The organism is uncultured Campylobacter sp. (genome assembly GCF_905373215.1).
GTDB lineage: Bacteria > Campylobacterota > Campylobacteria > Campylobacterales > Campylobacteraceae > Campylobacter_B.
On sequence record NZ_CAJPRT010000001.1, the window covers coordinates 57,672 to 262,275 of the forward strand.

At 46.1% G+C, this 204,604-nt stretch carries 180 protein-coding genes, 13 tRNA genes, 1 other RNA gene and 2 pseudogenes; 114 read left to right on the top strand and 82 right to left on the bottom strand.

What is annotated here, in order from left to right; genetic code table 11:
• Nucleotides 1-290: 290 nt before the first annotated feature.
• The 6 genes from QZ176_RS00275 to QZ176_RS00300 form a co-directional block, all read right to left on the bottom strand.
• Entirely contained in the window at nt 291-854 is a 564-nt protein-coding gene (locus QZ176_RS00275; protein ID WP_295150130.1) for a ribonuclease HII, read from the bottom strand.
• A complete protein-coding gene (locus QZ176_RS00280; protein WP_295150132.1) occupies nt 851-1,276 on the bottom strand; it encodes an RDD family protein in 426 nt (141 codons plus the stop codon). Before QZ176_RS00280 ends, QZ176_RS00275 begins: the two co-directional genes overlap by 4 nt.
• 97 nt (nt 1,277-1,373) lie before the next feature.
• Nucleotides 1,374-1,985 (bottom strand): orotate phosphoribosyltransferase, encoded by a 612-nt coding sequence (gene pyrE / locus QZ176_RS00285; RefSeq protein ID WP_295150135.1) that lies wholly within the window; start codon nt 1,983-1,985, stop codon nt 1,374-1,376.
• Nucleotides 1,986-1,988: 3 nt separating this feature from the next.
• Nucleotides 1,989-2,546, bottom strand: a complete 558-nt coding sequence (gene frr / locus QZ176_RS00290) for a ribosome recycling factor (RefSeq protein WP_295150138.1) — start codon at nt 2,544-2,546, stop codon at nt 1,989-1,991.
• A 101-nt stretch (nt 2,547-2,647) separates the two neighbouring features.
• Nucleotides 2,648-3,169, bottom strand: coding sequence for a preprotein translocase subunit SecG (secG, locus tag QZ176_RS00295; RefSeq protein WP_295150141.1), 522 nt, complete (start codon nt 3,167-3,169; stop codon nt 2,648-2,650).
• Between the two features lie 94 nt (nt 3,170-3,263).
• Nucleotides 3,264-3,959 (bottom strand): Bax inhibitor-1/YccA family protein, encoded by a 696-nt coding sequence (locus QZ176_RS00300; protein ID WP_005870935.1) that lies wholly within the window; start codon nt 3,957-3,959, stop codon nt 3,264-3,266.
• Nucleotides 3,960-4,090: 131 nt separating this feature from the next.
• Between QZ176_RS00300 and QZ176_RS00305 the strand changes: the two genes are divergently transcribed.
• From QZ176_RS00305 to QZ176_RS00320, 4 genes are read left to right on the top strand one after another with little or no spacing between them, the layout of a single operon-like run.
• Nucleotides 4,091-4,759: a carbonic anhydrase gene (locus QZ176_RS00305; protein ID WP_177389381.1), complete on the top strand. Its 669-nt coding sequence runs from the start codon at nt 4,091-4,093 to the stop codon at nt 4,757-4,759.
• Complete coding sequence (locus QZ176_RS00310) at nt 4,725-6,839, top strand: mechanosensitive ion channel family protein (protein WP_295150144.1); 2,115 nt, start codon at nt 4,725-4,727, stop codon at nt 6,837-6,839. Before QZ176_RS00305 ends, QZ176_RS00310 begins: the two co-directional genes overlap by 35 nt.
• Nucleotides 6,832-7,005 (top strand): hypothetical protein, encoded by a 174-nt coding sequence (locus QZ176_RS00315; protein WP_005870938.1) that lies wholly within the window; start codon nt 6,832-6,834, stop codon nt 7,003-7,005. The genes QZ176_RS00310 and QZ176_RS00315 overlap by 8 nt, the downstream gene beginning before the upstream one ends.
• Nucleotides 7,005-7,736, top strand: a complete 732-nt coding sequence (locus tag QZ176_RS00320; RefSeq protein ID WP_295150147.1) for a superoxide dismutase — start codon at nt 7,005-7,007, stop codon at nt 7,734-7,736. Before QZ176_RS00315 ends, QZ176_RS00320 begins: the two co-directional genes overlap by 1 nt.
• An 895-nt stretch (nt 7,737-8,631) precedes the next feature.
• Here QZ176_RS00320 and QZ176_RS00325 read toward each other — a convergent pair.
• The 6 genes from QZ176_RS00325 to QZ176_RS00350 form a co-directional block, all read right to left on the bottom strand.
• Complete coding sequence (locus tag QZ176_RS00325; RefSeq protein ID WP_295150149.1) at nt 8,632-10,419, bottom strand: M3 family metallopeptidase; 1,788 nt, start codon at nt 10,417-10,419, stop codon at nt 8,632-8,634.
• An 8-nt stretch (nt 10,420-10,427) separates the two neighbouring features.
• The gene (gene dcuC / locus QZ176_RS00330) at nt 10,428-11,819 is read right to left on the bottom strand and encodes a C4-dicarboxylate transporter DcuC (protein ID WP_295150151.1); all 1,392 of its coding nucleotides are present in this window, start codon (nt 11,817-11,819) and stop codon (nt 10,428-10,430) included.
• A gap of 1,123 nt (nt 11,820-12,942) precedes the next feature.
• Nucleotides 12,943-14,148, bottom strand: a complete 1,206-nt coding sequence (locus QZ176_RS00335) for a toxin-antitoxin system YwqK family antitoxin (protein WP_295150154.1) — start codon at nt 14,146-14,148, stop codon at nt 12,943-12,945.
• A 159-nt stretch (nt 14,149-14,307) separates the two neighbouring features.
• Complete coding sequence (locus QZ176_RS00340; protein WP_295150157.1) at nt 14,308-14,820, bottom strand: DNA-deoxyinosine glycosylase; 513 nt, start codon at nt 14,818-14,820, stop codon at nt 14,308-14,310.
• Between the two features lie 339 nt (nt 14,821-15,159).
• A complete protein-coding gene (locus tag QZ176_RS00345) occupies nt 15,160-16,371 on the bottom strand; it encodes a molybdopterin molybdotransferase MoeA (RefSeq protein WP_295150159.1) in 1,212 nt (403 codons plus the stop codon).
• Nucleotides 16,368-17,666: an MFS transporter gene (locus tag QZ176_RS00350; RefSeq protein ID WP_295150161.1), complete on the bottom strand. Its 1,299-nt coding sequence runs from the start codon at nt 17,664-17,666 to the stop codon at nt 16,368-16,370. Before QZ176_RS00350 ends, QZ176_RS00345 begins: the two co-directional genes overlap by 4 nt.
• Nucleotides 17,667-17,771: 105 nt before the next feature.
• Here QZ176_RS00350 and QZ176_RS00355 point away from each other — a divergent pair, with 105 nt between their 5' ends.
• The 7 genes from QZ176_RS00355 to QZ176_RS00385 all read left to right on the top strand — a co-directional run bounded on the left by QZ176_RS00355 (nt 17,772) and on the right by QZ176_RS00385 (nt 19,032).
• The gene (locus QZ176_RS00355) at nt 17,772-18,401 is read left to right on the top strand and encodes a non-canonical purine NTP pyrophosphatase (protein WP_295150164.1); all 630 of its coding nucleotides are present in this window, start codon (nt 17,772-17,774) and stop codon (nt 18,399-18,401) included.
• Between the two features lie 74 nt (nt 18,402-18,475).
• Nucleotides 18,476-18,552: transfer RNA gene (locus QZ176_RS00360), tRNA-Pro, on the top strand.
• A gap of 5 nt (nt 18,553-18,557) precedes the next feature.
• Nucleotides 18,558-18,634 (top strand) — tRNA-His (locus QZ176_RS00365).
• Between the two features lie 6 nt (nt 18,635-18,640).
• Nucleotides 18,641-18,717 (top strand) — tRNA-Arg (locus QZ176_RS00370).
• A 15-nt stretch (nt 18,718-18,732) separates the two neighbouring features.
• Nucleotides 18,733-18,809: transfer RNA gene (locus QZ176_RS00375), tRNA-Arg, on the top strand.
• A 49-nt stretch (nt 18,810-18,858) separates the two neighbouring features.
• Nucleotides 18,859-18,943: transfer RNA gene (locus QZ176_RS00380), tRNA-Leu, on the top strand.
• Between the two features lie 14 nt (nt 18,944-18,957).
• Nucleotides 18,958-19,032: transfer RNA gene (locus QZ176_RS00385), tRNA-Asn, on the top strand.
• A gap of 582 nt (nt 19,033-19,614) precedes the next feature.
• Here QZ176_RS00385 and QZ176_RS00390 read toward each other — a convergent pair.
• Nucleotides 19,615-22,881, bottom strand: a complete 3,267-nt coding sequence (locus QZ176_RS00390; protein ID WP_295150167.1) for a S8 family serine peptidase — start codon at nt 22,879-22,881, stop codon at nt 19,615-19,617.
• 479 nt (nt 22,882-23,360) lie between these two features.
• On the opposite strand from QZ176_RS00390, the gene hcp reads away from it, so the two are divergent.
• Nucleotides 23,361-24,689 (top strand): hydroxylamine reductase, encoded by a 1,329-nt coding sequence (gene hcp / locus QZ176_RS00395; RefSeq protein ID WP_295150169.1) that lies wholly within the window; start codon nt 23,361-23,363, stop codon nt 24,687-24,689.
• Between the two features lie 868 nt (nt 24,690-25,557).
• On the opposite strand, the gene QZ176_RS00400 is transcribed toward hcp, so the two are convergent.
• Nucleotides 25,558-26,388 carry a pyridoxamine kinase gene (locus QZ176_RS00400; protein ID WP_295150172.1) on the bottom strand — a complete coding sequence of 277 codons (831 nt, stop codon included), beginning with the start codon at nt 26,386-26,388 and terminating at the stop codon, nt 25,558-25,560.
• A gap of 175 nt (nt 26,389-26,563) precedes the next feature.
• On the opposite strand from QZ176_RS00400, the gene menA reads away from it, so the two are divergent.
• Nucleotides 26,564-27,466 (top strand): 1,4-dihydroxy-2-naphthoate octaprenyltransferase, encoded by a 903-nt coding sequence (gene menA / locus QZ176_RS00405; RefSeq protein ID WP_295150174.1) that lies wholly within the window; start codon nt 26,564-26,566, stop codon nt 27,464-27,466.
• Nucleotides 27,467-27,861: 395 nt separating this feature from the next.
• Here the strand turns inward: menA and QZ176_RS00410 are convergent, their stop codons facing one another.
• The 3 genes and pseudogenes from QZ176_RS00410 to QZ176_RS00415 form a co-directional block, all read right to left on the bottom strand.
• Nucleotides 27,862-27,993, bottom strand: a complete 132-nt coding sequence (locus QZ176_RS00410) for a hypothetical protein (RefSeq protein ID WP_295150176.1) — start codon at nt 27,991-27,993, stop codon at nt 27,862-27,864.
• A gap of 11 nt (nt 27,994-28,004) precedes the next feature.
• Nucleotides 28,005-28,166, bottom strand: a complete 162-nt coding sequence (locus tag QZ176_RS10390; protein ID WP_365951321.1) for a DUF2695 domain-containing protein — start codon at nt 28,164-28,166, stop codon at nt 28,005-28,007.
• 470 nt (nt 28,167-28,636) lie between these two features.
• Nucleotides 28,637-30,483: pseudogene (locus QZ176_RS00415) on the bottom strand (aryl-sulfate sulfotransferase).
• A 234-nt stretch (nt 30,484-30,717) separates the two neighbouring features.
• Here QZ176_RS00415 and QZ176_RS00420 point away from each other — a divergent pair.
• Genes QZ176_RS00420 through QZ176_RS00435 form a run of 4 tightly spaced genes read left to right on the top strand, consistent with a single transcriptional unit; the run spans nt 30,718 to nt 34,378 of the window.
• Nucleotides 30,718-31,374, top strand: coding sequence for a thiol:disulfide interchange protein DsbA/DsbL (locus QZ176_RS00420; protein ID WP_295150179.1), 657 nt, complete (start codon nt 30,718-30,720; stop codon nt 31,372-31,374).
• 9 nt (nt 31,375-31,383) lie between these two features.
• The gene (gene dsbI, locus QZ176_RS00425; protein WP_295150182.1) at nt 31,384-32,007 is read left to right on the top strand and encodes a protein-disulfide oxidoreductase DsbI; all 624 of its coding nucleotides are present in this window, start codon (nt 31,384-31,386) and stop codon (nt 32,005-32,007) included.
• Nucleotides 32,008-32,046: 39 nt separating this feature from the next.
• Nucleotides 32,047-33,696: a sensor histidine kinase gene (locus QZ176_RS00430; RefSeq protein WP_295150185.1), complete on the top strand. Its 1,650-nt coding sequence runs from the start codon at nt 32,047-32,049 to the stop codon at nt 33,694-33,696.
• A 1-nt stretch (nt 33,697) separates the two neighbouring features.
• Complete coding sequence (locus QZ176_RS00435; RefSeq protein ID WP_295150187.1) at nt 33,698-34,378, top strand: response regulator; 681 nt, start codon at nt 33,698-33,700, stop codon at nt 34,376-34,378.
• Nucleotides 34,379-34,720: 342 nt separating this feature from the next.
• On the opposite strand, the gene QZ176_RS00440 is transcribed toward QZ176_RS00435, so the two are convergent.
• On the bottom strand, nt 34,721-35,371 hold the full coding sequence (locus QZ176_RS00440) for a thiol:disulfide interchange protein DsbA/DsbL (RefSeq protein ID WP_295150190.1): 651 nt from the start codon (nt 35,369-35,371) through the stop codon (nt 34,721-34,723).
• A 162-nt stretch (nt 35,372-35,533) separates the two neighbouring features.
• Here QZ176_RS00440 and QZ176_RS00445 point away from each other — a divergent pair, with 162 nt between their 5' ends.
• Entirely contained in the window at nt 35,534-36,376 is an 843-nt protein-coding gene (locus tag QZ176_RS00445; RefSeq protein WP_295150192.1) for a substrate-binding domain-containing protein, read from the top strand.
• A gap of 168 nt (nt 36,377-36,544) precedes the next feature.
• On the opposite strand, the gene QZ176_RS00450 is transcribed toward QZ176_RS00445, so the two are convergent.
• The gene (locus QZ176_RS00450; protein ID WP_295150195.1) at nt 36,545-38,317 is read right to left on the bottom strand and encodes an aryl-sulfate sulfotransferase; all 1,773 of its coding nucleotides are present in this window, start codon (nt 38,315-38,317) and stop codon (nt 36,545-36,547) included.
• Between the two features lie 255 nt (nt 38,318-38,572).
• Between QZ176_RS00450 and QZ176_RS00455 the strand changes: the two genes are divergently transcribed.
• Nucleotides 38,573-39,550: a hypothetical protein gene (locus QZ176_RS00455; protein WP_295150198.1), complete on the top strand. Its 978-nt coding sequence runs from the start codon at nt 38,573-38,575 to the stop codon at nt 39,548-39,550.
• Between the two features lie 212 nt (nt 39,551-39,762).
• Here QZ176_RS00455 and QZ176_RS00460 read toward each other — a convergent pair whose 3' ends face one another.
• From QZ176_RS00460 to thiD, 11 genes are all read right to left on the bottom strand, one after another.
• Entirely contained in the window at nt 39,763-40,050 is a 288-nt protein-coding gene (locus QZ176_RS00460; protein WP_295150199.1) for a hypothetical protein, read from the bottom strand.
• A gap of 8 nt (nt 40,051-40,058) precedes the next feature.
• The gene (locus QZ176_RS00465) at nt 40,059-40,367 is read right to left on the bottom strand and encodes an arginase family protein (protein WP_295150202.1); all 309 of its coding nucleotides are present in this window, start codon (nt 40,365-40,367) and stop codon (nt 40,059-40,061) included.
• 460 nt (nt 40,368-40,827) lie between these two features.
• Nucleotides 40,828-41,586: an SDR family NAD(P)-dependent oxidoreductase gene (locus QZ176_RS00470; protein WP_295150206.1), complete on the bottom strand. Its 759-nt coding sequence runs from the start codon at nt 41,584-41,586 to the stop codon at nt 40,828-40,830.
• Nucleotides 41,587-41,707: 121 nt separating this feature from the next.
• Nucleotides 41,708-42,274, bottom strand: coding sequence for a flavin reductase family protein (locus QZ176_RS00475; protein WP_295150209.1), 567 nt, complete (start codon nt 42,272-42,274; stop codon nt 41,708-41,710).
• A 162-nt stretch (nt 42,275-42,436) separates the two neighbouring features.
• Nucleotides 42,437-42,910 carry a hypothetical protein gene (locus QZ176_RS00480; protein WP_295150211.1) on the bottom strand — a complete coding sequence of 158 codons (474 nt, stop codon included), beginning with the start codon at nt 42,908-42,910 and terminating at the stop codon, nt 42,437-42,439.
• Between the two features lie 241 nt (nt 42,911-43,151).
• Nucleotides 43,152-44,564 carry a hypothetical protein gene (locus QZ176_RS00485; RefSeq protein WP_295150213.1) on the bottom strand — a complete coding sequence of 471 codons (1,413 nt, stop codon included), beginning with the start codon at nt 44,562-44,564 and terminating at the stop codon, nt 43,152-43,154.
• Between the two features lie 118 nt (nt 44,565-44,682).
• Nucleotides 44,683-45,288, bottom strand: a complete 606-nt coding sequence (locus QZ176_RS00490; protein WP_365951367.1) for a tannase/feruloyl esterase family alpha/beta hydrolase — start codon at nt 45,286-45,288, stop codon at nt 44,683-44,685.
• Complete coding sequence (locus tag QZ176_RS00495) at nt 45,255-46,265, bottom strand: tannase/feruloyl esterase family alpha/beta hydrolase (RefSeq protein ID WP_295150214.1); 1,011 nt, start codon at nt 46,263-46,265, stop codon at nt 45,255-45,257. Before QZ176_RS00495 ends, QZ176_RS00490 begins: the two co-directional genes overlap by 34 nt.
• 119 nt (nt 46,266-46,384) lie before the next feature.
• Nucleotides 46,385-46,555, bottom strand: a complete 171-nt coding sequence (locus tag QZ176_RS00500; RefSeq protein ID WP_295150217.1) for a hypothetical protein — start codon at nt 46,553-46,555, stop codon at nt 46,385-46,387.
• 109 nt (nt 46,556-46,664) lie between these two features.
• Complete coding sequence (locus tag QZ176_RS00505; protein ID WP_295150219.1) at nt 46,665-47,816, bottom strand: MFS transporter; 1,152 nt, start codon at nt 47,814-47,816, stop codon at nt 46,665-46,667.
• A 588-nt stretch (nt 47,817-48,404) separates the two neighbouring features.
• Complete coding sequence (thiD, locus tag QZ176_RS00510; protein WP_295150221.1) at nt 48,405-49,499, bottom strand: bifunctional hydroxymethylpyrimidine kinase/phosphomethylpyrimidine kinase; 1,095 nt, start codon at nt 49,497-49,499, stop codon at nt 48,405-48,407.
• Nucleotides 49,500-49,672: 173 nt separating this feature from the next.
• Between thiD and QZ176_RS00515 the strand changes: the two genes are divergently transcribed.
• From QZ176_RS00515 to QZ176_RS00560, 10 genes are all read left to right on the top strand, one after another.
• Nucleotides 49,673-50,806 (top strand): efflux RND transporter periplasmic adaptor subunit, encoded by a 1,134-nt coding sequence (locus QZ176_RS00515; RefSeq protein WP_295150224.1) that lies wholly within the window; start codon nt 49,673-49,675, stop codon nt 50,804-50,806.
• On the top strand, nt 50,806-53,964 hold the full coding sequence (locus tag QZ176_RS00520; protein WP_295150226.1) for a multidrug efflux RND transporter permease subunit: 3,159 nt from the start codon (nt 50,806-50,808) through the stop codon (nt 53,962-53,964). The genes QZ176_RS00515 and QZ176_RS00520 overlap by 1 nt, the downstream gene beginning before the upstream one ends.
• Nucleotides 53,951-55,408 carry a TolC family protein gene (locus QZ176_RS00525; RefSeq protein WP_295150228.1) on the top strand — a complete coding sequence of 486 codons (1,458 nt, stop codon included), beginning with the start codon at nt 53,951-53,953 and terminating at the stop codon, nt 55,406-55,408. Before QZ176_RS00520 ends, QZ176_RS00525 begins: the two co-directional genes overlap by 14 nt.
• A 397-nt stretch (nt 55,409-55,805) precedes the next feature.
• Nucleotides 55,806-55,893: transfer RNA gene (locus QZ176_RS00530), tRNA-Ser, on the top strand.
• Between the two features lie 231 nt (nt 55,894-56,124).
• On the top strand, nt 56,125-57,078 hold the full coding sequence (locus tag QZ176_RS00535; protein WP_295150231.1) for a Dyp-type peroxidase: 954 nt from the start codon (nt 56,125-56,127) through the stop codon (nt 57,076-57,078).
• A gap of 27 nt (nt 57,079-57,105) precedes the next feature.
• The gene (locus tag QZ176_RS00540) at nt 57,106-57,714 is read left to right on the top strand and encodes a hypothetical protein (RefSeq protein WP_295150234.1); all 609 of its coding nucleotides are present in this window, start codon (nt 57,106-57,108) and stop codon (nt 57,712-57,714) included.
• A gap of 20 nt (nt 57,715-57,734) precedes the next feature.
• Nucleotides 57,735-58,046: a hypothetical protein gene (locus QZ176_RS00545; RefSeq protein ID WP_295150236.1), complete on the top strand. Its 312-nt coding sequence runs from the start codon at nt 57,735-57,737 to the stop codon at nt 58,044-58,046.
• A gap of 153 nt (nt 58,047-58,199) precedes the next feature.
• Nucleotides 58,200-58,388, top strand: a complete 189-nt coding sequence (locus QZ176_RS00550; RefSeq protein WP_295150239.1) for a hypothetical protein — start codon at nt 58,200-58,202, stop codon at nt 58,386-58,388.
• Between the two features lie 371 nt (nt 58,389-58,759).
• Nucleotides 58,760-59,314, top strand: a complete 555-nt coding sequence (locus QZ176_RS00555; RefSeq protein ID WP_295150242.1) for a hypothetical protein — start codon at nt 58,760-58,762, stop codon at nt 59,312-59,314.
• 62 nt (nt 59,315-59,376) lie between these two features.
• Nucleotides 59,377-59,580, top strand: coding sequence for a hypothetical protein (locus QZ176_RS00560; RefSeq protein ID WP_295150245.1), 204 nt, complete (start codon nt 59,377-59,379; stop codon nt 59,578-59,580).
• Between the two features lie 6 nt (nt 59,581-59,586).
• Here QZ176_RS00560 and QZ176_RS00565 read toward each other — a convergent pair whose 3' ends face one another.
• From QZ176_RS00565 to QZ176_RS00595, 7 genes are all read right to left on the bottom strand, one after another.
• Nucleotides 59,587-62,313: a TonB-dependent receptor plug domain-containing protein gene (locus QZ176_RS00565; RefSeq protein WP_295150248.1), complete on the bottom strand. Its 2,727-nt coding sequence runs from the start codon at nt 62,311-62,313 to the stop codon at nt 59,587-59,589.
• 330 nt (nt 62,314-62,643) lie between these two features.
• Nucleotides 62,644-65,385 carry an insulinase family protein gene (locus tag QZ176_RS00570; RefSeq protein WP_295150251.1) on the bottom strand — a complete coding sequence of 914 codons (2,742 nt, stop codon included), beginning with the start codon at nt 65,383-65,385 and terminating at the stop codon, nt 62,644-62,646.
• A gap of 730 nt (nt 65,386-66,115) precedes the next feature.
• Nucleotides 66,116-66,203, bottom strand: a tRNA-Ser gene (locus tag QZ176_RS00575).
• 58 nt (nt 66,204-66,261) lie between these two features.
• Complete coding sequence (locus QZ176_RS00580; protein WP_177387338.1) at nt 66,262-66,417, bottom strand: hypothetical protein; 156 nt, start codon at nt 66,415-66,417, stop codon at nt 66,262-66,264.
• A gap of 20 nt (nt 66,418-66,437) precedes the next feature.
• A tRNA-Cys gene (locus tag QZ176_RS00585) sits at nt 66,438-66,511 on the bottom strand.
• Nucleotides 66,512-66,527: 16 nt separating this feature from the next.
• Nucleotides 66,528-66,614 (bottom strand) — tRNA-Leu (locus QZ176_RS00590).
• Nucleotides 66,615-66,641: 27 nt separating this feature from the next.
• A tRNA-Gly gene (locus tag QZ176_RS00595) sits at nt 66,642-66,716 on the bottom strand.
• A 135-nt stretch (nt 66,717-66,851) separates the two neighbouring features.
• Here QZ176_RS00595 and QZ176_RS00600 point away from each other — a divergent pair.
• The 3 genes from QZ176_RS00600 (at nt 66,852) to QZ176_RS00610 (ending at nt 69,481) form a co-directional block, all read left to right on the top strand.
• Nucleotides 66,852-66,927: transfer RNA gene (locus QZ176_RS00600), tRNA-Ala, on the top strand.
• Between the two features lie 186 nt (nt 66,928-67,113).
• Nucleotides 67,114-68,358, top strand: coding sequence for a site-specific integrase (locus tag QZ176_RS00605; RefSeq protein WP_295150253.1), 1,245 nt, complete (start codon nt 67,114-67,116; stop codon nt 68,356-68,358).
• A gap of 688 nt (nt 68,359-69,046) precedes the next feature.
• Nucleotides 69,047-69,481, top strand: a complete 435-nt coding sequence (locus QZ176_RS00610) for a hypothetical protein (RefSeq protein ID WP_295150256.1) — start codon at nt 69,047-69,049, stop codon at nt 69,479-69,481.
• A gap of 176 nt (nt 69,482-69,657) precedes the next feature.
• Here the strand turns inward: QZ176_RS00610 and QZ176_RS00615 are convergent, their stop codons facing one another.
• The 4 genes from QZ176_RS00615 to QZ176_RS00630 form a co-directional block, all read right to left on the bottom strand.
• Nucleotides 69,658-70,851 (bottom strand): hypothetical protein, encoded by a 1,194-nt coding sequence (locus QZ176_RS00615; RefSeq protein WP_295150258.1) that lies wholly within the window; start codon nt 70,849-70,851, stop codon nt 69,658-69,660.
• The gene (locus tag QZ176_RS00620; RefSeq protein WP_295150261.1) at nt 70,793-71,302 is read right to left on the bottom strand and encodes a relaxase/mobilization nuclease domain-containing protein; all 510 of its coding nucleotides are present in this window, start codon (nt 71,300-71,302) and stop codon (nt 70,793-70,795) included. The genes QZ176_RS00615 and QZ176_RS00620 overlap by 59 nt, the downstream gene beginning before the upstream one ends.
• 422 nt (nt 71,303-71,724) lie before the next feature.
• Nucleotides 71,725-72,549 (bottom strand): AAA family ATPase, encoded by an 825-nt coding sequence (locus tag QZ176_RS00625; protein ID WP_295150264.1) that lies wholly within the window; start codon nt 72,547-72,549, stop codon nt 71,725-71,727.
• An 88-nt stretch (nt 72,550-72,637) separates the two neighbouring features.
• Nucleotides 72,638-72,892 carry a helix-turn-helix domain-containing protein gene (locus QZ176_RS00630; protein WP_295150266.1) on the bottom strand — a complete coding sequence of 85 codons (255 nt, stop codon included), beginning with the start codon at nt 72,890-72,892 and terminating at the stop codon, nt 72,638-72,640.
• A 752-nt stretch (nt 72,893-73,644) separates the two neighbouring features.
• Here QZ176_RS00630 and QZ176_RS00635 point away from each other — a divergent pair.
• From QZ176_RS00635 to QZ176_RS00710, 16 genes are all read left to right on the top strand, one after another.
• Nucleotides 73,645-73,794 (top strand): hypothetical protein, encoded by a 150-nt coding sequence (locus tag QZ176_RS00635; protein ID WP_295150268.1) that lies wholly within the window; start codon nt 73,645-73,647, stop codon nt 73,792-73,794.
• Between the two features lie 103 nt (nt 73,795-73,897).
• Nucleotides 73,898-74,242 carry an Imm40 family immunity protein gene (gene imm40 / locus QZ176_RS00640; RefSeq protein ID WP_295150270.1) on the top strand — a complete coding sequence of 115 codons (345 nt, stop codon included), beginning with the start codon at nt 73,898-73,900 and terminating at the stop codon, nt 74,240-74,242.
• 121 nt (nt 74,243-74,363) lie between these two features.
• Complete coding sequence (locus tag QZ176_RS00645; RefSeq protein WP_295150272.1) at nt 74,364-74,753, top strand: hypothetical protein; 390 nt, start codon at nt 74,364-74,366, stop codon at nt 74,751-74,753.
• A gap of 106 nt (nt 74,754-74,859) precedes the next feature.
• Complete coding sequence (locus tag QZ176_RS00650) at nt 74,860-75,600, top strand: hypothetical protein (protein WP_295150274.1); 741 nt, start codon at nt 74,860-74,862, stop codon at nt 75,598-75,600.
• Nucleotides 75,601-75,623: 23 nt separating this feature from the next.
• On the top strand, nt 75,624-75,812 hold the full coding sequence (locus QZ176_RS00655; protein WP_295150277.1) for a hypothetical protein: 189 nt from the start codon (nt 75,624-75,626) through the stop codon (nt 75,810-75,812).
• Nucleotides 75,813-75,860: 48 nt separating this feature from the next.
• Entirely contained in the window at nt 75,861-76,037 is a 177-nt protein-coding gene (locus tag QZ176_RS00660) for a hypothetical protein (protein ID WP_295150280.1), read from the top strand.
• 259 nt (nt 76,038-76,296) lie between these two features.
• Nucleotides 76,297-77,028 (top strand): hypothetical protein, encoded by a 732-nt coding sequence (locus tag QZ176_RS00665; protein ID WP_295150282.1) that lies wholly within the window; start codon nt 76,297-76,299, stop codon nt 77,026-77,028.
• A 48-nt stretch (nt 77,029-77,076) separates the two neighbouring features.
• On the top strand, nt 77,077-77,553 hold the full coding sequence (locus QZ176_RS00670) for a hypothetical protein (protein ID WP_295150285.1): 477 nt from the start codon (nt 77,077-77,079) through the stop codon (nt 77,551-77,553).
• A gap of 32 nt (nt 77,554-77,585) precedes the next feature.
• Nucleotides 77,586-78,062: a hypothetical protein gene (locus QZ176_RS00675; RefSeq protein ID WP_295150288.1), complete on the top strand. Its 477-nt coding sequence runs from the start codon at nt 77,586-77,588 to the stop codon at nt 78,060-78,062.
• A gap of 248 nt (nt 78,063-78,310) precedes the next feature.
• A complete protein-coding gene (locus QZ176_RS00680) occupies nt 78,311-78,736 on the top strand; it encodes a hypothetical protein (RefSeq protein WP_295150291.1) in 426 nt (141 codons plus the stop codon).
• Nucleotides 78,737-79,075: 339 nt separating this feature from the next.
• Nucleotides 79,076-79,990, top strand: a complete 915-nt coding sequence (locus QZ176_RS00685) for a DUF3137 domain-containing protein (protein ID WP_295150294.1) — start codon at nt 79,076-79,078, stop codon at nt 79,988-79,990.
• 98 nt (nt 79,991-80,088) lie between these two features.
• Nucleotides 80,089-80,787 (top strand): response regulator, encoded by a 699-nt coding sequence (locus tag QZ176_RS00690; protein WP_295150297.1) that lies wholly within the window; start codon nt 80,089-80,091, stop codon nt 80,785-80,787.
• On the top strand, nt 80,778-81,950 hold the full coding sequence (locus QZ176_RS00695; RefSeq protein ID WP_295150300.1) for a PAS domain-containing sensor histidine kinase: 1,173 nt from the start codon (nt 80,778-80,780) through the stop codon (nt 81,948-81,950). The genes QZ176_RS00690 and QZ176_RS00695 overlap by 10 nt, the downstream gene beginning before the upstream one ends.
• A 107-nt stretch (nt 81,951-82,057) precedes the next feature.
• Nucleotides 82,058-83,449 carry a hypothetical protein gene (locus QZ176_RS00700; RefSeq protein WP_295150302.1) on the top strand — a complete coding sequence of 464 codons (1,392 nt, stop codon included), beginning with the start codon at nt 82,058-82,060 and terminating at the stop codon, nt 83,447-83,449.
• Between the two features lie 10 nt (nt 83,450-83,459).
• On the top strand, nt 83,460-84,611 hold the full coding sequence (locus tag QZ176_RS00705) for an MBL fold metallo-hydrolase (RefSeq protein WP_004318461.1): 1,152 nt from the start codon (nt 83,460-83,462) through the stop codon (nt 84,609-84,611).
• Entirely contained in the window at nt 84,604-86,379 is a 1,776-nt protein-coding gene (locus tag QZ176_RS00710) for a CobW family GTP-binding protein (RefSeq protein ID WP_295150307.1), read from the top strand. Before QZ176_RS00705 ends, QZ176_RS00710 begins: the two co-directional genes overlap by 8 nt.
• 139 nt (nt 86,380-86,518) lie before the next feature.
• Here QZ176_RS00710 and QZ176_RS00715 read toward each other — a convergent pair whose 3' ends face one another.
• The 3 genes from QZ176_RS00715 to QZ176_RS00725 all read right to left on the bottom strand — a co-directional run bounded on the left by QZ176_RS00715 (nt 86,519) and on the right by QZ176_RS00725 (nt 91,492).
• Nucleotides 86,519-87,262, bottom strand: coding sequence for a hypothetical protein (locus tag QZ176_RS00715; RefSeq protein WP_295150310.1), 744 nt, complete (start codon nt 87,260-87,262; stop codon nt 86,519-86,521).
• Nucleotides 87,263-87,289: 27 nt separating this feature from the next.
• Nucleotides 87,290-89,662 (bottom strand): ribonucleoside-diphosphate reductase subunit alpha, encoded by a 2,373-nt coding sequence (locus QZ176_RS00720; RefSeq protein ID WP_295150313.1) that lies wholly within the window; start codon nt 89,660-89,662, stop codon nt 87,290-87,292.
• 381 nt (nt 89,663-90,043) lie between these two features.
• The gene (locus QZ176_RS00725; protein ID WP_295150316.1) at nt 90,044-91,492 is read right to left on the bottom strand and encodes a DUF945 family protein; all 1,449 of its coding nucleotides are present in this window, start codon (nt 91,490-91,492) and stop codon (nt 90,044-90,046) included.
• Between the two features lie 138 nt (nt 91,493-91,630).
• Here QZ176_RS00725 and QZ176_RS00730 point away from each other — a divergent pair, with 138 nt between their 5' ends.
• From QZ176_RS00730 to QZ176_RS00740, 3 genes are all read left to right on the top strand, one after another.
• Complete coding sequence (locus QZ176_RS00730; RefSeq protein ID WP_295150317.1) at nt 91,631-93,262, top strand: CTP synthase; 1,632 nt, start codon at nt 91,631-91,633, stop codon at nt 93,260-93,262.
• Nucleotides 93,252-94,832 carry a single-stranded-DNA-specific exonuclease RecJ gene (gene recJ / locus QZ176_RS00735; protein WP_295150320.1) on the top strand — a complete coding sequence of 527 codons (1,581 nt, stop codon included), beginning with the start codon at nt 93,252-93,254 and terminating at the stop codon, nt 94,830-94,832. Before QZ176_RS00730 ends, recJ begins: the two co-directional genes overlap by 11 nt.
• 70 nt (nt 94,833-94,902) lie before the next feature.
• Nucleotides 94,903-95,049, top strand: a complete 147-nt coding sequence (locus QZ176_RS00740; RefSeq protein ID WP_295150323.1) for a hypothetical protein — start codon at nt 94,903-94,905, stop codon at nt 95,047-95,049.
• 355 nt (nt 95,050-95,404) lie between these two features.
• Here QZ176_RS00740 and QZ176_RS00745 read toward each other — a convergent pair whose 3' ends face one another.
• The 5 genes from QZ176_RS00745 to QZ176_RS00765 all read right to left on the bottom strand — a co-directional run bounded on the left by QZ176_RS00745 (nt 95,405) and on the right by QZ176_RS00765 (nt 100,512).
• The gene (locus QZ176_RS00745; protein WP_295150326.1) at nt 95,405-95,734 is read right to left on the bottom strand and encodes a cupin domain-containing protein; all 330 of its coding nucleotides are present in this window, start codon (nt 95,732-95,734) and stop codon (nt 95,405-95,407) included.
• 66 nt (nt 95,735-95,800) lie between these two features.
• Nucleotides 95,801-98,080 carry an NnrS family protein gene (locus QZ176_RS00750; RefSeq protein ID WP_295150328.1) on the bottom strand — a complete coding sequence of 760 codons (2,280 nt, stop codon included), beginning with the start codon at nt 98,078-98,080 and terminating at the stop codon, nt 95,801-95,803.
• Nucleotides 98,073-98,762 carry an ATP-binding cassette domain-containing protein gene (locus QZ176_RS00755; RefSeq protein WP_295150331.1) on the bottom strand — a complete coding sequence of 230 codons (690 nt, stop codon included), beginning with the start codon at nt 98,760-98,762 and terminating at the stop codon, nt 98,073-98,075. Before QZ176_RS00755 ends, QZ176_RS00750 begins: the two co-directional genes overlap by 8 nt.
• Nucleotides 98,762-99,559, bottom strand: coding sequence for an ABC transporter permease subunit (locus QZ176_RS00760; protein WP_295150334.1), 798 nt, complete (start codon nt 99,557-99,559; stop codon nt 98,762-98,764). The genes QZ176_RS00755 and QZ176_RS00760 overlap by 1 nt, the downstream gene beginning before the upstream one ends.
• Entirely contained in the window at nt 99,553-100,512 is a 960-nt protein-coding gene (locus QZ176_RS00765) for an ABC transporter substrate-binding protein (protein WP_295150336.1), read from the bottom strand. The genes QZ176_RS00760 and QZ176_RS00765 overlap by 7 nt, the downstream gene beginning before the upstream one ends.
• 369 nt (nt 100,513-100,881) lie before the next feature.
• On the opposite strand from QZ176_RS00765, the pseudogene QZ176_RS00770 reads away from it, so the two are divergent.
• From QZ176_RS00770 to ilvD, 4 genes and pseudogenes are all read left to right on the top strand, one after another.
• Nucleotides 100,882-103,192: pseudogene (locus QZ176_RS00770) on the top strand (DNA methyltransferase).
• A 6-nt stretch (nt 103,193-103,198) separates the two neighbouring features.
• Nucleotides 103,199-103,930 carry a DUF4145 domain-containing protein gene (locus QZ176_RS00775; RefSeq protein ID WP_295150339.1) on the top strand — a complete coding sequence of 244 codons (732 nt, stop codon included), beginning with the start codon at nt 103,199-103,201 and terminating at the stop codon, nt 103,928-103,930.
• Nucleotide 103,931: 1 nt separating this feature from the next.
• Nucleotides 103,932-106,757, top strand: coding sequence for a DEAD/DEAH box helicase family protein (locus tag QZ176_RS00780; protein ID WP_295150341.1), 2,826 nt, complete (start codon nt 103,932-103,934; stop codon nt 106,755-106,757).
• Between the two features lie 50 nt (nt 106,758-106,807).
• Entirely contained in the window at nt 106,808-108,481 is a 1,674-nt protein-coding gene (gene ilvD, locus QZ176_RS00785; RefSeq protein WP_295150343.1) for a dihydroxy-acid dehydratase, read from the top strand.
• Between the two features lie 552 nt (nt 108,482-109,033).
• On the opposite strand, the gene QZ176_RS00790 is transcribed toward ilvD, so the two are convergent.
• The gene (locus QZ176_RS00790) at nt 109,034-110,299 is read right to left on the bottom strand and encodes a 3-isopropylmalate dehydratase large subunit (protein WP_295150345.1); all 1,266 of its coding nucleotides are present in this window, start codon (nt 110,297-110,299) and stop codon (nt 109,034-109,036) included.
• 97 nt (nt 110,300-110,396) lie between these two features.
• On the opposite strand from QZ176_RS00790, the gene QZ176_RS00795 reads away from it, so the two are divergent.
• The 12 genes from QZ176_RS00795 to QZ176_RS00850 all read left to right on the top strand — a co-directional run bounded on the left by QZ176_RS00795 (nt 110,397) and on the right by QZ176_RS00850 (nt 121,168).
• Nucleotides 110,397-110,921: a nitroreductase family protein gene (locus tag QZ176_RS00795; protein ID WP_295150348.1), complete on the top strand. Its 525-nt coding sequence runs from the start codon at nt 110,397-110,399 to the stop codon at nt 110,919-110,921.
• A 5-nt stretch (nt 110,922-110,926) separates the two neighbouring features.
• Nucleotides 110,927-112,249: an NFACT RNA binding domain-containing protein gene (locus QZ176_RS00800; protein ID WP_295150351.1), complete on the top strand. Its 1,323-nt coding sequence runs from the start codon at nt 110,927-110,929 to the stop codon at nt 112,247-112,249.
• Between the two features lie 49 nt (nt 112,250-112,298).
• Nucleotides 112,299-113,063, top strand: coding sequence for a phosphatidate cytidylyltransferase (locus QZ176_RS00805; RefSeq protein WP_005872778.1), 765 nt, complete (start codon nt 112,299-112,301; stop codon nt 113,061-113,063).
• The gene (gene dxr / locus QZ176_RS00810; RefSeq protein WP_295150356.1) at nt 113,057-114,142 is read left to right on the top strand and encodes a 1-deoxy-D-xylulose-5-phosphate reductoisomerase; all 1,086 of its coding nucleotides are present in this window, start codon (nt 113,057-113,059) and stop codon (nt 114,140-114,142) included. The genes QZ176_RS00805 and dxr overlap by 7 nt, the downstream gene beginning before the upstream one ends.
• A 184-nt stretch (nt 114,143-114,326) precedes the next feature.
• A complete protein-coding gene (locus QZ176_RS00815) occupies nt 114,327-115,283 on the top strand; it encodes a DUF3137 domain-containing protein (RefSeq protein WP_295150358.1) in 957 nt (318 codons plus the stop codon).
• 390 nt (nt 115,284-115,673) lie between these two features.
• Nucleotides 115,674-115,749, top strand: a tRNA-Val gene (locus QZ176_RS00820).
• 241 nt (nt 115,750-115,990) lie between these two features.
• Entirely contained in the window at nt 115,991-116,200 is a 210-nt protein-coding gene (locus QZ176_RS00825) for a hypothetical protein (RefSeq protein WP_295150361.1), read from the top strand.
• Between the two features lie 92 nt (nt 116,201-116,292).
• Nucleotides 116,293-116,613, top strand: coding sequence for a hypothetical protein (locus QZ176_RS00830; protein WP_295150364.1), 321 nt, complete (start codon nt 116,293-116,295; stop codon nt 116,611-116,613).
• 176 nt (nt 116,614-116,789) lie between these two features.
• Nucleotides 116,790-117,362 (top strand): hypothetical protein, encoded by a 573-nt coding sequence (locus QZ176_RS00835; RefSeq protein WP_295150367.1) that lies wholly within the window; start codon nt 116,790-116,792, stop codon nt 117,360-117,362.
• Between the two features lie 101 nt (nt 117,363-117,463).
• Nucleotides 117,464-117,820 carry a hypothetical protein gene (locus tag QZ176_RS00840; RefSeq protein WP_295150369.1) on the top strand — a complete coding sequence of 119 codons (357 nt, stop codon included), beginning with the start codon at nt 117,464-117,466 and terminating at the stop codon, nt 117,818-117,820.
• A 363-nt stretch (nt 117,821-118,183) separates the two neighbouring features.
• Complete coding sequence (locus QZ176_RS00845; RefSeq protein ID WP_295150372.1) at nt 118,184-120,256, top strand: TonB-dependent receptor; 2,073 nt, start codon at nt 118,184-118,186, stop codon at nt 120,254-120,256.
• Nucleotides 120,257-120,376: 120 nt separating this feature from the next.
• A complete protein-coding gene (locus QZ176_RS00850) occupies nt 120,377-121,168 on the top strand; it encodes a class I SAM-dependent methyltransferase (protein WP_295150375.1) in 792 nt (263 codons plus the stop codon).
• A gap of 98 nt (nt 121,169-121,266) precedes the next feature.
• Here the strand turns inward: QZ176_RS00850 and QZ176_RS00855 are convergent, their stop codons facing one another.
• The 3 genes from QZ176_RS00855 to QZ176_RS00865 are packed head-to-tail and all read right to left on the bottom strand — an operon-like array spanning nt 121,267 to nt 123,627.
• Nucleotides 121,267-122,775 (bottom strand): RNA-directed DNA polymerase, encoded by a 1,509-nt coding sequence (locus QZ176_RS00855; protein ID WP_295150378.1) that lies wholly within the window; start codon nt 122,773-122,775, stop codon nt 121,267-121,269.
• A gap of 29 nt (nt 122,776-122,804) precedes the next feature.
• Nucleotides 122,805-123,017, bottom strand: a complete 213-nt coding sequence (locus QZ176_RS00860; protein ID WP_295150381.1) for a hypothetical protein — start codon at nt 123,015-123,017, stop codon at nt 122,805-122,807.
• 55 nt (nt 123,018-123,072) lie between these two features.
• The gene (locus QZ176_RS00865; RefSeq protein ID WP_295150383.1) at nt 123,073-123,627 is read right to left on the bottom strand and encodes a manganese efflux pump MntP family protein; all 555 of its coding nucleotides are present in this window, start codon (nt 123,625-123,627) and stop codon (nt 123,073-123,075) included.
• Nucleotides 123,628-123,713: 86 nt separating this feature from the next.
• Here QZ176_RS00865 and QZ176_RS00870 point away from each other — a divergent pair, with 86 nt between their 5' ends.
• Nucleotides 123,714-124,343 (top strand): hypothetical protein, encoded by a 630-nt coding sequence (locus QZ176_RS00870; RefSeq protein ID WP_295150386.1) that lies wholly within the window; start codon nt 123,714-123,716, stop codon nt 124,341-124,343.
• A gap of 505 nt (nt 124,344-124,848) precedes the next feature.
• Nucleotides 124,849-126,216, top strand: a complete 1,368-nt coding sequence (locus QZ176_RS00875; protein ID WP_295150389.1) for a DMT family transporter — start codon at nt 124,849-124,851, stop codon at nt 126,214-126,216.
• On the opposite strand, the gene QZ176_RS00880 is transcribed toward QZ176_RS00875, so the two are convergent.
• Nucleotides 126,160-126,963, bottom strand: a complete 804-nt coding sequence (locus QZ176_RS00880; protein ID WP_295150391.1) for a metal ABC transporter permease — start codon at nt 126,961-126,963, stop codon at nt 126,160-126,162. The genes QZ176_RS00875 and QZ176_RS00880 overlap by 57 nt on opposite strands.
• Nucleotides 126,956-127,723, bottom strand: a complete 768-nt coding sequence (locus QZ176_RS00885; RefSeq protein ID WP_295150579.1) for an ABC transporter ATP-binding protein — start codon at nt 127,721-127,723, stop codon at nt 126,956-126,958. Before QZ176_RS00885 ends, QZ176_RS00880 begins: the two co-directional genes overlap by 8 nt.
• A 99-nt stretch (nt 127,724-127,822) precedes the next feature.
• Between QZ176_RS00885 and QZ176_RS00890 the strand changes: the two genes are divergently transcribed.
• From QZ176_RS00890 to QZ176_RS00900, 3 genes are read left to right on the top strand one after another with little or no spacing between them, the layout of a single operon-like run.
• Complete coding sequence (locus QZ176_RS00890; protein WP_295150394.1) at nt 127,823-128,731, top strand: class I SAM-dependent methyltransferase; 909 nt, start codon at nt 127,823-127,825, stop codon at nt 128,729-128,731.
• Nucleotides 128,694-129,566 carry a cytochrome c peroxidase gene (locus QZ176_RS00895; RefSeq protein WP_295150397.1) on the top strand — a complete coding sequence of 291 codons (873 nt, stop codon included), beginning with the start codon at nt 128,694-128,696 and terminating at the stop codon, nt 129,564-129,566. Before QZ176_RS00890 ends, QZ176_RS00895 begins: the two co-directional genes overlap by 38 nt.
• Nucleotides 129,556-131,976, top strand: a complete 2,421-nt coding sequence (locus QZ176_RS00900) for a GGDEF domain-containing phosphodiesterase (RefSeq protein ID WP_295150399.1) — start codon at nt 129,556-129,558, stop codon at nt 131,974-131,976. The genes QZ176_RS00895 and QZ176_RS00900 overlap by 11 nt, the downstream gene beginning before the upstream one ends.
• Before the next feature lie 521 nt (nt 131,977-132,497).
• On the opposite strand, the gene QZ176_RS00905 is transcribed toward QZ176_RS00900, so the two are convergent.
• The 4 genes from QZ176_RS00905 to QZ176_RS00920 form a co-directional block, all read right to left on the bottom strand.
• Nucleotides 132,498-134,006, bottom strand: a complete 1,509-nt coding sequence (locus QZ176_RS00905; RefSeq protein WP_295150402.1) for a succinate CoA transferase — start codon at nt 134,004-134,006, stop codon at nt 132,498-132,500.
• A gap of 950 nt (nt 134,007-134,956) precedes the next feature.
• Nucleotides 134,957-135,475 carry a hypothetical protein gene (locus QZ176_RS00910; protein ID WP_295150405.1) on the bottom strand — a complete coding sequence of 173 codons (519 nt, stop codon included), beginning with the start codon at nt 135,473-135,475 and terminating at the stop codon, nt 134,957-134,959.
• A gap of 292 nt (nt 135,476-135,767) precedes the next feature.
• Entirely contained in the window at nt 135,768-136,328 is a 561-nt protein-coding gene (locus QZ176_RS00915; protein ID WP_295150408.1) for a sel1 repeat family protein, read from the bottom strand.
• A gap of 137 nt (nt 136,329-136,465) precedes the next feature.
• Nucleotides 136,466-136,897: a redoxin domain-containing protein gene (locus tag QZ176_RS00920; RefSeq protein ID WP_295150411.1), complete on the bottom strand. Its 432-nt coding sequence runs from the start codon at nt 136,895-136,897 to the stop codon at nt 136,466-136,468.
• Between the two features lie 135 nt (nt 136,898-137,032).
• On the opposite strand from QZ176_RS00920, the gene QZ176_RS00925 reads away from it, so the two are divergent.
• Entirely contained in the window at nt 137,033-138,115 is a 1,083-nt protein-coding gene (locus QZ176_RS00925; protein ID WP_295150413.1) for a DUF3137 domain-containing protein, read from the top strand.
• Between the two features lie 228 nt (nt 138,116-138,343).
• Here the strand turns inward: QZ176_RS00925 and QZ176_RS00930 are convergent, their stop codons facing one another.
• Nucleotides 138,344-139,354: a DUF475 domain-containing protein gene (locus QZ176_RS00930; protein WP_295150417.1), complete on the bottom strand. Its 1,011-nt coding sequence runs from the start codon at nt 139,352-139,354 to the stop codon at nt 138,344-138,346.
• 87 nt (nt 139,355-139,441) lie between these two features.
• On the opposite strand from QZ176_RS00930, the gene QZ176_RS00935 reads away from it, so the two are divergent.
• The 7 genes from QZ176_RS00935 (at nt 139,442) to QZ176_RS00965 (ending at nt 145,462) form a co-directional block, all read left to right on the top strand.
• Complete coding sequence (locus QZ176_RS00935) at nt 139,442-140,761, top strand: Na+/H+ antiporter NhaC family protein (RefSeq protein WP_295150420.1); 1,320 nt, start codon at nt 139,442-139,444, stop codon at nt 140,759-140,761.
• A 321-nt stretch (nt 140,762-141,082) separates the two neighbouring features.
• Nucleotides 141,083-141,526 carry a copper resistance protein CopD gene (locus QZ176_RS00940; protein ID WP_295150422.1) on the top strand — a complete coding sequence of 148 codons (444 nt, stop codon included), beginning with the start codon at nt 141,083-141,085 and terminating at the stop codon, nt 141,524-141,526.
• A gap of 613 nt (nt 141,527-142,139) precedes the next feature.
• Nucleotides 142,140-142,949, top strand: a complete 810-nt coding sequence (locus QZ176_RS00945) for a transporter substrate-binding domain-containing protein (RefSeq protein ID WP_295150425.1) — start codon at nt 142,140-142,142, stop codon at nt 142,947-142,949.
• Between the two features lie 22 nt (nt 142,950-142,971).
• Nucleotides 142,972-143,775 (top strand): transporter substrate-binding domain-containing protein, encoded by an 804-nt coding sequence (locus QZ176_RS00950; protein WP_295150427.1) that lies wholly within the window; start codon nt 142,972-142,974, stop codon nt 143,773-143,775.
• A gap of 65 nt (nt 143,776-143,840) precedes the next feature.
• Complete coding sequence (locus QZ176_RS00955; RefSeq protein ID WP_295150430.1) at nt 143,841-144,644, top strand: transporter substrate-binding domain-containing protein; 804 nt, start codon at nt 143,841-143,843, stop codon at nt 144,642-144,644.
• A 15-nt stretch (nt 144,645-144,659) separates the two neighbouring features.
• Nucleotides 144,660-145,079, top strand: a complete 420-nt coding sequence (locus QZ176_RS00960; RefSeq protein ID WP_295150433.1) for a transporter substrate-binding domain-containing protein — start codon at nt 144,660-144,662, stop codon at nt 145,077-145,079.
• A 50-nt stretch (nt 145,080-145,129) separates the two neighbouring features.
• The gene (locus QZ176_RS00965; RefSeq protein ID WP_295150581.1) at nt 145,130-145,462 is read left to right on the top strand and encodes a transporter substrate-binding domain-containing protein; all 333 of its coding nucleotides are present in this window, start codon (nt 145,130-145,132) and stop codon (nt 145,460-145,462) included.
• A 221-nt stretch (nt 145,463-145,683) separates the two neighbouring features.
• Here the strand turns inward: QZ176_RS00965 and QZ176_RS00970 are convergent, their stop codons facing one another.
• A complete protein-coding gene (locus QZ176_RS00970; RefSeq protein ID WP_295150436.1) occupies nt 145,684-146,640 on the bottom strand; it encodes an AraC family transcriptional regulator in 957 nt (318 codons plus the stop codon).
• Nucleotides 146,641-146,773: 133 nt separating this feature from the next.
• Between QZ176_RS00970 and QZ176_RS00975 the strand changes: the two genes are divergently transcribed.
• Nucleotides 146,774-148,720 carry a TonB-dependent receptor gene (locus QZ176_RS00975; protein WP_306528327.1) on the top strand — a complete coding sequence of 649 codons (1,947 nt, stop codon included), beginning with the start codon at nt 146,774-146,776 and terminating at the stop codon, nt 148,718-148,720.
• Nucleotides 148,721-148,769: 49 nt separating this feature from the next.
• Nucleotides 148,770-149,915, top strand: coding sequence for a PepSY-associated TM helix domain-containing protein (locus QZ176_RS00980; protein WP_295150441.1), 1,146 nt, complete (start codon nt 148,770-148,772; stop codon nt 149,913-149,915).
• A 189-nt stretch (nt 149,916-150,104) separates the two neighbouring features.
• On the opposite strand, the gene QZ176_RS00985 is transcribed toward QZ176_RS00980, so the two are convergent.
• From QZ176_RS00985 to QZ176_RS01000, 4 genes are all read right to left on the bottom strand, one after another.
• Nucleotides 150,105-151,037 (bottom strand): D-2-hydroxyacid dehydrogenase, encoded by a 933-nt coding sequence (locus QZ176_RS00985; protein ID WP_295150444.1) that lies wholly within the window; start codon nt 151,035-151,037, stop codon nt 150,105-150,107.
• A gap of 579 nt (nt 151,038-151,616) precedes the next feature.
• Nucleotides 151,617-152,801 carry a glutathionylspermidine synthase family protein gene (locus QZ176_RS00990; RefSeq protein ID WP_295150447.1) on the bottom strand — a complete coding sequence of 395 codons (1,185 nt, stop codon included), beginning with the start codon at nt 152,799-152,801 and terminating at the stop codon, nt 151,617-151,619.
• 780 nt (nt 152,802-153,581) lie between these two features.
• Nucleotides 153,582-154,169: a UPF0323 family lipoprotein gene (locus QZ176_RS00995; RefSeq protein ID WP_295150449.1), complete on the bottom strand. Its 588-nt coding sequence runs from the start codon at nt 154,167-154,169 to the stop codon at nt 153,582-153,584.
• Entirely contained in the window at nt 154,166-154,804 is a 639-nt protein-coding gene (locus QZ176_RS01000; RefSeq protein WP_295150452.1) for a helix-turn-helix domain-containing protein, read from the bottom strand. Before QZ176_RS01000 ends, QZ176_RS00995 begins: the two co-directional genes overlap by 4 nt.
• 277 nt (nt 154,805-155,081) lie before the next feature.
• Between QZ176_RS01000 and QZ176_RS01005 the strand changes: the two genes are divergently transcribed.
• The gene (locus QZ176_RS01005) at nt 155,082-155,705 is read left to right on the top strand and encodes a TetR/AcrR family transcriptional regulator (RefSeq protein WP_295150455.1); all 624 of its coding nucleotides are present in this window, start codon (nt 155,082-155,084) and stop codon (nt 155,703-155,705) included.
• A gap of 335 nt (nt 155,706-156,040) precedes the next feature.
• On the top strand, nt 156,041-157,381 hold the full coding sequence (locus QZ176_RS01010; RefSeq protein ID WP_295150458.1) for an FAD-dependent oxidoreductase: 1,341 nt from the start codon (nt 156,041-156,043) through the stop codon (nt 157,379-157,381).
• Between the two features lie 341 nt (nt 157,382-157,722).
• Here QZ176_RS01010 and QZ176_RS01015 read toward each other — a convergent pair whose 3' ends face one another.
• The 6 genes from QZ176_RS01015 to QZ176_RS01040 all read right to left on the bottom strand — a co-directional run bounded on the left by QZ176_RS01015 (nt 157,723) and on the right by QZ176_RS01040 (nt 160,228).
• On the bottom strand, nt 157,723-158,112 hold the full coding sequence (locus QZ176_RS01015; RefSeq protein WP_295150460.1) for a hypothetical protein: 390 nt from the start codon (nt 158,110-158,112) through the stop codon (nt 157,723-157,725).
• A gap of 35 nt (nt 158,113-158,147) precedes the next feature.
• Nucleotides 158,148-158,630 carry a hypothetical protein gene (locus QZ176_RS01020; RefSeq protein ID WP_295150463.1) on the bottom strand — a complete coding sequence of 161 codons (483 nt, stop codon included), beginning with the start codon at nt 158,628-158,630 and terminating at the stop codon, nt 158,148-158,150.
• A 30-nt stretch (nt 158,631-158,660) separates the two neighbouring features.
• Nucleotides 158,661-159,065: a hypothetical protein gene (locus QZ176_RS01025; RefSeq protein WP_295150466.1), complete on the bottom strand. Its 405-nt coding sequence runs from the start codon at nt 159,063-159,065 to the stop codon at nt 158,661-158,663.
• 50 nt (nt 159,066-159,115) lie between these two features.
• Nucleotides 159,116-159,625 carry a colicin immunity domain-containing protein gene (locus QZ176_RS01030; RefSeq protein ID WP_295150468.1) on the bottom strand — a complete coding sequence of 170 codons (510 nt, stop codon included), beginning with the start codon at nt 159,623-159,625 and terminating at the stop codon, nt 159,116-159,118.
• An 8-nt stretch (nt 159,626-159,633) separates the two neighbouring features.
• A complete protein-coding gene (locus tag QZ176_RS01035; protein WP_295150470.1) occupies nt 159,634-159,942 on the bottom strand; it encodes a hypothetical protein in 309 nt (102 codons plus the stop codon).
• 94 nt (nt 159,943-160,036) lie between these two features.
• Entirely contained in the window at nt 160,037-160,228 is a 192-nt protein-coding gene (locus QZ176_RS01040) for a hypothetical protein (protein WP_295150473.1), read from the bottom strand.
• Between the two features lie 312 nt (nt 160,229-160,540).
• Here QZ176_RS01040 and QZ176_RS01045 point away from each other — a divergent pair, with 312 nt between their 5' ends.
• The 5 genes from QZ176_RS01045 to QZ176_RS01065 all read left to right on the top strand — a co-directional run bounded on the left by QZ176_RS01045 (nt 160,541) and on the right by QZ176_RS01065 (nt 168,325).
• Complete coding sequence (locus QZ176_RS01045; protein ID WP_295150474.1) at nt 160,541-160,696, top strand: hypothetical protein; 156 nt, start codon at nt 160,541-160,543, stop codon at nt 160,694-160,696.
• Nucleotides 160,697-161,087: 391 nt separating this feature from the next.
• The gene (locus tag QZ176_RS01050) at nt 161,088-161,933 is read left to right on the top strand and encodes a universal stress protein (RefSeq protein ID WP_295150477.1); all 846 of its coding nucleotides are present in this window, start codon (nt 161,088-161,090) and stop codon (nt 161,931-161,933) included.
• A gap of 298 nt (nt 161,934-162,231) precedes the next feature.
• A complete protein-coding gene (locus tag QZ176_RS01055) occupies nt 162,232-164,733 on the top strand; it encodes a TonB-dependent siderophore receptor (protein WP_295150479.1) in 2,502 nt (833 codons plus the stop codon).
• 400 nt (nt 164,734-165,133) lie between these two features.
• Nucleotides 165,134-167,023 (top strand): SbmA/BacA-like family transporter, encoded by a 1,890-nt coding sequence (locus QZ176_RS01060; protein ID WP_295150482.1) that lies wholly within the window; start codon nt 165,134-165,136, stop codon nt 167,021-167,023.
• 813 nt (nt 167,024-167,836) lie between these two features.
• Entirely contained in the window at nt 167,837-168,325 is a 489-nt protein-coding gene (locus QZ176_RS01065) for a chemotaxis protein (protein WP_295150485.1), read from the top strand.
• A gap of 12 nt (nt 168,326-168,337) precedes the next feature.
• On the opposite strand, the gene prfA is transcribed toward QZ176_RS01065, so the two are convergent.
• Both prfA and rpsT read right to left on the bottom strand, forming a co-directional pair.
• A complete protein-coding gene (gene prfA, locus QZ176_RS01070) occupies nt 168,338-169,405 on the bottom strand; it encodes a peptide chain release factor 1 (RefSeq protein WP_295150488.1) in 1,068 nt (355 codons plus the stop codon).
• A gap of 24 nt (nt 169,406-169,429) precedes the next feature.
• Nucleotides 169,430-169,702 (bottom strand): 30S ribosomal protein S20, encoded by a 273-nt coding sequence (gene rpsT, locus QZ176_RS01075; protein ID WP_291938896.1) that lies wholly within the window; start codon nt 169,700-169,702, stop codon nt 169,430-169,432.
• A gap of 152 nt (nt 169,703-169,854) precedes the next feature.
• On the opposite strand from rpsT, the gene glmM reads away from it, so the two are divergent.
• The 5 genes from glmM to nhaA all read left to right on the top strand — a co-directional run bounded on the left by glmM (nt 169,855) and on the right by nhaA (nt 173,812).
• Entirely contained in the window at nt 169,855-171,195 is a 1,341-nt protein-coding gene (gene glmM, locus QZ176_RS01080) for a phosphoglucosamine mutase (protein WP_295150492.1), read from the top strand.
• 98 nt (nt 171,196-171,293) lie between these two features.
• Nucleotides 171,294-171,755 (top strand): signal peptidase II, encoded by a 462-nt coding sequence (lspA, locus tag QZ176_RS01085; RefSeq protein WP_295150494.1) that lies wholly within the window; start codon nt 171,294-171,296, stop codon nt 171,753-171,755.
• Nucleotides 171,742-172,134 (top strand): NINE protein, encoded by a 393-nt coding sequence (locus tag QZ176_RS01090; RefSeq protein WP_005872930.1) that lies wholly within the window; start codon nt 171,742-171,744, stop codon nt 172,132-172,134. The genes lspA and QZ176_RS01090 overlap by 14 nt, the downstream gene beginning before the upstream one ends.
• A gap of 9 nt (nt 172,135-172,143) precedes the next feature.
• The gene (locus QZ176_RS01095) at nt 172,144-172,584 is read left to right on the top strand and encodes a CopD family protein (protein WP_295150499.1); all 441 of its coding nucleotides are present in this window, start codon (nt 172,144-172,146) and stop codon (nt 172,582-172,584) included.
• A gap of 64 nt (nt 172,585-172,648) precedes the next feature.
• Entirely contained in the window at nt 172,649-173,812 is a 1,164-nt protein-coding gene (nhaA, locus tag QZ176_RS01100; RefSeq protein WP_295150501.1) for a Na+/H+ antiporter NhaA, read from the top strand.
• Between the two features lie 130 nt (nt 173,813-173,942).
• On the opposite strand, the gene QZ176_RS01105 is transcribed toward nhaA, so the two are convergent.
• The 3 genes from QZ176_RS01105 to ruvC are packed head-to-tail and all read right to left on the bottom strand — an operon-like array spanning nt 173,943 to nt 175,766.
• On the bottom strand, nt 173,943-174,470 hold the full coding sequence (locus QZ176_RS01105) for an isochorismatase family cysteine hydrolase (RefSeq protein ID WP_295150504.1): 528 nt from the start codon (nt 174,468-174,470) through the stop codon (nt 173,943-173,945).
• Nucleotides 174,470-175,276 carry a nitrilase-related carbon-nitrogen hydrolase gene (locus tag QZ176_RS01110; RefSeq protein ID WP_295150507.1) on the bottom strand — a complete coding sequence of 269 codons (807 nt, stop codon included), beginning with the start codon at nt 175,274-175,276 and terminating at the stop codon, nt 174,470-174,472. Before QZ176_RS01110 ends, QZ176_RS01105 begins: the two co-directional genes overlap by 1 nt.
• Before the next feature lie 10 nt (nt 175,277-175,286).
• Complete coding sequence (ruvC, locus tag QZ176_RS01115; RefSeq protein ID WP_295150510.1) at nt 175,287-175,766, bottom strand: crossover junction endodeoxyribonuclease RuvC; 480 nt, start codon at nt 175,764-175,766, stop codon at nt 175,287-175,289.
• Between the two features lie 110 nt (nt 175,767-175,876).
• Here ruvC and dnaA point away from each other — a divergent pair, with 110 nt between their 5' ends.
• From dnaA to QZ176_RS01145, 6 genes are all read left to right on the top strand, one after another.
• A complete protein-coding gene (gene dnaA / locus QZ176_RS01120) occupies nt 175,877-177,205 on the top strand; it encodes a chromosomal replication initiator protein DnaA (protein WP_295150513.1) in 1,329 nt (442 codons plus the stop codon).
• Nucleotides 177,206-177,361: 156 nt separating this feature from the next.
• Complete coding sequence (gene dnaN / locus QZ176_RS01125) at nt 177,362-178,441, top strand: DNA polymerase III subunit beta (RefSeq protein WP_295150516.1); 1,080 nt, start codon at nt 177,362-177,364, stop codon at nt 178,439-178,441.
• Between the two features lie 9 nt (nt 178,442-178,450).
• Complete coding sequence (gene gyrB, locus QZ176_RS01130; protein ID WP_295150518.1) at nt 178,451-180,763, top strand: DNA topoisomerase (ATP-hydrolyzing) subunit B; 2,313 nt, start codon at nt 178,451-178,453, stop codon at nt 180,761-180,763.
• Nucleotides 180,764-182,191, top strand: coding sequence for an EAL domain-containing protein (locus tag QZ176_RS01135; protein WP_295150521.1), 1,428 nt, complete (start codon nt 180,764-180,766; stop codon nt 182,189-182,191).
• Complete coding sequence (queF, locus tag QZ176_RS01140) at nt 182,188-182,568, top strand: preQ(1) synthase (RefSeq protein WP_295150523.1); 381 nt, start codon at nt 182,188-182,190, stop codon at nt 182,566-182,568. The genes QZ176_RS01135 and queF overlap by 4 nt, the downstream gene beginning before the upstream one ends.
• Entirely contained in the window at nt 182,565-183,800 is a 1,236-nt protein-coding gene (locus QZ176_RS01145; RefSeq protein WP_295150526.1) for an HD domain-containing protein, read from the top strand. The genes queF and QZ176_RS01145 overlap by 4 nt, the downstream gene beginning before the upstream one ends.
• 3 nt (nt 183,801-183,803) lie before the next feature.
• Here the strand turns inward: QZ176_RS01145 and ffs are convergent.
• An RNA gene (ffs, locus tag QZ176_RS01150) (signal recognition particle sRNA small type) lies at nt 183,804-183,901 on the bottom strand.
• Nucleotides 183,902-183,948: 47 nt separating this feature from the next.
• Here ffs and QZ176_RS01155 point away from each other — a divergent pair.
• From QZ176_RS01155 to QZ176_RS01165, 3 genes are all read left to right on the top strand, one after another.
• Complete coding sequence (locus QZ176_RS01155; protein ID WP_177386922.1) at nt 183,949-184,368, top strand: hypothetical protein; 420 nt, start codon at nt 183,949-183,951, stop codon at nt 184,366-184,368.
• A gap of 64 nt (nt 184,369-184,432) precedes the next feature.
• Nucleotides 184,433-186,235 carry a translational GTPase TypA gene (gene typA, locus QZ176_RS01160; RefSeq protein ID WP_295150528.1) on the top strand — a complete coding sequence of 601 codons (1,803 nt, stop codon included), beginning with the start codon at nt 184,433-184,435 and terminating at the stop codon, nt 186,233-186,235.
• Between the two features lie 113 nt (nt 186,236-186,348).
• Nucleotides 186,349-186,936 carry an HAD-IB family hydrolase gene (locus tag QZ176_RS01165; RefSeq protein ID WP_295150529.1) on the top strand — a complete coding sequence of 196 codons (588 nt, stop codon included), beginning with the start codon at nt 186,349-186,351 and terminating at the stop codon, nt 186,934-186,936.
• A 363-nt stretch (nt 186,937-187,299) separates the two neighbouring features.
• On the opposite strand, the gene QZ176_RS01170 is transcribed toward QZ176_RS01165, so the two are convergent.
• Entirely contained in the window at nt 187,300-188,112 is an 813-nt protein-coding gene (locus QZ176_RS01170; protein WP_295150531.1) for a transporter substrate-binding domain-containing protein, read from the bottom strand.
• Nucleotides 188,113-188,342: 230 nt separating this feature from the next.
• Nucleotides 188,343-189,146 carry a transporter substrate-binding domain-containing protein gene (locus QZ176_RS01175; RefSeq protein WP_295150533.1) on the bottom strand — a complete coding sequence of 268 codons (804 nt, stop codon included), beginning with the start codon at nt 189,144-189,146 and terminating at the stop codon, nt 188,343-188,345.
• Between the two features lie 170 nt (nt 189,147-189,316).
• On the opposite strand from QZ176_RS01175, the gene QZ176_RS01180 reads away from it, so the two are divergent.
• Nucleotides 189,317-190,273 carry a hypothetical protein gene (locus QZ176_RS01180; RefSeq protein WP_295150535.1) on the top strand — a complete coding sequence of 319 codons (957 nt, stop codon included), beginning with the start codon at nt 189,317-189,319 and terminating at the stop codon, nt 190,271-190,273.
• Nucleotides 190,274-190,571: 298 nt separating this feature from the next.
• On the top strand, nt 190,572-190,979 hold the full coding sequence (locus QZ176_RS01185) for a DUF805 domain-containing protein (protein WP_295150538.1): 408 nt from the start codon (nt 190,572-190,574) through the stop codon (nt 190,977-190,979).
• 148 nt (nt 190,980-191,127) lie between these two features.
• Here the strand turns inward: QZ176_RS01185 and QZ176_RS01190 are convergent, their stop codons facing one another.
• Nucleotides 191,128-191,709 carry a Crp/Fnr family transcriptional regulator gene (locus tag QZ176_RS01190; RefSeq protein WP_295150539.1) on the bottom strand — a complete coding sequence of 194 codons (582 nt, stop codon included), beginning with the start codon at nt 191,707-191,709 and terminating at the stop codon, nt 191,128-191,130.
• Nucleotides 191,710-191,836: 127 nt separating this feature from the next.
• On the opposite strand from QZ176_RS01190, the gene QZ176_RS01195 reads away from it, so the two are divergent.
• The 3 genes from QZ176_RS01195 to QZ176_RS01205 all read left to right on the top strand — a co-directional run bounded on the left by QZ176_RS01195 (nt 191,837) and on the right by QZ176_RS01205 (nt 195,817).
• Nucleotides 191,837-192,403: a hypothetical protein gene (locus tag QZ176_RS01195; protein ID WP_295150544.1), complete on the top strand. Its 567-nt coding sequence runs from the start codon at nt 191,837-191,839 to the stop codon at nt 192,401-192,403.
• Between the two features lie 13 nt (nt 192,404-192,416).
• Nucleotides 192,417-194,864 (top strand): molybdopterin-dependent oxidoreductase, encoded by a 2,448-nt coding sequence (locus tag QZ176_RS01200; protein ID WP_295150546.1) that lies wholly within the window; start codon nt 192,417-192,419, stop codon nt 194,862-194,864.
• 236 nt (nt 194,865-195,100) lie between these two features.
• Nucleotides 195,101-195,817 carry a hypothetical protein gene (locus tag QZ176_RS01205; protein WP_295150549.1) on the top strand — a complete coding sequence of 239 codons (717 nt, stop codon included), beginning with the start codon at nt 195,101-195,103 and terminating at the stop codon, nt 195,815-195,817.
• 276 nt (nt 195,818-196,093) lie between these two features.
• Here QZ176_RS01205 and tpx read toward each other — a convergent pair whose 3' ends face one another.
• On the bottom strand, nt 196,094-196,618 hold the full coding sequence (gene tpx, locus QZ176_RS01210; protein WP_295150552.1) for a thiol peroxidase: 525 nt from the start codon (nt 196,616-196,618) through the stop codon (nt 196,094-196,096).
• Between the two features lie 89 nt (nt 196,619-196,707).
• On the opposite strand from tpx, the gene QZ176_RS01215 reads away from it, so the two are divergent.
• The 3 genes from QZ176_RS01215 (at nt 196,708) to hutX (ending at nt 199,420) form a co-directional block, all read left to right on the top strand.
• Nucleotides 196,708-198,186 carry an NINE protein gene (locus QZ176_RS01215; protein ID WP_295150553.1) on the top strand — a complete coding sequence of 493 codons (1,479 nt, stop codon included), beginning with the start codon at nt 196,708-196,710 and terminating at the stop codon, nt 198,184-198,186.
• 60 nt (nt 198,187-198,246) lie between these two features.
• Nucleotides 198,247-198,690: a DUF805 domain-containing protein gene (locus QZ176_RS01220; protein ID WP_295150557.1), complete on the top strand. Its 444-nt coding sequence runs from the start codon at nt 198,247-198,249 to the stop codon at nt 198,688-198,690.
• A 217-nt stretch (nt 198,691-198,907) separates the two neighbouring features.
• Nucleotides 198,908-199,420: a heme utilization cystosolic carrier protein HutX gene (hutX, locus tag QZ176_RS01225; protein WP_295150559.1), complete on the top strand. Its 513-nt coding sequence runs from the start codon at nt 198,908-198,910 to the stop codon at nt 199,418-199,420.
• Between the two features lie 264 nt (nt 199,421-199,684).
• Here hutX and QZ176_RS01230 read toward each other — a convergent pair whose 3' ends face one another.
• Entirely contained in the window at nt 199,685-200,119 is a 435-nt protein-coding gene (locus tag QZ176_RS01230; RefSeq protein WP_295150562.1) for an Imm12 family immunity protein, read from the bottom strand.
• A 381-nt stretch (nt 200,120-200,500) separates the two neighbouring features.
• Here QZ176_RS01230 and QZ176_RS01235 point away from each other — a divergent pair, with 381 nt between their 5' ends.
• From QZ176_RS01235 to QZ176_RS01245, 3 genes are read left to right on the top strand one after another with little or no spacing between them, the layout of a single operon-like run.
• The gene (locus QZ176_RS01235) at nt 200,501-201,100 is read left to right on the top strand and encodes a disulfide bond formation protein B (protein WP_295150564.1); all 600 of its coding nucleotides are present in this window, start codon (nt 200,501-200,503) and stop codon (nt 201,098-201,100) included.
• A 20-nt stretch (nt 201,101-201,120) separates the two neighbouring features.
• Nucleotides 201,121-201,729 (top strand): cytochrome C, encoded by a 609-nt coding sequence (locus QZ176_RS01240; protein ID WP_295150567.1) that lies wholly within the window; start codon nt 201,121-201,123, stop codon nt 201,727-201,729.
• Complete coding sequence (locus tag QZ176_RS01245; RefSeq protein WP_295150570.1) at nt 201,726-204,242, top strand: molybdopterin guanine dinucleotide-containing S/N-oxide reductase; 2,517 nt, start codon at nt 201,726-201,728, stop codon at nt 204,240-204,242. Before QZ176_RS01240 ends, QZ176_RS01245 begins: the two co-directional genes overlap by 4 nt.
• Nucleotides 204,243-204,604: the final 362 nt, after the last annotated feature.

Genomic DNA, 204,604 nt, shown 5'->3' on the forward strand with positions numbered 1-204,604 from the left:
CGCTGCGCGGAATTTTAAAATTTATTCGGACGCGGATAAGCGAGCGAGCCGAGCTTGCGGTTTTAGATAAAATTTCGACCTTATACGGGCCCTTACAAGATACGAAAGTGCGGTTAAAATTCTGAGAAGATAGCGAAAAAGTGAATTCCGCCTGGCAAAAACTAACGATTATCGTGTCGGTTGGAATCGGCAAACTTACCTTCAAATATGAGTTTCGGCGTCGTTTGCCGACGGAGCATCAACCGAAATCGGCGATTTTGCCTTACCGTTCAAGCAGGCTTGCTACGGCGTTAATCAAACAGCGAGGGTTGCAGCGATTTGATCTTGTAGCTTGCGCGGTGAAAAGGCGTGAGTCCGTACCGCTCGATCGCCGCGATGTGCGCACGCGAGCCGTAGCCTTTGTTTTGCGCGAAGTCATATTGCGGATAGCGCTGCGCGAGCTCATGCATCGTGCGGTCGCGCGTGACCTTGGCAAGGATGCTCGCCGCGCTTACTTCGGCGATTTGCGCGTCGGCCTTTACGAGCGTCTGAAGCCCGCGTACGCCGAAGGTTGCGTTGCCGTCGTAGATGATCTGTCCGCTAAAACCCATAAAATACGCGAGAATCTGCTCAAGCGCCGATCTTAGACATGCGCTGAGTCCGATCTCATCGACCTGTGCGCTTGAAATTTCGACGATTTTGTAGCGCGAATTTTCGATGATCTGAGCGTAAAGCTCCTCGCGGCGCTTCTCGCTTAGCTTTTTGCTATCGGCAAGCCCCGCGATTTCGCGCTGCAGCACGCAGCCAGCGACGCAAAGCGGTCCCGCAAGACAGCCGCGCCCTGCCTCGTCGATGCCGCAAATCTGCCCGCTCACTGCGCATCCTTTCGCACGACGGGTGCAGCCCCGCTTAGCAGGTCGTGTAAGTTGAGCCTGTCTTTGCGAAAAAAGCAGATCAAAAGCCCGATGACGCTAAAGCCCGCGAGCACGAAGCATCCAAAGCGAGCTAGTGCCCTAAAAAAGCTTGCTTTGCGTCCGCTGCGAACGTCGATGAGGTAAAGCCCCGCGAGCTTATAGCCCGGCGTTTGGGCGCTGCAGGCGTAAAATGCTGCGCAAATCGCGCCGTATGCGAGCCAGATAAGCGCGATCGCGGTCTGGTTGCGCCACAGAGCCTCTTTCGAGCCCAAGACGAGATAGGTAACGCCGTAGAATAGGGGCATCGCGATGATGAAAAGATCGACGACGAAGGCTTTCACGCGCAGAAAAATCGGTGAAATTTTAGCTTTTTGTTTTGCCATTTTGATCCGTTTTAGATTAAATTTTAAAATTTCGGCGCGCTAAAGCCGAGAGGATAAAATTTAATCTCGTTGCGGTTTGTTAGCAGCAAATCGACGCCTAGTTTCCGCGACTGCCGGGCTTGATCGCCTTGCTTCCGGTAGCACAAAGCGGGCAGGTTGCGGGCTCGTAAATTTCAAACTCGAAATTGCCTAGCGCAAAAAACGGCTTATCCGCGGGCAGCTTGGCGCCAGCCTTAGCGACGCTGCCCGCTAAATTTGCGACCTTGCAAAATCCGCGATTGGCAAGCGCGGCAAAGCCCACGACCTCGCCGCCGAGGTTTTCGATGAGCCTCGCGCTTTCAAGAGCAGAGCCACCCGTAGTGATGATGTCCTCACAGACGATAAATCTCTCGCCCTTATGCACTTCAAAGCCGCGGCGCAGGCTCATCACGCGATCTACGCGCTCGGTAAATATGAAGCGTTTTTTTGCCGCGCGAGCTAGCTCGTAGCCCGCTAAAATTCCGCCCAGCGCGGGCGAGCAGACGCTATCAAACTCCACGCCCGCTTTTTCGATGATAGCGGCGAGCTCGTCTGCGAGCTGTCCTGCTAGCTGCGGATCTTCAAGTACTTTGGCACTTTGCAGATAGAATTCCGAGTGGTTGCCGCTTGAAAGCAGAAAATGCCCTCGCAGATATGCGCCGCAGTCGCGATAGATTTTTTCTATATTCACAGCTCAAACCTTCAAAAGCTCGGCTTCTTTGGCCTTGACTGCGTCGTCGATCTTGGCGGAGTAAGAGTCGGTGATCTTTTGCACCTCGTCGTAGCCTTTTTTGGCGTCGTCTTCGGAGATCGCTTTGTCTTTTTCAAGCTTTTTGATCTCGTCGTTGGCGTCTTTGCGGACGTTGCGAATGCCGATTTTTGCTTTTTCGCCCATCGCTTTGGCCTTTTTTGCGTTTTCTTGGCGTTGCTCGATCGTCATCGGCGGGAAAAATAGCTTCACGCTCTCGCCGTCGTTAGTAGGGTTTACGCCGATATTCGCCGCTGCGATCGCGCTTTCGATCGCCTTTAGCATCGGTTTCTCCCACGGCGTGATCGAGATCGTAACCGCATCGGTCGAAAGGACGGTCGCGACCTGATTTAGCGGAGTCTGCGAGCCGTAATAATCCACGAAAATATGATCCAGGATCGCCACGCTTACCTTGCCGGTGCGTAGCGTCGTAAAGTCCTTTTTCAAAGCCTCGATAGCTCGATCGCCGTTTGCTCTTTGCTCTTTGTAGATAGCTTCTAGCATTCAAATCCTTTAAATAAAATTTGCGGAATTATAGCGTTAAAAAAATAAGAATAGCATTTAAAAGCGCGGATTTTGCGCTTTTAAATTTTAAAATTTAGAGTTTATTTGGTTGTGTTTTGATCTACGGAAGCGGCGCTGGCATTGGTATCACTTGATGCTTGCGACCGAGCAGGCGCGCTAGCTGCGGCTGTATCGGTAGCAGGAGCTGCGGGTGCTTCGATCTTCGGAGCTGTTGAATTTACCTCGCTGCTATTTACAGGATTTGCTTCGGTGCTTGCCGGAGCGAAATTAGGCTTTGCGCCTGAAGCTGGGATGGATGGCACGCCAGGGACAGCGTTTGGCACGGATTTAGTAGCATTTGCTTCAATCTTTACGCGATCTACGACAGAAGATTTAGCATCTTGCTGATAGAAATACGCAAGCACGAGTGTATTTATCACAAATAGAATTCCCATCGCGGCGGTAAATTTAGCCAAAAATCCCGCTGGACCCTTCGCACCAAATAAGCTTTCGTTGCTTCCGCTGTATGCGCCAAGTCCGATAGAAGAGCTCTTTTGCAGCAGGACGGAGATCGTAATTATCACGGCAAAAACAACTTGTAAAACCAAAAATAACGTAGTCACTATAAAACCTTTTGAAAAAATTGAATTTGCGATTATAATAAAAGATTTATAAATTTTAAGTTAAGAGTGCACCGCACGAAGCGGTGCGTAAAATTTAGTCTCTGCTTGCGCCGAAAATTCTTAGCAGCGAAAGGAAGAGGTTGTAGATGTTTAGATACATATCTACGGCAGCCATTATCGGTGAAGTATAGGTGCCGTTTATAATATTTTTAGTATCGTAGATGATATACATCGAAAAGATTAAAGCCGAAAAAGCTGAAATCGCTATATCAAGCACGGTGCTTTTGAAAAAGAAGTAGTTCAAAAGGCTTAGCACGATAATAGCCACAAGCGATACCAATAGCGGCTTGCCCCAAGAGTCGAAATTTGTCTTTGTATTCATCGCATAAACGGTAAGAGCACCGAAAGTAATCGCCGTAGCCACAAACGCATGCGTTACTACGTCTCCAGCGCCCGCTGCGATATAAATAGCGATCAATTTACCTAGAGTAAGACCGGTAATAAAGGTAAATGCAAAAAGCAAAACCAGCGCGATCGTGTTGGCGCCGCGATTTACAGCTGCTTGCATACCGAAGATCAGCCCCATTAAAAGCACTAGATATAAAAATGGATGAATAGCCAAGCTCACGCCGAAGCTCATCGCCACAAAAGCCCCTGCCGCCGCAGCTATCATCGAAGCGGTTAGAAGCGCGTAGGTTTGTTTGATAGTCTGAGAGATTCGTCCTTGTTCCAGTGATGCGTCCGATAGCTCATAGCCGTCCGCGTAATTTCGTCTGTCGTATAGACTCATATTTTTCTCCTTCTTTTGATTTATGAGCGGGGAGTTTAGCGAAAATTTGGTAAATATATCATTAAAAATTCCCAGAATTCTATCTATTTATGAAAGTAATATATAATTCCCGACTTTTTTAAGGAGAAAGTATGCCCAGCCAGTTAATAAATGGAGCTATTAAATTTATGGAAGAAAATTTTGCCGAGCATGCCGAGCTTTTCGGAAGTCTGGCAAATCATCAAAAGCCCCACACGCTTTTTATCGGCTGCTCTGACTCGCGCGTGGTGCCGAGCCTAATTACTTCGACGCTTCCGGGCGAGCTTTTTGTTGTGAGAAATATCGCAAACGTCGTTCCTCCATACCGCATTAGCGAGGAATTTTTAGCAACTACTTCGGCGATTGAATACGCACTATATTCGCTAAATATCAAGAATATCATCGTTTGTGGGCACAGCAACTGCGGTGGCTGCGCGGCGCTGTTTTATGACGCAAAAAAGCTCGAAAAAATTCCAAACGTAAGGCGCTGGCTAAATTTAATGCAGCCCGTAAAAGACGAGGTCGAAAAGCTAAAAGATATCGGCGCCGACAAGCGCGAGTGGATCACCGAGCGGCTAAATATTATAAATTCCATGCAAAATTTACTTAGCTTTCCTGGCATCAAAGATGCCTACAAAAACGGCGAGATTAAAATTTACGGCTGGCACTACGTCATCGAAACGGGCGAGCTATTCAACTACGACGACGAAGGCGCACATTTTACGCTATTAAATAAGGGAATGGATTATGAAAAAATCTATAATCAGCTTTTTAACGATTAGTCTTTTTAGCGCCGCTTTAGCGTTTGCAGACCTCAACACGACCGGCGAGGGAAGCTTTGTAGAGACGAATTCTACCGCTCCAGAGGCAAATCTTACTTTAGAAAACAACAAAACCGAGATCAAAAAAGAAGTCGCTAAAATTTTATCCAAATCTCTCGGTGCAGAGGATGGTAATAAAACCGAAGTAATAAATATGATCGCAGAAAAGGTCGCCAAAACGGAGACTTCACAGAAAAAAGCTCCTAATGGAGAGACGCTTATCTCTGTAATCAAAGAGATTAAAAAGCTAAATTTACAACGCAGCTCCCTGCTTAACGGCGGTGACGCCAACGCGAGCAAAAACGAGCTAGACGCCATCGATCGCAATAAAGCTAAGCTCTTTGATCGCCTGCCTTTCGCGATTACGCAGCAGGATATGGATATCGAAAGCATAATATCGTATGCGCAAAATAAAAAGAACATCCAAACTACGCTAAAAAAATACGCCAAAAAGCAGAGCTCTCCCGAATACGTAAATGCAAGCGCGGATTTGGAAAAAATGGAGATGGCAGAGATCTTTTATACCTCGCTTATGAAAATTGAGGATATGTTTGTAAACGGCGCAAGCAGAAGCGCGCTTGAAAGCGAGCTAAGTAGCACGCTACTAAATATCCAAACTAGGGATTTTAGCAAACTTAATGATTTGAAAAATAATCTAAGCAGTCAAGAGCAAATAGACGCCTTAGAGTCTAAAATCAACGATTTGAAAAACGACAAGCAGACCTACGACGAGGTGCTTACGTATCTGTCGCGAAATAGCGATCTACTCGCAAGCAGCGTGGTTTTTACGAGCTTAAATTTTAAGTCGGTGATCGATTATATCAACGATAAAATTCCGTTTAAGCTCAGCCACGTAAATTTCGGCAAGCTCATTCTAATCACGCTGATTACGCTATTTTTCTACTCGCTTCGCAGGCTACTTGCCAACATCATCTATTTCGTATTTAAATTCTTTAATAAAAGCTTTTCTCTGGATAGTGAAACTCTAAAAACGCAAGTAGTGGGCATTATCAAGCGTCCGATGGGTATTTTGCTGATTGCTTATTCGGTTGATATCTGTCTTAGTATCTTTTATTATCCGGCGCCCGTGCCGATAAAATTTGCAAATTTATTCTCGATCGTTTACGTGGTGCTTTGGGCATGGCTCATTATCGAAATCATCGATGGTTACGGCATTGTCGTGCTTGGAAATATCACGAAAAAAGGCGTCAGAAAAGATATCATAAATCTAGTCGTTAAAATTCTATACGTCATCGTAATCATCATCGCCGCACTTTTGGTACTAAAGCGTCTAGGCTTTGACATCTCGGCGCTTATGGCATCGCTTGGAATCGGCGGACTTGCAATCGCGTTTGCGACCAAGGACATCATCGCAAATTTCTTCTCATCCGTGATGCTATTATTTGATAACTCGTTCTCGCAAGGTGATTGGGTCGTATTAGGCGACATAGAAGGAAACGTCGTAGAAACGGGCTTTAGAAAGACGACGATCAGAACCTTTGACAATGCTCTTGTTTTTGTGCCGAATTCCAACATAATGGCGCAAAATATCAAAAACTGGAGCCGCAGGAAGGTAGGACGGAATTTAAAGCTTACCGTAGGCGTCGAATACGGCGCGAGCACGGCTCAACTGCGAAAGTGTGTAAACGATATCAAAGAGATGTTAAAATCTCACCCGGGCATCGCTCAATCTGCAGATACAGCATTAAATTCCAAAGATTTTCGTATGCGCTATAGACAAAATATGGTCTCTATCGACGATTTAGCGGGCTATAAAAGCACTATGTTCGTGGCGCTAGATAGCTTTGGCGATTCGTCTATTAATATTTTAGTTTACTGCTTCACAAAAACCGTAATATGGGCAAATTTCATCCAAACCAAAGAGGATGTTTTATTTAAAATAATGGAGATCGTGGAGCAAAACGGACTATCGTTTGCCTTCCCATCACAGAGCGTTTATATCGAAAATATACCGGAAATAGCAAGTGAATGCGTAAAATCAAAAGTAAATTCCAACGACAAAGGAGAGCAAAATGGCTGATTTCGATGACTTCGAAGACGAAGAGTTCGATGAGGACGAATACGAGGACGATGATCTAATCGGAGGCGATGAGAGTTACAACTACAACTACGACGAGGATGATTACAGCTACGAAGACGACGACGGTTTTAACGATTATAGCGATTTGGACAGCGAGGATTATTAGTGTTTAGATCCAGGGCACTGCCTTTTGATCCGAGAGCGAATAAAATCGCGAGCTTGCAAAGCTTAAAATTTCATCACGGCGGGCTTTACGAGGATTATGTCGCTGGTCTGAACCGAGATATAGCGGACACGCCGATACAAAACGCAGATCTTTTTACGATCATCACGCAGTCGTTCAAGGCCGCGCGCGACGAGGAGTGCAATTTTTCGCAAATTTCAAAGCTTTATAAAATTTGCCTAGGTTTTAGCCGTATTTTTAACAACGCCTCTGAAATTTACAACCACGATTTTTACTTCGACTGTATCGCGCAGCCAAGCGAGCCTAGCGGCGAGCTCGCGGACGCTTTAGCTCAGGCTTTCGGCGGGATAGAAAATTTTAAAAGCGAGTTTTTAAAGCGCGCACTGGGGCTTTTCGGTAGCGGCTGGTGCTGGCTTGCGTGCGACGAGCGCGCGGCGAATTTAGAAATCATCACGACGCAAAATGCGGACACGCCGATCGCTCACGGCAAAATTCCACTGCTTGCCTGCGATCTTTGGGAGCACGCCTATTATGTCGATCATCAAAATGCGCGCAAGTTCTACGTGGAGAGCTTCTTGCGTTTTGCGGACTTTGGCTTTGCAAGCGACGCCTATTCGTGGGCGAAAAAGCAAGGATTTGAATCCGTGAAGCTCTACATCGGCGAGCTTCATCCCGCCGCATCTTCGCGCTGCGATTGCGGCTGCTGCGGATAGATTTGGGCTTTTGCTACGCAACTTAGAGAGTTGCAAAACTTTAAGTTCATTAATTACGCCGCGCGCTAAATTTCAAGCACCTTTCGCTTCTTGACGTCTATATTCTACGACACAAATACTGCGGCATCGCGAGACCCTGGGCTTGCTATCTCGCCGTATAAAATTTACGTGGATTTTGGTCTTTAATCCATTTAATACCTTCAAATTAAAATTTTGCAGATTTTAATTTGAAGCTCATCTCGCTTAGACCCACGTTTGCCGTTCTTGCGTACTAAATTTCATTTCGCCGCACTACCGTCTGACAACTCTGTCTTTTCAAACACGCTAAAATTTTATTGTATGCGTTTTACTCTGCAAATACAGCGTCACACGGATACTTACATGAAATTTCGCTTAGCAGCCATGCCGGCTAAAATTTTAACGTTGTCGCGCGCGCATCGAAATTTTAACGCTTATGAGCGGATATTTCGTAAAATTTTAAAGTTACAAATAAGCGGTTCGTAAAATTTTAAGATTGCGATAGGCGGCTCGCTCTTTGCCTCTGTAGCAGAAACAACCGATCTGCTTCCTGCGTTTGCGTCGTATCGCCCGCAGCCCGTGCCGTGTCTTTCGCATTGGCACTCTATTGCATCGCTTGGTGTTTAAACTCGCTCGCATTGCTAAGCGACATAGCGTCGCGAGCACGGCGTATGATTTGAAATTTTCCCCAATCTATCTCAAGGATCGCTTCGGCGCTTCCTAGTACCGATAAAATTTAAATTTTTCGCGCGCTCGGTAAGATCCGTTTAGCAAAGCGGGCGGTAAATTTTAAAATTTCGACCGTCTAGCTTCATCCACCCTTGCTCACCTCTCTCGCGCCTTGTGCCCGCACTCTTTGCTAAGTTTTGCGCCCGTTTTACTCCGCTCGGTCCTTTGATTTATCAAATTTTATCCGCTCCTCGAGCCGCTTAAACTCGTCTGCGTAAATTAGCGCATTATCGACGCACTCAAGCCAAAACTCCAGCGTTCGCGCGTCCTTGCCGAAGTGCTTTTGCAGCAAAGCTTCGACGCTCATCACGCCGCACTCGCGCAAAAACGCCTTGTACGCGCTGATAAATTTATCGCCCGAGCGCGTAAACTCGTCCAGCAAAAACTGCGAAAGCAGGTAGCCGACGGTGTAGGGGTAGTTGTAGATGTATTGATCGGTCTTGTAAAAATGTAGCTTAAAGTACGGCAAAAAGCCCTCCGCATCCTGCGTCGTATCGCCGTAGCGTCCTCGCCACGCCTTTTGCATGAGCTCTTCTATCTGCGCCACGCCGACCGCGCCCTTTTGCCTAGCCTTTAAAAAAGCGATCTCAAAATCAAACCGCACGCCGATGTGTAGCATGAAATTTGCCGCCGATTTTAGCTCCTGCCACAAGATGTCAAAGGTCAAATTTTTATCCGCGCTATTTTTTCGCAGATAGTTTCGCAACACGGCTTCATTAAAGGTGCTAGCAGCCTCGGCTAGCGTCATAGGAAACTGCGTGTGCAGCGCGGGCAGATCGCGCATGATCCAGTAGTGCCACGCGTGTCCGAGCTCGTGCGCCTGCTGGATCATATGCGCCTGCGTGCCCATGTAGCTAGAAAACACCCGCGGCTGACGAAATTTATCAAACCTCGTATAAAATGCGCCGCCTGCTTTGTTTTCGCGCACCTGCGCCTCGATCCAGTTTTTATCCAGCATCATTTTAATAAATTCGGGAATTTCCTCGCTAACCTCGCCCAGAGCCTCGCAGATCGTCTCTATCGCCCGCTCGTAGGGGATCTCCTCCGTGCTAGCGAAAGGAGACGGCGCGAGCAGATCGCAGGCGTAAATTTTACCCTGCGGGAAGTACTTCGCGCGCAGGCTCACGCACTCTCTGATCTTGTCTGATCTGCGATCTAGCGCCGCAAACATCGCCGTTACGGCCTGCTCGCTGATCTTGTTTTGCTGCAGGCTAGGCGTAAGGATATCCGTCCCCGCCGCCCTAAATTCGCCCAGCCTAAAGCCCTGAAGCAAATTTAAAACGTCGACGTACAAGCTCGCGTGCTTACCGTAATGCTCCGCTAGCCCGTCAAACACGCTCTTTCGCAGCGCAGCATCGGGCGAGCCCTTTAAAACGCCCGCGCATTTTGAGAGATTATAGAGGCTTTTTACGCCGCTTTTATCGGTAGCTTGCACGGCGATGAGGTTGTTTAGATGCCTAAATACGCCGTAAAGCGGGGCGAAACTGCTAGTCGCCGTGTCCTCGTAAATTTTACGCTCCTTTGCGTCAAATTTTGCCCGCCAGCTACTTTTGTGCTCGTCGTAAAGAAATTTTATCCGCGCAAACTCCTGCGTTTGGCGCGCGGTATCGGAGGGATCTAGCGCGTCCATCTTTTCAAAAATGATCTCTTTCGTTCGCTCAAGACGCAAAAACTTCTCCCTGATTTTCGCCTCGGCCGCGCCTGCTCGTTCGTCTTTAGTGTCGTCGCTTGATTTGCAACGGCAAAACGCAAGCAAAGAGTTTGCCTCCTCAAATCCGCGCTCGTATGCATTTATCAGCAAATTTAGCCCGCCGTTAGAGCCTAGCAGCCCCTCTATCTCGCCTAAAATTTCGTCCAAATTTGACAGCGCATCCGTAAATCTCGCGTCGTCAAAGTCGCCGTACGCGTCCTCAAACGTCCATCTAGGAAGCTCCATTTTACGCCTCACAACGAGAGTAAAAACACGAAAATATGGTGGCTAACGAGGCCCAAGACCGCCGGCACGCTGCAGCGTTTGACGATATCGAGCGGACTGCACTTTAGCATACCGGCTATCGCGACGACCACGCCTGCGACGGGCGAGAGAGGGCGAGCGATAGTCGAGGCCTGGTGCATCGGCAGCACGAGCATCACGGAGCTCACGTTTAGTTTAGCTGCGATATGCGGCACCATCTCGATGAGCGGGTAGAAGCTCGCGCCGTTTGAGCCAGAGATGATCGTAACTAGCGTCGTGATGATCACGAAAAGCACCGACATGCCAAATCCGCCAAAGCCAAGTGAATTTGCGAGCCCTACGATACTATCGAGCATGCCTAGCGCCTTAAAGCCTTCTGCAAATACGCCCGCTGCGATGATAAGGATCACGACGCCGCTTAGACTCTTGCCCATCGCTTGGAAAAACACCTTGACCCCTTCGGCAATCGGGTCAAATTTAAACCCATGCCTAACCGCTTCAAAAAGCATCGCGATGACGACTGATAGGATGATGATCGCCGAGATGTCAAGCTTGATAGAAGCGATGCAGTACTGCGAAAATACGACCACCAAAATCATCGGCAAAAACGGCAGTATCGCGTAAATTTTAGGCGCGGCGGCCTCGGGATTTTGCACGGCGCCGTCGAATTCCATCACTTCGCCCACGTGCTCGCTGCACACCCAGCCCTCTTTTTTATCCAGATATCTGTTCCAAAAAACGAGCGCGATACCCATCACGATCGAAGTCGGAAGCGCGGCCGGAATTTTATAGATGAAAACGTAATCTAAAATGCTAAGTTGCGTAGCCTTCGCGGCGGCGGCGGTCGATGCGCCGATGAGCACCATCGAGGCGGCTCCCGACATCGCGCAGATCGAGCCTACGGTGAGTTTGTTTAGCCCAAGCGAGATGAGTACGGGTCCTAGTAGCGCAAGACATAGCACGCCAAGCCCTACCGCGCTAGTGATAACCATGCTGATGAGCTTAGCCACCGCAAATGCGACGAAGACCATGAAGTATGGGTTTTTGATCCTAGCAAAGCGCTTCGTAGCGATAGAGACGAAAGCGTGGTTTGCGCCGATATGCGTCATATAGCTCGCAAAGCCCACCATAAACATGATGATAAGGCCTAAATTTGCAAATCTGTTTGAGAACATATATCGGATAAACTCGATGATGTTTAGGTAGGCGTTGCCCGTCGCTACGGCCTGTTTGGGCATAAAATTCCCCGTACCCAGCGCTACCGAACAGATCAACATAAAAACGCCCGAAAGAAAAAGCACGAGCGGCGCGTACTTGCCTCGCACTATCGCCCAACCCACTATAAACAGCACTACCGTGCCGATAATAATACCTGCAGTCATTTTAGCTCCTTTCGCGGTAAAATTTGAGCGAATTTTACTACGAACATCGATATTTTAAGCTAAAACGGAGATTATTTTTAGGCTTTTTCGCGCCAGGGATACTTTGCGCGATCTTTGATTGATTGAAATTTTACATTTGGAGCGCGGATTTGCGGCTGAATTTATAAAATTTAAAGCAGCTCTCAGCTCAGCAGAGGGGACTGCGGCGCAGCACAGAGCGGATGCGGCGAGTGAAGCGGCGCACACTGCGCGCGACCGGCAAACGAGCGCGGGCGGCAGATACTGCGTTTTGAAGTCGCGATTAAGTCGGGGCAATAAGAATTTTAAAATTTCTCTGTCCGCTTAGGTAAAATTACTGCGTCAAAGGCGAGGCGCGGCGGGTTTAAAATTTACGCCCGAATAGCATGGCTTGCGAACCGCGGGCTAAATTTAACGAAATTTGATCGTCGAATTTTGCCCTTTCGGCGGTTGAAATTTCAGTGCTGTTTCGGCTTGAAATTTCGCTTTAAATTTTAAAAATTCGCACCGCGCCAAAGTTGCTCGTTACGCGGAAAAGACAAGCCGTATCGAAGCCAAGCTATGTCGCGTCGGGCGATACCTGCGCGCTATGTGTGCCAAAATACAGCGTGGAATTTTAACCGCATCAGCTCAAATCACGCGGCGAGCTGCGCTGCATAAAGCTTCGTTTGTTTAAAACGTCAAGCCGTATTCGCGCGCTGTATAAAGCCGCCAGGCGAATTTTACTCGTTTAAACGCAGCGCGTCGCTCTACAAATACAAAGCCGCATCATTTAAAGGCGGCACTTGACGGCGCGGTATGTGCGGCTAAAAAACAAAAGCGCAAGGCTCGCTTGTTTAAAATTTTTAAGCCGCACTTCAAATGTAAATTGCGCTCGCTCGAAGTGTAAAGTCGCGTCTGTTTAAAGTGCGGAGCCGCGTCCTAATCAAATGTTAGAGACGTGAAGCCGTGCTTCAAAACGCAAAATCCCGCTCGTTTAAAGCACAAAGCCGTGAGTACTGAAAATGCGAAGCTGCGATCGTTAAAACGCAAAACCGCGCCTACTCAAAATTTTAAACCTTTTTAAAATTCCAAACCCGCTTAAAATATTAAAATTTAGCTCGCTTCACTCCCTTGCTAGCCCGTTTTTATCGGATTTGTCGCTGATTAGCTTGCCGCTTTTGTCGTATTTTTTGGCGCGCACGAGCCTGCCGCGCTCAAACTCGCCCTCGGCTTCGAGCTTACCGTCTGCGTAGTGGTGCCTCGCCGTGCCCGTTTCCAGGCCATCCTTGAACGTTACTCTAGCCTTGAGCGCGCCGTTTTCGTGGTATGTTTCATAAAGTCCGTGTTTGCGCCCGTCTCTAAACATCACCTTTGCCGCAAGCGCACCGCTTGCGTAGTATTGCTTACTCGTACCCGTTTGCCTGCCGCGCTCGAACTCGTATTCGCCCTGCAGCGCGCCGCTTGGGTAATATTCATGCACGACGCCGTCGCGCTCGCCGTCTTTGAAATTTTCGACTACGCGCGTCTTGCCGTCCTCATAAAACAACTTCCAAACGCCCTGTTTGCGGTCATCCTTGTATGCGCCGGTCTGCCTTAGCGCGCCGTTTGCGTGATACCATTTCTCTACGCCTTGCCGCTTGCCCCCTTTGTAGCTCCGCACGCCGCGCGCTTTGCCGCTTTTGTAATAATCCACGTCCTTGCCGTTTCGTAGCCCGCCCTTATACGGATGGCGCGCGCTTACTTCGCCGCTTTCGTAGTAGTCGGTGAAAACGCCCTCGCGCCTATCTGCTTTATACGCGCCCTGCTGCTTTAGCTTGCCGCTTCCTTGATAATACAGCTTGTAAAAACCCTCGCGCTTACCGGCTTTGTATTCGCTCTGCGACTTCAGCTCGCCGCCGTCTGCGTAGTAGCTCTTTGCGACGCCGTCGTACAGGCCGCCCTTTAGCGGATATTCGTTTGAAGGCCTATCTCTGCCATCAAAGTAATCGCGCTGAAACACCGCAGTGCCGTCCTTTACGTCGATCTCTCTGATAAGCGTCGGCGGCAGCGGCTTTAGCCTGGGATAGATGACGCCCATAAAATTTACGTCGTAGAGATCCTCGGCGCTATAATGCAGCACCTTGAGCGTCCCGTTATAGGGCTTGTCCGCTACGAAATACAGGCCGTTTTTTAAGCTCGGCTCAGGCTTCATTACGATTTTTGGCTCCAGAGCTTGCGCGCCTAACGCCAAAAACGGAAGCAGGAGCTTTAATGCGCTTGAAAAGATAAAACTTCGCATTAAATTTAAGCTCAAATTTAGCGAATTTTGCGCGGCTTTGCAGGTTTTCATATTTTGCTTCCTTTGGCTTGGTTAAATTTGAAGAATTTTAAAATTTGAAGCTAAATTTTAGATAAATCCTCGCGGAGTTTGGGCTGCGGATTTGGTTTTGGGCGCTGGACGCGCGCCGTGCACGTAAGCCTGTCGTGCGCTGTTTAACGGAGCTGAGCGCTAAATTTCGGCGTACTTCAACATATCCGCGACGATTACCCACTCCCGAACGAGCCGCTCAAAACTAAAATTTGCATTCGCTGGGCTCGTGGACGGCAGCTTGATCGGCTCCCTGCCCGTTGCGTTTAAAATTTGAGTTCTTAAGTATTTTTCACAGATTTCGTGCGCCTTGCCGCCGTTGGCGAACACCTGCACGATGCGCGCCCCGCTAAAGATCGGCTCTAAATTTGCAGGCACGACGGCGGTCATTTTGGCGTCACTCGAGCCCTTTGTCTCGCAGCAGATCGCAGCGTCGTAGATGGCGATGCGGCGGGCGAGTAGGAATTTTATCTTTTCCTCCGTATTCGCAGGCGGCGGCACGTTTAAAATTTGCGCCAGCACGCGCCAGAAGCGATTTTGCGGATTTGCGTAGTAAAAGCCCAGTTTGCGAGAAACGAGGGAGGGAAAAGAGCCGAGGATTAAAATTTTAGAATTTTCATCGAAAATCGGCTTAAAAGGGTGAGTTTGGCTCATTTTACGCCTGCCTTGTATTCGCCGAAAACGCCCGCCGGAGTGCCATAAAATTTATCTTTCATTTTCGCTTTCTCCCGCAAATACCAGAATTTCGCTCGCGAAGTAGTTTGAAGCTGAAGTTGCGCGACGGCAAAAATTTGGCGCACTCGCTGTATAGCGGCGCGTAGTAAAAATTTTGATTAGCCCGCCGCGACGCGCGATTTGGGTCTAAATTTCAACTTTTCAAACCACAAAATAGAGCTTTCGTAGCCAAATTTAACGCCTCGCAGCGGCAAAATTTTAACCCTTGCGGTAGTTAAATTCCGTCCGCCGCCGCAATCGCCTCTGAACCGCTGCGCCCTAAATTTTAGGTACCGAGATTACGCGCACGAGCTCGCCTTTTTTGAGCTCTTTAACCTCGAGCGGCGCGACTAGCAGGACGCTATCGTCGTCTAAATTATTCAAAATCGCGCTGGAGCCCTGCTTTTTGCTTTGCAGGCTAACAAAAAGCTGCCCGTCTCTGTTTTGCAAGACGGCGGGCATAAACTCCATCCACGGCGTCTTTTTTACGTAGTCGTGATCTAAGATCGCGCTAAATTCCGTATTTTCGCGCACACCGAAGGATTTTTGCAAATATACGCGCAGAAACAAAATGCACGTAATAAGCGCCGAGAGTGGAAAGCCAGGGAATGCGAAGATATATTTTTCGCCGGTTTTGGCTACGCGCACGTGGCGGCCCGGTTTGATCGCCGCACCCTTTACGATGAGCTCAAATTTTGATTGCAGCGTGCTTTGCACGAAGTCGTAGTCCCCGACGCTCACTCCGCCGCTTGTTAGAAGTATGTCGGCGCTCTGTAAAGCCGATAGGATCGCGCCTCCTAGCTCTTTTTCGTCATCGCGTACTAGAGGCATTATCATCGCTTCGCAGCCTAGCTGCGTTACTAAATTTGCAAGCGCGATGTGGTTGGAGCTGTAAATTTGAGCGTCGTTTTCGAGCCTCTCGCCCAGATCCTTAATCTCGCTACCAGTGGCAAGGATCGCTACTTTTGGGCGGACGAATACGCTTATGTGAAATAGCCCCAGCTCCGCTAACAGCGCGATCTGTGAAAATCCGAGCTTCGTGCCGCTACGAAGCAAAAGCTCGCCCTCGCGGTAGCTCTCGCCTGCCGCGCGCACGGCAAAGCCCGCTGAAACGGGCTTTGTGACGACGATCTCGCTGCCTTGCACCTGCACGTTTTCGATCGGCAAAAGCGTGTCGCTACCCTCGCACATGAGCCCGCCGGTGAAGGTTTTGACGCACTCGCCCGCCTTTGCCGCGGCGCTAGGCATCTTGCCTGCAGGCGTCGTGCCGACGATCTTAAATTTCGCTCCCTCGCTCAGATCCGTGCCCTTTAGCGCGTAGCCGTCCATCGCGGCAGTCGGGCGGCGCGGAGTGCTAAAAGGCGCCGCGACGTCGCTTGCCAAAATACGCCCCAGCGCCTGCGTGATCGCGACTTTTTCGACGCGCGAGGACTTTTGCACCGTGCTTGAGAAGCGCTCCATCGCGCTTTCAAATTTTTCAAATTCCATCATTTGCCTCCTACGATTTTATAAATTTGATCTTCATTTATCAATTTCGAGTTAAATTTCACAACGAGTTCGCCATCGGTCTCGTAAATTTCAATAATGCCCTTTACGCCCTGTAGTGCGGAAAAATCGCCGCCTTTAGGAAAGTATAAATTCTTAAAAAGTTTTGGATCGCTCAGCCTAGAAAGTAGCACAAGCCAGATCACACCCAAAACCGCGACGCCAATGCCTAGCGCTTCAATGCCGATTTTGCCAAAAAGTGCGCCGCCGCATAGCCCGCCCAAAAAACTGCCAAAAAATCCGAACGAATTAAAAATCCCAAGCGCGGCGCCTTTTTGAGCGACTTTGGCAAATTTGGACGCAAGGCTTTGCATAATGGGCTCATGCGCGTTAAATCCCACGAAAAAGAGCATCACACCCACTACGAAAGCGCTCGCCCCGCTAGCAAACGCAAAAATCAAATACGAAGCGATGAAAAAGCAAATGCCGATAAGTAGAATTTGCTTAGCTAGTGCGCGCTTTTCGCCTAAAGCGCCGCTCGCACCCATCGCAGTAAAGCCGAATATCGCGCCTAGAGCATAAATTTTGGTCAAATCACTTTTGGAAAGTCCGAATTTTTGCACGAGCAAAATTGGAATTAGAAAAAACGCTGCCGTCATGAAAGCTTTTTGAAAAAAATTCGTTAAATTCATAAGCATTAAATTTTTATCGCTCAAAAGTGAGCCGAGCGGGACCTTTTGGCGCAGGGAGCGGATATGCGGTTCGGTAGGTACTACGAAAAAAAGCAGCATCAAACATAAAAGCGTAAGCGCCGAACTTAGATGAAATAGGCTGGCGAGTCCAAATTTGGCGCTTAAAAGCGGACTTAAAATCATTGCGACACCAAAGCTCACGCCTATCATTGCGCCCATTACCGCCATCGCCTTACCGCGCTCTTCCTCTCGCGTAAAATCGCTAATTAGTGCGGTAGCTACGGCTCCTACGGCACCGCAGCCTTGCAAAAAGCGCCCAAAAATCATCATATAAATGCTCTCGCTCGCCGCGCAAACGCAAGCGCCCACGATAAAAAGCGCCAGCCCTATCGCAAGGGTTTTTTTACGTCCGATCTTATCGCTTAGCACTCCAAATGGCGTTTGCAAAATCACTTGCATAATCGCATAAATTCCAAAAAGTAGCCCCACTAGGCTTTCGTTTGCGCCGTGCAAGCTCAACGCATACAGGCTAAGCACGGGCAGCAAAATAAATAATCCAAAAAACCTCGTAGCGATGATAAAACTAAGCGGAAGGACGCTTTTTAGCATAATCTTAGACCTCAAATAATATGAAATTTGCGCCGATTATAGCCAAAAATCGTAACGAATTCTTTGATTTTGGGTAAAATGGCGGCTTAAATTTAAGGAGCGAGGATGAAAATTTTACTTGCGACGAGCAACAAAAATAAGGTAAAAGAGATAAAAGAATTTTTTGCGAAATACGACGTGTGCGCGCTCAGCGAGGTGCTGGATCCTTTTGAGATCGACGAGTGCGGCACGAGCTTCAAACAAAACGCGCTTATTAAAGTTCGCGCAGTGCATGAGGCGCTAAAAAGTAAAAATTTGCAGAGCGAATTTTTTGTGCTAAGCGATGATAGCGGTATCTGCGTGGATGCGCTGGGCGGGGCTCCGGGGATATTTTCGGCGCGCTTTAGCGGAGCGGGTGCAACGGATGCGAGCAATCGCGAGAAGCTAGCCGCTAACCTGCGTGCCCTGGGGCTAAAGGAGAGTCCCGCGCATTATACGGCGGCGATCGCGCTAAAATGCGACCTGGGCGAGTTTTGTACGCACGGCTTCATGCACGGTACGGCGATAACGCAGCAGCGTGGGCAAAACGGATTCGGATACGATTTTATGTTTATTCCGCGCGGATTTGACCGCACAATCGGGGAGCTGCCCGCTGCGGTGAAATTTGAAATTTCGCACCGCACGAAGGGACTGGCGCTGATGCGAATTTTATTGAAAAATTTAGAAAAACAGATGAGATTCGCTAAATTTCATTAAATTTAGAGCCGTAAAAAGCGGAATTTAAGAAAAAATATATATAATACGCTTTTCATTCAATCCACGAAAATCTTCGGAGCGTAGCGCAGGCTGGTAGCGCATCTGGTTTGGGACCAGAGGGTCGAAGGTTCGAATCCTTTCGCTCCGACCATTGTGGTGAGTTTAGCTCAGTAGGTTAGAGCATCAGATTGTGGTCCTGAGGGTCGTGGGTTCGATTCCCACAACTCACCCCACTTTATGCGCTCGTAGCTCAATTGGATAGAGCAACAGACTTCGGATCTGTAGGTTGAAGGTTCGACTCCTTTCGAGCGTACCACTGATTTGATATTTTGCGCTCATAGCTCAGTTGGATAGAGCAACGGCCTTCTAAGCCGTAGGCCAGAGGTTCGAATCCTCTTGGGCGTACCATATTAAGCTCATATTAAGAGCTTTTTGGCTAATATGCGCTTTCTTTTTTGCGGATGTGGTGAAATTGGCAGACACACCAGACTTAGGATCTGGCGCCTCACGGCATGAAGGTTCAAGTCCTTTCATCCGCACCATCCATTCTACGCGTTCCGGATTAGCTCAGCGGTAGAGTAGGCGGCTGTTAACCGCTTGGTCGCTGGTTCGAATCCAGCATCCGGAGCCACTTGTATTCAAAATACCTTTAGATTTAACGATGTTTGAAAGCATCTGTTAAATTGCGTTCCTAGCCTAAATTTTAATACGAATAAAATTAAAATTTTCCTCTACAAAAGTCGAGATTTAGAATTTTATTGTTGCAAAAAGTGTCGTTATTTGCGTCGGTCGTGCATGTGCTTGCAAAGAATAAAATTTAGTTTTACGGGGCCTGCTTTTAAGGCTTTGGCGGGCGCCTTATCTTCGCGATTTTTGCTGCTTTGGCCCACATTACCATTTTAAAAGTGAAATTCGTCCCCTTGAAATTTCAAAACTCATTGTGCGATAGGATATGCGGCTAAATTTATCTTGTCTATTTTTTGATCACTCCGTCTACAAAAGCGCTTGACGGGCTCGGCGCTTCACCTTGCCGAAATAGTTTATGTCTAGATTGCATTAAAATAGGCTCTTGCACCTTTCTCTAACTACGCAAATATCCCAGTTTAGCGATTTTATGTGTATTTTGCTGCGGTTAAATTTTAAAATTTCAAGCGCCGCGGGGGCTAAAGTAAATTTTACTCTAGCCCGCCGTTTTGCAGTCGGGCGAAGCGGGTTAAAACGAAACCTCGATCTTGGCGTTTAGGCTATTTGATTTCACGTCATTTCCGAACGCGCCGGTGTACGATAGCCTAAGGCTCGTGTTTTTAAATATCATAGTCTCCACGCCCACGCCCGCGGTGGCGAAGTCTCGAAGCTCTTTGCCCTCCAAATCCACGTATCCTGCGTTTGCGACATTCACTCCCGCGCCCGGTCTCGTGTCGCCGAAAAATCTATTGTAGGCTAGATCGAGCTGTGCGTACGAGCTCATGCCGCCTATTTTAAACGGCACGCTCGGACTGATGCCCGCCGTTAGGATATTCATGTTTCTGGATTTTTTATCCGTGCTCATCACGAACGGACCCACATTTTCGCTCATGCCGCCCGTTCTAGCGTAGATGCGAGAGATGCCCAAATACGGATTTATCTCGAAATTTTCGCCGTTAAAGCCGCCGTATGTCGCGCTAGCAAACATATTTATGAGCTTTTCATTGCTCTTAGCGCCGTTGTTAGCGGTGTATTGCACTATCGTGGAGCTGCCGGTTTTTTTGCGTTTTATATCCGTATATACAGCGCCTAGATCAAATTTAATAGACTCTAAGCCCACCTGCGCGTAAAGTCCCGCGTGTCTGTTTGTGTGATCAAACTCTTTGCTGCCGTCTTCTTTGGTTTTGGTTTTTCCTGTGCCCAGTACGGCTCCCAGTCTTAAGTTTTCACTCAGCGCGCCGTCTAAGCCGACAAGCTGCGTCACGGACGCGGACTTGAAATCCCTGTTTCCCTCATCCGAGTTAAATTTCATGACGTTTCCCTCGGTGTTCGCCCAAAAGTTGATCCCCGTCTCCTCGTCCATGCTTAGCGCGTTAAAATTTCTTTTGCGACTTAAGACGGCGTTTCGGATCAGTACGTTATCGATCACGGCCGCGTTTTGCGCGACGAAATTTGCTTCGTTCGCGAACGTTTTTAGCGTATCGGAGGCTTGTTGCGGCGTAGCGAAGATGAAATTTCTATATAGATCGCTCGTTCGCACCGCGGGTCTGCTTCTAAAAACGCTCATTAAGGCGGGCTGATTGCTCGAGCCCTCTATGGCGGCGGCGATCAGTTTTTGATTTTTACCCTTTGCGAAATCCACCATGCCTTCGCTGCCCTTTTTGAAAGTAAGCTCCAGCTTGGAGTCGTTAAAATTTTTAACTAAATCAAAAAACGCATATTTTCTTAAGATCGTCTGATCGTAGCCTCTGAAGCTGCCCTCTACCCAATACTTCTTCGATTTTGCGGGGTCTTTATATATCTTTTGCGCATCTTCGAAAAGAGGATTTTCTAGATCTACGATGGAATTTTTTTCAAACGTGAGGTTCAAATTCGTAGCTCCTGCCGAAGACATGCCGACTATACCCGCGTGCGATACGACGTATCTGCCGCCTTGCTTTATCGTCGCCGTGACGGTATCTGAGGTGGCGGTTCTGGTTTTATTTACGAATTCTTTCGGCTTATTGAATATGTCGGTTTTGACCTCTTGGACGGTTAGGCTCTTTTTAATCTTCAAGGCGCCGCCGTTTTCTACGGTCACTTTGCTGTTTTTTAAAGACTGATTTAGCGCCGTGATCTGCCCGCCTTTTATGATCGTATCGCCGCTGTAGGTGTTATCGCCCGCAAGCGTTAGCGTGCCGCCGCCTCTTTTTATCAGCGTTCCTTTATAGCCTTCCGCCGCTCTATGCGCTCGCGCTTGCTCTCTGGCTAGCTCTACATTGTATTCGGCTCTTTCTTCTGCGGTCAAATTTCCGCCCTTAGCATCGAGCTGTGCTTTGCGCACCGCCCAAGCCGCCGCATCCGCATCGTCCTCGGTCTTTCTAAATTTTATCGCCTTATCAGAGATGTCATTGGACCAGACGTCGTCTACGTCCATATTTACGTCAAATTTCCCTAGAAACTGACCCGGTCCGAACATCGCCTTGCCGAGATCTACTATGCCCCAGCCCCATCTTTTATCGGGCACTCCAAGCTCGCTCGTCCAGCCCGAAAGCCTGCTAGTATCGCCCTTTTTGAACGAATACTTCGTCTGTCTCGCCGTCGTTAGCAAGACGTCTCTTGCTTGTTCGTTCGTCATATAGCTATATCTAGACATTATGACGCCCAAAGCTCCCGTCACGTGAGGCGCTGCCATCGACGTGCCGCCCCAAGAAGCGTATCCTGCTTTGCCCGTCTTGACGTCCACGATAGAGGATTTTACTTTCACTCCGGGTGCTGCTATGGTCCACCATTTCGAATGCCCCGCGGTGTTAAATCTTTGAGTATTGCTATCGGTCTGTCCCGTTACGTTTAGCCATAGCTTTTCCGCATCGGGGCGAAAATACGGCAGCATTGCCCTTGTGTAGGATTCCTCCATGCCGTCTCTATTACCCGCGGTAAAGACTTGGATTATTCTGTATTTTTTAGCGACTTCGTATGCGGCGTCTATGAAGCTTTTTTGGCCGCCCGCTACGAATTGATAATAAGCTTTTTTAGCGGTATCTATATCTTTGAGGTATAGATGATGATTAGGCTTAGTAGGATTAGCCGCCGTACCGGGAATCCCGCTGTAACCTTCTGCGCCCGGATAGGAGGAATTTACTCTTCTGTTTGATCCCCAGCTATTATTTATCGCTCTTACGCCCGATTTAGCAAGCTCGTTATATACGGCGTAGAAGTATCCGTAGTCTTGATTTGGGCCGTAGGTCATGCCGTCGTTTCCGCCCGTATTTCCGGAGTATAATCTCGACTCCCATGCCACGCCGTGCGTGCCGCTTCCGTCGCGATTTGCCCCTATCGTGCCTCCTACGTGCGTGCCGTGCGAGTCGTTCGTGCCGGCTATCCAATCGCCGTTGGCTTCAAATTTCTGCCCTTTTTTGAATTCGCCCTTATTGGTTTTATCGTATTCGTCGCTGCCTTTTTGTTTAAAGGGCGCGTTGCCGAATTCTGCGTCTGGGTAACGCATGCCGTCTTTGGAGTACTCGCCTTTCGCAGTCGTCCCCGTAATCCTGCCTCCTGCGAATTCTTGATGACTTAGAAGCATGCCCGAATCAACTACGCCCAGTTTTACATCTCTACCAGTGGCGCCTTTGGCGTAGGCTACCGATGCGTTCATGCTGCTTAGACCCCAGTACGCTTTATACTCGTCCGTCTCCCAGCTTTTTATATCACCTACTTTACCGGGTTCTATATACTGTGCTTCACAGACATTTGCAAATAGCACGGCGCAAACTGCTGCAGACAACACATGGGCTCCTTTGAAATTTAGCTTTCCCATACGATTCCTTTCTTTATGGTTTGGTTTTTATAAAAAAATTGTTTAATTATAATAACCTTTAAATGAAAATTTAATTAAACATTTTAAAGATTTTATAATAATTTACTTATATTTAAACTCATATCGTAGATTCCGATTAAGTGCTAGGCTATAATGCAGAGCCGCGTTGAGATCGGCTTAAATACGCTTTTACTCAAAACGCTCGGTTAGAGGGAGCGTCTCGTCGCGAAGTCGCGTGCTTTGCGGCGGCGGTTTGGTCGTAAGCGCTTATTTTGCGATAGTGCCAGGCTGCAGGCGTTTGCTTCACAGCAGCACGCTCGTTGCGCTATTTGCACCGCATGCCGCAAAGATCTAAATTTCAAATCGTTCTCATTTTAGAAGCAACTTTGATAAAATTTAGCCATTTATTGATTATAATCAATTTTTTTGCCTAAATAAAATCTTAAAATTAACAACTAAATTTTTTATAAAGGATTTCTATGAGTGACAATTTAGAGATGTTCTGTCATCAGTGTCAAATGAGCGCGCCCGAGGGCTGCGGCGCCAAAGGCCAAGACCGCGGCACCTGCGGTAAAACCTCCACGCTGGCGTTACTTCAAGACACTATGGTTTTCGGGCTTAAAGGCCTTAGCGCCTACCGCCACCACGCCCGTGAGCTCGGTGCCGATACTAGTACAGTCGATACCGTTATGGCGGATACGCTGTATTTCACGCTGACGAACTCAAATTTTAACTTTGACGAGCATATCGCGCAGCTGATGGCCGTCGGAAGAGCGGGTGTGCAGATGATGGATATCTTAAGCGAGGCGCATACCGCAAAATTCGGCGTGCCGACCCCGGTTAAGGTTAGTCAAAACAAGGTCGAGGGCAAGGCGATTTTGGTTAGCGGACACAACCTGCATGCTCTTGAGGCGCTACTAAAAGCGACCGAGGGCAAGGGCATCAATATCTACACTCACTCCGAGATGCTTCCTGCGCACGGCTATCCGCAGCTTCGCAAGTATCCGCATCTAAAGGGCAACATCGGCAAGGCGTGGTTTGATCAGACCAAGCTTTTTAACGAATTTAAAGGCGCTATTTTGATGACCACGAACTGCATCGTGCCGCTTCGCTCGTCCTGTAGCTACGCAGACAGGCTGTTTGGCTACTCTATTGCGGGCACAGACGGCATCAAACATATCCAAAACGACGATTTTACGCCGCTCATCGAGTGCGCGCTTGCGTGCGGCGACGTGAGCATGGACAGCGACGAGAGCTTGGTGACGGGCGGACACTATAAGACGATTTTGAGCCTCGCGCCGCAAATTTTAGACGCGATCAAATCGGGCAAAATCCGCCGCTTTTTCGTCATCGCAGGCTGCGACGCGCCGGGCAAAGGACGCGAGTATTACCGCGAGCTAGCGCTTAGCCTGCCGAAGGACTGCGTGATTTTGACCTCCAGCTGCGGCAAATTCCGTTTCAACGACGTGGATTTCGGAAACGTGCCAGACACCGAGCTTCCGCGCTATATCGATCTTGGCCAGTGCAACGACAGCAACGGCGCGGTCAAGATCGCCCTTGCGCTTAGCGAGGCTACTGGCATCGCGGTAAACGACCTGCCGGTCTCGATCGTACTGATGTGGATGGAGCAAAAGGCGGTTATCATCCTGCTTGCGCTATTTAGCCTAGGCGTTAAGAATATCAACGTAGGCCCTACGGTACCTGAGTTTTTTAACGACGAAATTTTGGGCTTTTTAGTGCAAAATTTCGGCCTTCGCTTAATAAGCGGCGACGCGCAGGCGGATCTGAAATACTTCCTAGGCGAATAAATTTTATAGCGAGGTAAATCGGGTAAATTTTGAATTCGGCAAAGCTCCGTTTTAAATTTACCCTTTATACGCCGCTTTTAGCGGAGCTAGCCGATCCACTCCGCGGTTATTTTGCGCCGACGCTCATATTTAAATTTCACGACTATACCGTCCGTCTTATTTAAATTTTAAAATCATATAATCTCGCCAAATGATTAGAAAAATTTAATTAAGTGCTTTTTTACACATTCAAATTCCAATCGTCTTTGCTATTACAATCCTTCTTTTTCTGTGCAAGTATTTATCTTATCCGCATCGCTTCCGCTTATAGTAATCCTATGGTGTGCCTCATTGATGCTTGATATTGCATAAAATTTTCCGTATTATCTCATTTTTCGCTATCAGATATTGCAATTTAGTGCCGTTAAAATTTTAAATAAATATAGTATTTTCACAGGATTTTTAATCGGGATTTAAATACGGATTTTAATCTAAATTTTACTCATAAATTTTGAAATTATTTTATGAGTGCATGGCGTACGGCTTGTGGGAATAAAATTTTAAGCAGATTTTGTGCAAAATTTCAAAATGCGGCCCAAACTTGCAAGCAGATAAATTCGCTGTAGCCTTGCGTTTATAATTCCGTGCTAACGACAAATTTCGCATCTTTACGTCGGTGCAAATTTTAAAATTTTATGCAGGAGATAAAATTATAAGCCGTGCAATGCATGAATTCTAAAATTCCACGTCGCCTATAAAATTCCATGCCTCACACGACACATAATTTTGAAATTTTAAAATTTCACGCCGCAGATAAAATTTAGGAATTTCCTTTTGCGGTAAAATTTTAAAACTCTACTGTAAACCCGCTGTCCGTGCGGCGATCCGTTTAGATTTTCCTCACCAGCTCGGGAATTATCGCTTCGAAATCGACCCCTTCGTATCCGTTGCGCTCCTCGTCGCTCATCGTCTCTTTGATAGTGCTGACGACGAAGTCCGCAGCGATACGAACCGCCGTTTCCAGCGACTTACCGCGCATTATTGCGCCGAAGGCTACGGCGGCAAAAATATCGCCGGTACCGTTAAATTTGACCGGCAGTAGCTCGTGAAAATACTCGTTCGTCTTGCCCGTGCGCGCATCGTAGCTGAAAACCCCGCACTGATCGGCGATGTAGCCGATGCCCTTTAAAATGACCTGTCTAGCGCCCAGCTCTCGAAGCCTTGCAAGCAGATCCATTATGAAATCCCTATCCGCATCCTCTCGGTACGGCACCCCGGTGATCGCGCAGGCCTCGGTGATATTTGGCGTGATGATGTCGGCCTGGGCGCACAGAAGCGCCATCATACGGGCAAAATCCTCGTTAAAGCCAGGATAAAATACGCCGTTATCGCCCATACAAGGATCGACCAAAATAGTTTTGCCCGCGCCGCCGAATTCCGCAAATAGCTCGCTCATAATCTCGATCTGTGCCGCCGAGCCCAAAAAGCCCGTGTAGATGCCGTCAAATACCACTCCGCGGTCTTTCCAGTGCGCCATGATCGCGCGTATCTGCGAGCTTAGATCGCAAAAGGTGTAGCCCGAAAAGCCCGTATGCATTGATAAAACCGCCGTAGGGATCACGCTCGTGCTCATCCCCATCGCGCTTAGTATCGGTAAGGCGACGGTCAGCGAAACCTTGCCCACGCAGGATATATCTTGAACGGTAAGAACTTTTTTCATCACAATTCCTAAAATTTTTGGCTCCATTTTACCGCTATTTATATTAAAAAGGCGAATTTAAATAAAATTTACTCTACGAATAGTCTAAATTTATATTATTTTTGGCGTTTTTCCGCTAAATTTTATCTCGGGTCTGCCGTAAATTCGGCGTGCAAAAATCAACAAAAGGCAAAAAATGATAACCGCAAAGGCTCTTTACGCATCCGCAAGGCTTAGATCGCTGCCGCTTAGCGTCTCGGGCGTGTTGCTGGGTAGCGGCGCGGCATACGGCGCAGGCGTATTTAGAGCGGGTATTTTCGCACTGGCGCTGCTTACGACGCTGCTGTTTCAGGTGCTAAGCGACTACGCCAACGACTACGGCGACGCAGTAAAAGGCACCGACGACGATGGCAGGCTGGGGCCGCGTCGCGCGATACAAACGGGGCAGATGAGCGCCGAGCAGATGAAGCGCGTCATAGTCGTTACGGCGCTGCTTTCGGCATTTTCGAGCCTTGCGCTAAGCGTTTTGGCGTTTGGCGAGCGGTTTTATCTCGTGCTTCTATTTTTAGCGCTGGGCGGCGCGTCGATATATGCCGCGATCCGATACACCGTGGGAGCCGGCGCATACGGCTACAAGGGGCTCGGCGACGTTTTCGTGTTTTTGTTTTTTGGACTTTTGAGCGTGCTGGGCTCGTATTTTTTATATGCCCGCTCGCTTGATGCGGCGCTGCTGCTGCCTGCGTGCGCGTGCGGATTGCTAAGCACGGCGGTGCTAAATCTAAACAACATGCGCGACATCCAAAACGACGCGCTCAAGGGCAAGCGCACGATCCCCGTGCGTATCGGGCTGCGCGCGGCCAAACGCTACCACTACGCGCTGATCGCGGGCGGAGCGGGTCTGATGCTATGCTACTCACTTTTACGCGGCGAGCCGGGCGTAAAACTACTCTACGTAGCTAGCTTTGCGCCGCTTATCAGGCACCTATTTTTCGTCTCGCGGGTGCGGGAGTGTCGCGACTTCGACGGGCAGCTGAAGGTCGTCGCGCTCTGCACGTTTGCGATGTCTGCGCTGTTTTTCGTCGGGGAGATTTTGGACTAAATTTAAACGCCGCGCGGATAAAATTTACGTCGGCACCGCAGCAAAGTCCTCTCGCGCAAAAGCGCTTTGTACGAGTTCCCCTAATCTTGCAATCAACCTGCTTGTCGCACAGCAAAGCGTCTGCGGCAAGCTCGCTCAATGAAAACGTCCATAACATATCTCTGTCCGCCTGATGGCTACCGCAATAAAATTTAAGGGGGCAAACTCTGGATCTCCGCGCCGTCTTGTATAGTTAAATTAAGCGAGCAATACCGCTCTTAAGTCCATACAAGCCCCATCACACCACGCTTTAATTGCCGTTTTGACGACAGGCTGCCCGCCTTTTGCGTCAAATTTAAAAACTAGAGCATTAATTCTACAAAAGGCCCGCGTGTTTGGCGCGGTAGGTTTTGTGCTTATTGCACTGCGGTAGTTCGCACCGTAAACGCTGCTTTAGCCCTACTTTTGAGCCTTCGCGCCGCTAAAATTTTACTAAATTTTACGCACTGCCTCTTTGAAACGACGCTTGCAAAGCCATGTCTCCCCACAGCACAGCCCCTTAAAATTCGAAGCAATCTTGCACATTGTTTAGAACTTTGCAATCGCAATACCAACCGTTTTGTTCGCAAAAGTCCAAAACCGCCGCCTCATTCGGCGCGCGGTGAGCTCGCAAAAACTCCAGCGTGAGCCTATGCGTGCCGTCGTAGCCACGATGCGCCAAGCCCTCGTCTAGAACTCAAATAGCCCCTCAAACTCCACCCTACTCATCGGCAGGCTCTTTTCAAATGTATCTCGCTGCCGCTGCGCCGCGAGCTTTTTGAGTTCCTTTTTTCTGGATTTTTCCACTATTTCTCCTTTGCTGCGCCGCCTTGCCGCACGGATATCTTTTGGGCGCATTAACCTCGTACCCGTCGTCCCCTGCCCCAAGCGGCATGCAAATTTCATCCAAACCGTGCGCTACCTTATCTGTTCAAAATAACGCTTATTGATTTTAGCAGAGCGCGAAATCGCAAATCCGATGATTAAATTTTATCTAGAACAAAGAGCTATGTTTTCGGCTAAATTTTGCCGTACCGAGGGATAAAATTTGCCGAATTCGGATGAAATTCTATCGAGTAGATGTGTAGAATTTGACCATAAACTAAAACAAAAGCGGCCGCGTTCGAAATACGGCCGCTAAATTTTAAAATTTTACTTCTCAAACGCCTTTTCTAGGCTAAACGGAAACGCCTGATAGCCCATCGCGTTGGTCATTTTTATCTCGATTGACGGCTCTTTTGCGCCCCATTCAAACTCGTTGATGTGAGGGCTAGGCACGCCGACCGGGCGGCCTTTGGCGATGTCAAACTGCATGCCCGCAACCGCCGAGTAAACCATCACGCTATCGAGGTCGTCTTGATACTGCGCTAGCGAAGTAACCGAGCTGTACCACTCGCTGCCGCGCTGTTTACCGTATTCCCAGACCTGCTCGACGGTTTTAGCTTTTTCGTCGATTTTATAAACGACCGCGCGGGAGTATTTCATGCCCGCCATCGCAGGCTGCTCCATGCCGCGGGTGTCACCGTTGTCAAAGACGGTGAGATAGACGAGCCCTTTTTTAGACTTGCTATCGATTCTAAATGCCGTATGCTGCGTCCACTGCCAGTCAAATCCACCCGTTTCGCTCTCATATCCAGGGCATTTTGAGTACTCGTCCTCGCAGACGATCTTTTTGCCGTCTTTATCTACAGGCTGGAGCAAATAGCCTTTAAACTGATCCTTCCAGCCTTTGTGCGCGCCCATTATCCATTTGACTTTTTTGTCGCGGCCGATCTTGATGACGGCGTCTTGGTGGCGGCTGGAGATGATGATGCTATCGTCGCTTGGATCATAATCCACGCTATTTACGTGCGCCCAGTTGCGTCCAGGGCCAGAGCCCACGATGTCGCCCCATTTTTCGTTCGTATCCATCGCAGCTAGCTCGTCCGAGCTAGCTGTGTGACCGGCCTTGCTAGCGTCGATGTTTAGGCACACCGCGCCCTGATCGAGCGTTTTTAGTACGATGTCGCGGTACGGATCTAAAATTTCATACAGCCTAAAATCATCCACGACGTTGCCGTCTCTATCGACCTCGACGATGACGTCGCGCACGGTGCGGACGTTTTTACCGTCGGCGCGCTTATAGTTGGCGTTTGCCGCGCGGAGGAAATAGTGTCCGTTTTGCGCTACGTCTAGCGAGTGCGAGAAGTCGTTGTAGCCCGCAGGCAGCTCGCGGTTAAAGATTTCGCGCCCCATTATGTCGTATTTGGCGTATCTTTGGCCGTAACCCCATGTCATCGCGCCGTCGTCGTTTTGTTTAAAGCCCATCATGACGCCCGCGCTAAAAGGCTGCTTGAGGTCGTAAATTTTACTCGGTTCTAGATACCAGCGCACTTCGCCCTTGGTGTCAAGGATGAAGTTGTTCGGGCTGTAGTTCCACTCGATCGCGCCGCCTGCAGGGTTGTTCCACACGACTTTGGTGCCCTTGCCGGTTTTATTTACGAAGTTATTTACGTAGTAAAGGCGGTTAGCAAATTTAGCGCTCGGGGCCTTCACGACCTCGATTTTATCAAACAGCGCGCTCTTTTGAGACGGCATGCCAGAGCTCTCTAAGTAGATCGCAGGAGCGTAAATTTTATAGGTTTCTTTTACGCGCTCGGTCCCACCTTTATAAATTTTATCATACTCGACCTCGACGGTGTTTTGATAGTCGGGATATAGTCCGAAAACGGGAATTCCGCCGTGAGTGCGCAGGTGCTTGTCGGCGACTTTATAGCTGATAACCTGACCGCCCGGCTTTGGTACGATAGTAACTTTGGCGTTTGCTAGCGTGTAGCCGCCGTTTTTGATCACCGCCGTTAGAGGCGCGATGTCGTATGGGTTTACGACTACTTCGCCGATCTTGCCCGGGATGCCGTAGTCGATGTGTGGCCGCTAGGTCCGCCGATAGCCAGCGCGGCCGTGCTTAGACCGCCCAGAAGCGCCACAGCTAGCGCAAATGAGGAAAGAGTTCGCTTCATCTTATTCTCCTTTGAATTGGTTTGATATCGTAATTTTAATCAACCTCGCTAACGTAGAAATCACGCGTTTATTAAAACTTGCTTAATTATAAAAAATAATTTCAAATTTTAGCTTTTGCGCCAAAATTTAGCCGAAATTCTATAAATTTAATCTAAAATTTATCTTAGCGTGAGTTCTGCGGCGGCGAGAGGATATAAAATTAACGCAAACAAAATCATTTTAAGGAGCACTCCATGAACCTACTTTCTAAATTTAGCAAAGGCTTTCTAGCAGTTGCGATGTTTGGCGCCATAAGCGCTGCCGCGTTTACCGAGGGCGAGGACTACGTCAAGCTAGAAAAACCGCTATCCGTGGAGCAAAACACGCTAGTTAAGGTCTTTAGCTACGCATGCCCGTTTTGCTACAAATACGACAAAACCGTAACGCCAAAGGTCATAGAAAAGGTCGCGGGGCTAAAATACGTACCGTTTCATCTAAAAACCAAAGGCGAATACGGCGAGGCAGCGAGTAAAATTTTTGCCGTCTTAGCCGTGATGGACGAGGAAAAAGGCGTAAGCTTGCTAGATGAAAACTCGCTGTTTAAAAAGGCTAAATTTGCCTACTACAAAGCCTATCACGATCAAAAGCAGCGCTGGAGCGACGGCAAGGACGAGGCTGCGTTTTTAAAGACGGGGCTTGATGCGGCGGGCATTAGCGAAGCGGAATATCAAAAAACGCTAGAGGACCCAAAAGTCGCCGAACTGCTTAAAAAATGGGACGAGAGCTACGACGTAGCCAAGATCCAAGGCGTGCCGGCCTTTGTCGTAAACGGCAAATATCTCATCATGACGAAGTCCATCAGCTCCATCGACGGCATGGCGCAGCTAATTGAAGAGCTGCTCAAAAAATAGGGCGCGAGCATGAAATTTGCTGAAAAAATAGCGAAATTCGCAGATAGCCGCCTGCCGTGGGCGATCCTCATAGTAGTTAGCGTGGGGCTTGTTGTCCTCGCGCACTCGCTGTTTCAAAACTACGTCTATATGCCTCCTTGCGAGCAGTGCGTCTATATCCGCTTTGCATTTTTGTGCATGGCGCTAGGAGGCCTGGTCGCGATCATAAATCCTAAAAATTTACTCCTCGCCGCGCTCGGCTACCTGCTAGCCTTTTGGGGCGCGATCCAGGGCATAATGTACAGCGTCAAGCTAGCCAAGATCCACGACGCCGTGCACGGAGACGATCCGTTCGGCGTGCAGGGCTGCTCGACCGAGCCGCATTATCCGTTCGGCCTGCCGCTTGAGCGGTGGGCGCCCGATTGGTTCTTGCCTACGGGCGACTGCGGCTACGACAGTCCGCTGGTTCCGGACGGCGTCACGCTAAGCGGCTTTCAGAAGTATCTCGTCGATCTTTATCAGGACGGCTGGTACCTCATCCCATCAAGCAAATTTATGTCGATGGCCGACTGCACACTCGTGGGCTTTGGCGTCTGCTTCGTCGTGCTCGCCGCGATGTTTATTTGCAAAATTTTAACTATCAAGAAAGCTTAAATCGGTCTAAATTTAGACCGATTTTGCTATACTCGCCGCATGAGAGCCTTACGCGAGCATAATTTTAAAATTTACTTCATCATCATTTTCGCAAGCCTTTTCGTGGTGCTTTTGGGCGTGAAAAACTACGAGGACGCCAAGGCGCAGATCACGGCGCTCGCGGATAAAAACAAGATCGCCGCTAGCGAAAATATGGTGGGGAATTTCTCGTTTTGGCTGGACGAGCGGCTGCACTCGCTGGTGCGCGCGGCTAAATTTATAGAAAACGCGGGCATCTCGCAAGACGGCGAAAAGCTGGGCGACTTCATACGACTTTTCAAAGAAAACTCAGCAGAATTCGACGCCTTACAGTTTTTGCGCGAAGACGGAGAAATTTTCGTAGACAGTAAGGAATTAGGAGGCTATGAAACTATGTCAAAGAGCCTGCGCACGGGGCTTGTATGGTTTGAGGAGACCAAAAGCACGCTCGCGCCCACGGTAAATTTTATGCAGCGCCATAAAACCTTAGGCGAGCCGACGTTAAATTTATGCGTGCCCGTGCTGGACGGCGGCTCGTTTGCGGGGGTGTTTTGCGGCGTAGTGAAGCTGCAAAACATACTAAAAAATATGGAAAAATTTAAGCTCGCGCCCGATTCATACGCTTTTATCGTCACCCACGGCGGCGAAATTTTAACGCCGATGAAGGATGCGGCGCTAAAAAAGCAGATCGAGGATAAATTTAAAGAGCTTTTTTTGCGCGACGAGGACATCACGAGCATAAAAATCGGCTCAAATTTCATCTCCGTCGCCGAGATCCCCACGCTAAACTGGTTTATAGGCGCAGGAACGGATAACGAAAAGGAGCTCGCCGCGCTGCTTAGCTCCGCGCTAAAAAATGCCCTCATCCTACTTTTTGCGTTCGCGGCTTTGGCGCTGGTGGCGAATTTCTTACATAACTTTATGTACTCAAAAATCAAAAACCTACAAGACGACTACGAAGCCCTACTCAAGCACAAAGCGCGCATGAGCGAGGCGGGCGAGCTAATCAGCGGCATAAATCATCAGTTTATCCAGCCGGTTAATTCGCTAAATTTGATGATCTCAAGCTTGCTTATGTTACAAAAAGACGGCAAACTAGACGCCGCGACGCTAGAGAGTATGCTGCAAAAGGGACAGGCTGCGACCGTGCTTTTAAGCGATACGATCGAGATTTTTAGAAATTTTTATAAAAGTAGCGACGCTCCGCAAAAATTTAGCGTGCAGCGCTGCATCAAAGACCTGCTAAAGCTCATGCATACCGAGCTTAGCAAGGCAAACGTCTCGGTAAGCTTGCGCGAGTTTAAAGACGAAGAAGCCACGCAGCGGATGGGCATCGTACAGCAAATTTTACTCATCCTCATACACAACGCCAAGGACGCGGTCGTTGAGCGGTACAAAGAGCAGATCGCCAAGCGGCAAGTTTTTTTGGAAGTCAAATTTGAAAACGGCATGTGCAAGATAGCCGTCACAGACTACGGCAGCGGCGTGAACAAGGAGCTTCGGGATAAAATTTTAACCCAGCCAAAAACAACCAAAAAGCAAGGAAGCGGAATCGGGCTGTATTTTGGCAAAAGGCTAGCAAACGAAAAGCTTTCAGGCGACATTAGGCTGCTAAGCGCGGGCGATCCGACGACGTTTGAGCTGAGCTTTGAGATAAATTTAAAGGAGTGAGATGCAAGAGCACTTAAAGCTGCTTAAAGACCTGACCGTCCTCATCGTCGAGGACGACGAGATCGCAAGAGAGCTGCTAATAGGTGGACTAAAGCCCTACTGCCTAAGCGTCTGGGGCGCGGGCGACGGGCTGGAGGGACTGGAGCGATTTAAAAAGCTAGCCCCCGCCATCGTCATCACCGACATCCACATGCCCGCGATGAACGGCTTTGAGATGATGAAGGAGATGATACGCGTCAAACCCGCGCAAAAATTTATCGTCTTTACCTCCTACGACACCGACGACAACCTCATCAAAAGCATCGAGCACGGCGCGGCGTCGTTTCTAAAAAAGCCCGTCGATATCGCCGCTCTGTGCCGCCTGCTCGTGGCTCTAACCTACGAAAAGGACGAAAAGCTCGTGCGCCTGGGCCCGCAAACCAGCATAAATCTCGCCAAAGAAAAAATCTACAAAAACGGCGAGGAGATCTATCTCTCGTTTTTGCAAAACAAGCTCTTTTGGCTCTTCGCGTATAATCTAAACAAGCTCGTGAGCTACGAGATGATCGAGGAGTTCGTCTACGAGGGCGAGCTGCCTAGCAAGGGCGCGATACAAAACGTCGTGCTGAGGCTGAAGCGGGAGCTGGGGGTTAAATTTAAAAATATCAGTGAAAGCGGATACATCTTATTAAGCGGCGAGTAAATTTAACTTTGCGGCTTGCCTCGCGAGCGTCTTTAACGGAGCTAGTAAAAATTTAGCTCGGCGGACTACCTTGTCCAGCCCACGCTAAATTTTTACGTCGCAACCCTTAAATCCATCTCGCGATACTTCGCCTTGACTTTTTACGTTCAAATTTTGAAGTCAAATTTGTAAATTTTAGCTCAAATTTTACTCGCCGAGATCCGCGCCTTGAAAACATAAAATTTAGTCGCTATCGTGCCGTACTGCTTAGCGATAAAATTTGTTAGAAGCCCTGCGGCCAAATTTAACGCGGTGCATAAAACAAAATTTGCTTTGGCGCGGCTAAATTTAATGCGACAAGACCTATTTCGCCAGCAGCTCTTTTACCGCGGCGGCCATTTCATCGACGGAGCCGAACGAGGAGGTGTTTAAGAGATACTTGCCGCTCACGACAAACGCCGGCACGCCCGAAATCACCGCGACTTCGTAGCCCCCGTCCCACTGCGCGAGCAGAGCCTGCGCCTTTTTGCTGGCAAGCGCCGCTTCATATTCGCTCTCGCTCACGCCTGCGGCATCCAGCGCGGTTTTGATGAACCTTTGCTTATCGCTACCGCCACCAAAATCATCCTTTTTGTCGTGGATCGCTTTGTAAATCGCGAATTTCGCCTTTTTAAATTTCGACTCATCACTTAGCAGGCCCACATCGTCCTTTTCATCAAGCACGATGAGGGCTGCGAATACGCCGCTTGCGGTCTGTCCGAACACGCCTTTGGTCTTTAGATGCCACGGCAAAAACTCCGTCCCCTCAAGCTTCTTTATCAGCTGCGGTGTGACCGTCCTATCAAACGCATAGCAGTGCGGGCACTCGTAGTTAAAAATTTTGACGACGCTGTTTTTCGGCACGTTTAGCGGCTTTTGCAACACTTGATAATTAACGCCCTCCTCTAGCGCGTTTGCACCTGCGCTAATCAAGCAAACGGCGGCTAAAATTCTTAAAAATTTAGCGATTTTCATAAAATTCCTTTGCGGTAAATTTTAAGGATTGTATAAAATAAAGGGTAAATTTGAAATAAAATCTAAGCAACGAGCTTCTTTTTTAATTCTTTAACCATTTCGAGTTTAAGTTCCTTGGTTGTATAATGCCTGAAATTTTACATTTCAAAACAAGGAGTAGTTATGAAAAAGTCTATTTGTATCGCGATTTTGCTATGCGCCAGTTTGATGGCGAGTGAGTGCACCGCAGTGTATGGAGATGGAAAAACAGAGCTAAAGCTTGCTACGGGAAGCCCTGGAGAGCTTGGGCTACTCGAAGTTTTATCTAATGAATTTAGCAAGGCAAACGACACCAAAATTTGCTGGATAAAAGCAGGAAGTGGCCAGACTCTCGAACTTTTGAAAAATAAAAAGATAGATATCGCTATGGTTCACGCTCCAAAGGCGGAAATAAGCGCCGTAAAAGAGGGCTGGGCTACGCAAAGGACGTTGATCGGATCAAACGAGTTTTTTATCGTAGGGCCTAAAAGCGATCCCGCAAAGATAAAAACCGCCCAAAACGTAACAGAAGCCTATACCGATATAGCCAAATCCCAAAGCCTTTTTTACACCAGAGCGGACAACTCCGGAACTCATAAAAAAGAGCTTAGTATCTGGAAAATGGCAAACATCACTCCGCAAGGCCAGTGGTATGAGGCAAATAAAGATTTTATGTTAGCGACTCTTTTAAAAGCCGATAAAAACGGAGCATATTTTATGAGCGATAGCAGTACTTGGGTCGTGGCGAAAAAAGATATAAAATCCAGCGAAATTCTATTTCGCGGCGATAAATATCTAATAAATACGTATTGCGCCCTAAGACAAAACGATAGCGATACTACCGAAAGCAAGAAATCGAGAGATTTTATAGATTTCGTAGCCTCAAGCGCAGGGCAAGAGATAATTAAAAATTATGGTAAAGACAGATACGGCGAAGGGCTTTACAACGACGCCGCATACGCTCAGAAATATTTTATAAGCGAGTAGAATTTAAGTCTTAAAAGATGAAATTCGGCAAATTTGATAAGCCGAATTTCAACGACGCGGTGGGTAAAATTTAAGCAAGCGGGTTAAATTTCAGACTGAATTTAACCCGCCGCGTAAATTCTAAATTTACTGCGGCGATCGCACTAAATTTAATCTCGGTGCGAAATTTTAATAATCAAATATATTCGGATCGATCACCATCGCGCGGTAGGCTACGTCGTCTCTGGATGCAGACTCCACGTCCATCTCAAATTTGACGTCGTTTGTTTTTGGATCGATCTCCACTAGCACCATTTTGATCGTCTTATCGGGCTTTAGCAGATAGACGTTAGAGCTTGAGATGAAGTAGGTGCTTTTATCCTTTTGCCACTCCACGTCGCTCGTAACCGCGCTATAGAAGTCAAATCCGCGCTCCTTGCCAAACTCCCACGTCTGCTCGACGGTGCCCTTTTGCTCGTCGATCTTGTACTCGACCGCGCGCGAGTATTTTTGCTCTTTTAGCGCAGGTTGCTCCATACCGCGGCCGTCGCCGTTGTCAAATACGCTGATGTGCTTGATTGGGCCCTTGTTATCGTAGCGCGGAGTGAGCCACGCGGTGTGCTGCGTCCACGACCAGTCGAAGTCGCCCTCGCACCTTGAGTTTTCGCATTTGATTTTGTTGCCGTTTTTATCGACCGGAACGAGCACTTTTTCTTTAAAGTCCGCGCTCCAGCCCTCAGGCGATGCGAGGATCCATTTTACCTTTTTGTCGCGGCCGATCTTGACGATGCCTTGGTGGCGAAGCGAGAGGATGATGCCGTCGTCGCTAGGATCGTGCGAGATCGAGTTTACGTGCGCCCAGTTGCGTCCCGTGCCGGTCGAGGTTACGTCGCCGAAAGGCAGATCGTCGCTGATCTTGATCTCTTTGGCGTCCATGTCGATATTTAGGCAAACGGCGCGAGCGTCAAGAGCCTTGATGAGGTTGCTGCGGTAGACGTTTTTTCCGAAAATTTCATTCAGATCCCACTCGTCCACGACCTTGCCGCTGCCGTCCACTTCGATGATGTGATCTCTGATCGTGTGCGAGAGCCTGCCGTCTGCGTGGTGGTAGTTGTATTTACCGACGCGAAGCAGCAGATGATCGCCCTTTAGCGGCATCACCTCGTGGCTAAGGTCGATGTAGCCGCGCGGTAGCTCGCGGTTATACACCCCTTTGCCCATCATATCGTAGCGCATATATCGCTGCGCCATACCCCAACTAAGATCGCCGTTTGGCAGCTGATGAAAGCCCATCATCATGCCGCCGTCCATCACCCTGCGCTCGCTGCGGTCGTAAAATTTCTGATAGTCCAGATACCATCTGACCTCGCCCTGCGTATCGACGACGAAATTTTCGGTGAAATCATTCCAGCTGGCAGCACCCCCGTTTTTCCAATCAAGCGGCTTATAGACGCTCGTGATAGTGTTGTTGATGAGATAGAGCCTGTTTTTAAACGCGGGGTCGACCTTTTTAACCTTCATCTTTTGCATGTGGCTAAATCTATAATCGCGGCTATAGGTCACGATCGGCTGAGCGTAAATTTTATACTTTTCGACCTTCTTTTCGCCGTTAAAAACGTAGTTTACTTCGACCTCGTTTAGATAGTCCGGATACAGCCCCCAGATCGGCACGCCGTCGTGCGTCAGTAGCGCATGCTCGGAGACGTTATAGGCGATGTCGATGCCGCCGCCAGGTTTACCCAGCACCCGCACGTGGACATCCTTGATATCCTTGCCCGCCCTATCGATGATAGCGGTTAGAGGCGCCACGTCGTATGGGTTGATAAACACCGAGCCAAGCTCGCCCTGCACCTTCACGTGATGCGCTAGTACGGCAGCGCTCGCCGTCTGCGGCACCGCTATAAACGCGCCGCCCACCAAGACCGTAGCCAAAACGATAGAACCGAAAAAATTCTTACGCATATTCGCTCCTTTTGGGTAAATTTATCAAATTTTACTACGCAAAAATCGCTTCAAAATCGCGCCCGCATAAAGGCTTGCTTAAACGAGCAGCGGGCGCTTTAAATTCTCTTAGCCATTATATCGCAATTTCGCGGCAGAGCGAAATTTTGCGAGCAGGCTGGACGAGGCGCAAAACCTAAAGCGGAATTTCACCGCTTAATCCGTTTTTACTCGCGCGTCTGCTAAAATTCCTCAAATTTAACCAAAGGGCGGTAGATGAACAAAGAGAAATTTGAAACGCTAAATCCTAGCGAAAAGCAAAATTTGATGCTTAAAATTTCAGCCGCGCATCCGCGGTTTAAATTTTTAAATTTGACTACGTTTAGCTGCGGCGGCGACAGCTTCGAGACGGGCATTTTTGATTGCAAGGGAAGCGAATTCGTTTTTATTCCAAGCGACGAGCCCGTGCTCGGATGGGATGATTTCGCCGTTTTGGATGAAATTTCGGCGACGAAAGTCAAAGAGCAGTGCGAGTTTTGCGGCAGCGAGCAGAGCCTACGCGAATACGTCGCGCAGCAGACCTCGCCTCTTCGCCGCGCCAAAATTCCAGCAATGCTAGCCGAGCGCAGGGCGGGCGAGCTTAGCTGGGTTGAGGCCAGCGCGGACGATGCGAGGCTTAAGGCTTACGAGCGCGATATAGAGCAGTTTTTGCGCGGCGAATACAAAAGCTCCTCGGTGCTAACCCTTAGCGGCGCGCTAAAGCTGGTGCGCGAGGATGGCAAAATTCGAGCGTTTTTGTTTAGAGACGTGACGCACGAGGAGCTTGAGGCGAGCCTGCAAAAGGACGGACTTAGCCTGCCTAGCGAGGATGAGTGGGAGTATCTGGCGGGATGCGGAGCGCGCACGCTTTGGCGTTTCGGCGACGAGCCGGATCCGAACGAAGTCGCCCTGCCGCACGAGAAACAGCCGAAGAGCCCGAAATTTTCGCTATTTGAGCCAAATTTATTCGGGCTATTCATCGCCTCTGATCCTTACGCCGTGGAGATCGTAAGCGCGCCTGCGTACTTTAAAGGCGGAGACGGCGGGTGCGCATTTTGCGGCGGCGCGTCTTTGTTTGAGAGCCTGTTGCCCGCTTCGCCATTTTATGCTATGGATGAGGCGATGCGGCAGGATCATTTGGATTTTCTTAGCGGCGGCGAGCTAGACAGCGCGATTTATAGGCGCATCTTTAGGCTAAAGCGCGAGCTGTTTTAGCCCGCCTAATACGGCCGCTAAGGCTTGCCTCGGCCAAATTTGGGTTTAAAATTGACGACAAATCTACGCAAAAGCCGTCCAAATCGGGCTCTGCGTCACTTAAATATATCCATAACCTCAAGCGTCCCTCGCAGCCTAAACTCATCAAAGGGCAGATGCTCCGCGATGCTAGGCCCGCTCACGTCGCAGCTTTGATTTATGAGGCGCAAAATTTATTTTAGCTCGCTCATTTTCATCCTGCCGCCTCCGTCGCCCGTGAGCTCGGGGTTTGCGAAGTATGTCGAGTGAAAAAACGCAGCGTCCAAAACGTCGATATCAAGATGGATCAAAACGCGTTTAAATTTAGCGCAAAAAGCCGCTATCTCGGCGTGTGGGATAAAATTTTTATCTTGGATTTTAAATTTAACGCCGAGATTGTTTAGATATTTTTCTTGATAGTCGTGAAGCCCCTGAAGGCCTACGTAGAGCAGGTTTTGCGGCTCAAACGCTCCGTTTTTCATAAGCGCTCTTAGCCCCGCGCGCCCTGCTCTAGTAGCGTGCCGAGCACCATGGCATGGGCATACGCGTAGGCGTCTTGCGGCGTAGAGACGTCCGAGTGCGCGTCCAGCCAAACGATGCCCGTCTCGCCGTATTTGCCGTACAGATAATCAAAAGGCGCGAGCGAAACGATGCAGTTGCCGCCTATCGTGATGATTTTATCTGGATTTTCGCGCTCTATCAAATTTAGCGCGCTTTTCACGCCCGCTTCGACCTCATCTCTGGCGTAGATGCCGTCTTTTACAGGCTTTTTCTCATCGTTTGGAGCAGAAATCGGCACCCTGATAAGGGGCTAATCGTCGTTCGGCGGTACGATGAGGCAGAGTAGCTGCGCGCCGAAATAATACTCATCAAGCCCGCCGCTTAGAAAATCCGGATAAAGAAGTCTAATCGTTTTCATATCTTGCTTTCGTGTTTTAAATTTGCAAGCCGCCTTGCGAGGCTGCGCCGCCATAACGCCTAGCTAAATTTGACCGCGAAGCGCCGCTAAATTTGAACTCGTTAAGGCTAAATTTAAGCCGCCGCCTTTAGAAGCCGAGGCGAGCGCGAGAAAGCGAAACGCAAAGCTCGCGCACTATCTCGCGCAGGGCGGTTCCCGTAGCTCCCGCGACCAAAGCCATTTTACCCATTTTCGCTCCTTAAATTTCTTTAAATTTTAACGCGCTTTGCGGTCAAATTTAGCTCAAGCGCTACGTTGCGCGAATTTTTACGCCTCATCGCGCGACGCATAATGCATAAATTTAGCGTTTGCCCGCGTAGTCAAATCGCGCAGCCACCAAGCTAAACTCGAAGCTGTTTCGATCCACCGCGCCCACACACGCGTCGCTGTCGTAAAGCGTAAGCAAGAATTCCGCCATCTCCTCGCTTGAGTGATAGCGCTTAAAAGCCGCGTCGTAGTCGTAGCCCGCGTCATCCGTCGCCATGGGACCGAACTCCGTCCTAGTCGCGGCGGGCGCTAAAACTTTAGCCTGCATTTTGGCCTCTTTATCCTGCGCCAGCTCTCGGTGCAAGCCCTCGGTAAAGGCGCTTACGAAAAACTTGCTCGCGCAGTAGGTAACGACGTTTGGTACGATGCTGTAGCCGCCCACGGAGGAGACATTGATGAGCTGGGCGGGCTTACGCTTGTAGTCGCGCACGAAGAGATGGCTTAGCAGCGTGAGCGAAATGACGTTGAGACGTAGCATCTGCGAGATTTTGGCGAGATCGCGCTCGCCGACCGCGCCGCAATCCCCGAAGCCCGCATTGTTTATGAGCGCCTTTAGTTCGTAGCTTTTTAGCTCGTCCCAAAGCGCCAAGACGTTCTCGCTACGCGCAAGGTCGCAAATTTTAATCACGACGTCTGATTCAGGCGAAATTTTAGCGATCTCGTCCTTTAAGTTTTGCAGAAGCTCCGCTCTGCGCGCGATTAGGATCAAATTTTCTCCTCGCCCGGCAAAGGCCTTTGCCGTAGCTGCTCCGATACCCGAACTTGCGCCGGTGATGACGATATATTTTTTCATTTTCTATCCTTTCTTGGTTTTTTCAGTTTAAAATTTTACTAAAGCTCGCCGCGTATTCACGCGCGCGCTCGTCTTAAATTTACAAATTTGCCAGCATTTTGCGGGGCGTTTTATTCGTCGCTTATGGGGGCGTGCGCTTGGTATCTACCGCTTTGCCGTCAAGATAATACCGACCGCCGGCGACGTAGTGGAGCGTTTTTAGCTCGTCAGGGATCTTTTCGAACAGCCAGTGCCTGCCGTCAAATATCCGCTCGTCCGCGTATGCCGCGACGACCTCGCCTATGAAAAGATCGTAGCTCTGCTCGTTGCGAGGCTCGGGGATACGCTTGCAAACGAGCCATGCAGCGCAGCCCGCGATCAGCGGTACGCGGGAGTCATCTTGATAAAAAATTTCCACGTTTTTCATCTTGTCCGCGTTATCAAAGCGTGAGTTATTTTCGGCGCCCAGCTCGCTAAGCGGCTCCGCCTGCGCGGCCGTAGGGATCTGCACGGCGAAATACCCGCTCTTTTCAATGAGCGTCCTCGTGTACGAGCCGTTGTGCGGCACGATGGTAACCTTGTCGTAGTCAAGCGCCTGCGCCCACGTTATCGCCATCGCATTGACGTCGCCATCGTATTTGGCCGATACGAGCGTGGTCGCGCCGGGGTTTGGGATATGATTTTTGTAGATCGACTTTAATGACCTCAATTTTTACTCCTTTGATTAAAATTCATCGGCGGCGCGAAAAATCGCTCGGTAGTAGCCCCCTAAATTTCGTCTTAAGCTCTACTGAGCGAGCCTAAGCCTCGGCGCGCTTGGATTAAATTCTTTCGCGGCGCGCGAAATTTAGCGGGCTTAAAATTTCACCCGCTATTTTCTGCGGATCTTATAGCCCTTGCCGCTTTTTGTTTTTAGCAGCGAAATTTTTCCGTCCTTCGAGACGTAGTAACCGCCCTTAACTTTGCTTAAAATTTCGCTCTGCGGCAAGCTCGCCCAAAAAATTTCTACCCTGCTTTTATCCGCGGAAAATATCCCGTAGATCGCAAGCGTAGCGTTATCCGGATCAGCCAACCTCACGTCCGCGACATCAAAGACCTGCACGCAGCCGTTTTTCATCTTTGAAAAGCTCTGGCCCGCGGCGATCAAGCAGCCGTGCTCGTCCGTGCCGCCGCCTACCATCGGCCCCTGCACGGCGGGCACCTTGCAGACGCCCTCACTCGTGCCGCAGTCCGCAGCCGCGCTTTCGCTCCTCTTATCCGCCTCCCTGCCTATCTTTGCATCGTTCGCCGCGCAGCCGCACAAAAGCGCCGCCGCAAAGACCGCGATTAAAATTTTACTTCTCATCTTTACTCCTTAAATTTATTCTGCCCTAATAAGCGCAAATTTAATGCCACAAAGGCGCAAATTAAAGCTTTCATTAAAACCGCGCAATTCTACCGCCGCTCAGCTTAAATTTTATCCATGCGCCCGCCAAAGCTCGCTTCGGCGTTAAATTTTAAATCTCGCGCGCCGCGCCCAAACAAAGCCCGATCGCGCAGTGTCCACACGCTGTTTTTCATCATAGCGACCGCGCCGCTTCGTTTGGCTAAAATTCCGCGTTTTGCTCCCAGATACGCTCTTGCGACTTCGCATCCGCCGCCGCAAGCTCTGCCAGCTTGCAAAATGCCTCCCGAATCTCCTCGCGCTCCATAGTGTCGATGCTATGCTTGGCGTCTATCGCGTTAAAAACGGCGATAAATTCTTTTAAAATTTCGGTCTTCTCGGTCTTGAGCTCGTCGCTTGCGGATTCTGCTTCTAGCGCGCTTAGCTTCTTATGCGCGCCTGCATAAGCCCTCATCGCCTTTCTAGCAGTCGCCGCGCCCACGCCCTCTCTGCCGTCCCAGCGGCGCAGCGGGTTGTTTAAATTTGCCGCCAGCCACTGCTTGCTTCGCGGCTGCTTGATTACGAGGCTTTCTATGTCTTTAAACTGCGCTCTAGCCGCCTCGCAAGCGCCTTTAGGCACCGACCAGAAACAAAGGCGTTTTAGATGCGGCAGCTGCGCCCTAGTCGGAAAGCGTTCAAATCCGTAAACGTCGCTTAGCCAGACGTCTTTTAGGTGTTTAAATTTGGCAAGCGCGTCGATGTTTTTTAGCGTGCCGCCCTGCGCGTTAATGAAAATTTCGCGCAAATTCGGAAAGCTCGCCGCAACGCATGCGAGATCAATGCACTCGCCGCGCTGCGAAAATATCTGTAGATCGCGCAGTTTTTCAAGTCCGCGAATGCAAAATCCGCCGCCGCTTAGGTTTAGTTGGACGCTCAAAAGCTCGCCGTCAAAAGGGCAGCGCACGCTTTTTAGCCGCGCGATATCGCCGTTTATCACGAGCCGCCACAGCGAGCCGTTTAGCGTGATCTCCTCCGTGCCGCTCGCATGCAAGACGAGCTGCTGTAGGTGCGTGCGCGAGATATCCAGGCTTTTGGCGGCACAGCTTAGCTCAAGCTGCGTCATCATCGGCGTCGCTTCTAAAAAATTTTTCAAATTTTCATCCCAAACCGCGCTTTTCATATCGTAGCAAAACGGATTTTGCCGCGCTAAAGCGGCGTAGAATTCCCTGCTTTGCGGCTGCGAAATTTCAAGTTTTTGCTTGCTAATATATTTAAATTTAGCGCGGATCTGCTTCGGCAGCTTATTCCACGCAAGCTGCATGCAGATCTGTTCGATGCTTTGCAGGCTCACGCACTCCGGCGGCTCGCAAATCAAAGCGGCGTTGCCAATGAAAACGGGCTCGGCGTCTAAAATTTCATCTGCGCCGAGATAAAATTCCCCGCGCTTCCAAAAGTGATGATCGAAGTAAAACGGCTTGAGCCTTTCCGCTTCTTTTAGCCCGAGCGGCACGCTCGCAAAGCCGTCCAAAACGAGCGCGACTAGCCCCACCTGAGCGCTTAGGATCTGCGCGGTAAAATACGCGTCCCGCCTCTTAAGCTTTACGGCGAAGAGATCGCCGGTTTTCGGTTCGGTCATTTCCGTCCTTTAAAATTTTAATCTGTCCGCACCCGTTTGACGAGCGTGGATTTTAACGGAGCTGCGAGCTAAATTTAGCCCAAACGCTCCGTTGCTAGGTGCCGCTTCAAATCAAATTTTATCTGCATTCAAAGCTACTCGCGTTATTTTCGTCGCCGCCTACGTAGGTAGCCACTTTTGGATACGCGCAGACCTCGATCTGCTTGCCGGCACGGCTCGCGCTTTTGCCCAGCAGGCTAGAAGGAGCCGTTCCCTGCTCGCGCCACGCTTCAAGCGCGCTTAGCGGATCGACGTCATCGATACCGTTGCCGCCGCCGCAGTGATTCATCCCCGGCAAGGCAAAAAATCGCGCAAACTCATCCGCGTTCGCGTTCGTTTCTTGTAGCTTTTTGAACCAATCGCGCTGATCCATCGCCGAAAACACGGGATCGGAAACGCCCGTTACGATGATGAGTTTGCCGCCGTTAGCGCGGAAGCTATCTAGCTTGGTCGAAATCGCATCGTTTATCGCTGCGGTCTCGAACGTTCGCTCTACATCCTTATCGAAATCAAAGCTCATCAGATCAAACTCCGGTTGCGGCGGCGTCAAGAAATAATAATTCATCGAACCCTTTGAGAGCACGATATTTCTAGCATTTGGCTCTGCCGTTTGCGAGTCGCCAAGCTTCCACATGCGCCAGCCGGGCTGATTTATCCCGGCATCGTAAAACCAGTCGCTGTAAATTTGCTCGCCCTTGCTGTTTTTTGCGCCCTCAAAATCGCCTTTATCGCAGAAATTTTATCTTTGGGCAGATCAAGTCCGCTGGGATCGAACTCGCAACGCTCCCAAGCGCCGATGATTCCGTCTTTTAGGCCGTCTAGCGCGTCGCATTTATCCAGAACCGCCATGCTTAGCTTATCCAAATCCTCCTGCGTAAGGGCGTTTGCAAAAATTTTCTCCCCTGCAGCGTTTTTAGGCGCGATCTTCATAAGCTGCCGGTTGTCCCACTGCTCCGCAATCGCCGCGCGCGAAAGCCTAAAGCCGGGATTTGCCGCGATTACGCCGTCAAATTCCAGTGGATACCTCTGCGCCGCCATCAAAGCCGAGCGTCCGCCGTTTGAGCAGCCCATAAAGTAGCTGTGTGCGGGCGCTTTTTTATACGCTGCAAAAACCAGCTGCTTTGAGACGCTCGCGACCTTGCCGATAGCCTGATAGGCATAGTCTAACCGCGCCTGCTGCTCAAGTCCAAACTCGGGCGTAGGCGTAGGATGTCCCGAATCGGTCGTGACGACCGCATAGCCCCTCATAAGCGCGGGCGTTGCAGTGCTAGTGCGGATAGGCACGGCGCCAAGAGCCGGCGCTACGAAGCCGTCCAAACCGCCTCCGCCCTGAAATAGCAGCTTGCCGTTCCAGTCGCCCGGCAAGCGCAGCTCAAATTTTATGCCGTAATGCTTGCCGTCCGAGCCCGTGCGGGAGGCTATCTCACCGTGAATTATGCAGTGCGGCGCGGCTTTTAGCGTCTTTTTGGCTCCGCCGGTTAGCGCAAACATCTTATCAGCGCCGATTTCGCCGCTTTGATTCCAGATCGCTTCGCTAATCTTTGTATCGTAAATTTTCGTGCCCTTTAGCGCCGCGCAAGCCCGCTCGTCAAAATCGCTCGCAAGCGCTCCCTGTAGACCCAAAGCAGCCGTAAAGGTTGCAACTAAAATTTTATATTTCATTGCCGCTCCTTTTGAAATTTTATTAATCATAATTTTAACATAAAAATTTATCGTGAATTTCAAGTGCATTTGGAAGGTTGTGAAATTCCTGGCGGAGCCATGCGGGATTTAAATTTTAATTAAAGGGGCGAAGCACTTGGGCGATCCGCAGAATCTGGCTCGTCGGTTACGCGATTTCGTAGATCGCGGCGGAATACTTCGATCGCCCAAAACCAAACCGCGTGCCCGAAAAATTCCGAAACAAACTCATACCACGGAAGCTGAAAAATCGGCAGCGTGATACAATGCACGGCGATATTTACAACGATACCAATGCGGCGCCCTGAAATAGCGTAATTTTAGGAAATTTCTCGGCAGAAAAGTGTGTTTAATTTTAAATTCTGCTATTGTTGCAGAGAATTAAATTCCGCGCGTGCCCTTAAAGCTTGCACGGTAAAAAATCAGCAGCGCGGCGGCTAACGCGGCAAAGCCGCAAAATAGCCCTTGGTAGCTTAAATATTCAAGCGCCTTGCCACCTACGGCAGTACCGATACCACCTCCGAAAAATATCGCCGTGCCTATGATCCCAGAGGATAGACCTTTGGCGGAGCCGCAACGAAGCGCTGCGCTTGCTAGGACCGACTGCGCGCAAACATAGCCAAATCCCAACAAAAATGTTCCTACATATGCAGTGGCAGCAAAGCAACTCGCCAAAAGGCACAGCGCAGAAGCGGACGCCAAAAAGCCGAGGGATAGAATTTCTTTTGGCGGCAACTTCTCTTTTAAATATCTAGCAGCGTTTCCTGCCAAAAAGCAAGCGACGCCGTAAAGCATAAGGCAGACTCCGGCAAAATTTGAGTTCAAGCCCAGCTTTTTAAGCAGATAAGCGCCTATGAACGAGTACGCACCGAGCACAATTACGCCGTTACATAAAGCCAAAAAATAACTTCTCAAAAGCGCAGCATCGCTGCGCAAGCTAGCTAGGGATTTTACGAAACTTTCGCCTCCGCTTTTCGGAGCGTCTTTGAAATTTAGCGTAAATAGTGATACGAAAGATGCCGCAGACAGCGCAGAAAAGGCTAAAAATATCTCCCTCCAAGAAAATCTAGCCACCGCCCATCCACCTAAAGCCGCACTCAGCCCCTGCCCTAAAAATACCGAGCCCAGAAATATCGCTACGATTTTTTGTCTATCCTTCTCGTCATATGCATCGCCTATAACGCCGAGGCAGACGGCGATTATACCCGCCGCCGCGCATCCCGTGCAAAAACGAAATAAAACAAGCCACGCTAAACTTTTTGCAGTGGAACAAAGAAGCGTAAATATCGCCAAAAAGAGCATTAGCAGAATTAAAATTTTACCTCTACCGTAGCGATCGCTAAGATGTCCGTATACCGACTGAAGTAAGCCGTATGGGATCAGATATGCCGTCAAAACTGTGGAGGCGGCGCTTACCTGCACCCCAAACGTATCTGCGATGCTAGGCAGCAGTAGCGATGCGATCCAGTTATCTGCGGCAGAGATTATCCCTGAGGCGATGATTAAGAGTAGTAGTCCTTTTTTGCGGCGCATTTTAAATTCCTAAATTTACGTAATTTTAGCCATTATAACTCTTTTGCGAGGAAATTTGGAATTTTAGCAAGCTCAGCGAATATGAAACGACAGGCATGGATCGCTAAGTTCGCAGCGGGGACGCAATGCCGCGGCAAGTATAGCGCTATGGTCGGCATACAATGTGATGCATCTACCTTATAGGGGTGAAGGTAGGCAGTAACGTGAGCAGTGAGTGCATGACTAGTTTTATATTTCTAACTCTCTTTTTTCGCGTATAAAGCCTTATGAGAAATAACGCAAATTTAACAATGCCACGAAGCAGAGCTATAGCATAAGGCAAATAAGGAAAGCTCTAACTTGCAGCACGAACCCTACAATAAAATTCAAAAATTCTTTAAAATTCTACGCGGATTATGATGCCTAAAAATCAACTAAAATTTTAAGTGCGCATATCCCCGTAGCGCACGCTTTTTAGCCACGTAATCTCATCGTTTATAACAAGCCGCGACGAACCGTTTGGACGATCTCGTGCCGCTAGATTAAATTTAATAGCAGCGAAATTTTGGAATTTTACGAATGCGGGGATTTCAATGAGCGCTTGAAATTTTAGTCTCGAGAGATGATTTTGATTTCGTTCGCGCAAGATCCGCCAAAGTCCGCGCCGAAGGGATCTTGGACCGTGAAATAATGATCTATCGCGCCGCATCCGTGCCCGATCTGCTCACCCCAGCCAAGTGCCCTGCGCACGAAGCCCTTGGCATGGGCGACGGCTGCGGGTAGGCTAAGCCCCGCCGCCAGCGCGCATGCGATCGCGCTTGAGAGCGTGCAGCCCGTACCATGGGTGTTGCGCGTAGCAATTTTAGGCGCGGAAAATTCATAAAATTTACCGTTTTCGTATAAAATATCGACCGCCAAATTTCTCAAATCCGCGCCCTCGCCGCTCGGTTCAAAACCTGCATCTAAAGGCGCTGCGGATAAATTTTGTTCAAAAGAGGGCTCCGCGCTCGCCGTTAAAATTTTGCATTCGCTAGTAAAATTTTCATCCGCGAAATTTGCGCGCTCCGTCAAATCTGCAGAATTTTTGAGCGCCCCGTTTTCGCCTATCTCATGCCCAAAAGCTTTAAAATTTTGCGCCGCATCCTCCGCGCCGCAAGCCTCGCTCACACCGGCAAGATCGCCGCCTTTAATCAAAATCGCGCCGCCTAAAAATTGCGAAATTTTAACCGCAGCGGCGCGCATATCGGCTAAGCTTGAAATTTTCATCTCCGCCAAGACCTCCGCCTCGCGCACGTTGGGCGTGATGATCTCCGCGGCGGGGGCGAGCTCGTATTTTAGCGCATGCAGCGCGCTTTGTTTCATCAAAACTCCGCCGCTGGTGGCGACCATCACGGGATCTAAGACGACGTTTTTCGCGCCGTGCCTGCTCAGGCTCTTTGCGATAGCCTCAGCAACCCCCTCATTGGAGATCATTCCGATTTTAACGGCGTCAGGAAAGATGTCGCTAAAAATCGCATCCAGCTGTGCCTCTACAAAATCTGGCGAAACGTCCAGCACGCCGAATACGCCGCGCGAATTTTGCGCCGTAAGCGCCGTAATAGCGCTCATAGCAAACATCTTATGCGCGCTAATCGTCTTGATATCGGCTTGAATGCCCGCGCCGCCGCCGCTATCCGAACCCGCGATAGTAAGAATTCTTTTCATAAAAAGCCTTTAAAATTTTAGCGCGATTATATCGAAATTCCGCTATAATTCCCCAGATATATTATTTTACGGGCTAAATTTAAGTTTTATTTATATAGTTTTTATTATAATTTATAATTTATTCGTAATAACTATTACAAATGCAAAATTTTAACCCAAATAGAGGAATTTACATGAAAAAAGTCGCTAGTTTGATTTTCGCAGCGTTTTTAGTTTCGGGCTGCTCCTATTTCGAAAAAAAGGAAGATAAAGGCGCGAAGCAAGGCGGCGAGACCCCCGCGCTGCCGGTCGGCGTATTTACCGCCAAATCCGCCGACGTGCCGATAATTTTAAAATTTAACGGGCAGACCGTAAGCGAGCTTGAGATAATGCTAAAGCCGCAGGTTTCGGGCACCATCGAAAAGCAGCTTTTCGAGCCGGGGCGCAGCGTCAAAAAGGGCGATGTGCTCTACGAGATCGACCGCTCGCGCTACCAAGCGGCGTTTGACAGCGCAAACGCTAATCTGCAAAACGCCTCGGCGGACTACAAAAGAGCTAAGGCGCTAAAAGCTAGCAACACGATCTCTCAAAAGGATTTCGACACCGCAAAAGCCGCGTTTATGGTAGCCGAAGCAAATTTTAAAAGTGCCAAGATCGATTTTGATCACTCGCTCGTGACCGCACCTTTTGACGGCATGGCGGGCGATACGCAAAAGGACGTAGGCACATACGTAAACGTTGGCGAGGATCTGGTGCGCCTTAGCAAATTTGATCCGATCGACGTAGAATTCGGCATCGCGGACGTCGATAGGCTGGAACTTGATGCAAATTTAAAAAACGGGCAGTGGAAGCAGCTGGGTCGTCAGGTAAGCATAAATCTCGGCGGCAAGGACTACAACGGCACGCTAAGCTTTATCGATAGCGTCATCAATACAAACACGGCGTCCGTCAGCGCCAAAGCTCAAATTCCAAATCCAAGCTTGGAAATTCGCCCTGGAATTTTTATTAAAGTAAGCGTCGAGGGCTTTTATCAGAAAAACGGCTTTAAAATTCCGCAAGTTGCGCTCAAGCAAGATCTTAGCAACACCATAGTCTATGTCGTACAAGACGGCAAGGTTGCTAAAAAAGTGGTCAAAATCGCAGCGCAAGATACCCGCACAGCGACGATTTCAAGCGGACTGCAAGACGGCGATCAGATCATTTTGGATAATTTTAAAAAGATCAACGTGGGCTCCAAGGTCACTCCGGTACCCGCAAGCACCGATCCTTACGTAGCGGGGCAGCCGAACGAGCAACCGTCTCAGAGCAATGCGGAAAGCGGGAAATAATGTTTTCTAAATTTTTCATCAACCGCCCCGTTTTTGCCTGCGTCGTTTCGATCATCATCGTAATCGCGGGCGTTTTGGCTCTTAAAAATTCCTCCGTCGAGGAGTATCCACAACTCACGCCGCCGCAAATCGTCGTTAGCGCTACATATAGCGGCGCGGATGCGCAAACGATTGCCGACGTCGTCGCAGCCCCTCTTGAAAACGCAATCAATGGCGTTGAAAATATGATCTACATGGAAAGCTCAGCAAGTTCCTCCGGCGATGTTCGTATCAACGTATATTTTCAAATAGGCACAAATCCAGCAGATGCGAAAGTCAATGTAAACAACCGCGTAACGCCCGCTCTTACGCTACTTCCCGATGAAGTGCGCCGCTATGGCGTAACCGTCACCGAGCGCAGCAGCACGATGCTGGAAGTGCTCGCGTTTTACGATCCTAGCGAGCAGATGGATGTCGTAGAGATGCAAAACTACGTAGCTATCAACGTCGTAGATGAGCTAAAACGCGTGCCGGGCGTCGGAGACGCTCAGGCCTTGGGCACGAAAGATTATGCGATGAGGATCTGGGTTAAGCCTGAGCTGCTTAAGAAATTTAACGTTACGACCGCCGAGATAATCGCCGCAATAAGCGAGCAAAACAGCCAATACGCCGTGGGCAAGATGGGCGAGCAGCCGATGAGCTTAGGCAATCCCTACGTCTATGCGATCAAGCCTGAGGGTCGTTTAAAAACCGTCGAAGAGTTTGAAAATATCATCATACGCGCGCAAAAGGACGGGAATTTCTTGCGCGTAAAAGATGTCGCCGAGGTCAAACTAGGCGGTGCAAGCTACAATATCTCGGCGAAATTTAACGGTAAAGAGATGGTGCCTGTGCTTATCTTTATGCAAAGCGGCGCCAACGCCCTAGCCGTAGTTGAAGCGGTAAATAAGCGCATAGACGAGCTTAAACCAAATTTCCCAGGCAAGCTGACCTACGACGTCGCCTACGATACGACTAGCTTCGTAAAAGTATCGATCGAAGAGGTTATTCATACCTTCATTGAAGCGCTAATTCTCGTCATCATCGTTATGTATATGTTCTTAGGGAACCTTAGAGCGACGATCATTCCGACGCTTGCTGCGCCCGTATCGATCTGCGGCGCGTTTATCGGAATTTACGCCTTCGGATTTTCAATAAATTTAATTACCCTTTTCGCGCTTATCCTTGCTATCGGTATCGTCGTGGACGATGCGATCATAGTAATCGAAAACGTAGAGAGAATTTTGCACGAGGAGCCGCAACTCAGCGTCAAAGAAGCTACCACGAAAGCGATGGGCGAGATCGTAGCGCCCGTCATCTCCATCGTGCTCGTGCTTTCGGCGGTTTTCGTGCCGGTTGCGTTTATGGAGGGCTTTACTGGGGTTATGCAGAGGCAATTTGCTTTAACGCTCGTAGCCTCGGTATGTTTTTCAGGCTTCGTAGCCCTTACACTAACGCCCGCACTTTGCGCTCTAATCTTGCAAAAAAAGGAATCCGAGCCGTTTTTCTTTATAAGATGGTTTAATAATCTTTTTAGCATCTCAACTAAAATTTACGCCGCAGGCGTCGGTATGGTTCTTCGCCACGTACTAATCAGCCTCATTTTTGTAGGCATCATCATCTATGCGATGGTGAAGCTTCTTGTGCTCACTCCTAGCGGCCTGGTACCTAATGAGGACAAAGGCTCGATTATGGCGATGACTACGCTTCCGTCTGCATCTACGCTGCCCAGGACGGAAGCCGATCAGGATTTCATCGCAAGCATCGCTAAAAAGTATCCAAACGTAAAAGATATAACCCAAATCACGGGATACGATATGCTAGCCGGAGCGCTTAGAGAAAATGCGGGAGCTTTTTTTATGAAGCTAAAAGACTGGAAAGATCGCCCGGGCGATGAAAATTCCAACTTCGCCTTAGCTGCCGCGCTAAACGGGCAGCTCTACGGCGCCGATCGCAACTCGATGACCTACGTCGTCACGCCGCCGCCTATTATGGGTCTTTCGCTTACGGGCGGATTTGAGCTCTACGCGCAAAGCACGACGGGCAAGAGCTACGATGAAATTCGCGCAGATATGGATCGCGTAACTGTCAAAGCTAATCAACACCCCGCTTTAAAGCTCGTGCGAACGACGCTGGATACCGATTTCCCGCAGTATAAGCTCTATCTCGATAAAGAGAAGATAAAGATGCTAGGCGTTAAGATAGCCGACATTTTCACCGTGCTAAATTCCACCATCGGGCAGTATTACATCAACGACTTTAACCTCTTAGGCCGCACGTTTAAGGTCTATATCCGCGCTACGCAAAACTACAGAGACGATCCTAACGATCTAAAATCGCTCTACGTCCGCAGCGACAGTGGCGATCTGATTGCGTTAAATTCTTTAGTGAGGCTTGAGCGCTCGCTGGGTCCTGATTCCGTTAATAGATTTAATGCCTTCCCGGCAGCGCAGATTATGGGTGAGCCAAACACGGGCTATACCTCGGGTCAGGCGATTGCAGCGATCCAAGAGGTTATAAAAGAGGAGCTTCCTAGCGGATATTCTATCGGATGGGCGGGCTCCGCGTATCAAGAGGTCAGCGAGACGGGCAAGGGCGCGCAGGCATTCGTATTTGGAATGATCTTTGTGTTTTTGATACTAGCGGCTCAATACGAAAGGTGGCTCATGCCGCTTGCCGTGCTTACCGCCGTGCCGTTTTCGGTATTCGGCGCGCTCGTATTTACATATTTCCGCGGGCTGAATAACGACATATATTTTCAGATCGGACTTCTACTTCTAATCGGTCTGGCGGCGAAAAATGCGATTTTGATCGTGGAATTTGCGATGAACGAGCACCTAAACAACCACCGTTCAATCGCGGAAGCTGCCGTCGAGGCCGCCAGGATGAGGTTCCGCCCTATCGTTATGACGAGCCTTGCGTTCGGACTTGGCGTACTTCCGATGGTTATCGCCACCGGCGCGGGCGCTGCCAGCCGCCACGCGCTAGGGACCGGCGTAGTAGGCGGAATGCTCGCAGCATCTACGATCGCGATCTTTTTCGTGCCGCTGTTTTTCTACCTGCTCGAAAGCTTCAACGCCTGGCTTGATAGACGCGGTAAAAAAGTCCAAACTAACGAGGTGAACGATGAAAATAAATAATGCTCTTTTAAGCGCCTTGACGCTTGGAATTTTACTCTGCGGTTGCAACTTCAAGCCCGTCACGCCGCAAAAACAGACCGGCTTTAAGGCGGATTACGCGAGCACGAACGTTAGCACGCAGTGGTGGAAAAGCTTTAACGATCCGCAGCTAAACGCCCTTATCCAAAGCGCGCTGGAGCAGAATTCCGACCTGCAAACCGCGCTGAATAACGTCGAGTACGCGCGCGTAAATTTAGGGCTGAACAAGCTTGAATATCTGCCGAACGTAAATTTAAGCGGCAGCGCAGTGCGTCAAAATAATTTCGGCAACCAGCCCGATCGTAACTCCCACGGCTCGTATCAGATCGGCGCCGTGCTAAGCTACGAGATCGATTTTTGGGGACGCGTGCGAAACAGCGTAGATTCGGCGCAATCGCGATTTAATGCGACGAAATACGACTACGAAACCGCCAAAAATACGATTACTAGCACGGTTGCGACGACCTATTTTACGCTACTAGCACTAAAGCAACAGGAGAAAATTTTAAAAGACAGTCTAAAAAGCTATCAAGATACGCAAAACTACCGCAAAAAGCAGCTCGATGCGGGCGCGGTTAGCGAGATCGTATTTTATCAGGCCAAAGCCGCGGTCCAAAGCGCCGAGGCAAGCCTCATAAGCGTGCAAAATCAGCTCTCCGCGGCGCAGACCTCGCTAAATATCCTAACGGGCAAGAGCTACGATGAAATTTTACGCGGCGCGCCGCAGACCGCCGCGAAAATGCCTAGCGCGCCGCAGATCCCAAGCGGGATCCCAAGCGACGTGATCCTGCACCGCCCGGACGTCGCAAGCTCGCTCGAAAATCTGCGCTCAAGCAACTTCTTAGTAGGCGTCGCCAAGGCGGGCTACTTCCCTACCTTCTCGCTTACGGGCTCGGCAGGATATGCAAGCGGCGAGTTTGACAGGCTGTTTACCGCAAGCGCGAGCACGTGGAGCATCGGCGGCTCGCTCGTGGGGCCGCTACTTGATTTCGGCCGCCAAAAGAGGCGCGTAGAGCTTGCAAATTTAGAGCAAAACGCGAGCTTCATCGCATACGACAAAGCTCTTAAAACCGCTTTCGGCGACGTTCGCGACGCGCTTGTAGGCGTGCAAAACGCCAAACTAAGGCAGGCAAGCCTCACCGATCTCGTCGCTTCGCAAAGCAAAATTTATTCAAACGCCTCAAGCAGGTATCAGGCGGGCTACAGCGACCATCTGGAGTTTTTGGATTCACAGCGAAACCTGCTTAGCGCGCAGCTAAATAAAGTGCAGGCAGATCTTGACGTGCTAAGCGCGACGGTAAACGCTTACAAGGCGCTCGGCGGCGGCTTTAGCATCGAGGATAGCGAAATAAAGGCGTTTATCGGCGCAGAGAAGGACGTGCTGCCCGATATGTCCGCTTTCCCGAAGGATAGAATTTTTAATTAGCTTTAAATTTATGGGCGGCGCGAAATTTTAAAACACCCGTAAATTTTAAGCGCAGCCCGGCTTTTACGGCGCAAGCGGATCGTGTAAAAAATCTGCTTGCGCTTTTTAAATTTAGTTCCACGGCGGGCGGCAAGTCCAAATTTCAAAGATAATCTAAATTTTACAATAGCTGCAGCAAGGTAAAATCGCCGCTCGGCTAGGAAGCGTAAGGCAGCCGGGCTTAGTGGAGCGGCAGAATTCCAAGCGCCGCGGTAAAATTTTTAAGCAGCACGGCGAAATTCCAAGCAGCGCGATAAAATTCCAAGCGCCGCGTTTTAAATTTAAAGGCGAGCGGTTGCGCGCCGAAACGGAATTTGGCAAAATTTTAGATTTTCGCTATAATCGCGACTTTTAATTTAGATGGGTGTCCGAGCGGTTGAAGGAGCACGCCTGGAACGCGTGTAAAGTGCAAGCTTTCGAGGGTTCGAATCCCTTCCCATCTGCCACTACTTTAAAATTTCGTCCTCGCAAAACTCTAAAATTTCACTTTCCCACTCGGCGTAAATTTTATAAATTTAAAGCCAAATTCCACCCTCGCCGTAAATTTAACGATAAAAGACAAAATTTCCTCCGCCGAAAATCAAACCCGAAAGCCACCTAAATTCTATCTCTACGCCCGCCGTTTACCGATATTGCGCTAAAATTCCTTTTAAAATTTCACTTTAAAGGAGAGAAAAATGAGTGAAGAAAAAAGTTGCGCCTGTGCGCATGTCAAATCCCAAAACGTAACCGACGCGCCCGGCAACAACACCGTGTTTATGATCTGGCGCTTTAACGCAGACAAAACCGCCTGCAAAAAGGCTTTCGAGGGCCTTTGCGGTTTGGTGATAAATTTAAACAAAACCGCCGTTACGAGATTCGGCGCGGCTAGCGAAACGAGCTGCGTGCTGGGCGTGGGCTTTGAGGCGTGGAAAATGCTCGGCTTGCCGAAGCCTTTGCCGAAGGAGCTAAAAAATTTCGAAGAAATTAAGGGCGATAAACACGCTGCGCCCGCCACCGGAGGCGATATTCATATCCATATCAGAGCCGCAAATCAAGCCGTTTGCTACGATATGGCAAGCGAGATCAGAGCCGCGCTAAAGGATGTCGCGACATGCGAGGAGGAGATCTGCGGCTTTAAATACTACGACGGACGCGCTATCATCGGCTTTGTGGACGGCACCGAAAATCCGCAAGGCGCAGATCGCGACTTTTTCGCCAAGGTAGGCGACGAGGATGCAGCGTACAAGGGCGGCAGCTATCTTTTCGTGCAAAAATATATCCACGATATGAGCGCGTGGAACGCCGCGGGCGTCGCCGAGCAGGAGCGCGTCATCGGGCGTAGTAAACAAAACGACATCGAGATGAGCGAGGAGATAAAACCTAGCAACTCGCACTCCGCCGCAGCCAACGTCGGCGACGATAAAAAGGTCGTGCGCGGCAATATGCCGTTTGTGCAAGGCGGCGAGACGGGAACCTACTTCATCGCCTACGCAAGCACGTTTAGCACGCTGGAGTTGATGCTTGAGAGTATGTTTATCGGCCGCCCGCGAGGCAACTACGACCGCCTGCTAGATTTTAGCACGGCAAAGACGGGCGCGCTCTTTTTCGCTCCGACCTTCGATATGCTGCAGGCTTATAGCGCAGAGTAAATTTAGCTTTAAATTTAAAGGCGCGCGATGTTTTGCGATCTAAGCCCGTATCAGAGCAGGCGCTGCAAAGAGATCATAGAGGGCAAAGTCAAAAATAGTGAAAACGTCAGAGGTCTGATAGAGTTCATAGACGCTAAATTTAAAACTCGAGCGATCAGCGCGTTTTACGGCGCGGGCAGGGAGTGGCCTAAGATCGTGCTTCGCTTCGATAAAGATGCCGCAAAAATCACCGATAAAAAGTGCATCGAGCGCTACCTCGCCCGTACGCCGCTTTGCGCGAAACTAAACGGACTTAAGAATTTTTATATCTCGGTCGAGTCCTTCGAGTCGCAGATCCGCACCGATCTGATCCAAGGCGCGGTAGAGGAGCTGCTGCAAAACCGAAGCGAGCTTTTAGCGCCGCTTAAAATTTGGTATATCGCAGCGGTGTCCGACGCGCCCGTAGTTTTTTATTTCACGAGGCAGGATGCGGCGTGCCGCGAAGGGAGCGGAAAGATAGAGCGGCTGATAAGAAATTTTATAGAGAAAGCGCAGGACGCCAAATATCTGAGCCACATGGAATTTAAGCTGTTTTTTGACAGCAAGGAGTCCGTGGATCTTGAGTACGGCGGAAATTTGTTCTATTATTTCAAATGAAATTTAGCCAAGGAGCGAAAATGGATGCGAAGCTTTATCTAAACAAGGCTATAATGCAGCTCTCGCGAGGGCTTGAGGAGGGCGGCGTGCAGAGCCTAAAAGCAGCACTTGAGGGCGAAGGCGACGAGGTTAGCAAGACGCAAGCTCGCGTGATCTTGGGCGAATACTACGTGATGAAAGGGGATTTCGCGCAGGCTAAGGAATATCTAGGGCCCGTGGCGCAAGACGCCGAGCGACTGCGAGATCAATACGATGACCTGCTGGACGATGAAATTTGCAGAGCCGATATGCTTTTGGATATGATCGAGCGCTTCGGGTTTTTGGCGGAATAAAACGGCTCGCGATATGCGGCGGAAGAGATAAAATTTTAAAATTGGAGCGAAATGCCGAAATACTCATTTGAAACCATAGAGAAAATGCTGCTAAAATGCGTAGCCTAGGGCGGCGAACCATAGCCCAGCTTTCGCTTGCGCGGCTCGCAATACTTGATCATCGCCTATGCGGATCGCTGCTCGTTTCAAAGATGCGCGGACGAATCCGGCGCAAACGCAAGCGGCGAGCGGTATTTCGCCACACTGCGAGAGCTCTACGGCGCGCCGCAGATAGACGGGTGCTCGCTAGAGGAGCTTTGGAGCGAGGCGGATGATTTTTACTGCTTTGATTTCGAGCCGTGAGATCTCGAAATTTCATACGGCGGCGCAGTAAGCACACGCGGTGCTGATACGCAGTGCGGACAAATTTTAACGAAATAAAATTTGAAAGGACGCAGACAGGCTCTGCTTGGGATCGCGTCGTTAAGAAGTGCGGCGAGGTCGGCAAATTTAGCGCCGCAAAAACGTCCGAGCCGCTAGCGACGAATTTTGAAACGAGAGTAAATTTAATGCAAAATTTAAAAGACGAATCGCAGAAGTCGCGGTAGCCTGAACAAAACGGCGCCGAGCGCCGAAATCCGCCAAAATTTGACAATAACCCCCTCGTCGTCAAAGACTACAACATAATAGTATTCTTTATTTATAATCTATTCTTCGCTCCCTTGGCGGTACCGGTGTTTCTGTATATAGGCGATATTTTCCCATACTACACGCCGTTTGTTCCTGTAGTATTCGCCGTCGTGTCCTATCTCAACAGTGCCCATACGCGCTTTGTTCATTTGACGAACAGGAGCATCAGCTACATCAATAAAGGCAAAATCACGAAATCTATAAAATTTGATGAGATATCGCTCATAAAGCTCACCGCTACGCCGCTATTCGGACATATCGTGCCGGCTAGAAATTCCGTAGGTATTGTATTTTCGTTTATCGTGATAGCCGTTGCGTTTGCCGGATTTTTACAAAGCCTTAGAGGATTTATAATTTTTATTATGAGCGCGGTAGCATTGATTTTACCGTTTTTCATCTCTAAACTGATTTTTTCAAAGATCACGGAGGGGAAATTTAACTTCCGTGCGATCGATACTTTGATCATCTATGACGGCAAGGGCAAATTTATCAGTTTTATGATGAGCGCGGCGGATTTTGAAAGGGTTTGCCGCTACATGCTTAAAGAGCGGCGGATCAGCCCGTCAAAATTTCAAAAGCAGTTTGTGATATTTCAATGAAAAGGCTTATTAAGCGATATCGGCGTTAAAATTTAAAAAGTCGTTTCGGCTCCTTAAATTGGTTGCAAGTTAAATTTGGGCGTAAATTTTATAATTTCGCATACGTTAAAATTTTGCGGCTTGCGCACGCTAAAATTTTACAGCGCGCGGTACGAAATTTTAAGGAGCACGGCGTGAAATTTGAAATTCCGCAAAATGCCCTAAATTTTAAAAAATTTCACAAAATTTCGCGGAGCCCTGAAATTTTAAAAGCTCCGCAAATTTAGCTCACGCTACCACCGAATGCCCGCCTCCAGCCAAAACTGCCTGCCTGCTTCATAGACTAGATCGAGCGAGGTGTCGCTGCTAAGTCTTGCTTTGTTGCGCTTATTTAGGACGTTGTAGATGTCTAAATTCGTAAAAAATTCCACCTCGCCCGCCATCTTTTTAGCGTATCCGATGCGCGCATCCCAGCTGTAGCTTTTGCCGAGATTTACCTTTTCGTATTTATCGTATCTGGCAGGATACTTGCCCGCAGGCGTCTTGCCCGTGCGGGCGATCGCTTCTTGTGAGCCTTTAAATGATAGAAAGTTATTCACGCTGATGCCGTAGCTTGGAATTTTCGTGATAATGTTTAGGCTCGCCGTCCAAGGCCTAGCGTAGTCCTGCGCCGGAAGCTCCGATAACCTCATCAGTCTGCCGTCGTATTCGACTATCTTTTCATCTTCGAGCGTTTCTCTATCAAGCGATATGTCATAAAGGGTGTTGTTCGTTTTCATCTTGATGTGCTCAAAGCCCAGCTCAAAGCCGTTTAGCGTACCGAAGGCCTCATAATCATCGATGGTTTTAACGCCGAAGGTTAAAATTTTATTTTCGCTTCTGCCGTCATTAGTAAAGGTTTGATAGTTGTTTTGGTAGTTCGGATTCGGCGCTAGACCTAGATCTCTTCGCGTAGATTTGATGATCTGATCCCTGCCCTTGCGGCTTACATATTTGCCGAAAAACTCGAAATTTCCAAGCTTTTGCTTTGCTCCGAATACCAGCTCATCCTCATAAGGCACCCTTAGCTCGTTAAATTTCGTTAGAGACGGGTCTTTTGGCAGTTGCGTCCAGTTTTGCGTATAGGCATTGCGCGGGCGCGTGTAGGTAGTGGCAAGACCCTCTCGACCCTCTCTTAATTTATAGGTAAAGAGATTGCGCCCGTAGTAGCGGTTTGCACCGAAGCTAAGGATCGAATCGCCGTCGCCGAAAATATCGTAGTAGCTATTAAATCTCGGCGCCACAGTCGTTTGCTTCATATAATCGTCCCTACTTAATCTTACGCCCGGTCGCAAGGTAAGATCACCGATTTTTATCTCATCCTCCAGATAAACCGCCAAGCTCTTCATATCCACCTTGGTATTGCCCTTGTAATAGCTTTTTCGCGTAAAAAACTGGCCGCTTCTACCGAGCCTCGCAAAAGAATCGTCTATAGAGCAGAGTTCATCATTCGGATCGCAATCATGTACGCCCGCAGGTAGCGGTGCTATTCCGCTGGCGGTCATAAATTCTTTTCTTACGTTAAATTTAGCCTCTTGCTTTTTAAACTCAAAGCCGGTGATAAATCTATGCTTGCTGCCGCCGAGATCAAATTCGTTAAACTCCAGATCCGCGTTGTATGAAAAGCTCTTTTGCGTCTGATCGAGATCCCCAAAGCCACCCTCTATCGCCGAAGCAGAAAAAATTTTACTACCCCAATTCTTTACGTTTGAGTATTGCCAAGCCCTGTAATATTCATTCTCCGCATCGCGCGAACTCTCCAGCTTGCTGTAGGATAAAATTTGATTAAACCTAGCAAAATCGCCATCGTAGTCGGTTTTAAGCGCTAAATTTAAACCGCCCGATTTCATATCGGCGTAGGAGTCTTTGATATGGTCGTTAAACATCTTGTTTCGCTCGGGCGCGTAGGTTACGCTCGGCGTGATAGTTAGGCGGTCGCTTGCATACCAGAGCGCCTTTAGGAAGTAGTTGTCAATATTTCGCCTCTGAACTCGCTCGGTGATGGTCGTATCGGCGTTATATCTTCTGTCGTAGGCCTTGAGCGGAATTTTACTTCTAGTGTTGGTGTAGCCGAACATCAAGCCCAGATCCTCGGTAACCGTGCCCTCTAAATTTAACCTCGTGATCCACTTATCAAATCTCGGCTGATTTAGCGGAGTAGCGGAGTTTTCAAAGTTTTGCTCATCGCCGTAGATATGGTACCTAGTCCAACTATCCTCGGTGTGCTGCATCGAAAACTTGCCGTGAAAGCCCGCGCGCGGATCTCGCGTCTTAGCCTCCACTACGCCGCCGGTAAATCCGCCGTATTTTGCCGAGACGCCGCTATCGTGCACCTCGACGCTTCGTAAAAAATCGCTATCGATCGCCATGCCTTGCGAGACGGAATTCATCGTATCAAACGCCGAGAAGCGCGTAGGATTGCCGCCGGGGTTTCTAGCGGGATCGAGATCGTTATTCATATTCGCGCCGTCAAGCATAAAGTTATTTTGCCAATACTTCGCGCCGTTAATGCTGATGTTTGCGGGGCTGATCTCGCCCAGCGTCGTGCTCTGGCGGTTTGTGGAGCTGAATTGCACGTTTGGATTGGTGCGCAAAAGCTGCACGAAGTCGCCGTTGCCGCTAGGCATTGACTCGATCATCGTCCTGCCTATCTTTTGCGTACCGCCGTAGCTATCGCCGACGCTCGTAAGACTCGAGTCGATATTGCCGACGACGACTATTTCGGGGAATTTATAACTATTTGTCGCCGCAGCGGAGCTCTGCGCGACTGGGTTTTCTTTGGTAGAAACGCTCCTTGTTGCGTTATTTTCAGACGAATCCTGCGCGATGCTTAGACCGCAAAGGCACGCCGCGACTATTAAGGAGCGTGCAAGCCCCCCCCCGCAGCGATTTTGAGTGGATTTCTCGCCTTTTACGGAAGCGGAATAATTGCGGCCTGCGCCGCTTTTACATGGCTTACAGGCCCAAAAACCGACAATCATCTTTTCTCCTTTTTTGAAAATAAAAATTAAGACTTAGGAAATTTAGCCAATAATATTTTAAATTTCAATAAAAGTGATAACAATTATACGACTTATGCAATCAATAGAAAAAATGTAACAAAATAGCGATATATCGGCGAGATAAATCTATTCCAAAATAAAATTTATCTAAAATCTATGCACGGTACAGATGGGCTTAATTGAGTTTTATTCTTGGGTATATTTTTAAAGTACGTAAATTTGCGGCGCCAAAATTTACCGTGCAAGCGCCGTTAAATTTAAACGCGCTTAGTAAATTTTCCCGAGTAAAATTTAAAGACGCCGAGCCCGTTAAAATTTCGGCGCATTTATCCTCACGGTTTCATCGGTGTCAAAAATATATGTCTGCGCCGCCTCCGCGATATCCTTCGGCGAGATGGAATTTATGATCTTTTCAAAGGTCTTAAAATCGGCGATCTCCTCATTCCAAAGCGCGTATTTTACGAGCGCGTCGTTCCAAAACTCAGGGCTTTCGCGAGCGGTACGCGCCGTGATGATCTGAGATTTTTTAAAATTTTCAAGATGCCGCGCTACGTCCGATCCGCCGCCTGCGATTTCTGCAAAAATTTCTCTAATTGCGGATAGAATTTGATCCGTATTTTGCGGCGCGCAGGAAAACGAAATATGAAGGCTCGAGTGCTCGTACGGGATGCGGCTTAGACTCGAAGCGACCGAAAAGCCGTAAGTGCGCCCCTCATTCTCTCTAATGCGCTCTCTAAGGGCTTCCTGAAGCACCGAAGCTAGGGCGGAAATTTTTATCGCATTTTCAAGCGAATGCGGAGCGGATCTATTTATCGCGGTAAGCGCAACGTCGCTTCTAGGGGAGTTTTGATAGTTGCGCATGAAAACATGCCGTCCGCTTAAGCTGTGAATTCCGTCATCTTTAAAATCCTCGCGTTCGCCGCGAGCGGGCAGGTTCGCCAGATACTTTTTTATGAGGGCTTCGGCGTCTTTTAACTCAAAATCGCCGCTAAGCACGAAAGTGTAGGATGCGGCGTTGCTAAATTTATCATAGACGATCTTTTTTAGCTCCTCCACGTTAAGCGCTTTGATCTGCGCGGCGCTTAGCGGGCGCATTCGCGCATTGCCGCCGTAAAAAAACTCACTAAATTCCCTGCTAAATTTATATCCGGGCAGCTTCTCGTTTCGCGCAAGCTCGTCGAGCGATTTGATCTTTAAATTTTGCAACGCTTTCTCGTCTACGCGCGGAGAGCTAAGCTCTAAGTTTATCGCTTCCAGCAGCCATTTTAGATCCTGCGAGCCGCAGCTTCCGTAAAATCCGTGCGAGAATGCGGAGATATTTTTGCGGTAATTCACCTGCCGCCCACTTAAAATTTGCGAAATTTCATAATTGTTAAACTCGCCTGCGCCGCTTTCGTTTGAAAGCATCGCGGCAAAACTTCCAAGCCCGGGATGCGCTAGATTAGACATTCCGCCTCTGCTTACCGCGGCAAACGAGATGAAATCCTTGCGCGTCTTAAGCGGCTTTAAGATCACGGTCGCGTTATTTTCAAGCAGGTAGGTATAAAATTTAAATCGAGGCTCAAAACTCTTGCTTAAAATTTTGCCCTCAGGCAGGTTTTTAGAAATCAAGCTATCCGGCAGCTTTTTATGCGCGGCATGCGTATTTATCGCTCTAGCGTCATCCTGCAGCTTCTTAAATTTAGCCTCATCCAGATTATATCCGGAGCCGCTAAAAACGCTTGCGTGCACCTCGCTTAGATCCGTCAGGCGCCTAAATTCTAAATTTAGCTCCTCCAGGCTGATCTCGCGCAGCAGTTTTACCTCTAAATCACGCTGTTTTGCGGCATTAGGCAGAACGGCTCCTGATTTTACGGCATGAAGAATCTCTCTTGCAAAAAACGCGGAATTCGCGCTTTTTTTGCGCTCGAAGGCGCTGTGCCGCGCGCTGATCAAGGCATCCTTCGCAAGAGTAAAATCGCTCGCATCAAAGCCGCTATCTCGCAGGCTTTTGATTAGCCCGAGCGCCTGCGAGATCGCGCCGTCAAAATCTCCGCCCAAAACGGCGACATCAAAGCTATAGATCGTTTTTTGAAACTGCAAATTCGATCTGGAAAAATTAACTCGCAGCAGCGCGCCTTCGCTAGCTTTTGCCCTCTCATAAATCGTAGAGATGAGGCTTGAGATAAGTTCGCTTTTTAAAATTTTTCTCGCATTCGCCTCGCTGCCTGGGGGCGCAAATTCCTCCCAAAACGAAATTTTGACGGAATTTAGCGATGTTTCGTTCGTATCGTAATTGTAAATTTTCAAACCCTGCCTAGACGGAATGCCCATATCCGGGCGGGCGTAGGAGCTTGTATTTTTAAGAGGCGAAAAATTTTGCTTTAGCAGTTTTAAAATTTTATCCTTTTTGAAATCGCCCACGGCTATAAATTTCATAGACCTGGGCTGGTAAATTTTTTGATAAAGCTCCTTGATTCGCTGCGCGCTTACGGATTTTACGACTGCCATATCGCCGATCGGCGCACGATTAAAATATGCGCTGCCGCCGTAAAGCTCCTCATCCATCCGCTCGTAAAGCCTTGCGATCGGCGTATCGCGGCTGCGCGCCTCCTCGATTATGACGCCTCTTTCTTTTACGAGCTCGAGCGGATTGAACTCCACTCCGTCCGCAATCGAAGCAAAAATTTTAAAAACGTCCTTTAAATTTTCTTCGTTAACCGCGATGCTAAGCATGTAAATCGTGCTGTCATAGCCCGTCTGCGCATTTACGTCGGCGCCGAATTTCACGCCCAGGCTCTGCAGCTTTTTGATGAGCTCGTTTTTGCTAAAATCGCGGCTTCCGTTAAAGGACATATGCTCTATGAAATGCACAAGCCCGCGCTCATTGGGGCCCTCATCGATCGAGCCCGCGTCCACGACCAGATAGAAAACGGCGGAATTTTTAGGCACGAAATTTTCTAAAATGTAGTATTTAAGCCCGTTTGGCAACGCCCCCCGCAGGACGGCTTCGTCCCACTCAAGCGCAAAAGCTCCCGCACAAAGCAGCAAAAATAGTAAAATTTTTCGCATTTAAACCTTTCATTTATTTCTAGTAAAATTCCGCCTCGCAGACCTTTCGGCAGACTTTTCTCTTTCGGCTTATCAAACTGCCTGCCTGCGCCATTCTGCGCTATTTTTTAGATTTGCTCGCTTCGATTCGCCAGCCTGCGACATTTCTTAAATTTGTCAACTTTTAACCCGCCTGTTTGCGCGCCTATCTCGGCATGCTTCGCAAGCTTACCGGCTCTGGCTCCATACCACGCGGCTATCCTAGTTTGGCGCATCGCCCAAATCGGCAAATGCATCGATCTTGCTCTACGCGCAGCGGCGCGACAGTATGGCGGCGCGGGCGCAAATTTTAAAATTTACTTGCACCCGAGCTAAATTTAAAAAGCGCGAATCGGTAAATTTTAAAATTTTGCGCCAAGCGCGGCGGGCTGCTAAGCTTTGAAAATTTTATAGCTAAATTTCGCAATTATCTTTCACAGTCGCTTTTATTGCAAAACAGACGAACAATTAAATTTTACATCGCCATATTCTCATTACGCGCTGTTTTAACACGGATCGATCAAACAAGCCACTGACGCACGATCTTGGCATCTTCGCCGTATGCTATTCTGTTTCCCATCTATAAAGGCACCGCCGCAAACTGCCGTTTGCTGCAAGATAAAATTTTAGCCTAAAGAGCATTAAATGAAAATTAGTATAAATAAAATGTGAAATTTTTGAAGTTAAAATGGAATTTTGGATTAGATTAAAATGGCCGGGAGATAGGGATTCGAACCCCAGGAGGCTTTCACCTCAACGGTTTTCAAGACCGCCGCTTTCGACCGCTCAGCCATCTCCCGATTAAGGGCGGGTAGACCCCGCCGAAAGTTCGCGCAGATCAAGATCTACACGTGGAATTTATTCGGTTTTTTCTCCGACCCACTCGGCGCCGTTGTGAACCTTTTCTTTGGTCCATTGAGCCGCGTTGTGCGAATCCTCTTTTACGCCGTGCCAAGTATTAGAGCACCCGCTAAAAACCATCAATGCCAAAAGAGCCGCTAGTATGTATCTCATAATAACTCCTTTTTAGGATCTGGAGGCGACACCCGGATTCGAACCGGGGATCAAAGCTTTGCAGGCTCATGCCTTACCACTTGGCTATGTCGCCGCGCCGGCTTATTAGGTGGTGCCCGGAGCCGGATTTGAACCGGCACGGAAAAAATTCCGAGGGATTTTAAGTCCCTTGCGTCTACCGATTCCGCCATCCGGGCACGTTTAATACAAAACAGAATGTAAAATGGAGCGGGAAACGAGAGTCGAACTCGCGACATCAACCATGGCAAGGTTGCGCTCTACCACTGAGCTATTCCCGCGCAAAGAAATGAAATATTACCCAATGCAAGCTTAAAATTTCATTTTATAGCGGCTTTTGCGGAGAAAATTTTGGCGTAGCGCCGGAATTTAAAAATTTTGTAAGTAAAATAATGTAAAATTACAAAATCTTTATTGGGGTTATAGCTCAGCTGGGAGAGCGCTTGAATGGCATTCAAGAGGTCGGCGGTTCGATCCCGCTTAACTCCACCAACTACTTTTTCTATATCTTTCTAAATTATCCGTTTAATATCGTTAAAATCCCTATAAACAGGCTTTTGCTAACTCCTTTGGTATCTTTAAATATCCTTAGAACTCTAATGAAATTTTTAAAATTAGTGCAGTATAATAATGTAGTTTAAACTTATCAATGTAGTTTTTTTAAACCTAGGAGCAAAAATGGCTAATATTTCCAAGGCTAATTTACAAGACAAAGATATAAGAAATTTACAGCCTAAGGCTAGTCAATATCGTAAAGCCGTCGGCAACCCAAAAGAGCTTTACATTTGGGTAAATCCAAGTGGCATAAAGACGTTTTTTATCCTGCACAATGGTAAAACGCGTAAATTGGGCAAATTTAAACAAGGTGTTTACGGAGTAGAGCAAGCTAGAGAAGAAGCCTTAAAAATCTCAAAAAGACTAAAAAGCGGCGCTGATATAAGGTCCGATAAATACAAGCTCGGAACGCTGTTCGAACGATATATCAAGCGCAAACAAGCTAATTTATCGGTAGGCTATACAAAAAAAATCGTAGACCAAATGAAGACCTATATCTTACCGAAATTTGAGAATATCGACATCGCAACGATCAAATTTAGCGATTTGCTAGAAGTACTAGATCCGCTTTTTAATCCACACAATCCAAAACAATCGCGCCTCGAAACTATACACCGCATTATAAATCACCTTAATGCCATTTTCGAATTAGCCATAAATGATCGCCATATTGACTACAATCCATGCAAGGCACTACATGAAAAGTTCCCAACATCTAATAGATTCAGTATCAAAAACGGCATCGATACGAGATATGCCGCAATCATACACGAAGCCGATTTAAAAGAATTTTTGACGGATTTACGAGACGACGATAAAATGGACTTGCAAACCAAAAGAGCAGTAATGTTGCAAATACTATGCGCAAATAGACCGGGAAATACCGCAAGCGTCAAATGGGAGCATATAGACCTAGAAAATGGAATTTGGAATATACCTGCAACCCAAATGAAAATGCGGTATGCCCATAAAATAGCCCTATCAAAAGAAGCCTTGAAAATTTTAAATGAGCAAAAGCTATATTGCCCCATAAAAAGTGAATTCGTATTTCCTGCCGTTACGATAACGGGACACATTAGCAGAGACGGAATAGGCAAGGCGATACGCAATTTAGGCGGCAAAGGTAAATACCTAGACAAAGCTAGTGCGCATGGCTTTAGGGCGACCTTTAAAACTATTTGCACGCTAAATTTAGCACAGCTGGGCATTCTAGGCATAAGCAATAAAACGGTAGAAAACGCATTAGCTCATAAAGAACTAAATAACGTCCGGTTCGCTTACGAAAGACAAACCGCTACGATAGAGCACAATAGAATTCTTATGCAATGGTATTCCAATTACCTAAACAATATAGTTAAATTTATTTAAATAATATTTATATTAATAATGTATCATTAGTATTATTTTATATCCTGTTGTTTAATATTAAACACTTATGAAAGTATAAAGAATGAGAGAATAGTGTCTTTTTTTGAAAAAAGACCATTATGCAATCTCGATCGGTGAAAAACGAGCCAAGCTCGTTTTTTATTTTATCCAACTTGGGACGTTGCCCCAAACCCCTAAAAGGGAAAGGAAAATCCAATGCAAGCGGTAATATATCGACAAGAACGGCGTTGTGCTAAAATGAAAACAAATTATAAAAAGAGCAAGCTATGATATCGGTAACTTTTACGGGCGAAAGCATTCCACAAGCCATCAAAATTTTATAAGACACATATGAAACCTTGCAAAAGATAGACCCTAATTTCACGATGGAAATTGAGAAATATGAGGAATGCGGGGCAACGGAGGTGGATAAGATGGATATGAAAGAAAATCTAGCCCAAATGGAGCGCGGAGAGCTAAAATTTGAAGAGATTGATGCTTCTATAGAAAAAAATTGTTGCAAAAAAGGGAGTAAGCGAAAATAACGCCAAAGGAGCAACCCATGACCGATAAAATTCTTTATAGCTTAGAGCTATCCATAAAAAAGATAGATCAAATATTTGAAATATGTAAGCCCAAAGGTTTTACAGCAGCATTAGAAGACGAACTTCTTACAAAACCAGCGATGATGAGGCATATCGATATCATATATCTGCAATTAAAGAAGCTTGAAAAGGCACGAGAATACCGTATCCTGGATAAATTTGACCAAAAGGACCTAAAAGGGATAATGGACATCGGATATCAATCTTCCCACAATTATGATGAAATACGAAACGAGATTGTAGAAAAGGCGATACGTACAAATCTGCCTAGCCTCAAAGAAAATCTACAAAAAGTCATAAAAGAAACAAAGCAGGAGTTATATGGAGATTTACAAAAAAAGATTGATCGTTTCGTTAAGAAGCAGGATATTTTAACTCCGCAAGCCAAAAGCGATCTTAGAGCAGATATCCAAAAAGACTACGACAAATTACGAAAAAACGGACTTGAGCTTGACAAATCATATACAGACAAGTTAAAGGACATCATCAAAAGCAACTCAAACGAGAACGTAAAATAATTTACATTCAAATTTTTAAAAGGGTGGAGAAAATAAATCTCCCTCCCTTTCTAAATTTTAAACTTTTTTTATACTTCTTTTTACATAAATTTAAAGGATTTGATATTTTCGATTTTGCTATATTTTAATAAAACGTTATTTATCTTTTAAATATTTTATTATTTCTTAAATATAATCTACTCTCTACCACCACGCTCGTTTTTAAATTTATCTTTGTCCGCCAAGCGACTAGGCGTATAAGATTTTGAAATTTTAACACCCTTTTCAGCCAAGACGTCTTTATAAAGCCTCTTTTCGTTTTTGATTTTTACTAGACGATCGTCAGGCTTAATGCCCAGCACCAATACGCCTTTAAAATATTCTTTAAACAAAAAGCCGTCCTTATCGATTTTCTCGGTATTTAAAAGCCTTGTGCGTACAAATTCGAAGCGTTTTTGGCAAATATCCGCAATAAATTCCTTATTGCTTTTTAGCCTTTTTTCAAAGGAGGTAGCCTCTTCGCCGATTATGCCCGAGTGCTGCAAGACGTAAAGGTTTTTATCTAAAATTTCAAGCTTCGCGCTTAGTTTAAAAAGACTTTCGTTGCGCCCGAGCATACGAGTAATAAGCAAGCTATCCTCGAAATATTTTCTAGCCGCATCATCCGTGTGACCTCGATGAATAGCGATAGCGCGACGCACTTTTTTATAGTTTTGCCAGTCTGCCTTGCTCGCGCCTCTATTTTTAGGATAAATTTTATTATAATTGTAGCTAAAATTTTCAAGTAAATTTAGCCCTACGGAGCGGTCTTTATAATGAGCTAGCCGCATCTCGTTAAGCTGCGTAGCTTGACGAGAAATTTTATTTATCTTATCGATCTGGGCAAGCACAGCCTTACTTTTTTCTTTGATTGAGCGGTTACTCTCTTTTAGCTCACGTGCGAGCTTATACGCCCGCTTGTTTCGCTTTTTGGTATAGAGTAAAAAGAGCCGTAAGAGCTCCTCATTATCCTTTTTAAGCGCGGCAAGCTCGTTATTCATAGCTTCAATTCGCCCTGCCGTAGCGTCATAGCTTTGCTTATTTTTATCCTGCATTTTGCAGTAGTAATCGTTAATCTTATCCTTTGCCGTATAATCGTCCATTTCTAGCTTTATAGCAGATTTTATCTTGTTAAATTCTAGTTTCAAATCCTTTTGTAAGAAGTTTTTATTCTCGTATTTTAGCCCGCGAGCCCCAAGAGAGTAAGCAAAATTCGTCCGCACATCGTCAAAAAACTCCCTGATTTCGCTTTTGCTATTAAAGTGGATTTTTTTATTGGTAAAGCTATTTCGTTTATTTAAAAACCACATGCACGTGCGGATTATTTTGATGAGTGTGTAGTACGAAAGCATACTTGTGTCCGCTAAAATTTAACCCTAGCACGTTATGCACGCTTTCTTTTAAAGCCCTCAATTTTTTCTGATCGTCGCAAGGCTCGTTAATGGAAAAAATCAAATGCCATGCGTCCTTCGAGTTCGGATTATCGCCGAAGTCCTTGACCCATTCTTTTAAAATTTCATCGCTGCCTACTCTCTCCCCTTTTTCATTGATAGCCGAGCCGTCAAGAGAGTTTTTAAGAGCGTAGTCAATGCAGCGCTTGATAGAAGTTTTAGGTAAATTTGAAATCATCTTTACGACGGATTGTTTGGCGAAGTTATTTTTAGGAAAAGGAATATGCGAGCGAGAAAATCCCGCGCCACTTCCAAAGGAAACATATTTATGCTCTGATTTTGCCGTGCGGGTATAGCCTGCCCTAATACTTTTTAACTCTTCAAAAAACGCATCCCAATCACGTCTCGCCAAATTTTTTCCCTTTTAAATTTAAAAAAGCTTTCATAACTTTTAAATATATTTGCAAAAGATGTTAGTGTAAGTAGCTTTAAGAAAAGATAATGCGAGAAAACAGGCAGGATAACCCTCTTTGTATATCACTTTTTTAAGTTTAGCCCATTTTATAGCGATAAAACGCCTAAAAATGGGGAAACTAAACTTAAAAAAGCTGTGATTTTCGGTAATTTTACAATTACCGAAAATAAAATAAAACGCAGAGCATTTTATTTTTGAGAAAGAGCGAGTAGGTTTTAAAAAATAACGACAAAAGCCGGGCAAAAATTTCCTTTCCCTTTTTAAAGAACCGAAAAAAAGGGGGGGGGATTATTTTACAAAATAGAAAAATTTTTTTGATTTTTGTCTTTTGAAATTTTAAAACATATTTCATCAAAGCTTTAGAGTAACTTCCAAAGAGAATTTTTACCGACTATTTCGTAGGCTCTATCGTTTGCAAGAGCCGTTAATTTTTTAGCCAAATTGCTTTGATTTATATTTTTGTATAAATTTATTATTTCGCATACGAGTTCAAGTGTAATTTTTTCTTTATCGCAAAGCGTATGCAACCTGACGCTTTTCTCGTCGAGTATTTTTAAATCAAGCTCGGAAGTTTGAAGTAAAAACCCAGTAGTTTTCGTCTCATCGCGACACTTTTGCGGCTCCAAACAAAGAATAAATTTACCTTTCTTTTTTACGCCACTTAAAAAATATGCTTCATCTACGCTATCGGCAAATGCCGTAGAGCCTTTATAGGCTTTATTATTTTCGCCGTCTATTTGCTTTGGCTGATGGTGCAAAAATATAATTGTAGCTCCTTTATTTCTCATCTCTTGCAAGTCATTTAGGTAGCTCATTACTTGACTATCAGAGATTAAATTGACGCGACTCATAAAGTTGCGAATACTATCGATCACGATAATTTTGCCGTTTAAATCGTAATTTTTTAGCTTGTTAAACAGATCAAAATCCCTTACTCCATTCGTTGCGTAAAGTTCAAATTTTGGATTGGCAACCAAAAGCCCCACGTTGCGATTTTTAAGCGTCGTCAAACCATTATTGGCATCAAGGTAAAGGATTTTATCGAATTTATTATCGCAAGCCTTTAAAAGCAAATTACAAAGGCTATATGCAAACCAACTTTTACCGCTACCTGCTGATGCATAAACCATCACAAGGCTATTTTTATATAAGAAATTCGGCACAAGCCATTCTTGATTAACCATTTCTAGCTCCTTGACGTTAATTTTAATCGCGCTTTTAGCCAAATTCGATATAATAAAGTTGAATCTTTTAGAGGGGCTTTGCCCCCTATTATTCTTCATCATTTCTCTCCCCTTTTTGCAAACCGCTTTTTTCGTTTTCTTTAGCTCTTATCCATGCTTCAATAGAGCTTTTTCTATAAATTACCCTAGCTCCGAGTTTAATAAAAGGCAAAGGATTTAAATCATTTGCGAAGCAACCTTGCCTAGCTCTCATTTTAGCTTGCGTAGGGATACTGAGCCCCAGCACTCTTTTAAGTTGGGTAGGCGTATAAAACTCATCATGCTCAATGTCTGTGATATACATAACAAAATGCTCCTCTAAAAAATAGATTTTTGATATTTTTGAATATCAAATGCAGTAATCTTAACTCTACAAAGCTGTCCTTTAGCTGTTGCAAAAAATCAAATCCTCTTTTATAAAAAATAACTTAATTTAAAATATTAATTATTTTTCTTAAGAAATTATCCTAAAAAATATAAAACTTAAGCACCCCCTTTCAAGTATCGATATAATCGGCATTTGAAAGGTATTATTAACTTTTCTATATACACTTTCGTAAAAAATGTAAAAAATAGGTAAAATTTGCTTTACATAACGCCCAATTTTAGGGAGCCTATTCAACTTTTTAAGCACGTTAAAAAATGCTAAAAAATACTAAAAAGTTTAAAAAATACTACCACATCGGCATTTGAGATGTATCCATTTACTATATATTTAGCTTTTTTACTTTAAGGTTACAAAGTTACTTAATTATGTAGTTTTAATATTGTAGTTTAGTAAAAAATGTTTTTCAAATACCGATATTATCGATATATTAGCTATTGTAAAGTGGTGAGCTTAACCACCATTTAAGTTATTTTAAAGCTTTAATCACTTCTTTTAAATCTCTTTTGCTTCTTTTAAATACCGATATTTATGGCTTTTAGTAATTTTGATTATTTTTGTTTCTTCTTATGTTATAATTGTTTTAGAATAATTCAGTTGTTTATTAGGTTAGTTAAAAACCTATTAGGTCGGTTTTACAGAAAGAGCGATAAATATCGTCCAAAAGCCCTTTGGCGCATATATCGCACAAAAAACCAAAAAACGGCATAAGCGAGAGCTATATCGCAAAAATCATTAAGATGAACGAAAAATATATACCTCCATCTTTTGACGAGCGCGATATAAATACGATAAAGTATAGTGATATTTTAGAATTTTGAACCAAAATAATCCGAGTTCTAGTCGTCTCGAAACGCTTCATCGCCTAATAAACGATATAGAAAAGTCTTTGCAATAAATGAAATTTGAAATAAAGGAGAGATTGTGTCATTTATAGATGAAGATTACGTAAATATCGTACCGCAGGATCTACTAGAGCGCGGTATACGTTTAAGGGAAGAGTACGGATTTTATGATATTGCTTGGAGATTCGACGATGTAATGGAAGTGCTTAAAATCGCAAAAAGCAAAGATATGGTTATCCTCGGAGGAGACGTATATCGCCTAAACGGTAATGAGCCCATAATCACATATGACAACTGGTGTACCGAAGAGGAAGATGACAATGCATTCGAAGTGGCGATCGAATATATCACTAATTATCGCGCCAGAAACGGAGATGATTTTGCATACAGCCCAACTATTTGTCCTGGGCGGGTGTCCAAATGAAAATTTTAACTTCCAATGCAGAATATGCTGGTTTTGCTCATATTCTGATAAATATAAAATGTGTGTCAAACTAAATGACAATATGTGCGTAGATGGGATATAAAAGATTTTAGGAGTAGCTTTGAAAGGCAACAAAGTAGTTTTAATACTATCGATCGAAAGCGATAGGGATCTATCCGAAACAATAAGCAGCAACGGCATATCTGCAACAAAAGTCTGGCAAAAAGGAGATTTGAAACTAAAAGGTTCTATTTTAAAATACAGAAATTTTGGCTTTAGCATAGAGGAAAAATTTTATGATATACCTTTTGCGGGAGATCTAATTAGAAAATTTTTAGCAGATATAAATGTCGCGAGGAGTATAAAATTACAAAGCGTGAAAAAGCTGCTAAGAGTCGTAGTTTACAGTTATAATAGCTTGCCCGGTCTATATTATAATGCAAATTTACTGAAACTATTAGCAGATAATAATGTGGATTTGGACAACGACATATACTGCCTAGATGGATAAATTTGAATCTTGAGCGAGACGTATTTATCGATGAAATTCTTGGACTTTGATTGGATAAAAGGCGACAAACCGTCCTTGGAATTTCATATAAGGATAATTTAAAACCATGAAACCGGTAAGAATTGTAATGACGATATTTTTTATTATCCTATCGTCTTTAAATTTTCATAAACTATTAGCGGAAGGCGGTTATCGCGGAGGCAAAGTCTATGTCGTAGCCACAACCCAATCCGTCATTATGCAACTACTGCTTATCATAGGATTGATCCTGTATTTGATATATCTGATAAGAGTAAAAGAGTATTATAAGCCAAGCTCAAATTTTACGCTTTCTAAAAAGGAGGACAAAATGAACTTATCGAATAGAATAAAAGCGCTAAAGGCGCGGCTTAAACTGCAAAAGCCGGAAATTATAACAAATCCTGTACAAAAGGATGAGCTTGTCGAGCAAGATTTGTGCGGTAAAGATCTGTGTGATTTAGACCATAGCACGATCAAACTTTTATCGGGAGATTTGCAGGTTTTCAATGACTATACTTTTAGGTATTATATCCTGGATTTTATTGATTTTTACGAGCGCTTCGGCGATGAAGCGATTATAGAAGATATGTTTATTCAAGCATTTGCACCGCCTATGCGGCGGGCGCGAGCGAAACAATTTAGCAGAGATGAGGTAAAAATAATCATAGATTTTTTGCAAAAACACTATGAAAATATTGCGAGAATTACGCATTCCAAGAAATATAAAAAGTTAAAGCCCTACGAACAAGAAGAAATTTATATACCATTCAAACATTTTGAAAAAGAGATAAAAAGCGCTATAAAATTTTGGAGAAAAGTATTATGATGGAATTTTATAAGGATTGGCAAATGCGCTTAATAGAGACTGATTTGGGCAAATATGAGGAATATATCTATTTCTTTATAGAGAAAAACAGGGCGTATTTTAACGCCTACCAAGAACAGATATTTCCAGAAGACGAATATAAGATAATTAGCAAATACTTTGGGAATGAAACGCTAGAATACGCCGTCGCTTGGATGAAATTTGGCGAATAGCTAGGTCGAGTTTTATTAAAGTCATATTTTAAAACAATAAGGAGCTGTATGCCTAAACATGAATTTTTACTCAAAAAGACAAAAGAAAATATTTTCTCTAAAGAGCATTGCGTAGTAATTAGCGATGATCTGATACTTCATATTTCGTACTCTCTTGAGTGGGTACAAACCACATGGAACGATGAGGCAAATTTAAAAAAAAGGTCTAAATTACTATGGCTATAGCTGGATAGAGGATAAAGCTAAATTTAGAGATATAATATGCTCTTGGAGGTCGCTTTTCTTGAGCGCAGATGAGCAGATTGTTTTTGATAAAAACTGCGCGCTAAATAAATCCTCGGTCATCGAGCAATTAGACGGCCTATTAGAACTAATCGATTCGGCAATTAAAAACGATTTATATATTTTGCATTTAGGAATTTAGCGAGTGTGCCGCGATTTAATAATAAAACAGAAGAAAGATTATGAAAAGAAATTATAAAAGATGATACCCGTAAGAGGTAGAAGAAAATTTTCGATTAATAATTTTAGAGAAAATTTCGCGGAGGGCGATATATTGCAGATCGGTCAAAGGCGGTTTTTATTTTGTAGCTGGAATAACCTGCTGCGTATAAACAGCGATAATTCGGGGGAGTTTATAGTATTGCCACCCGAAGCTAATGCGAAAAATAATAATAGTTTGATTTCTAAAAAGTGGGTATTGGAGAATTTAGATTTTGTATGTGATACCGAGTCGCCCAGAAATATAAGCATATTTTCTTATTACGATAGTTTTTTAGCCGAATACAAAAGGATAAATGATAAAATTCCTGCAAAATTTACTTATAAATTTTTAGAATTCAAAGACGATCTAAAAAATGGAGATATTATAGAATGTCACAAGGCTTTTCGTCCATATGATCGAAAGATAAAATTTATCGTCGCAACCGATACGGAAGGATGCCCGAGGCTACCCTATCTGGAGGGGTTTTATTCCGGTATGTTTGCGCCTATTGGCTATAGCGATAAAATGCGCTCGAATAAAGGACGGGAATATGCGATAAGCTCAAGTTGGCTAATTAAGAACTGGGAAGCCGCCTTTGTCGGTAATTGCGATATAAGGCACACCTACGTAAATTTACAAAACCGAAAAGAAATTTTAAATTTTACCGATAAGCAACTGGAAAATTTTATAAAAATGAAGCGAAAGAGGTTTAAATTTAAATGGAAAAAGTAGATAGGGATTTTAAATCACGCAGCGAAAGGTTTTTAAAAGGCGACAGCAATGATAAAAAGCATTATAGATCCAACTAATTTCGATATAGAATTTAGAAAAATAAGTAGAAATAAAAGAGGCGTAGCCAGATCAAGAATAGATTTTGAAAATATCGATGTCGAGGCTAAAATAAGGCTAGTTATGTTTTTAATTTCAAAAGCAAGCCACTTAGATAGCGTAGTTTATAAAATTCTTTTTTGGGAAAGAGATGAGAAAATAGAGGAGTATCTTCTTAAAAATATGAAGGGGCAATACACAAAAGCTAAGCCTTATAAAAACGGCGCCAGAGCGGGCGTTATCTTTGTAAAAGAAAAGACGCTTGAGCCAAATTTTTTGAGATCCATACTGCTGCGCCATTTTAATTTTGAGCTGGTAAAAGAGCCCTCTTTGAACATTAGAGTTCAGTTAGCCGTAAACAATAAAGAGAAATTTTCGATTTTATTTGATATATACGATGACCGAGGCTGCTATGTGTATTACTTTTAAAATTTTAAATGAAAATATTTAAGGAAAGAGATATGGCAATTTGGCAATGTGAGTTTTTTATTCTACCTAAAAGCGATACATACGATCTGCAATACGACCGGCAATATGGCAATATAAAGCTCTTTGAAGACGATAAATATTGGAAAAAAGCAAAGATCAAAAAAGAGATATTTTCTGAAATTTCGCACCTATTAAAGCCCGAAAAATCTTGGTCTAACGAAATAGATCAATACGGAAGCGAAAACGGCAACCGCTTAGAGGTACTTTTTGATGCTAATAATATAATAGAGTCCGTTACGTTTCGTATCGATTTTAGATCCGAGTATGAAGCAGTATTAAGGGGCATAATATCATTGTGTGAGAAAAACGGTTTTTGCATTATAGACGGTAGTTTAAAGAATTTAAAATTATCCTTCAATGCTATAAAAGAGACAATCAATAAATCCAAAAACAAAGAATTTTTTACAGAACTTGTTAGAAATAGTATAATAGGCGATAAAGACGGGTAGCCCATCATAGAAGCCGTAGATAATTTCAAATTTAAGGACGATTAAAAATGATTGTAAAATGTATAAAAGAGGATAGGCATGGGCATCTAGGATTAAATAGAACCTATTTTGTTTATGGCGTTCAATATATAAGTGGGGAGATGCATTATTGTATATTACCGTATGAAGGAATTTGGTATTGGAGTCAATTTAGTACTAAATATTTTCAAGTAATCGATGAGACGGTGCCTACGAATTGGAAATTTGGAATGTATGGGGAATATTTTAGATGTTTTACCGCGTCTTACGAAGAGGCCGCAACCGATGAAGATCATTATGGAGGGCTTGTCGACAGCGATCCAATAGAGAAAAAAATTTTTCAGAAGAGAAGAGCCGAGATGATCGATGACGTATATAATACCCATATCATCAAAGATCTTAACCGTTTCATATATGATCTAAGCCCTAATCTATCGGTACAGATGAATATTGCAAATAAAGTACTGGATATAGAGATATCTGACGTAAATGCTGAGGCCAAACATCGTAAAATGAATATTTTAAAGGATGACGGATATAGCTGGTATTTGATAGAATCGGACGCGAGCACCTTTAAAGCCAACGCTACTAATGATTATTTAAGACCCGTATTAAAGTATCTTAAATTGTGGCTAGGCAGAAAGAATTTTAGATAACCGGGCAGAAAGATTTAATATGGCGAGTGCGACCGATAAAGAAATTTTTATAAAAATTTTGAATGAAGATATCGATGTATGACGCCCGGTAAAGGCCGTTCAAATCACGCAATATATTTTTAAAATTACCGATACGACGAATTTTGAATCCGAACTGGATGAAATTTTAGAATTCAAATGCGGAGATATCGTTAAGTGTAAGGAAAAAGACGGCGATTTCTATGCTTTTGAGCTATTATGAAAAACCCGCCTTATAAATAGCAACGCGCTTATCATATGGCTTGATTTAATCCCATTTTTCGCTATAATGAGCGTCAAATTTCACTCACGGGGATAGCGATGAGCCTTGTTTCTTACGAATTAAAAAAGCAAAAACTAGATGGAGCGCGCAATGTGGCGCTTTGGAAGGCGCGTGGCAGCGTGGCGGCAGTAGTACTGGCGCTATTTATCGCTATGCGCAAGGATTTCGGAGATTTCTCGTTCCTATTTTTATTAGTGTTGCTGGCTCTTGCTTATCCTGCTTACAAATACCTAGCCGTGCGTATTTCGCGTAAATTTGAAGCGCTCAGTGAAGAGGCCTTCAAAAACGAATTTTTGCTTTGGATCGCAAAGGAGCTGCGTCTTACCTTTCAGCCTTTTGGCGCGTTTTTACTCGATGAAATTTACAAAAATCCGCTCCGTAAAGAGGCAAATCTATGCACTTGCAAGCACGCGATAGTGGGCAAGACGCCCGAATTTGGTATAAAAATCGGCGACATCTGCCTAAGCCGCGATTTCGATAAAAACAGAGAAAATCGGGTATTTGAGCTGGATAAAATTTTGCATCTTAAAAAAAAGGACGATACTGCGATTTTCGACGGACTTTTTGCAAAATTCGATTTTAGCGAGACTTTCGATAGTAAAATTTTAGTTGTGCCGCGCGGAGAATTTATATTCGGCGCATCGGATCTGAAGCTGCTCAAAGACAGCCCGCACCTAAGCGCGTCGTTTGACGTATATCTAAACAACCCCGCCGCCGCCGCATTTTTGCAAAACAAAAAAATTTTAGAAAATATGCAGACGATCACTCTAAATTTGTTCGGTAAAACCGAGCTTTATCTGGGCGAAAACAGCCTCGTAATCGGCGTTGAAAATAGCGAAATTTTCAAATCTGCGCCGAGCTCACAAAGCGCAAAACTGCTCGAAAGTCTAAACAAAATGATCGAGATCGCTAAAATTTTTGCATATCTCAAAAAGCTCGGGCAGGTAGAATAGAAACATTTTGATTTAAAATTTAAAGCTCAAAGCGCGATCGCAGCGGGCAGAATAAAATTTACGATAACGGATAAATTTAAAGAGAAGGGGGCTGTATTATGGATATAAACGAAATACAAGCTCAAACTCGCAGTATGCGCGCCCTATATGTCGAGGACGATAATGAGGTAAGGCAGCAGACTGCAAAAATTTTAAAACTATTCTTTCATCAAGTTATCGACTGCGGCGACGCTCAGGAAGGTATCGAGAAATTTAAAGCAAGCAAAGCGGGTATTGTTTTTACCGATATCAATATGCCGGGCATTAACGGGCTTGAAATGATAGAGCAGATCAAACAGATCGATCCTTTGGTAAAAACGGTCATCTTTTCAGCCCATGACGAGTCTAAATTTTTTACCAAAGCGATATCCATCGGCGTGGACGGCTATATTTTAAAGCCTTTTACGACAGAGGATCTACTAAGCGTGCTTGAAAAAATCACGCAGAGCATCGAAACGAAACCAGGAAAATTTATTTATCTAAGCGGCGATTTCGTGTGGGACAAGCAGAGTTTAACTCTATGCAAGGCGGGCGAAATTATCAAACTAACCAAAAACGAAACCTCTTTGTTGCAGCTACTTCTAAGCTCTAGCGGACGGATCGCAAGCGGCCCTGAGATAGAAAACGAGCTGTTCGAGGATTGTGACGAGTATGACGATAAACGGGTAAGAAATATCATATCCAGATTTCACCGAAAAATCGGCTATAAGCTGATAGAAAATATCTACTCACAAGGATACAGGATAAAATGGCGATAGTAGACATCAAGAAAAATCATCAGAGATTTGAGACGATATTTTCAAATTCCGGCGTCGGCATATTCATCGTGGACAAGAAAAGAAATATTATGGAGTGCAACGAGACCTTTTGTAAAATTTTCGGCTACGAATACGACGAGATCATCGGTAAATCCGCGCAAACCATACATCTAAGCGAAGAAAAATACTTGCATTTCGCAGACATCGCCTTTAATAAAGTAAGAAAAAATGAGGCCCTGCAGCTAAACTACGAGCTAAGGCACAAAAGCGGCAAAGGGCTGTGGATTAGAATTTCGGGCGATTCCATATCGGGAAACGACGAGGTGCTTTGGATAGTGGTGGATATCACCAAAAGAGTGATGGCGGAGAAGAAATTAAAACAAAGCAGGCTGAAGGTCAAGCGGCTAAATTTAACTCTCAACCACGAGATCGAGGAGCAGTTAAAGCTCATAAGGCGCCAAGACGAGCAGCTGCAGTATCAATCAAGGCTTGCTCAGATGGGCGAAATTTTAAATATGATAGCGCATCAATGGAGGCAGCCGCTATCCGCTATCTCGGCTACGGCTTCGTATCTGAGCGCCGGCTGCTTGATGGCGGACAAATTTGATAAAACGGCTCTTTTGGAGGAGCTAGGTAAGATCGAGCAGTATTCCAAGCACCTATCCGAAACGATTGATGAGTTTAGAAATTTCTTTAAGCCCGCCAAGATTAAGGAGGTTACGAGCCTGGAGGAGCTTTGCAATATGGCGATAAATATCGCAAAAGCGATACTGCAAAATCAGAAGATTAAAATTTACGCGAAATACGGCTGCAACCAGACTCTGCTCACATATAAAAACGAGGTTTCGCAGGTTATCTTAAACATCATAAAAAACGCGCAGGACGCCTTTTTGGAAAGAAATATCGACGACGGCGTTATCGAAATTTCAACCTACATCGAAAAATCTTATCTTTGCTTAAGCGTAAAAGACAATGCAGGCGGCATCAAAAAGGAGATCGCGGATAAAATTTTCGATCTGTATTTTTCTACCAAAGCTAGCAAAAACGGCACCGGCATCGGGCTATATATGTCAAAGATCATCATCGAAGATCACTGCAAGGGCTCGCTCGTCGTAGAGAGCCTAAAAGGCGGTTCAAATTTCATAATCAAGCTTCCAAAATGAAGCTTTTCTGAGACAATTTAAAATTTAATCCGAATTTTACGCTACAAATGAGCTGCACTCTTTTTATATAATTTAATAAAGATTAAATTTTATGTAAGGAGGAAGCGATGAGCGAACCTGAAGAGAAAATTTATCTGGAGGAGCGGAAGCTTGTTAGAAGATATTCTCCGCTCACATCGGTGCTTGTAAACACCCTGTTTTTGTTTGTGGTGTTTTACGCATCGTGGTGGATCTTTCAAGATCCTAGGGGACTGATGAGGATGTATACCCCTTACATGGGATATATGTGGTGCAGATGGCTGCTCGTGGTCATCATCTGGATCGCGTATATTTTTAACTTTTGGCCATTCAAAAGAGAGTGGCTCTATACGGCGGGGCCGGCGAAAAAGGGCATTATCTTTACGGTGATGGTATTTTTTACCTTCTTCGTATTCTTAAAGATATTCTTTGAATTTATTTTAGGCGAGCTTGCCATATCGTATTTTAGTCCGCGAAGGCTTGCGGAGCTTGGCATAACCGATTTTTACGCTCTTGAATACTCGGCTCAGGCTATTTTGATGTTTGCCGCTATCGCGTCGTGGCTCAGCCCTTCTTGGGTAGTGGCGGCGGATAACTCGCCGTGGCAGAAGCTAAAGCAGCCCGTTAAAGGCTTTACCGTTTTTATCTGGACCTTTTTGCTAAGTATGATCGTGTATTTCGTATTTTTCCACTCGCAAATGGGAATTTTATTCGATCCGTGGCAAAAATACACATCCATCACTCCGCCTTGGTGGCATAATTTCGCCGATACCGTGCACGGAAATTTCAATATCGCGTGGATTATGTGCTGTACCGTTATGGTCTGGGTGTATGAGACCATCTGGGAGAGGTATCCTTTTAGCCTTATTAAGACGAACTGGCTTAGAAGGACGGCGTCGTTTTTCGGCATTATAGCGATGGCATTTTGCTTTTCGTTCTTCTTTTACTATTTGCAAGAGCTCATCTGGGGCATGCATATTAGAGGCGATAGAAGGCTTTTTGCGCCCGATTGGCGATGGCTGCACGTAGGCGAGATAGCTATATTTTGGCTGGTGCCGGTGCTATTTATTAAATTTTACTGCAACAACGCGGTTAATAAATTTTCAAAGCCCGTCAATATCCTTCTTAGAACGATCATAAGCATGGTAGCGGCTATCGCCCTATACTATGTCTATTATCAAGTCTCGCACTTTTTACTAGGCACTCAAAAAGGCTTTTCGCACCCGCAACAATTCCCAATGATCCCGATGATCTGGTTTATCAACGTCATGCTGATAAATTACTGGTTTATGGACGGCTGGCCGGGCTGGAAGCTTGCGGGCAAGAAAGAGGAAGCAGAGGAAGCAGGCGAGGAAGATGATTTTGGAAATAAAAATTCCATCAAAGGCTTGGTAGTGGGCTTTATCATAGGCGTGGTCATCTATCTCGCCGTAGTTTATCTAGCGCCTGTCGTGGGCAATATGCTTACAATTTTTAAATAAAGGATATGAGATGAATGAAGCTAGAAGAGATTTTATAAAAGGCGGCGCAGCGGGCATAGGACTCGGCGCACTTGCATCGATGGGGGTATTTTCATACTCTCCTGCGAGGGAATTTTTTCTTCCGGATGAAGTGCGAAAGATGACCGATTTCGGCGCGATTAAAAGCGTCGAGGTTACTAATATCTCCGAAACGAGCTGGTTTGACAACTCGATGCTGATGGGAGATATTAAAGGCGCAGGCGGGCTGCTGGTCAATCAATATCTATTTAACTGGCCACCGTTCGGTAACGGCAAAGGGCTTGCCAAGGGCAGCTACGAAGAGGGGATTTCACAAATCAAGCATCTTCTACCCGATAAAATCGATGAGGCGTGGGAGGTAACCAAAAAACTTTCCGTAAATCCCGATAACGCGGGCGGCTACTCTGCTCTCATAGAGATAGAGCGTCTAAACGGAGAAAAGAAAAAATATCTGCTTGATTGCGGCTGGTCCTACAAATGGATGCACGAGTGTTTTAAGCGGGAGGGGATCGATAAGATGCTGCAAAGCGGCGAGATAGACACCCTCATAATGTCGCACGAGCACTACGATCACTTTTGGGCGCTACCTGTCGTTTTAAAGTATAAGCCCGATATCAGGATCATCATACACGAAGGATTTTACCCGGAGGGCAGACAATATATCAAAGATTCTGGTCATAAGGGCGAGCTTGTAGTGTTTAAAAAGGGTAGAAACGAGATTGAGCCCGGAATGTGTACGTTTTGCTATGACTGCCCTATCATTACGAGGGTTTTTGGCGAGCAGTCGATATTCGTAAATGTCAAAGATAAAGGCCTTGTAAGTATCACCGGCTGCTGCCATCAGGGCATCATTACCTTTTCCGATTCCGCGCACAAGGAGCTCAAGTACGATAACGATCAGCTCTACGGACTTTACGGCGGACTTCATATCTCGCCGTTTGACGACTGGGATCCAAAATATGACGATCTGGTTATCGGACTGAAAAGATGGAACTATCAAGTCATGGCGTGCAACCACTGCACCGGTCTGCTGACCGTGCAAAAATTCGTCCGCGAGGGCTATCCGATCGTAAAGGGCACGGCTAGATTTAGAACCAAAACGTCCGATTATCTAGGTAACGGCGATAAGGTTAAATTTGGATAGAAGCATGGAATTTCAAGATATTTTCCCTTTGAAATTTAAATACTCGTTTGAGGATTACAGATCGCTTATGAGATGTATATTGATGAAATCTCTTTACGATAGCGACGTAAAATCCTCAAGCAGGTATCAGGGGATGTATAAGGGGAACTATTTTAATGAATGCTGGAGCATAAAATTTGGCTTTTACAGCGGAATTTACGGCATCGTTTTGTGGGAGGTGCAAGAGGATGCGGGCGTGTTTGAGCTTTATTATTTCCCCTCCGCAAACGACGAGCTGCTCGGTAGCGTCTCGCTTTTTGAAGCCGTTTTGGCCGGAGAACCGGACTTTTTGGCAAAGGTGCGAAATTTCTCCGCGCACGAGGAGCTTTTAAATAATTTCTGCGTCGCTACGATCTACTTAAAGCTGCAAGAGCAGGGCATGGCGCTATCTTTTAAAACAAAGCTCAGAGATAGGTCGTACGCAAAGGACGGCGTGCGCATAGAGGGCAAGCAGATCATCGCAGAAGAGGGGCTCGATAAAAATTTCCCCAGCTTTAGGGTATCGCTTGCGTTTATGAACTTTTTGCATATCGCGCTTTGCAGAATTTACGAGCCGCGCTACGAGAGCTTTGAAATTTACAAAAAAGCGGCTCGCGGCGTGATCTACGACAAAGACCGCAATTTAGAAAGCAAAGAAGATCCGCTCTGCGGCGAAATTTTTGTAAATTTAATCTACGGCGCAGAAGGTGCGAGCGACGATCGCTTTAAATTTAATGACAGATCTTTTAAGAAGCTGTCCGGCTCGGCAGCTTTGTTTAAATTTTTGCTGCGCTTAGCCAAGGAGGATAAAAAGCAAATTTTTATGCAAGGCGGCGAGCGGCCGAATTTCTTCATCATCACCGGTTATCTGGGCTCGGGCAAGACGAAATTTATCCAAAATTTCATCGAGCATGAAACGGCGCAAAATAGATTTACCGGCATCATCCAAAATGAGATCGGCAAAATAGGCCTCGACGGCGCGCTGCTGGACGCCAAATACGCGCTCGTAGAGATCGACGAGGGGTGCGTTTGCTGCTCCATGGCGGGGCAGATCAAGCTTGCGATCTCGCAGCTTAAGCCCAAAAAGCCCGACAGCATCGTGCTTGAAACCACTGGCGTCGCCAACCCTTTCAATATCTTAAGCGAGCTAAACGAGATCAAAGACGCGGTCAATCTATGCGCCATCGTCACCGTCGTGGATGGAGCGAATTTTTTAAAAGAGCGGGGCAGATCAAAAATAATGCTCGAGCAGATCAAGGCCGCCGACGTCATAGTGCTCAATAAAATCGATCTGATCTCGCTCGAGCAGAAGGAGCGGATACGACAAATTTTGATTCAAAACAACCGCTGCGCCGAGATATTCGAGACGATAGGCGCCGAGCTAAATCCAAACTATCTGCTCTACCGCCAGAGCGATACTTCGTATATGGCGTCCGTCCTGCTCGAGGGCAAGATGGGCGCGACGCACGAAGACGAGGGGATAGTCTCGTTTAAAAAAGACCTTCCTGAGGGCATCGATAGGCAAAATTTCATCAAATTTATGAGCGATATACCGGAAAATTTTTACCGCATCAAGGGGCTTGCGAGCTTTAAAGATGATGAAGCGCAATACGTCGTGCAGTTCGTAAACGGCAAATTTGAGATAACGCCTTTTAGCGACCGTAAACGCTGCGATAATTTTTTGGTTTTCATCGGGCGAGAGATAGAGGAGGAAATTTTAGTTTTATATCAATTTATCGAATCAAATTAGGAAAATTGATTTAATGCTATTAAAAATATTAATTGATTGATAGCTTCAGAATAAAGCTGTTAAAAATTTTTGCTTTTACTTATTATAGCCAAGCAGGAGTCTAGATCGCTATAAAATAAAATATATAAATTTAAGGATGCTATTCCATATTTTCAACTCGGACCACAAAGGTTAAGAAAGGGTATATTTCTATTCTTTCTTCCTCTCCATTCTCTTTTTTGAGCGTTGTAAATTTATGTCTTTTTTTCTTGTAATCATTTATTTTCCAAGTTATGGCAATATTCGGCTTTGTTTCTACTGATGTATTGTAAAGAAAATAATTAAACATACGTTTTGCGTAACTTTTTGCATCATCGTCGATTTCTTTTGATATTTTGCTTGAATTTTTAATAAAAGTCGGTATTATAATTAAAGCTATTTTATAGCAATTAAAATTTTCTAGTTTTACCTTATCAAATTCCTTTCCTAAGTTTTCATTCGTCAAATCTTTTATTTGCTCTATCGCGTCATACCATTTGTCACATGTATCTTGTATTATATTATTTCTGCCCATATGATTTTTGTATGCATGTTTTATTTCTATGAAATAAGCATTGTTTTCAGCTATTGTACTTATATCTAAAAACCTATTTTTGTTCTCATTAACTACTTTAAACCACTGTTCTATCCAAACATTTTCAGTTATTTTATATATCGCAGGAAATAAAGCTGACAAAACTTGTTTTTCGCTATTTGTAAAAGGAAAAAATTTCCACTTATTGTAGATTATTTCAGATTCCTCTATGAAATTTTCCATAACTTTTCTGAGAAAATTTTGAACTTCTTTAAACTTTTTTACTTCAGTTTCAATATCCTCGCCAAGATAGATTTCAATATCTTCCATTTTTTTCCTTTACAAAAATTCAAAATTTTACTGGCACCCCTCGCACTCGATCGAGCGATCCGCGACGTTGTTTAGCTTCTCGCTATCTGGGCTTTCGGAGCGTAGATAGTAGGTCGATTTTAGCCCGAGCTGCCATGCAAGCGTGTAAATTTCGCTTAGATAGCCGCCGCTTGCCTTATCCAGGCTCATGAAGATATTGAGGCTCTGGCCTTGATCGATCCATTTTTGGCGGATGGCGCCCGCCTTTACGAGTAGGCGCTGATCGAGCTCGTACGCAGGTACGTACGCCTGCCACGTTTTCGGGCTTAAATTCGGCACGACGACCGGAATCATACCGCTTAGGTTGTGCTCGAACCACTTGCGCTTATACACTGGCTCGATCGTTTGCGTGGTGCCTACGAGTATGCTGATACTCGATGTCGGCGCAATCGCCATCAGGTAGCCGTTTCGCATGCCGTCGCGCTTTACTTTCTCGCGCAGTCCGTCCCAGTCGCAGCTGCTCTGCTCAAAAAGTCCGCCGCGCTTAACTAGCGCTTTGGCGTTTTCGTTAGCTAAATCGATCGGGAAAATTCCTTCGCTCCACTTCGAGCCCGCAAAATCAGGGTACCGTCCCTTTTCTACGGCTAAATTTGAACTTGCTTTGATCGCGTTAAAGCTCACGTTTTCCATTATCCTATCGATCAGTTCGAAGTGCTCGTAGCTGCCCCACTTCACGCCGCGCTCGGCAAGCATCTGCGCCTCGCCCATTACGCCGAGCCCTATCGCGCGGGTTTTTAGATTGGTATGTTTGACCTTGGCGTGCGGGTAAAAATTTAGATCGATGACGTTATCGAGCATCCTCACGGCGATCGGCATCACGCGAGCTATCTCCTCGCGGCTGTTGATTTTACTTAAATTTACGCTTGCAAGGTTGCAAACCGCCGTCGCGCCCTCGCTGTAGCCCTTTTCTACGATAAAAATTTCTTTGCCGCCCAGCGTGTCCAGTGCCGTGATTTTTTTCGCCTTTTTTACGATGCCCGCGTCGGTTCTTACATCTTCGTTTTCCTCAAACAGCCTCTCGCTGCCGTCGGCAAATACGACTTTGATTTTGTAGTGGTTCGGCGCCGTGTTTTGAAAGATCTCGGTGCATAAATTTGAACTCCTGATTAAGCCTTGATGCGCGTTTGGATTGATGCGGTTGGTGTTATCTTTGAAGCACAAAAAAGGCATGCCCGTCTCAAAATAGCTCGTTAAAATTTTCTTCCAAAGCTCCTTTGCGAGGATCGTAGATTTTGAAATTTTATCATCGGCCTCATACTGCTCGTAGCGCGCCTCAAATTCCGCGCCGTAAAGATCGCTCAGATCGCTTACTTCTGCAGGATCGAAGAGCGTCCACTTGCCGCCGCTTTGAAGTCTTTTCATAAACAGATCGTTTATCCACAGCGCGGGGAAAATTTCATGCGCGCGGCGCCTCTCCTCGCCCGAGTTTTTGCGCAGATCCAGGAAGTCGCTCACGTCCATATGCCACGGCTCGATATACACGGCGATAGCGCCCTTGCGCGTGCCCAGCTGATCGACGGCGACGGCGATGTCGTTCGTGATCTTTAAAAACGGAATGATGCCGCCCGCAGCGTTTTTATGCCCGTCGATGCTGCCGCCCATCGCGCGCACCTTGCACCAGTCCCAGCCGATGCCGCCGCCGAATTTGCTCAGAAGAGCCATCTCCTTGTAGCTATCAAAAATCCCTTCGATATTATCGGGCGTGCTTCCCACGTAGCAGCTGCTTAGCTGATGGCGCGTCGTGCGGGCGTTTGAGAGCGTCGGAGTAGCGAGCATGACTTCAAATTTAGATATAAGATCGTAAAATTTCTTCGCCCAGCTCTGGCAATCAAGCTCGTTTTGCGCAAGAAACATCGCTATAGCCATAAACATCTGCTGCGGAAGCTCGATCGGCGCGCCGCTGCGGTCTTTGATGAGGTAGCGATCGTAAAGCGTCTTGATGCCGAGGTAGTTAAACTGCAAATCGCGCTGCGGCTGCAAGTAAGAATTTAGATCATCTAAGTCGTATTTTTCCTTTAAGCCGAGCATTATGCGACCCGCCGCTTCGCCGCGAGCGAAGTAATCTTGCAGGCTGTTGTAGCCGCTAAAGCCCGTTACTTTGTGATACAGATCGTATAAAAATAGCCGCGCGGCGACGAAGGTCCAGTTCGGGCGGTCCACGTCGATCTTTTCGACTGCGGTTTTGATGAGGGTTTGTTGAATCTCCTCCGTGGTGATCATATCGCGAAACTGGATCTTTGCGTCCACCTCAAGCTCGCTAAGGCTTACGTTTTCCAGCCCCTCTACCGCCTCGCTCGTGTATTTTTTGATCTTGCTTACGTCAAGTTCCTCGGTTCTACCGTTACGTTTGATTACTTTCATATCGTTCCTTGAAATTTAAAAATGCAAATTTAGCGTTAGTTTCCCAACATAAAATACGTCGTCAAAAGAGGCGGCGTAATAAATGCCTCAAATCCGCCGTCTTTTAAATTTACGCTAGCTGCGCTGCAGAATCGCGCATTATAGCCAAAATTGCTTAAGTCTATCTGTCATTGCAAATATGAGATTTTAGCTTGTAAATTTTAAAATTTAGCGAAGTGGGTAGAAACGATGCGGTAAAATTCGAGCGAGATTTTATGGCGCCGCTGCGGAATTCTGCAGGTAAAAATTTGCGCGGAGTTTTGCGAAATTCTGCGCCGAAAAAGTAAGAAACAAAAAAAGCTTTGCGAACAGGTTTAAAATTTGCTCGCAAAGCTTAAAAATTTAATTGTGCGGTAGCGGGATAGGCTTTCCGTTTAAGATCATAGAGTTGCTTGCTTTATCGAAGCTAAACTCCATCTTAACCCCATCTCCATCAGGCTTAAGAAACTGCGAGCCGTAAACTTCCGCCATCGGCGCAAAATCGCGTAGGCTGTCATAAGGCGATAGGAAGTCCGTGATGGTCGTATTTATCGTAGCTTTGCCGTCCAAGCTCATGCGCTTAAAAAGCTGCGTCTCATCGATGTAGCCGCCTAATAGCGCGCTTGCGTTAAAAGCAAATTTCTTGCCGAGGCTATTTTCAAACGAAAAATCATTCACGTTGATTTTCATATCATCTTTTAGCAGCTTCATAAAAAGCTCTTTATTTTCCGCTAATTTTTCGCCTTCTTGCGGATTTGAGATAACAGACAGATATTTTTCGAAAAGTGCGGCGCTAAAGCTGGTATCGACGCCTAAATGGATGTTTCGCACTAGCACATCGGCGATTTTTAGGCTTTGAGCTTTATCGCTTTCGTTGAAATTTAAAATTCCATCTTTTACGCGGTAGCTACCTTCTGTGCTCATATCCGTAACTACGACGAAGCGCTGCTTATCTACAGTTACGACGAGCTCTTTTGTGCTGCCTGCAAAATCTATGTCATTCAAAAAGAGCTTGGTTATATTGTCGTCTAGATCTTGGATGCCGTTTTTAAAGTTTGCCTCATAGATAAGATCCTTCACATCAAGACCCGAATCCTTGCCGTCGTCTATAAAAATTTCACCGATTTTAAAGCCCAAGGCTTTTATCGTTTTGCCGCTCATATCGCTCGTGCCGTTTAGGCTAAGGCCTGCAAGACGTCCTATTCCGCCATCTTCTAGCACATTTATATCGGCTAGCTTTGCGCTAAATTTAACCTCGGTAGGTCCGTAGTTTAGATGCGTGCTAAGCGGCGCGTCAGTCTTAAACAGCTTCTTGCAAGGCTCCGCGTAATATGGCGTCTTAATCGTTAAAATTCCGTCGCTCTCAAATCCATCCGCAGCGTTTTTTACGCTATGCTTAATAGTGTAGTCATAGCGAAAAGCAAAATCTTCCGGGAAAATTTTAGCAGGATCCGGCTCGTCCGTATCGTTGCTATCTTGCGCGCCTGCTTTTTCCTTTAGCTTGCTAAAGCCCTCGGCAAGGCTTTTTTGTAGTTTCTCTTTTTTTACTACGCCTTCGATAAAGCCGCTTGAGTTGCTATCTCCAGGATAAAATTTAGCGCTTTTGGTCTCGAAAATTTCGTTTCTAGCGATAAATTCCGCAATCTGCTGCTCAATCGCCGCGCTGGCACTCTTGCCGACCGCACCGTCAACCGTTTTGGTTATGCTATCGTTTACACTTTTAGCTACGCCCGTTTTAGCGTCCTTTGTCGCTACAAAAACGCCCACTATAAGCGCTACGATGACCACTAAAGCCGCGATGATCTTTTTCATCATCTCTCCTTTAAATTTAAAATTTATTTGGGTGCGTATTTTGCCGTAAATTTCTAAAATTTTCAAATTCTAGCTTAGTATGCTTTAACCTAAAAGAAGTTATAATCGCGGCATTAATATCAAAATTTAGGAAAACTTATGGCAAAACAAACGAAATATATTTTCGTCACCGGCGGAGTGCTGAGCTCGCTGGGTAAGGGCATTGCGGCGGCGTCGATCGCGACGCTTTTAAAGCACGCGGGGCTTAAAGTGCGCATATTAAAGGCGGATCCTTATATCAACGTCGATCCGGGCACCATGAGCCCGCTGGAGCACGGAGAGGTTTTCGTCACCGACGACGGCGCGGAGACCGATCTGGATTTGGGGCATTATGAGAGATTCTTGGATGAAAATTTAAGCCAAGATAACAACTTCACCACGGGCAAAGTTTACAGCTCCGTCATCGAAAAGGAGCGCAGGGGCGATTATCTGGGCAAGACGATACAAGTAATCCCTCACATCGTAGGCGAGATCGTGCGCCGCATAAAAAAGGCGGGCGAGGGCAACGACGTGCTGATCGTCGAGATCGGCGGCACCGTGGGCGACATCGAGGGGCTACCGTTTTTAGAGGCTATCCGCGCGATGAGAGTGGAGCTAGGTAGAGTAAATACGATGAATATCCACCTCACGCTCGTGCCTTTTATAAAGGTAGCGGGCGAGCTTAAGACCAAGCCCACGCAGCATAGCGTAGGCGAGCTGCGCCGCATCGGTATCAGCCCCGATATGATAATCTGCCGCTCCGAAATGCCGCTAAATCGCGCGCTTAAAGATAAGATCGCGCTAAGCTGCGGCGTGGATAAAAACTGCGTCATCGAAAGCCCAGATAGCGCAAGCATCTATCAGATCCCGCTTGCGTTTTTGAAGCAGGATATTTTAACGCCTATCGCGGAGACTCTAAGCCTAAACAAGCTCGAAGTCGATATGAGCAACTGGGACAGCCTCGTTAAGCGCGTAATCGTGCCTACGAACGAAACCACGATCGCCTTCGTCGGCAAATATATCGATTTGAAAGAAAGCTACAAATCCCTCACCGAGGGGATCATCCACGCGGGCGCTACGCTTGATACGCGGATAAGCTTAAAGTGGGTAGATAGCGAAAAAATTGAAGCTGCAAATGTGGATGAAATTTTCCGCGACGTAAACGGAATTTTAGTCGCGGGCGGCTTCGGCTCGCGCGGGGTGGAGGGTAAAATTTTAGCCATAAACTACGCGCGAGTGCATAAGGTGCCGTTTTTGGGCATCTGCCTGGGGATGCAGCTTGCGATGGTGGAGTTTGCGCGCAATGTCTTAAAACTGAAAAATGCCAACTCCTCGGAATTTGACCCTCAGACCGAAGATCCGGTGATCTACCTCATCGACAGCTTCATCGACGCAAGCGGCAAAAAGCAGATCCGCACGCATAAATCCCCTATGGGCGGCACTATGCGGCTGGGCGGCTATGACTGCGACGTCAAAAAAGGCTCGCTTTTGGGTAAAATTTACGGCGAGCAAAAAACCATCCGCGAGCGCCACCGCCACCGATACGAAGCCAATCCGAAGTACCGCGCCGATTTTGAAAAGCACGGTCTTATCGTCTGCGGCGAGAGCGACGGGCTTATCGAAGCGGTCGAGCTAAAAAACCATCCGTTTTTTCTGGGCGTGCAGTTTCACCCGGAATTTACCAGCCGTCTAGTGCGCCCAAATCCTGCTATTTTGGGCTTTATCGAAGCATCTATAAAAAATGCTAGGTAAAAATGAGATAAGGGAAATTCTAAAATCGAGATTTGCGAACGATCGGCATACTAAAATTTCTGAAATTCCCTTACCCTGCGAGCTGAAGGATACCTATAAGGCGGCTTTGCGCATAAAAACTGCCATCGAAGAAAACCAGCGCATAGCCGTAGTCGGCGATTACGACGTCGACGGTATCGTAAGCACCGTCATAATGAGCGATTTTTTCAATCAAATAGGCGCGGAGTACGTCATTAAGATCCCAAACCGCTTCACCGACGGATACGGGCTAAACAGCGAGATTATAGAAGAGCTTGAGGATGTGGATCTCATCATCACCGTAGATAACGGCACCTCCGCGACGGAAGCTGCCGAAATTTGCGCCCAAAAAGGGATCGATCTCATCATCACCGATCATCACATGCCCCCGCCCGTACTGCCGAGAGCTTACGCGATAATCAATCCGAAGCAGCCTGACTGCACCTTCCCAAATATCGAAATTTGCGGCGCTCAGGTAGCGTGGTATCTCGTAGGCGCGCTAAAAGAAACCCTCGGCGTGAACTACGATATGGCAAGCTCGATGGATATCCTCATCATCGCCATAATCGCCGATATGATGGAGCTACGCGACATGAACCGCGCGCTGTTACGCTTCGGCATCAAGCGGCTAAATAGCTCGAACCGCGCCTGCTTCAAGGCGATTAAGGAGCATTATTTTAAAAAGCACTTCGAATTCGACGATATCAGCTACACGATCGCGCCGCTAATCAACTGCACGGGGCGGATGGACGATGCGACGATGTCGTATAACTTCCTATGCGCCAAAAATATCAGAGAGGCAAACCACTACCTAGAGACGATAAATTCCATCAACAACTCGCGCAAAGAGGAGGAAAAAAACCTCTACGACGAGATCGCAAAAAGCGTCGATCCGAGCGACAACGTCATCGTCGTGTGGGGTCCGCAGTGGCACGAAGGCATCATCGGCATCGTCGCAAGCCGCCTAAGCAAGACCTACAAAAAGCCCGCGATCGTCTTTAGCGTAAGCGACTCGCGCGCTAAAGGAAGCGCGCGTAGCATCGGTAAATTCGACATTTTAGAACTGATCTCCTCGCAAAGCGAAATTTTAACGACCTTCGGCGGACACAAGGGCGCTGCGGGCGTGGGGATCGATCCTGCGCTGCTTCAGGAGTTTAAGCGGCGCGTAAATGAGCGCATTACGCCTAAAGATCTGAGCGATTTTAGCGCGCAAGACGATCTGCTGGGCGAGCTGGACGCGTCGCAGATAGACTTCGAGCTGCTTGAAATTTTAGAATTTTACGAGCCCTACGGGCAGAAAAATCCGCGCCCGCTCTTTTGCATCAAAGGCGCGCGCACCCGCAATATCAGAGAGATCGGCAAGGAGGGCAAGCATATCAAAATGGCGCTTGATAAAAACGGCAGCAGCGTCGAGGCGCTGTTTTTCAACTACGACTTTTTGCCGCGCGCGGGCGAGCGGGTGGATGCGATCTTTACGATTAGCAAAAATAACTTCCGCGGCACGATCACGCCAGAGCTCATCATCAAGGAGTTAACTCCGAGCGAGAGCTAAATTTTAAAATTTAGGCCTGCTTGGCGTGCATTTCGCGCCGGACACGGCCTTTAAATTTAACGCACGATCTGTGCATTCAAGCGCGCAGTTTTCGGGCTCAGCTCAGTTTGCGCACTCGGTGGATTTGCCCTACTACAACGTCCATCTGCTCTACTTGCCCGATATGCATTGCACGCCTGGCGCATTACCATACTACAGCGCCTATCTGCTCGACTAGCTTAGCGCACATTTGCATGCTCTATGCATATTAAGTGCTCGGCGTGGCTTTGAAATTTAATGCGCGAGCTATGGATTTGACTTGCGATGCGAGCTCAAGCGTGCGATTTCGGGGCTAGACACAGCGCACAAACGCGATGCGTTATTTTCAGCTCCCGCACGGTTTGCAAAACAGACGAAATTTTTGGGTGCTGTAAAAGTAAAATTTAAACGTTTCTAAATTTTAAAATTTTGCGAGGGCGAGCGGGAGCAGTCTGAAACAGGCAGAATAGCCCTGCGAATGGAATTCGGATAAAATTTTATGAAGCGGCGAGCGGGCTAAATTTTAAAATTTGACCCGCCCTTAAACTTATAGGCTAAAAAACCACCGCCAAAAACCACTTAAACGGCACCGGAGCAAAGATCGCGTGCGGCAAGCCCGCAGGCATGACGATGCTTTGTCCCGCTTTTACGCGGTGCTTCTGCCCGTCGATCGTGAAATCGCCCTCCCCCTCAAGCACGTAAACGAACGCGTCGCCGTCGGATTTGTGCGAGCTGATCTCCTCGCCGCCGTCGAAGGCGAAAAGCGTCATATTCAGCGCAGGATTTTGCGCGAGGGTGCGCGAAATCACCTTATGAGGGGACACTTCGACTAGCGAAGCAAGCTCTACGGCCTTGGCGGCGTCGATATTTTTGATGTGTTGCATAAGCTCTCCTTGAAATGAAATTTGATCGATTTTAGCTAAAATTTAGCAAGCCCGCTTTGACGATCATCAATCCGGATCCGCACTGAAAGGATTTTTCAGAAAGATCGGAACGAAGCTTATCAGATATAGCGCGACCGCGGCTATGAAAAGCGCCGAGGGGATCATCACGTACAAAACAAAGCTCTCGCCCGCAAAAACGGCTCTTAAAGCCCCCGCGAGTAGAGCCAAAACGAGCGCCGCGCGGCTTAGGCGCGGGAAGTTTAACGGCGAAATTCCGCTGTGGCGCTGGCCTGCGATCATTCCTACGAAAAGTATCGCTCCGTAGATATAGCAGATCGCGATGACATGTAGCGGCGCGGCAGAGTACTCCCCGCGGATCAGCGCCGCGCCCAGCCACAGGTATCCCGCCGCGCACGCAGCCTGCAACGCGTAGTAAAACGCCATATAGTGGCGGCTTAGAATTTCGGCGTAGTGTAGCTCGCGAAGCTTCGCCAAAAATAAAAACCCTATGCCAAGCGCGATAAATCCGCATGCCGCCTCGCTTAAAAATGGGCTCGCGAGCGCCAAAGCGAAAGCAAGAAAAGCGGCTAAATTTTTGTAGATAAAATTTGGAATAAAAACGGCGTCGCTTAGCCCCGCCTCTCTTAGCGCTTCGTTGCCGATGACAACGCTTATGCGGTAGCTTATGACGACGATTGCCGCGACGTTGATATGCACGAAGCTAAGCAAAAACTTCTCATCCCCGCTCGCGCCGTAGGCCGCAGAGCAGGCGCAAAACGCCGCTAAGACAGCTAAGATGCTAAAATTATTCGAGTTTTTATCCAGCCACAAAAGCCGCGCCGCAAAGATGAAAAATACCGCCCAAAACAGCGCCACAATCGCCGCTGCGAGCCGTAAATTTAAAAAGCTCGCGATAAAAGCCGCGATCAGGCAGGCGGCAAAGGCGAGCGAAACGGGCTTTAGCGAACCATCGAAGTTCGTCCAATCGGGCAGCGCGGTAAGCAAAAACGCCGCGTAGATGCACGAAGGCGCCAAAAACAGAAAGTAAAACTTATGAGCACCGACATAATCGATCGCCAGCGCGTCCGGCGCCAAAAAGCTAAGCGCGCCCAGCGCCGCAAAAAAGCAGGCGCAAAGAACGAAGGCGCGCATCGGATGGGAGAAAAAATTTCTCGCGCGCTCATCTTTAAATTTAGGCGCGTAAAAACCCGGCTCTTGCTGCTGCGCCCCGCACGGCTCCAGATTTTTGAGCTCCTGCGACAAAACGGGCTCGATTTGGTTTTGCGTGGAATTAGCTTTGGAATTCCGATCGGAATTTTTAGTGCTTTGCGAGAAGTTTTGAACAGAATTTGGCTCGGCGCGGCTTTGCGCGGAGGTGGGTTTGGAATTTTGACTTTGATCGGAATTCTTGGCGCTTTGTAAGAGGTTTAGCGGGAAATTTTGCTCGTAATTTTTGACGCTCTGCGAGGAGCCTAGCTCGGAATTTGGCTCGGCGCTTCTACCGTTTTGCGAGGAACCCTGCGCGAGGTTTTGATCTTTGAAGCTTTGCGCAGGCTCGGTTTCCGAATTGCGAGCTGGATTTTTAAAATTTCTCGTAAAATTTGAAGCGGAAATTTTGAAATTTCGCGTAGAAATTCCGCCTGAATTTTTAAAATAATCTGCGCCAAATCCACAACGCAGACGGGCGTCTGGGTTCGCACCAAATCTGCAATGCGGGCAGGCGGTACGAGCAGGGCGGTCGGATACGCTTTGCAAACGGACGCTCGTACTAGACCGCAAGCGAACATTCGCGCTAGAGTCGCAGCGTGAGCGGGTATCTCGGTTTGCGTCAACGCGCCGTAAGCCGGCGCTCGCACTAGAGCCGCAGTATGTATCGCTACTAAATTTCGACGAATTTTGCGCTGCAAAATCGCAGTGCGCTGCGCCGTTCAAGAGCACGCTTACGATATAATCGCAGTTCACGCGGCTGTGCAGTTCGTATTTCGGTATGGCAAAACCACGGCGCTCGATGTCCTGCGAAAGGCTATATCCGCTTGCGCTAAGATCGCAGCATCCGATGTCCCGAAAGGGCCTATCTATGCAAGCAACGAAATCATAACATTTAGCATCTCGCAAGAGCCTGTGTTCACACACTCCGATATCGCGATATTTAGTACTTTGTAAAAACCCATGCCTGCGTGCGCCTAAATCGCAGTATTCGGCGCTCCGCAATAGTCCATGTCCGTACGCGCCCGGATCGCGATGCGCGCCAAAGTCCCGCTTGCTCGCGCCTAGGCCGCAACGCAAGTTTAAATTTCGTGCTGAACCTCCCTGCTTGTGCGCACTAAAGATAAAATTTCTACTCATAATAGCTCACTCCCCCAAACTGCTCGCTTACCACGCGCTCTTCGTACCGCTCGTCGCGCGCGCTTAGCGGCTCATCTAGGCTCACGACGCGCCTAAGCCCCATTCCTTTGGGCTCAAGCTCGATGATCTCGTGGCTTAGACGTGCGGCTTCGAAGCGGTCGTGGGTCACCAAAAGGCAGGCAAGCCCCTCATGCTCGATCTTTGAGACTAAAATTTCGATCAGCACGCCGCGCAGATCGCGATCGAGCCCTACAAACGGCTCATCAAGCAGCGCCAGATCGCATCCGCTAAGGATAGTTCGCAAAAACGCCGTGCGCTTTTGCATGCCGCCGCTTAGCTCGCGCGGGAATTTATTCAGATCACTCGGGCTTAGCCCGATCTTTGCGGCAAGAGCGCAAATTTCGCTCGCGCCCGCGGGACTAAAAATTTCGATATTTTTAAGCGCCGTGAGGTTCGGTAGCAGGCGGTTTTCTTGAAACAAAAAGCTGATTTTCTTAAAGTCGTTTTCGATCTGCCCGCTTTTTTTATCCTCCAGCCCGCAGACCAGCCGTAAAAGCGAGGTCTTGCCGCAGCCGCTGGGGCCAAAGAGCGTCTTTACTTCGCCTGCGCGCAGCTGCAATGAAAAATCGGAAATTATAACGTCGCGCAGAATTTCGTAGCGCAGATTTGAAATTTTTAGCATCATCTGCTCCAAGGCATCAGTAAAATTTGAAGCGGCTTGGTCACGAGATAATCGAAAAGCGCCGTAAAGGCTATGACCAGGCACACATATGCCATAACCTCGACCGTATCGATATTGACGCGTGCTTCGGCGATCTTGGCGCCGATGCCGTCGTTCGCGCCCAAAAGCTCCGCCATTACAAGCACCTTCGCGCCGTTGCTGACCGCAACGTAGATCGCGGGGAGCAGCCGCTCGATTAGATGCGGCGCGTAGAGGTAGCGCAGTTTTTTTAAAATTGAGCTTTTGTAGCTGTCGAAAAGCTCGGTGTATTCGGTGCTCACGCTAGCCATCGCCTGCGCCGCGGACGCAAAAGTCATCGGCGCGACGACGGTAACGACGGTAAAAAGCACGCTTGTATCGCCGAAATGAAACCAAAATATCGCAAGCACGATCCAAACGATGGGCGGCGTCGAGAGAAGCACGGTAATTAGCGGGTTTAAAAAGGCTCGCAGGCTTTTGAAATACCCCGCCGCAAGCCCGCTGCAAATCCCAGCAAAAAGCGCTAGGAAGGTGCCCACAAGCGCACGTTTAAGCGACAGAGCTAGATCGTTTGCGGCGAAATTTTTTAAAATTTCGCACGCCTTAGAAAAAACCGCCGCAGGCTGGGGAAGAATAAGCGGCCCATAGGCCTCGCTCGCTACCTGCCAGACGGCTATGAAAAAGCACACCGCCCCTAGGCTCGCAAAGCCGCCCCACAGATAGTCTATGACGTAAAACGCGGGGTTTTGAGCTTTGCGAATTTTATCGATTTTTAGCATAGAAAAAATTCGTCCTTAGGCATCGCGCCGCCGAGGAGCTTAGGGTTAAATTCCATCAAAATTTCATAAAATTTCAAAAGCTCGTCCTTGATCTCGCTAGGCTTTTTGACGCATAAATTCGACGTATCGATGCTCATAAATATCGCAGGCGGCGGCGCGGGAAAGAAATTCGTCCCGATCGCCGCGGCGCTTTGTTTGTTTGCTTTGATCCACGCAAGCGCGTCTGCCAAATCGGCGTTTAAAATTTCAAAATCCGCCTTTTTCGCGACGTAAAAATCTGTATCTGCGATGATGCCCGCTTGCGGGATTATGGGCTTTACCGAAAACGCCTGCGCCCACATATCGCTTAAATTTGCTCCTCGTTGCACGGCGATGCCCGATACTTTGCCCTTTAAGATCATGGCGCTTGCTAGCGGCTCGACCGTGATCGCGATGTCGTAGTCCTTAGCCAAAAACAGCTGCGCGCTCTCTGCGGGGCTAGCCGTGTAGTCGATATTCAGCCCGCTAATGCCCTGCTTTTTCGCTATCGCTCGAACGATGATGTCTAGCATATCGTTTTTAAAAGGCATTACGATCTTTTTGCCCTTCAGCTGCGCAAATTCCGTTATCTTATCGCCCTTGCTCATCACGAAATTTAGCCCCTCGGTGAGGATATTTACCATACCGATCTTGCGCCCCTGATTTGCGAGGTTCACCCCCACGTTACTAGGGCTCATCATAACCTTATACTCGCCGCTTGCCACGCCCGCGCGCAGCTGATCGGGATCGCGCCAAAGCTCAAGCTTCGCGTCGTATTTTTTGCCGATCTGCCCCTGCATGCACGCAACGCCGATGATGAGGCTAGGCATCGCAGGCGCGCCGTAAATAGTAAAAGTCTCCTTTGCAAAAAGAGGGCTAGCAAGCCCGCTAGCCGCCAACGCAGACGTTAGTTTTAAGAAATTTCTTCTTTGCATCTTCTCCTCTTTTCATTCCTGCCAAACGGCAAGATTTTGATAATCGATGTGCAATTATATCAAAAACAGGAGTGATTCGGTTTGATTAAGCTCAATAGTCCCACTTTAAATTTTAATGCGCTAAAATTTGAAACGTCCCGCAGCGATAAAATTTTATGCTAAAATGGCGCAAATTTCAATCCAAGGACATAAAATGAGAAGCGACATCATCAAAAAAGGCTATACGCGCGCGCCGCACTCCGCTCGTTAGTAAGAGCAACTGAGCTAAAATAGTGTTACATTCTGCTTGACAACAACTGTTTCAAAACTAGGTATTTAAAGCTATCCGTAATTTAAAAATAGTTATAATTCAATTAAAAAGGCTTGTATATGGATTATAAAAAAGCATTTTATTCGAAACTAGAAGATTGCTACTTGGGTGTAAAGATCAAAGATGCGAAAGATAAAAGCGGTTTTGGTAATCTTTTAAACATAAAAGAGCGATACTTTGAGCATATTAAGCAAATTTTAGATAAGCGGATTCCGTCAACGGACGATTTTGACGAACACGAAATTTATAACAAGCTTTACACGTTTTTCGACAGTTATCTAAACGAAACAGGTACGCCGTTTTTTACCGATACGCCGATTTATAAAAATATCTACGCTAAAATTTACTCAAATTCTAAAGACACGAGCCTATTTTATAAAACACAAAATTTATACTACGTAAAATCGGACGTTATTTATAAAAGTATGACGCTAAGCGATGAAAACGCTAAATTTGCAGTGGAATTTAACGCAGACGAGTTTCGCCGCTCAAGCGATAACGTAAAATTAAAGCTAATTTTTAAATTTGCGGGATTAGACCAAGGTGCGAATTTACGGATACAAACTCCGCTAATCAAAATAAACGTAACGAATCAAAGCGAGCTATTTAAGGACTTAAAAAGCGTTTTTAAGCAAGGAAGTGGTGAATTCACGGACGATTTTTTAAAAGAGCTAAAAGGGCTCAAAATTGACAAAGACGAGCTAAAAAAGATTTTACGTAGCTATAAAAAGCAAAACGAAGTGGATTTTTTTATACATAAAGACGCCGAGAATTTTTTGAAAGAGCAGTTTGAGCTATGGATGTTTAGCCATCTCTACGGCGATAGCAAGACGCATAAGAGGCAGTCTTACGCGATTGAGAGATTACAAAAAATCCGCAATATCGCATTTGAGTTAATCGAAATCATCGCCAAATTTGAAAATGAGCTAAAAGCGATCTGGCTAAAACCGAAATTCGCCAAAAATACTCAATACGTTTTTACGCTAGATTTAATCCCTAATTTCGATGTTTCGCTCGTTACCGACAAGCAAATTGCCGAGTGGAAAGAGTTAAATTTAGTCGACGTTAATTTCACCACCGATACCTTAAAAACAGAATTTGAAAAGTTTAAATTTCTACCGCTCGATACGAAATTTTTAAGCGATAAAAATAGACTGGATTTGCTTAGCAGGTTTGAAAATCTAGACGAAATTTTAAACGGCGAGCTCGTAAAATCGGACAATTTTGCCGCACTAAATACTCTGATGCCTCGTTATAAAGGTAAAATCGATCTCATCTATATCGATCCGCCGTTTAACACGGGCTCGGACTTTGAGTATAAAGACCGCTTCCAAGATGCGACGTGGCTGACGTTAATGCAAAATCGCTTAGAGCTAGCACGTGAAATTTTAAGCGATCGCGGGAGCTTTTATTTACACCTTGACCACAATGCAAACTATATGGGACGAATGCTGTTAAATGAGACGTTTGGTAAGGATAAATTTATAAATGAAATTATTTGGAGTTATCGTAGCGGCGGAGCTTCAAAAAATGAGAGCATGCCAAGAAAACACGATAATATTTGGCTATACTCTAAAACAGATAATTTTGTCGTCAAGCCTCTATATGAAATACAATACTATGATGTAAATTTTATGGGCAGTTGTAGTCAGGATGAAAATGGAAAATTTTATGTAAATACTCTTTTAAGAGATGTACTTGAGGGTGATATTAAAATAAATAAAGATGGAAAAACACAATTATATAGTGTTAAACCTGTATTAAATTTATCATCGGAACATTTAGGATTTGGTACACAAAAACCAGAGGGACTCTTGTCGCTCCTTTTTGAAATAGCAAATACTGATAAAAAATCCATCATTTTAGACTATCACTTAGGCTCTGGTACGAGCGCGGTAGTCGCTCAAAAGCTAGGTCGCAAGTGGCTAGGCGTGGAGATGGGTGAGCATTTTTACAGCGTGATTATCCCACGTCTTAAAAAGGTGCTCGCAGGAGTACAAAGCGGCATCAGTAAAGACGCGGACTATCATGGCGGCGGAGCGTTTAGATATTTTGAGTTAGAAAGCTACGAAGAGGCGCTGAATGAATGCGAATACGCGCTAGATGAGAGTGGCGTGATAGATTATCGTAAATCGCGCAAGCTCATAAAGGAGCTAAATAAGGGAGAGAGTGTGCCTTGATATGGACGGATACAGGGGCGAATTTGACATTTTTTTGAGTTATTCAAATTTAACTGGCACGAAAATCAAGCGAATTTACGCAAATAACGGCGTAGAATGCGCGGAATTTGAGGATGGCGAAATAATGCAAAAAGACGACATCGATATGGCAAAATTCCCTAAAATTCGCGATTTAATTTGGTGGGAGTAAGATAAAATGAGTGAAAATATTTCTATGGCATGTCCGCATTGTAGAGTTGTTGTAAATTATAGAATATTTAATTCAAATATTGCTTTAAGCGGTATAGAAAATTTATTAGATGAACTAGAAAAATATATGGAAAGAACAAGAAACAATTATCACCTAAATAGCGATACGGAAACATTAATAAAAGATAAATTTATCGGTAGTATCAAGAATTTAATAAATTTAGAAAATAATAAGGAACTAAATAGGATTGATATTGATACTTGTCCATCTTGTAAAAAAATAATAGTTTGGCTGGATAATGAAGTGATCTATCCAAAGCCTGTTTTAACGCCGCCTCCAAATGAAGATTTGCCGCAAGATATAAAAGATGATTATGACGAAGCTGCCAAAATTTTACAAGATTCGCCGCGCGGTTCTTGTGCCTTATTGCGACTTGCTTTACAAAAACTTTTATTAAGCATAGGACAAGATAGAAATTTAGATAGAGCTATACAAGATTTAAATGAAGGTAACGCTATAGATGACGATATACAAAAAGCAATGGATAGCGTAAGAATAGCCGGAAACAATTCGATTCATCCTAATAAGCTAGATATTGATTTAAAAGATAATAAGGAGTTAGCAATTCAGCTATTTAAAATAATAAACTATATAGCTAACTATATATTAACTAAAAGACGTGAGATAGAAGAAATGGCAAATAAATTGCAAATTTCAAGTAGAACGATAAAGAGATAAAATGAAAATCTTGACCGATAAACTAATCCTAGCCGAAATTTTAAAAGAGCGAAATTTGAGCGCGGAAGCAGACGCTCTAAATTTGAGCGATTTTTCTAAATTTAAGCTCACCGATTACCAGCAAAGCGCGGTAAAAAGTGCGCTAAAAATCTTAGAGTTTTATTACGCAAGCCATCAAATTCGAGGTGGCGATAGTGCAAATTTACACAGTTCAAATAATCAAAGTAAATTTAGCGAGTGCGAAATTTTGCTTGAAAATTATCGTAAATTTGGCGCAAATTTAAATACATATGAGATTAATCGCGCCAGTTTTTGGATGGCGACGGGAAGTGGAAAAACGATCGTAATGATAAAGCTTATTTGGGCGATTTCGCGACTTATTAAGCTTGATATTTTGCCTAAAAAGCCGATTTTGCTTCTTGCGCCGACCGAACAGATTTTAAGCCAATTTAAAGAGCGAATAAATGAATTCAATCGCTATCAAAATGAGCAAATATACGCGCGCGATTTAAAAGATTTCGAGAGCGCGAATTCCGGGCTAAATTTATATGATACGACGCTTTTTATCGCCCGTAGCGATTTACTGGAAAGTGCCGAAAACACGAGTAAAAAAGATGCAGGCAAAAGGCTAGATTACGCAAATTTTAAAAATGAAAACGGCTGGTATATTTTGCTAGACGAAGCGCATAAAGGGGACAACACGGATTCCGTGCGAAAAGGCTACATAAATGAACTGGCAAGCGGTAAAAAAGACGAATTTCCTCGCGGATTTATCTTAAATTTTAGCGCGACTTTCACGGACGAAATTGATCTAAAAACCTGCGCATTTAACTATAATTTACAAAAATTTAACGACCAAGGCTATGGCAAAAATATCGCGATATTTGAAAATAAGCTAAATTTAGATGATTTAGAGCAAATTTTGCAAAGCTTTATAATCTTTACGTCGATTAAAATTTCAAATCGCCGAATTTCGCGAAGATTATCAGATACCCTTTATCATGCGCCGCTAATCATCGCTGTATCGGATAAAGTAAATACGCAGGATGCCGGTATAAAACAGTATTTTGAGGCTATTTGCAAGGTGCTAACAAACGACGTAGATGTCCCTAAAATAGTTGAAAATTTAGTCCAAATTTTAAATCAGCTTGAATTTGTTTTCGGCGGCGAGAAAATTGGCGATGAATTTATAAAAATAGTTAAAAATATAGATGCAAAAACTATGCGCAAAGAGCTATTTTACGCACAAGGTATTTCAAGTTTAGAGGCTTGTATAATCAAAGGCAATGATAAAGAGGTAGCATTTAAAAGTAAAAATGCCGGTAAGCCTTTTATGTTACTAAATATCGGCGACGCCAAAGGCTGGAAAAAAGAGTATCTAAACGAGCTTGGCGTGCAAAGTGAAATCGATGTAAATAGCGGTTTTTTCGCACATATTAACGAGCGAAATTCTCCGATAAATATAATGCTTGGAAGCAAAGTTTTTAGCGAGGGCTGGGATAGTAACCGCGTAAATTTGATAAGTTTTATAAATATAGGCTCGCGCTCGGCAAAAAAATACGTAACACAAACTATAGGACGAGGCGTTAGAATCGAACCTTTTAAAAACGAACGGCGACGTTTGCAATACACAAGTAAATTTGCAGCTTTGGAATTTGATGAAAAAGAGAGGTTAAAAGAGCTTGCAAGCGGTCTTGAAACACTTTTTGCTTTTGCTAGTGACCCGAAAGCGATAGAGGCTATTTTGAGCGAATTGGAGCAATTTAAAACCGGCGAAATTTTAAAAGGTTTTAAAAAGTCGCAGACAATCAAACCGTTGCTTTTACCCCAATATGAAGACGAAATCGGTGAAGCAAAGCCCTATGTAATTTCGCACTCCGATTATGAAAATTTAAACAAGTTTATAAACTCTTACGATTTGGACGTTTTACTACTTAGCTCGGAGTTAAAAAGTCCCGATTTAGGGCTTAGCACAATAAATAAAACGCTTAAAAAAGACGAAAAATTTATAAAAATTAGTGGAGCGACCGAAAAATTTCAAAACCCGAAATTTGCACTATGCGAAATAGATAAATTCCGTAAATTTAAAAGTAAAAAATTAAAAGGTTTTAAAGAGGTTGAAAATGAAATTTCTCATTTTACAAAATTTAGCACGACGTTTGACAAAGACGAAATATCAAAGATTAACGAAGCGATTTTAAATTTATTGAAATCTAAAAGTAAAGATGAGTTAAAGGTCGATCTTAACAACGGTGAAATCACGCTTGACGAATTTATAAATTTAATTGAAGATAGTAAAAAAGAGTGCGAAATTTTAGGCTTTAAGTTAGATGCTAATTTGGCTCGCCATTACTATAATCCACTTGTGATAGATGCCGATAATAAAGCGCAAATAGTATATGCAATAAGCGAAAAAAGCGAGATAGAATTTTTGAAAGATTTAAAGACCGGTCTAAATGCGCTTGACGGCTTTGAATGGAATTTTTGTAAAATAGTTCAAAACGTAGATTCAATTTACGTGCCGTATTTTGATGAAGAAGAGCAAATTTGGCGTAAATTTTATCCCGACTTTATATTTTGGCTAAAACAAGATGAGATTTACGAGATAGTTTTCGTCGATCCAAAAGGCCTAAAACACGGCGAAGGTGCGAGATTTAAAGCAAATGGGTTTGAAATGATTTTCGGCGGTAAAAATTTAGAATTTAATGACAATAAAATTATTGTAAAACTCGCCTACTACAATAAAGACCCGCACATCCCACAAGGGCTTGAAAAATATGTTTTTTCAAGCATAAATGAAATTTTCAAAGTCCAGCGGAAAATTTAGTTTTATTTAGTTACAATCGGCACGAAAAATTTAATTAAAAAGGATCAAATTTGAGAAGCGACATCATCAAAAAAGGCTATACGCGCGCGCCGCACAGAAGCTTGCTAAGAGCGACCGGACTAAAGGACGAGGATTTTGAAAAGCCCTTCATCGGCGTAGCAAACAGCTTTATCGAGATCATCCCGGGGCACTTTTTCCTTAACAAATACTCTGAAATTTTAAAAGACGAGATCCGCAAAAACGGCTGCGTGCCGTTTGAGTTTAACTGCATCGGTGTGGACGACGGCATCGCGATGGGTCATGCTGGGATGCTTTATAGCCTGCCTAGCCGCGAGCTGATCGCAAACTCGATCGAAACGGTGATGAACGCGCACGCGCTAGACGCGCTCGTGTGCATGCCAAACTGCGATAAAATCGTGCCCGGCATGGTGATGGGCGCGCTTCGCGTAAACGTGCCGACGGTTTTTGTTAGCGGCGGTCCGATGAAAAAGGGCTACACCAAAAAAGGCGAGCCGATAGACCTTGCGACTGCGTTTGAGGCGGTGGGTAAATTTGAAACCAAAGAGATCAGCGCCGAGGAGCTGCGCGACATCGAGTGCGCCGCCTGTCCGAGCGGGGGCAGCTGCTCGGGGATGTTTACGGCAAACTCGATGAATACGCTATGTGAAGCGATGGGTATCGCGCTAAAAGGCAACGGCACGGTGCCCGCGCTTACGCCTGAGCGCGAGGAGCTTATCAGGCAGGCGGGGCGACGAATTTGCCAAATCGCGCTCGATGAAAAATACAAAATCCGAAATATCGTGAACGAAAAATCGATCCAAAACGCCCTGGTAGTCGATATGGCGATGGGCGGCAGCAGCAACACCGTGCTGCATATCCTAGCTATCGCACGCGAAGCGGGGGTAAATTTACAGATCGCAGGGCTCAACGAGATCAGCCGAAAGATCGCTCACATCGCCAAAATCAGCCCGAGCCTGCCAAACGTGCATATGGAGGACATCGACCGCGCTGGCGGTCTAAGCGCCGTGATAAATGAAATTTCGCGCCGCGATAACGGGCTACTGGGGCTAGATGCGCTAACGGTAAGCGGCGAAAGCCTGGGCAAGCGCGTCGGAGCTAGCGTCATAAAAGACGAATCCGTTATCCGCAAGGTCGAAAACGCCTACTCGCAGGTCGGCGGGCTGGCGGTTTTGTTTGGAAATTTAGCCGAACAGGGCTGCGTCATCAAGACCGCGGGCATCATCGGCGAACGTAAATTTAGCGGCAAGGCGGTCTGCTTTAACAGTCAAGACGAGGCGATAGAGGGGATCTCAAGCGGCAAGGTAAACAAAGGCGACGTGGTCGTCATCCGCTACGAAGGGCCGCGCGGAGGCCCAGGTATGCAGGAGATGCTAAGCCCGACGAGCCTAATTATGGGGCGAGGGCTGGGCGCGGACGTGGCTCTCATCACGGACGGTAGATTTAGCGGCGCGACGAGAGGGCTAAGCGTCGGGCACGTGAGCCCCGAAGCTGCCGAGGACGGCATGATCGGATTGCTAGAGGACGGCGACGTCATCGACATCGACGTGGATACGTACGCGATCAACGTGCGCCTAAGCGAAGCCGAAATCGCTGAACGCAGAGCTAAATTTAAGCCGATCGAAAAACCGCTGCCGTACCGCTGGCTGCGAATGTATCGCAAGCTAGTAACGAACGCTAGCAACGGAGCGATTTTGGAGGCGTAGAATACCTTAAATTTTAAACATACCGCTGTAATTTTGCTCAAATTTACGGCGGTTTTGTTAAATTTACGCGTAGGCTTTCGGCTCTAAATTTTAAAATTTAACCTAGGCGAACGCTTGGTACTTATCAATGTAAGTGCCAATGGGATATCTGTTTGAAATTTTACTTATTACGCAAACAAGCCGAGCGAAGCGGAAACCTAAATTTAAACTCTGCACGTCAGCATTTTTAAGCATAAATTTTTACTCTAGCGCACTTGTTAGAGTAAAACTCTGCCAAGTAGAATTTCAAAATTTACGTGATTACGCCGATAGTGGCATTTAAAATCCGCAAGGTTTTAATAACAAAGCCTCGCGGTGGGTGAAAGCGGAATTTATAATGAAGAAATTTTGTAGATGACGAGGTGAAATTTTGCCGCAAAATTTCAACAACAAAACCAGCCGTCCTCACCATTTTTTATACTCGCCAAGCTTTACGACGCTATCGAATTTTGTATTTTATCCCTCAAAATTTACGACGCAAGCGAATTAAAAGTAAAAGGTGGCTTACTAAACCTACAAATCCCTCGGATCGGCGATCTTGCCTGCGACGGCGCTAGCTGCGGCGACGGCGGAGTTTGCTAGATACACTTCGCTTGTTCTGTCGCCCATGCGGCCGATGAAATTTCGATTAGTCGTGCTTACGCAGCGCTCGCCCACGCCCAAAATCCCCATATATCCGCCCAAGCACGCGCCGCAGGTCGGGTTGCTCACGACTGCGCCCGCCTCGACGAAAATATCCCACAGCCCCTCTTTTTGCGCGGCTAAGGCGATCTTTTGCGTCGCAGGCGTAATTATGAGGCGAGTTTTGCGCGCGACCTTGCGACCTTTTAAAATTTGCGCCGCGATCCGCAGATCGGAGAGCCTGCCGTTGGTACAGCTGCCTATAAAGACCTGATCGACGGCGATATCATCGCGCACCGCCTCGCGCACGCTCTTGCCGTTGCTGGGCAGAAACGGATATGCGATCACCGGATCAAGCTTGCTCACGTCGATCTGCAAAATTTGCTCATAGTTCGCGCCCTCGTCGGAGTAGTGAAATTTCGGCTCGGCGCGCAAATTTTTATCTGCCAAAAATTCCTTCGTGATCTCATCGACCGCGACGATACCGCTCTTGCCGCCCGCTTCGATCGCCATATTGCAAAGCGAAAATCTGCTATCCATATCCAGGTACTCCAGCGCGTCGCCGCAGAACTCCAAAGCCTTATAGCGCGCGCCGTCCACGCCGATAAGGCGGATCACCTCTAAAATAAGATCCTTGCCGTAGATGTGCGGCGCGGGCTTGCCGCGAAAGATCACTTTGATCGTAGGAGGTACTTTGAACCAATTTTTGCCCGTTATCATCGCAAAAGCAAGATCGGTGCTGCCCATACCGGTCGCAAAGGCCCCCAGCGCGCCGTGGGTACAGGTGTGGCTATCCGCGCCGATGATGACGTCGCCGGGCACTACGAGCCCTTTTTCAGGCATCAGCGCGTGCTCGATACCCATATCCTTTTCGTCGAAATAGTTTTTCAAATCGTGCTTGTAAGCAAACTCGCGTGAAATTTTAGCTTGATTTGCACTTAAAATATCCTTCGTAGGGATGTAGTGATCCATCACGATCGCAAAGCCGTCCGGATTGGCGAGCTTTTTCGCACCGCTAAGCTCGAACTGCTTGATCGAAATCGGCGTCGTGATGTCGTTGCCGATGACCATATCGATGGCGCTTTCGATGATCTGTCCCGCAAAAACCGCCTCGCCCACGTGCTCGCTAAAAATTTTCTCCGTGATCGTCTGCTTCATAAAATCTCCTTCGTATCGGTTAAATTTGCGCGATTTTAGCTAAAAAATCATAAATTTTTGCAATTTTATGTATAATTGAGCCGCAAGGAGCGAGACGATGGAAATTTTAGATATTTTTGCAAACCGCAGAAGCGTAAGAAAATACGCGCAGGGACCGCTTGAGGACGAGGCGCTGGATAAAATTTTAAAAGCGGGCCTGCTTGCGCCGTCGGGACGCGCGCTCTGTCCGTGGGAGTTTATCCTCGTGCGCGACAAACGGATGCTTGAGCGGCTAAGCGCGTGCCGCGCAAGCGGAGCGGATATGCTAAAACAGGCCGCGGCCGCGATCGTCGTGATCGCAGATACGCAGAAGCAGGACGTCTGGATCGAGGATTGCTCGGTGGCGCTAGGCTACATGCACCTTGCCGCAAGCGCGCTAAATCTCGGCAGCTGCTGGGTACAGGTAAGGCTGCGCGCCGCCGCGGACGGACGCAGCTGCGAGGAGTTTTTGCGCGAGGCGCTGGGCTTTCCGCTAAATTTTAAAGCAGAAGCGATACTAGCCCTCGGCGTGCCGCAACAGCGCCCGAGCCCTCACGATCTGCAGAAGTTAAATTTAAGCAAAATTCACAAAGAGAAATTTTAACGCGTATGAAGTATCAAAATTTAATTCAAATTTGCGAGTATCTACGCGCCAAACGCTTCCTTTCGCACATTAAGCGCGTAGGAGATAACCTCTTTAAAGTCTGCTTTGACGGCAATGAGACGCTGTTTTTTGATATGAATAAATCGGGCTGCAATATCCACGAAAATGACGCTTTTACCGAAGGTAAGGTTTACGCGGCGCCCTTTGACGTGCTACTTGCCAAGCGCTTCGTAAAATCGCGCATCACTTCCGTTAGCGTGCCAGAAAATAATAGAATTTTATGCCTTAGCGTAAGCCAAAACGCAAGCTACAAAACCCAAAGCTCAAATATCTACTTCGAATTTACCGGGCGATTTACCAACGTAATAATCACCGATGAAAACGATGTGATTTTAGAGGCGCTGCGGCACTTCGAGACGAAATTTAGACAGATTAAGGTAGGAAGAAAACTCCGCCACCTACCGCCTGCAAATATTAAAGAAGCCCCCGTGCCAAAAATTTCGGACTTTAGAGCATTTTTTCACGCGGAATTTAACGCGCTAAATGCAGATCGCTTAAACTCGCTCAAATCAGCAAAAATCACGGCGCTAAATAAAAAGCTAGACTCGGTGCGTGAGGCTTTAGGCTCTTTGCAAAGCAGCGCCGAACTACTGCGAAGCGCCGAGCTTTTAGGTGCGAAAGCTGCCTTGCTAAAGGAAAATATCTATAAAATTCCAACTAGCGCGCGAGAATTTACGCTGCAAAAAGAAGACGCCGAAGCGGTAGAATTTAAGCTGCAAAAACCTGCAAGCACCACTTTGGGCGAGCTTTACTCCGAGGCAAAGCGTCTGCGCCAAAAGGCTGCAAATATACATATCGAAGAGCAAAATTTAAAGGAGAAACTCGCGTTTTATGAGAATTTAAAATCGCTCATTCTTGCCACACAGGATGCACACGAGATCGAAATTCTAATGCCTAAGCGCACGCAAACTAGGCAAAAAAGCAAGGAAAAAAATAGCGAATATGTAGCGAGCTTTTATCTCGGGGGTTTTAAAATAAGCGTCGGTAAAAACGAAAAAGGCAATGAGTTCTTACTAAAAAATAGCTCCAAATCCGACTATTGGTTTCATCTTAAGGATATTCCAAGCGCCCACGTCATCGTAAAGACAAATAAACAAAGTCTAAGCGAAGAGGTGATCGAATTCGCCGCTAAAATTTGCGTTAGCTTCAGTGCAAGCGGCAGCGGAAAATATCTCGTCGATTACACCAAACGTCAAAATGTCAAAATCAACGAAGGTGCTTTCGTAAACTACGTAAATTTTAAAACAATCAGCGTTTTAAAGCCGTAATAAGCGAGCTTGCAGTATAATTATTCAAAATAAATTCCAAGGAAATTCTATGAAGCAAAGAATAATCACGGCAAGCATTTTACTCGCCGTATTTTTAGCTCTAATTCTTATAAACGCCAGGTGGCTAAATTTCGCCGTATTTGCGCTGATACTCGTGCTTGCATTTTTTGAAAGCCTCAAGTTATGGGGTCTGGAGGAAACTAGCAAAAAGTGGCTCGCGCTAGCAATCGCGTTTTTTGCGCTGCTACCATTTACGCAGACCGATGAGCCTTTCGTCTCAGCACTAAAAGTTAGCATCCTGATGATCCTATGCGTCGCCTCTGTCGTGGCCTTTACCAAGGGCCCTAGCCTAAAGATCACGCTTCCTTTTATCTATCCCGTTGCGCCGATATTTTTTATGTGGGCGGCTTATGATGATTTCGGGGAAGTTTTTCACTTCGTTTGGCTGATCTTTATTATCGTAGCTAGCGATAGTGGCGCATATTTTATCGGTAGAGCCTTTGGCAAAACTCCGCTAAGCGCTAGCTCGCCGAATAAAACCGTAGAAGGCGTGCTAGGTGGTCTTGCACTCGCGCTTATAGTTAGCCTCATTTATGCGCGCATCTTTACTAATATGCCGCCGCTTGAAATTTTAGGAAAAACCATCATCATAGCAATTTTTGGCGTGTTTGGCGATCTGTTTGAGAGCTACCTAAAACGCGCGGCGGGTCTTAAAGACAGCGGCGCGCTCTTTCCCGGACACGGCGGGATCTTAGACCGCATCGACGGCTATATGTTCGGCGCGATCGCGATGGCGATAGTCTATTCATGGTAGTTTTAGGCTCTACGGGCTCTATCGGCACAAACACCCTAGACGTAGCCGCTCGCAGCGGCAGTATGATCGAAGCGCTTAGCTGCGGGCGCAATATCAAGCTTTTAAACGAACAGATCGCAAAATTTCATCCAAAGCTCGTCTGTATCGCAGACGCGCAGCAAAAAAGCGAGGTAGATCACGAGCGCGTATTTTGCGGCGCGGATGGAATTTTGCAGATGCTTGCGGAGTGCAAAAGCACGACCGTGGTAAACGCTCTCGTAGGCTTTGCGGGCATGATGCCCAGCCTAAAAACCCAAGAGCTCGGAAAGAGGCTCTGTCTAGCCAACAAAGAAAGCCTGGTCGTCGGCGGGAAATTTCTGCAAACGGATAAAATTTACCCGATCGACAGCGAACATTTCGGACTGAAATTTTTACTTAGCAACGCCAAAACCCCCGTTTCGCGCCTAATCATCACGGCTAGCGGCGGCGCGTTTTACGACGTGCCGCTAACGCAGCTGGGCTCGCTCACGCCGCAAAACGCCCTCAAGCACCCCAACTGGAAGATGGGCGCGAAGATCACGATCGACAGCGCTACAATGGCAAATAAGCTCTTTGAGGTGATCGAGGCGTTTTGGCTCTACGGCACGCGCGAGATCGATGCGCTCATCGAGCGCACCTCGCAGATCCACGCGCTGGTCGAATTTGCAGACGGCTCTACGACGGCGCACATTAGCAGGGCCGATATGCGCCTAGCCATCGCGCACGCGATGTTTAGCGGCGACGTACGGGAGCAGATCGCCGCGCCCGTAGATCTGTGCGCGCTGCGACCGATAGAATTTAAGCCGATTGACACGATGAAATTTCAAATTTTTACCCTCAAGGGCGCGCTGTTAGCAAACCCCGATCTCGGCGTCGTCATCAACGCCGCGAACGAAGCGGGCGTAAATGCGTTTTTGCAGCAGCGGTGCCGCTTCACCGACATTGCGCGCGTCGTGCTAAAGTGCGCGGAGAAATTTAACTCGCCTAGCGTAACGGACGCGGAAGCGCTTGCGGCGGTGGATGCGAGCGTGCGAGCGTATGCAAACGAGCTGCTTAAATAAGTTTTTTAATCACGGGATTTATACTGCAAGTTAAGCTTGGCGGCAAATTTCACTGCGCGCAGCTCGCGCAAGTAGCCGTAAAATTTAGCGGCTCTAAACAGCGTGCGCCTATTGCGCCGTATCGGGCGCAGATTTACGCCGTGCCGCAAGGTGTGCCATTAAATTTAACAAATAGAGGTTGGCCGTGGATATTAAAACCGTCATAGATTTAGAAAAGCAGCGCAAACGGCTTAAGAAAAGTCGCAAGCTTTGGAAAATTTTAAGTTATCTAGTAGCGTTTGCGGTTTTCGGTCCGATTCTTGCGCTCTCACTGATAATCATCTTTCTCGATTTTCCCAAACTCGATCTCGGCGTAGAAAGTTTATTTCTTTTAGTCGCGTCTATTTTAGCAATAATCAGTACGAGGGACGAATTTTACGAGTGGATTTTTGAGCGCAAAACCGAGCGATTTTTGATGCGCTACAAAGAGCTTTATCTCAAGCCCTATATCGAAAGCCTGGGCTTTTCGTATAAAATGGGCGCGCTTTTTCAGGAAAAAGAGGTAAGAGCAAGCGAGATATTTGGCGGATTTGATAGATTTCGCGCGGATGATCTGGTTTACGCGAACGTGGACGGCGTGGATTTTATGTTTTGCGACATAAGGCTGGAAAAGGACGTCAGCAGGGGAATTTCATCCTTTTTTAAAAAGAGACACTTTAAATTTTTTGAGGGACCCTTTTTCGTGGCAAATTTTAATAAAAAAATCTGCTACGACGTTTTTGTTTTCTCGAATACGACACTGCCGCCGTCTGAGTTGCGGCACAAACTACTGGGTGGTCGCGAAATCCCGATAGATAACGCGGACTTCAATAAAAATTTTACGATTTATGCAAACGACGCAATGACGGTTATGTATGTTCTGACGCCCATGCTAATGGAGAAAATTTTATCTCTTAAACAGCTCGTGAAATCGAACATCTCGCTGAGCTTCAAGCAAAATAAAATTTACATCGCGATAGCTCGCGGCGCGGATAGTTTCGAGCCGAGCTTGGATCAGCCGATACTCAATGCTCGCATCGCAAAGGATATCAAAGCGGATCTGGATGCGATGCTGCAAATCGTAAAAATTCTAAAGCTAAATGAAAAAATTTGGACGTCTTAGCTGGCGCAAGGCAGAGCGGGCAAGCGGGCGAAATAAGACAGGGCAAGGCAAGGCGGACGAAATAAAACAAGGTAGCAAAACAAGATAAATGTAGAGTAAGGCGGGCGAGACGGAATGCGACGAATAAGGCGCGCCGCGCAAATGCGGATGGAATTCTGCGCGAAATTCCATAGTAGCGACTAAACCCTACGCAGAATTTAGCCAGAATTTTACGTCGCGATGAAATCTCCTGCAGAATTCCGGCGAGGGCAATATCGTGAAATTTCGCGTAGAATTCGACGGCGTTTTACGTCGCGGCGAAATCTTGTATAGAATTTCGACGGAATTTTACGAAAAATTAAAATTTGCTTGCTATTGAGAGATTTTTTTGATATACTGTCGTTTCTTTTTGGCCCCGTAACTCAGTTGGTAGAGTGTCACCTTGACATGGTGGAAGTCGTTGGTTCGAGTCCAATCGGGACCACCACTTAATCTACTTTTAAGTTTAAATCACTTCTTTTTACTTTCTGCTTAAGTTTTTTTCAAATTTTAATCCACTTTATTTTCGCGTTCACGCACAGCACCTGTCTTAAATTTAGTTATTCCAACATTTTTCATTTTTATTTTAGATATAATTTTTCCCGAAATACTATGAGATCGATTAAGCGATCAATGAGATGAATTTTTATCGGCAACCGATTAAATTTAGAAAGGAGTGTCGGCGCTATATGGGACAGTATGTTATAAAAACTTTAGATTACTGCGCAGAAAAGGGACTGCGGCTACAATGGGAAAAGGACTTCGCGATCTCCGTCAATACTCTTGAAAACGAAGTTAATATAAGGGCAAATAAAAGCGGGCTTATATCTCTTGCTAGGCATTTGCTTACTTTAGCGCAAGATTTCCGTGCCGAAACATTCGCATATACATCTGGATGAGTATAATTCGCTTGAGGGGGGCTCGGCGGAACTTATAAACCAAAAAGATACCGAGCGATAAAGATAAATTTTTATGCTAAAGGAAGGCGACAATGAGAGAAAAGCACATTGTAGAGTTATTATCCTCCGCAATCGAAGGAGACGGGATCATATCCGTAGTATTTAAATTTTTCCATATAGATTGGGGATACACGCTAGAGGAGCTCGATCTAATTATAAACTTTGGTATAAAAAATGGCGATCTCCTTATAGAAGATATGCATGATGAAAACAAGCACTACGATAAAATAGATTGGCGGCTAGATAATGTGTATCAAGAGATCGTTATGGTAGATATTTACAAATATATGCCATTGCTATTTTCCAAACATCCGACGGTACCGGATCCTTATAAGCAGTTCATTACGGAATGAAATTTGCGTATGACAGCACGGATAAAACTATAAAATTTAAAGGGTTGAGCGTATGGCGCAAAACGCTATAAATAAAGCAAAGCATAACGAAAAAGAGCAGCAAAATGACAGATAGAATCGGCTCCTGTTGTATCGGCATGATGACAACTATCTCAAAAAGACTATAGGAATAAAAAATGAGCACTAGGATAGGTTTAATACTTTTGGGTGCATTTTTTGTATTTGAAAGTATTCTTGGCTGCTTTAGCGGAAAGATGTATTTTAAATACGGGGGCTGGAGCGCAGTTGAGCCGGTCTATATTATCAAGATTTTCATCATCGGCTTATTGTTTGTTTCTGCAGGAATTTTCATAAACAAAAAAATAGGTAGAGTGATTAATGCCTTGATAGGCTTAAACCTTTTAATAATATCTATAGAAATTTTTGCAACGCAAGATCCTGCAGGAATACAAAGCAAAATCGGATATCCTTTTCTTATCTCGGGATTTTCGGTTTTACTTATTAGTATCTTGTTTTTTTACCTCGCCTTCCGCTCTGAAAAGAGCATAAAAAGATACCCAGAGTATATGTGGTGTGCAGACTGCGGTAAATTTTACCGATACGAGGATGTCAAAGATACGGATCAAATTTGCCCGGACTGCGGCAAAAAGCTTACTGAGTATAATGACGGCGACTACTGGAAAAGAAACGCCTCCGATCAAAGCGCTAAAACTCCGAAGATCAAAAGGCGTAAATTTAAAAAGAGATGAAATTTTGATTTGTTATAGAGGAGTATATAAAAATGTTAAATAGAATTTTTGCATTAATCAGCTTTTTTGCTTTTTTTACATGGGGACTGACGGCTGCTTTATTGGGAAAAGTCGATATAAAACCCGGCTTTATGGCATCGGTAAAATTTGATAGCGTGCATCTGCGTATCATCATAGGAATTTTATGCTTTGTGGCGTGCGCTTTCTTTTTATACCTCGCATTTCGCCCTGAAAAAAGCGTAAAGTATTATCCTAAATTTATGCGCTGCAAAGGGTGTCTTAAATTTTATAATTTCTCGGACGTTAAAGATAGGAGTGTTTGCCCTAAGTGCGGAGGCGAGCTGCAAGATTATGCCGAGATAGAAAAGTGGAATCAAGCGGAAAAGAATAAAAAGCTTGAAAGATATTATAAATTTGAAAAAGAGTGGCTAAAGAAGGTGAGCCATGATAAAAAATAATTGATGCGCAAGCAAAATCAAAAAGCCATATGGATAAAAAAATGAGCGCCAGGATAGGTTTAATACTTTTTGGCGCATTTTAGACGGGTATGATTTTAGGGATTGAGTAAATTTTAAAAATTCCAGCTAGATCCGCTTTGCGAATTTGCCTTTTTAAAAAAACGCCGCTAAAGAATCTAAATTAAAACCGAAATTTTATCGCACTACGTAAAACGCTCAAAACTAAAATTTCATCCAATTTCCGCCAAAATTTTAAAAAATCTATCTTTAATCTTTGAAATTTATTATTATTTAATCAAGAGAAATTATAATATAGCATTTGCAAATCATTCGCAAAATTATAATTTTGAATAGGGGAGAGTGATGGTTAAGAAATTTTATCTTTCAAATGCCGCGATCGCACTAAGTTTGTGTGCCGCATTGCAACTAAACGGAGCCGAAAACAACGTTACGTCCGCAAATATCAGCGCGCCTAGCGCAGGGGCGGTAAATCCCGCAGCTCCTAAAAGCGCTTCCGGCGCGAACGCCACAAAGCTGGGCACCATCGTAGTTACCGCGACGGGCTTTGAGGATACGCTTAAAAACGAGGTTCGCAATGTCTCCGTTGTCACCGCTGAGGATATGGAAAATCGCGGTTACCGCGATCTGCGTGAGATTTTAGAAAAGGCGCCGGGGGTTAGCTTTAACGGCAGATCTGTTGATTTGCGTGGGCAAGGTGCGAAAGCCAATACCTCCGTCAAGGTCCTTCTTAACGGAGTCGCTCTCAATATGATCGACACGACGCCTACGACCATCCCGATCGATCTCGTTCCGATCGAAGATATCGAGCGCGTGGAGATCATCCCCGGCGGCGGTAGCGTGCTTTACGGCAGCGGCACCAGCGGCGGCGTGATAAATATCATCACAAAAAAGGGCGCAAAATACCCATACGCCAATGTCTCTACCAAGATCGCGTCGTATAATTATAAAGATCTAAATTTCGGCGCAGGCGGGAATGTGAGCGAAAATCTATTTCTAAAGACCGCAATGAAGGGCTTTGATCAGCATGGATACCGCAAGGGCGAAAGAGAGCGAGGCTACTATACATCATTTGGACTAAATTATAAAATTTCAGATGATCAAAGCCTATCTTTTAATCCGAGCTTTTATCGCGCTAGGACGCATGATGTGCCGGGTTTAGGGCTTGCCGAGCTTAAAGCGGATCGCCGCCAACAAGGAGGCGAGAGGACCTTTACCAAAAGTACGCGACTAAATTTTGACTTGGATTATGCGGTAAAATTCGGCGATAGATTTGAAGCAAATTTACAGCCTTATTATCAAGATATTAGAATTTTGCAAAAGGGCTTTGTGATGAAAGATCGCAAAGAAGGGGCGAATTTAAAGGGCAAGCTTACCTATGATAACGACGAGCTCATAGCGGGATATGATTATCTCAAAAACAAGGGCTTCCGCAGGATCGACTTTACCACTTCGATGAATCCTATGATGAGCCTTTCGCAACTTACGATCTTTGATATGCAAAAACAGACGCACTCGGTTTATGCCTTAGAAAAGCACGACTTCACGGAGCTGTTTTCGCTTAGTGCGGGCGGGCGTTTTGAGCGCGCCGAATACAAAGTAGATCGCGAAGTCTCTACGACGATGCGTAGGATGGGGCGCATCTTTCACACTCAAGACAGCACGCACGTAACGGACGATAAAAACAACTATGCGTTTGAGATCACGCCGAATTTTAAATATTCTAAAGACGGCAATGTCTATTTTAAATTTGAGCGAGGCTATATCTCACCGGGTCCTAATCAGCTCATCGATAAGCTAAGTTCTAGCGGCCCTTACGTGCTTAATAACCTCAAATCCGAAACCTTTAAAACCTACGAGATCGGCATGAAGGATCTAATCTATGGGCAATACGTAAGCGCGACGCTGTTTTGGACCGATACGAAAAACGAGATCGTAAACGAGCTACTCGGTAGCGGCTTTAATAGCGGTTGGCATTTTATAAATATCGACGAGACGCGCCGCAAGGGCGTGGAGCTGTATGCGGAGCAAAGCCTGCTTTCAAATTTAAAGCTCAGCGAGACCTTTTCATACGTGGACGCCAAGATCCAATCCGGCGCGAATAAGGGCAAGCAGGTTCCGCTAGTGGAGCGCTCGAAGTTCGTTTTGGGCGTCGATTACGAACCGATTAGAAATTTAACGCTGATGAGCGATTTTAAATATTTCTCATCATCGCACGACGCCAACCACGACAGGATCGATTCGCGCACGATCGTAGATCTGGGCGCTGCGTATCGCTTCGCAAGCGGATTTTTGATAAGCGCCGGAGTCAAAAACGTCTTTGACGAGGAGTATAATTACAACCAAAATTTACGCGCAGACGTCTATACTCCGGCCCCCGGGCGCAACTACTACGTGGAGTTTAAATACGCCTATTAGCGCGCGTTTAAATTTAAGCGAGGTTTTGAGCTGCGAAATTTAAAATTTACGGACGGAATTTAAAATTTTGCCGCGACGTGCTTTGCCGCCGCGAGATTAAATTTAATAAAAGGAGCGAAGATGAAGCCTGATTATAAAAACTGGGTGCCTAAGGGCATGATCGCGTCATTTGCTGCGAGTGCGGGCGTGGCGTTAGTTTTATTTTTGATTTTCGGCGTTTACGGTTTGGGTGCTAGTGGTGCGCTAAGAGGCGTGCTAGCCGGGCTTTTCGGCGCAGCGACGCTGGTTTTGATCGGCTTTACGATCTACTGCGTCGTGTGGTACCGCGCGTTTGATTACGGCGGCAAGCGTCAGCTCTCGCGCGCGATCGTAGAAGGCATGGCAAAATATGTGGATCTGCCCGAGGGCGGGCGCGGGCTAGACGTAGGCTGCGGCAGCGGCGCGCTAACGATCGCCGTTGCTAAGCGCAATCCGCACGCATCGGTGCTAGGCGTCGATCGCTGGGGCTTTGAGTACGCGTCTTTTAATAAGCAGCTGTGCGAATCCAACGCGCGCGCCGAAGGTGTGCAAAACACTAGCTTCGAGCAGGCCGACGCCACGCAGCTGCCCTTTGAGGACGGCAGCTTCGATGCGGTTACAAGCAACTACGTCTATCACAACATCATGCGCAAGGACCGCCAGGCGCTGCTTTTAGAGACGCTCCGCGTGCTTAAAAAGGGCGGCAGCTTCGCGATCCACGATCTTTTCTCGCGCGGAAACTACGGCGATATGGACGCTTTCATCGCGCGACTTAAGGAGCAGGGCTATGAGCAGCTCGAGTTCATAGACACGACGCAGGGGCTTTTTATGGGTCCGCGCGAAGCCAAATGGCTGATGCTAGGCAGCTCAAAGCTTCTGGCGGGTAGAAAATAGAGAGCCTTCGCAAATTTGATAATTTACTATGCCCTACTAACAAATTCATATTTTAATAATTTTCCTATAAATTTTAAATTTACTATTTTTTCATTATTTCATAGCGACTGTTCCCTAAAAAGAAGCACTTCATCGTCTTGTATTTCGGTATCAAGAGTATTTAAGGCATCTTGATTGACAATATTACTTCTATTTTCTAAAATTCTTATATTATTAGGATATAGCCATTCATTATTCCATAATTTTATGGACTCACCGCCGACCAGTTTGCATAATGGCTCACAAAAATATTTTTGTGTAATTTGTAATTTTATAATTGCCCTCTGTAGCCATATTTGCATATGCCCAGTATTTGGAATGCTATTAAATTTATTTACAATTTTATCGACAATTGATTCAATCGATTTTTTATTAATCAATCCAAATAATATACTTAGTATTGCCATAGATATAGAATAAGTTCTTGGATTTAAAAGAGCGATATCAACTACAATACTTATTAAAACTTCTATATTTTCTTTATTCCTAGTTTTGTTTTTACTTTCTCTTAATTGTTTCAAAATTGCCTGCAACTCTTTTGTTATAGTTCCAGAATGCGGATATTTTAGTGCAAATTGATGAATCAGCAAAAGACGTTTTTGTATTGTTTTTAAATCTTTATCAACAACTAGCCAATCTAACTTATCTGGTTTTATTGAGCCTTGAATAACGTTGTTAGAAAAAGTTGTTTTACTTGAATTTAATTTTAACCCTAAATCAATTAAAACTTCTGTAAGTATTTTAATTATCTCATCTGCGATTTGTGGGCTATTAACAAAAATTCTATAATCATCTCTATATCTTAAAATATAAAAATCTTTTTTATCAATGTATTTTAATTTGGCACTTAAACACAAATCAGCATAGGACAATACAATCTCTGCAATAAGATCCATTAAAACGCTACCTTGCGGTATTCCATTCGTTTGTCCATTCGACATACTTTGTATATGAAAATCGATCATGCCACCAATATATTTTTTATTAAAATTTTTATCTTTTCTGTTATTTTTTGATACTTTTTTAGAATGTAATGCCCAGGATACAGAATGAGTATAAATCGAACCATAACAATCCACAATATCTGTATGGTAAATATAACTATAGTTCAAACTTAAAATTATAGATTTTTGTTCTATCTGCCCCCACCAGTTTGAGATTTGCTCAGCCTTATCTGATTCGTTTGACTCAGAAACTACAGGCAAACTCATACATTCAACAACGCTTCTAGATTCTATTTTTTTAAATCTTTTTCTGATTAGTTCCCAATTGTCGTATTTTGTTATTTCATTAACAAGCGAAACATAAAGAAAAGGATGAATTAATTCGAATCTCCGCCAATCATATTTGCCATTTTTATTATGAAATAATTTGTAGTTTACATCTTCAAAACTATCCGGATTGCTGTTTTTAATACTCATAAAATTTTTCCGACCTAGAATCTTTGAAATTTGATCAAACAAATTATCAAATTTAATATATGGCGGCAAATCAATATTTACGTAGCTTTCATGCTTTAATAAAAATAATCTAGCTTCTTCAAAATTTAAAGAAAGTATATTTTTCACATCATCTCCTTTTTCATTTGGTATTATTTTTACTTAGCAACAGTCTTTAAGGATTTCGGTTCACCTTTCTTTAGGCTCTCCCACTCCTTTTTCACGCAGGCTTTTTGTGCCTCGTCCGTGCTAGCAAACTCCTTTTGCGTCTGCCTCGTTTTGCCGTTTTTGATGCTCTCGCTAGCTAAAATTTGACCCTGCACGCGCAAATTTAGGCGATCGCCGCCGCTTAAATTTATTAAATTTTTCATTTTCGCCCCTGCGGATTAATTTTAAAAATTATCGCAAAGAGGCGCTTAAAAGTCGCTAAATATCGATAACGCCGAGGTGCGAGAGTAAAATTTTAACCCCGATCAGAATTAAAATCGCGCCGCCTAAAACGAGCGCCTTTGAGTGCAGGTATTCGCCCGTTAGCTTGCCTGCGTAGCACGCCGCGACGCACAGCGCGAAGCAGACGAGCCCGATTACGCAACAGGCGTAGAGGATGTTTATCTCGCCAAAGGCAAAGGTCACGCCCACAGCCATCGCATCGATGCTGGTGGCGATCGCGCCCAGCACCAGCTCCTTCGTGCTTAGGCATAGGTCTGGCTCATCCTGCTCGCGGCGGGATTCCGCGATCATCTTAACGCCTAAAAACGATAAAATTCCAAACGCGACGAAGTGATCGATTTGCGCGATAAATTTTACGAAATTTATCCCCAAAACGTAGCCTGCAAGCGGCATTATAAACTGAGCCGCCGCGTAGAAAAACGCGACGCGCGCGATCTGCGCAAATTTAAAATTCGGATATTTCGCGCCGTTTGAGATACTAAGCGCGACGCTGTCCATCGCAAGCGCGAAAGCGATGAGTAAAAGCTCCATATTTAGCCCTTTTGGTATTATAAAAGCGTTGATTATACATTAAAATTTTCGAAATAAAATAATCAATCTTTAATTAGGAAAAAACTTTGCTTAAAAAATTAATCTTTTGTTTATTGCCGATATTTGCGACTGCTAGCTGGGAGGAGGTCGCCGTAAAGGGGCTGGACGTGATGCTTAGTGCGGGCGCGGGCGATAGCGAAAATTTTAAAAACTCACTAAGCACTTTGATAGAGCGTGCCGCAAATGAATACGAACGCACTGGCGTACAGGATTACGAGCTCGATTTGCCTAGCTACATTACCGAGCGCGCGGGCAAAAAAAGCATCGCCGTGCAGAATATGCAAAGGCTGGCGAGCAAGAAGCTAAGTCTTGCCGTAGAGCCGATCAAAAAGCTCGTACTCGCTAAAATAAAAGATATGTCCGAAGCCGATACTAAAGCGGTAATGAGCGGCGAGGTGTTATTCAGCCACTATCTGCGCACCAACGCCTTTGATGAAATTTACGAAATCATTCGCCCTTTGGCACGTGAACTAGGAGCCGACGTGAGCTTTGCTAAAAGCTTTAAAAGTGCCGTTGGACGCGACCCTGGAGACGATTTTAGTAGCGAATTTAGCAGCGCCTTTATCAACGAAAGCTTCGATTTTTTAAGCAAAAACGAAAGGGAGTTTCGCAAAAACTCGGGCGCGATTTTAAACGCCATAAAGACGATCAGATAGGCGCGACCGCACTAAAATCTCGGCGAAATTTTACTTTAAATTTATGAAAAATTCTATCTCGGAGCTCGCGGAAAATTTTAATTCAAAATTCGCTTTAAATTTTATCTCAAACCGGGTGCGTGAGTGCGCGAAAAACACAGCGCCTGGCGACACGGCAAATTTTGCTCCCGCTCCCTACCTCAAAAGAAATTTCAAATTTCAAGATGCGGATGCCCGGTTAAATTTTATCTGCGGAAGAAATTTAAAATTTTATCCCGTCTCGGCCGGTTTCGCCGCACGCAATCGTGCCTCGGCCAGTTTTGCTGCGCACAGTCTCGTCGCGCTTTATTCCGCTCCGCGCGTTAGAAATCTTGAAAGAAAATCCGCTTTAAGCTCCGCGGCTCTTTCGCCGAATTTAAACTCTGCACAAATTCCTAACTGCGCCGAAAGCAAAGCTTTAAATTTCGCAAAAGCCTCCGCAATAAATCCTTGCGAAAATTCTGCGAAAAATTTCAAACGAAATTTTATGGGAAATTCCACTCATAGCGGCGCAAATAGCGCGAGTTCGCTAAATCGTGCGAGCGACGTAGACGAGCCAAATTTAAGCCCCGCAAAAAGCCTTGCTGACGCCCATACGCGACGCTCAAAGAAAAATTTTACCGAGGTCATTGCAAGCGGCCACGGCTCTACTCATACGCCGCAGAGCTTTGGATTGAAAAATTTTAAGGCGCGGAATTTTGCGAAGAAATCTAATTCGGCACAGAATTCTAGCTCCGCTCAAAGCTTAAATTCCGCGCAGAATTTCGATTTCACGCAAAGCTCTAATTCTACGCAGAGCCCTGCTGCCGCGCAAAATTCTGCCTCTACGCAAAACTACACGCAAAGCTCGAATTCTGCGCAGAGTTTCGGGCGAAATTCTAATTCCGCGCAAAGCCATGCGCAAAACCCCGTTCCGCCTAGCAGGTTGTGGGATCTGGGGCTGCTTTTCGTAGCGATCGTTTGGGGATGCACTTTCGTGCCGGTTCAGCGCGCGCTGCATAGCGGCGACGTTTTTAGCTTTTTGTTTTGGCGCTTTTTGGCGGCGAGCATTTTTACCTACCTCGCCTGCCTGCGTTTCGGCGTCAAATTTGACCGCGGCACGATAGGGCGGGGCGTGTTTTGCGGGCTGATGCTATTTTGCGATTTTTCCTGCCAAACCATAGCGCTTGATTATGCGCTATCATCGACGGTGGCGTTTATTTTGGGGCTAAATGTCGTCATCGTGCCCTTTTTGATGCTTGCGTTCTTCGGCAAAAAGGTCGGTGTGAGCGCCTTTGGCGGCGCGGCCACGGCGCTTTTGGGGCTGTATTTTTTAAGCGGAGCAAGCGGCGCGGTGGGATTTGGCATAGGCGAGCGGTTGACGCTGATTTCCGCGTTTGCATACGCGCTTCACATCGTCTTTACCGGCGTTTGCGCGCGCAAAAGCAATCTCTACGGCTTTGTGATCGTGCAGTTTATCTGCGTCTGCGTCTGCGCGCTGATCGCGGCGGTTTTCACTCCTCACGCGGAGTTTGAAGGCGAGATAAGAGTACTTGGAAATTTGATCTTTTCGCCGAGCTTCGATTTCGTTTTCGCGCTGGTTTTGACCTCGATCTTTGCTACCGTCGCGGCGTTTGTGATCCAAACGATGGCGCAAAATCGCGGCGTAAGCGAGATAAAAACGGTGCTTATTTTCGCGCTAGAGCCCGTAAGCGCGGGTATTATGGGGTATGCTTTCGGCGAGAAGCTAAGCGCGCTTCAAATTTTAGGCGCGGCGCTGATACTCGCAGGTATCCTGCTTAGCGAGCTGGGTGGACTTTTAGGCGCGAAGTTTGCTAAAGATCGAGCTTGCGAAAAAGCAGACCGAGGCGACTAGGATTATCGAAGCGCCGCTGGTTAGATTGAGCTTAAAGCTCAAAACAAGCCCTGCCGCGCAGAAAAGTGCCGATAGCCCGCAGCTTATCGCCATCATCGAGCCTAAGCTTTTTGAAATTTTTTCGGCGATGAAAGGCGGGATCGTCATCAGCGAGATCACCAAGATTAGCCCTACGATCTGAATCGACGCGACCACCGCGAGGCTCGCCATCACTACGAGGACGTAGTAAAAGACGCTAGTATTTACTCCGCGCAGCAGAGCGAATTCCTTATCGAAGCTGATCGCTAAAAACTGCCTGTAAAAGCACGCCGTAAGCGCCGCAAATGCCGCGCCGCAAATGCCGATGAAGATCAAATTTTCATGATTTATCGCTAAGATTGAGCCGAATAAAAAGCTCATCAGATCGGATTTGTATCCAGGCGTAAGATCGGCGAAAATTATCCCCAGCGCCATTCCAAACGCCCATATCGCGCCGATTACGGCGTCGAAGCGTTCGGTGTTTCGCAGCGTGACGTAAGCGATTAGCAGCCCCAAAAACAGCGCAAATACGCTAGCTCCCAGCACGGGCGAGATGCCTAAAAACAGCGCGATGCCGATGCCGCCGTATGCGCCGTGCGCGATGCCGCCTGCGATGAAGCTCATACGATTTATCACGACTAAAGAGCCCACGACGCCGCAGACTATACTAACTAAAAGCCCGCCGAGCAAGGCATTTCGCATGAAATCATAAGATAGAATTTCAGCCATTTTCGCCCTCCTTACAGCAGCATTCGTTAAGCGCGAGATCGACGGCGCAGAAGTGACCGTGCTCGCGTCGCAGGTGATCTAAAAATTCCGCCCTGCCTCCCGGATCGATCTCGTGGGTGTGCGCCGAGCCGTTTGCGATGTAAAGCGCGCGATTTGCGTAGTTTAGCGCAAGCTGCACGTCGTGGCTGATTAGAATTATGCCGCAGCCGCCCTCGTTTAGGGATTTTAAAAGCTCGTAAATTTGAACCTGCCCCATCGTATCGATGCTCGCTAGCGGCTCGTCAAGAAGTAAAATTTTAGCCTTCGCGCACAGCGCCCGCGCTATGTAAACGCGCTGTCTCTGCCCGCCGCTAAGCTCGCTGATACGGCAGCAGGCTAAGCTCTGCATGCCTACGCGCTCCAAAGCTTGCATGGCTTGCTCGCGCTCGGATTTACTGTAAAAGCCGAAAATTTTATTATCTATCAGCCCCATTAAAACGACTTCGAGCACGCTTATGGGAAAGCTTTTATTTATCGCGATGAACTGCGGCACGTAGCCCATTTGCGCCCTGGCAAGCGCGGGTGATCTGCCTAAAATTTCGATCGTGCCCGAGCTTGGTCGCAGCAGCCCCAAAAGTAGCTTTAAAAGGGTGCTTTTGCCGCCGCCGTTGGGCCCGAAAATTGCTAAAAAATCGCGCAGCTCGTAGCTTAAGCTTATATCTTTTAAAATTTCGCGTTTTTCGTAAGCAAAGTTTAAATTTCTTATCGTCACGTCCGCCATGAACGCCCTTTCGCCTAGATTTTGAAAGCATTTATTATAGCCCAAATTCGGAAAAATTGCCAAATTTTGCTATTATTACAAAAAATTTAAAGGCTAGCGGTGGAGAAAATCGGCGAAAAAACACATGAAAATAGCTGGGATAAAAAGTCCGAAAGTTACGCCAAATTTAGCGGCGAGCTAGGGGATTTTGGCAAGCGGGTATTTGAGATACTGCGCGGCTGGGGCGTGAGCTTTGCGGGCAAAAGCGTGCTAGACGTGGGCGCCGGCACGGGGGTTTACTCGCTGTATCTCGCGTCGCTGGGCGCCAAGGTTACGGCGATCGATAGCTCGGAGGGGATGCTGCGCGAGCTAAGGCGTAGCGCAGAGGAGTTTGGCATTAGCTTGCAAAACGTATTAAATTTAAGCTTTGCGGAGTTTTGCGAGCGGCTGAGCCGCGATGGTTTTGCAAATGCGGCGGATGAAAATTTTAAAATTTATCCGCGCTCGCAAAGCGAAATTTCAAACTCGCAAGCTCAAGAAGCCCGGGCTTTAAATTTAAAAGACGCTGTGAGCAAAAGCCGCGAGAGCGAAAATTTTAAAATTCCCGCAGTTTTTGACATCGCGTTTCTTACGATGAGCCCCGCGCTAAAAAGCACGGAAGATTTTGAGGCGTTTTTGGCTTTGGGCGAGCGCAAAATTTATCTAAACTGGGCGAGCGAGCGCAATTCATCGATGCTTGCGCCGCTTTTTGAGCGCTTCGGCACAGGTCACAAAAGACTTGCTACTGCCGCCGAAAAGTTCGAGGCGCTGCTTGGGGCGCGCGACGTCAAATTTAAGAGCGAAATTTTAACCGAGAGGCGCGAGCAAAAACGCAGCTTGCAAGAGGCGGTGCAAAACGCCGCGTGGCACCTGCATATGGACGGCGCGGAGGCTAGCGAGCGCGAGATCGAGGAGCTTTTGAAAAAGCGGGCTAAAGACGGGATGATAAGCGATGAGATCGAAGCGAGCTTTAAGCTGTTTTATATTTAGCCTGACGCCCGTTTTTGGGCTTTGCGGCAATCTTTTTACGCCGCTTGAGATGCCTAAATATGACTCACAAAAGGCGCGGCTGGGTGCAAAAATTTTTACCGATGTAAGATTTAGCAGCAAAGGCCGCTCCTGCGAGAACTGCCATAACTTCTATCTAAACGATTCGGGCGCTTCGGTGCGCGATGGACGCGTGCCTACGCTAATAAATTCTTATTATTTTGATCGCTACTTGGGCGATTATAATTTCGCGGGCTTTGAAGCGCGGATTGCGGCATCAGTTTTTGGCGAGAACGAGCTTGATGCGAGCGAAGATAGAATTTTAGAGCTTATCAGGAAGAATTTAGCCTACAAGCAGGCTTTTGAAAGTGCTTACGGCGAGGCAAATACGGCGAACTTCATTGATGCGCTAAAGGAATTTTTAAAGTCCAAAACGGCGATAAATTCCAAATTTGACCGATTTTTGCGCGGCGAGGTTAAGCTAAATGATGCCGAATATAACGGATATGTGCTTTTTGTGCGGCTGTGTTCGGCATGTCATAACGGCGTTAGCCTTGGCACCGGCAGCTTTACTAAAATTCGCCCGAGCGCGGAAGAGGAGGATGCGCCTAGGCATAGGCTCACTTCCGATGGATTTGAGCTGCGCCGCGTGCCTAGCTTGCGCAATATCACGCAAACCGCGCCTTACGTAAACGGGCAGACGGATTTGCGTCTTGCGGTGCGGCAGATCGCAAAGGATCTGCTAAAATACGATCTTAGCGATGAGGAGCTTGATGCTTTGATGAGCTTTTTAGCTACACTTAAGGGCGAGATGACGGAGGCGCAGGATGAAAGATAAGATAATGTGGGCTTTGATGGTGGGGATTATGATATTAGGCATAATCATCGCCGGGAATTATTTCTCGTCGCTAAGAGATGTAGCGAGATTTAGCACGATTTCGCGCGAGCTAGCTTTGATAGATAATGCCGACAACCGCCTAAATATATTATTTGATGCAAAGATCGCAAGAAGGGACTTTTCGATCGCAAATGCCGATATGCGCGGCATCTATCAGGTACTGCAAGCTCTGCAAAAAGATAAAATCATTGATAAAATCGGACTTAGCAGCGATGTGCGCGCGATCGGAAGCGCTTTTAGCGATAAAATTTCGCTTTTGGACGAGCTTGGGGCTTTAAATTCGCAGAATTTAATCCTTTTTCAAAGTCTTCAGCAAAAATTTTTATCCAGTGGCGCAAATGCGCAAAGAGCAAATCTCTACTCTCAAATTTTAGGACTTAACTATAAAAATCGCTCCGAAATATCTGCTTTGAAAAGCGCGCTAGAAAGCGCAGATGCGTCAAGCCCCGATGAAGCTGCATTTATAGGAATCGCGCGACAAATTCTAAGGAATTTCGAGCGTCAAAATATCATCGTAAGCGATAATCTCTCGTTGCTAAATGAGCGCTTCGCAAGCCTGCGCGAGCGATTTTCTTACGCTAGTGAGGAATTCTACGGCTCGTTCATGCAAATGACGATGCTTTACACGGCGGTGTTTTTGTCGTTTTTACTGCTTACTTACATCATAAATTCCGATGCTTTGCGTAGCAAACGCGCCCTCGCGCCCTATCGCGCACTATGCGAGCAAGCAGGCGAAGCGATAGTTTTAGCAGATCAGGGCTTTAAAATTTTATACGCTAATAAAAGCGCGCTTAGCTTAAGCGGCTACGAACAAAGCGAGCTGGAAGGAAGCGATCTTGGAGTTTTGATGCCCAAAGATAAAGGGATCGAACTTCCTGCGATGGTAAATAAAAGCGCCAAAGATACGCGCCTGCTTCGCAAAAACGGCGAGCTAGCCGATGTAAGCCTAAGACTAGCAAATATCGCGGCTGCATCCAAGCCGCCGCTATATGCGCTTTACGCTCATGACATCGGCGAGCGCGAGATTATGAAGCTAGCTCTTGCGAGCGCAAAGCAGAGCTTAAACAATCAAGTCTATATCGATCATCTTACGGGCCAGGGCAATGAAGCAGCGCTATACGAGCTAATAAACGCCGAAAAAACGGGCGTAGCGATCTACATCACTATCGTAAATTTTGCAAATTTGCGACTTTTTTACAAGGCGGAGACGACGAATGAAATTCTGCGCTCCTTTGCGCGCACGCTTGCGATGTGTATCGAATCGCACGAGATCAAAGCCAGTATCTTTCGCATCCAATCGGATGAGTTTTGCCTATTTTACGAGGGACTAAATGTCGCGCGCGACGTGGAGATCATAAATAAATACTTCACCGACAAGGTTTTTAATCTCCATACGACCGAGGGCTTTGCGTCCGCGCCTTTAAATATCACGATGGGCGTAAGCGAGCGCGCAGATGTAGCAGGTGGCGCAAATAGGGTCTTTCAGGCGGTTATGGCGATGTATGAGGCGCAGAGCAAAAACGAGCACGTGGGCTTTTATTCGCGCCCAAATGCGATTGAGGAAAAATATCTGCAAAACCAGGTTATGATCAACACCATTCAAAATGCGATCAAGAAAAATCAAGTCTTTGTGCTTGTTCAGCCCATATTTGATATCACCCACCGCGATCCTAGTGGTAACACCTACGGCACCGAGGGCGGTGATTATGTCCCGTTAGTATATGAAATTCTAATCCGCCTAATCGATCGTTCGGGCAAGACGCGCTGCCCGGGTGAGTTTATCGATATCGCAAAGCAAACCTCGCTCTACATCCCGCTAACTCAGGTCGTAATAAACGAAGCCTTTCGCTTGCTAGACCGCTTCGCAGGGACTTGCTTTAGCATAAATCTTTCATATTTTGACATCGCAAACGAAGGTATCAAGGAGCTTTTAGAGCGCAAGCTCGCATCCAGTCCAAACGCTTCAAATCTATTCATTGAAATTTTAGAAAGCGAGGAATTTGACGATTACGAGAGCCTACGCAGCTTCATCGCCGTAGCCAAAAACTATGGCTGCAAGGTCGCGATAGACGATTTTGGCAGCGGATACTCCAACTACTATAGAATTTTAACGCTCGACGTGGATTACATAAAGATCGACGGAGCGCTCATCAAAAATATCGCAAACGACAAAAACTCGCGCGCCATCGTCGAAACGATCGCTAACTTCGCGCGCAAGCAGGGCTACGAGCTCATCGCCGAATACGTAGAAAACCATGAAATTTCAATCATCTTAGAAGAGATGGGGATTAAATATATGCAGGGCTACTTCTACAGCAAGCCGATGGAGCCTTCGAGGATAAAATTCTAACCTCATCTCGCCGCGACTTTATAGCCCGCCTTTTAAATTTACGAGCCAAAGATCGCCTTCGTAAGGCGAGAAATTCTGATTTAGCAAGCCGCCGCTTTAATTTATACGGAATTTATCTTGGCAAATACTGCGCGGTTTTATCGCAAACTTATGGCGCACCCTATAGCTAGGATTGCCGTAAAAGCTTACGCATGACAAATGAAGTGAGAGCTAAATTTAAAATTTAAAATGCGCGAGCCGCAAATTTAGGGCTAAATTTTAAAATTTAGTAGCGATAAAATTTTCAATTCCGCGCCTTAAATCCGCCTGCAAATTTTAAAATTTTATGGCGCGAATTTCGATCTATTCGTTTTATAACATTTCGCGCGAGCTTTACAAAATAAAAATTTTAACAAGCTTTGCTCTAATTAGCGATAGAACTTTCAAATGCAGGCGGAATTTTTAAGTGCAAACTTTCCCGCTTCAGCGTAAGAAAGGGCTTAGCTTTAGATTTTAGCGCCTTAACTCGAGCAAATCTGCTTTTAAGCCTTCATACTCCCCGTATCCTTAAATCTTTGATGCCACGACAACGCCTCGCTTAGGATGTGCGGAGTATGCCCAGCACAGGGCTGCGCACATGCCCGCTCGAAATAATCTCTCAGCGCGTCTTGGTAGCTGGGATGCGCGATGCTTATCATCGCGCGAGCCCGCTCACGAGGGCATTTACCGCGCAGATCGGCGATGCCGTATTCGGTGATGATAACCTGAGTATCGTGCTCGGTATGATCGACGTGGCTCACGAATGGCACGATAGCGCTGATTGCGCCGCCTTTAGCGAGCGATGGGCTAAGAAATAGCGACAAATATCCGTTGTGAGCGAAGTCACCGCTACCGCCGATGCCATTTTTCATCTGCGAACCCATGACGTTAGTGGAGTTTACGTTGCCGTAGATATCTGCCTCGAGCATGCCATTCATCGACACGACGCCAAGCCTTCTAATAAGCGCTGGCGAGTTGGAGACGTCTTGTGAACGCAGTATGATGTGCTTGCGGTAGAAATCGATGTTTTTTTGAAATTCCTCGACACCTGCGGGGCTAAGCGATAGCGCCGTGGCACTTGCAGTGCCTACGACGCCTCTTTTGATGAGATCTAGCATGCCGTCTTGAATTACCTCGGAGTAGCATTGCAGCCCTTGGTAGCCAGCATTTTGTAGCGAGCTAAGCACGGCGTTGGCGACATTGCCGATGCCCGATTGTAGCGGCAGCAGCTTCTTTGCAGGAAGTCTGCCGCAAGCTTCCTCGTTTTTTAGGAATTTTACGACGTTTCGCCCGATCGCGCTTGAAATTTCATCTACGGCGGTGAAATTATTGACGCGATCATGCGTCCTAGCCTCTATGACAGCGACTACTTTGGCGGGATCTACATGCATGTAGGGGCTACCTACGCGATCGCCTACGTGCTTGATCGGCAGATCCTCAGCATGCGGCGGTAGGCGCAGATCCGTGACATCGTGAATACCCTCCAGCTCAAGCGGCTGATAGTAATTCACTTCTAAAATCACGCGATCGGCGATATCGAGCCAGGCTTGGTTGTTGCCTAGCGATGTGGACGGCACGAGCTCGCCGCTTTCTTTAATCGCCACCACTTCGATCACGGCAAAGTTCAGATGCGGAAAAAAGCCCGCCTTAAGCTGCGCGGCAAGGCTTGATAGATGCACGTCCGCGTATCGCACGGCGCCACTATTTATCGCACGGCGCATATCGGCATCCGTAAAAAACGGCACGCGAAAGCTCACGGCACCTGCTTTTGCCAAAACTCCGTCTAAAAGCGGATCGGTCGATGCGCCTGTAAAAATTTCGATTTGGTAGGGCTCGCCTTTTTCGTGCAGCGCTGTCGCTCGTTGCGCCAGAGCTTGTGGCAGCGCTAGCGCGCAGCCCGCCCCAACAAAGCCGCTAAAGCCCACCGATGCGCCGTTTGGGATCAGCTCGCAGGCCTCCTCGGCGCTCATAATTTTTGATTTTAGATATTCATTTTGCACGCGTGAGTTCATTTTCCGTCCTAGCCGTGATTTGGGCGAAATTATAATATTTTTGCGCTAAATTTCAAAATCTAAATTTTGTGCGCGAGCTAGGCTATAGAGCAAAATATGAGGCGCGATCGGTTGGGATACGCCGCCAAACGCCTCCGATCAGGCTTTTTGCTTCGGCGGTTTGAAATACGCGCTTGCACAAGCGCTCGGTAAATAGGGTTTTAAGCGTGATTGAGGCTTAGTTTGATGATCTTCGCCGCGATACCATCAAACGTTCATCGCGCGCCGAATTTTGCGGAATTTAGGCGCAAAATTTACGCATAATTTGTGGGCCGCGATATTTAAATTTAAGCTTCTTTTTGCAATTTAATCGCTCGCTGCACTCAAATTTAAACCTCCGCTTCACAATTTTAAAATGGATGTTTTGAAATTTATCGCTCGTGGCGTTTAATTCTGCGTCTAGCGAGCCTTGAGTCTACATTTGAAATTACATCGCTTGCGGTGCACGCATTTGCCCGCCGTACCTATATTTTAATCCGCATTAATTGGAATTCTCGCTGCCTAAAATTATCGCCTCTTCGCACAATATGGCAGTTTAAAATTTCAAATTTTGCGCTTTTTTTGGGAGGGCGGCTCAACGTAGATACGCAAAATTTTGATATTTTACGCTTGCAAAATTCTAAAAATTATATCATCGTCACGGCTAGATTGCAGATTTTGTTTAAATTCTAGTTCTTAAAATTTTAGCCTGGCCATCACACACGATTTGTAATTCAAAGAGCCTTGCCGCACAAATTATAATCTTTGCTGAGCCCAAAAATTGACGCCACTCAAGACGCAAATTTAAATCCGCTTTAGAATTTAAAATTTAGTCCGCCTTGTTACCATTTTCGGTCGAGCTTTATAAAATTTCGGCAAATTTTATACTCGCAAAATTTTAAAATTCTATCGCCGCAAAATAGGGCGGAATTTCATCTCTGCGGCTTGCCGTCGCCGAATTTTGCGATTATCTCCTCGCTGCAGCTCTCCTTAGGCGTCCAGCCCTCGCGCTTCATCCGCGCCAGATTGTCGCACGCCTCCTGCGAGCCGCCTTCGCAAAGCTCGTCGTATATCACGAGGCTGCGGCACTGCCCGCTCGCGAAACTCTCCAGCGCCGCCGCGTTGCCCAGGCAAGCTCGCTCGCGCAGATCGCTCATCGCGCGCCCACCTGCGCCGCCCATTTTATCTCTCTGCTTCCGTTCGGCGAGGGTGGCGAACTCGCAGGCGTCTGCGAAAAAGCCCTGCGCTTTGAGGCTGTTTCGCACGACGCCGTGACCGCCCAGCTCGTATCTCATCGCCACTTCGTAGCATGCGGCGGCGTCCTTTTTGCTGCACTTTGCTAAAAGTGCGCTGGTTTTTGCACCGCTAAATTTGAACTCTTTGGCTTTGCCGTCCGCGTTTGCCAAACTAAGCGCCAGTGCCGCCGCCAGCGCAAGCTTTAAAGCTTTCATCTTTGCTCCTTTTATTTCGTTTATCTGCCGCTCGCTCCGATTTACTGCTTCATCGCGCCGCACCCACGAAAATCGCTTTAAATTTTAAAACCAAACCTCACTCATTCGAAGCAAAACGGGGCTGCTACGCGGTGATCGGCGCCTTTAAATGCGGATCGCACGCTCATCTAGGTGCGAGTTGTAAAATTTTAGCTTTCGTGCGGCGAAATTTACAAGGCGTCCGGTAATCTACGCGGTCTAGCCCTAAAAAGCAATTCTGCGCCGCTCAAAGAAGCGCTTTGCCTCTGCCGTACTAATTTTTCGGCAGCAGATCGAGCACCGCGCAGGCGCGTTTGTTGTGCATTTTGCACGCCCTGTCTAGCGCCTCGCCCGAGCGCTCAAAGCTCTGAGGGGTGCCGATTCCTTGGAGATATTTGACCGACAGCTCATAGCAAGCTTCGCTGCTACCAGCATCGCACTGCTCGCGAAAAAGCTCAAACGACGCCACGACGTCCTTCTCTACGCCCAAGCCGCGCCCAAGCGCATCTGCGTAGAAAAAGCACGATAGCTGATCTTTGCGCTCGCAGCCGCTTTTCAGACCGCGCACAACCCGCTCGCAGGAGCCTTCGTCGCTTTTTACGATGCAGCTTTGCAGATCCGCCCGCGAAATTCCGTCCGTTTGGATGACCGCATCGGCGCTGCTTTGCGAGTCGGCGCTTGCTTCGCCGCTCTTTATAAAGCGCGCGCTTGCGGTCTCGCCGATACTCGTTGTTTTGTCCGTTTTGCTCGCCGCAGAAATTTTATCTACTCGCGCGCTCTCGTCGCAATTTGCCGCAAGTCCGCAAAACAGCACCAAAAATAGAAATTTTTTCATACCCGCCTCCGTTAAATTTAGCGCCATTTTAATTAAAAATGCTGAATTTAAGAGAAATTCGCTCTGCTCCAAATTTCAGCTTTGTATCGCAATGTGTTTGGAGCGCAAAATTTAAAGCGCGTCGCCGAAGCGATCGATCATAGGCTCTTTAGCGCCGCAAGTACGTTTTGTGCGTCCTGTTCGGGCCCCTCGATTCGGCTAAAGCGCTTTATCTCCTTGCCGCCTTTAAAAATCAGGGTTTGGCGGTGGTAAAATTTCTTTCCGTCGCCGGTGGTGAAGGTTTCGAGCCCAAGCGGCGCTTCAAGCTCGAATTTTTCGTCGTTTATGAACTCAAACGTAGCACCCGTAGCGCGCTTAAACTCGCTCGTGCCCGCCTCGCCCATGCTGCCTACGGCGATAAGCTCAAAGCCGAGGGCTTTTATCTGCGCAAACGCGCTCTCGTAGGCCTTGCACTGAAGCGTGCAGCCAGTAAGCCCCGCTGCGCCGCGCAACTCTGCGGGCAAAAATTTGCCGCTGTCGCCCATTTTCGGATAGGTAAAAACCACGCAATTTTTCGGTAAATTTATCATCTCTCGCCTTTTGATCGAAATAGGTCGCAAAAATAGCATAAAAAATCTTAAACCCGCTTAACGGATGAAATTTTAATAAAATTTAGCGTAAAATAAGGGGCAAAATTTCGGCAAAATCAAATTTGGAGTTAAATTTTGGATATTGACAGAGCGATAGAGGAGCTGGCAAAAAAGCAGCAGCAGTGCAAGATAAAATTTCTAAAACCGCTGATTTTATTGCTATGCATCGCGGTTTTTTCCGTCGGTTGGTTTATCCACGGCTTGATCCAAAATGAATACTCCTCCGCCGTGCTGATGTCCGCGATGATCCCGATAATTGCGGTAAGCTGCGTATGGGGGATTTTTGATGATTCCATCGCCAAGTGGGAGTACAGCGCCTTTTACAAAGACGCCTTCATCCGCGCCATCATTTCAGATATCGACCCCGCCTTTAGATACGAGCCGCAAAGCGGCATAGACGAAGAAGAGATCCGCAAAACGGGCATCTATTCGAACAATGAATTCGTAGCCGAGGATCAGATAGACGGCGTGTATAAAGGGGTAAAATTTAGCCTAAGCGAGGCGATAAAAATCTATGAAACGCGCGAGTCTATGGAGCTTGTAAAGCTATCTCAAAGGGCCAAAAGCGATCTTTCCGCAGCTTTTTTGCTGTCGGCGATCGCGCTTTGGAACGTTTGGAGGCTCGGCGAATACGTGCAGGCCTTTAGCGGCTCGGTTTTGGTGTGCGAGTTTCATAAGAAATTTAAGGGGCAGACCATCATCGCGGATCGCTCGCCAGGCACTAAATTTTTAGGCGATCAGGAGCTGATGGACGATGTGGTTTTCGGCGAGGAATTTCGCGTGTTTGCAAGCGATAAGATCGAGGCGCGGTATCTTTTGACGCCTAGCTTTATGGAGCGTCTCGGGGCTTTGAAGCTTAAGCTTGCGCCCAAGATCGCTCTTAGCGCGGCGTTTATGGACGACAAATTTTATCTATTTTTAAACGGCGCGAAAAACCGCTTCGAAGCCGCGCTGTTTTCGCCGCGCACTACGTCAAAAGACGCCGAGCGGATAAAGGCCGAAGTTTTGCAGCTTCTTGGTATCATTGACGAGCTGCGTTTGAATGAGGAGCTTTTTGGCGGCGCAAGCGAGAGCGGCGAGTCCGCAAATAGCCCGCCACTCAGCTGCAAAGAGCTGCAGAGATTGCGCGATAAAGGCTTGAGCTCGCGCGATCGCTGATTTGAATTTTAAAACGCCATCTCGCGGTTTAAAATTCAACGCTTTTCGTAAAATTCCAATCTCATCGCCCGCGTCTTTAAATTTAGCGCTTTTTGGAATTTGGCGTCTCTTGGAATTTGGCGTCTCTTGAAATTTAATGCGGCGCAAGCGAGCAAATTTTACGGCTTGCGGCAGTAGCTTGAAATTTTAAAATTTGATCTCGCGCACGGCAAGATATGCGATGAAATTTTACTCGTTATTTCCCGCGATCGTTTCGATGAGTTTGCGTTTATTTCGGCGGTTGTAAAGCACCGACGAAAGGAGCGATAGCGCGATGAATAAGATCCCCACGGTGCCGGTTATGATCTCGCTTACTTCAAATTTCAGCTTAGCAAACATTATAAACGCCAAACACGCGATAGCGTAGTGCGCGCCGTGCTCCAGATACGCGAAGTGCGACAGCGTGCCGCGGGCGATGAGATACAGCGTGATGGAGCGCACGAACATCGCGCCCGCGCCGAGGCCTAGCATGATGATGAAGATATTATCGCTTAGCGCAAACGCGCCGATCACGCCGTCGAAGCTAAAACTCGCGTCCAGGGTTTCTAAGTATAAAAAGCCCGCAAGGCCGTTTTTTACGCCGTCCGTGCCGAAAAGGCGGTCAAAGCAGGAGATGAGCAGATAGAGTAAGATCGCGCCGAAATACGCCGCGCCGAGCGTAGCCGAGCCCGTTTTAGCGAGCAGCACGAGCCCGGCGGCTAGAGCGATCAACGTGGGGGCGTTTGGAATGCGCTTTAAAAATCGCACGAGCCCGTTATTTTCGATTATGCCTAGCCAGTGTAGCTCGCGCTGCGCATCGAAGAAAAAATCGCAAAAGACCATCAGTAAAAAAGCACCGCCGAAAACGTAAATTTGCGCTTCGTTCTCGCTTAAAATTTCATGGTAGCGGTGCGGCTGCTTAAGCGCTAGCACGAGGGTTTCCCAAAGACCCAGATGCGCGCTTGCGGCGACGATTAGCACGGGGAATAAAAACCTCATCCCAAAAACCGCGATCGGAATGCCCCAGAGGATAAATCTGCTCTGCCACACCGGCGCCATATCTTTTAGCACCTTGGCATTGACTACGGCGTTGTCGAAGCTGAGGCTGATTTCGAGCACGCACAAAAGCGCGCAGATATAAGCGGCACCCGCGCCGCCGATATAAAACGCGATAGCAAGCGCAATTAGGCTTACCACAAAAGAGGAATAAAAATATTTCATCGCTGTCCTAGCCGATTTTTTGCGCGATTTTAGCAAAATTTAGCCCTAAATTCTATATAATTGCAAAAATTCCAAAAAAGGCAAAAGATGCTTACCAATCCCGTATTTATCAGTATCTGTGTGATGTGCGCGCTGTGCTTGTTTAGGTGCAACGTAATGCTCGCGATCCTAATCGGCACGATATGCGCCGTGCTCTCAAGCAATATCCCGCTGGGAGATGCCATAAATTTATTCATAAACGGCAACCCCGAAAACGCAGGCAGCCTCGGCATGGGCGGAAATTTAGAAACTGCGCTTTCGTATCTACTGCTAGGCGTCATCGCAAGCGCGATCTCAAAGACCAACTTAACGGCGATCTTGGTGCGCGCAGTGGCAAATTTAATCAGCGATAAAAAATACGTTTTTATCTTTTCGATCGCCTTTTTTGCATGCTTCTCACAAAATTTAATCCCCGTGCATATCGCCTTTATCCCGATTTTGATCCCGCCGTTAGTTAAGATCATGAACTCGCTAAAGATCGACCGCCGCGCCGTTGCGTGTGCGCTGACGTTCGGCTTGCAGACGCCGTATATGGCGCTGCCGCTGGGATTTGGACTTATCTTTATGGGATTAATCGAAAAAAATATGAACGCAAACGGCATCGCAGTAAGCCTAAGCGACATATCTGGCGTGATGTGGCTAAGCGCCGTACCGATGCTTGTGGGTCTCATCCTAGCCGTGATCTACTACCGCAAGCCGAGGGAGTATGCCGAAACCAAACAGAGCCTGGATGCGCATTTTAGCGAGCTTAAGATGGGTATGCGCGAATGGGGCGCACTAGCGGGCATCGCGGTGTGCTTCGCAGTACAAATTTGGATCAAATCCCTTCCGTTTGCCGCGCTTAGCGGAATTTTAGTAATGCTTGCGAGCAAAGGCATTGAGTGGAAGAAGCTCGATAGCGTATTTGACGAGGGCGTGCATATGATGGGCTATATCGCGTTTTTGATGCTGATCGCCGCAGGATACGGCACGATCTTAAAAGAAACCGGCGGCGTGAACGAGCTGGTGCACGTAGCGAGCACTTTAAGCGGCGGCAAGCTCGGCGGCGCGCTGCTGATGATCGGCATCGGGCTACTCGTGACGATGGGTATCGGCTCGAGCTTCGGCACGATCCCTATCATCGCTACGATATACTGCCCGCTAGCCGCGCAGCTGGGCTTTAGTACGGCGGCGACGATCTTTATCATCGGCGTGGCTGCGGGTATCGGCGATGCGGGCTCGCCTGCGAGCGATAGCACGCTCGGGCCTACCGTGGGGCTGAATATCGACGGCGGGCATAGCCATATGTGGGATACTTGCGTGCCGACCTTTATTTTCTTTAATATCCCGCTAATCATATTTGGCATAATCTTTTCGATGATGTTATAGATTGCGGAATTTGCGCGGGTTTTCGCGGGCGAAATTTTAGAATTTTAGAATTTTAGAATTTTAGAATTTTAGAATTTTAGAATTTTAGAATTTCGCCCGCGCGGCTTTGCTCGTAAATTTTGTAAATTTACGAATGTGGCCATTTTTAAATTTAGCTGCGCGGCTTTACTTCTAAATTTACCCGCGCGATTTTGCCAAAATTTATTTGCGTCGCTCGCGCGATCTACTTAAATTTAACCGCTCGCGGCGCGTTGATGAAAATCATTGCTAAAATTTGAAATTTCGCATAAAATGGGCGAAATTTCATAGCAAGGAGCGGTGGTGGAGCAAATTTATCCTTACGTGCAGATCGTCCATCTCATCTGCGCCATTATCTTTTTGGGCTACATATTTTTCGACGTCGTGATTTTTTCGCGGCTTAAAAGCGCGCTAGGCGCGGATTTTGAGCGCGTTAAAAAAGCGATCGGCTCGCGCGCGATTAAGATCATGCCGGTTTGCCTTTTTACGCTGATAATCACCGGCGGAATGATGATGAGCCGTTGGGTCGGAAGCGCTAATGGCGGGTATTTCGGCACGCCGCTTCAAAAAATCTTTATGCTAAAAGTCACGCTCGCGCTCATCATCGCCGTGTGCGTAGCAATAAATTTAAGCTGCCGCGCGATGGGAAGGCCCGCGCCTGAGTTTTTACGAGCAAATATCCATAAAATCGCTTTTGTATTCGGATTCATCATCGTGCTTTGCGCCAAGCTGATGTTTGTAGTATGATTTATGGCGCAAAATTTAGCGCTGGCAGCGTGACTTTTATTGCGAAATTCTGCAGCGTGGCAAAGATTTAATTTTGCTTGCTTTTAAAATACGACGTTTGCTAAAAATTTTAAAATTCCATTTTGCTGGGCGGGAGTAGGAATTTAAGAATTTTAAATTCCTACGCGTCTGCACCAAAGTACGAAATTTTAAAATTTCACTCCTTTCTTGTGCTGTTTTGCCAAATGCAACCTGCAAGATTTGATCTCATAAAATTTTAAAATTTCATCGTAAGCTTTAAAACGCTCATAAAATTTTTAACCCAATCCTACGCTGAAAATTTTGTAAAATTCCGTGGCTTTAAAATTTTGCAAAATTTTAAAAATTTTAAATTCTATCGCTAGGATGCGGATGAAAACTCTAAAAAAATTCGCGCAAAATCGAAGCAAACAATGAAAAAGCGAATTTATTTGGCGACTTTACTTACTATTTAATAATCATTAAAGATATAAAAAGCTAAAATTGCTTTTCGCCTGCGGGCGAATTTAATGTCTGCTTGCCATTCGGGCGGGATTTTGAGGTTTCCCGTAGCCGTGGCAATGGTTTTGAAATTATTTATGAGAAAGGAAAAAGGATGAAGAAATTTCTCTTAAGTCTGCTTGTCGCAGCTTTAGCTAGTAGTGCGCTTTGCGCCAGATCACTCTCCGAGATCAAAAGTAGCGGAGTGCTTAGAATAGGCGTTTATGACGCGCAGCCGCCGTTTAGCAAGATAGAAGACGGCGTGCATCAGGGCTTTGAGGTCGATATGGCAAATGCCATCGCTAAAGATATGCTTCCATCAGGCGGGAAGGTGGAGTTTACCTCCGTGCTTGCAAATCAGCGTATAAAATTCCTACAAGAAGATAAGGTCGACGCGGTTATCGCAACTCTTACTGTAACTCCGGAGCGCGAGAAGCAGATCGATTTTACGACCCCGTATTTTAGCGTCAATATAGGCATTTTGACCCGCGTCGAAGATAAGATTAAATCCTTAAATGAATTGCAAGATAAAACTATTTTAGTTCTTAGCGGCGGTACCGCAGAAACATACTTTGAAAAGCAAGGCTATAATATCGCCAGATGCGATAACGCAAACGCTTGCTACAAGGCGCTAAAAGCCGGACAGGGCGACGGGTATGCCGATGATAACTTAGTCGTGCTGGCTTATCCGGTATTAGATAAAAAGGTTGAAGTAAATATCAAAAATTTAGGCACTTCGGATTTCTTAGCCATCGGCGTGAAAAAGGGCAATTCGGAGCTTTTGGATTTTCTAAACGGCGAGCTAATCAAACTAAGCAAAGAGGGCTTTTTCAAAAATTCGTTCGATAATTTTATCGAGCCTTACTACAAAGGAACTGCAGAGAAAAAGTATTTCTTGCTGGACGATCTTTATAGCTTGCTATAATTTTTAAAAAGAGGGGGACGCTATGAAAAAGATAATCTTGGCGTTAATGCTGGCTGCGTGTTCGCTTCTTAGCAACACTTTGACTCAAATCAAAGAAAAAGGGGTTATTCGAATCGGTATAGATGGCTCATCTCCGCCGTTTAGTGTCGCTAAAGCCGGCGAATATAGCGGGTTTGAGATACTCTTAATCGAAGGGCTTGTTAAAGAAATTTTCGGCGATAAAGGCGGCAAGATAGAATATGTCGTAACGGTAGGCGATGACCGCATAAAAGCGGTGCAGGACAACAGAGTCGATTTAGATATCGCGCTTATCTCGGTTACGAAAGAGCGTGAGAAGTTGGTAGATTTCTCCGATCCATACTTTAGCGTAAATATCGGCGTGCTAACTCGTAGCGACGATAATATCAGAAAGGTCTCCGATCTAAACGGAAAGACTATACTGGCGCAGCCCGGCACTACTGTGTTTGATTACTTTACGAAACAGGGCTATAACGTAGTACCGTGCGCGAGCGCGAATGAATGCTTTAATGACCTAAAATCGGGTAAGGGCGACGGATACGGCGATGATAATCTACTTGTATTTGCTTATGCCGTAGTTGATTACAAGGTTGAGGTAAATATCAAGAATTTAGGCTCGACGGACTTTCTAGCCATCGCGGTGCAAAAGGGCAATACTGAGCTGCTTAACGCGGTAAATGCGGGACTAATTGAGCTAAGTAAAAAGGGGTTTTTTACCAAAATTTTTGATGAGAGTATTGAGCCTTTTTATAAAGGCACCATTGATAAAAAGTATTTCTTGCTGGACGATCTTTACAGCTTGTTTTGATTTAAAACGGCGATGGATGGAATTCTATTCGCTGGCAAAATTTTAGTAAAATTTAAAGGAATTTTATGAAAAAGATTATATTTGCGTTGTTAATCGCTTCGTGTTCGTTATTTGCTAACTCTTTAGCGCAGATCAAAGAAAAAGGGCTCATTCGTATCGGAATAGACGGCTCACTGCCGCCGCTTAGCGTCTCCGAGGACGGCAAATACAGCGGTTTTGAAATTTCGCTTATCGAAGAGCTCGTGAAAGAAATTTTCGGCGATAAGGGCGGCAAAATCGAATATGTTGTAACTCTAGGCAATGATCGTATCACAGCCGTGCAAGATAACAAGGTCGATTTGGATATCGCAGCCATCACGGTTACGAAAGAGCGCGAGAAGCTAGTGGATTTTTCAAACCCCTACTTTAGCGTAAATATCGGCGTGCTAACCCGCACCGATGATAATATAAAAACCGTAGACGATTTACAAGATAAAGAAATTTTAGCAGAGCCCGGCACTACGGCTTTTGATTATTTTAATAAGGAAGGCTTCAAAGTTATCTCATGCGCTAGTTCGAGCGAATGCTTCCGCGCATTAAAATCCGGTCGCGGCAGCGGCTATGCGGACGATAATATGGTAGTTTTGGGCTATTCGGTCGTAGATCGCAAGGTAGAGGTAAATATAAAGAATTTAGGCACGACGGACTTTTTAGCTATCGCGGTACAAAAAGGCAACGATGACTTGCTAAACACCTTAAACGACGGGCTTGTCAAGCTCAGCAAAAATGGCTTTTTCAAGAAAATTTTTAACGATAGCATAGATCCTTTTTACAAGGGAAAGGCTGAGAAAAAATATTTCTTGTTAGATGATCTTTATAAAATGTTTTAATTTAAAGGACGAAATATGAAAAAAATTCTACTAAGTATTTTGCTGGGCGCTGGCGCGCTTTGCGCTAACTCCTTAGCAGATATCAAGCAAGCAGGCGAAATTCGCATAGGCTTGCAAGATTCCCAGCCTCCGTTTAGCTTCGATGATAACGGCACGCTGAAGGGCTTTGAGGTTGACTTGGCAAACGAGCTAGTCAAAAATCTATTCGGCAATAAAAAGATCAAAATCGACTTTATCCCCGTAGCATCTAAAGATCGCGTCCCCTCACTGGAGCAAAACAAAGTCGATCTCATCGTCTCCAAGCTTACCGTCACAAAAGACCGCGTTCAGAAAGTCGATTTTTCTTACCCGTATTATTCAGTGCAAATCGGCGTGCTAAGCCGCAAGGACGATAATATTTCAAGAATCGATCAGATCGCGCATAAAAAATTCTAAGCGTTAAAGGCACAACTGCCGAGGAGCACTTCAAAAACGCGGGTTATGAGATTGCGACATGTGCCGATGCGAATGAATGTGTCGCCAGACTAAAGGCTGGCGAGGGTATAGGCTTTGCCGACGATAATACCGTCGTGCTCGGATACGCTAGAAACGATGCCGCGTTGGATGCAAAAATCATCAACCTTGGCAAGGTAGATTATATCGCCGTCGCCCTATCTAAGGGCAACAGCGAGCTGCTTGATGCGGTCAATAGCAGCCTGGTAAAAATGTATAAAGCGAAATTTTTCCATAAGGCTTTTGACGAGGATATCAAGCCATACTACGGCGGTAAGATCGATAAAAAGCACTTCACACTCGATGAGGTTTATAGCCTGTTTTAAATTTAGACGTATTTAAAATTTTAGGCGCCCTTTGACATCCAAACATACACGCAGCTGCGATATTTGATCGCAGCTCGTTTTTGCCGTCAAGGCTTCGGCGGCAATTTATAATTTAAATTCCGTATTTTTGCGGGTCTGGTTGCAATATAAAATTTTATGAGATTTTGATATGCGGTTGCGAAAGGGCGCGGCTTATAAAAGATAGTCGGTCGTGCAAAATTCTAATCCGAGTAGTAAAATTTTATATCCTTTTTCAGTTGCGTCGGCAGCACGTTAAATTTAGTCCTAAAAATTTTAGAAAAATGCGATAAATTATTATATCCGACCATTTTGGCGGCTTCGTTTACGCTGATTTGATCTAGACTCAATAGCTCTTTTGCAATCTCAAGCCGCTCATTTGTCAGCATCGCATAAACGCTCGTGCCAAAATATGCTTTAAAATCCCTTTTTAGTGCAAATTCGTTCGTAGCGCAAAGATGAGCGAGTTCTTTAATGCTAGGTGGATTTTGCATATTTTCGAGTAATATTTTCTTTGCTTTTTGAACTATTTTTATGCGATTTTCATCAAGACTAAACGCATTTTTAGGCTCATTAAATTTATGAAAACTTCTATAAAGCATCTCTAAAATTTTACTTTCCATAAAAATTTCGCGTATTTTGCCGTCGTATATCGCGGCATTTTCGAGCTCTTTAAGGATGATATTTTGCACGGCGCTTGTTTTAAATTTCTTCATGCAAACGGCTTGATCTAAATTCAAATTTTTTAAAATTCCCAGCTCATTTGCAAAAGCGGTGCTAAGCGCTATGCAGGAGCTTTTATATTGTTTATTTTCAAGCTCGTGAACGCCACGCAATTTGCTTTGCATAGTTCCGAGCCAAAACTCACCTTTATTCAAGACGAATTGATCTTTATCCGATCTGAAGCAGATAGGATTTTCGCCCGTATTGAAAAATAAAAATGAATAGCGACTGCCCCGTTCGTGGCGATGCAAAAGGAAATCTCTGCAAATTATATCGCTGCTATAATATCCTATCTCTCCGCCCGTATAAAAAGAGCTAAAGTCGAATTTTATACTTTCGCTTTCAAGCTCGGTTTTGTTATACCCACATTGCTTGGATGGCTCAATGTCGTTAGATATTTTTTGCAAAAAATCGTCTAAACTTATCTCTTTACTCATCTTATCCCTTTAGCGTTCAAAATACTCCCTCTGCCGTTTAGTATTTCTTGATAATGCATATCTTATTATAGTAAAATGAGTTTAAATTTTAATAAGAAAAGGAGCGTTTGTGCGCACAATATATAAATTATCGCTGATCACTGCTATAGCGACAGCCGGAATATCGGGCGAGATAGAAAAACAGGACAAAAGCGTAAATTTGGGTGAAATTACCGTAGTCAGTGCTACGGGCTATCGGCAAAATATTCAAGACGCACCCGCTTCCATCTCCGTTCTTACGCAAAAAGAGATACAAAAGCGCAACTACCAAGATATCTCCGCAATGCTAAAAGATTTGCCGAGTGCCTTTACCGCAACACTAGGCGCTGCATCGAGAAAAGGCATAAGTCTAAGAGGCCTATCTCAAAAATATACGAAAATTTTAATCGACGGCAAGCCTGCGACTAGCGATAGCGCTTATAAAGGATTAAGAAGTATCGGCAGTAGCCAAAATTTCTTGCCTCCCGCAAATACGATAGAGCGCATAGAGGTCATCCGCGGGCCTATGAGCTCGCTTTACGGCAGCGACGCTATGGGCGGAGTAATAAATATCATCACCAAGGGCTTTTCAAATGAGCTTAGCGGTAATGTAAACGGATACTATACTTTCGCTAAAAAATCGCAAATAAAAGGTGATTATCAAACGGGCTTTTATCTAAACGGAGCTATCGTCCCGGACGTGCTAGGTATCGCACTTTACGGTAGATTTTTTGAAAAGATAGAGGATAAAGAGCCTTATGCGAATAGAAATAATGAAGAGACGAATATGGGCGCAAAACTGATGTATAACGTAACGCAAAATGATGAGGTAACGCTTGATTATCGTAAAGTAAATAATAAATTTAGGCGTACATATGGGCGTACGCGAACAACCTCGGGAGGCAATAACGATATTGCGAAAGAGAATATGAAAGGCTACACCGCAAGCCTGTCTCATCAGGGAAAATACGATAAATTTATGATAGATAGCTACGCAAATTACGATAGCATGAAAGAAAGCGGCGCCCAGGATCTGCGTCTTAGAACGACTACGCTAAATTCTAAAGGCTTATATTTTTTCGATTCAAATGCTTTGAGTTTGGGCGTGCAATACCGAAGCGAGAGATTAAACGAAGCCGCTACTACCGCAGATGAGGCAAATGTCAAAAGATGGGATTATTCGATCTATGGCGAGGATGATTTTTATCTAACTGACGATTTAACACTAACCGGTGGAATCAGATATAACCGCGATAAGGACTATGGCGGCCATATATCGCCGCGCGCTTATGCCGTTTATCGTTTAAACGAAAGTTTTTCTATTAAAGGCGGCGTTTCGACGGGATATTCAACTCCGGATATTAAGCAGCGTAGCGAGGGCCTTGCCCTGCCATTTGCAGGAGGCCAGGGAGCGCAGATCGGCAGAAGCTCTCTAAAGCCCGAAAGTAGCATAAGCTACGAAGGCGGGTTTTCTTACGACGATAACGATAAATTTAACTTTAGCGCTACTGCGTTTTATACCGAAATCAAAGATGGAATTTCTACCAAATTAATTTGCCGTCCAAGACCAGGAAATCCTTGCGTGCATAACGGCAAAACTTACAGGCGCGGTATTTGGGACACTATAAATATCGGAGAAGCCGAGGTTAGGGGTCTAGAGCTAAGTAGCGATTATCAAATTTTAGATAATTTGAAGCTGCATGCAAACTACGCCTATACGAAATCTGAGCAAAAAACGGGTAGCGAGAAGGGCAAAACCTTAAATAATTTTCCAATCCATTCGGTAAAGCTAGGATTTGATTACGACGTAAGCTCCAAGCTAAACTTATGGTCGCAAATAAATTATTATAGTAGGACGCGCGATAGCCTAAGCTACGATGAGGATATCCGCTCATACACGCTTTTTGATCTGGGCGCGAGCTATAAAGTCACAAAAGACGCAAGTTTAAATTTTACGCTTTATAACATATTCAACGAATTCGTACTAACGCGCTCGGGAAATTATCAAATGATGGTCGTAGACGGGATGAAGGCGCAGGTTGGATTTAACGTGAACTTTTAAATTCTCGGCGCATAAATTTCGTCCGCGGATTTAAAATTTAAGGAAATTAATGGCGATTCTAAAAAGGAAAAAATTTTGGTTCAACGTCCATCTTGTTTTGACGCTTATATGCTGCGTGCCGATCTTAATCGTAGCCCTTAGCGGCGCTATTATCTCGTATCATGATGAGATTATAGATGCGTTAAATCAAAGCAAATCTTTCGTGAGCCCGAGCGGAAAAGACGCTCTTAAGCCCGCCAAAATTTTAAATATTTTCAGAAAAGCCAAGCCCGGTTTTATGCTTAGTTATTATAGAATTCCGCAAAATAAAAACGAAGCGATTAGGCTTTCCGGTACAGATTCTGGCGGCGAGTTTAAATCATATTTTATAGATCCTTATAGCGGTGAAATTACTTCGGAAAACATAGGTGATACGTTTATCGGTGTAATGCTAAACCTACATACCAATCTGGGATTTGGGCTAAGCAAAAACGAAACTCTGCGGCTAATAGGCAAAAATATCGTGGCGCTTAGCACGGTTATGTTTATTTTGGTCTTAATTTCAGGCGCGGTGATTTATTATCCTAGTTTTAGAGGGAAAATTTTACGTGCATTTAGGATAAATTTTAAAGCTAGAGGTTATGCTTTTTTATATAGCTTACATGGCGCAGTCGGAGCTTTGCTGCTGCCTATTTTGCTTACGATAAGCGCTAGCGGGCTTTATTGGTCGTATGATTGGATAGCCAAAATCACCAACAGAGCGCTAGGCGAAAAGGAAATTTTTAGAAAAACGAGTTTTACCGAAGTGCGAGGATTTTCGCTCGAGGATGAAGATAAAATTTTAAATTTGCAGACGGTATTTGATATTTTTAAGCGTGAACGCGGTGAAAACTACGAATTCTTCAATATTATCGCTCAAAAAGATGGAGAAAATTTTATGATCTTTTATTTCGATAAAGGCGAAAAGAGCGAAGAGCATATGAATACGATGAGCGTAAACGTTAAAAAGGGCATCTTGCGGCATGCTCGCTATGATGATACGAAAAGTACCATGCCGCGCCCTTTTGCTATACATAAAGCCGTTTTGAGCGTGCATTCGGGCTATATCTTTGGCGAGGCGGGTAAGTTCTTGTTTTGCGTAGCGGCGATTTCAGTGTTATTTTTTATAGTTACGGGATTTTGGATGAGCATAAAAAGAATTTATAAGAAAAGATAAATCTACGAATTCAAAGCGGAGAGATAGCTTGTCCGCGGCGTAAATTTAAAATTTTACCCGAAGCAAGATCGCTTCTTTTCAGTTAATAAAATTTTATGTGTAGCGCTTTGAAATACTGCGTGCAGAGTCTTTGTGGGCCTTGTGCCGCATTTTGATTTTGTTAAATTTGCTTCGGCGTTTCAACCGCACTTATTTACCGCTCATAAAATCCCTAATATTCTGCGCGATCATCTTTATCAGCCGTTTGCGAGCCTCGACGCTCGCCCATGCGATGTGGGGCGTGATGACGACGTTGCGGCGATTTTTTACTCGCAGCAGCGGATGATCCGCCCTCATCGGCTCTGTTTGCAGCACGTCAAGCGCCGTGCGCAGGCCTCGCTCGTCCACGGCGCGAGCCAGCGCGTCCTCATCCACGATGCCGCCGCGGCCGAAATTCATCAAGATCGCCCCCTCTTTCATCTTCGCAAGCTCCGCCTCGCCGATCAATCCCGCCGTTTTTTCATTTAGCGGGGCGTGGATTGAGACGATGTCGCAAGCTCTCAAAAGCGTGTCCAGGCTCACTCTGGCGAACTCGCCGTTATCGTTCGCGCCGCTGGTGGAGTAGTATCTCACGTTCGCGCCGAACGCGGCGGCGATGCGGGCGAGCTTTACGCCGATCTGTCCAAGCCCGATAACGCCGAATTCTTTGCCGTAAATTTCGCTGATGGGCGCATCAATGTGAGTAAAAATTTCGCTCTCACACCATTTGCCGCTGCTGCCGTAATCCGCGTAGTATCCGAGCGCGTTGGTTAGCGCAAACAGCGACGCGAAGGTCTGCTGCACGACGCTTTGCGTCGAATAGCCCGCCACATTTTTCACTGCGATGCCGCGAGCCTGCGCGGCCTGCATATCGATATTATTCGTGCCAGTGGCGCTGACGCAGATCAGCTTAAGCGCGGTTTGCGCCATGATCTCGTCCGCGATTAGGACTTTGTTGGTGATGACGACATCGGCGCCCGCTAGGCGTTGCGCGGTTTGCGCGGGCTCGGTCATCTCATAGCTTTCAAACTCGCCCAAGCTCGCGATCTCGCTAAGATCGGCATCTCCTCCCAGCGTCGCGGCATCCAAACATACGATTTTCATATTTCCCCCTTTGCGTTTTAAAATTTTAAGCCATGGCTGCGCGGCTAAATTTAGCCGCTAAATTCCGTCGCGCAGTCGAAGCATGGTGCTTAAACGGTAAATTTTAACTCACGAAATTTAGCTATTGCGGAAATTTACTCTAGCGAAATTTTACTATTGCGAATTCTACCCTCGCGAAATTTAACTCAGCGGCGCGCGGGGCGTTAAATTTTAAAATTCTAACTCGCATCAAAATAAGCGGTAAATTTTACCGCCGCTGAACCCTGCGTCTAAATTTTGAAATTCTAATTTGCGCCGAAGTGAGAGATCAATTTTTGCCGCTCGCGTTTAAATTTTAAAATTTAGCTCGCGCAAATCTTGCTCTGCACGGAATTTAGTTCGCGCCAATTTAGCCTGCTCGAAATTTTATCTGCGCAGAATTCCAGTAGCGACGCTACGTTAAATTTTGCCGTAGCCTCCAGCGTTAAATTTCACCGCCGCCCAGCGATAAAATTTACCGCCGCGAGAGCCTTGCCGCCAAAGCTACTGCCAAAATACTCCGCCTTAAAATTTCTCAAATTTTTAAAATTTGCCGCGCCGCTACTTCGCGTCCTCGATGTAGTGCCCCACAAATTTTGAGAGATTATTGAGTATCTCGCCGCCCTTGCGGAAGCCTAGCGCGCAGCCCTCAAAGGCGAAAAATACCCCCGCTTGGTAGCTCTGGGCGCGCTCGTCTTTGTTTAGCTCGTAAAATTCCTGATATAAAAATTTCTGATTTCCGTAGTCGCCGCCATTTTCCTCTATCTTTCTGCCGTCGGCGTCGAAGATCGCTACGTTCGCCCCCTCGCGCGCCAAAAACGGCTTTTTGATCATCTTTTTGCCGATGATCGGCGAAAAGGAGCTTTGTAGCAGCAGCGGGTGGTTTGGATACAGATCCCACAGGATTTTCATAATCCCCTTACTTTGGAAAAGCAGCGTGTATGCGGGATTTAGGATGATCGCCTTTTGGTTTTGCACGATGTTTTTTAAGATGAGCGCAAGCTCGCCCTCCTCGATCGCGATCGCCTCCCAAGGGATGAGCTTGAACCAATACTCGTAGTTTTCGCCCTCAAAAAACACGCCCTCTTCGTCGTTAAATTCCACCTCGTCCACGTAGGCAAAGCGCGTCTTAAAGCCTGCATCCTCCGCGGTCTGCTGCAAAAGTTTCGTCGTCTTTTCGTCCTCGACGTTGCCCGCGACGCTGCTAAATAGAATTTTCCACCCCTCGTAAAATTTGGAAAAGTCCTCGAGCTCGCCGTCAAGCACCACGAGCCGCTTGAAATTATCGCGCAGCGCGTCGTAGAGGTCGTTGAACTGGCTCGCCTCGTCCATGCCGTTTTCTTTGAGCATCGCCCACTGGATGATCGCCGTCTCAAACACCGCCGTGGGCGTGTCGGCGTTAAATTCTATCAGCTTGATAGGCTTGCCGTCCAGCCCGCCTGCGAAATCAAAGCGCCCGTATAGGTGCCAGTGTACTTCGTTTTCCCAGCTTTGCTTGATTAGATCGACGAGGTTGAAGGGGATGCCGAGCTCGTGGAAGAGGTTGTTGTCGATGACGTGCTGCGCGGCTGCGACAAACATCTCATATAGCTCGTTCGCCGCTTCGTAATACGCATCCGCTTCCGCAGCGCTCACGCGCACGATCTCGTCACTGACGTAAGGGGTCTCATCGGCGTCCGTGTGCCAGTAAAAGCCGAGCTTTTCGAGATACTCGTTGCTTAGCGGCGTTATCTTTTTTAGTTGCATAGATTTTCCTTTTTATGTAAATTTTAAAATTCCGCCCGCAGCGCAAAACAAATATAGCACTAGTCGCTGCCGGCGTATCTTGCGAGCGCAGCGAAGCAGAATAAAACGCGAGCTATGGGCTCGCACCTCTAAGCGCACCGGTTAATCAGAGCTCGGCGGGCGAGCGGTGCATTGCCCCGTCGCAGAGTGGCACCTCTTTTGCAAGAAATACACCCTTGCAAGTAGCCCCTCCTCGGCTTCCTCAAAAACTACGGCACGACTTAATCGCGCGATGCTGCGACCTAGATTTCGCTCGGGTAAATTTACTCACTTTAGCACCGCTTGGCGATATAAAATTTGCCGCAAGAAGCGCTGCGATACGAAATCCGATTGCGGATGCGGTGATTAAAACTCCCACCGTAGCACGGCCTCGCTCGCCTTAATGTCGCGTCGCAATATAAAATTTTATCGCACGACGCTGCCTTTCATATCAAAATTTCGCCGCGTGGCAATACCTCAGTAAAAAATGCAATCCGATGCGCTCGGCAGCGGGCGCGAATTCCACCTCGTCATAACATCGCCGCGGCAATAATTACAAACTTGCTATACGCATAGTGACTAGGACATTGTCCCCCGAGCGATACGTAATTTGCCGTATCGAATTTCACCGAAAACGTGCCATACGGAGTGCGCTTTCGTTTTAGCTAAAATTCTACTGCGACGGAATTTTGCTCGCTTTCAAGTGCCGCGTGTTAAAATTTAAACTCGCCGCGCAAAGTCGCCGTATATTTCAAAGCGCGTTTAGCCGCCGAAAAAACCGCCGCTCTTGCCGCTCTTACTTCCGCCGAAAAAACCGCTTCTGCCGCTTCGCGCCTTATCGTTTTGCTGCTTTGCTTGATTGAAGCTATCGACGCTTCTAGAATATGCGCTAGGGCTTTTATAGGCGGTTTGGCGCTGGCTTTGATAGGCAGGGTTGTTAAACAGCTTGCCGCCGATCCATGAGCCGATGATGGCGCCTGCAGCGCTTGCCAAGATCGCTTCGCCCAGGCTCATGCCGCCGCTGCTAAGCTGCGCGTTTTGGTTGGTTAAATTTGAAGTGCCGGCGTCGATTTTGGCGTTTTCTTCGGCTAGAAGGGCTTTGGTTTCCTCATCGCTTAAAATTCTCTCCGTGCCGTCGAGCGATCTTAAGATAATCTGGGTTTTTTCGCTTGGAAATTCCTCTAAAATTTTATATTTTCCCGGCGCGACCTCTTCAAGCCGCACGAGCGCGCCTTCTTGCAGACGGACGTTTTGCTCCTGCCCCCTATCGTCGCAGCCTGCTAACGAGCCCGCCATAACGAGCCCGAAGCCGCTTACCAGCGCATAGCTAGCGATTTTGCGTAGTTTCATTTAGATCCTTTCAGTGATTTTATATCTAGGCTTTGATTTATCAAAAGTTCGTTTCCCTCGACGCGGATAAACTCGCTCTTGCCGATATTTTCGATGATTAGGCTTTGCGCTTTGAGGCGTTTTTTGCGTTTGAGCGATTTTACGAATTTTGCAAGGCTCGTCCATTCGCTACGATCGAAGGTTTTTTCTTTGATTTCGACATCATAGGGTTTGGCCTCGCGGCTTTTGCTCGAAAGCAGCGGTTTGTCAAAAAATGATAAAAAATACCTGAGCTTCTCGTCGCGCTCCTTATACATCAGCTTGATTTCATCTTTCGAGGCGATTAAAATTTCCTCTTTTTCTTTGTGAAGCCTGTCCTTATCGCTTTGCAGTGCTTCGATTTTACCTTTTAGCTCGGAGATTTCTTTGATGAGATAGTCGATGAAGCTTTGAGTGCCCGCCCCACCGCCAGTACGCGTGCTTTTTGCAGAGCCTTGCGAAGCGGGCTCGCTTTGTTGCATTTCATCATCTAAAAGCACGTAGCGTACGCCGCCGCTTTCCTCGGCGCGCAAGGAATTTCTACGGATGCGGTTATAGACGGCTTCTTTTGAAATTCCTAAAATTTCGGCTGCTTCGCCGATCGAGACTTTTTTCATACAAAGATGCCTTTTAGCGTTTTAGGTAATTATTGCTAAATTTGCCTAAAATAGGCATTAAACGCTTCGTTTACAAAGATAGATTCCGCCTTACCGCAGCCGGCGCGCGATAAATTCCGCTCGCTCGCGCCCGCTAGATATAAAATTTCGCTTCGCTTGCAAAAGCCGCGCAAATTATTTTTTGCTGAGGTTTTAAAATTTTAGCCCAATAATGTTGCTTAATTAAGTATATTTTTTATACACTTACAAAAAATTTTAGTATTTCAAAGGAGGCGAAATGTCTGAATCGCCTAAATATAAAAAATCCGAAATTCGCTGTAAGCTCATTTTAGACGCGGCGCTGGAGCTGTTTTTAGCCAAAGGCTACGAAGCTACGAGCTTAAGCGATATCATCGAGCTTAGCGGCGGCTCGCTATCGTCGGTTTATAAGTATTTTGATAACAAAGAAAGCCTATTTTTGCGCATCATCGAACTGCAAAGTAAAAAGCTCGACGAGCGAATGAACGAGCGCATGCGAATCAATAAAGACCTAAAATTGCGTGAGTATCTGCGAGAGTTTGCAGGGATTTATCTGGAGTTTCTTTTCGCTCCGGAAGCGATAAAATTCTACCGACTGATACTTTTCAGCGGCTTTAACGGTGCGCTTAGCGAGAGCCCAAAAATCTTTTTAAAAAGCGGCGTGCTAGGTTCGCCGAATGCGCTGGATGAGTATTTGGCGGCGCATGCGGACGAGTTTGCGCCCGGGCGCACGGCAAAAAGCCTAGCGCTATATTTTTGCTTTTTGCTTAGAGAGCCGCATTTTAGCAGGCTGCTATTTTTCGACGAAAAGCTAAATTTCAAAGCGAGCGAGCTAATCAAAGACCGCATCGATATATTTTTGCTCGGCGTAAAAAAGCGCTAATGGCGGAATTTTACGGCGTAAATTCCGCACGCTTCGCGCCTTTAAATTTTATGAGCGGTTTGGGGCTTAGAATTTTGTAGCTTGGATTCTATCTGCTACCAAGCGCTATAAAATGCCACGTATCCCGCACTTAAAATTTTAATTCTATCGGCGCAGAATTTTTAAAACAATTAGAGCCAAAATTTTATTTTCCGCATTAAATTCCGTGCTGCAGTTAAAATTTCATCGTTAAATTTCGCGCCTCTTGCCTGCGCCTTTAAATTTGCGCCACTCAGATTTTAAATTTAATAAAACCTCTTATAATCCCGCGAAATTTCAGATCAAAAGGATAAAAAATGGATTATGATATCATCGTAATAGGCTTTGGCAAAGCAGGCAAAACCCTTGCCGCAAAATCCGCTGCGCTAGGCAAAAAAGTCGCTCTCATCGAGCGCTCGCCGCAAATGTACGGCGGCACCTGCATCAACGTAGGCTGCATCCCGACCAAGCGGCTAGTTACCGCGAGCAAGGAAGCAGGCTTCGTAAATTTCAGCGTGCTCGGAGAGTATTTCGTGCTGAGCATGCAGAAAAAGGACGAGCTCGTAGAGGCGCTGAGGGCGAAAAATTTAGCTATGCTAAAGGGAAGCCCAAATATCGATGTAATCGACGGCGAAGGCTCATTTATGAGCGCGAATTCCGTGCGCGTGCTAAGTCCTGACGGACAGACGCGTGAAATTTCAGCAGAAACGATCGTCGTAAATACGGGCTCGAGGGAGGTCGAGCCTAGCTTTGAGGTAAGCTCAGGGGTCGCTTATAGCAGCGAAGAAATTTTAAATTTAAAGATCCTGCCGAAGCATCTAGTAATCATCGGCGGCGGATTTATCGGGCTTGAGTTTGCCTCGATGTTTGCGGGGTTTGGCTCTAAAGTCAGCGTGCTGATGCGATCGAAATTTATGAAAAACGAGGATGAGGACGTGGCTGCCAGCGTCAAATCCGCTCTGCAGGCCCAAGGCGTGGAGATTATCGAGGGCTGCGAGTTTTTGAGCTTAAAGGGCGGGGAGCTGAAATTTAACCTCGCGGGCGAGAGCGGGGTGGTCACAGCGGATGCGTTTTTATACGCCCTCGGTCGTCGCGCAAATACGAGCGAGCTAAATTTAGCCGCTGCGGGGGTGCAGACGGACGTGTACGGCAATATCATCACGAACGAGCATCTGCAAAGCTCGGCTGCGAGCATCTACGCGGCAGGCGACGTGCGCGGCGGCGAGATGTTTACCTACACGAGCTTAGACGATTTTAGGATCATTTTTAGCGCGCTTTTCGGAGACGGCGCGCGCACTACGAAAAACCGCGCACCGCATGCAAGCGTGCTGTTTACCCGCACGCCGCTAGCTCGCATCGGCCTTAGCGAGCGCAAAGCAAGAGCGAGCGGACGCGAGATCAAGGTGCTAAAGCTTGCGATGGCGGCAGTGCCGGGCGCCAAGGTCGTAGCACACGACGAGGGAATGATGAAAGCGGTCGTGGACGCGGCTAGCGGCGAAATTTTAGGCGCGGCGCTTCACTGCGTAAACGCGCACGAGATCGTTAATGAGCTGGCGATCGCCATGGCGCTGGGCGCGAAGGCGGACTTTTTCAAAAACCAAATTTTTACGCACCCGAGCATCAGCGAGGCACTGAACGATCTTTTCGGGCAGTTTTGAGCTTTTAAACCTTTTTGCGTTTAAAGCTTTGATAGCAAGCGGCGCTCGGGCTTGGCGATGCCCGGGCGCCCTAGCTAGGCAATGTCCTACTCCAAGCGCCCGGAACAAATTGATCGCGAAATTTAATGCGCCGGAGCGGGTTAAATTTAGACTGGGTTAAATAATTTGAGCCCTTGCCACCAGCGTCTTTCTTGGTCGCTATAACTTGGCACGCATCGCTTCATCCGCCGCTTGTAAAAAATAATTTCTAGGTTATCTTGGAATTGTTTTGAAAGAGCTGTGTGTAAAATTCTGTTAGCACCTGCCGCGTTTTATTGTTTAGAATTTCAAAAATTTATACTTTATGGATAGATCTGAAATTTTATTAATCCCCAAAGATTAAATAGGTTAAATTTTTGCTCAAATTCCCATACGCAACCACCCAGTATTCTTTTATGATATTTTTGAGTTTGTAAGTTATCGTCCAGAAAGTCGGCAAATATTTTAATCCTATCTTTGTCTACTGTGCCTAGCCCTTCATCCTCTTTCTCAAACGAAGCGACAATTAAATGCGACAGAGCAATCTTGTCGTAGAAATTTAATGTCTTGTCTTCTAGTAGATTTAGCATAGACGTAATTTTGCCGATGTCTGCTAATTCTGGCTCCCAATCTTGCTCATCTCCCGTCGAATCTAACTCCAAAAGCTTATTTAATTTTATTGTGCTTTCTTTTCTTACGAAATAATCGGTCATTTTATTATCCTTTATAATGTTTTTAATTGTGATACTTAGCCGTCCGCGCTATCTAGCAGCTTTTTGGAATTTTGCAAAGCCCATACGAAATTTTCGAGCTCTACGCAGTCTTTTAATTCAAATCCAAAATTTAACAAACCTACCGATAGGGCGTCGCCATCTTTTATGACATGCGCTATTAGATTGCCTTTATGTTCTATACTCACTTTATTTTCATATCTTGTAAATTTAAAGATATTTTTCGAACATCTTCCGTTTCTTTTTGAAAATTTCTCAAATTGCTCCGTAAAATTCGGTGTTTGATTTCCATCTTTTAGCCATAATCCCCCAGCATATAGCGCCCATATAAGCTCGTAAAAATTGATATTATGCCGAGTCTCGGTAGCAGCGACCAAAAGCTTATTCGTTTCATGGTTGATCTCTATTAAAGCCTCTCTGTCCATATGCCAAATCTCGGCTACTACTTTTTCTCTATCCGGCACGGAGGCAATTAAAAATTCAAATTCATTTTTTATCATATTAAAATCCTATTTTTTGTTTTTTACTACCTAATTTAATTTGAATGCTCCATCGTTCGAGCCTAAATTATATTTATCCCATTCTTTTATGACGTCTCGCGCCTTTTCTACTACGATATGCCAATTTGGATCCTCTATAATGGCGCGATCATCGGTTTCGTCTTTTGCTTGATAATTTTTTATAGCATCTCTAAATTCTTGCAATAATTCTATAAGTTTTGGCGGGAATTCTAAATGATAAGCCGTATTTTTTACAAAATCGTCGAAATCAAAATCATCAAAAAGTGTGCACATTAGCTCTATATACGATGAAATATAGCCCTCTACGTTGTTCTCATTCAACCAATACATTTTTTGCTGCTTTATGCTGGAAGCCTCTTCTATATTATCATAAATGCCCTTTATGCGGAATTCTTGCCCTTTTAAATTAAGCATCTATTTTTCTCCGTAAATTTTGTATTAAATTATTTTGTCTAAATCAAATTTTATTCATTTCCACTCTTAATCTCCGCAAGCGTTAATTTTGCCAAAGGATTGATAAGCTTAGCGATACAATATTTATTATCGCATGTAATCACGCTTTGGCGCTTATCTACTTCCATTGCATTAGAGCAATTCGGGCACATTACATAGCCTTCGCCCAAATCAACGCCAATCGAAAAATTTAACCCTCTCTGCTCTTTCAAAAATCTAAAAAATTCCTCTTTTGAAATTTTGATATTAGAAAATAATCGAAAAATTTCTTCTGCCTTTTGCCTTATCTCGCCTTCTTTAAAAAATACGTTAGGAGCCTTTTTAAAATCTTCATCAAACTCAGAAAATCTACCCACCATCATATCCAATTCTTTTAATGCCTGCTCTTCTGCTTTATTGGTTGCGCAATATTGCGATTCCAAATCATACATCTTATAAAATTCATCGCAAAACAGCTCTATATCGCACCAATCTGATAGAAATCCAGCTATTAAATAATACAACCCTTCATTTTGCTGCATATTTCACCTCATTTTAAATTTTTATTATTTACGCCTTTTAGAATTTCATGCAATAGCTCGTTTTCGGTTGCATTTTTCTCATCTAATATTGATACGCCTATAGTTGTTGGAGTAATCTTAGATAAAAACAGATTTACAAGCTCTGTTTTTTCATCGATTCCGTATGATGATGTAACGATATCCAATAAATCGTGCCGCTCTATAAAACTATCAAAGATATCTTCTAATTGCGACGCTTTCTCTGCGTAGAAGAATATCCACTTGACGCCTATAAGAAAATCCGTTGTGATATTGCTAAAGATATCTATCTTATCCATAAAGTGCGATCCGATAAGCAAATATATGTCCGAGCTGCTTTTAGACAAAGAGTCAAGCTCACAAATAGAGCCGATATTTTTATAATTTAGCATTTTATTTCTCACTTCCTCGCTTTTTTATCGTCTTTAGCCACTCTTTTTCAAATTTATAATATCTTTCAAGCTTTTTATTCTTTTCCGCTTGATTCCACTTTTCTATCTCGGCATAATCTTGCAGTTCGCCTCTGCACTTAGGGCAAACACTCCTATCTTTAACGTCCGAAAAATTATAAAATTTACTTCTCATATTTTTAAAATTTTACCGTAATTTTCCTACAAAATTTTACTTAAATTTGGCTTCAGTCGTTTAAAATTTTATCTCTTTGAAATTTAAATTTCAACCATTGTCCGGCGTTTTAAATTTCTATGTTTTTTTAAAATGCGCGCTTCAAACGCCGCTTTAAAATTTACGCAGACGCGAGCAGGGGGGGTCGCTGCGATAAATTTAAAGTCAAATTTTATTTCTAGCCATCTTTTAATTTGTTTCTTATCTTTGGTGTATTAAATCCCGCTTCGTTTCATTCGTAAATTTGAAACGTATTTCTAAAAAGGAAAAACAATGAGCGAAAGAAATTTACAAATTTTAGGTTGGGCGGGCACATGCCTGTCGGTCATCATGTACGTATCCTACGTGCCGAACATAATGGCAAATTTAAGCGGCAACAAAGTCCCGTTTCTCCAGCCGCTCGCAGCCGCGATAAACTGCACGATATAGCTTAGCTACGGCCTGCTAAAGCCCAAAAAGGACTATCCGCTCGCCGCGGCGAATTTCCCGGGGATCATCTTTGGGCTACTAATCGCAATAACGGCGCTTTGAACCGCGCTTTTAGCGGCTTGATAAATTTTAAAACCGCCCGCGCCGCACCTTGCCTACTGCATCCGCAACGCTTTTTAGTCGCCTACTACGCTGCAACTACTCGATCGCTGTCAGCTGAGCCTGAGCTAGCTTACCACAAGCGCACCCGCCTCATAAATCCATTACGACGCGGCTTTGAAATTTCACAAAATCGCCCGCGCTGTATTCAAATCTACGGAATTTAAATAACTTTTATACAAAATTTGATAAGCTTATTTTGATTAAAATTTTATCTTTAAAAGGACGAAAAATGAAAAAGGTCATCACTTGCGTCGATCAAAATGCGCTTGCCCCGGCGGTTAGAGATTACGGAATTTACGTCGCTAAAACCTTGGGTGCCGAGCTCATGTTTATTCACGTGGTTGAAATCCCAGAGCTTGGCGAGAATTTTTATGGGCTAGCCGCAGGCGGAATCGTCCTGGGAGAGAATGATATCCTTGCAAATAGCTATGGAAGTCCCACACTAGGCGGCGTGGATGCGGAGAAAGACCACGAAGAAGCCGAAGCGATGCTGGATGAATATATCTGCGCCGCGACTACTGCGGGCGTAAAGGCGAGTAAGATCATTAAAGATGGCGATTTCATCGACGTTATCGCCGAGTACAAGGACGAAGCTGAAATTTTTGTACTCGGTATCAAGGGCTCAAATAACGAGGACGTGGGCTTTAATGCAAGCGTGCTGATAAAGGAGCTTCACGTGCCGTCGCTGCTCGTAAATAAGGAATTTTCACCGATTAACTCCGTGCTCATCGCATTTGACGGCACTGACGCGGCGAAACGCACGCTTGAGTTTATAAAGAGCTCAAAGCTTCTTGCGAGCGCGCATAAGCATGTCTTGCACATCAATGCGGGTGCCGCAGAGGGCGAGCGGATGCTAGATCTAGCGCGCGAAATTTTAGGCACTCAAAACGCCACTTTCAAATACATCCAAGCCGAAGTTCCCGCCGATGAGATCATCAAATATCGCCGCGCCAATAACCTCGATCTGATCGCTACCGGTGCCTTTACGAAGGGGTTTTTCAAAAAGCTCTTTTTAGGCAGCGTCTCCGAGGACATCTTGCACAATGCGCTTGTACCGGTGCTAGTGCTATCGTAATCGCAAGACCAAACGCCGATAAACGCTAAATTCCGTCGCTTACGTTATTTTAAAGCGGCGGAATTTTAGAATTTTAAATTTTTCAATCCTTCGTTTTTCAAATTCATATACTTTTTAAAATTCATAGAAATTTTGCTTAAAAATTCGTCAATAGATCTTATTAAATTCCGTTAAATTAGTAATTGCATATAAAATTTTATGATTTAGTTTATTAAAAATTTTATTATTATTTAAGAGGGATTGTAAGATAATCCCGCCAGTAAATTGATATGGATTATAAAATCTAAAAAGGATTTTTATGAAAAAGGGTAAAATTTTACTTTCTTTTGCGCTACTTTGCTCGCCGTTTTGGCTTACTGCGGCGCAAAATAGCGGCGCTTCTCAAAACTCGTCCGCCGCAAGCTCTGCCTCTAAAATTTCGTCGTCGCAAAGCTCGCGTGCAGCCGCCGCATCGCAGAGTTCCATGCTGCCTGCTTCAAATTTAGCCTCTAATAGTGCGGTGACGCAAAGCTCTGCGCAAAAGCCTGAAAGCCCTACCACTGCAAATTCCGCGCCGCAGGGCAACGCCGTCGTAAGTTCCGCTACTAAAGGCATTGCACAAAATTCCGCGCCGCAAAGCGGTAGCACGGTAAATTCTACTCAGCAGAGCTCAGATAGCGATAACCTTGGCACCATAGACGTTATTGGCAAAGCCGATCTGTCCACTACCGAGGGCACGGGCTCTTATACGACGGGCAATATGAGCACCGCGACGGGGCTAAATTTAAGCATAAGAGAGACGCCGCAGTCCATAAGCGTCATCTCCAATCAGCTTTTAAAAGATCTGAACTTACACAACGCCGAAGAGGCTCTTTCAAAATACGCCACAGGCATTTCGCTAAATAATGACGCAGGCGGCAATCGCATCGTCTCCCGCGGCTTTTATGTCGATAATATCCAAGAAGACGGCATCGCAAGCTCGGTTTCTAGCTCCGTGTTCGGGCCTCTTGGCTCATCGAAGGAGTTTACCGATTTAGAATTCTACGATCGCGTCGAGGTTCTGCGCGGCGTAGCGGGCCTTACGCAAAGCAACGGCGAGCCCGGCGGCACGATAAATTTAATCCGAAAGCGCCCGAGCGATCAGTTCGGCTTTAACGCAAGTCTAAGCGGCGGTAGCTGGGATAATTATCGTGGTATGATCGACGTAACGGACGCGGTAAATCAAAGCGGTACGGCACGCGCGCGGTTGATCGGAATTTTAAGTAAAACGGGCTCGTTTAAGGACTATCCGCGCAACGGCTATCGCGAAGGCGTCGGCGTTTCGACGGAATTTGACGTGGCCGATAAGACCCTTCTTAGCGCGGGATTTTTGTGGCAAAAAACCGTCGGCGTATATGATATTTACGGCGTGCCCGTCTTGGATAATCAAAAAAATTTATTAAATTTACCGCGCAGAAGCTACTTCGGCTCGGACTGGGATGAGAGCGAATATAAAAAATTTAACGTCTACAGCGAGCTCTCGCACGAATTTAGCGATGATCTGAAAGCCTATGCGAGGCTCAATTATACCGATAGCGACAGCATGTTAAAATTCGGAGCGCTCGGCGGGACAGATCCTTACAACGGCACTACGTCGCATACGGTGCGATATAGAATTTACGATAACGACTCCAAAGAGATCGGGTTTCAAACGGGGCTAGACGGCAAATTCGAAGCATTCGGACAGAAGCACGACTTTTTCTTAAACGGCTCGCTTAGCAACGAAAAGCTTAATTGGCGCGAGACTAGGACGAGAGATTCGTCTCTGGCGTCGCTGGGGATGAATATTTATAACTGGGACCGCTCAAGGATTGCCCAGCCCGATTGGAGCAGTGCCGCTACGTTTAAAGACCGAAGCTCCACTACTATAAAGCAGCGCGCGATCTCGCTCGGGACTAGATTAAACTTAACCGACGATTTTCACTTTTTGCTCGGCGGGCGCTTTTCGAAGGTAACTTACAGCAGGTATTATTATAATATTTTGCGCGGTACGGCTTCGCATAGCGCAAGCCCGAGCAAATCGGATTTCACGCCGTATGCGGGGGTAGTCTGGGACTTTGCGGATAATTTTTCGTGGTACGCAAGCTATGCTGAAATCTTTAAGCCGCAAGCCGCGCGCGATAAAGACGGTAAAATTTTAGATCCCGTCGTCGGTTATAATTTAGAAACCGGCGTGAAGGGAGAATTTTTTGATGGCGCGCTTAATACGAATGTCGCGCTATTTCAGATCATTCAGAAAAATAGGGCGATGAGCGATCCTCTTAATACGAACTACTCCATCGCCGAGGGCAAGGTGCGAAGCCGCGGCGTGGATGCCGAGCTGCAGGGCTCGCTTACTGAGAATTGGAAATTATTCGCAGGATATACTTTCAACCGCAGCGTCTATTTAAAGACGGAAAGAGCTTCCGCAGCGGTCGATTATAGCAAGGGCGCAAACGCCAAACGCTACATTCCGAAGCATCTGTTTAAGCTCTATACGAACTATGAAATTCCGCTCGGCGAAAATCGTAAGATCGCCCTGGGTACGGGCGTACGTTATCAGAGCAAAACCGCTTCGATATATCGCGAAAACGTTGTGTACTACGCCGCGCCGCAGAAGGCTTACACGCTGTGGGACGCAAATGTCGGCTATCATTTTGACAAGCACTTTAGCGTAAATTTTGCGGTCAAAAACATCACGGATAAGAAGTATTTTCAAAATACGCAAAATCGCGTCGCGGGGATGAATAATTACTACGGCGAGCCACGGAATTTTATGCTGACGCTTAATTATACGTATTGAGCGCGGATAAAATTTGCGCTTATGCGAACTTGGATAAACTCCTCGCACGCGGCCTTGGATAAACTCCGCGCTTTATAAGGGCGCGGATGAGGCGGGCGCAGAGGCGAGAGGCTAAGCTTTGTCGCAAGTAGCGCGTGGCGAGACGAGAAAAATTTGAACGAAGCCGCGGGATCAAAATTTAACTTGCGATTTGGTTGATTAGCGATTGATTAGTGCGGGCGATCGCAGGCGATGCGGGCAGGGGCGATAAATTTAATCTCGCGATTTAATCCCGCGAAATTCCAAGCGAATTAAACGCGCAGACTTGCGAGCATAAATCCGCTCGCGAGTCTGCGGGATCAAATTTAATCCCGCGATCTCGCTGTAACCGGCGCTAAATTTTAAAATTTAAAGAGAAAATTTGAAAACACTAAAGCAATTTTTTGAAATTCTACGTCCGCACTGGTTCGGCAAGGGCGCGGCGAAGCTGTGGGCACTGCTGCTGCTCGCGCTTGGTTTTAGCCTCGCTATCATCAAGATTAGCGTGCTGATGAACGCGTGGGACAAGCGCTTTTACGACGCGCTAAGCGAGCTTAAAGGCGAGCTCATTCCCGCGCTCGTGGGCGAGTTTTTGCTCTACACGGCGCTCATCGTGCTTTTCATCGTCTGCGGTAGCTGGCTTCGCAAACTACTCGTAATCGTCTGGCGCGAGCGGCTAAGCGCGATGATGGAGCGCAAATGGCTACATAACGCAAACTTCTACCGCACGAGCCTTGATGGAAATTTTAGCGCCAGGGGCGGATCAAATTTAGAAAAATCAAGCGACGCGAATTTAAACGAGCGCGCAGAGTGTTCCGCAGCCGAGGCAGACAGCGCGGCTTTACATAAAGACTCAAAGGGGCTTGAAATTTTACCGAGCGCGGCGAAGCAAAATACAGCAGAGCAAAGCGGCGCAAGCGAGAAAAAAATTTCATCTAAAACTCGCGCAGATCGTGAAATTTCAAAAACGATCGCAAAGCTAGACAACCCCGATCAGCGTATCGCCGAGGACAGCCTACTGCTCGTGCAAAAAAGCGTCGATCTCGTAAAATCGCTCGTCTATAATCTCGCCAAGCTCATCGCCTTCGTCGCGATCTTGTGGCAGGTCTCGAAGGTGCTGAAATTTGAAATTTTCGGCATGCGCTTTGAGATCGAGGGCTTTTTGCTCTACGTCGCGCTCCTTTATACGCTGCTTTGCTCGCTGATTACGCATCTCATCGGACGCAGGCTTAGGGGGCTAAATTTTGCTAAGCAGCGCGCTGAAGCCGATTACCGCTCGGATCTGCTGCTCGTGCGCGAAAACGCAGAAGCCGTAGCCTTTATGCGCGGAGAGGATGCCGAGCGCGGCCGCTTCCGCGCGAGCTTCAGCAAGATCATGAGAAATTGGCGCAGCATTATGAATACGGAATTTCGCCTCGAATGCTTTTCGGCAAGCTACCTAAAAATCACGAATTTAATCCCGATCTTTGCCTGCTTGCCGCTGTATTTGTCGCGTGCGATGAGCTTCGGCGATATGATGCAGGCGCGCTCGGCGTTTTACAGCGTACAGGACGGATTTGCGTGGTTTATGGACTATTATAAGCAGATCATGGAGTGGGCGGCGAGCGTGCAGAGGATCTATGAGTTCATCGCGCGCATGGATGGCGAGAGTGCAAATCTGCGTGCTTGCGTCAAACAAAGCGACGAAAATTCTGCACGTTGCGAGGGCTTGTCGGTCTTCACGCCTGCGGGCGAGCCGCTGATCGAGGATCTACGCTTCGAGCTTGCACCTGCGCAGTTTATAATACTACGAGGCAAGAGCGGCGCGGGCAAAAGCACGGCTCTGCGCTACGTCGCGGGTCTTTGGAGATACGGTCGCGGGGAGATTAGCCTGCCGCGCACGGGCGTGATGTTTATCCCACAAAAGCCCTATCTAGCGCCGCTTAGCCTAAAAGAGCTTATCGCTTATCCACAGCCGCCGTGCGCAGACGACGCGGAATTTTTAGAAATTTTACGCAGCGTAGGGCTTGAGAAATTTGCTCGCATGCTAAACTCGCGCGCCGATTACGTTAAAATTTTAAGCGGCGGGGAGGCGCAGCGGCTTAGTTTCGCACGTATTCATTACCACAAACCGACCTTCGTTTTTGCCGATGAGATCACGTCCGCGCTTGATCTCGTCTCGGCGCGCGAGCTGCTACTGGGTCTGCGCGCGGATCTGCCTAGCCTCGGCATGCTAGCAATCGTGCATCAAGCGGGGCTTGAGGACATATTCGAGCGGACGATAGAGCTTTAAATTTTATCGTTTAAATTTCTCGCCGCAGGAATTTCGCCTTTAAATTCATATCTTTTTAAATCCAGATTTATTAAAATTACTCATTTATATTAAGCGGCGATAAAATTTAGCCTAGACGCTAAGTGCTCGCATACATGGGCATCAGCACCCACGCGGCTAGGCACTTGCACGCAGTCGGTGGCATAGCGCCGCCATAGGTAAGTATTTGCGGCGCAACGAGTAGCTCGGAAGTCGGTCGGCAGTGCGCGATCGCGGTTCTGTACGGAAATTTAAGCTGATAAAATTTAAACGCGAGATAGTCTGCTCAATACGGGGCGTCGCGATAAAATTTTAAGCTACGCGGCGATCTGTAACGTAGCAGTGCGCCAAATGAGAAGGCTACGTCAGCGGCGCAGATGGCACGCCGTAGTCGAGAAGCGGAACGACAATACGTACCTACTCGGCGCCGTATGACATAACCTTCGCTTGGGCAAATCATCATCGTAACGGCGCTACGATCGAAGCGAACAACGCTGCCGCGACGACGGATCGGCAGCACAAAGCGGCGCGGCGTGATTACGGCGACGACAGCATAAAATGCCGCAATATGGCAACCGCGATTGACAGGATGCGTATGTAGGGAAAGCGCAGTGCAAGTAGCGCAAACGCGCGATACGATGATGGCGACGGAGCGTATAAGTGAAGCAGCAGTGCGGGCGGCGCAATAACGCCGAGGCAATACGATAGCGGCGACCGACGAGACGTAGCGCCGCCGTAGCGTTCGCGGGCGCTACGCCTAAGCCGCCAAATTTTAAAACTAAGCAAGGAGATTTGATGCTTAAGGCGGGGATTGTTTATAAATTTGCGCTCATCGTGCTGCTAGCTTGCGCGCTTTGCATTTTGGGCTTTTCGGGCGCTTGCTTTGCGCGCGGCGAATACGACGAGGCGTGGATAAGTCTGCATAAGATCGCGGGATTGGGTCTGCTTTGCGTCGCGATTTTGCATCTAATCATGAGGCGAAAGAAGCTCGTAAAGCTCTGGGGCGAGTTTTTGGACGTGATCTTAAAGCGCAAAAATCCCGGCTTTTGTAATATGGATCGCATAATCGGCGCGATCGAGCGCTATAATATCAGAGAAATCGCTGGTAAAATGGGCTTTGAGTCGGACGAGCTCGCTGAGATTTTGAAATCAAACGGCATCAAGCTTGTAAGCGCAGATCAAGGTCTGCGCGAGCTTGCGAAGTTTAACGACGAAAAAATTTTCTTCATCTTGGTGCTTTTGATCGAGGCAAAATTCGGCAAAGCGGGCGGATGTAAGGTCTAAATTTTAAAAGGCTCAATAGCCCGCGTTTGCGATCGCCTCGGCTTGAGAGTGCGCTATGAGCGGATCGATGATCTCGTCGAACAAACCGCCCGCCATGATCGCGTCTAGGCGGTAAAGCGTTAAATTTATGCGGTGGTCGCTGATGCGGTTTTGCGGATAGTTGTAGGTACGAATTCGCCCCGAGCGGTCGCCGGTGCCCACCTGATCCTTGCGATCTTTGCGCTCTTTTTCTAAGCGCTCCTGCTCCTGCATATCGTAAAGGCGCGCCTTCAGCACCTTCATCGCCGCCTCTTTGTTTTTGTGCTGATCCTTGCCGTCTTGGTTGGTGACGACTAAACCGGTCGGGATGTGAGTGATGCGAACGGCGCTATCGGTGGTATTTACGGACTGCCCGCCGTGGCCAGAGCTACGCATAACGTCGATGCGAAGGTCGTTTGGATTGATCTGTATCTCGCTATCCTCGATCTCCGGCATGACGGCGACGGTGATTGCGGAGGTATGCACCCTGCCCTGACTCTCCGTTTCTGGGACGCGCTGCACGCGGTGGGTGCCGCCTTCAAATTTCAGCCGCGAATACGCTCCGGCGCCCTTTACGAGCAAGATTGCTTCTTTATAACCGCCGACGCTGCCTTCGCTAGTGCTTACGATCTCGCATTTATATCCGCGAAGATCGGCGTAGCGTAGATACGCGCCGAGTAGGTCGCCCGCAAACAGCGCCGCTTCGTCGCCGCCTGTACCGGCGCGGATCTCTAAAAAGATATTCTTATCGTCGTTGGGATCTTTCGGAAGCAGTAAAATTTTGATTTTTTCTTCGAGCTGCGGTTTTTCGCTCTCTAAGTTTTTAAGCTCCTCTTTGGCTAGTTCGCCGAGATCGGCATCGCTTAGCAGGGCTTTGTTTTCTTCGATCTGATTTAAAATTTTAAGATACTCGCTAGCCGCCTCTTTGATCGGCTCGATACTGCGCTGCTCCTTAGATAGCGCTGTCATATTAGCGATATCTGCGGTGACTGCGGGATCGCTAAGCATGCGCGAAAGCTCGTCGTAGCGATCCAAAAAAGGCTTTAGTTTATCGGCTAGCATTTAAATTTTATGCGTAAGGGGCGCTTACGCGGCGGTTTTTAAAGAATTTACAAGTTTGGCTAGGCGGCTTACTTTTCTGCTCGCGGTCTGTTTTTTCAAAAAGCCCCTGCTTACGAAGCTGTGAAAGCTTTCATTAGCCGTTTTTAGAGCCTGAGTTGCTGCGTCTAGATCCTTGCTCTCGACCGCCTCTCTTACGGCTTTTGTGATATTTTTTACTCTGGTGCGATAAAATCTATTTCGCTCCGTTCTTTTTATGGTTTGTCTCGCGCGTTTTTCGGCGGATTTGTGATTTGCCATAACGTTCCTTTTCGGTTAAATTTGAACCTGCGATTATACGTAAAAAATATTTAATCGACGCTTAATTTAAGTAAAATTTAAATATAGTTTAAATTTATTAAGATTAAACTTTTTCTGGTAAAATTTCATGATTTTTATACAAGGATTTGATAATGAAACTTTTCGGGACGGACGGCGTACGAGGCAAAGCGGGAGAATTTTTGACCGCCGAGCTTGCGATGCGCGTAGCGATGGCAGCGGGAATTTATTTTAGGAAAAATTCCGTTACGAATATGATTTTAGTCGGCAAAGATACCCGCAGAAGCGGCTATATGATAGAAACAGCGATCGTTGCGGGTCTTACCTCGGTGGGCTACAACGTCCGCCAGATCGGACCGATGCCTACTCCTGCGATCGCATTTCTCACCGAGGACATGCGCTGCGACGCGGGCATCATGATAAGCGCGAGCCACAATCCATACTATGACAACGGCATTAAATTTTTCAACAGCGAGGGCTTCAAACTCGACGAAAAAGAGGAAGCGCAGATCGAAAAAATTTATTTCAGCGACGAACTCATCGCCGAGGCGCGTACAAAAATGATGCAAATAGGCGCTGCAAAGCGCGTAGACGACGTCATCGGCAGATACATCGTGCATATTAAAAATTCCTTCCCGAAGCAAAAGACGCTACACGGGCTTCGCGTGGTGCTTGATTGCGCAAACGGAGCAAGCTACAGGGTCGCGCCTACCGTATTTAATGAACTGGGAGCCGAAACTATCGTCATCGGCGACGAGCCTAACGGCAAAAATATAAATGATGCTTGCGGCGCACTAAGCCCGCAAAATTTAGCCTCGGAGGTCAAAAGATTACGCGCCGATGTCGGCTTTGCCTTCGACGGGGATGCCGATAGGCTCGTAGTCGTGGACGAAAACGGCGAGATCATCCACGGCGACGCGCTGCTTGGAATTTTAGCAGTCTATTTGAAAGGAAAAAATCGCTTAGCAGGCAATAAAATGGTAGCCACAGTGATGAGTAATTCTGCGCTGGAGGATTTTTTAGCTAAACACGACATCGCGCTTCATCGCTGCAATGTAGGCGATAAATTTGTACTTGAGACGATGCACGAACTAGGCGCAAATTTTGGCGGCGAGCAGAGCGGGCACGTGATCTTCGGCGATTACGCCAAAACGGGCGACGGCATCGCAAGCGCGCTGCAATTCGCCGCCTGCATGCTGGATATGAAAAAGAAGGCAAGCGAATTTTCGGGGATGATTAAGCCGTATCCTCAAATTTTACGAAATTTAAAGATCGCGGATAAAAAGCCGCTTGAGAAATTAAAAGGGCTAAAGGAGCTTGAAGCAAGCCTCAAAGCCGACAAAATCCGCTCGCTCTTTCGCTACTCCGGCACCGAAAACGTTATCCGCCTCTTAATCGAGGGCAAAAACGAAAAACTGCTGCAAAAGCGAATGGACGAGGTCGAGAAATTTTTTACCAAAGCCCTAAATGAATAGCGATTTTATAAAATTTTACAGCGCGGCAAGTTACCCGCTCCACACGAAAAGCACAGGCAAAAAACGCAGGCTTTATATATTTAAATTTGGATTGCAAGATGGCTAAGACCTGTATTAAATTTATCCTGCTTTTTGTGGTGATCTTCGCGATCGATCAAGCGATCAAGCTCACATTTTTAAACGGCTTTTCGTGGCAGGGGGAGTTTTTTTCGCTAGAGCTTACGCTTAACCGCGGCGTTGCGTTTTCGATGTTTGCGTTTTTGGGCGAAAATTTAAAATTTATCCAGATTGCGCTGATCTCAGCGCTTGCAGCGTATGTATTTTGTCATAAAAAGCTCTTTTGCGAGCACTGGATGCCGTTTGCGCTGATGCTCGCGGGAGGCTGTTCGAACCTGCTCGATCGCTTTATTCGCGGCGGCGTTGTGGATTATGTCGCGTGGCATAAATGGTTTGAGTTTGCGGTATTTAATTTTGCCGACGTGATGATAGATCTGGCCGTAGTGATTTTTATTTTTCAGGGCTTACGCGCCGCAAAAAAGGAGAAAAATGAAGAGAAATAATTACATCGCTTACGCGCTTTGGTTTTTAGGTGCGTTTTCGTGGATCGCAGCTATGCCGATCGGCGGCGGACTGCATAGAATTTATTGCGGCAAATTTATCAGCGGATTTGCTCAAATCGCGCTATTTTGGCTGGGAAGTTTTACGCTGTGGTTTTTAGTGGGCTTTTTGTTTTGGGCGATTTGGGGAATTTGGATTTTGCTAGATATATTTTTCGTAGGAATTTGGGTAGAAGATTTAAATGCTTTTGCAAGCGAGACTGAGGAAGACGACTACGAAGGACGTCTAAAAAAAGTCGATGCGCTCTTTGAGCTGTATCAAAAAGGCGCGATTTCTAAAGAAGAATTCGAGGCGCGAAAAGAAATTTTAATAAGAGATTAAGGAGAAAAAATGAGTTACTATTGGTTTAAATTTGTCCATTTTGCGGGCTTTATTTCATGGATGGCGATGCTGTTTTACATGCCGCGCCTGTATGTTTATCATGCTGAAAATTTAGACAAGCCGGATTTCGTAAAGGTCGTTAAAAAGATGGAGCGGATGCTGTATCACGCGATTGGCTGGATAGCGATGGCAGTGACGGTTTTTAGCGGCGTGATGCTTATCATTTTAAATCCGGGGCTTATGAAAATGGGGTATTTTCATATAAAATTACTAGCCGGAGTTTTGCTAATCTGTTATCATTTGTGGCTGTATTATTATATGTATAAATTTGAAAAAAACCAGTGTCACAGGAGCGGAAAATACTTCCGTGCGATCAACGAAGGCCCTACGATCATAATGTTTATAATACTTTATGCAATGCTAATAATGCCGAATTTACCGAGCAACTAGCCCGTTTTGATAAAAATTTAATTAAAATTTGCATAAAATTAGAGCAAAATTTTAAAGGAAGCATGTGCAACATATCATTAAGAAAATTTTATCAAGCGAAAGTAGCGCCGGCGTCATATTACTTCTATCCGCGGTTTTTGCGATCATAGCTCAAAACGTAGAATTTTTATCAAAGTATTACGAAGCGTTTTTACATCTAAGCTTCACCATAGGCGTGGGTTCTGCGAAGCTCGACGAATCGATGCATTTTTTGGTAAACGATGTGCTTATGGCGATATTCTTCTTTGCCATCGGACTTGAGCTCAAGCGCGAAAAAATCGAAGGACAGCTGCGCCATTTCTCTCAAATTTTACTTCCTAGCTTCGCAGCTCTGGGCGGAGTAATGATGCCCGCAATTATATTTTCGATCATCAACTGGGGCGATGCCGTCGCGATGAAGGGCTGGGCGATCCCAACGGCGACAGATATAGCCTTTGCTGTGGGCGTGATGGCGCTTTTAGGTAAAAAAATCCCGGCTAGCCTTAAAATTTTTGTCCTAACGCTTGCGATAATGGACGATCTGTGTGCAATTTTAATCATCGCTTTGTTTTATTCCTCTACCATAAACGCAATCTATCTAGGCGGTGCAGCTGCCTGTGTCGCAATAATGCTAGCGATGAGCAGACTTGGCGTCGATAAAAAGCTTCCGTTTATCATCGTGGCTGTCGTGCTGTGGGTGATGGTACTAAACTCCGGTATCCACGCGACTATCGCAGGAGTGCTTGCGGGCTTTTGTATCCCGCTTAAGACCCGCTCGGGCTCTATGCTAAAGGATATGGAGCACGGCCTAGCCTACCCCGTAAATTTCTTCATCTTGCCGATCTTTGCCTTTACAAACGCAGGCGTCTCACTAGCGGGCATCAGTCCTAGTTTTCTTTTCGGTCCGGTGCCGATGGGCATCATGCTCGGACTATTTTTTGGTAAACAGATCGGAATTTTTGCTTTCAGCTGGATCTTAATCAAAGCTAAAATTGCTTACATGCCGGAAAATGCGGGCTGGCCGCAGCTTTACGCAGTAGCAATTATCTGTGGTATCGGCTTTACGATGGCGCTTTTCGTCGATGGCCTGGCATACGGCGGCAGCAATATGTATCATTACACGGACAAGCTTGCGGTATTTTTAGGCTCGATAATTTCCGGGGTAGTGGGATTTTTCGTCGCAAAAGCAGTCGCGGTAAAACAAAGCTAAATTCCATAAAAAGATTAAAATTTTAAAATTATACGAGCAACACAAAATTCCAAAATTCTAAGAGCGGCTCTAAATTTTAAATTATACGCTACAAAATTTAGCTTAAAATTCTGTTTGATCCAAGCGCAGCTTAAATCACCAAAATTCCCGCATTTTGCATTAAGTTTAGCGCACATTCGTCGTAGTAGCCGCGCTCATGATTCGGCGCGTCGTACGTAGCTACCGCACCTCGCGGAACGATGACGTCCTTATCAGCGCCAATTTCATTGAGATAGGTGCGCAAGCTAAGCGCAAACTGCATCACGCAGATATCGGTGCAACAGCCCGTAATCACAAAGCGATCAAAGCCGTCCAGAATTTTCTTATCCAAATTATGAAAGCCGTTCGTGCTGCGCTTGAAAGTGACGTTTTGCTCGCTTACGTAGGGCGCAAGCTCCTCGATCACCTCCGCTTCTGGCGAGCCAACTAGACAGTGAACCGGGTAGCGCTTCATCTCCAAATCCCGCTCGGCGTGAGTGTCGCAGATGAAATGCACGTTTTTAGCCGCTTCTATCTGTTTAAGCACCGCAGGAGCGATCTTTGCTATGCTAGGATCGGCCATCGCGCCGAATTTTACGAAGCCGTTTAGCATATCGATCACAAATACCAAAGTTTTCATCAAAACTCCTTATAAATTTCAGGTTTCATATCTTTTAAAAGATCCATTTTAGCGCGAAATTTTAAAATTTCGCCTAAGTTTACATCCACGACTTTCACGGCCTCTTTTTTGCCTAAGCGTGCGATGATCTCACCGTTTGGACCAATCAGCATGGAATTTCCGCCGAAACTCTCGCCCTGCCCCGTATCGCCGCAGCCGTTTACCGCACAAATAAAAATTTGATTTTCGATCGCGCGGGCCTTAGCAAGCGTAATAAAATGCTCTATACGGCTCTGTGCAAACTGCGCGATTACAAAAACTATCTGCGCGCCGCGAAGCGCTAAGGCGCGAAAAATTTCACAAAAGCGTAGATCGTAGCAGATCGCGACGCCGATTTTGACCGCGCGATTTTGAAATTTTATATCGCAAATGCCTAGCTTATCACCGCCGCTTACGATCTCATTTTCTCGAACGGGTGAGAAGGCGTGGATCTTGTCGTAGCGTAAAATTTCGGCTCCGTTTTGATAGGTGAAAGCGGAATTGTAAATTTTATCTTGCCTAGAATTTATCGCTCCGCCAATCAAAACAGCGCCACAGTTTTGCGAAATTTCGCTTAAAAATCCCTTCGTTCGCGCAGCTTCCGCGTCGGCTAAGCGCTTGAAATTTTGTACGCAAAAGCCCGTATTAAAGGCCTCGGGTAGGACCGCTACGTCCGCGCCTCTTTTTAACGCACGATCTATAAGCTCGCGCGCGCGGATAAAATTTTGCTCACAATCTGCAAAATTTTGAGCTACTTTCACATCCATTTGCAAAATAGCGATTTTCATATAAACCCTCCTATTTAGGCGCTAAGCGCATAACATTTGCATGCGTAAGCGCTATAGCTATGGCATCGGTAATGTCAAGCGGCTTAATATCCTTATTAATCCCCAATATCCGCTTCACCATGAACGCAACCTGCTCCTTCGCCGCCTTTGCCTTGCCCGTGACGGATTTTTTTACTTGAAGCGGCGTATATTCGGCAAAATTCCCAAAAATTTGTAAAATTTTAAGGGCCAACGCGCCGCGAAACTGAGCGAGCTTTAAAACAGACTGCGGATTATAGGCGTAAAACATTGATTCTATCGCGACCTCATCGATCTTATGAGCGCTAAAAATTTGATCGATCGCCTCGCTCATCTGCGTCATTTGAAATTGCACGTTTTCGGCCTTCATTTTCACTAATCCCGCCTCTATAAGGGTGATTTTATTCACATCTTTTTCCAAAATCGCATAGCCTAAATTTCTAGTTCCGGGATCGATTCCTAAAATTTTCATAACCTTCTTTCACGCTTATTCACGGCTTAATCACAAGTGAATAAACTTAAATTTACCACAAATTTAGCGAAATTTAGCTAAAATCCTAATCTAATTTGTAAGGGAATTTTATGGCGACGTCGCAAGCACAAGAAATTTTATCGAATTTAGAGAAGGAAATTTTACCTACCGAATACTCTAGATACATTAAAAATTTGAAATTTAACGATAAAAGCTCGACACCAGGGTTTTTTATCTACAACGCAACTAACGAGTTTATCGCCAAATACGCCCAGACAAAATACGGCACTAAAATAAAAGAGCTTATCAAAAAACAATTTGGGCTCAACGACGTAATCGTCAAAATCACATCAAAAACTAAAATTTCGCCAAAAGAAAAGGTAAAAATCATCTCAGAAAAGCCAAAGAGCACGATTCTAAGCGAAAATTATAATTTTGAAAATTTTATCATCGGCGATTCAAATAAATTTGCCTTCGAGTGTTCGGTCTCCGTCGCGAAAGAGCCTGGAATCCGCTTTAATCCGCTCTTTATCTACGGGCCTAGCGGGCTTGGAAAAACTCACCTGCTTCAATCGATCGGAAATTACTGCATCAAAAAAGGAAAGACCGTCATTTGCGTCACCAGCGAGCAGTTTGCTAATGATTTTGTTTTTAATCTCAAAAACAACTCAATCGATAAATTTAAACAAAAATACCGCAATTGTGACGTTTTGCTCATCGACGACATTCAGTTTTTAATCGGACGTGATAAAGCTCAAGAGGAGCTTTTTTATACATTCAACGAGCTAAAAGACAAAAACTGCCAAATCGTCCTTACCAACGACCTTCCGCCAAAATTTTTAAAAGGCTTTGAAAGTCGTCTAACGACGCGGTTTGAAAGCGGCATCATAGCAAATATTACTCCGCCGGATCTCGAAACTAAAATCGCTATTATCAATAAAAAGAGCGAAGAAAATCGCGTTAGAATTCCACACGACGTCGTAGAATACATCGCTGCAAATATGGGTGATAATATCCGAGAGATCGAAGGCGCGATAAACAAACTAAATGCATATTCCTCAATACTTCGCACAAAGATCACGCTAGAATTTACCAAAAGTACACTTCAAGATCAGATCCATCAAAAATATTCAAGCGTGAGCCTCGAACACGTAATAGAGGTGATCTCAAAAGAACTGAACGTAAAACCTAGCGAGCTAAAAAGCAAAACGCGAGCTAAAAACGTTGTCGAAGCACGCCAAATTTGCATATATCTAACCAAACAGTTAACTCAAAACTCAATGCCTAAAATCGCCGCATTTTTTAATCTAAAAGATCACAGCGCCATCAGCAAAAATATCAAAAAAATCAACGAGCTCATCCAAACCGATGAGATGTTAAAAATAAAAATTGAAGAGCTGAAAAACAAAATAACCAAAAAGGATAAGAATGAAATTTAAACTTTATGAAAATAAAGCAAAAAGGGTGAATGAAAGTGAATAAAACAAAGCTACTTACTCACTGGATAAACTACCTAAAGACAAGCTTTAGGATAAGTTTTTCACAAAAATCACTTGCCAACTACTACAACGATAAAAATTCAAAAGGATAAAAATATGAAAGTGTTAATCACTAAAAAACTTTTAGAAGAGATAGTTTCAAATACTAGCTCCTATCTTGATAAAAAAGATCTAAGCTCGATAACTTCGCATCTTTTAATGAGTGCAAAAGATGGAATTTTTAGTATAAAAGCTACCGATCATGAAATAGGCCTTAGCTATAATATTCAGAACGTCGCTATAGAAACAGAAGGCGAAGCCACGGCAAACGGAGGCAAACTTCTTAGCGTTATAAAAGGCCTAAGCGACGATAGCGTTACTTTAGAAACTGTCAACGGAGCGCTATTTGTAAAGCAAAAAAAATCTAAATACAAGCTTCCGATGTTTGAAACGAGGGATTTTCCAAACTTTCCTACAATAGATGGTAAAAACAGCTTTGACGTAAATGCTGGAATTTTAGGCAGAAGCCTTAAAAAGATCTATCCGTCGATCGATACGAACAATCCAAAATATGAGCTAAACGGCGCTTTAATCGACGTAAAAGAGGGTTTTATAAATTTAGTCGGAACCGATACGAAGCGACTTAGCGTTTATAAGCTAATCACTCAATCAAAAGCGGGCGAGCTCGATACTAAAATTTTAATCCCTAAAAAGGCGATAGGCGAAATTCAAAAGCTATTTTCGGATAAAATTAAAATTTACTACGACGAAAACGTGTTGCTAGCGGTGAGCGAGAATTTTGAGTTTTTTACAAAGCTTATTAACGGCAAATTTCCAAACTACGAGCGCGTGATCCCAAGCGATACAGCGTATAAAATTTCAATTCCGCGCGATAAGATGGTAAGTGGCGTACGAGCAATAAACGCGATGTGCGAGGAGATGAAGGTTACCATCAAAAAGGATGGAATGGTTTTTGAGAGCATCAACGAGGATAATTCCGAGGCAAAGACCGAAATTGAAGCGGCGATCGAGATAAACAGCGAGATAGTCTTCGGCGTAAAAAATCGCTTTCTGCTTGATTTTTTAAGTAATATCGAGAGCGAAATTTTTGAGCTTGATTTTAACAGCTCCGATACGGCGTTTGTGCTTAGCGCGGATGGCTTAAAAACGGTCGTCATGCCGATAAATAATATTTAAAGGAAAATTATGAAGCAAAATTACGGCGCTAGTAATATTAAAGTTTTAAAGGGTCTTGAAGCCGTTAGAAAGCGCCCAGGAATGTATATTGGTGACACCAATATCGGCGGACTTCACCATATGATCTACGAGGTAGTGGATAACTCGATCGACGAGGCGATGGCAGGTTACTGCGACACAATCGACGTCGAAATCACAAACGAGGGAAGTTGTATCGTTAGCGATAACGGTCGTGGGATTCCCGTTGATATACATCCGACCGAAAAAATTCCTGCCGCGACGGTAGTTTTAACCGTGCTTCACGCAGGCGGTAAATTTGACAAAGACACTTATAAAGTCTCCGGCGGTCTGCACGGCGTGGGCGTTAGCGTCGTAAATGCGCTCTCAAAAAAGCTCGTTGCTACGATCAAACGGGATGGAAATATTTATAGACAAGAATTTGCCAAAGGAATTCCTACTACCGAGCTTGAAAAGATGAAAACTACTAATCGCACGGGCACTACGATCGAGTTTTGGCCCGACGGCGAAATTTTTGAAATTTTAGAATTTGACGATGAAATTTTATCAAAAAGATTTCGCGAGCTAGCGTATCTAAATCCAAAAATTACGATAAATTTTAAAGATAACCGCACGGGCAGGGACGAGCACTTTCACTTCGAAGGCGGCTTGGAAAGCTTCGTAAATGATATGAATAAAGCGCCTGCCATATCCAAAGCCGTATCGTTTAGCGATAGCGCGGAAGATGTTATGGTGGATTTTGCGCTGATGTATAACGAAACGTATAGCGAAAATTTATTAAGCTTCGTAAATAATATTAAAACTCCGGACGGCGGTACGCATGAGGCTGGTTTTAGAGCGGGTCTTACGCGCGCTATAACAAATTACGTCGCGGCAAATGCGGCTGCACGCGAAAAGGACACGAAGATCACCGGCGACGACGTTCGCGAGGGACTTATCGCGGTAATTAGCGTAAAGGTTCCCGAGCCGCAGTTTGAAGGACAGACTAAAGGTAAGCTGGGCTCCAGCTACGTTAAGCCGATCGTGCAAAAGATGGCGTTTGAGGTGCTTAGCAAGTATTTTGAAGAAAATCCGATCGAAGCGCGCGCCATTATGAATAAGGCTCTTTTAGCCGCGCGCGGTCGCGAAGCGGCAAAAAAAGCACGCGATCTAACGCGCAAAAAAGACAATATAAATTCCGTCGGAACCCTTCCCGGAAAGCTAGCCGATTGCCAAAGCAAGGATGCGAGTATTAGCGAAATTTATCTAGTAGAAGGCGATAGCGCGGGCGGTTCGGCGAAGCAGGGAAGAGACCGCGTGTTTCAAGCGATTCTGCCGCTTAGAGGTAAAATTTTAAACGTAGAAAAGGCGCGCCTGGATAGAATTTTACAATCCGAAGAGATTAAAAATATGATCACGGCCTTTGGTTGCGGTATCGGCGAGGAATTTAACGAAGAAAAGCTTCGCTATCACAAAATCATTATTATGACCGATGCAGATGTCGACGGTAGCCACATTCAGACTCTGCTTTTAACATTTTTCTTTAGATTTTTGCGTCCTATCGTGGAAAACGGCTATGTTTATCTGGCACAGCCGCCGCTTTTTAGATATAAAAAGGGTAAAAAAGAAATTTATCTAAAAGACGAAAAGGCGCTTAGCGAGTTTTTGATCGAAACTGGCATTGATATGGGCGAGTTTGAAGGCATCGGCAACGAGGATCTAATCGATTATCTAAAAATTGTTTCAAACTACCGTTCGCTTTTGAACGAACTTAAAAAGCGCTTTAGCGTGCTTAGCGCGATCAGATTTTTGATAGAAAACGACGAAGTGCGAAGCCTCGGCTACGAGGAGCTATTTAAAATTTTAAAGCCGCGCCTGGAAAGCGAAGGATTTAACATCTTAAATTCCTACGTAAATGATGAAGGCATTAGAATTTATGTCCAAACTCCGAGCGGCTTGGAACAGCTCGTGATAGATGAGAATTTATTCGGCAATTATATCTTTGAAGAGGCGATCAGAGTTTATTCAAAGATCAAAGAGCGGGATGTAAGCTTTGGCAAGGATTTTATTGAAATTTTAGACGAAATCGAAAAAAGCTCGAAAAAAGGCGCTTATATTCAGCGCTATAAAGGTCTTGGAGAGATGAATCCGGAGCAGCTTTGGGAAACCACTATGAGCCCTGAAAATCGAAGGTTGTTAAAAATAAATATAGCCGATGCACAGAGTGCTAGCGATACCTTTAATCTTTTCATGGGTGACGAGGTCGAGCCGCGCCGAAACTACATCCAAGATCATGCAAAAGATGTAAAACATTTGGACGTTTAGATGCTATTTAGTGAGACCAAAGAGCGCGAAAATCGTTTCATAACGGCACTTAAAATTTCGGTGCCATTTACCTGCGTTTTGATTGTTTTTGGAATTATTTTATTCCGAAATGGTGAGTTTAAATTTGATGACGTAATTTTATTTTCGATACTTTTAATCTGCTATGTTTATTATGTTATCTATCAAATTTACTTCGGCTTTCAAAAGACGCTGATCGATCCCGTTACTCACGTATTCGTGCGCGAGGAGATCGAGAAAATTTTGAGTAATGATCTAGCCAAAAATCGTCAAATAAATATTGTTCTTTTGCGAATTAAAAATATCATCGACATAAACGATCGATACGGTTATAAAAACGGCGATGAAATTTTATATGAGTATTGTAAAGAACTTTCAAATTTTATGGCGGAACAGGGCTTTAAGGACCTTCCGATTGGGCGTTTTATAAACGGCTACTTTGTATTCGGCGTAGAATCAAAAGCTACGAATTTAAGCCATATTTTGCGGATGTTCGAGCATAAAATTTCAAGTCAAACGATTAAAAATGTAGAGATAAAAAGCGAATTTGCAATGCTTCCAAGCTCCTATGATCGCAACCTAAATAATATCGTAAATGCTCTATTTTATAAGATAAATCACCTGGACGACGAAGAGCACGGCGAGAAGGCTATTGACGTAGAGAAAGTATTAATTGACGTATTTTCCGCCGACGTAATGGAAGCGATCGATAGTGAAAATTTTAGCTTTAAATATCAGCGCGTTGCAGATAAAAACGGCGTAAAATCACATATAAATTTAATTCCAAAGCTCGATCTAAGAAGCGGCGAAAAGATCACAAAAAGTAGAATTTTAGATATTTTGCTTCTAAATCATTATGACATCAAATACGATATTTCGATGATGAGGCAGATTTCTAGGATCATCTATTTTAAAGATATCGACGCTAAAATTTTTATCGAGATTATGCCTCAGACCCTGCGAAATAACGAGTTTCGTAATGAAATTTTAAAGCTTATCGATAATAATCTAATCGATCCGAAAAAGATCGTGTTTGAGTTTAACGAAAGGCTTATCTATTCGGAGATTAAGCGCTTTGATGAAATTTTGATTAAATTCCGCGAACTTGGATTTAGCTTCGCGCTGTCGCAGTTTGGCGGCTCAAACGCTAGCTTTGAATATTTAAAATTTCTAAACGTCGATTTTATCGTTTATGATATAGAATTTAACAAAAATTTAGACGATGAAAAGATTAAAAATATATTTATAAGCATCAACGAAGCCTGCGCAAAATCGAGCATCAAAACCATAATGCGCTTTGTAGATAAGCAGGAATTTCAAATGCAGCTTTATAAAATGGGTATTGATTATATTCAGGGATTTTGCGTCGAAAAGCCGAACGATATATCGAATTTAAGGAGAGTGCAGTGAGATACGGCGAAGAGGAAATTGAGAAATTTGACATCGAAAATTTAGAAGTTTGGCCCAATAAACAGGAGCGTGATTATCTAATAAAAATCACCCTGCCCGAGTTTTGCTGCCGCTGCCCGCGTTCGGGCTATCCGGACTTTGCGACGATCTATTTGGAATATATCCCGGATAAGTTCGTGGTCGAACTTAAAGCGATTAAAATTTACATAAATTCCTTTATGAACCGATATATCAGCCACGAAGATAGCATAAATGAAATTTACGGCGCGCTTCAAAGCAAGCTAAAGCCTAAATTTATGAAAATCACGGGCGATTTTAATCCGCGCGGTAACGTCCACACGGTAATCGAAATAAACTCGGATCAAATTTACCGATGATAAGCTCAAATTTAGTCGAACAAATTTTTAAATCCGCAAGCATTAGCCGTTGGAACGATTACCCAAAGATGGTGAGTTTAGTCGAGCTCGACAAACAGGCACATAAATTTATCATTGCTTATTTTATTGCTAGCTTTGAGCGCGATGTGGATATCAACTACGTGATAGAAGCGGGGATTTTCGAGTTTTTAGCGCGTATCGTAGTAACCGACATCCGCCCAGATGTCTTTCATCAGATACAAAAAACCAAGAAAAAAAAGATCAACGAATGGGTTTTAAGTGTCCTGGAAAGCGATCTTTTGCCTATTCAAAACGGCGCCTTTTTCGAGCGATTTAAAAAATATCTAAATTCCAAAGATCATAAGAAAGAAGCCGTGATTTTAAAGGCGGCGAGCTACCTCTCTACGCGGTGGGAATTTAACATCGTCTATCAAACGAGCCAGTTTTTAAATGATATTGAAGAACTAAAAGCCAAGGTCGAGGAGGAGCTCGAGGATTATTACGAGCTAATCGGCGTGCGAAAGATCGTGATGAATAAAAAACTTGCCCGCATAGTTGATCTTAGTGGCAGACTTCGTTTTCAAAAACGCTGGGCGCAGACGCCGCGCATCCCTGAGACATCGGTGCTGGGACACATGCTGGTAGTTGCGATTTTAAGTTACTTTTTCTCGCTTGAAGTGGGTGCGTGTCGCTCGCGCACGGCATATAATTTTTTCTGCGCGCTATTTCACGATCTACCAGAAAGCCTCACTCGCGACATCATTAGCCCCGTAAAATACGGCGTTAAAGGCCTTAGCGACATCATCAGCGAATATGAGATGCGGCTGATAGACGATAAAATTTTACCTTTCGTGCCGGAACATATGAGAGATGATTTTAGCTATATTTTGGGTATCCGCAAAGAGGGCGGTAAATTTATAAAAGACGAGTTTGAAAACCGCACCTTCGAGCTAGGCAAGGAGCCTAAATTTGCAGAGGGCAGCCTAAAGATGTTTAACGAAGATAAATTTCGCGCAATCGACGGCAAGGCGCTTAAGTATTGCGACAAACTCGCGGCATTTTTTGAGGCGGGGATTTCGATTAGTTACGGCGTAAAGAGCAAGGAGCTGCTTAGCGGGTATAGTTCGATGTTAGAGTTTTTCAAATCAAAGCCGAAAATTGAAGGCGTTGATTTTCAGAGTGTTTGCGAGGATTTCAAAGAGCATTTCGGGCTTAATAGGATCGATTTGTAAAACCCCTTCCCAGATGGCTGCGGCACATGCGAGATCTAAGTGCTCTGCTGTATTCCTACCCTGAAGCGGTGCCTAAAAAAAGCATTGCACAGGTCTAAGAAAGGGCAAACGGGATTATATGGAAATGTTTCTTAAAGTAAGGTTATAAATGAATTTTAAAAATCATCTTCTATCCGTATTTCGCGAGGTCTTTATCCCTCATCATCGCTCTATCGAGTTCAGAGCTAAAATTTTTGCCGCGATGCTGCTTGCCAAAAAGAAGCAGACCGACGAGGATTATGACGCGATTAAAGATATAGCGGGTGAAATTTATCCAGGCGACGAGCAGCGCATCGGCGTGCTGGTCTCCATCGTAAAAGAATATATTTTAAAGGCAAAGACCTATAAAAGCTTAAATTTAGACTCGCTTCTAAAAGAGATCGACAGAGATATCAAAAATAACAAAAAATATATCAAAAAGATCGATTTTTCGCATCTGCGCCGTCTGATCGGAGATGATGACGAGGATGCGCTGATCCAACAGCGCGTGTATGAGTTTTTTGTCTGCGAAGTCAAAGAGTATTCGTAAATTTTTATCTTAAGAATTTTTTTAGTATAATCATCAGTTTTTGAAATTATAAACGGAGAAAAATTTGGAAAATATCAGAAATATCGCGGTTATCGCGCACGTTGATCACGGCAAGACCACTATCGTAGATGAGCTTTTAAAACAATCCGGCACCTTTGGTAATCACCAAGAAGTCGGCGAGCGCGTGATGGACAGCAACGATATAGAGCGCGAGCGCGGTATTACGATCCTATCCAAAAACACCGCCATCCACTACGGCGGCGTTAAAATCAACATCATTGACACTCCGGGCCACGCCGATTTTGGCGGCGAGGTCGAGCGCGTGCTAAAGATGGTAGACGGCGTGCTTTTGCTCGTCGATGCGCAAGAAGGAGTCATGCCGCAGACAAAATTTGTCGTAAAAAAGGCGCTATCTTTGGGGCTTAGGCCGATAGTAGTCGTAAATAAGATCGACAAGCCCGCAGCCGATCCGGACCGCGTGGTAAATGAAATTTTCGATCTTTTCGTAGCGCTTGACGCAAACGACGAGCAGCTAGAGTTCCCCGTCATCTACGCCGCGGCCAAAAACGGCTACGCAAAATACGATCTAAACGACGCAAGCGCCGATATGAAGCCGCTTTTTGAGACGATCATCTCTCACGTCCCTACTCCGAGCGGTAGCGATGATAATCCGCTGCAGCTGCAGGTTTTCACGCTCGATTACGATAACTACGTCGGAAAGATCGGCATCGCTAGGATTTTCAACGGCACGATAAACAAAAACCAAAGCGTTATGCTAGCCAAAGCCGATGGCACGCACATCAACGGTAGAATTTCAAAGCTGATCGGCTTTAACGGACTTGAGCGCACCGACATTGATACGGCGGGCACCGGCGACATTGTAGCGATTGCGGGCTTTGACGCGCTTGACGTAGGCGATAGCATCGTCGATCCCAATAATCCGATTCCGCTTGATGCGCTGCATATCGAAGAGCCGACCCTTAGCGTAATTTTTAGCGTAAATGACGGACCGCTAGCCGGCACGGAGGGTAAATTCGTAACCTCAAATAAGATCGACGAGCGCTTGGAAGCGGAGATGAAAACCAACATCGCGATGCGCTATGAAAACGCGGGCGAGGGTAAATTTAAAGTAAGCGGTCGCGGCGAGCTGCAGATCACGATTTTGGCTGAAAATATGCGTCGCGAGGGCTTTGAGTTTTGCCTCGGACGTCCGGAAGTTATCATCAAAGAGATCGACGGCATCAAATGCGAGCCTTTCGAGCATCTAGTCATCGACGCGCCCGATGATTGCACCGGCACCGTCATCGAAAAGCTCGGTCGTAAAAAGGCTGAGATGAAGGTGATGAATCCTACCGGTGACGGGCAGACGCGCATGGAGTTTGAGATCCCGGCGCGCGGTCTCATCGGCTTTCGCTCGCAGTTTTTGACCGATACTCGCGGCGAAGGGGTGATGAATCATAGCTTTTTGGAATTTCGCCCCTTCATCGGCGCGGTCGAGAAGCGGCAAAACGGCGCGCTCGTGAGCATGGAAAACGGAGTGGCGCTAGGATACAGCCTGTGGAACCTGCAAGATCGCGGCGTGCTTTTTATCGCTCCGCAGGCGAAGGTCTATCTGGGCATGATCATCGGCGAGCACAGCCGCCCGAACGATCTGGACGTCAATCCGATCAAGGGTAAAAATTTAACCAACGTCCGCGCCAGCGGTAGCGATGATGCGATCAAGCTCGTGCCGCCGCGCGCATTAAATTTAGAGCGCGCGCTGGAGTGGATCGAGGAGGACGAGCTTGTGGAGGTTACGCCCGTAAATATCCGCGTGCGCAAGCGATACCTGGATCCTACGACGCGCAGACGAATGGCGAAAAAATAGAATTTTTTGGATGAAATTTTAAAATTCGGCGTGAAATTTAGCTTTTAAATTTCACGCCTTTTTTATAGGCAAATTTTAAAATTTGCGCTGCTAAAATTTTGCTAGGAGAGGTAATGAATCTTGTTTTATTCGACTTTGACGGCACGATCACGCGCGATGATTCGCTGCTCGAGTTCGTCGCCTACGTAGTCGGATTTAAGAAATTTTTTCGCGGGATTTTGGTGCTATCTCCCATTTTGGCGGCGTATAAACTAGGCCTTACGAGTAATAATTTTACGCGCAGAAAGCTTTTGGGCCACTTTTTTGCGGGCATGAGCGCCGATAAATTCGATAAAATTTGCAAAAAATACTCCACCACTCACATCGAAGATATCCTAAAACAAAGCGCGATGGACAAGATCGCAAGCTACAAAGCCGCGGGCGATAAGATCGTCATCGTCACTGCCTCGCTCGAAGACTGGCTGCGTCCGTGGTGCGAGGCGCAGGGCTTGGAGCTTTTAGGCACTAAAATACGGCGCAAAGGCGGCATCATCACGGGCGAGATCGAGGGGCAGAACTGCTACGGCGCGCAAAAGGTCGCTCGCGTGCGTGCGGCATACGACGTGCAGGCTTTCGATCGCGTTATCGCTTACGGCGACAGCAGAGGCGATCGCGAGATGCTCGAGTTTGCCGACGAGGCACACTACAAGGCGTTTGAGTAAAATTTAACGGCTGAAAGCTTAAAATAGCATCTGCGGCGACTGCGCTTTTGCTGAGAGCTAGATTTCTCCTCACGCAGAATTTTATCCTTATCAAATTTATCGCGCTTGTCTAGGGGATTTTGTTGCAGCACGGATTTTAAAATTCGCAGTGCGGGTAAAACTATGTTCGTAGCGTAGAATTTTGCTTTGAATGGAATAGATATTCTAAAACCGAGCAAGCGTGAGATAAAATTTTAAATTTTAGAATTTTACGAAATTTTGCAGCTACAAAAATCCCAAAATTTGCAGATCGTAGAATTCCACTCGCCGCGTGCGAAGCGGAATTTTAAAATTTAAAAATCCCGCGCCTTAGAATTCTAAGGTCTAAAGCATGTTATAAATTCCGTCTAAAAGGAAGTATTTTCTATCCGCAGTACCGCGGTAAAACGGCTCGAAAGTATCCTCATACGCCTTTTTGAAAAAGCCCTCTTTGCTTAGCTTGATGAGCTCGGAATTTATGAAATCCAGTAGCTCCTTGTTGCCCTTTTGCACGCCGACGCCTAAGAATTCTGCCGCGCCTAGGTTTTTAAACGGCACTTCGAGCGTATCGTCCACGACGGCATAAGCTAGGACGATGATGTTGTCATTGGCGTAGCCGTCGGCTCTGCCGTCCTTCATCATCGCATAGCACTCGGAGGTATTTTTGCAGTAAACTAAATTGCTAAATTTCTCTTTGCGCAGATATCGCTCGGTCATCGAGCCGTTTGGGTTCTTTTCGATCGAAATTCTCATATCGCGAACTTGCGCAAAGTCCTTCACTTGATCCTCTTTACGCGTTACAATGCCAAAATTTACCGATAGATACGGAAGCGAGAAATCCACCTGCTTCTTGCGCTCTTGCGTAATCATAAAGGTGCCGATAACCATATCGACCTTGTTATTTTTCAAAAACGGGATTCTCTCGCCTGCGGTTACGGCTACGAACTGCACTTCGCCTTTTTTATCGCCGAAAATATCTTTGGCGATCGAGCTAGCAAGCTCGATTTCAAAGCCCTCAAACTTGCCGTTATTAGACTCGCTTAGCGGCGGACGACCTTCGCGCACGCCCACTCTGATAACACCTGCCTGCCTGATTTCATCTAGTGTATTTGCAAAAATGCTAGCGCAAAATAAGGCTAAAATAAAAAGTAATCTCATAAAAAGCCCCCTACTTTTTAGTTTTCGGAATAATTATAGCACTATATATTTTAGAGAAAATAAATGCAAGCGGTTTAAAATTCAATCACCGCGCGTATGCAAGTTTGAAATTTAGGGGCGAAGTGGGGATTTAAAATTTAATGAATTTGAAAAATTTTAAATCCCAAGATTTATTCGTTATGCAAACTGCCTTCGATAAATTTTATATTTTAATTCCTAGCTTTACGCTTTTATAGCAAGTCATAAATTCCATCTAGCAGGAAGTATTTTTTATCCGCCGTGCCGCGGTAAAAAGGCTCGAAGGTATTCTGATAAGCCTTTTTGAAAAAGCCCTCTTTGCTTAGCTTGACAAGCTCTGCGTTGATGAAATCAAGTAACTCCTTATTTCCTTTTTGCACGCCAATACCGATGAAATCAGGCTTACCGAAGTTTTGAAACGGTACTTCGAGCGTATCGTCCACGACGGCGTAGGCTAGCACCGTGATATTTAAATTGATGTATCCGTCAGCTTTGCCGTCTCGGATCATCGCGTAGCATTCGCTTGTGCTTTTGCAGTAGCTTACGTTGCTAAATTTCTCTTTTTTAAGATATGCATCTACGGTCGTGCCCTCTTCGGTTATGAGCCTCATATCGCGCAAACGCGATATATCTTTGATGGCGTCTGCTTTGCGAGTTAACACGCCGAGATTGGTCGAAAAATACGGCATCGAGAAGTCCACATGATTTTTACGCGCCGAATCGATGACGAAGGTAGCTGCAACTATATCGACTTTATTATTGACTAGATACGAGACGCGATCGGCGGCGCTTAGAGAGACGAACTGCACTTCGCCTTGTTTGGCACCGAAAATCGCCTTTGCGATCGCATTGGCAAGTTCGATCTCAAAGCCTTCAAATTTACCACCGCTAATCTCGCTAAAAGGCGGTCTGCCGTCTCTGACGCCTACTCTAATGACGCCGCTATTTCTGATCTCTTGCAGCGTGTTTGCAAAAAGCCCCGCACAAAGCAAGATCAAAGTAAAAAGTAGTTTCATTTGCCGCTCCTTTGTTTAGGTTATTTATGACTAATTCTAGCGAAATTAAAATCAAAAGGCGCTTTTTTGGGCTAAATTTATTTGCCGTTTGCTTTTTATGAAATTTCAAGACGCTGTTAAATTTAGCCTTAGATTTGATATAATCGGGCAAAATTTATGGAAAGGACGATATGAAAAATTTTATCTTTTTGTGGCTTTTACTTGCGGGCTGCGCTTTCGGCGCCGCTAAAGAGGATGCGGCGGCTTCTACTACGCAGCAGGTGGCGTCAAATTTGCCGCAGCCAAATTTTGAAATTTTTTACGATGAAAATGCTAGTGATGCGCAGATAGATGCGGGGTTGGATGCGCTTTTAGAATTCGCGGCGCAAAACAGGGGCAGGATCGACGAGGATTTCGGGGAGTTTAAAGATAGAATTTTCACCGCTTTCATTTTTAATCCGAAGGTGCTGCGAAATTCAAAATTCGACTTCGAGCGGATAGAAAAAATCCTCAAATTTAAACCAAATCTCAATTACGGCGGAGATAGCGGTTATTTCTCGCCGCTAAAGCTCGCGATCTTTTTCGGCTCGAAATTTAGCGGCGAGACGGCGAAGCTTTATCACTTTGATAGCGCCGATGCGATGCGACTTTTAGAGCTTTTGGTACAAAACGGCGCGGATGTCAAAGCTAACGGATTGCTGCTAGATGCGGTATCGAACGATAATTTCGCGGCGTTTAAGTTTTTGATTGCAAACGGCGCGCGAGATACGAAAGATGTGGTCGGCTCGGTTGCGGGCAGCGAATTAATATTTCTAAGCGACAACAACGTTTCCATTCTCGGATATAAGGAGGCGCTGCCGCTTGCCGCGAGGGAGTTTGCCGCGGGCGCCAAATTTAAAGAATTCCGCGACGAGAGATTACGCTATTTGGACGAAATTTTAAAATTCCAAAGCTTTGCAAGCATCGATAAAAAGGAGATCGAAACGCTTATCAAAGTAGCTGTGGTGCTGGATGACGAGATGACGGCGAAATTTCTGCTCTCGCACGGTCTGTGCGAGCAGAAAGAGCTTTGCGAGTTTCTAAAAGCGCAGGCGAAAACTTACGACGCTGTAAAAATTTCTAAAATTTTAAGCTGCGAAGAAAAGTAAATTTTAAAATTTGAGCAGCTATGGCGGTGCAAAGCAGATAAAATCGCTATTATAATTGTGCTAGTCGCAGTCGCCCTACTTTGTTATTTAGCGCGAGCGAAAAAGCAAAATTTGTTCCGCCTAACCTACCCTCCTCCGCTTATCAAACAGCTCGCTATTAAGTTCATTCGAGATAAATTTTAATGTATTTGCCAGATAGCGCGGCGGCGGAGGTAAATTTTAAAATTTAATCAATATAAAGGACAAATTTAAGTGCCATTGTTATATAATTTATCTTATTTTTTAAAAGGAGTTTGAGATGACTTTTATGGAGTCTGTTCGCACTTGTCTCAAAGAGAATTATTGCAATTTTGAGGGGCGTGCGCCACGTTCAGAGTACTGGTGGTTTGCATTATTTGCGGCACTTTTAGGAATCGTAACGTTAGTATTGGATGGCTTCTTAGGCACCTATGCCGTTACGAGTTCCGGTAGAATGATCGGTTTCATTAACTCAATCTTTTTATTGGCAATACTTTTACCTTCTATCGCCGTAGCAGTAAGGCGTCTGCATGATACCGATAGAAGCGGCTGGTTTTATCTGTTAATTTTTATCCCGATAATAGGCCCGGTAGTATTGATCGTATTTTTTATCCAGCAAGGCACTAACGGGCGCAACCGCTTTGGAGACGACCCGTTGCGACCTGCAAGCAGAGGTTCGATTTTTTAAACCGTAGCTTTGCAGCACATACATAAGCTTCACAAATAAGCTAAATTTAGGGCTAATCCCATTTTGGGTTTAGCCCTTTGTTTTATGAGGCGGTTTCGCTCAAAATATCCCTCCTCGTTTAAATTTAGATCCGCCGCGCAGATTCAGACTATAAAATTTTAATCCTATTGCCCTTTAATTTCACGATCTTTTTGTCGTTTACGAGCTTCGTGATCGCCTGAGAGACGTTTTGGCGAGGCGCTCCAAGTAGGCTTGCCAGCGTCATTATATTAAAGGGAAGCTCCACGATCTTATCTGCGTTTGCGATGCGATTTAAGAAATTTAAAATCCGCGTCTGAATTTTTGCAAAAACGATCTCTTTTATCAAAATTCGCTGCGAGTAGATGTTTTTGATAAGCGCGTTTATGATTGAGCTTGAAAACTCGTCTCCAAGCAGCTCGAAAAGCTCCGAGATATTGATCTGCAGCGTCTCGCAGTCGCTTAAAATTTCAAGGCTCGTGTTTTTATCCAAGCAGATGTAGGCGCCGCTTTTTACGAAGCTAAAGATAAATTCCTTGCCGTTTTCGTAGCAGTTTAGCTTCGCCCTGCCGCGCAGCAGAATGATAAATTTAAACTTCTGCGCGTAGATCACGTCGCCGCGAGCGTAGCTTTCGCGCCTAAATTTGGCAATCCGCTCCCTGCTTAAAAAGTCGAATTTCTCGCTGTAATCGTTATTTAATCTATCTATCATAGCAGCTCTTTGCATAAAATTTCACGTAAATTTTACATAAAAAGGATAAATTCGTCGCAATCGCGACAAATTTAAATTTATCTTTGATTTATAATTCGCGTTAAAGACAACCTAGAAAGGATACTTTATGAGGAAAATTTTTATCTCATTTATCTGTGCGTGTTCGCTTTTCGGCGGCGAGGTGATCTCCAAAACCACGGCGATCTCGCAAGACGGCAAAGCAATCGGCGAGGCTGAAATTTTAACACCGATCGAGGTGATATCCAGCGAAGGTGGCGTTACCAAGATTAAAATTAAAGGCGTCGTGAGCGAAAACTATCAGCTTCAAATACAAAAAAATATGAAAGAAGCTGAAATTTACGCGATTTTTACGAACGAAGCCGAAGAAAATTTTAAAAAGGGCAAAAAACTCGAGGACGATTACGGCGAGATCTGGTACGAAGCCGAGGGAATTTATGAGATCAGTTCGGATGCCGTAGCCAAGGACGCTAAGGCTCTTTATGCGGAGGCAAAGACAAACTATGAGCAGATCTGCTCGGCGTGTCACCGCTTGCATGAGCCAAAGAGCTTCACGGCAAATCAGTGGCCTGCAAATTTACAAGAGATGATCAATGCAAACTACGTAGCGCTCGAGGGCGACGAGCTAAATTTGATCATAAAATACCTACAACACAACGCAAAAAAACCTGAATGATAAAGGAGATCAGATGAAAAGGCGAGACTTTTTAAAGGCAGGGATTTTAGGCGCAAGCGCAGCAAGCGCTAGCAGGATCGAGGGGGTAACGCAGACGATTTTTGATAACAAAAAGGTATTCGGCGCGAACAGATTCGGTACTTTTTGGCTAAATTTAAACTCGTCGCAGATCGTTTCGGTAAGCGAATTTGAGGGCGATAAATTTCCAAACACGATGAATTATAGCCTGCCCGATAATATCCAAAACGAAAACCGCGTGCTCTATCCGATGGTGCGCAAAAGCTATCTAAAGGCAAAAGGCGCGGCAAAGAGCGAACTGCGCGGCAAAGAGGAGTTCGTGCGCGTTAGCTGGGACGTAGCGCTTGATCTAGCGGCGAAGGCTTTGAAAGAAAATTTCGACAAATACGGCGCCGAGGCGATCTACGGTGAGTGCTATTGGTGGGGCGGTAGCGGTAAGATCGGCTGGGGACGCACCGTAGCACACCGAATGCTTAAAATTTTAGGCGGCTACGTAGAGGAAAGCGGCGATTACTCCACCGGCGCGGGGCTTGTTATAATGCCTCACGTGCTTGGCTCAAGCGCCGTTTACGACGCGCCTACTACGTGGAAAGCGATCGTCAAAAACGCTAAAAACGTTGTATTTTGGGCGACCGATCCTGTAGTAACCAATCAAATTTCATCCATTCCGCCTACGCACGACGGTTATATCGGCATGCAAGAGCTTAAGAAATCGGGCATCAAAACTTATAGCGTAAACGTAATGAGAAACGACACCGCGCGCTACTACGGCAGCGAAGATATCATCGTGCGCCCAAATACCGACACCGCGCTCATCATCGGCATGTGCCATTATCTGTTTACGAACAACCTCTACGACGAGGAATTTATCAAAAAATACACCGTCGGATTTAATAAATTTAAAGCGTATTTTCTAGGCGAGAGCGATAAAATCGTAAAGGACGCAGCTTGGGCGAGCAAAATTTGCGGGCTTAGCGAGGAGGCTATTGCGAAATTTGCTACGGCGCTTGCAAAGGAGCCGACCACGATCCTAATCGGTCGCGGTTTGCAGCGCGCAGATCACGGCGAGCAGCCTTTCTGGGCGCTAGTGGCGCTTAATGCGATGCTGGGATATATCGGCAAGGAGGGTCTCGGCTTTGAATTTAGCCTGGGCTACGGTTCTGCAGGCGCTACGAATAAAGTGGCTCCGATTTTAAAAGGGCTTAGCACGCGCATAGATGAAAAATATGAAAACACGGGCTCTGCGCCTTGGAAAAACGCGAAAAATATCACTATCCCGTCCTCTCGCAGTATCGAGGCGCTGGAGCATCCGGGCAAGCAGATTGACTACGACGGCACCAAGATCAAGCTGCCGCATATGAGAGTCGCATATATGGCGTGCGGATCGATGTTTACGCGCCATCAAGACGTGAATAATATCGTCAAGCAGTGGCGCAAATTTGATACCGTTATCACCGCCGAGCCTTACTGGACGAGCACGGCGAGGCTTAGCGATATTGTGCTTCCCGTCGCTGTCGAGGTCGAGCGCAACGACATCAACCAAACTGGCGCTACGGGCGAATATATAGTCGCTTACAGGCCCGCAATCGAGCCGATGGGCGAGAGCAAGAGCGACTTTTGGATCTGCGAGCAGATCTGCAAGCGCTGGGGATACGGCGAGGTCTTTAGCGATGGCAAGGATGAGCTAGGATGGATGAAGGAATTCTACGCCGATGCCGTAGAGCAAGCCAAAGGCCTAAATATAACGATGCCTAGCTTTGAGGAATTTTACGACAAGGGCTTCGTGCGCTTTGAAAAGGACGACGAGAGCAGCGCGCTATACACGCGCCTTGCGGCATTCCGCGAAAATCCCGCCAAAAACCGCCTAGGCACCCCATCTGGCAAGATTGAGCTTTACTCGCCAACGATCGCCAAGATGGGCTATGCCGACTGCCCGCCGATGCCTACTTGGATCGAGCCGAAAGAGTGGCTGGGGGATGCGAAAAAGACGGCGAAATACCCGATTCACATCGTAAGCCCGCACTCTCGCTACCGCTTGCACAGCCAGCTAAACAACTCGATCATCAGAAATTTCGCCGAGGTTAGCGGCAGAGAGCCGGTGCTTATCAATCCAAAAGACGCCGAAGCGCGCGGGCTTGCGAACGGCGACATCGTGCGCGTGTTTAACGACCGCGGCGAAATACTAGCGGGCGTGCTCATCACCGACATCGTGCCCGAGCGCGTTGCAGCGATCTGTGAAGGCGCGTGGTACGATCCCGAGGTTTGGGGCGAGAAAAGCCTCTGCCAACACGGGTGCGTAAACGTGCTTACGTTTGACAAAGGCACGTCGAGTCTCGCACAAAGCAACTCGGCTCACACCGTGCTTGCCCAAATCGAGAAATTTAAGGGGGAGATTAGGCCGATACAGGCGTTTGGTAAACCTAAAATTTTGCAGTCGCTATAAAATTTAGCGCGTCGTCTTTTAAGCGTCTTTGAATGAGCTAGAAAATTTCGCCCTGCGACAGGCTAATTGCCTAGTCTTGGGACGAAATTTTCGTCGCAACATTCAAATCCATCTTAAAATACTTCCGCTTGTCTTTTTGCGCTCAAATTTTGTAATCCGTCAAATTTGAACGTAAATTTTGCGCGGAGTAAAAAACTCTGCTAAAATTCGCTCAAATTTAACCCAAAGGCTGCGCCGTGCAAATCCCCAATTTGATCCGAAATTTTATCCGCAAACGCATCGTTTCAGGGTGCATTTTACTGCCTTTTTTCTACCCCGACGAGGGTGAGTTTGAGAGTTTTCAGGAGGGGTATAGGCTTGCTAGCCGCAAAACGGGCGAGGAGCTAGCAGACGACGCACCAGGGCAGTGGCGCAAGAGCTGGCGGGTCATCGCGCGTAACGGCATGGACGATCCCTTTTTCGTGGATTTTGCCCTAGGCGACGCCTCGCCCGTTTACTTCGCCTATCACGGCGCGGGCTCATGGAAGCCGATCAAGGTCGCGGACGATATCGTTAAATTTGAAGAAATTTTAACCGTCCTCGCCGCGCTTAAAAAGCCCTGCTCGCTTGAAGCGATCGCGGTGCTTGCTGATTTAAACAACGAATTTTACCGCGAGCTGGCGGACGACTACGCGCAGGAAGATGAAGCGCGCGAGGAGCCGGGATATAAATATTTCAGCGTTTTCATCGAGGATCTGGGCGCGGACAAGGTAAAAACGCTAGTGTTTTTAAAGAAATTTTTTGACGACGAGAGCTTTGCGGCGACTAAAGATAGGACGCTAAATCTGTCGCTTTGCGTATTTAGCGGCATAGAGGAGATGGCGTTGTCGCTGCAAGACAAACTCGCCTCGCTCGGGGTGAAATTTTATGCCTGCGAGATCTCCTTTAGCGAGTTTATCGCGCGGAGTAGTTAAGCGGGCAAATTTTAAAATTTTAACTCCCGCTATGGCTAAATTTAAAATCTAGCAGCAGGCGATCCTATAAATTTCGTGCTTGTTCGCTTGTTATTGCTGTGCGTTAACAGATTTGCGTACGCTGGAGCACAAATTAAAGCGTAAAATCAAAATGTAAAATTGAAGTAGAATTTTAAGCGCCCTACTTCGTTTTTTACTTGCAGTAGGGCGAATTTGCTTAAAGTAGTGAACTAAAGCGAGGCGAAAATTATCCAAACCTTGGATCTATTATCTTGCTCAGTTAGAGCAGCTGTTGCGAGCGACGAGCTCTGCAAAATCTAGCGCTGCGTCGTAGTCGGGCTCAGAGGCTATGTCGCTTACGAGCTCTTTATAAACCACGACGCCTGCGGTATCTATGACGAAGATCACTCTGGCGCTAAGACCTGCTAATGCACCGCTGGCGATTAGGGTGCCGTAGCGGCGGCAAAATTCCTTATCGCGGAAATCGCTTGCAACGCGTAGATTTTTGATCCCCTCAGTCGTGCAAAACCTCCCCATCGCAAACGGTAAATCCATCGAAACGACGATTACTTCGGTGTTAGGAAGCGATGCGACGCGCTCGTTGAACTTGCGTGCCTCCGTCGCGCAGACGGGCGTATCTAGCGACGGCACGGCGACGATGATTTGCACGTGCTTGCCGCTAGCGATCTCGATTTCGCTTAGATCTTGAGCTACTAAGCGCACTTGCGGCGCGCGATCGCCTAGATTTATCTCTTGCCCGCTTAGCTCTACGGGCTTTCCTTGGAATGTTACTGTTGGCATTTTTGTCCTTTGTTTTGAATTTGTAGCGGCGAATATACAGAAATTCCTTAAATTTCAGGTAAAATTGCTTTAAAAATCAAGGAGAGCAGATGGGCGAAGATATTTGGGGCAGCAGCAGCAATCCTGCGTCGCTAGCTAGCATAAGACGTAAAAGCGGCGAAGAAAAAAAGTCCCTGGATGAGAAACCACAGGAGCAATCTGAGAATTTAGATTTAGCGCAAGAAGAACTTGCGGCGGATGATACTAGCGAGCAAAATTCTGCGGCTCAGAATTCTATAGAGCAAAATTCCACTTCCACAAGGCAGAATTTTACGCCACAGAATTCTATAGAGCAAAATTTAGCTTTTGCAGCTCAAGGCTTGGATGAAGAAAATTCTATTTTACGAGATTCTGCTGCGACAGGCTCTAGCGAGCAAGATTCTAACGCGAAAGGCTTGAATTCTACCGAGAATACCGCAAACTCGCAGAATTTTACAGAGCAGAATTCCACTTGGCAAAATTCAGCTTCCTCAAATTCCGATAGAATTAGCTCTACGCAAAGCTCAGCTAAGGCTTACGATCTAAATAAGGCCTACGTATTTTATATGTTCCTTGGACCTTTCGGTGCGCATAGATTTTATCTTGGGCGTATCATCTCTGCGATTTTTCAGCTTTTAGGCGGGCTGCCATTTCTCATCTGGCTTTTTTTAGTAGTGGTTGCTGTCATGTGGACGAGTATAGAAGGTAACGATTTACTGGCGCTTATAAATTCATCTCGTCCGGATTTGGGCGTGCAAGCATCAGACCTAAAGGATATAGAACAGGGCTTTTTTCATTTTATGGTTATTTTCTCGGTGCCCAATGTTTTATTTTTAATCTGGCTTATTAGCGACTTTTTTAGGTTGCCTGATATGGTGCGAAAGCTAAATGTATCCGTAGGCGTGGGAGCAATCCTGTATGTTTATACGGATGACGCTAAAGAGCAGAGCGAAAATCTATCTACTGCCAAAACTACCCTTTACATAGCATTTGGGCTTGAGGCGTTAAATGCGGTAGGCAGATATATCAAGAATGTAGATAAAGTGGGCGCGTTGGAGGGTGTCGGACTTATATCTATGATATGCCTAGCTGTGGGGCTATATTTTTTAGCGCGCGCTATACGCAGCACGGATCTGCTATCAAACGCCGTGATAGTTGGAGTTTCCTCGGCTATAAGCGCAGTAAGCACTATATTTGTAGGATTTGAATTGTTTAAACCATCAGTTTTTATGATAAGCATTTATTGCGTATGCACAGCGGTATATCTGATCTATCAGCTGCTAGTTAGTAAAGAGCTTTATGATTGCAGCGGAGAGAAAAACTATCTAAGAGCGTTTTATGTTATTGCAGCTACGGAGATAGTAACTCTAGTCTTGATAGCGCTTGACTCGCAGCTTTTCGCCTTAGTATTTGCCATAGGGTGGTTAGCTTCGGTAGTTTTAAATGTTTCGGCGGTTTATGGCACTAGAGAGGTTGCCGCTTCAAAGGGTGGCTACAATCTAGCGAATCTGGCGTATCACGTAAGGCAGATGAACGGGCGGGAGTTTTAGGTATTTAAATTTAAGGGGCGATTAGTATAATCCTATATTATTTTAAAAAAGGAGTTTTAAATGACTTTTATGGAGTCCGTACAAACTTGCATAAAGCAAAAATACGCCACATTTAGCGGGCGAGCATCGAGGTCGGAGTACTGGTGGTTTTTTCTATTTACCGTGCTTGGCGGGATTGTTTTGAGCTTGATAGATGGCGTTTTAGGCACTACGATAGGGTATAATCAAATAATAGCCGGCAGGATCGTTCATCAAGAAATCGGCATTATAGATGCGCTTTTTCAGCTAGCCATGCTAGTGCCAGCCATCGCCGTATCAGTCAGGCGATTACATGATACGGATAGAAGCGGCTGGTTTTTTCTGCTTATTTTAACGCCGATCGTGGGTGCTTTTTTCGGCGATATCGGACTTTTAGTATCATTTGTGGGTTGGATAGTGCTGCTTGTGTTTTTCGTGCAGCGCGGCGATAGCGGGTCCAATCGCTTCGGATACGATCCGCTATGATAAAGCTCTAAAGCTTTGCGGAATTTTAGAATTCTAAAATTCCGTGCAGATAAAATTCTTTGTATTATCACTTAAAATTCTACGCATAAGCACTTTGTAGCGGTAAATTTTTCTTCAAATAAGCTTTTCAAATCCTCTTTAATTGATTGCCGTTATCTGTAACTTAGAATTTTTATATTATAATGGCGCTCAAAATTTTATTTCGGAAAGGATGAAAATGAAAGAGAGAATAGAGGCGCTGTTCGCGCAAAATCCTAAAATTTCGATCGCGCAGATCTGCAAGGAGCTCGGCGCGAAGGAGATCGACGTGCTGCTAAATCTGCCCGAGCGCTTCGGCAAGAGCGCCGGTGGCGATAAATTCTGCGAGGTCATTAGGGAGCTTGAGAGCTGGGGCGAGGTGCTTTTCGTGAAAAATACGCCGAGCTTCATCATCGAGTTTAAAACCAAGATCCCAAGCGGCAAGAGCGCGCGCGGATATTATAATTTCGGTATGGGCGCAAATGGCGATGAGGCGCACGGGCTGGGCATTTTAGCAGGCCATCTAAAGACGGATGAGATTGATAAGATCATCCTCGTGACGCAGACTTTCATGGGGATGCTCTCGAAATTCGTGGGCTTTTACGACAAAGCGGGCGAGAATATTTTTAAAATTTATGTCTCGCGCGATGAGAAAGGACAGCTGCTAGCCGAGCAAGACGCGAAATTTGAAGCGCTAAAAGCCGCGATTTAGCGCTCGCGCGAGATTAATTTTGCCCTGCTCGCGCATCGCCTGCTTGAGCTTTAAAGCTCTACGGGGCGCTAACCAAGGCGCCTTAAGCTCGTCAATAAGATTTCAGGCAAAATTTTAAATTATCGTTGATGATGAAATTCCAAACTCGCCTCGTCGCTATTTTGCGTCTTAAGGGCGTTTGGAATTTCACGGGCTCGGCTAGTGTCCACTTTATCTGAAGCGGAATTTTGCCGCTTCAGATAGATAACCCTTTCAAATTTTCTTTCAACGATCTACTACTAAATTTTCAAAAACCAGGTTTATATTATCTTTGTACCGTGTATCGTCAAATTCCAAATTATTATTCGCAATTTTCCGCCCGGTAATATCTCCAAGCTCCATAAGATACTGCTTGAGCTTTTCTAAAAATTTATCTACATTCGCCCTTTTATCGGAGCTCCACTCGTCTGAGCTAAAATGAATATACGCGATCATTTTTTTGCTTTTAAGATAATATTTTGGCTGGTAAATCCCCGATTTCGGAAAATATCTCGACACTTCCCCGCTCAAACAAAGGCAAATATCGATCTTTTGCAGCGAGTGCATTTCAAAATCGCTAAAAACCCTTTTAATCTCTCGCCTTGCCGCTCTTATAATATCCGGCATATAGATCGGCACATCATCCGCCCCGCCGATAACGGCATTTATGTTAAATTTCACACGGCACCTCGTCCTTAAATTATAAAGTTATATTCTTTAAAATTTCGGTTCATTATATCATCTTCATAATATTTATTGAGCGTCGGAGTTGCCCGGGGTTTTAAATCGGTTATATTTTTTATCAAAACAGACCCGAATAAAGATAAAATTTTATAAAATCTACCATTTTAATTTCATATCTCAAAAATGTTTCGCTGTTACGCAAGGAGCGTCAAAATTTTAAAATTGAAATTTTATACGTTAAGCTTAAAGCTTATTAAACTCCGATATTTAGGGCAATGTAGACATGAATTTTTTATCTTTTACTGCTATAATTCTCTCATAAATTTAAATCTTAAGATTAAAAAGTATTCTTAAGAATTTTATAAGACGGAGGAGATCTTGAATAGATTGATCTTAAAGATTTACGCGTGGCAAAATACCGCTACGCCGTGGTTTTGGCTCTTTGTGATAAGCGCAGGCTATCTTGCGGTATCGTATTTTTTCTTTCAGCGCTGTCTTTTTATGTCGCCTACGCAGACGAGCGCTCTCGTGCGTCTGGGCTTTGCCGTAGCGGGCGTGGGCGCGCTCATCGGCTTGCTGCTGCCGTTTGGCTTCATAGCAAGGCTCGTTGCCTACGCGCTCGGCTTTGCGGGCGCGATATACGGGTTTACGCAAAGCTCCGTGTCGCACCCTGCCACAGATACCGCAAATTGCCTCGCCGCACCCGCATTTCCTTTTGCGGCGCCGCTTGATAGCCTGCTGCCGGAGCTATTTCGCCCCGCAAGCTGCACGGGCACCCCGTCCTTCCCCGCAGGTACCGCGCTTAGCGAAGTGCAGAGCTTTTTCGGCCGATTTTACGGCGAGGGATTTTATCTGGTGCCGAGCATTAAATTTGCGGACGCGGCGCAGTGCGCGCAGGTAGCGTTTGCGGCATTCGCCGTGGTTTTGGCCGTGATGTTTGCGGGCTTTTTATACGGCAGATTTACGAGAAGTTTTTAAAATTTTAAGAAAGGATAAGCATGAAGTTTTTAAATTCTATTGCGGCTGCGGCGGCTCTTGCGGCAGCGATCGCAAGCTACGCTGGCGCCGAGATTAAGGCGGGCGAGATGCTTTACGGCACGGTGCTAAAGCAGGTAAGCGTAAGTGGCGATTTGTCACACAAGGACGGCAGGCTGCTGCCCACAAACGCCATAGAGGTCTTGGAGGTTAAGGACGGAGTGGTGAAATTTTCGCTCACGGGCTATCAAAATCCAAAGGCGCCGAACGTTATTTATTTCACGCCTAAAGCGCGCATAATCGCGGTGGCGTTTTCGAAGCAGGCTAAATTTCAAAGCGAGAGCTTGGGCGAAGAGGACGGCTTTAATAAGGTTAAAATAACCGCCTACACCGACGAGGGCGCGCTAAGCGGCGACGTGGATAAAATTTTCGCCGAAGCCAAAGAAAAATTCGAAACCTCGTGTAGCGTCTGCCATGCCTTGCATCAGCCCGCAAGCTACGAGGCAAACAAATGGCCCGGCTACATTAAATCGATGCTCTCGCGTACGCCTATTAGCGAGGACGAGAGCTGGGCGGTGGTGCAATATTTACAAAAGCACTCTAAAGATGTCAATTTAAAGGAGACGAAATGAAAAGACGAAATTTTTTAAAGCTCGGCGCGGCGGTCTCGGCGCTTCCGCTCATCCCAAGCTCGATGCTTGCGGCGGATAAACTCACCGCGCTTAAGAAAAACGGCGAAATTTTAACTGCGGCGCGGTGGGGAATTTTAAAAGCGAGCGTCAAAAACGGCAAGATCGTAAAGTCCGCGCCGTGGAAGATCACCTCTAAAATTCCCAATACGCTTCAAAATACGATGGCGGATCTCGTTTATAATACGCGTATCAAGGCGCCGATGGTGCGAAAATCTTACCTCGCCGATCCCGATAATCCTAAGCCGGAGCTTCGCGGACTTGACGAATGGGTCGAGGTAAAATATGAAGACGCGATCAAACTCGTCGCGCGCGAGCTTAAAAAGACGCGCGAGCAAAAGGGCGCAGACTCGGTGTTTGCGGGAAGCTACGGCTGGCAGAGCACGGGCAACGTGCATGTCTCAAGGACGCTGCTTCATAGATTTATGAACTTAAGCGGCGGCTTTACGGGCGTCACGGGAGATTATTCTACGGGAGCGGCGCAGGTCATAATGCCGCACGTAACGGGCTCAAATCAGGTCTATGAGCAGCAAACCTCGTGGCCCGTGGTGCTTGAAAACTCCAAAGTCGTGGTCTTTTGGGGGCTCAATCCGATCTCTACGCTTCGCGTGGCGTGGACGAGCTCGGACGAGCAGGGATTTAAGTATTTCGAGCAGCTAAAAAACAGCGACAAAGAGATCATCATCATCGATCCGATCAAAACCGTAAGCGGCAAGTATTTCGAGGGCAAGGCAAAATGGATCGCTCCTCGCCCGAACACCGACGTGGCGATGATGCTGGGCATGGCGCAGCACCTCTACTCGCAGGGCAAGTACGATAAGGAATTTTTACAAAACTACACCGTGGGCTTTGAAAAATTCGTACCGTACCTCACGGGGCAGAGCGACGGCGTAGCCAAGACGCCGGAGTGGGCTAGTGAAATTTGCGGCATTAGCGCGGACGTGATAAAAGAGCTTGCGATAAAATTTTACGAAAACCGCACGATGATAATGGCGGGTTGGGGTATCCAGCGCGCTCATCACGGCGAGCAGGCGCACTGGATGATCGTGACTTTGTGCGCGATGCTGGGGCAGATAGGACTTGCCGGAGGCGGCTTCGGCTTTAGCTACCACTACGCTAACGGCGGCGCGCCTACCTGCGCGGGCGGCGTGATCGGCGGAATGAACGCGGCAAGCGTCGGGGTCGTTAAGGACGGCAAATTCCTAGGGCTTGCGCAGGATCAGAAGCAAGGCGGCGAAGCTACTCAAGCGTGGCTTGTAAATACGGCGAAGGTCGCCTTCCCTCTAGCTCGTATCGCGGACGCGCTGTTAAATCCGGGCAAGACGATCGACGCGAACGGCACAAAGATCACCTATCCGAAGATCGATTTCATCTACTGGGTCGGCGGAAATCCTATCGTGCATCATCAAGACACCAACACCAATATCAAGGCTTGGCGCAAGCCGCGCACCATCGTAGTGAATGAAATTTACTGGACGCCTACTGCGAAGATGGCGGACATCGTGTTTCCGACCACGACGGAGTATGAGCGCAACGACATTACGATGAGCGGGGACTACTCCAATATGCATATCATCCCGATGAAGCAGGTCGTCGCCAAGCAATACGGCGCGAAGGACGATTATCAAATTTTTACCGACCTTTGCAAGGCTTACGCAGACGGGCTTGCCGAGGCTTATACGGACGGCGGCAAAACGGAGATGGATTGGATCAAAGAATTTTACGAAGGAGCGGCAAGCGCCGTGAACGCAAACACCGCTTTGGGAATACAGATGCCGAGCTTTGAGCAGTGGTGGGAGAAAAACGAGCCGACGGAATTTTACGAAACGCCGGAGAGTGCTGCGTACGTGAGCTTTGAGGATTTTAGAAATGATCCCGTTTTGGAGGCTTTGGGAACGCCTAGCGGGTTAATTGAAATTTATTCCGATACGATCGCTGCGATGAACTACAAAGACTGCGGCGCGCATCCGATGTGGTTCGAGCCCGTCGAGTGGCTAGGTATGAAGGATAAGCCCGCGAAATTTCATCTGCTTAGCCTGCATCCGCTTGATCGCTTGCATTCGCAGCAGAGCAACACCTCAAATCGCAAGAGATACGCCGTCGCGGATCGCGAGCCGGTACTGATCAATACCGAGGATGCTAAGGAGCTCGGTATCAAGCAGGGCGATCTGGTGCGCGTGTATAACGCTCGCGGAGAAATTTTGGCGGGAGCCAACGTAAGCGACGACATAATGCGCGGCGTGGTGCAGATCTTTGAAGGCGCGTGGTACGATCCTAATGCCGAGGGGCTTTGCAAAAACGGAAATCCGAACGTACTTACGATCGATCTTCCTACGAGTGAGCTTGCCAACGGCAATATCGCGCACACGGCGTTAGTAAATATCGAGCTTTATAAACACAAGGCGGGCGAAGATATCAAACTAACCGCGTTTATGCCGCCTAAAGGGGCGAAGTAGGGATTGGGGGGCGGTTTAGGTTTTAAGACTGGCTCATTGCTGGCTTGGACTAGATACGCCAATCCTCTACGGGCTTTAGCCAAACTCGCCGTGGTTTTGCTATGGCGAGGCATATCAATTTCGACTTGCCGCGGCTTTATATAGTCGCGGCTGTGTATCGAGACCAATTTACTTGCTACAGCCTCGCGACTTCAACGATAGGTCGCGGAGCTGATTTAAATTTTATAGCCTTACGCTTGCAGTGATGGCTGAGTTGATTTGACTTATCGTAACTTTGAGCTGCGGCGGGCTGGAGATAACAGCGAGCAATATTTGCCTCGCCGCCCTACTCTCTATTTGCTCGTGAAATTCTCGCTAAATTT

Bases quoted from the DNA above. Each gene is read 5' to 3' on its own strand.
- QZ176_RS00280 (WP_295150132.1), bottom strand. From the start codon at position 1,276: ATGGCAAAACAAAAAGCTAAAATTTCACCGATTTTTCTGCGCGTGAAA.
- frr (WP_295150138.1), bottom strand. From the start codon at position 2,546: ATGCTAGAAGCTATCTACAAAGAGCAAAGAGCAAACGGCGATCGAGCT.
- QZ176_RS00300 (WP_005870935.1), bottom strand. From the start codon at position 3,959: ATGAGTCTATACGACAGACGAAATTACGCGGACGGCTATGAGCTATCG.
- QZ176_RS00305 (WP_177389381.1), top strand. From the start codon at position 4,091: ATGCCCAGCCAGTTAATAAATGGAGCTATTAAATTTATGGAAGAAAAT.
- QZ176_RS00310 (WP_295150144.1), top strand. From the start codon at position 4,725: ATGAAAAAATCTATAATCAGCTTTTTAACGATTAGTCTTTTTAGCGCC.
- QZ176_RS00315 (WP_005870938.1), top strand. From the start codon at position 6,832: ATGGCTGATTTCGATGACTTCGAAGACGAAGAGTTCGATGAGGACGAA.
- QZ176_RS00325 (WP_295150149.1), bottom strand. From the start codon at position 10,419: ATGGAGCTTCCTAGATGGACGTTTGAGGACGCGTACGGCGACTTTGAC.
- dcuC (WP_295150151.1), bottom strand. From the start codon at position 11,819: ATGACTGCAGGTATTATTATCGGCACGGTAGTGCTGTTTATAGTGGGT.
- QZ176_RS00335 (WP_295150154.1), bottom strand. From the start codon at position 14,148: ATGAAAACCTGCAAAGCCGCGCAAAATTCGCTAAATTTGAGCTTAAAT.
- QZ176_RS00340 (WP_295150157.1), bottom strand. From the start codon at position 14,820: ATGAGCCAAACTCACCCTTTTAAGCCGATTTTCGATGAAAATTCTAAA.
- QZ176_RS00345 (WP_295150159.1), bottom strand. From the start codon at position 16,371: ATGATGGAATTTGAAAAATTTGAAAGCGCGATGGAGCGCTTCTCAAGC.
- QZ176_RS00350 (WP_295150161.1), bottom strand. From the start codon at position 17,666: ATGCTAAAAAGCGTCCTTCCGCTTAGTTTTATCATCGCTACGAGGTTT.
- QZ176_RS00355 (WP_295150164.1), top strand. From the start codon at position 17,772: ATGAAAATTTTACTTGCGACGAGCAACAAAAATAAGGTAAAAGAGATA.
- QZ176_RS00390 (WP_295150167.1), bottom strand. From the start codon at position 22,881: ATGGGAAAGCTAAATTTCAAAGGAGCCCATGTGTTGTCTGCAGCAGTT.
- hcp (WP_295150169.1), top strand. From the start codon at position 23,361: ATGAGTGACAATTTAGAGATGTTCTGTCATCAGTGTCAAATGAGCGCG.
- QZ176_RS00400 (WP_295150172.1), bottom strand. From the start codon at position 26,388: ATGAAAAAAGTTCTTACCGTTCAAGATATATCCTGCGTGGGCAAGGTT.
- menA (WP_295150174.1), top strand. From the start codon at position 26,564: ATGATAACCGCAAAGGCTCTTTACGCATCCGCAAGGCTTAGATCGCTG.
- QZ176_RS00420 (WP_295150179.1), top strand. From the start codon at position 30,718: ATGAACCTACTTTCTAAATTTAGCAAAGGCTTTCTAGCAGTTGCGATG.
- dsbI (WP_295150182.1), top strand. From the start codon at position 31,384: ATGAAATTTGCTGAAAAAATAGCGAAATTCGCAGATAGCCGCCTGCCG.
- QZ176_RS00430 (WP_295150185.1), top strand. From the start codon at position 32,047: ATGAGAGCCTTACGCGAGCATAATTTTAAAATTTACTTCATCATCATT.
- QZ176_RS00435 (WP_295150187.1), top strand. From the start codon at position 33,698: ATGCAAGAGCACTTAAAGCTGCTTAAAGACCTGACCGTCCTCATCGTC.
- QZ176_RS00440 (WP_295150190.1), bottom strand. From the start codon at position 35,371: ATGAAAATCGCTAAATTTTTAAGAATTTTAGCCGCCGTTTGCTTGATT.
- QZ176_RS00445 (WP_295150192.1), top strand. From the start codon at position 35,534: ATGAAAAAGTCTATTTGTATCGCGATTTTGCTATGCGCCAGTTTGATG.
- QZ176_RS00450 (WP_295150195.1), bottom strand. From the start codon at position 38,317: ATGCGTAAGAATTTTTTCGGTTCTATCGTTTTGGCTACGGTCTTGGTG.
- QZ176_RS00455 (WP_295150198.1), top strand. From the start codon at position 38,573: ATGAACAAAGAGAAATTTGAAACGCTAAATCCTAGCGAAAAGCAAAAT.
- QZ176_RS00460 (WP_295150199.1), bottom strand. From the start codon at position 40,050: ATGAAAAACGGAGCGTTTGAGCCGCAAAACCTGCTCTACGTAGGCCTT.
- QZ176_RS00470 (WP_295150206.1), bottom strand. From the start codon at position 41,586: ATGAAAAAATATATCGTCATCACCGGCGCAAGTTCGGGTATCGGAGCA.
- QZ176_RS00480 (WP_295150211.1), bottom strand. From the start codon at position 42,910: ATGAGAAGTAAAATTTTAATCGCGGTCTTTGCGGCGGCGCTTTTGTGC.
- QZ176_RS00485 (WP_295150213.1), bottom strand. From the start codon at position 44,564: ATGACCGAACCGAAAACCGGCGATCTCTTCGCCGTAAAGCTTAAGAGG.
- QZ176_RS00495 (WP_295150214.1), bottom strand. From the start codon at position 46,265: ATGAAATATAAAATTTTAGTTGCAACCTTTACGGCTGCTTTGGGTCTA.
- QZ176_RS00505 (WP_295150219.1), bottom strand. From the start codon at position 47,816: ATGCGCCGCAAAAAAGGACTACTACTCTTAATCATCGCCTCAGGGATA.
- thiD (WP_295150221.1), bottom strand. From the start codon at position 49,499: ATGAAAAGAATTCTTACTATCGCGGGTTCGGATAGCGGCGGCGGCGCG.
- QZ176_RS00515 (WP_295150224.1), top strand. From the start codon at position 49,673: ATGAAAAAAGTCGCTAGTTTGATTTTCGCAGCGTTTTTAGTTTCGGGC.
- QZ176_RS00520 (WP_295150226.1), top strand. From the start codon at position 50,806: ATGTTTTCTAAATTTTTCATCAACCGCCCCGTTTTTGCCTGCGTCGTT.
- QZ176_RS00525 (WP_295150228.1), top strand. From the start codon at position 53,951: ATGAAAATAAATAATGCTCTTTTAAGCGCCTTGACGCTTGGAATTTTA.
- QZ176_RS00535 (WP_295150231.1), top strand. From the start codon at position 56,125: ATGAGTGAAGAAAAAAGTTGCGCCTGTGCGCATGTCAAATCCCAAAAC.
- QZ176_RS00540 (WP_295150234.1), top strand. From the start codon at position 57,106: ATGTTTTGCGATCTAAGCCCGTATCAGAGCAGGCGCTGCAAAGAGATC.
- QZ176_RS00545 (WP_295150236.1), top strand. From the start codon at position 57,735: ATGGATGCGAAGCTTTATCTAAACAAGGCTATAATGCAGCTCTCGCGA.
- QZ176_RS00565 (WP_295150248.1), bottom strand. From the start codon at position 62,313: ATGATTGTCGGTTTTTGGGCCTGTAAGCCATGTAAAAGCGGCGCAGGC.
- QZ176_RS00570 (WP_295150251.1), bottom strand. From the start codon at position 65,385: ATGCGAAAAATTTTACTATTTTTGCTGCTTTGTGCGGGAGCTTTTGCG.
- QZ176_RS00580 (WP_177387338.1), bottom strand. From the start codon at position 66,417: ATGAGATACATACTAGCGGCTCTTTTGGCATTGATGGTTTTTAGCGGG.
- QZ176_RS00605 (WP_295150253.1), top strand. From the start codon at position 67,114: ATGGCTAATATTTCCAAGGCTAATTTACAAGACAAAGATATAAGAAAT.
- QZ176_RS00610 (WP_295150256.1), top strand. From the start codon at position 69,047: ATGAGGCATATCGATATCATATATCTGCAATTAAAGAAGCTTGAAAAG.
- QZ176_RS00615 (WP_295150258.1), bottom strand. From the start codon at position 70,851: ATGCTTTCGTACTACACACTCATCAAAATAATCCGCACGTGCATGTGG.
- QZ176_RS00625 (WP_295150264.1), bottom strand. From the start codon at position 72,549: ATGGTTAATCAAGAATGGCTTGTGCCGAATTTCTTATATAAAAATAGC.
- QZ176_RS00630 (WP_295150266.1), bottom strand. From the start codon at position 72,892: ATGTATATCACAGACATTGAGCATGATGAGTTTTATACGCCTACCCAA.
- QZ176_RS00650 (WP_295150274.1), top strand. From the start codon at position 74,860: ATGAAACCGGTAAGAATTGTAATGACGATATTTTTTATTATCCTATCG.
- QZ176_RS00655 (WP_295150277.1), top strand. From the start codon at position 75,624: ATGCGCTTAATAGAGACTGATTTGGGCAAATATGAGGAATATATCTAT.
- QZ176_RS00660 (WP_295150280.1), top strand. From the start codon at position 75,861: ATGCCTAAACATGAATTTTTACTCAAAAAGACAAAAGAAAATATTTTC.
- QZ176_RS00665 (WP_295150282.1), top strand. From the start codon at position 76,297: ATGATACCCGTAAGAGGTAGAAGAAAATTTTCGATTAATAATTTTAGA.
- QZ176_RS00670 (WP_295150285.1), top strand. From the start codon at position 77,077: ATGATAAAAAGCATTATAGATCCAACTAATTTCGATATAGAATTTAGA.
- QZ176_RS00675 (WP_295150288.1), top strand. From the start codon at position 77,586: ATGGCAATTTGGCAATGTGAGTTTTTTATTCTACCTAAAAGCGATACA.
- QZ176_RS00680 (WP_295150291.1), top strand. From the start codon at position 78,311: ATGTATGGGGAATATTTTAGATGTTTTACCGCGTCTTACGAAGAGGCC.
- QZ176_RS00685 (WP_295150294.1), top strand. From the start codon at position 79,076: ATGAGCCTTGTTTCTTACGAATTAAAAAAGCAAAAACTAGATGGAGCG.
- QZ176_RS00690 (WP_295150297.1), top strand. From the start codon at position 80,089: ATGGATATAAACGAAATACAAGCTCAAACTCGCAGTATGCGCGCCCTA.
- QZ176_RS00695 (WP_295150300.1), top strand. From the start codon at position 80,778: ATGGCGATAGTAGACATCAAGAAAAATCATCAGAGATTTGAGACGATA.
- QZ176_RS00700 (WP_295150302.1), top strand. From the start codon at position 82,058: ATGAGCGAACCTGAAGAGAAAATTTATCTGGAGGAGCGGAAGCTTGTT.
- QZ176_RS00705 (WP_004318461.1), top strand. From the start codon at position 83,460: ATGAATGAAGCTAGAAGAGATTTTATAAAAGGCGGCGCAGCGGGCATA.
- QZ176_RS00715 (WP_295150310.1), bottom strand. From the start codon at position 87,262: ATGGAAGATATTGAAATCTATCTTGGCGAGGATATTGAAACTGAAGTA.
- QZ176_RS00720 (WP_295150313.1), bottom strand. From the start codon at position 89,662: ATGAAAGTAATCAAACGTAACGGTAGAACCGAGGAACTTGACGTAAGC.
- QZ176_RS00725 (WP_295150316.1), bottom strand. From the start codon at position 91,492: ATGAAAAAGATCATCGCGGCTTTAGTGGTCATCGTAGCGCTTATAGTG.
- QZ176_RS00730 (WP_295150317.1), top strand. From the start codon at position 91,631: ATGGCAAAACAAACGAAATATATTTTCGTCACCGGCGGAGTGCTGAGC.
- recJ (WP_295150320.1), top strand. From the start codon at position 93,252: ATGCTAGGTAAAAATGAGATAAGGGAAATTCTAAAATCGAGATTTGCG.
- QZ176_RS00745 (WP_295150326.1), bottom strand. From the start codon at position 95,734: ATGCAACACATCAAAAATATCGACGCCGCCAAGGCCGTAGAGCTTGCT.
- QZ176_RS00750 (WP_295150328.1), bottom strand. From the start codon at position 98,080: ATGAGTAGAAATTTTATCTTTAGTGCGCACAAGCAGGGAGGTTCAGCA.
- QZ176_RS00755 (WP_295150331.1), bottom strand. From the start codon at position 98,762: ATGCTAAAAATTTCAAATCTGCGCTACGAAATTCTGCGCGACGTTATA.
- QZ176_RS00760 (WP_295150334.1), bottom strand. From the start codon at position 99,559: ATGCTAAAAATCGATAAAATTCGCAAAGCTCAAAACCCCGCGTTTTAC.
- QZ176_RS00765 (WP_295150336.1), bottom strand. From the start codon at position 100,512: ATGCAAAGAAGAAATTTCTTAAAACTAACGTCTGCGTTGGCGGCTAGC.
- QZ176_RS00775 (WP_295150339.1), top strand. From the start codon at position 103,199: ATGAGTGAAAATATTTCTATGGCATGTCCGCATTGTAGAGTTGTTGTA.
- QZ176_RS00780 (WP_295150341.1), top strand. From the start codon at position 103,932: ATGAAAATCTTGACCGATAAACTAATCCTAGCCGAAATTTTAAAAGAG.
- QZ176_RS00790 (WP_295150345.1), bottom strand. From the start codon at position 110,299: ATGAAGCAGACGATCACGGAGAAAATTTTTAGCGAGCACGTGGGCGAG.
- QZ176_RS00795 (WP_295150348.1), top strand. From the start codon at position 110,397: ATGGAAATTTTAGATATTTTTGCAAACCGCAGAAGCGTAAGAAAATAC.
- QZ176_RS00800 (WP_295150351.1), top strand. From the start codon at position 110,927: ATGAAGTATCAAAATTTAATTCAAATTTGCGAGTATCTACGCGCCAAA.
- QZ176_RS00805 (WP_005872778.1), top strand. From the start codon at position 112,299: ATGAAGCAAAGAATAATCACGGCAAGCATTTTACTCGCCGTATTTTTA.
- dxr (WP_295150356.1), top strand. From the start codon at position 113,057: ATGGTAGTTTTAGGCTCTACGGGCTCTATCGGCACAAACACCCTAGAC.
- QZ176_RS00825 (WP_295150361.1), top strand. From the start codon at position 115,991: ATGGGACAGTATGTTATAAAAACTTTAGATTACTGCGCAGAAAAGGGA.
- QZ176_RS00830 (WP_295150364.1), top strand. From the start codon at position 116,293: ATGAGAGAAAAGCACATTGTAGAGTTATTATCCTCCGCAATCGAAGGA.
- QZ176_RS00835 (WP_295150367.1), top strand. From the start codon at position 116,790: ATGAGCACTAGGATAGGTTTAATACTTTTGGGTGCATTTTTTGTATTT.
- QZ176_RS00845 (WP_295150372.1), top strand. From the start codon at position 118,184: ATGGTTAAGAAATTTTATCTTTCAAATGCCGCGATCGCACTAAGTTTG.
- QZ176_RS00850 (WP_295150375.1), top strand. From the start codon at position 120,377: ATGAAGCCTGATTATAAAAACTGGGTGCCTAAGGGCATGATCGCGTCA.
- QZ176_RS00860 (WP_295150381.1), bottom strand. From the start codon at position 123,017: ATGAAAAATTTAATAAATTTAAGCGGCGGCGATCGCCTAAATTTGCGC.
- QZ176_RS00865 (WP_295150383.1), bottom strand. From the start codon at position 123,627: ATGGAGCTTTTACTCATCGCTTTCGCGCTTGCGATGGACAGCGTCGCG.
- QZ176_RS00875 (WP_295150389.1), top strand. From the start codon at position 124,849: ATGGGAAATTCCACTCATAGCGGCGCAAATAGCGCGAGTTCGCTAAAT.
- QZ176_RS00880 (WP_295150391.1), bottom strand. From the start codon at position 126,963: ATGGCTGAAATTCTATCTTATGATTTCATGCGAAATGCCTTGCTCGGC.
- QZ176_RS00885 (WP_295150579.1), bottom strand. From the start codon at position 127,723: ATGGCGGACGTGACGATAAGAAATTTAAACTTTGCTTACGAAAAACGC.
- QZ176_RS00895 (WP_295150397.1), top strand. From the start codon at position 128,694: ATGAGATCGAAGCGAGCTTTAAGCTGTTTTATATTTAGCCTGACGCCC.
- QZ176_RS00900 (WP_295150399.1), top strand. From the start codon at position 129,556: ATGAAAGATAAGATAATGTGGGCTTTGATGGTGGGGATTATGATATTA.
- QZ176_RS00905 (WP_295150402.1), bottom strand. From the start codon at position 134,006: ATGAACTCACGCGTGCAAAATGAATATCTAAAATCAAAAATTATGAGC.
- QZ176_RS00910 (WP_295150405.1), bottom strand. From the start codon at position 135,475: ATGAAAGCTTTAAAGCTTGCGCTGGCGGCGGCACTGGCGCTTAGTTTG.
- QZ176_RS00915 (WP_295150408.1), bottom strand. From the start codon at position 136,328: ATGAAAAAATTTCTATTTTTGGTGCTGTTTTGCGGACTTGCGGCAAAT.
- QZ176_RS00920 (WP_295150411.1), bottom strand. From the start codon at position 136,897: ATGATAAATTTACCGAAAAATTGCGTGGTTTTTACCTATCCGAAAATG.
- QZ176_RS00930 (WP_295150417.1), bottom strand. From the start codon at position 139,354: ATGAAATATTTTTATTCCTCTTTTGTGGTAAGCCTAATTGCGCTTGCT.
- QZ176_RS00935 (WP_295150420.1), top strand. From the start codon at position 139,442: ATGCTTACCAATCCCGTATTTATCAGTATCTGTGTGATGTGCGCGCTG.
- QZ176_RS00945 (WP_295150425.1), top strand. From the start codon at position 142,140: ATGAAGAAATTTCTCTTAAGTCTGCTTGTCGCAGCTTTAGCTAGTAGT.
- QZ176_RS00950 (WP_295150427.1), top strand. From the start codon at position 142,972: ATGAAAAAGATAATCTTGGCGTTAATGCTGGCTGCGTGTTCGCTTCTT.
- QZ176_RS00955 (WP_295150430.1), top strand. From the start codon at position 143,841: ATGAAAAAGATTATATTTGCGTTGTTAATCGCTTCGTGTTCGTTATTT.
- QZ176_RS00960 (WP_295150433.1), top strand. From the start codon at position 144,660: ATGAAAAAAATTCTACTAAGTATTTTGCTGGGCGCTGGCGCGCTTTGC.
- QZ176_RS00970 (WP_295150436.1), bottom strand. From the start codon at position 146,640: ATGAGTAAAGAGATAAGTTTAGACGATTTTTTGCAAAAAATATCTAAC.
- QZ176_RS00980 (WP_295150441.1), top strand. From the start codon at position 148,770: ATGGCGATTCTAAAAAGGAAAAAATTTTGGTTCAACGTCCATCTTGTT.
- QZ176_RS00985 (WP_295150444.1), bottom strand. From the start codon at position 151,037: ATGAAAATCGTATGTTTGGATGCCGCGACGCTGGGAGGAGATGCCGAT.
- QZ176_RS00990 (WP_295150447.1), bottom strand. From the start codon at position 152,801: ATGCAACTAAAAAAGATAACGCCGCTAAGCAACGAGTATCTCGAAAAG.
- QZ176_RS00995 (WP_295150449.1), bottom strand. From the start codon at position 154,169: ATGAAACTACGCAAAATCGCTAGCTATGCGCTGGTAAGCGGCTTCGGG.
- QZ176_RS01000 (WP_295150452.1), bottom strand. From the start codon at position 154,804: ATGAAAAAAGTCTCGATCGGCGAAGCAGCCGAAATTTTAGGAATTTCA.
- QZ176_RS01005 (WP_295150455.1), top strand. From the start codon at position 155,082: ATGTCTGAATCGCCTAAATATAAAAAATCCGAAATTCGCTGTAAGCTC.
- QZ176_RS01010 (WP_295150458.1), top strand. From the start codon at position 156,041: ATGGATTATGATATCATCGTAATAGGCTTTGGCAAAGCAGGCAAAACC.
- QZ176_RS01015 (WP_295150460.1), bottom strand. From the start codon at position 158,112: ATGACCGATTATTTCGTAAGAAAAGAAAGCACAATAAAATTAAATAAG.
- QZ176_RS01020 (WP_295150463.1), bottom strand. From the start codon at position 158,630: ATGATAAAAAATGAATTTGAATTTTTAATTGCCTCCGTGCCGGATAGA.
- QZ176_RS01025 (WP_295150466.1), bottom strand. From the start codon at position 159,065: ATGCTTAATTTAAAAGGGCAAGAATTCCGCATAAAGGGCATTTATGAT.
- QZ176_RS01030 (WP_295150468.1), bottom strand. From the start codon at position 159,625: ATGCAGCAAAATGAAGGGTTGTATTATTTAATAGCTGGATTTCTATCA.
- QZ176_RS01035 (WP_295150470.1), bottom strand. From the start codon at position 159,942: ATGGATAAGATAGATATCTTTAGCAATATCACAACGGATTTTCTTATA.
- QZ176_RS01040 (WP_295150473.1), bottom strand. From the start codon at position 160,228: ATGAGAAGTAAATTTTATAATTTTTCGGACGTTAAAGATAGGAGTGTT.
- QZ176_RS01045 (WP_295150474.1), top strand. From the start codon at position 160,541: ATGAGCGAAAGAAATTTACAAATTTTAGGTTGGGCGGGCACATGCCTG.
- QZ176_RS01050 (WP_295150477.1), top strand. From the start codon at position 161,088: ATGAAAAAGGTCATCACTTGCGTCGATCAAAATGCGCTTGCCCCGGCG.
- QZ176_RS01055 (WP_295150479.1), top strand. From the start codon at position 162,232: ATGAAAAAGGGTAAAATTTTACTTTCTTTTGCGCTACTTTGCTCGCCG.
- QZ176_RS01065 (WP_295150485.1), top strand. From the start codon at position 167,837: ATGCTTAAGGCGGGGATTGTTTATAAATTTGCGCTCATCGTGCTGCTA.
- prfA (WP_295150488.1), bottom strand. From the start codon at position 169,405: ATGCTAGCCGATAAACTAAAGCCTTTTTTGGATCGCTACGACGAGCTT.
- rpsT (WP_291938896.1), bottom strand. From the start codon at position 169,702: ATGGCAAATCACAAATCCGCCGAAAAACGCGCGAGACAAACCATAAAA.
- glmM (WP_295150492.1), top strand. From the start codon at position 169,855: ATGAAACTTTTCGGGACGGACGGCGTACGAGGCAAAGCGGGAGAATTT.
- lspA (WP_295150494.1), top strand. From the start codon at position 171,294: ATGGCTAAGACCTGTATTAAATTTATCCTGCTTTTTGTGGTGATCTTC.
- QZ176_RS01090 (WP_005872930.1), top strand. From the start codon at position 171,742: ATGAAGAGAAATAATTACATCGCTTACGCGCTTTGGTTTTTAGGTGCG.
- QZ176_RS01095 (WP_295150499.1), top strand. From the start codon at position 172,144: ATGAGTTACTATTGGTTTAAATTTGTCCATTTTGCGGGCTTTATTTCA.
- QZ176_RS01105 (WP_295150504.1), bottom strand. From the start codon at position 174,470: ATGAAAACTTTGGTATTTGTGATCGATATGCTAAACGGCTTCGTAAAA.
- QZ176_RS01110 (WP_295150507.1), bottom strand. From the start codon at position 175,276: ATGAAAATCGCTATTTTGCAAATGGATGTGAAAGTAGCTCAAAATTTT.
- ruvC (WP_295150510.1), bottom strand. From the start codon at position 175,766: ATGAAAATTTTAGGAATCGATCCCGGAACTAGAAATTTAGGCTATGCG.
- dnaA (WP_295150513.1), top strand. From the start codon at position 175,877: ATGGCGACGTCGCAAGCACAAGAAATTTTATCGAATTTAGAGAAGGAA.
- dnaN (WP_295150516.1), top strand. From the start codon at position 177,362: ATGAAAGTGTTAATCACTAAAAAACTTTTAGAAGAGATAGTTTCAAAT.
- gyrB (WP_295150518.1), top strand. From the start codon at position 178,451: ATGAAGCAAAATTACGGCGCTAGTAATATTAAAGTTTTAAAGGGTCTT.
- QZ176_RS01135 (WP_295150521.1), top strand. From the start codon at position 180,764: ATGCTATTTAGTGAGACCAAAGAGCGCGAAAATCGTTTCATAACGGCA.
- QZ176_RS01145 (WP_295150526.1), top strand. From the start codon at position 182,565: ATGATAAGCTCAAATTTAGTCGAACAAATTTTTAAATCCGCAAGCATT.
- QZ176_RS01155 (WP_177386922.1), top strand. From the start codon at position 183,949: ATGAATTTTAAAAATCATCTTCTATCCGTATTTCGCGAGGTCTTTATC.
- QZ176_RS01165 (WP_295150529.1), top strand. From the start codon at position 186,349: ATGAATCTTGTTTTATTCGACTTTGACGGCACGATCACGCGCGATGAT.
- QZ176_RS01170 (WP_295150531.1), bottom strand. From the start codon at position 188,112: ATGAGATTACTTTTTATTTTAGCCTTATTTTGCGCTAGCATTTTTGCA.
- QZ176_RS01175 (WP_295150533.1), bottom strand. From the start codon at position 189,146: ATGAAACTACTTTTTACTTTGATCTTGCTTTGTGCGGGGCTTTTTGCA.
- QZ176_RS01180 (WP_295150535.1), top strand. From the start codon at position 189,317: ATGAAAAATTTTATCTTTTTGTGGCTTTTACTTGCGGGCTGCGCTTTC.
- QZ176_RS01185 (WP_295150538.1), top strand. From the start codon at position 190,572: ATGACTTTTATGGAGTCTGTTCGCACTTGTCTCAAAGAGAATTATTGC.
- QZ176_RS01190 (WP_295150539.1), bottom strand. From the start codon at position 191,709: ATGATAGATAGATTAAATAACGATTACAGCGAGAAATTCGACTTTTTA.
- QZ176_RS01195 (WP_295150544.1), top strand. From the start codon at position 191,837: ATGAGGAAAATTTTTATCTCATTTATCTGTGCGTGTTCGCTTTTCGGC.
- QZ176_RS01200 (WP_295150546.1), top strand. From the start codon at position 192,417: ATGAAAAGGCGAGACTTTTTAAAGGCAGGGATTTTAGGCGCAAGCGCA.
- tpx (WP_295150552.1), bottom strand. From the start codon at position 196,618: ATGCCAACAGTAACATTCCAAGGAAAGCCCGTAGAGCTAAGCGGGCAA.
- QZ176_RS01215 (WP_295150553.1), top strand. From the start codon at position 196,708: ATGGGCGAAGATATTTGGGGCAGCAGCAGCAATCCTGCGTCGCTAGCT.
- QZ176_RS01220 (WP_295150557.1), top strand. From the start codon at position 198,247: ATGACTTTTATGGAGTCCGTACAAACTTGCATAAAGCAAAAATACGCC.
- hutX (WP_295150559.1), top strand. From the start codon at position 198,908: ATGAAAGAGAGAATAGAGGCGCTGTTCGCGCAAAATCCTAAAATTTCG.
- QZ176_RS01240 (WP_295150567.1), top strand. From the start codon at position 201,121: ATGAAGTTTTTAAATTCTATTGCGGCTGCGGCGGCTCTTGCGGCAGCG.
- QZ176_RS01245 (WP_295150570.1), top strand. From the start codon at position 201,726: ATGAAAAGACGAAATTTTTTAAAGCTCGGCGCGGCGGTCTCGGCGCTT.